The following is a 226,434-nucleotide window of genomic DNA, read 5'->3' as shown; positions in this document are numbered from 1 at the left end:
GGCGTGCCGCCGAAGGAGCTGACGGAGTCGTAGTTTTCCGCGCCCATTTCAACTCGCGCAACATCGCCGAGCAGCACCCGACTGTCGCCGTCGACCTTGAGCGCAATTGCGGCAAACGCTTCGGCAGATTTGAGCTCGGTATTGGCATTGATGCTGGTGACCACGTACTCGCCTTTCACTTCGCCAGCGGCTGACAGGAAGTTGTACTTGCGCACCGCATCAGTCACATCGCTGGCGCTCAGGCCGAAGCCGGCGAGCTTCACCGGGTCCAGCCACAGGCGCATGGCGAACACCTGGTTGCCGAGAATTTCGGCTTCGGCCATGCCCGGCAGGGTTGCCAGTTTTGGCTGGATGACCCGTGACAGATAGTCGGTAATCTGCGGATTGCTCAACTCCTTGCTGAAGAAGCTGATGTACATCAGCGCCGAGGCGTCGGCGGCCTCCTTGCTCAGTACCGGGTCTTCGGCGTCCTGTGGCAACTGGTTTTTCACCTCGTTGGCCTTGGCCAGCAGCTCGGTGAACAAGCGGTCGCTGTTGGCGCCGATGCGCGCGTAGATCGAGATCACAGAGAAATTCTGGCGACTGACCGAAGTCATGTAGTCGATACCTTCGGCGCTTGCCAGGCTCTGCTGCATCGGTTGGGTGATGTAGCCCTGGATCGTTTCGGCGTTGGCTCCGGGGTAAGCGGTGGTCACCGTGATCAGGGCATTTTCCATTTGCGGGTATTGGCGCAGCGGCAGCTTGCTCCAGGCCTGGAAGCCCAGCAGCACAATCAACAGGCTGACCACGGTGGCGAGCACCGGGCGGCGGATGAACGGGTCGGTAAACGCCATGGGGTTTCCTTGATCAGTCTACGCGCGGCGGACTGTTCTTCTCGGCTAAAGTCTTGTCGTCGCTGATGGCAATGTGGGCGCCGTTGTCCAGTTTGATCTGGCCGGCCGTGACCACTTTCTCGCCGTTCTGCACACCCTTGATGATCATCACCTGCCCGTCACGGCGCTCACCGGTTTCAATGAAACGCCGTTCAGCGATCAGGATCGGCTGGCCCTTGTCGTCTTTTTCGAGGCTGCCGTCTTCGGCTTTTTTCTGCGCGACGACGTAGAGCGAATTGCCGTACAGCGTGTAGGTGATCGCACCTTCCGGCACGACTATGCGCGGCCGAGGGTCGGGCAGCATCACCTGCAGGCTGGCGAACATCCCTGGCAGCAGCTTGCCATCGGGGTTGGCCAGGGTGGCGCGGACCAGAACGTTGCGTGTGCTGTTCTCGACTTTCGGGTTGATCGCACTGATGGTGCCGGGGAAGGTTTGTGTCGGGTAGGCCGCGACAATGATCTGCACCGGTTGGCCGAGGGCGATCTTCGGTATCGATTGCTCGGGCACGAAGAAGTCTGCATAGAGGCTGCTGAGATCTTGCAGGGTGGCAATCATGGTGCCGCTGGCGAGATAGTCGCCGATGTCCACCTGACGAATGCCGATGGTCCCGCTGAAGGGCGCGACGATGCTTTTTTTGCCGAGTGCAGCCTTGAGTTGATTGACCGTGGCCTTGCTCTTTTTCTGCACCGCTGAAAGTCGGTCGAATTCGCCTTTGGAAATGGCCTGGCTGCCGACCAGTTGGCTACCGCGACCGTAATCGAGTTGGGCCAGCCCAAGGTCGGCCAGAGCCGTTTCCAGCAAAGCACTTTCCACGGCGCTGTCGAGTCGCAGGAGTGGTTGACCGGCCTTGACCTTCTGTCCTGACTCGAACTGCAAATCGATGACGGTGCCGTCGGTCTCCAGGCTCAGGTCCACGCCTTGCAACGCCTTGAGCGTGCCAACGGTGGGCAGGCGGGCTTGCCACGGCTGTTCGGTGGCCGTGGCCACAGCGACGCTGATCGGCGGTTTCGGCGCGGAAAAGCCCTGGATCATCGTGTAGATGGAGAAGGCTTTGTAACCGGCCAGGACCAGCACGATCAGCAGAACAACACCCAACATGATCAACATGCGGCGACGCAGCATATTTCCACTTCCTTGGAGAAAATCAGGGCATACAGTCTGGAACATTACTCCGAGTGCGCGGTTGATTCCAATGGATGTTTCCGGGTTTCCCCGATCCCTGTAGGAGCCGGCTTGCCGGCGAAGGGGCCATTGAATGTTGCGGTGGTCTTGAGATCGCCTTCGCTGTAGGAGCGAGCTTGCTCGCGAAGAACCTGAGAACACCACGGGGTGTCAGGCATCCAGCGTTATCGTTAGCGTCCATCGCGAGCGAGCTCGCTCCTACAGGGGAATGCATTCCAATGTAGGAGCCGGCTTGCCGGCGAAGGGGCCGCTGGATTTTGCGGTGATCTGAAGATCGCCTTCGCTGGCAAGCCAGCTCCTACAGGGGGGGGGGGCGTAGGCCGTGGTCTCGGCGTTACGCCATTAAATGCAGGTGGTTGTCCCAGAGCCCCGATGGCAGTTCCAGGGGTTGTGCAACCAGATCCGTCTGGCGGCAATCGTAGTACCGGCATCGGCCTTGACCCGAGGTCACGACAAACCCGTCGGCCACCGCCCCGACCCCGGCGCAATCGGGGAGCGGCGCATCCAGGCGTACCTCGCCACTGTCCAGGTCCCAGATGAAAAACCGGTTGCCCCGTGGCGCGGTCAAGGCGACCAGCCGCAGTTCGCCATGCACCGCGACGCTCGCGGTGTAGTGCCCCATGGCCTGCAACTGATGCTCGGGCACCGGGAAGGCCACGAACGGCTGCCCCGGCCGCTTGATCGCCAGCAGTTCCGATGACTCATGGGACGGGCCCATGAACTGCTGGCCGGCGACGATGGTGCCGTCGCTGGCGATCCCCAGGTGGCGCACGCTGTTCATCTGTTGGGGCAGGGTTTCCTTGCTCAGCAGGGTGCCGTCGCGCTGCATCAGCACCAGGCTTGGTTCCATGGCGTCGAGGTTCATTTCGACCCGGCTTTCGGCCTCGGTACGAATGCCGCCGTTGGCCACCACCAGGGTTTCGCCATCGGGCATCCACGACACCTGATGCGGGCCGATGCCATGGGTCGACAGCTCGCCGCTGTGCATCAGCCGCTCACCTTCGAACCTGTACACCCCGAGCAAGCCACGCCCCGGATCGGAGGTGTCGTTCTCGGTGGCGTACAGCCAGTCGCCGCTCTGGTGAATCACCGCGTGCCCGTAGAAGTGCCGGTTCGGCTGCGAGACCACGGTTTGCAGTAGCGTGCCGTCGCGCAGGTCGATCAGGTAGCTCTCTGTGCCTGGACGGCGGGCGACGAACAATGCCATCGGCAGCGTGGGGTGGTTGATGATGTCGTGGCAGCGCTGGCCGACCCGGGTAGCGAACACCCGGGTGCCGTCCAGCCGATAACCGACGGCGTAGTGCTTGCCGTCGCCATCGTCCCGCGCCGAGAGCAGCAGCGGGCTTTTATCCTTCTGCCTGAACAGCGTCCAGCCGCCCAGTGTCACCGCACCCAGCAGCAAACTCCCTAACGTCAGAGCCTGGCGTCGCAGCATGGCACTTGCCCTCATCAGTCACCGTCGTTGGCGTTGAAGCCCAGTTGGATGCCCAGCGCCTTGGCCAGTTCGCCTTCGTGCAGGCGGTGGACGACGTTGAGGCTGTCGTAGATATCGTTGAGTTGCTGGCGGCCGGCATCGTCGTTGAGCATTTCAGTCAGCGAGCGCTGGTTGCTGGCGAACAGATTCAGGGACGCGGCGTACGCGGCGTCGATCTTGTCGGCCAAGGGTTTTTGCTCGCTCGGCAACAGGCCGCGCAGGCCTTTGTTGTCGACCCCTTCCCACACGGTCCTGGCGGCGGCGAGGCTGGCTTCCAGGCCCGTCAGGGAAGACTGGCTGCGCCAGGCATCGGCCTGGAACGGTTGCGGCACACCCTTGCTCTGGCGGCCCATCGGCGTGCCGAGCTTTTTCTTCAGGCTGTCCAGGGCGGTGACCTGCACCCGCAGCAGGTCGGCGATGGCTTCGTGGGAATCGGCGTAGCGCGGGTTCGGGAACTTGCTCATCTGCGCGAGCATGCCATCGGTGTTGTTCCAGCTTTTCAGAATCTCTTCGGCCAGTTGTTTCTGACGCTCGCCAATCGCGATCAGCAGCGGGCAGTACCTGGCTTTCTGTTCAGCGTTAGCCACATCGGGCTTGCTGTCGAACAGGATGTATTCATAGGCGGACAGGCCTTGCACCACGACGCTGGACTTGGCCAGGGCGGCGGCATCGATTTGCGGCTGAGCGGTGACCAGTTGCTCGACCTGACGACCCACGAGGTTTTTCTTGTCCGGCCAGAACTGCACCTGCCAGGCGCGATTGCCTTCGGCCAGCGGCCCGATCAGCAGCGGTTGCAGCTCGGCCCAGGCTTTTTGCGCATGCAGGAAATCGGCGCGGGCGGTGTCGAGGTTTTCCTTGCCTTCGCAGTAGGCGAGGGCGCTGACGGCCAGTTGGCGATCGGCTTCAACCCAGCGCGTGTAGGTCGGCAGGATCACTGACTTGGCGATGGCCGCCGAGGTGACGGCCTGCGGGTCCTGCGGCGAACAGGCGCCCAGGGCTAGCGCGGCAAGGCTGGTGAATAACAATTTGGGACGGAACATGTCGGGCTCCCGCTTGAGGAATAGGCATTAAAGGGAATTCAGAAACGCCAGCAACGCAGCACGCTGCCCGGCATTGAAAGACAAAACCTGTTGCTGCGCCGCCTTGGCTTCGCCGCCATGCCAGAGCACGGCTTCGAGCAGGTTGCGGGCGCGGCCATCATGCAAAAACTGGGTGTGGCCACTGACCGCTTGCGTCAGGCCAATGCCCCACAACGGCGGCGTGCGCCAGTCGCGGCCACTGGCCTGGAACTCGGTGCGGTTGTCCGCCAGGCCGTCGCCCATGTCATGCAGCAGCAGATCGCTGTACGGGCGAATCACTTGATTGGCCAGTTCAGGTTCGGCGGCGTTGGAGGCGGTGGTGTACTTGGGTGTGTGGCAGGACTGGCAGCCCGCCTGGAAAAACAGATTCTTGCCGGCCAGCACTTCAGGCGCACCGACATCGCGGCGCGCCGGTACGGCGAGGTTACGGCTGTAGAACAGCACCAGGCGCAATATGTTATCGCTGACTTCCGGCTCGCCATCCGGGCCGTTGCCGTTGCGCGCCTGCTTGCAAGCGGTTTGTGCGTCGGTGCAGTCATCGACAGGGCGCAAATGGGTGGTGAGGCCCATGTCGCCGGAAAACGCGTGCACATTCTGCTGGTTGAGGTTCGGTTGGCCAGCTTTCCAGCCAAAGCGCCCGAGGACGGTTTTCTGCTCCGCGTCATCCCAGACCCGGTTCGGGCGCCCGGCAATGCCCTTTTTTTCACGGGCCTGAGCCTCGGCATTGGCCAGGATCGCCTCCTCGGGAATCGCTTCGAGCAAACCCAGGCCAATCATCGGCGGCGCCACCCTCGCGGAAAAACGCGTGTCGGGGTGCATCGGGCCGTAGCCGAGTTGGGTGATCTGCAGCGTCGGTTTGCGCAACTCGACTTCGGTGCCGTCCTTGAAGCGGACCGGCACCGGCGTGTAATCGACCCGCACCTTGCCTTCCGGGACGATGCCGGGCACGGCCATGTCCTGGAATTGCCCACCGTAGACCGGCTCCGGGACGACGCCGAGCTGCTCGATGGCCCTGGCGTAGGCCGGCGTATCGGGAATCGACAGGCGCACCAGCATCGACACGGCATTGGATGCGTCAGGCGCGGGCGGATGACCGCGGCCGTCCTTGATGTGGCAGTTCTGGCAGGCGTTGGTGTTGAACAAGGGGCCGAGGCCATCCCGGGCAGTGGTGGTCGACGGGGCGATCACCCACGGGTTGCGAAAGAAGCTGTTGCCGACGCTGAAGTCCACGCGCCGGGAGGGCGGCAGGTTGGCGGAGGGCAGGGAGAATGCATTCTGATCGGTCTTGCGCACGGTCGCGCTGCCACCGGACCGGGCTTCACCGGGTTCGGCCTGGGTGAACTTCGGGGCGTCATCGCAGGCACTCAGGCCCAGGGCCAGCAACAGTGCGGACAAGCGAAGAGGCAGCGAGGGCATCAGACATCCTGCAAGACGAGCAAAACAAGGGCGCAAAGTCTAACAGGGCAGGGGGGATTGAATAAGAGGAATTATCGTTTGGTTGATGTAGGGCAACTGATCGTTCCCACGCTCTGCGTGGGAATGCAGCCCGTGACGCTCCGCGTCACATCCAGAGCCGAACGCGGAGCGTCCGTTGAGGCATTCCCACGCAGAGCGTGGGAACGATCGGCGTGAGGCGAGGGGCATGAAAAAGGCGACCGAAGGTCGCCTTTTTATTCAGCCAGCGTTGATCAGAACTCGTGATCGGCATTGTCCGGGTTCAGGTCGCTGATGCCCAGTTTGCCAGCGGCCGCTTCGATCGAGCCGGTCTGCTTGACCAGGGAAGCGATAGCGTCACGGACGATCTGGTTGCCGGCCGTGTTGCCGGCGGCGATCAGTTGGTCGTAGTGCTCACCCTTGTTGGCGTGATCGACGATGACCTGCATCTTCGCTTCGGTCGCCGCCAGGTCGGCCTTGAGTGCGGTGTCGGCGGCCGGGTCGGCCTTGGCCACCAGGGAGGACAGGCTGGCGCCGGCCATTTTGGTGCCGTCGACACGGGTGTATTCGCCCAGGTAGATGTTGCGGATACCCTTGGCGTCGTAGAACTGCGAGTTATGGGTGTTGTCGCTGAAGCAGTCGTGTTCGTCTTCCGGGGAGTTGGCTTCCAGGGAAACCTTCATGCGCTCACCCGCCAGTTCGCCCAGGGACAGGCTGCCCATGCCGAACAGCATTTTGCGCAGGCCGCTTTCAGCCGGTTCCGCTTCCAGGGTGGCGCGGTAGTTGTCGGACACGTTCGGCTTCCAGTTACCGACCATCTCTTCCAGGTCGCTGACCAGCAGTTGGGTCACGGACTTCAGGTAGGCGCGACGACGGTCGTTGTGACCGCCAGTGGCACCGGCGCCTTCCAGGTAGTCGGAAGCCGGACGGTTGCCGGCGCCAGGGCCGGTGCCGTTCAGGTCCTGGCCCCACAGCAGGAATTCGATGGCATGGTAACCGGTGGCGACGTTCGCCTCGGAACCGCCCAGCTCGTTCAGGCTGGCGAGTTTTTCCGGGGTGATGTCCTTGACGTCGATCTTGTCTTCGCCGACCTGGACTTCAGTGTTGGCGATGATATTGGCGGTGGCGCCCGGGTTGCCCAGCGCGTGTTCGTAGGATTTGTCGACGTAGTCGATCAGGCCTTCGTCCAGAGGCCAGGCGTTCACCTGACCTTCCCAGTCGTCGATGATGGTGTTGCCGAAGCGGAACACTTCGCTCTGCAGGTAAGGCACGCGAGCGGCGACCCAGGCGGCCTTGGCGGCTTTCAGGGTGTCGGCGTCCGGCTTGGCGAGGAAGGCGTCGACGGCGGTTTGCAGGGTTTTCGCGGTGGATTCGGCATCGCTGTAAACGGCGAAGACGATGTCGGCGTAATGCGCGACAACGGCTTTGGCAGCGGCTTCGTCGACTTTACTGGCAGCAGCAGGCGCAACGGCTGGAGCCGGCGCCGTGGTGGTGGCAGCTGGAGTAGGCGCTTGCGGAGCGGCAGCCTTGTCTTTGCCTTCGCCACAACCGGCGAGGGAAATAGCGATGGCCAACAGACTGGCGGTAGCCAGAGGCATACGAATCATGGCGAACATCCTGCTTCGAGAGGGGGTGGAATGGCGCAGCAAAGGCGCAAAACTGCGACATAATGCAAATCTTTCGCATTATGTGTAAAGGGTTGTACCTGGAAATATTTCTTATTCACACGGGTCATCGCACCCTGTAGGAGCTGGCTTGCCAGCGAAGGCGGCCTGACACTCAACATTGATGTTGACTGACCCACCGCTTTCGCTGGCAAGCCAGCTCCTACAGGGAAATCTTGAACCCCGCCACATTACTGCGCTGCGCCAGCTTGAGATAAGCGCTCAACTCCCGCGCCGGCAAGGGTTTGCTGTACAGATAGCCCTGACCCTCATGACAGCCTTCGGAGATGATATAGGCCTCCTGCTCGACGGTTTCCACGCCTTCGGCAATCACCTGCATGCCCAGGCTCTTGCCCAGCTGGATGATGGCCCGAACGATGGTTGCATCGTCGTCGTCGTCGAGCAGGTCCTGCACGAAGCTCTTGTCGATCTTGATCTTGTCCAGCGGCAGGCTTTTCAGATAGCTCAGCGACGAATAGCCGGTGCCGAAGTCGTCGATCGCGATCAGTGCGCCGGAGCGACGCAGGCTCAGCAGGTGTTGGGCGGCAGTGCTGATGTCTTCCATCAGGCCGGTTTCGGTGACTTCCAGCTCCAGGCTGCGCGGCGGCAGGCGATACATCTGCAGCAGGTTGTTGACCACCCGTGGCAGCTCGGCGTGGTGCAACTGCACGGTAGACAGGTTGACCGCCATGCGCAGGTCGGCGAAACCCTGGTCGTGCCAGTCGCGCAATTGCTTGCAGGACTGATCCAGTACCCATTCACCGATGGCGATGATGGTGCCGTTTTGCTCGGCCAGCGGAATGAACAGGTCGGGGGGCACCATCCCGTGCTCGGGATGCTGCCAGCGAATCAACGCCTCGACGCCCACCACCCGGTGATCGCGGTAGCTGATCTGCGGTTGGTAGACGAGGTAGAACTGGTTACGGGCCAGGGCATCGCGCAGGTCTTTTTCCAGTTCGCGCCGGCGCCGCATCTCGGTATCGACACTGGCGATATAGAACTGATACCGGTTGCGCGAGCGGGTCTTGGCCAGGGTCATGGTTTGCTCGGCCTTTTGCAGCAGCTTTTCGGTGCTGTCGCCGTCCTCGGGGAACAGGGTGATGCCGATGGTGGCGCGCAGGCGGATCTCTTGATGATCGAGGGCGAACGGCGCTTCCAGGTCATCGAGAATGCTTTGGGCCAGCTCGGCCGCTTCGTAGGGTTGTTCGATATCGGCCTGAACCAGGGCGAACTGGTCGCCACCCAGGCGGGCGAGGGCGCCGAGACGACCGCTGTGGGCCCGCAGGCGATCGGCCAGGGCCAGCAGCAGCTGATCGCCGGTCTGGTAACTGAACTGTTCGTTGATGCTCTTGAAATCATCGAGACCGACACAGAGCACCGCGACCCGCCGCTGCAATTTGCCGGCGTCGGTCAGGATCCTGTCCAGTTGCTGCTGCAATTGCTGGCGGTTGGGCAGGCCGGTGAGGAAATCGTACTGGGCCATGCGCAGCAGGCTGTTCTCCGCTTCGTGACGCAGATGGGTATTGCGCTCGATGGACTCGAGCAACTGATTGGCGGTGTTGATCCAGATCCCCAGTTCGTTTGTCTCGTGGCCTTTGAGCTGTGGGATCTTGTGTGCGCTGGGACGATCCGGATTGATTTCGGTCAGGTGCTCGATGATGCGCGACAGCGGTTTGGTCAGTAGCCAGTGGTAGACCAGGTACAGCACCAGTGCCATGGCCAGCGCGCGCAATACGCCGGAAATGAAGATGATCACCGAATTGACGATAAACCCCTGGCCGTAAGTCGCGGTGTCGAGGGTGATGCTCAGGTCGCCGTAATATTCGCTGTAGGGACCGCGACCCACCAGTTGGGTGGTGAAGGTGCGTTCCTGGCCGAGGATCAGGTCGGTCAGCCAGCGACTGCTGGATTGCTGCAACTCACGGGATTTTTGCGCGAGCATGGCCTCGTTGGGATGGCCGATGGAGGCCTGGCGCACGGCGTCGTCCTGGAACAGGCCTTCGATGACCTGCATGCCCATTTCCCGGTCCAGGCTGTAGACGGCCTGGGTCGAGGGGTCGCGGAACATGTCGAGGATGCGCTGGGCATCGCCGGCCACGGCCTGACGTGTTTTATAAGCGTCGAAAACGATCTGCGCGCAGCTCAAGACCACGCCGACGATCAATGCCGACAGGAGCACGACCCGGAGCAACTTCACCGACAAGCTGTTCTTGAGTTCCAGCTTCAAAGAGTCATTCCTTGTTCCGTGCGGGTAGCATCCAGTTGCCATGAGTATTGGCAATCCGGTGATGGCAGTCAAAGGGACAATCCAACACAGGGCCATTTGCCTGTGGGTTGGCCGAAATGCTGTTGCCGGGAGTGATTTCCCTATCAGTACTGTGTCGGTTGTCGAGTCCTTCAACTTGAGGGGGGATTTTGACTTATTTTCCTTCTGGTAGATGTTAGACGGCTGTGGCGCAGGGGCAAGGGGCTGGGTGCGGGATTGGTGTGGTTTTACTGAAGGAGCTGCCGAAGGCTGCGATTTTTTGATCTTGGCGGCCTGGTAGCCGACCAGGTTCTTGGTGACGGTGTGCATATCCGTTGCTGCGGTAACGGCCACTTAGGGTTTCGCCCTTACGGCGACTCACTTTTTTTCAAACGCCAAAAAAAAGTAAGCAAAAAAAGGCTCGCCCCAAGCGTCCGGCCCCTCGCTAAGGCTCGGCGTTCCTTCGCTCCGGTATTCCTCCGGGGACACAGCCCGCAGGTTGGCTTCGCGACGACCTACATGCAGCGTGTTCGACTGCGTCGAACGGCGCTACGCGCCACTCCCCGGATGAACACCTCCACTCAGCCTCCCGAAGGGGCGGGTGGATCAAGATCAAGAGCTGCAGGCGAGCTAACGCTCGGCCTGATGAGTGGTGAGAAGCGCGGGTGTACCGGACCCTTGTGGGAGCGAGCCTGCTCGCGATGGTCGTGAACGATAACGCGTGTTTACTGGTTAAACGCGGCGCTCTCGAGTCCATCGCGAGCGAGCTCGCTCCTACAATCTCCTTAACTGACCGGCATTGAGGCTTGCCCGCCGCACTGATTTGCGGATGTACACGAAACCCCTGTAGGAGCGAGGCTTGCCCGCGAAGACGGCCTGACAGCCAACCTGATTTCAGAAATGCACCCGTACCCCTTGTAGGAGCGAGCCTGCTCGCGAAGACGGCCTGCCAGCCGACTTGATTCGGATCGCCGCACCGCAGCAAAGACGACCAGCCAGCCGACCTGATTTCACGGATGTCCCCGATTGATCGTTCCCACGCTCCGCGTGGGAATGCAGCCAGGGACGCTCCGCGTTCCGCTTTTGTGTGTTTATTCAGCTATAAAAACGCCAGACGTTTCCCACACGGTTTTCAGGTTGCCTGTCGGAAGCGGACTCAATAGCCTCTAACTGTCGCTGAAAACTCAGCGATCGGGCGTGAGAACCCGGCAAATTATGGTCATCCAGAGCCAGTAACCGCATAATCGCCGCCAGCTTATACGCTGGCCGTCGACGCGTTATGGCGGCTGTGTGCGGGCAGACTTCGGTCTGGCCGGGTGTCCATAACCGGTTTTCTCACCTCGCACATAGCTGCCACCTCTTCGCCGTGTGAGAAACGGCAATGGGTGGCGCCACTGCAAGAGGCTTGTTTTAATGGACAAATTAATTCCCGATCCCCCCTTCGAAACCGCCAGACCCTATCGCCCCAACACCCTCTTCATGATCGTCCCGGACATGGATACCGAATCTCTCCTCGCCCATGCCTGCGAGTCATTAGCTTCAGCCAACGTCATCGCCAGTGATTTCGCCACGTACTTGAGCGGCCCCCAACGCAATACTGCGCTAGCCATCGCGCAGATCATCATGTTGGCGGAGCTGGCGGTGAATCGGGCGCTGGATAACATCGATCCGCAGGGGTAAGCATCCAGTCTGTTTGACCCCGTTATCGTCTGTACCGGTCCGACTTTCTTGTGAAGTCGGGCCTACTAGAGTCAGCGTATCTTTCAGTTGTCCGAGCGTAAAACCTTGAATTTATTAATTGTTTGCATTTGGAGTGCTTAGCTGTAGGAGTCGAACTACATAAGTATGCGAAATGTCGTACGAGGATTTTGATTGACCTACTTCCAATTGCGCCTATTATTGATTTTGCACTTAATGATATAAATGATTAAAAAATACTGCAGGCCGGGTTTAAAAAAAATCATAGGCTTATAGTATTTTATCGCTGCTCTGAGGCTATGTTTGGTCGGTGCAGAACCAAATTAAACCGCCCCGCTTGCTTTATCTTAAAGCTCAAAAATTCTAACGAAAAGGCCGTTTATCAAAACGCCTCAACCAGTTCCAAGTTTTGACCCGCGAGAGAGCACTACATGAGTGAACACAGCTACCAAGTCGAAATCCGCTGGACCGGCAATCGCGGCGTGGGCACGTCTGCTTATGGCGCTTACGATCGAGATTATACCGTCACATCCAAAGGCAAACCTGTCCTGCAAGGATCGTCAGACCCCGCATTTTTGGGCGATCCCGCCAAATGGAATCCAGAAGATATGCTGGTAGCGTCGATTGCCGCTTGCCACAAGTTATGGTATTTGCATTTATGCGCCATCAATAAGATTGTAGTCACTGGTTACGTTGATAACGCGGTGGGCTTCATGGTGGATGAACACCCTACTCGTAAAGGGCATTTCACCAAGGTGATATTGCATCCGGAAGTTGAGATTACTTTGAATTCAGACAGAGTGCTCGCCGGTAAGCTACATGAACAGGCTCACCGTGAGTGCTTTTTGGCAAATTCCGTCAATTTTGAGATTCAGTGCGAACCCTTAATTAGGTCATTGTGATTGTAACGAAACCCGGGCAATCATTTTTTAATAGAGAGAGCTTGACGAACGCTACCGTACATTGCTCGAAGTTTCGTGTGCGGCGGATAATACAGTCGGATGGGGTGACTCAAGTTCCGCACATAAAAAACCCGGCTAAAAAGCCGGGTTTTCTGACTGGCATCGATCTTAAGCAGTAAAGGTTTTACCTTCAAACTGCTCAGCCACGAACTTCCAGTTGACCAGGTTCCAGAACGCCTCAACATACTTCGGACGCAGGTTGCGGTAGTCGATGTAGTAGGCGTGTTCCCAGACGTCGCAGGTCAGCAGCGGGGTGTCGCCGCTGGTCAGCGGGTTGCCGGCGCCGATGGTGCTGGCCAGGGCCAGGGAACCGTCAGCTTTTTTCACCAGCCAACCCCAACCGGAACCGAAGGTGCCGATCGACGTTTTGCTGAACTCTTCCTTGAACTTGTCGAACGAACCGAACGAAGCATTGATTGCCTCAGCCAGTGCGCCGCTTGGCTGACCGCCGGCGTTTGGCGCCAGGCAGTTCCAGTAGAAGGTGTGGTTCCAGACCTGAGCGGCGTTGTTGAAGATGCCGCCCGAGGAAGTCTTGACGATTTCTTCCAGGGTCTTGCCTTCGAACTCGGTGCCTGGCACCAGGTTGTTCAGGTTCACGACATAGGTGTTGTGGTGCTTGTCGTGGTGGTATTCCAGGGTTTCCTTGGAAATATGCGGCTGCAGGGCATCGTGTGCGTACGGCAGCGGCGGCAATTCGAAAGCCATGATGATTCTCCTAATCAGGTCAGTTGCGGTGAGCGCAAGGCCGATCACGGGCGGCCAAACTAGCGCCGGGGAGTTTGTACTCTTTGCGGCGCAGGGTTCGGATCATAGCACCGGGGGTGCGGCATAACCACGCAACAACTGTGTGGAATAGAGGTTCCAGAGCCTTTTGGAATAAATCAGCCGGCACTGATTAATTGGAACGCTACGGTGAACATCATCACGGCCACCAACAGGTCAAGAACTCGCCAGGTGCTTGGTCGCGCCAACCACGGCGCCAGCCATGCAGCACCGAGCGCCAAGGTGAAAAACCACAACAACGACGCACTTGCCGCCCCCACGACATAGGCGCCGGGTTCCGTTTGCTGGGCGCCGAGGGAGCCGATCAGCAGCACGGTATCCAGATAGACGTGCGGGTTGAGCAAGGTCACGGCCAGGGCGCTGAGCATGACGGCCCGAAGCGAGCGGACGGTCTGGTTTTCGCCTTGTTGCAGGCTTTGTTTCGAGCAGGCCCGGCGCAACGCCAGGCTGCCGTACCACAGCAGAAACGCCGCGCCACCCCAACGGGCAAAGGCCAGCAGGGTCGGGTTCTGCGCCAGCACCGTCGCCAGGCCGAATACCCCGGCCGCCACCAGTAACGCATCACACGTCACGCAGAGTGCCGCCACCGGCAGGTGATGTTCGCGCCGCAGGCTCTGGGCCAGCACAAAAGCGTTCTGGGTGCCGATCGCCATGATCAGCCCCGCGGCCACCAACAGGCCGTTCACATAGCTTTGCCACATAAGGTTTACTCCGCGTTGGCTGCCAGGTCCCGCAACACCTGCATGGCCCGTTCGGCATCGGCCAGGCCGACGAACAGGTGGTCGTGGTAGTAGCCGGCGATCACGTTGCAGCTGATGCCGGCCTGGCCCAATGCGCTGGCGAACGCGGCAGTCAGGCCGACGGCTTCGAGGGCCGAGTGCACGTTCAGGGTGATCCAGGCCGCGAGGTAGTCGAAACTGAAACCAGCCTTCTCGGCGTGGGCGCGCTCGAGAATCACGGTCAGCCCTTCCTGTTCGCGGAAACTGCCGAGGATCTCCAGGCCGCCAGGCAATTTGCCGTCGCGCAGGGTGCAGAACACGTATTCGCCAGCGTTGAGTTGCGGGCTCATGCTGCGCAGCAGGGTTGCCAGTGAAGTTTCGCCAGCCATGTCGATGTTCCTTGTTCAAAGTGCTTGCTGGCAATTCTGCGGTGCATTGTTGTATAAGAAAAACCAATAATGCTGATCGCTCATTAGGAAAACTGATGTTCGACTATAAATTGCTTTCTGCCTTGGCCGCGGTGGTCGAGCAGGCCGGATTCGAACGCGCGGCGCAGGTGCTGGGTTTGTCCCAATCGGCCATCTCCCAGCGCATCAAGTTGTTGGAGGCGCGGGTTGGCCAGCCGGTGTTGGTACGGGTGACGCCACCGGCCCCGACGGACATCGGCCGGCGGCTGCTCAACCATGTGCAGCAAGTGCGTTTGCTTGAGCGGGATCTGCAAACGCTGGTGCCGGCCCTGGACGAAGAAGGGCTGCCGGAACGCCTGCGCATCGCCCTGAATGCCGACAGCCTGGCCACCTGGTGGGCGGTGGCGGTGGGCGACTTCTGTGCCGAGCACCATCTGCTGTTGGACCTGGTGGTCGAAGACCAGACCGTCGGCCTCAAACGCATGCGTGCGGGCGAGGTGGCCGCCTGCGTCTGCGCCAGCGAGCGCCCGGTGGCTGGCGCGCGCAGTGAGTTGCTGGGGGCGATGCGCTATCGCGCGCTCGCCAGCCCGGCCTTCATTGCCCGGCATTTTCCCCAAGGTGTGCGAGCCGACCAGTTGGCCCGGACCCCGGCGCTGGTCTTCGGTCCGGACGACTTCCTGCAGCATCGCTACCTGGCCTCACTGGGGGTGGACGGCGGTTTTGAACACCATTTATGTCCATCGTCCGAAGGCTTTATCCGTCTCACGGAGGCGGGCCTCGGTTGGGGGTTGGTGCCTGAACTGCAGGTGCGCGATCAGCTGGAGCGAGGCGTATTGCGCGAGCTTTTGCCAGATAAGCCGATCGATGTGCCGCTGTACTGGCATCATTGGCGCAATGGCGGTCAGCTGTTGGGGTTGCTCACCGATCAATTGGTGCGCTCATCGAAGCAATGGCTGGTGCCGTTGGACTGACGGCCAGCGTCAAGACCTCACGCACTACGCAAAACGAAATATTCGGAGCAATTCATGAAGATTCTGGTTACCGGCGCCAGCGGGTTCATTGGCGGGCGCTTTGCGCGTTTCGCCTTGGAACAGGGCCTGGACGTGCGGGTCAACGGTCGCCGGGCCGAGAGCGTGGAACACCTGGTGCGCCGTGGCGCCGAGTTCATCCAGGGCGACCTGAGTGACCCGCAACTGGCGCGTGACCTGTGCCGCGACGTCGAGGCGGTAGTCCATTGCGCTGGCGCTGTCGGGTTGTGGGGACGCTACCAGGACTTTCATCAAGGCAACGTACAGGTCACCGAAAACGTGGTCGAAGCCTGCCTGAAACAGCGAGTTCGGCGACTGGTGCACTTGTCGTCGCCATCGATCTATTTCGATGGCCGCGATCATCTGGGATTGACCGAAGACCAGGTGCCCAAGCGCTTCAAACACCCCTACGCGGCGACCAAATACCTGGCCGAGCAAAAGGTTTTCGGTGCCCAGGAATTCGGCCTCGAAACCCTGGCCTTGCGCCCACGCTTCGTGACGGGTGCCGGCGACATGAGTATTTTCCCAAGGTTGCTGAACATGCAACGCAAAGGTCGCCTGGCAATCATCGGCAACGGTTTGAACAAAGTGGATTTCACCAGCGTGCAGAACCTGAATGAAGCGTTGCTCAGCAGCTTGCTGGCGACGGGCTCAGCCCTGGGCAAGGCCTACAACATCAGCAACGGTGCGCCGGTGCCGTTGTGGGATGTGGTCAATTACGTGATGCGCAAGATGGACGTGCCACAGGTCACCCGCCACCGTTCCTTCGGTCTGGGCTACACCGTGGCGGCGCTCAACGAAGGCGTGTGCAAGCTGTGGCCGGGCCGCCCCGAACCGACCCTGTCGCGACTGGGGATGCAGGTCATGAATAAAAATTTCACCCTGGACATCAGCCGGGCGCGGCACTATCTGGATTACGATCCGAAAGTCAGTCTCTGGACGGCGCTGGATGAGTTCTGTGGCTGGTGGAAGGCTCAGGACATCCACTGAAAAAGCCGGTAATGAACCGAGTACGGGGGTTCAGGGTCAATCGGTGCGGCAGTGGGGGTTATACTCGCCGCATCAAGCCATCACCGCGTCCACAAAGGTTGACTCAATGTCCATGCGTAACGATGCCAACGACGACTTCGACGATGTACCGAGCCTGCGTGCCGATAGCCTCGACGACGATGATTTCGTACCCACCACCCGCACCGCGGTGCGTTCGCGCCCGACACCGGTGGCCAAGGTCAAAGGTCCGAGCACCGGCCCGTTGTGGGCGCTGGTCGGCGCCTTGTTTTTTGCGTTCGCCGGCCTGGCCTGGTGGAGCTTTCAGCAAATCTCGCTGATGGAGCAGCAACTGGTGGCGACCCAGGAAAGCTTCGCCCGTATCAGTGAGGACGCGGCGGGGCGCCTGCAGGACATTTCCGGCAAGGTGGTCGCCAGCCAGACCAATGTCAGCAGCGACAGCGAAGCCCTGAAACTGCAGATCAAACAGCTGGAAAGCAAGCTTCAGGACCAGGGCAGGCAGCAGCAGGGTGTCGCCGGCCAGACCTCCGAGCTGGACAAGCGTCTGGCGCAGATGACGGCGCAAACCACCGAGCTGGATAAGCGACTGGCGCAATTGACCGCCCAGAACACTGAACAACAGAGCGCCAACACGCAGTTGCAGGCGCAGGTCAGAGCCTTGAACGGTGAATTGGCCGCGCTGAAAAGTGCCCCGGCCGACACCAGCAAGATTGACGTTCAGCTCAAAAGCCTCGGCGCCGACATCGCCGCGCTGAAGAAGCAAGGCAACCCGAGCGCTGCCATCGATCGTCTGGAGCAAGACATGCTTGTGCTCAAGAGCCAGCAGGACAATCGTCCGAGTGCGGCCCAAGGCGCCACCACCGCCGAATTCGACGCCTTCCGTGGCCAGGTCACGCGCAACATCAACACCCTGCAGGCGCAGATTCAGACGCTGGCGCAGCAGCTGCGGGCCCGGCAGTAGGAGCGAGGCTTGCCCGCGAACCAGGCGCTGCGGTGTATCTGCTGCACCGCGTCATCGTTCTTCGCCTGTAGGAGCGAGGCTTGCCCGCGAACCAGGCGCTGCGGTGTATCTGCTGCACCGCGTCATCGTTCTTCGCCGGCAAGCCTGGCTCCTACAGGCGAACCAGGCGCTGCGGTGTATCTGCTGCACCGCGTCATCATTCTTCGCCGGCAAGCCTGGCTCCTACAGGCGAACCAGGCGCTGCGGTGTATCTGCTGCACCGCGTCATCATTCTTCGCCGGCAAGCCTGGCTCCTACAGGCGAACCAGGCGCTGCAGCGTATCTGCTGCACCGCGTCATCGTTCTTCGCCGGCAAGCCTGGCTCCTACTACCGAACCTTATCCTCCCGCCCCCGCAACACCCTGTTCGGCATGGCAATCGCCGCGGCCAGCCCCAGCAGCGACACCGCCGCACTCACCATCAGCAAATGCCGAAAGGTCAGCAGCAACTCCGCGCGCAAGGCATTCTGCGCCTCCCCCGGCGCAGCGTTCAAACCATCCAGCAAGACATTCCCCGAACTGCCCTCGGCAACCAATGACGAGCCCGCCAGGTGAGCGAAACCGGAATCCTGCAATAGCGCCAGCAACAGCGCTGACATCCACGCCACGCCCACGGCGCCGCCCAATGAGCGGAACAGGTTAGTGGTGCTGGTGGCCACACCGATGTCCCGCTGATTAACCGCGTTCTGCGTCCCCACCAACGAAGTCGGGAACTGCATGCCTGAGGCGATACCGCTGAGCAACATGAACAGGCTGCTCAACAAAAAGGCCTGGGGCGCACTGAGTGCCATGCCCAGAATCGACACCGGCATGAGCATGGCGCCGGTCAGGATCATCGGTTTGTAGCGCCCGGTCACCGAGGTTCGGCGCCCGGCGAAATACGCCCCGATCGGCAAGCCTATGGCCAATGGCAGCAGGTGCAGCGCGGCACTGTCGGCCCCGGCGCCCGTGACACTCTGGAAGCGCAGCGGCATCAGCACAATCAGCGAGATCGCCTGGAAACTGGTAAAGAAAATCGTGCACCAGCACAGGATTGCGGTGCGGTTGGCGAACAAATGCATCGGCAGCAACGGCTCCCGCGCCCGACGTTCATGCCAGACAAACAACCCCAGGACCACGACCGAGCAGGCGAGCAGGCCCAACACTTCGGCACTGCGCCAGGCATGGCCCTGGCCGACCTCGGTGATGCCCAGCAACAAGGCGGTCAAGCCGATGATCATCAATAACGTGCCGACGTAATCGATGATCGGTTTGCGTTGCGGCACCGGCAGCCCCACCAGTGTGCGATGGGCCACCAGCCACGCGCCCAGGCCCAGCGGCAGATTGATCAGGAACACCCAGCGCCATGACAGGTATTCGGTCATGTAGCCACCGAGCACCGGGCCGGCGACACTGGCCACTGCGTACATGCTGCTGAAATAACCCTGATAACGACCGCGTTCCCTGGGCGGCACGATGTCGCCGATGATTGCCTGGCTGACCGAAATCATCCCCCCGGCACCAATGCCCTGGAAAATCCGCGCCAGTACCAGTTGCTCCATGCTCTGCGCCAGGCCGCAGAACAACGAAGCCAGCGTAAACAAGCCCATGCCGAACAGCATCAAATTGCGGCGACCGTACAGATCGCCCAATTTGCCGTAGATCGGCACTGCAACGGTCATGGCCACCATGTAGCCGGAAATGACCCAGGCCAACAGGCTGACGTCCTTGAATTGCGCGGAGATGGCCGGCATTGAAACGGCGACGATAGTCTGGTCCAGCGCGCCGAGAAATATGGCCAGCATCAGGGCGATCAACACGCTGCGAATGGCCGGCTTGGGCGTATCAGGCTGGTTGAGGTTGGTCACGGTAGAACCTGCGGGCGGTGATTGGCACCCGCCAGGCGCAAGACGAGCGGGTAAGTGCTCGCCAGTGTAAGTCGGTAGTAGGCTATTCGATAGCCTCGTACGGAAGTCCGACGGCATTTTCTGCGATGGTTTTTCGGGCCGCTTCAGAATCGACACACTACTCGAGTGCCGATTCGGCGATGCGCTGATACTTTTTATGGATCGAGTGCTTGCATTTTTCGCTTGCGGGTCTGTCAATTGAAGGTGAAAACTGAGCCCGAACATTCTGCCAATCGGTGCGATTATCGCCCGCCACCCCTGAGGCCTGGATTGAAGTGATGAACAAGCCTGACCTGCCTTCGATTCCAGTGTTCAAGCTCTACGGTGAAAGCCTGGACTGGCCGACCCCGGACTTGCTGCACTGTGAAACCATTTCCAAACGCAGCCGCGAACACCAATGGGAAATCAAACCCCATCGCCACGCCGATTTATGCCAGTTGCTCTTCGTATTCAAAGGTCAGGCAGAGCTTGAAATCGAAGGCAAGCGCACGCAACTGCCCGAGCCGGCGATCCAGATCCTGCCACCGTTGTCAGTACACGGCTTTCGCTTTTCCGAGGACGTCGAAGGGTTTGTCGTGACCCTCGCCGCGCCGCTGGTCGCCCATCTGCAGGCGCAACTGGGCAACGGGGTGAACGCCTTGGCCCAGGCGGAAAGTTATCCGGCGGGCAAGGACGGCGAATACCTCAATAGCCTGTTTTTCGCCCTGCAAAACGAGTACACAGGCCATCAACCGGCGCGGGAAATGCTCATGCATTCATTGGTCAGCGTGATCATGGTGTGGGTCAGCCGCCAGGTGCTTCAGCGCCGCGCCGCCAGCCAGCGTCCACAGCGAGCACGGGAATACCTCAACGGTTTTATTCAACTGGTGGAAGAAACCTATCGCCAGCATGTCAAGGTCGAGGACCTGGCGCATCGCCTGGGGATTTCCGTGTCCCACCTCAACGGCACGTGCCGTGAGCTGGCGGGGCAACCGGCGTTGCAGATCATGCATGAACGTCAGTTGCTGGAGGCCAAGCGCTTGCTGACCTACACCAGCATGACCATTTATGAAATGTCCGAGTTGTTGGGGTTTTCCGATCCGACCAACTTCACGCGCCTGTTCCGCCGCCGGGTGGGAATTTCGCCCAAGGCTTTTCGCGACCGCTTGAAGGCCGATCAGGGCAACGAGACCTGATCCCCTTCGTCAGCGGAGGGCGTTGAGGGTCGCGTTGTGGGGCATGCAGCGCTCGAAGTTGCAGCTCGCGGCTTCACGGGGCAGTTGGCGCAACTGCTCGACGCGCCAGGCCGCCGTGCCATACAGCGCAAACGTGGCCGCGCAGGTGATGAAAATCGCGAGGTACCTTCTTGTTTTGATGTTCATGGCGTTGACCTCTGCACAAATACCCTTGGGTATTACTTTGAGCATAGGTCAGCGCCGGTGAGATGCCAGTGATGTGGCCTGCGCACGTAACCCGATATTCAGAACGCTGATACCCACCTGTAAACGCTGATCCCCTGTAGGGGCTGGATTGCCAGCGAAAGCAATCCGTTGGTGTGTACATTTTTATTTGTAATAAGAGTGTGTCAGTCAGGTGTTTTTTATATTTTTATTCAATTCGTTAGTTTTTCTTTTTTGTTAAGTGAAAAATCACAGTGTCATGGGTTTGATTTCCTACGATGCGTGTCGTTGCGATGAAGTTGATAGGGGGTGTTGTAAAAAGATATTGTCGGTTTCGCCACTGTTAGTGGTTAATGGATGAGCGTCCGGTAATGTGGCTTATCGATTTTAATTAAAATGGTTGAAGCTGTAAGGAGTGCCAATATGAAACAGGATCAGGAACAGGAAAGCAAGTTGACACGTACTGCATTGGTGGCGGTGACACAGTTGCATGGATTGAACACGCTCACAGAAGCAGCAAAATACGTGCCCGTTCAATATTTTGGTGTGATGGCGGGAACTGATGCGCCAGATTACAAAGATGGAACTTTTATTGTGAAAAGGGCCAATCTTGACGCCATCAAACGCTATGTCCAGGCAAGTTTGAAAGAATCGGTCGACCTGAGCGCAATCGAGCAGCAGCTTGGATACACGAGGATCGGTGTGGCCGGGCTTGAGCCTGCTGATTTTCAGCAGTTGAACCAGAGAATTCGTGAGCACGCACTTTCCTGGGCGACACTGGAGCGCGATACCAAGGATCTTGGCGCGCGGCTGGATCTTTTCGCCAAAGGCTTCATCAACACGGGGCGGCAGGTGATCAGTCATTTGGAAAAATTTGACGGTTATCAGAATTTAAGCGGTACGATCGATACCTTGTCAGAGTCGGAGCTTGAAAAACTGAAACATATCCCGCTGGGTGACTCAGACATTGAAAAAGTACACAAGCTGGACAAATATTTCAACTGGATGAAAAAGGATATCGAAAACTTTTGTTATTACATCGAGGCAGTCAAGGATCTGGCAGTCGAATTTTCCCGCAAAATTACAGAAGATCTCCTGCCAACAGTGAATACCAAGTTATCCTATGTTGAGAGGGCGGGTGTCGAGGTGCCCGCGAAGATAAATGACATCAAGGCTCGGATTAAAGAGTTGGATGTACGAATCGCCGAGAAGATCTCAGAGTATGACAGCCTGGTCGGTTACGCCTTTGCCGGCCTGGTGTTCGGCCCCCTCGGCGTTGCCATTACCGGAGGCATATTCGGCTCCCAGGCGGAAACTGTCAGGAGCCAGAAAAACGCGTTGATCCAAGACCGATCCGAACTGTTGAAAGAAATGGTCGGTGCAAACAGTTCATTATTGTTAAGTGATTTGGCTGGACGCTTGACTAATATGAAAGCGCTGATGATAGATGCAGAAGAAGGTGCGAAAAATCTGGAAGATGTGTGGGCGATTATTTGGCTCAATGTCGTGGAGTCCGCGGACCGATTGGCTACAGCCAATAACGCATTGGATTTGAATCTGCTGGTTCTGGACTTGCAGGCAGTGGTTGAGCCTTGGGACGTTATTCGAGGGCACGCCAATAACTTGTCCAGGGTTTTCAATGAAACGGTTGGTTGAGTTTTCTATTTGATATTTCAAGGATGGAGGTGTTCATGATGAACAATACTATTAACGATGCACAGGGTTATACGACCCCCGACAGACAGGCCATGAAAGCCAGTCAGACTCATTTCAATACCTTGGTGGCCGATCAGACGTTTGCCTTTCTGCCTGCCATACAAGGCAAGGCGTTGTATGCGCGCGATCAGCTTAATACCTATGATCGAAGCCTCGGCGACCATTTGAAGCGAACCATTGCATCGCTGAACAACGTCGGGTTCAACAGTACCCTGGCGCGTCTCGAAGAGATCCAGACTCTGCCGATCGCAGCGGCCAGTCTGCGTGAAGAGAAGAGTATCGAGCTTGTGAAGTATTGCGCGGGTCGTGTGGAAGGCGCACGGGGGCCGGTAGAAACGGCCGCGGGGTATTTGCGACAGGCGTTAAACGAACTTGGTGCCATCGGTTTCGCCGAGGAGGGTGCCGAACTTTTACGTATCCAGGTGGGTCGCCGCGCTGGTCTGGAGCAACAAATAGCGGGACTACGGGACGACCGGGCAAAACTTCAGGAGGAAAAGCGCGTCATTGATGCCCAGATTGAAAAGCTTCAGGCACCGGGATGGCGGGGGCTTTCTAAAAAACTGATTCCCAGTGCAAAGGACATCGAGTCGGCCATCAAGGTGGTGACTACTCCAGCGCCGGATCGTGAATTTCTTGAACAGGTGCTTGCCCGCCTCAATGGCAATCTGGAAGGGATTGAAAATGGGCGCTGTTACTCAAACCTGACGCAGGCACGAGACGGTGTTCGGAGCCGGCTGGACAAGCTGCAAAAAGAGCTGACGGATACCGACTCCCAGCTCCAGGATGCAGCCAGTCAACTGCAGAAACTCGAAGCCATCAAAACCCTAGATCAAGTCATTGCAAACTGGGGGCGGGAGGCACAGAAAATACTGGCTGCGTATGAACAGTTTTTACAAGCGAATCCGCCGTCATTGATAGTCGATGTACCATCGATTCAGGCGATGGCCGGGCGCTACACAGCGACAGTGAATTTCCTTGGGTCCATTTCCTGGCGATGAGTGCCTGCCAGGCCTAGGACATGGCCCGCGCCTGAGCCTGCAGCCAATCGAGCAACTCGGTCAATGGACCACTCGGGACGGGACGTTCAGGGTGAACAATGTAATACGCCAACCCCGTGCGTACTTTCAGTTCAAAGGGCATTACCAACCGGCCCGCCCGCAAGTCATCGCCGATCAACGACCAGTCGCCGATCGCGACCCCTGTACCCTGGGAGGCCATCGACATGGCCAGATCCAGTGTTTCGAAATGCTGCCCCTTGCCGACGTTGCTCAAGTGAACGTCGGCAGTTTTGAGCCAGGCTTTCCAGTCCCGCTCATCGCTGGTCGGATGCAGTAACAGGTGTCGCTCCAGATCAGCCGGAGTGAAGAGTGGTACCGGACCTTCGAGCAGGGGTCTGGAGCAAACTGGCGTCAGTTGTTCATCGAACAAATGATGGGCCACCAATGCACTGTCGGGCGGTGCGCCATACATCACCGCCGCATCAAACTGCTCGCGCTGAAAATCCACCCCATGCTTCACCGTTGTAGTCAGCTCTACCGGCACATCCGGACGTTCCCGTTGCCACTGCAACAGCCGCGGCAACAACCAGCGCATGACACAGGTCGGCGCCTTGAGTTGCAGGGTTTCGCGCTTCTCGCCGATCTGCTCCACCGCGTCGTCGATCAAGCCGAAAATCTGCTGGACCCGTGGCAGCCACTCCCGTCCTTCGGCGGTCAGGTCCAAGCCCCGGGCCTGGCGAATGAACAGTTCATATCCCAGATGATCTTCCAGCCCGGCGATCTGCCGACTCACCGCGCCTTGGGTGATGTACAGCTGCTCGGCGGCCCGGGTGAAGTTGCAGCACTGCGCGGTGATCAGAAAAGTGTGCAGCGCCGGCAGGGGAGGCAATCGTTTCATTGGGATCCAAGGTATGACGTGAGGTCATGGCTAGTATGACTTTTTATCCATTGTTGAGGGTAGGTGTCGCCCGTTCCAATGAGGCCATCCCTGGACCTGCCGACTCATCATAAACACAGCGCAGGCCCGGCGTCTCAAACGAACAAGAAGGGCAATGACATGGCGACGTGCGGCGAAGTATTGGTCAAGTTACTCGAAGATTACGGTGTGGAGCAGGTGTTCGGCATCCCCGGGGTCCACACCGTGGAGCTGTACCGCGGACTGGCCTGTTCGAGCATCAACCACGTCACGCCGCGTCACGAACAGGGCGCCGGTTTCATGGCTGACGGCTATGCGCGCACCAGTGGCAAGCCTGGCGTGTGCTTTATCATCACCGGCCCGGGCATGACCAACATCACCACCGCCATGGGCCAGGCCTACGCCGATTCGATCCCGATGCTGGTGATCTCCAGCGTGCAAACCCGCAACCAGTTGGGCGGCGGTCGCGGCAAGCTCCACGAGCTGCCGAACCAGAGCGCCCTGGTCGGCGGTGTGGCGGCGTTTTCCCACACCCTGATGTCGGCGTCCGAGTTGCCGGGTGTGCTGGCCCGTGCCTTTGCCCTGTTCCAGGCCGGTCGTCCGCGTCCGGTGCACATCGAAATCCCATTGGACGTGCTGGTCGAAGAGGCCGATGACCTGCTTGCCAGCCTGCCAGTGAACATCGACCGCGCCGGCGCTTCGCCGAGCGCGATCAGTCGCATGACCGAGTTGCTCGCCGGTGCCAGGCGCCCGTTGATTCTCGCCGGTGGCGGCGCCATCGATGCGGCCGCCGAGTTGACTGAGCTGGCCGAACTGTTGGACGCACCGGTGGCCCTGACCATCAATGCCAAAGGCATGCTCGAATCCAACCACCCGTTGCTGATCGGTTCGACCCAGAGTCTGGTTGCCACTCGCGCGTTGGTCGCCGAGGCCGACGTGGTATTGGCGATCGGCACCGAACTGGCCGAGACCGACTACGACGTGACCTTCGCCGGTGGTTTCGAGATTCCTGGCAAATTGCTGCGGGTGGACATCGACCCGGACCAGACCGTGCGCAACTATCCGCCGCACGTGGCGCTGGTATCGGACTCGCGCAATGCGGCCCAAGCCTTGCTCACCGCGCTGTCCCACAAGTCGCTGGCCGAGCGCCGCAACGATTGGGGCCAGGTGCGTGCTGCACGCTTGCGCGAAGAACTCGCCGCCACCTGGGACGCGCCGACCCTGGCGCAGACGCGCTTCCTGGAAACCGTCCTGCATGAGCTGCCGGCCGCCGTTTTTGTCGGCGATTCGACCCAACCGGTCTACACCGGCAACCTGACGTTCAACCCGGAGCGTCCGCGTCGCTGGTTCAACTCGTCCACCGGTTACGGCACCCTCGGCTATGCGTTGCCGGCAGCGATTGGCGCCTGGCTCGGTGGCAGTGCTGAAAAGGGTGTTCGGCCTCCAGTGGTGTGCCTGATCGGCGACGGCGGCCTGCAATTCACCCTGCCGGAACTGGCCAGCGCCGTTGAAGCGCGCACCCCGGTGATTGTCCTGCTGTGGAATAACCAGGGCTACGAAGAGATCAAGAAATACATGGTCAACCGCGCCATCGAGCCGGTCGGCGTGGACATCTATACCCCGGACTTCATCGGCGTGGCCAAGGCGCTGGGCTGTGCCGCCGAAGCCGTCAACGGGGTCGAGCAGCTGCGCAGCGCACTGCGCGCCGCCGCCGATCGCCAAGGCCCGACGCTGATCGAAATCGACCAGACCCAGTGGATGCAGGCGGTGTCGAAATGAGTTTTCCTACCAGGCTCGATGGGCTCTACATCAATGGTCAATGGTCGGCCGGCAGCGAACATTTGCGGGTGATCAACCCCGCGACCGAAGCCTTGTTGACCACCGTCAATGGCGGCGATGAACGCGCTGTCGATCAAGCCGTCAGTGCAGCGACCGAAGCCTTCAAGGACTGGTCGACCACCACCGGCGCCGAGCGTGGTGCGATCCTGCGCAAGATCGCCGCGGGTGTGCAGGCCGGTCGCGAGCAGTTGATGCACTTGCAGTCGAGCAACAATGGCAAGCCGCTGTTCGAAGCGGCCATCGACGTTGATGACGTGATCGCCACGTTCGAGTATTACGCCGGGCTGGCCGAAGGCCTCGACGGGAAACAGGACAGCGCGGTCGAGTTGCCTACCGACGATTTCAGCGCCCGCCTGCGCCGCGAACCCTGCGGTGTGGTCGGCCTGATCGTGCCGTGGAATTTCCCGATGGTCACCACCGCCTGGAAACTCGCCCCGGCGTTGGCCGCCGGCTGCTGCGTGGTGCTCAAGCCTTCCGAAGTGACCCCGCTGCCGGAGCTGAAACTGGCGGCGATCATCGCCGGGGCAGGCCTGCCCAAGGGCGTGTTCAACCTGGTCTGCGGCACGGGCCTGGCGGTCGGTGCGCCGCTGTCGGCTGATCCGCGAATCGCCAAGATCTCCTTCACCGGCAGTAATGCGGTCGGCGTGCAAGTGATGCAACGGGCAGCGGAAACGGTGAAGGGCGTCAGCCTGGAACTGGGTGGTAAATCCTCGCTGCTGGTACTCGCCGATGCCGATCTCGAACTGGCCGCTGAAGTGGCCTGTGGCGGCGGTTTCTTCAACGCCGGGCAGATGTGTTCGGCCACCAGCCGCGTGCTGGTCGCCGATGAATTGGCCGATGAGTTCCTATCGAAACTGAAAGCCCGCGCCGAAGCGATTCGTGTGGCCGACCCGTTCGACCCGAACGTGGAAATGGGCGCACTGGTCAATCAGGCGCAATACCAGCGTGTGCTCGGCCACATCGATCGCGGTCTGAGTGCCGGCGCCAAACTGATGTGCGGCGGCAATCGTCCGGCGGACCTGCCGCGCGGCTATTTTTTGCAGCCGACGATTTTCACCGATGTGCCCCTGGACAGTGCGCTGTGGTGTGAAGAAATTTTTGGCCCGGTGATCTGCGTGCGCAGTTTTGCCAGCGAAGCAGAGGCGATTGCCCTGGCCAATGACAGCCAGTTTGGCCTGGTGGCCAGCGTCGTCACTCGCGACACCGAGGCCGCGGATCGGGTCGCCAATGCCTTGCAGGCGGGGCTGGTGTGGATCAACGCGCCGCAAGTGATCTTCCCGCAGACCGCCTGGGGTGGCTACAAGCAGAGCAGCATCGGCCGTGAATTGGGCCCGTGGGGCTTGCAGGCCTTTCAGGAAATCAAACACGTGATTCGGGCGCTCTGACGGCCCCCTGTAGGAGCCGGCTTGCTGGCGAAGGCGTCGTCATGGGCGGCGCCAGGCTTGAGGCTGCTTTCGCTGGCAAGCCAGCTCCTACAGGGAGGCATGCGCCAGCGTCATGGCTTCAATGAGTTTTTATCGATAGTCAGCTGTTTTGCACGACCTCAGGATGAAGCTGTCGGCGCCGCTCCTGCCCTTTGAAACCGGGGGCTTCAAGCAGCTCCGACCGCGCGGATGCAAGGGTTGCGACCCACCTCATACTTACAAAAACAAAGGGAGTCCTTCATGGGCGAGCATGATCTGAACCGACGTCAATTCATCAAAACCGTGGGTGTGGCGTCCGTAGCCGCAGCGGCCATGAGCCTGCCCTTCGTCCGGGCCAATGCCAGCGATACGCGCTTCCAGGGCAAGACCCTGCGCCTGCTGACCTGGTCCGATGACACCGGCCTGGCCGCACTGCGCAACATCGCAGCGACCTTCGAAGACAAGTACGGTTGCAAAGTCATCGCCGACCGCACCGGCAGCACCTCGGAAATGGTCGCCAAACTCAAGGCTGCCGGTGAGCGTCCGCAGTACGACGTCATCACCCTGGCCGGCGTTGGCGCCGAAGGCCTGGCCGCCGCCGGGCTGCTGGAAAAACCCGACCTCAACCGCATTCCCAACCTGGTCGACGTGCCGGAGAAATACCGCACCGGCGCCAGTGGCCACGGCATCGGTTACCTGCTGTGGTGCAACAGTCTTGTCTACAGCACCCGCACCGTGAAGGAAGCGCCGCAGAGCTATGCCGCCCTGTGGGACGCGGACCTGTCGCCGAACATCTTCCTGCCGCCACCGAACTGGACCGAGGCCATGGACCTGATCATCATCGCCGCCAAACTGGCCGGTGGTGACGAACACAACATCGAGCCGGGCTTCAAGAAGCTCGCCGAACTCAAGGATCGCGTGGTGACCCTGGGTGAAAACCCGAACCAGATCGCCGAACTGTTCCGCACCGGTTCCCTGGACATGGGCGGGTTGTACGCGCCGGCGTTCTTCCCGAAACAGATCCGCGACCCGGCCTACGGTCTGGGCGCCACCTTCGGCATGAAGGAAGGCTTCTACACCGACCTGATGCTGTCGGTGATGCCGAAGAATCGTCCGGGCGATACCGACCTGGTCTACGCCTTCATCAACCACTCCCTGGACCCGCTGGTGCAAGGCAAGATGGCCGAGGACATCTACAACGGTCCGGTCAATGCCAAGGCAATCATCTCCGCCGAAGCGCGCAAGAGCCCGTACATCCTCACGCCGGAGCAGATTGCCGAGAAGGCGATCATGCACGACAACGCCTTCCTGGCCTCCGTGCATGACCAATGGATTCGCCGCTACACGGAAATCTTTTCTTCCTGATCTGTAGGAGCGAGCTTGCTCCGGGCGGCGTTCCGACGATGGACGTTAACGATGACGAGGGCTGCCTGGATAAACGCGGCGCCCTTACGTCCTTCGCGAGCAAGCTCGCTCCTACAACAGGGGATAGGGTTGACACCCCGCGTCCGTGTCCCATCGATCTTCCATTGACGAGACCACTGCTATGGAACACCAACCTCTGACTCACCCGGTAAGCGCGGCGCCAGTGCGTGCCAACCGGGGCGTTTCGCCGACGACCCGCGCCTGGTTCTTCCTCTCGCCGTCGATGCTGTTTCTGGGCGTATTGATCGCCGCCAGCCTGCTGGTCCTGCGCATGAGCGTGGGCACCAAGGGCGCGGAATGGACCGGGTTCAGCCTGGCGAGTTACGCGCAATTGCTGGAACCCTATTACCTCAAATCCTTGCTGCTGACCCTGCGCCTGGCCCTGATCAGCGCGGTGATCGCGGTGGTGCTGGCGATCCCGGTGGCCTACACCATGTCGCGGCTGACTTCGCCCTTTGTGCGACGGATCTTTCTCGCGGCGGTGCTGTTGCCGTTGCTGGTCAACCTGCTGCTGCAAAGCTATGGCTGGCTGGTGATCCTGGGTCCTGGCGGCATGCTCAATCAGGCGCTGATGGGCCTGGGCCTGATCAAGCGCCCGATCATGCTGCTGTACAACCAGAACGGCGTGCTGATGGGCCTGGTGCAGACGGCCTTCCCGCTGGCGGTGCTGCCGATTGCCAGCGCCATGCGCGGCGTCGCCCGTACCTACGAAGAAGCCGCCGCCACCCTGGGCGCCAGCCGCCTGCAGGTGTTCCGCCAGGTGGTGCTGCCGATGAGCATGCCGGGGATCATCACCGGTGCGACGCTGGTCTTCGCCTACAACGCCAGCAGCTTCGTGGTGCCGTTGCTGCTCGGTGGCCGGCGCGTGCCGATGCTGGCAGTGATGGTGCATGACCAGATCGCCCCGCTGATGAACTGGCCTGCCGCCTCCGCTGCCGGTGTGGTGTTGATTGTCACCACGCTCGCGATCATGACCTTGTCCGAATACATCACCGGCCGTCGTCGGCGCATGCTGGAGGCTTCCCAATGAGCACCCTGACCAAGAAACGTTATGGGCTGCTGCCCGGCGAGACCGGCAAGTTCGCCGGCATCCTGTCGGGCTTCATCCTGCTGCTGGCGGTGTTGCCGATCCTGACCATGATCGTGATGTCGTTCAGCGGGGCGTCGAACCTCGACTTCCCGCCGAGCAGCTACAGCCTGCAATGGTACAAGGCCGCCTGGCATACCTTTGTCTCGCCGGACTCCAGCGATGTGCTGAGCCTGGGCAAGGCCATGACCACCAGCCTGATGGTCGCTTGCCTGACCATGGTCTTCGCCACCCTTGTCGCGGTGCCGGCCGCTTATGCGCTGACCCGTTGCGAGTTCCGTGGCAAGGCCGTGGCGCTGCAGCTGATGTCGTTGCCCCTGGTGTTCCCAATGGTGGTGTTGGGCCTGGCGTTGCTGCTGGTGTTCGACAGCCTGCCATTCCAGATGACCACCTCGCGATTGGTGATTGCCCACGTGATCCTGGCGTTGCCCTTCGTGGTGAAGAACTGCACCGCCGCGATGCTCTCCATCGGCAGCGAAGTCGAAGAAGCCGCGCAGATGCTCGGCGCCTCACCGCTGCGGGCGATTGTCGATGTGGTGGTGCCGTTGATGAAGTCGGGGATCCTGGCGGGGATGCTGCTGGCGTTCATCGTCTCGTTCAACGAATTCACCGTGACCTATTTCCTCTACACCATCGACGTCATGACCGTGCCGATCTGGATGTACAGCCGCACCGTGTCTTCGCTCGACCCTACCGTTTTCTCGTTTGCCGTGCTGATCGTGCTGATCGACTTCGTCCTGATCTGGGCGTTGGAGAAGCTAGTCGGTGAAGGCGGCGTTTCGTTCTAGCTTCTGCCTGGAGGTGCCTGCGCTCGATCATGCTGCGTTAAAAGTCAGCTCAGAATGCTCATTGACTAAAGTCAACTCCGCTTCTTCGCAGACTTTTGCCTTGCCTGATCATCGCTCGGCGACCTCCAGCCAGAACCTTATTTCTTGAGGTGGTTGATATGTCTGGTCTGATTCTGGAAAACGTCGAGAAACATTATGGCTCGGCCTGCGCGGTGAAGGATGTGAACCTGCATTTGCCCGAGGGCAAACTGGTGTGTTTTCTCGGCCCGTCCGGCTGTGGCAAAACCACCTTGCTGCGCATGATCGCCGGGCTTGAAACCCTGAGCGGCGGCGAGATCCGCCTGGACGGTGAAGACATCGGCCACACCCCGGCGCACCAGCGCAATTTCGGCATGGTGTTCCAATCCCTGGCGCTGTTTCCGCACATGACCGTGGGGGAAAACATCGCCTATCCGCTGAAACTGCGCGGGGTCGACAAGGCTGACCAGCAGGCGCGGGTGGTGGAGCTGCTGCAACTGATTCAGCTGCAGGAAATGATCGACCGTCCGGTGTCGAAACTCTCCGGCGGCCAACGCCAGCGCGTGGCGATTGCCCGGGCGATTGCCAATCACCCGAAAATCCTGTTGCTCGACGAACCGTTGTCGGCATTGGATGCAAAGCTGCGCGAATCCATGCAGGTGGAAATCCGCCAGCTGCAACAGCGCCTGAACATCACCACGATCATGGTGACCCACGATCAGCGTGAAGCCATGACCATGGCGGATATCGTCGTCGTGCTGGGCGAACATCGCGTGCAGCAAGTGGGGACGCCGATCGAGATCTACCGCCATCCGGCCAACGAATTTGTCGCGGACTTCATCGGCTCGGGCAACATCTTCCCGGCTACCGCACTGGGCAACGGCAAGATTGGTTTGCCAGGTGGCGATGCCCTGGAAGTGCCGATCTGCAGCAGTATCGTGGTGGGGGAGAAGGTCAGGATGCTGATTCGCCCTGAAGACCTGCAACTGTCGCAGCCCCAGGCAACGGCAGGCAATCGCTTGCTGGGCAAGGTGACGTTCGTGCGCGATATCGGCGCGACGATTGAAACCACCGTGGAGTGTTCCGGGGTATCGTTTACGGCATTGAGCACGCCGTGCCAGGGGTTCGGGTTGAGCATTGGCAATCCGGTGTCGGTGACCTTGCCGGCTGAGGCTTGCCGGGTGCTCAGCGCCTGATTTTAGAGATGGGTTGACTGTAAGGGCCTCTTCGCTGGCAAGCCAGCTCCTACAGGGATTATTGGCAGTCACAAAATTGTGTGAACACCGACGAAACCTGTAGGAGCTGGCTTGCCAGCGAAGGCGCCATCAGCCACACCACAACTGTCGGATCAAACCGACAACCGCAACCGCGCCAAATCCCGTAACGGCGGCGCCCCGAACAACCGGCTGTACTCCCGGCTGAATTGCGACGGGCTTTCATACCCCACGCGATACCCCGCCGCCGACGCTTCCAGCCCTTCTGCCAGCATCAACCGCCGCGCCTCCTGCAAGCGCAACTGCTTCTGATATTGCAACGGACTCATCGCCGTCATGGCCTTGAACCGATGATGCAACGTCGACACGCTCAGGTTCACTTCCTTGGCCAGGTCATCGATGCGCAGCGGTTGCTCATAGTTGCCGTTGAGCCATTTGATTGCCTGGCTGATGCGATGGCTCTGGCTGTTGGCGATGGCAATTTCATACAGCCGATGGCCCTGCTGGCTGCGCAACAGTCGATAGAGAATTTCCCGGCGAATCAGCGGCGCGAGCATGGCGATGTCTTTCGGTGTGTCCAGCAGGCGAGCCAGGCGCAGCACGGCGTCAAGCATTGCCGTGTCTATCCGTTCGACATACAGGCCGCGGCCAGTGGGCCGGGTGGGCACACCGAGAGGGCCGGCGTCGGCAATCAGCGCAGTGATTTCCGCCGGATCAATATCCAGCCGCACCGCGAGGATCGGTTCTTCAGACGTGACGTTCACCACTCGTCCGCTCAAGGGCATCGAGACTGAGACCACCAGGTAATTCAGCGGATCGTAATTGAAGTACTCATCGGCCAGCCTGACCTCTTTACGGCCCTGCGCCATGATGCACAGCGCAGGTTGCGCCAGTACCGGGGCAAACTCATGGGACTTGCTATGGCGAGACATGAAGAGCGAGCCAACAGCCGTGGCATACGTGCCATCGTCCTGGGTGTTGCGGCGGATGATGGCGGCCAGTTCCGTGCGCTGCTTTTCCATGTCGGCGTCCAGCGGAGCCTGAAACTGATCGAGTGACGACATGCAGGCATCCTCTTCGGGTATGTAGGAGCTGGCTTGCCAGCAAAGGCGGCATGTCAAGCGACATTCATGTTGAATGTGATGGCCTCTTCGCTGGCAAGCCAGCTCCTACAGGGGTCGTGGGTAATGAGCAGAGCTTATGTTTGTGCAAGGCACAGCGGTAGACACATCCTGCGAAAAGCTTGCCTGATTCTGCACGGGCTGGGGCGGTCGCGCTGCCATTAGCGATCAGTGCCCGGAAAACTTGCTCGAAAGTCGTATGACAGCCCGGTGACAGGGTTTACACGTTGTTACAGGTGCCAGGTGCCGCCGCGCAGGATTGTGCAACAAGCCGGCAGGAATCGACTAACGGGGCCGCGCCCGGGCGCTTAACCTTGGACCCTGTCGCAGCCCGTCCCACGGCTGCGGTCGACTACCTGGGAGGGTTGAACATGTCTACGCAGATCCCCGTCAGTCATATGGCTTTTGTTCGTGCCCGCGCCGGGCGTTCGGCGGAACTCGGTGCGCGCCTGAGCGCCTTGATCGAGCCGTCCCGCAGCGCACCGGGTTGCCTGAATTTTGCCCTGCAACATTCGCAGTGCGATCCGGAGTTGTGGCTGGTGTCCGGTTTCTGGATGAACCAGCAGGCCATGACCGCTTACTTCAGCACCCCGGCCATGCAGATTTTTGCCGAGTTGGTGCAAGACCTGGTGGTCAACAGCCTGGACTTTCATACCTTCAAGGACGTGTCGGCCGCCCAGGCGCTGGGGCAGTCTCAGTCGTGGGTACACAAAATGGCCGGTTGAGGGTTTAATGGCTCAATTCTCCATTCAGCCAGGATCCGCGACATGGCACGCAAAGCCTTTGAAACCTTCGAAGCCGTATCTGCCGTAGTACCCCGTGAAGGCGGTTATCACGCCGCAATCGCCACCAAGGCCATCGGTGGTTCGGGTGCACCGCGCTTTCACAAACTGCTTGAAGAACAGACCTTCAAAACTGCCCATGAAGCCGATGAGGCCGCAGCCAAAGAGCTGACCCGTCTCAGGGACGTCAGCGAAGACGGCGACCTGATCTGGTAATTACTTGACCGCCCCCGGGCGGAACATCTTGAACAATGCCTCAGGCCCCAGCTGGAAGTAATCCGCTGGCCCGCCACCGCGCAGAATCGGTTCTGCCGCGGCGGTGTCGTACACCCCGTCCTTGAGTAACCATTTGGCGATGTGCACGGCCACCACTTCGCCGAGGATCAACCAGCTGGGCACCACGTTTCCGTCGGCCCGCTGCAACTGAATGATCTGGGTGACCTTGCACTCGAACGACACCGGACTTTCCGCCACCCGTGGCACCTGAATGATTGTCGAGGCGGCTGGCGTCAGTCCGGACAGCTCGAATTCATTGACCTCAGGCGCGACCATGGCGCAGCTCTGGTTCATTTGCTCGGCCAGTGGCCGGGTCGCCAGGTTCCAGGCGAACTCGCCGGTCTGTTCGATGTTGTTCAGGCTGTCCTTGCGCCCGACACTGGAAAAACCAATGATCGGCGGGATGTAGTTGAAGGCATTGAAGAAGCTGTAGGGCGCCAGGTTCAAGCGGCCGTTGGCATCCTGTGAAGAAATCCAGCCGATGGGGCGCGGGCCGACGATCGCATTGAACGGGTCGTGGCGCAGGCCATGGCCATTGGCGGGTTCGTAGAAGTGGATGTCGTCGGGCATGGAGAGGGTTCCTGGAGGCTCATTCGCGGATCGGGCCATAGTGCAAGGACGAGCGCGTTATTTCCAGTCGACGTACCCCTGTAGGAGCGAGGCTTGCCCGCGAAGAGGCCATTTCATCCAACTATTTATTGCCAGACATACCGCCTTCGCGGGCAAGCCTCGCTCCTACGAGGATGCGTTGATCCTGGAGTTTTGTGTTCCTCCAGACATGACAAAGCCCGGCCGAAGCCGGGCTGTGAACCCTCCATCCATTATCCGTCGCTGGCCTCTGCTTTGCCCGTTTCAGCGGAATCATCAGCAGCATAAGTGCCCGACCGGGCGCGTTCCGCAGGGGTGTGGGCCTGGGCGGTGAAGGCGGCCGAGCCGGTTTTGTCGTAGCCGTCGGCGGCGTAGGTGTTGGCTGCCAGAACGGCAAGGATCAGGGTGAGGAACAGTTTGGTTTTCATGGGGCACTCCAGGTGCTTATAAAGCAGACACCTGGAGGGTCCATGGGGGGCATTAACCGGTGATTAATCCGGCTTCCGGCTTGTGTGACAGTTTGTTTACATCAGGATCAGTCCGTCTCGATCCGTGAATGCTTGCGGGTGTCCTTCATGGTCACGTAGACCAGCAGCGACACGGCAATGCATGCAGTGACATACCAGTAATAACCGGTTTCCATGCCGATGTTCTTGAACCACAGCGCGATGTATTCAGCGGTACCGCCGAAGATCGACACGGTCAGCGCATAGGGCAAGCCTACGCCCAGCGCACGGATTTCGGTCGGGAACAGTTCGGCTTTGACCACCGCGTTGATCGAGGTGTAGCCGCTGACGATGATCAGCGCGGCCATGATCAGGAAGAACGCGCCCCACCAGGTCTGGATGGTGTGCAGGGTGGTCAGGATCGGCACGGTGAACAGCGTGCCCAACACGCCGAACGCGATCAGGATCGGCCGACGCCCGATTTTATCCGACAGCCCGCCAACGATCGGCTGCAAACACATGAACAGGAACAGCGTGGCAGCGGAAATGGTGGTGGAGTCGGTGATGCTCATGCCGACGGTGTTTACCAGGTATTTCTGCATGTAGGTGGTGTAGGTGTAGAACGCCAGGGTGCCGCCCATGGTCAGGCCGACCACGGTCATCAGTTCCTTCGGATGGCGCATCAAGGTGCGCATGGCGCTTTCCTTGGCCTTCTCTTTCTTGGTGAACGACTCGGTTTCTTCCATGCCACGGCGCAGGTAGAGCGCGACGACGGCGCAGAGTGCGCCGATGGCGAACGGGATGCGCCAGCCCCAGGCGTACAGCTCTTCGGTGGTCAGGGTCTGTTGCAGCACGATCAACACCGCCAACGCGATGAGCTGGCCGGAGATCAGGGTCACGTACTGGAAGCTGGAATAGAAGCCGCGACGTTCCTTGGTGGCCATTTCGCTGAGGTAAGTCGCCGAGGTGCCGTATTCGCCACCGACCGACAGGCCCTGCAGCAAGCGGGCAAACACCAGCAGGATCGGCGCGCCGATGCCGATGGTCTCATAGCCGGGGCTCAGGGCGATCAGCAGCGAGCCGAAGCACATCAGGTACACCGAGGCCATCAATGCCGCTTTGCGCCCGACTTTGTCGGCGTAAAGGCCCATCAGCCAGCCGCCGATCGGGCGCATCAGGAAGCCCACGGCGAAGATTGCTGCAGTGTTCATCAGCTGCGCGGTAGAGGAGCCGGCGGGGAAAAAAGACTTGGCGAAGTACAGGGAAAACGCAGCATAAACGTACCAATCGTACCATTCGACCATGTTGCCGACAGAGCCGCTGAAGATCGACTTGATGCGGCTGGCGGTGGTTCTTGCTTTGGCCGGCACGGCAGCCGAACCAAGGGGCAGGGTATTGGAGTTATCCATTGAAGGATCCTTCGTTTAATTGTTGTTGTGGAGCGTGATTAAACGCAGCCTGCAGGGGCTATAGCAGGAGCTGTGCCAATAGGGAGAAGGCCGGTTTAGAGGGGGGTACGGGATTTTGTGAGCGGAAATCCGCTCATCGCAGAGAAGGTGTGAGCGGAAAATTGCTTATCGGGGGTGGGGTTTGTTCTGCCTGTACCGGCCTCTTCGCTGGCAAGCCAGCGCCTAGAGGTGATCGAGTCGTTAGCTGGAACGCGGTTAACTGTAGGAGCTGGCTTGCCAGCGAAGGGGCCGGTACAGACACTACAAAAACATCTCGCGGGTCAGCCCATGCCGCTGCATCTTTTCATTGAAGGTGCGGCGCGGCAGTTGCAGTTCTTCGAGCACCGCTTTCACATCACCTTTGTGCCGGGTCAGTGCCGCGCGCAGGCAATGCGCTTCGAACGCTTCCTGCTGTGCCGCCAGCGACTGCCCGGGATCGACGCCCGGTGGTTCCGGCTCGTCCAGTCCCAGCACCTGCCGCTCGGCGACGTTCGCCAGTTCGCGCACATTGCCCGGCCAGTCGTGGCTCAGCAGATGGCTCAACTGCGGCCCGCTCAACGGGGGGAAGGTGCGCCCCAGACGCTCGGCGGCGCTGTGCGCAAACGACTCGAACAACAGCGGAATGTCTTCGCGACGATCGCGCAACGGTGGCAAGCGCAACTCGGCCACGTTCAAGCGGTAAGCCAGATCTTCGCGAAAGCGTCCGGCCCGCGCTTCGTCCAGCAAGTCGGGTTTGGTCGCGGCGATGATCCGCAAATCCACGCGGATGCTTTGATTGGAACCCAGCCGCTCGAGCTTCTGCTCCTGCAACACCCGCAGCAATTTCACCTGTTGGGCCAAGGGCATGCTTTCGATTTCATCGAGAAACAACGTGCCGCCATCGGCGTATTCGAGCTTGCCGATGCGCTTGCCCTGAGCGCCGGTGAACGCACCGCTTTCGTGACCGAACAGCTCGGCCTCGAACAACTGCTCGGGGATCGCCGCGCAATTCAAGGCCACGAATGGCTTGGCTGCTCGTGGCCCGAAGTCATGCAGGCAACGGGCAACCAGTTCCTTGCCGCTGCCGGTTTCACCGCGGATCACCACATTGACCGGCAGCGCCGCCAGGTCCAGCACTTGCCGACGCAGCGTTTGCAAGCTCCGGGACACGCCCAGCAGCGTGGCATCGAGCCTGGCGCGATTGTCCGCCTGCTCGTGCAGGGCCCGGTTTTCCAGGACCAGCCGGCGCTTGTCCAGCGCGCGACGCAGGCTGCCCAGCAGGGTTTCGGGGCTGAAGGGCTTTTCGAGAAAATCGTAGGCGCCATCGCGCATCGCCTCGACCGCCATCGGCACATCGCCGTGGCCGGTCAGCAGGATCACCGGCAGATCGGCATCGCGGCGCTGCACTTCGGCCAGCAGTTCCAGGCCGGTCATGCCGGGCATGCGCACGTCGCTGAGGATCACCCCGGGGAAATGTTCCGGCAACTGCGCCAGGCATTCATCGGCACGGCTGAACAGCTGCACCTCGAAACCCGACAGGCTCAGCCATTGTTCGACGGCGTCGCGGATGCTGCTTTCATCGTCGACCACTATCACTGAGTTCAGCATGCGCCGTTGGCCTCTGGATCGATCGGCAAGGTGAGGGTGAACACCGCGCCGTTGGCATGATTATCGGCGCTCAGGCGTCCGCCCGATTCGTGCACGATGGCGAAGGATACCGCCAGACCGATGCCCAGGCCATCGCCCACCGGTTTGGTGGTGAAGAACGGATCGAACACCTTCGCCAGGTTTTCCTCGGCGATGCCACTGCCGTTGTCGATCACGCTCAGGCGCCACAGTTGTTCGTCCGCTTCGAGGCGGATTTCCAGGCGCTTGCAGGGTTTGTCCCGCATCGCATCGAGGGCGTTGCGCAGCAGATTGATCAGCACCTGTTCCAGGCGGATCGCATCGCCCCGCACCCAGGCCGGCCGCGTCAGGTGCAGCACCGTGCTTACCTGTTCATCGCGCAGACGGGTGTCGAGCAGTTGCAGCGATTGGTCCACCACTGCCGCCAGGTCCAGGCGTTCGCGCAAGCCGCTGGGGCTTTTGCGGGCGAAGGTTTTCAAATGGCCGGTGAGGGCGGCCATGCGCGTCAGCATGTCGTCCACCGGTTTGAGCGCTTTGTAGGCTTCATCGACTCGGCCGTGATCGAGCAGCAGCCTCAGTGTCGCAAGCTGCATGCGCTGGGCGGTCAGCGGCTGGTTGATTTCATGCGCCAGCGCGGCAGACATCTGGCCGAGGGCGGCGAGTTTGGCCGACTGCACCAGGCCGTCCTGGGCCGTGCGCAGGTCGCGGGTGCGTTCTTCGACTAATTGTTCGAGTTCTTCGCGGCTGCGCTGGCGCATTTTCGCCAGACGCCAGCGTTGGTTGAGGAACAGCAGCAGGAACACCAGCGTCAGCCACAACCCGGCAGCGGCCAGCGCCGCGTTGCGCACATCTTCAAAGGCCACTTGTGGGCGGCGCAGCAGGTGCAGCGTCCAGCCTTCGGTGGCCAGCGGCAGGGATTCCCACAGGTAATCGGCCTTGCCGTCAGGGTCTTCGACCCGGGTCAGGTCACTGTTGTCGTCGAAGCGGTGCAGGGATTGATAGTCCAGCAGGGTCAGCGGCTGCTTGTCGTATTGGCGGGTGGCTTTCAGCTCGGCGTGATCGCTGTCGTTCAGTGGTTGCAACAGGCGATAACGCCAGCCCGGCTGGTTGGCGATGAAAATGATCCCGCGGGCGTCACTGACCAGCAGCGTGTCGCTGCCCTGGCGCCATTCGCGCTCCAGGTCCGGAAACTCGAGCTTCACCACCATCGCACCGAGAAACCGGCCATCGTCATCGGTGACCGCACTGGACAGGAAGTAACCGGGAATCCCGCTGGTCACCCCCACGGCATAAAAGCGCCCGGTGCCCTGGGTGCGGGTCTGGCTGAAATAGGGGCGAAAACTGTAGTTGTGCCCGACGTAACTGCTGGGCAAACGCCAATTGCTGGCCGCGATGGCAAGGCCGGTGTGATCCAGCAGTTCCAGGGTCGAGGATTGGGCTGCGCCGTTGATCTGTTCCAGTTTGCGGTTCAAAGCGTCCTGTTGCTCGGGGCTCGGCGGGCCCTTGAGTGCCGAACGCAGTTCCGGGTCCAGGGCGAGCACGGCGGGCAGGGCGCGGTAACGTTCGATCAGGGTGTGCAGCGATGTGGCATAGAGACCCAATTGCTGATTCGCGCGGGCAGCGTCTTCCACCAGGGCCTGGCGTTCGGCGTGACGTACGGCCAGGGTGGCTGCGAGGACTGCGCCAGCCAGGATAATAAAGATGTACAGCGTCAGGCGCAGGGGGCGGGAAGACTCGAACATGCGGGGCATTACACAATGTATACGGAGGGCGCGCACCATAACATGAGCACCGTGCCTCCTGTAGGAGCGAAGCTTGCTCGCGAAGTACTTGAGTGCGACGCGTCAAATCAGAATAAACACGTAATCGTTCACGTCCTTCGCGAGCAAGCTTCGCTCCTACAGGGTGATGCGTGGCAAAAAAAAAGGCGACAGGAGCCTGCTCCTGTCGCCTTTTCTTTGTCAGTCGAAGCGCTTACTGCACTTCTACCGCCAGGCTTTCACTGATCTTTTTCTGCCAGATGGCAGGACCGGTGATGTGCACCGATTCACCCTTGCTATCCACCGCAACGGTGACCGGCATGTCTTTCACGTCGAACTCGTAGATGGCTTCCATGCCCAGTTCGGCGAAAGCCACCACGCGGGATTTCTTGATGGCTTGCGCCACCAGGTAAGCCGCGCCGCCGACAGCCATCAGGTACACGGCTTTGTGGTCCTTGATCGCTTCGATCGCGGTCGGGCCGCGTTCGGATTTGCCGATCATGCCCAGCAGGCCGGTTTGCTCGAGGATCTGACGGGTGAACTTGTCCATCCGCGTAGCAGTGGTAGGGCCTGCAGGGCCCACTACTTCTTCACGCACCGGATCGACCGGGCCGACGTAGTAGATGAAGCGACCCTTGAGGTCGACCGGCAGGGTTTCACCCTTGTTCAGCATCTCGACCATGCGCTTGTGCGCGGCGTCGCGACCGGTGAGCATCTTGCCGTTGAGCAGGACGGTTTCGCCCGGCTTCCAGCTCTGTACTTCTTCCGGGGTCAGGGTGTCCAGGTTGACGCGACGGGCCGACGGGCCGGCTTCCCAGACGATTTCCGGGTAGGCGTCCAACGGTGGCGCTTCCAGCGAGGCCGGGCCGGAACCGTCGAGCACGAAGTGCGCATGACGGGTGGCGGCGCAGTTGGGGATCATGCACACCGGCAAGGAGGCGGCGTGGGTCGGGTAATCCATGATCTTCACGTCGAGCACGGTGGTCAGGCCACCCAGGCCCTGGGCGCCGATGCCCAGTTGGTTGACCTTCTCGAACAGCTCCAGGCGCATCTCTTCGATGCGATTGGACGGGCCGCGCTTTTTCAGCTCGTGAATGTCGATGGATTCCATCAACACTTCCTTGGCCATCACCGCGGCTTTCTCGGCGGTGCCGCCGATGCCGATGCCGAGCATGCCCGGTGGGCACCAGCCGGCGCCCATGGTCGGAACGGTCTTCAGCACCCAGTCGACGATCGAGTCGGACGGGTTGAGCATGGCCATCTTCGACTTGTTCTCGGAACCGCCGCCCTTGGCCGCCACGTCCACTTCCACGGTATTACCCGGGACGATGGAGTAGTGGATAACGGCCGGGGTGTTGTCCTTGGTGTTCTTGCGAGCGCCCGCCGGGTCGGCGAGGATCGAAGCGCGCAGGACGTTTTCCGGCAGGTTGTAGGCCCGGCGCACGCCTTCGTTGATCATGTCGTCCAGGCCCATGGTGGCGCCATCCCAACGCACGTCCATGCCCACGCGGACGAAGACGGTGACGATGCCGGTGTCCTGGCAGATCGGGCGGTGGCCGGTGGCACACATGCGCGAGTTGATCAGGATTTGCGCCATGGAGTCACGGGCCGCTGGCGATTCTTCGCGCAGGTAGGCTTCGTGCATCGCCTGGATGAAGTCAACGGGGTGGTAATAGGAAATGAACTGCAGGGCGTCGGCAACGCTCTGAATCAGGTCGTCTTGCTTGATCACGGTCATGAGTCGCGCTCCTCTAAAAGACGGGAACATTCAATAAGGTGCTTGCAGCTTGGGTGCATCGGTCGGTTGCAAGCACCTTTCAAGGCACGCCGGGCAAGCTGGCGCGACGCTAAAAAGGCGCGGCAGTATACCGCGCCTCGCAGGCCTGCACACGCTTGGTCGGTCAAACGTTGGTCGCATAGGTACACTACAGGGGGGTAAGGGATGTGGTATTGATGCCGACGGCATAGGAGAATGTTGATGCCTGAATTACGAGTCGGCGCGCGCCAATGGTCTGTTGCAGCCGGTAGCAATCTGCTCGATGCCTTGAATCGCAACGGTGTGCCAGTGCCCTACAGCTGCCGCGCCGGTAGCTGTCATGCCTGCCTGGTGCAGTGTGTGCAAGGGCTGCCGAGCGATAGCCGACCCGATGCCTTGAGCGCGGACCAGCGTCAGCAAGGCTGGCGACTGGCGTGCCAGTGTCAGGTGGTCGAGGACTTGCAGGTACACGCCTTCGACCCGCAACAGGACGGCCGACCGGCCCAAGTGGCTGCCGTCGATTGGTTGAGCGCCAGTGTGTTGCGTTTGCGCCTGACCCCTGAGCGTCCTTTGCGCTACAGCGCCGGGCAGCATCTGGTGTTGTGGGCGGGCAACGTCGCGCGGCCGTACTCCCTCGCCAGCCTGCCGGAAGAAGACCGTTTCCTGGAGTTTCACCTCGACTGTCGCCAGCCTGGGGAATTTTGCGATGCGGCCCGTCAATTGAAGATCGGCGATGGGATCCGTCTCGGCGAGTTGCGCGGCGGGGCCTTGCATTACGACGTGGACTGGAACACCCGGCCGTTGTGGCTGATGGCCGCCGGTACCGGGCTGGGGCCGTTGTTTGGCGTCTTGCGTGAAGCGCTGCGTCAGGACCACCAAGGTGCGATCCGTGTCATTCACCTGGCCCATGATGCCGAGGAGCATTATCTGGCCAAACCCCTGCAAGCCATGGCCGCCAATCGTGGGAACCTCAGCGTCGAGCTGTGGACCCCGGCCGAGTTGCCCGCGGCTTTGGCGCAACTGAGGCTTGTTTCCCGGCAAACCCAGGCTTTACTCTGCGGGGCCCCCGACAGTGTCGACGCCTTTGCCCGGCGCCTGTACCTGGCGGGACTGCCGCGCAATCAACTGCTGGCCGATGTTTTTCTGCCCCGCGGTTGAGCGCTGATTTTTTCGGACGCGAGACCTCTATGACCAATGCCATCCAACTTGAGCGCGAACGCGGCCTGCTGACCCTGCGTCTGAACCGCCCCGACAAGAAAAACGCCCTGACCCGCGCCATGTACAGCCACCTGGCCGAAGCGCTGGAACAGGCCGATGCCGATCCGGAAATCAACGCAGTGCTGATCACCGGATCCGCCGAGTGTTTCACCGCCGGCAACGACATCGCCGATTTCCTGATGCAACCGCCGACCAGCCTCGACAGCCCGGTGTTTCATTTCATGCTCAGCCTGCTCGAATGCCGCAAGCCGGTGATTGCCGCCGTGGCCGGTGCCGCGGTGGGCATTGGCACGACGATGCTGCTGCATTGCGATTTGGTATACATCAGCGCGGATGCACGGTTGCGCATGCCGTTCGTCAATCTCGGTTTGTGCCCGGAATTTGGCTCCAGCCTGATCCTGCCGCGGTTGCTGGGGCAGGCCAAAGCGGCGCAATTGTTGTTGCTGGGCGAAGGTTTCAGCGGTGAGCAAGCTGCCGCATGGGGCATCGCGACCGAAGCCCTGGACAGTGGCGAAGCGGCGTTGGCCAAGGCGCGGGAGATGGCGTTGCGTTTCGAGTCGCTGCCACCGGAAGCGGTGCGGATCAGCAAGCAACTGATGAAAGCCCCGGACCGCGAGCAATTGCGCAAAGTGATAGAAGAAGAGGGCGCGTTGTTCACTGAGCGTTTGCGCTCGCCGGAAGCGATTGCGGCGTTGTCGGGGTTTATCAACCGGCATTAAGTCGGCGGTGAACCGTCCGACCCCTTCGCTGGCAAGCCAGCTCCTACAGGGGGTTATGGCGGTCACTTGATTTGTGAACTACCCCGACCAATGTAGGAGCTGGCTTGCCAGCGAAGAGGCCGGCCCAAGCAATACATCTACCGGATCAGAAACCAAAAAGCCCCGCCATTCACATGGCAGGGCTTTTGTTTTTCAGCAGCCGATCACTCAGACCTGCGGGTCGCCCACGTGCAGAATCTTCATGCCGTTGGTGCCGCCGGTGGTGTGGTAGCTGTCACCCTTGGTCAGGATGACCCAGTCGCCTTTCTCTACGACGCCGCGTTTGACCAGCTCGTCGATCGCCTTCTGGCTGACTTCGTGTGGCTCCAGCGAGGCCGGGTCGAACGGAACGGTGTACACGCCACGGAACATCGCTGCGCGCGCCTGGGTTTCGCGGTGCGGCGAAAACGCATAGATCGGAACCGAAGAACGGATGCGCGACATGATTAGCGGGGTGTAGCCGCTTTCGGTCAATGCGATGATCGCTTTCACACCCGGGAAGTGGTTGGCGGTGTACATGGTTGCCAGCGCAATGCTCTCGTCGCAGCGGGTGAATTCCTTGCCGATGCGATGGCTTGAGGTCTTGCCGGTCGGGTGCTTTTCAGCGCCGATGCAGATGCGGGCCATGGCCTGCACAGCTTCCAGCGGGTACAGACCGGCGGCACTTTCGGCCGACAGCATCACGGCGTCGGTGTAGTCGAGCACGGCGTTGGCCACGTCGGACACTTCGGCGCGGGTCGGCATCGGGTTCTGGATCATCGACTCCATCATCTGGGTCGCGACGATCACGGCCTTGTTGTGGCGGCGTGCGTGCAGAATGATTTTCTTCTGAATGCCTACCAGCTCGGCGTCGCCGATTTCCACACCCAGGTCACCACGGGCAACCATGACGGCGTCGGAGGCCTGGATCAGGCCGTCGAGCGTCTCGTCGTCGGCCACGGCTTCGGCGCGTTCGATCTTCGCCACCAGCCAGGCAGTGCCGCCCGCTTCGTCGCGCAGTTGACGGGCGTATTCCATGTCGGCGGCGTCACGTGGGAAGGACACGGCGAGGTAGTCGACCTGCATTTCTGCGGCGAGCTTGATGTCGGCCTTGTCTTTTTCGGTCAGCGCCGGTGCAGTCAGGCCACCGCCGCGACGGTTGATGCCTTTGTGATCCGACAGCGGGCCACCGATGGTCACGGTGCAGTGCAATTCGGTTGCCGTGGCGGTGTCGACGCGCATGACCACGCGACCGTCATCGAGCAGCAGCTCGTCGCCCACACCGCAATCCTTGACCAGGTCCGGGTAGTCGATGCCGACCACTTGCTGGTTGCCTTCGGTCAACGGATGGCTGGTGGAGAAGGTGAATTGATCACCGATCTTCAGCTCGATCTTCTTGTTGGCGAATTTGGCGATACGGATTTTCGGGCCTTGCAGGTCACCCAGCAGGGCGACGAAACGGCCGTGCTTGGCTGCCAGGTCACGCACCAGCTTCGCGCGAGCCTTGTGCTCGTCGGGGGTGCCGTGGGAGAAGTTCAGACGGGCGACGTCCAGGCCAGCCAGAATCAGCTGTTCGAGAACTTCCGGCGAGTTACTGGCCGGGCCAAGGGTAGCGACGATTTTGGTACGACGGACGGACATGCAAAGACTCCTGAGTTCAAGCGCTGAGTGAGGCTACTATGCTCTGCAGGTGTAGTCATTGTTCGTGTGCACTACTTTTTGCGAAGAACTTTGTTATTCGCTTGTTTCTTTAAATCGAACATTCCTGAAGATTTCCGCCAGCGGGTCGATACAGGGCTCAAGACAGGAGACTCCTCATGCGATTCGTGCTCATAGCCGCCCTTGCCCTCAGTGTCACGGGCTGTACCCGTTGGTCGATGAACCATCATTTGAATAACGCCTACAGCGCCTATGATCGCGGCAATTGCGAACAGGTGATGCTCGAACTGTCCAAAGTCGAACGCGCAAGCAGGGCGCGGCCCTATGTGTGGCCGGAAGTGTCGATGATGCGCGGTTTGTGTCTTGAGCGTCAGAAACTGTTCGTTGATGCCGCTCAAACCTATCAGTTCATTATCGCGTCGTACCCGCACAGTGAATATGCCTTTCGCGCGAGCGCCCGGTTGGAAACCTTGCAATCGCTGGGTCATTATCCGCTGCGCAGTGCCGAGGCCGTTCGCCCGACCCGGTTCTGATGGCGGTCGCTATATTGAAGACTGGATCAGCGGCGGTGGTGAGCTATAGTCGAATGGATCGGTTTTAGAGCCGTGCCTTTAAACCGGGGAAACACCTGTGATCGGCAGGAGTAAGCGGCAGCTGTTCAAAGACTGTCGCACCAGGATCAGGGAGAGCGCGCCTTTATAGTGGGAGGCCCGTTCCGAAGCATTAGTGCGGCTCTGCTTAAGGGCCTTGCGTAGCGAATTCAACATGTTCACCGTCCGCCGTATCGAGCGGCATCAACTGCCGTATTTTCTTCGAGTGTTCAACAGCGTTACCGACAAACCCATTGGCTTTCTGGGTAACGTCTCCGAAGATGGGCTGATGCTCATCAGCCAGTTGCCGATGATGATCGGTGCCGACTTCGATTTGCGCCTGAAAATCCCTATGGCCGGTGGTTGCCACCAGGTGATCGATCTCAATGCCTGCTGCCTGTGGTGCCATGAAGACACCACCCCCCACCATTACGACGCCGGGTTCTGCCTGCAACGGGCACCGCCGGAGTATGGGCAATTGGTCGATGCGTTGAAGCAGTACTTCAGTTTTCAACCGTTGCCGGCGTCGGCCTGAAGTCTGCAGTGTCTCCACTGTCGCTATCGCGGGTTTGTCGGATCGCCGCACCGCCGCGATAGCGACAGTTCAAACAAAAAAAACCGCGCTAAAACACCCCGGCCTTCTTCCATTCCAGATAGCGCGTCACCAATGCGGCACCTAACTCGACAGCAGTCGTATCCACCACCGGCACCCCATGGGCGTTCAATCGCTCATGAAGTTCGGCCCGGGCATTGAGGAAGTCCACGGTGCCGCAATAGTTCAGCGCCTCGTCAAAGGTCTGCACCGGTGCCTGACGCAAGCGGTCGAGCACGTCTTCGCGCAGGCTGGCGACCAACACCCGATGTGACTTGCCCAGGCGTTTGACGGCGGTGAGCAGTTCTTCGTCGTCTTCGTCCCGCAGATTGGTGACCACGACCACCAGTGCCCGGCGTTTCTGTCGAGCCAGGAGCTCGGTTGCAGCGCCCTGGTAGTCGGCACTGCGTTGGCCGCTGTCGAGGTCATAGACCTGGTTGAGCAGTCGGTTGAGTTGCCCGGCGCCTTTGACCGGGGCGAGGTAGCGCGGCTGCTCGTGCGCAAAGGTGCAAAGGCCCACGGCATCCCCCTGGCGCAGGGCGACGTAGCTGAGCAGCAGGCAGGCATTGAGTGCATGGTCGAAGTGCGACAGTTCATCGTCCTGGCTGCGCATGCGCCGGCCGCAATCGAGCATGAACATGATCTGCTGGTCGCGCTCGTCCTGATACTCCCGCGCAATTGGTACGCGTTGGCGGGCGGTGGCTTTCCAGTCGATCTGGCGCAGGCTGTCGCCTTCGCGAAATTCACGGAGCTGATGAAATTCCAGGCCCAGGCCGCGTCGTTGGTGCTGGCGTACGCCAAGTTGGCTGAGCCAGTTGTCCACGGCCAGCAGTTGGCCGCCGTAGAGGCGGGCAAAGTCGGGGTAGACGCGGGTTGCGTCGGTCACGCTTAGCAGCCGTTTGTCGGACCACAGGCCCAATGGGCTCGGCAGGCTGATTTCGCAGCGTTCGAAACTGAAGTGGCCGCGCTTGAGCGGGCGCAGGCGGTAGTCGATCTGGCTGCGCAGGCCGGGTTGCAGTTCGACCGACAGGGGCAGGTTTTCGAAGCTCAGGCCGTGGGGTACGTGATCGAAGAGCTGGATGTTCAGTGGCTGGGCAAAGTCATGCTCGACCTCCAGTCGCACGTCGCCCCAACGACCGAGCGCCAGGCTGCCGGGCATTTGTCGCCGCAGGCGGGGCGAGGGCAGGCGTTTGAGGCGAATGGCGTCGAGTATCGCCAGGACCAGTAGTGCCAGGAGCAATCCCCAGTGGATCGACGGCAGACTCTCGGGCATCGCGATGTCCAGCGCGCGCAATGTGCCCAGGGCGATGCCGATGACCAGCAGGATCGCGAGCCAGATCAACAGCAGGCGCGAGGGTTTCACAACCGCGGTGCCGGCACTTGATCGAGCAGTTGCCGCAGCACGTGATCGACCTCAAGCCCTTCGATGTCCAGTTCCGGCGCGAGGCGTACGCGATGACGCAACACCGCCAGCGCGCACCCCTTGATGTCATCCGGAATCACGAACGCGCCACCGCGCAATAGCGCCCGCGCCCGGGCGCAACGCACCAGCGCGATGGAAGCCCGGGGCCCGGCACCGAGGGTCAGCCCGGGCCAGCTGCGGGTGGTGCGGGCCAGGCGCACGGCATAGTCGAGGACCTGATTGTCCAGCGGCAGGTCGCTGGCGATGCGCTGCAAGGCCAGCACGTCCTTGGCTTGCAACACCGTGCGCAGCGGTTGCACGTCGAGCATGTCGGCCCGGGTCGAGCGAGTGACCTGGCGGACCATGTCCAGCTCCTGGTCGCCGTCGGGGTAATCCATGCGGACCTTGAGCATGAAGCGATCCAGTTCGGCTTCCGGCAGCGGGTAGGTGCCTTCCTGTTCGATGGGGTTTTGCGTGGCGAGCACCATGAACGGCTGCACGATCGGCAGGGCGCGGCCTTCGAGGGTCACTTGCCGTTCTTGCATGGCCTCGAGCAGCGCCGCCTGGGTTTTCGCCGGGGCGCGGTTGATTTCGTCGGCGAGCAACAGGTTGGTGAACAACGGCCCCTTGCGCAGTTTGAATTGCTCGGTCTGCAAGTCGTACACCGCGTGCCCGGTGACATCGCTGGGCATCAGGTCCGGGGTGAACTGGATGCGCGCGAACTCGCCGCCGAAGCAGCGCGCCAGCGCCCGCACCAGCAAGGTCTTGCCCAGCCCCGGCACGCCTTCGAGCAGCACATGGCCACCGGCGATCAGCGCCGTGAGCACGTCGTCGATCACCGCGTCCTGGCCGATCACAGCCTTGTGCAATTCACTACGCAACGCCTGCGCCAACTGACTGGCGCGCTGGCGTTGCTGGTCGGCATGGCTCGGGGCGTCGGGCTCTATCCGTTCACTCATAAGGCGTTCCTCAAGATTTGCAGGTGGGCGACCTGACGGCTGAATTCAACGCTGGAAAGCCGTTGCTTCGGGCGCGGGCTCATGACCTGGCTGATAGCGCGTGTGGATTGGCCGGTCAGGCGTGCGAGCACCTGCCATTGTTCGGCGATGCCGAGTTGTTCAAAACCGGGATGACGGCGCCGCACGCGGCGCAGGATGTCTTGTTGCAAGGTGTGCAGCAGGTGGTCCTGGCCCTTGCGCCGGAACAGAAAATCGGCACTGGCGCGCAGGTGTTCCTGGAGTTGCCGGCGGCCACGCGGCGCCGGTTCCAGCATCGGGCCATGACGCACGCCGACCTGCCAGAACCAGACACCGATCAGGGCAACGAGCGCTACCAGCGCCTGGGGGAAGTAACGCAGCAGCAAGGTCAGCAGGCTGTCGTGATCGGTGTTGAACAGCAGGGTCACCCGGGTATCCGCGGTCAGGTACCAGAGCAGCCAGGCATTGTCGTATTGGTCGATGGCCGGGGTTTTCCACAGGTCGGCGTCGGTGACCACGATGATCGAACCGAGCCCGTGATCGAGCTGCATCATATGCGTGGCCTTGGCGCTGTTGGCCCAGGCCTGGGCGAGGTTTTTCGGGTCTTCCAGATGGAAGGCGGTGTCGAAACCGGCGTAGGCCGGCGCGTCTTCGTCTTCAAGGTACAGCCTGGTCAGCCCGGGGTAGGGATCGGCCCTGCTGTCGGGTGGCGCGCCCTTGAGGTTCTTGCTCAGCAACTGATGCAACTGGACCCGGTCGAGCAGCAGGTCATTGCTCTGGCCCAGTCGTTCGTCCCATAGCGATTGGGCAACGAACAACAGGCGCCCCCCGGCCCGGGTCCAGTTCATCACTTGATCGATCTGGCGCGGGGTCATGTTGGACCGGTCACCGAGCAACAACAGGCTGTGCTGGCGCGGTTCGATAGAAGGCAGGATGTCGAGGCTGTCGGCATGGCTGACGGTCAGGCCCTGTCTGCGCAGGAAATGCTCGGCGGCGAGATAAGGGTTAGCCAGGGCCTCGGGCGAGGGACCGTGATCGATCACCTCCTGATAGGGCGTCGCCTGCAAGTACAGGTAAATACTCAGCGCGCCCAGTAGCACAGCGAGGAACACGCCGGCTGCAATCACGCCGCGTCGATTCAACGGGCGGCTCCGGGGCCGAACAAGGCTCGCCAGCCGTCACAGAGTTGTTGTTGCACGGGGGCGGGAGGCAGGCGATGCCCGTAGGCCATGTTCTGCCAGTGCCGGGTCAGGTTCTTGCTGAAGGCCAGCAACCCGGGGTGTTGCAGTTGTTCGATGCGCTCCAGCACCTGGCCTTCGGTGTCGGCGGGCTTCAGTGCCAGGTCGAAGTCATGCAGCAAGTGGCTGAGCAGGGCACGATAGAGCAAGCCGAGGGCTTCGCGAGGGTGGGTCTGCCAGAGGTGTTCGGCGCTGGCGGCGATGTCGGCGGGCAGGGTTTCGCGGTCGAGGTCCAGGCCGAATGCCTGCTGCGGTAACGGCCGTACGGTTTTACCAGGCAAAACCGGGCGACGACTGACGAAGGCCTGCAACCAGTCCCGGTAACGCCAGATCAAAAAACCGATGGCGCCGATCACTGTCCCCCACAGCACCCCCTCGATGAGCGTGGTCGACAGGTTGAGCAGTGCTGTCAGCCAGTCAGGTGTTCGGTCACCGTCTGGCGGGGCGGTCGGCGTGTCTTCGCCAAAACGATAGCGGGTGACCGTTTCCTTGTTCTTGAACGGCGGCTGGTCGAGGATCGTCTTGATCGTGTCCCGGGACGCCTGGCTGGTCAGCGGCTGGTCCAGCAGGCGCGGGCTGTCGGGTGAAATGTCCGGCTCGGCGGCCCACGTGGATTGCGCGGCAGGCACCAGCAGCAGCGCCGCCAGTAGCAGGGTGACGGCGACACTGCCCAGGCGTTGGCGCAGGCGGCGGAATGCCAGTTCGATATCCCAGGCCTCCAGCACCGTGCGCCGGTTCAGGTAAAGGCTGAAACCGCAGGCCACGTAGATCGGTTCCCAGGCCACCAGCACCAGTGCGTAGAAGAAGTTGGTCAGATGTTCCAGCCAGCGCCAGTCCTGTGTGGCCGCGCTGATCAAGGTCTGCCAGCTCCAATCGAGCTCTATCTGTTGCGGCAACAACAGGTAGAACAGCACCATCAGGCCGACCCACAAGGCGCTTTCCAGGTGCACGCCGATGATCGTCAACCACTTCGCGGCACCGGCGTTACGCTGCAACAGCACCTGCAAACGCTGCTCCCGCGCTTCACCCTCGAGGCCTTCGAGTTGCATGACCGGCATCAGGAAGCTGCGGCTCAGGCTCAGGCGTCGCCAGGTAAGGCTGGCCAGCAGTTGCGGCTTGAGCAAGCGCGGCCATTGGCGCAATGCCTGTTTCAATGTCGGTGTTTCGCCAAACATGGCTTTGGACAGAATGAACAGCGGCAGGCGTTCGAACGCGGGTTTCAGCCACCAGAAAATAAACACGGCGAGGGAGGGCGAGTCCCATAGCAGCAGGCTGAGCAGGGCGAAGACCGGCAGGGTCACGATGGCCCAACTGGTCATCAGCAGGCGTCGGTGGCGCTGACTCAGCAGCACGCCCAGGTCCATGGCTTCCCAGCCGAGGCGCGGGCGAATCACCACAGTGGCATCACTCAGGCGCATGGCGAGTCCGGCCGGCCAACAACAGGTACATCGCCACCAGTGACCAGAGCACGGCGCCGACCAGGTATTTGGTCATTGGCGCGAGCCCGGTCATCGATGACCAATAGGCTTCGATAAACGCCGCGATCAGCAGAAACACCATCACCCCACACATCAGCAGCACACTTTTGCGCGCCGCCAGGCGCAAGGCTTCGGCGCGGCGCAGGCGTCCCGGTGCGATCAATGCCCAGCCCAGTTGCAGGCCCGCGGCACCCGCCAGGGCGATGGCATTGAGTTCGAAGGCACCGTGGCCGATCACGAATGACCAGAAGGTCTGGCCATAGCCGATTTGCGTCAGGTGTCCGGCCACCGCGCCAATCATCAAGCCGTTGTAAAACAGGAAAAACGCGCTGCCCAGGCCAAACAGCAGGCCGCTGGCGAAGGTCTGAAAGGCAATGCCGATGTTGTGCATGATGTAGTAGCCGAACATGACCCAGTCTTCACTGGCCGCCCGTTCCGCCGAGCGCCCCAGATGACCGGCGTCGGGATCATACATGCTTTGCATCTGGCTGACCTGCTCGGCGGGGATCAGGTTGTAGATCAGGTCCGGAAACAGATACACCAGCAGGGCGATGCCGATCAGGCTGCCAAAAAACATCAGGCCGGCGGCGAGCACGAAGCGCCACTGTTCACGCACCAGTCGGGGAAAGTCCGCCAGGATGAAACCCAGGGCCTTGGCACCCAGACGGCTGCGATGCCGATAAAGCTGTTGATGGCCGCGCAGGACCTGTTGCTGCAATGAGTCGATCAGGAAACTGCTGTAACCGCGCTCCCGGGCCAGGGCCAGGTGATGGCAGAGTCGACGATAATCGTTTGGGAAACGGGCGGTACGCGAGGCGTGCTGGTTTCGTTCCAGCCTGTCAAGCAGCAGGGAAAACTGCTCCCATTCGGCCTTGTGGCGATTCTCGAAAAGGCTTTGCTTCATGCCGGGCCCAATAAGCCGCGGGCAATCCCGTTGAGCTCGGCCACCGCCTGTGGCGCTGGAACCTGCAAGGGTTGCGCGAGAATGGCCGCCAGTTCAGTGACCCGCGCCTTGGAGAGTTCACCCTGGCGTTCGGCAAACCCGAGGATGGCGCGTTGCTCGGCCAGCGCCAGGGCAAAGGCCGGGCGCCGGGGCTCTGCAGCGGGTAACTGAGGCCGGGAGAGCGGTTGTTCCCGGTAGATCACCAGCGTGCCGGCGGCCAGGTCGCCGAGGCGCTTGAAGTTGGGATGCTGCAGGCAGCTGATGGCCCCAAGGAAATAGCCAAACGGCAGCATGTCGACAAATCGCAGCAGGTTACGCAGCAGCGAAGCAGACCAGCCCACTGGCGTGCCATCGTCATGGACCACCCGCAGGCCCATCCACTGCTTGCCTGGCGAGCGGCCCTGATTGAGCACCTCGAACAGCACCATGTACCACCAGCTCACCACGAACAGCAGGATCGAGCCAAGACCGGCGCCGAGCTTGCCGAGAAACGCCAGGACAATAAACAGCAGGCCAAGGATCAACCCGCGCAGGCCAAGGTCGATGGAGAACGCCAGCGCACGCACCATCAATCCGGCCGGGCGCAAGGGCAAGTCGATGCCTTCCGGCGTTTCGATCCGGTACCGCGTGTCCAGTGGCGGGGACAGCGTTGCTTTCCTTGGCAGTGCTGTGGTCTCGAGCATGGGCAACCTGATGATGTGGCCTGATCGGGAGTCTCTGTACGTGGGATGCTAGCAGCCTCCCGGGGAAAAACGACATAACTATGTATTGCACGATGAAGCGGTCGGGGTGATTGAATGGCAAGATGACTGGCCGGGGCGGGATGTGAACGCCTAGACTTTGCCGATCTTCAGTTCAGGAACAGCCCGTGACCTCCATCTTCTGGTACGACTATGAAACCACTGGCATCAATCCCCGTTGCGACCGTCCGCTGCAAGTGGCGGGGATTCGCACTGACTTTGAACTCAATGAAATAGACGAGCCGGTCAATCTTTACTGTCAGCCCAGTGATGACATCCTGCCTCATCCTGCGGCGTGCGCGATCACCGGTATCACGCCGAGCCAACTGGCCGGGCAAGGCTTGAGCGAAGCCGATTTCATGACCCGGGTGCATGCCCAGCTGGCTGCGCCCGGTACCTGTGGGGCCGGTTACAACACATTGCGTTTCGACGACGAGATGACCCGTTACAGCTTGTACCGCAATTTTTTCGACCCGTATGCGCGTGAGTGGCAAGGCGGCAACAGTCGCTGGGACCTGATCGACGTGGTGCGTGCGGCTTACGCCTTGCGCCCCGATGGCCTCGTTTGGCCAACGGACGACGAGGGGCGGGTGACGCTCAAGCTGGAGCGCCTGAGCGCCGCCAACGGTATCGATCACGGCCATGCCCATGAAGCGCTGTCGGACGTTCGCGCCACGATCGCCCTTGCGCGGCTGATCCGCGAAAAGCAGCCGAAACTCTATGACTGGCTGTTTCAATTGCGCAGTAAACAAAAGGTGATGGATCAGATTCGCCTGTTGCAGCCGATGGTGCACGTCTCCGGGCGCTTTTCGGCGGCGCGCAACTATGTCGGGGTGGTGCTGCCACTGGCCTGGCATCCGCGCAACAAGAACGCCTTGATTGTCTGTGACTTGCACCTGGATCCTCAAAACTTGCTGGATCTGAGTGCCGAAGCCTTGCGCCAGCGGTTGTATACCCGTCGCGATGACCTGGCCGAGGGTGAATTGGCGGTGCCGCTCAAACTCATCCACATCAATAAATGCCCGGTGGTGGCGCCGCTGTCGGTGCTGCGTTCCGAAGATCAGCAACGCCTGGGACTGGACATGGCACTTTATCAGCAGCGCGCGCTGCGACTGAGTGACGCACAAACCGTTTGGCGGGATAAAGTTCAGGCCATTTATGTCAACGAGGATTTCACCCCGAGCCAGGATCCGGAGCAGCAGTTATACGATGGTTTTATCGGTGATCGTGATCGGCGTTTATGTGAGCAAGTCAGAGCGGCGGAGCCTGCACACTTGGCACAAGGGCATTGGCCTTTCGATGATGAACGCTTGCCGGAATTATTGTTTCGATATCGCGCACGTAACTTCCCCGATACGTTGAGTTCCGAAGAGCAACAGCGCTGGCGAATATTCTGTCAGAAACGTCTGTCGGCACCCGAGTGGGGGGCGCCCAATACGTTGGAAACTTTCGTGGAGGCCGCGACCCAATTGAGCGCTACTGCTACATCCTTTCAGCAAGAGGTGTTGAATGATTGGCACCATTATGTTCAGGAATTACGCAATCGTTTGAGTCTTTGAAAACGAAAATATCGCTGGCGTGATAGCCGGGCATAAAAAAACGCCAGCAGCTGCTGGCGTTATCTTTTGTCGCGGACGAGTCTTTGACAAAGCGCTGCGGCTTAGCCCAGCAGAGTAGCCCAACCCTCAACCACATCGCCGCCCCACTTGGCTTTCCACTCTTTCAGAGTCTTGTGGTTGCCACCTTTGGTTTCGATGACTTCGCCGTTGTGCGGGTTTTTGTATTGTTTAACTTTGCGAGCACGTTTGGTGCCGGTAGTTTTTACTGCGCCACCGCGTGGAGCTTTGGTTTTGGACTCAGGATCCAGCAGCGCGATGATGTCGCGCAGGGACTTGGAGTATTCACCCATCAGGGTGCGCAGTTTGCCTTCGAATTCCAGCTCGGTTTGCAGTTTGTCGTCTTGGGACAGATTCTTCAAACGGGCTTGCAGCTCTTTGATAGCTTCTTCGGTGGCACGGTATTCGTTGATCAAGGACATGAGGACTACCTTATGTTGGGCGCTGGGTGCTAGGTGACAGTGCGGCAATAATAGTCAGGGTGTTTCATCAAGTAAACATTTAACCGGAGTTTATTTAATTTAGTTGCGTTGAACAGGTCCAGATTGGAGGCGCAGTTAAATGATCGTCAACCAGGCATCACAGACAGTCACATTTTGGCACTTGAAGAATGGCTATAAGAACACCATCGCGCGGGCGACGGGTGTCGCTGGAACCCGTGGCGCCGACCTTCGTGCAACGCGAGACGTCATCAATACTGCAGTTTTGCTGCGCAATCGCTAGAATGGCGACCTTTGCGAAGTTCTGGAGTTTGACCCTCATGCGCACTTTTCGGCTGGTGATTGCTTGCCCGGACCGCGTCGGCATCGTTGCTAAAGTCAGTAACTTTCTGGCGTCACACAATGGCTGGATCACTGAAGCGAGCCACCACTCGGACGATCTCAGTGGCTGGTTCTTCATGCGTCACGAAATTCGGGCCGATTCGCTGCCCTTCGGTATCGAAGCCTTTCGCGAAGCGTTTGCACCCATTGCCGAAGAATTCTCGATGGACTGGCGCATTACCGATACCGCGCAGAAGAAGCGCGTGGTGTTGATGGCCAGTCGCGAGTCTCACTGCCTGGCCGATTTGCTCCATCGCTGGCACAGCGACGAACTGGATTGTGAAATTTCCTGCGTGATTTCCAACCACGACGACTTGCGCAGCATGGTCGAGTGGCACGGCATTCCTTACTACCATGTGCCGGTCAATGCGCAGGATAAGGAACCGGCGTTCGCCGAAGTCTCGCGCCTGGTCAAACAGCACGATGCCGAAGTGGTGGTACTTGCCCGATACATGCAGATCCTGCCACCCGCGTTGTGCAGTGAATATGCCCATAAGGTCATCAACATCCACCATAGCTTCCTGCCGTCGTTCGTCGGTGCCAAGCCGTATCACCAGGCCTCCTTGCGTGGCGTGAAGTTGATCGGCGCTACTTGCCATTACGTGACCGAAGAACTGGATGCCGGTCCGATCATCGAACAGGACGTGGTACGCGTCAGCCACAGCGACAGCATCGAAGACATGGTGCGTTTCGGCCGCGACGTCGAGAAGATGGTATTGGCCCGTGGCCTGCGTTATCACCTGGAAGATCGGGTGTTGGTACACGGCAACAAGACCGTTGTGTTCTGACAGCGATACGGTAGACCCTGCAGGCACCAGCGTTTCGGCGAACAGACCTGGAGACTTGTATCGATCTTGTGGCCGCTTTCGCTGCGGTGCGGCGATCCGACAAGCCAGCTCCTACAGGGATCTTCAGCGCACAGTAAATTCATGCTCGGGCCCCGATCAAACTGTAGGAGCCGGCTTGCCGGCGAAGGGGCCCTCAAATCTTGCACAGGACTTAAGCATTCACGCCTGCTTGAACTTCAGCAACTTCTTCAACAGCGGCCGCCCAAGCATCAACAAAAACACCGGCCCGCCCACCAGCAAATAGAAGTAATAGGTCACCGCCCGCCAGATCAGAATCGCCGCCGCCGCCGTGGATTTGCCCACCATAGGCGCCAACAACGCCGCTGAGGTCAATTCCGCCGCCCCGGCACCGCCGGGTAACAGGCTGAATTGCCCCGCACTCAATGAAAGCATCTGGATCAGAAAGCTCCAGGCCCATTGCAAATCCGCTCCGAGCCCGCGCAGTGCCAGATACAGCACGCTATAGCGCAAGACCCAATGCAGGCACGTCAGGGCAAACACCGTAATCAATGTCTGAAAGGGCAACTTCAGCGTGTCCGTGAAGGCCGCCAGGAAGTGCAGGAGTTTTCGCGCCCAGCGCAGGCGTGTGGCGCCTTTGACATTGAGGCGAACGAGCAGGCGACCGCTCAGGCGAATCAGTAAACGGTGATAGCGCGCCACCACCACACAGGTGAGCAAGCCGCCAAACATCGACACGGCGCTGACGGTCAGCAGCCACTCCATGCGTGCGCTCAAGTGCTGGAACAGGGCATAAATCAGAATCCCGCTCAGTGCGCAGAGGAAAAACAGCAGGTCGCTCAGCTGGTCCATGGCAAACACGGCGCTGCCCCTGGCCGGACGCACGCCATTGCGCGCCAGCAATGCCATGATGGTCAGCGGCCCACCGCTGCCGCCGGGCGTGGCGCAGTAAGCGAACTCGGCGGCCATGACCACCCCGAGGCTTTTGATCCGGCTCACCTTGTGGCGCTGGTCCCCCAGCAACAGACGCAAGCGCAGGGTATTGAGCACCCAGCACAGCAGGATCATGCCGAACATGATCAGCAGCCATTGCAGTGGAAATTTTTGCAGTCGAGACCAGGTTTCATTACCGCCCAGCAGTGACGGAATCAACACCGCAACGAGCAGCGCGACGAGTAGCAGAATCCCGCGACTCATGCGGCGCGTCCGACACGGTCGATTCGCAACGACAGCCAATGAGTCTTGGTCATCGGTACGCGCCCCTCGTCGAGCAGGCGCTTGAGCGTCTGCAGCCAGTAAGTACGGGAGAACGGATGGCGCATGTCCACCGGGTGCAGGCCGAGACGAATCACCGGTGCCTGCCGCCAGCGCAGTTCGCGCTGGTCGCTGAGCAGTTTCGACACGCCCCGACGCCAGGCACTGCGTGCACTCCAGACCAGGCCGGGGGCATCGACCGCAGCGAAATCCGGCAGGCGGTACAGGTGTTGCGGATCACTGGTGTAACTCAGCGGCAGTTGGCGCAAGGCCTGGCGTGTGCCTTCACTCATCAGCCATGCCGGGGCGACGAAACCTGCCAGTGGCCAGTCGTAACGGCGAAACGCCTCGATGCCGGCGCGCAGGCGGGTGAGGGCGGCGTCCTGGGACAGGCTGTAGAACTCGCCTTCGTGGGTGTAGATCCGGCGCATGAACCAGTCTCGTGGCGTGCTGGGCGTGGGGCCTTCATCGCAGTGAAAGTAGCCGTGCAGCGCCAGTTCGTCACCACGGGTGACCCGGTCGGTAAGCATACGTCGAAATTCCGGATGGACGTCCAGATTATTGTGCTTGTGAAAGTCGGGCACCACGAGCCAGGTCATCGGCACCGCGCCCAAGGCGTCGACGGCAGCGACAAAGGGTTGGTAATCGGCCCAGGTTTGCGGCGCGACATCGTGCAGCACCAGTAACAGGCTGGGCCGGCTCATGAGCTCAACCATTGGCAATCAGCGGCCAGTGGCTGCCGAGCACGGCGTGATAGTGCCCCAGCAGGCTGTTGACCACCGTATCCCAGGAGTAATGCTGCTCGGCATGGCGGCGGGCCTGTTTGCCCAGGACGGCGCTCCCCGAACCGAACAGTTCGCGCACAGCGTTGGCCATCGCGATTGAGTTGTTCGGGGGGCACAGCAGGCCACATTGATCGGTGACGATTTCCTGAAAGGCCCCTGCCGCCACGGCCACCACCGGAATGCCACTGGCCATGGCTTCAAGAATCACCAGGCCGAAGGTTTCCTGATCACCGGCATGCACCAGTGCATCGGCGCTGGCCATCAGTCGGGCGACTTGGGTCGCCGGGCAGAACTCATCGACCACGGTGACGTTGTCCGGCACCAGGGCCGGCATCGACGAACCCACCAGCAGCAGGTGATAACGCCGCCCCAGTCGTTTCATGCAGTCGAGCAGGACCGGCAGGTTCTTTTCCTTGGAACCGCGACCGGCGAAGATCAGCAAGTGAGTATTTTCATCGATCCCTAATTCAGCCCGCAGACCCGGGTCCCGCGCCGAGGGATGGAAGGTTTGCAAATCGACGCCCAGCGGTTGCACGAAAACGTTTTTTACCCCGAGCCCGATCAGCTTGTCGGCCATCACCCGGCTCGGCGCGAGGACTCGGTCGAAGTTGCCATAGAGCCTGCTGACATAGGCTTCGACATTGGTCGTGACCCAGTTGCCCATGCGATTGCTGACCAGCAGCGGCAGGTCCGAATGATAAAAACCGATCACCGGCACATCGAGTTGCCTGCGGGCGTCCAGCGCAGCCCAGGCGGTGAGGTAAGGGTCGCCGACTTCGATCAGATCGGGCTGCAAAACCTGCAGGACATTGCGCCAGGGCGCGAGACGGAGGGGGAAACGATAACCTTTGCCGAAGGGCAGGGCGGGCGCCGGAACCGTGTAGACGCCATCCTGTTCACTCAAGGACGATCCGGGGATCAGTAGACTGTGGCGAATGCCCGGCTTGATGCCCAGGCGACGGTGTTTTGCATCCAGATAAGTGCGCACGCCACCGCTGGCAGGGGCGTAGAACATGGTTATGTCAGCGATATGCACGATGAACATCCCTCCGGTCGTTTGTTCTCCCTTGGTTGACCTTTATGAAGGATAGATGTTCGTTTGGGGTTTTGTGGCCCGTTGGTAAGACTCCCCCTTGCTCGACTACGACGCTGCCAGGTTCCGTCTCCGGAGACTTGATGCAGTCAATTGGCGGCACCGCACAATCTCCGGTTGGCGCTGGATCAGGGAGCAGCAGGGGCCTTCTTGTCCGCCTGCGGCGGGCGAGTGGGGTCGGGGATCTGTGCCGCTATTGGCAGTCAGTTTGATAATGTGTCACGAAAGGCTATATCACTTATATTTCAAAAAATAATTACCGAAATAAACATGTTTATCGATAAAAACATCAAAGCAGGAAACCCCTGTATGTAATCCAGTCGTAGGGGATTTATAGTTGGAAGTCGGGGGCGCCATTTTTTAATTCCGGTCATCCCCCTCACTGCCTTTAAACCTTGTGGGTTCTTCAAGTCATACGTCGCAACACTTGCGAATTGCCCTGTCGATGATGCAGGACCACCACTCCGATATGCCCCACGATCAACACCAGCATCGTCCAGCCCAGCAAACTATGAAAGTTGCTACCCAATTCAATCATCCACTGGATCTTCTCCCCTTCGAACCCATCCATTACCGGTACACCAAACGCCGAAAAGGCCCTGCCGGAGCCGTACTGACGTAACAAACCGATCAGGGGGATCAGGAGCATCAGCCCATAGAGCATCCCATACCCGATGCTGGCCGCCAAATTCATGCTTGGCGGCCGGTTGTGCCGGTTCAGCAAGCTCCAGCTGGCACGCAGAGCAAACAGCCCCAGCAATAACAGCCCCACGGGCTTGTGATAAGGCCACAGAGTTTTATCCAGTACTGAGTCAGAAAGCAGATAATGGACAGCAGCCGAGCAATAAATCCAGGCAAACATCAGCGCCATCAACCAATGCAAGCCTCGACTGACAGGGTCGTAGCGGTATGGGTGATCGGATACTCCAGAGATTTCCTTCATTATGACCTCCTGGTGAGTGGCGTGGCCTTCACGGTGAACGAACAGGTAATGAAATACCCATCAATATCATCAGGCTGTTTCGGTTATTGGGCGTGCGCGTAATAAATAGAGCGGTCAGGTTGTGCTGCCGCATTCAAGTTCAATGCGCGTTGAATAACATTTGTTTAACAATGTCGCTTTGTATCGTAACGTCACTGCCAATGATTAATAAATAAGGCGTGTCAGAGGGGTTGGAACTGGAGTGCGCATGCCCTTCTGACGCCAGGTATTGGGTGTCGTCATCCGGTGGTCATGTTAAGCAAGTATTGTTTTTTATATCGACTAAAGTAGAGTGACAAAAAATTTCGTCTGGTCTACGCACTGGTCCAAGGGGCTTGGACGTTGTTCCTGAAACCTATACTACATGTTGCGATACCGAACTTCACGCCCTGTAGCGGTACCGCAAATGCGTTGTTCCCGTCACTAAATCCGGAAATTACCCACCAACTGCTTCAAGCGCGCCGCCTGCTGTTCCAGGTCCGAACACGCTCGCAAGGTCGATTGCAGGTTTTCCACGCCTTCCTGGTTCAGCGTATTGATCTCGGTGATGTCGACGTTGATCGATTCCACTACCGCCGTCTGTTCCTCGGTCGCCGTCGCCACGGACTGGTTCATGCCGTCGATCTCGCCAATGCGCAAGGTCACGCTGTTCAGGCGCTCACCCGCCAGGTTGGCGATGTCCACGCTGTCCTGGCTGTGACGCTGGCTGTCGCTCATGGTGCTGACGGACTCGCGGGCACCGATTTGCAGTTCCTCGATCATGGTCTGCACCTGCTGCGCCGACTCCTGCGTACGGTGGGCCAGGTTGCGGACCTCATCGGCCACCACGGCAAAACCACGACCGGCCTCACCGGCACGCGCCGCTTCGATGGCGGCGTTGAGCGCCAGCAGATTGGTTTGTTGGGAAATGCTGGTGATCACTTCCAGGATTTGCCCGATGTTCACGGTCTTGCTGTTCAGCGATTCGATGTTGGTACTCGAGGCGCTGAGCATGCTCGACAGTTGATTCATCGAGGCAATGCTGCGCTCCACCACTTGCTGGCCATCTTCGGCCAGGCCGCGGGCATCGCTGGCCTGACTCGACGCTTGCGCGGCGTTGCGGGCGATTTCCTGTGCGGCGGCGCCGAGCTGGTTGATGGCTGCGGCGACGCTGTTGGTGCGGGAAGCCTGTTGGTCGGAGTTGAACATCGACGAGTTCGAGGCCGCTAACACGCGCAACGCCACTTCGTTGACTTGCCCGGTGGCGGAGGACACTTCGCGGATCGAGCCGTGAATACGCTCGACAAAGCGGTTGAACGCGGTGCCGAGAACGCCGAATTCGTCGTTGTTCTGGATGGTCAGGCGTTTGGTCAGGTCACCTTCACCGTCGGCGATGTCTGCCATGGCGCGGGTCATGACATGCAACGGCTGGATCAGGATGCGGATCAGCATGCCCAACAGGGCGATGATGATGGCCACGGCGATGAGGGTCGCGATGACCGCCGAGGCGCGGAACTCGGTCAGCATCGAGAAGGCTTTGTCCTTGTCCACCGACAAACCGATGTACCAGTTGACCGAGGGCAGGCCCTTGATCGGGGTGAACGTGACGATGCGAGTCTTGCCGTCAACCTGCACTTCACTGAAGTCGCTGCTGATGCGCGGGGTATTGACCGGATACGCCTCGCTCAGGGGCTTCATCACCAGGGTTTTGTCCGGGTGTACCAGGATCTTGCCGTCGGAACTGACCAGAAAGGCATACCCCATGCCGTCGAAATTGCGGGCGCCAAGGGTGTCGATCAAGGTTTGCAAGCTCAGGTCGCCGCCCACCACACCGACGTTTTGCCCGGCTTTTTTCGAGGCGGTGGCGATGGAGATGATGGTCTGGCCAGTGGCCGCATCGATGTAAGGTTCGGTCAGGGTCGCTGTGCTGCTGCTTTCGGCGCCTTTGTACCAAGGGCGCACCCGTGGGTCGAAACCGGCGGGCATTGTGGCGTCCGGACGAATGGTAAAGCTGCCGGTGGCGTCGCCCAGGTAAGACGCCATGAAGGTCGACGTCAGGGCTTTCTGCTCGAGCAGGCTGGCGACGGTGGACTGTTCAGGATTGATCGCGATGTTCTGCGCGAGATTGTCGACCAACAGGATACGACCGGCCAGCCAGGTCTGGATATTGTTGGCGGTTACATCCCCCATCTCATTGAGGTAGTTGTCCAGGTCTTCGCGGATGGCGTTGCGCTGTAAATAGTCGTTGTACAGCGTGAACGAGGCGAAGGCGGCCATGACGATGAGGGCGGCGGCAAGCAGGATTTTATGGCTGAAACGCAGGTTTTTGTTCATGGCTTGGGGTTCCGCTTAGGTCTTGGTGCCAAAGGCGTGCTTTTATAAAGGAGCGCACAATGGGCGGCAGTGAAAACAAGCTGATATTTCCGTACTCTCCTTAGGGAATTACCGACGCTTTTCAGTCTTTTATATCGGCCGTGAAGGATCAAAGATTAATCATGGGGTGACAAAATGCCTGATTCACTGCAACTCGTTATCGGTGCCGATCTCACGGGACAGCCGATCGCCCAGGCCATGCGCCTGGCCAACCGTCATGGCCTGGTCGCGGGCGCCACCGGCACCGGCAAGACCGTGACGTTGCAACGCCTGGCCGAAGCCTTCAGCGATGCCGGCGTGGCGGTGTTTGCGGCGGATATCAAGGGTGACCTGTGCGGCTTGGGCGCAGCCGGTGCGCCTCAAGGCAAGGTCGCCGAGCGGATCGCCGGGATGCCCTGGCTGAACCACAAACCCCAGGCATATCCGGTGACCCTGTGGGATATCCACGGGCAGTCCGGGCACCCCTTGCGCACCACCTTGAGTGAAATGGGGCCGCTGCTGCTGGGCAGCCTGCTGGAGTTGACCGACAGCCAGCAGTCGGCGCTGTATGCCGCCTTCAAGGTCGCGGACCGCGAAGGGCTATTGCTGTTGGATCTGAAGGATTTGAAGGCGCTGCTCAATCACCTGCGCGATCAACCTCAATTGCTGGGCGACGACGCCGCGCTGATGACCACCGGTTCCAGCCAGGCCCTGTTGCGGCGCCTGGCGACCCTGGAACAGCAGGGTGCAGAAGCGCTGTTTGGCGAGCCGGGGCTGCAACTCGAAGATATCCTGCAGCCGGGCGCCGATGGTCGCGGGCGTATTCACTTGCTCGACGCCAGTCGTCTGGTCCACGAAGCCCCCAAGGTCTACGCAACGTTCCTGTTGTGGCTGCTGGCCGAACTGTTCGAGCAACTGCCGGAACGCGGTGATGCGGACAAACCGCTGCTGGCGCTGTTTTTCGATGAAGCGCATTTGTTGTTCGCCGGTACGCCCAAGGCCTTGCAGGACCGACTGGAGCAGGTCGTGCGGCTGATTCGTTCGAAAGGTGTGGGGGTGTATTTCGTCACCCAATCGCCGGGCGACTTGCCGGATGACGTACTGGCCCAGTTGGGGCTGCGTATCCAGCATGGATTGCGCGCGTTTACCGCCAAGGAGCAGAAATCCCTGCGCGCAGTGGCGCAGGGGTTTCGGCCGAACCCGGCGTTCGATGCCTTGGCTGTGCTGACCGAACTCGGGATTGGCGAGGCCTTGGTCGGCACTTTGCAGGATAAAGGCACGCCCGGGATGGTCCAGCGTGTGCTGGTGGCTGCGCCGCAGTCGCGCATCGGGCCCTTGACCGAGACGGAGCGCACGGTGCTGATTGCGGGATCTGCATTCAAGGGGCGTTACGACAAACCGATCGATCGCGAATCGGCGTATGAAGTGCTGATGGGGCGCAAAGGACTGGCGCCAGAACCGGACTCGGCACCCGGCAAACCCGCGGCGGAGGAGCCGAGCTTCACCGACAAGGCCGGGGAGTTCCTCGGCACGGCGGCAGGTCAGGCGCTGAAATCGGCGATGCGACAGGCGGCCAATCAGTTGGGCCGACAATTGGTACGCGGCTTGATGGGTTCGCTGCTTGGAGGCAGCAAACGCCGATAAAATCTATGGATACTCGCCCCCATGTAGGAGCTGGCTTGCCAGCGAAGGCGGTGTGTCAGCCGATACATGTATTGACTGGCACACCGCCTTCGCTGGCAAGCCAGCTCCTACAGGGGGCGTGTCAATTTCAGGTTTTGGGCCGGGCGTGCGCCGCAAGACGCTCCAGCGCTGCCCGCAGATTCGGATCGCTGATGCCATCGGCCGTGGCCTGAATGGTCGCGCCCGCATCGGTCGACAATCGGATGGTATGACCGGCCGCGCCTTGCTGGACCGTGGGCGGCTGCACCTTGAACAGAATCCGCGTCAGGCTGGCGAATTCGTCGAACAGCTGCAATTGCCGTTGCAGACGTTTTTGCTGGTAACGCAAACGAGTAGCCCAGTGGCCGTCGGTGACAATCAGCAACAAACTGCCTTCGCGCCACGACGCCACATGGCAGTGTTCGCGGGCAGCGGGCTGCAACTGGCTTTCCACCAGGCGTTGCAAATGGCCCAGGCGTTGGGCGTGGCCAAAGATGGCTTTGAGCGGTTTGGCTTCGCGAAGCAGAACGGCGGGTGCTCTGGCCGTAAGAGGGCGAAATGCCATGATCAGACACCTGAAGTAACAGAGCGGCCATGGTAGCAGAAAGCACCGCATGCGCCCGACCCATTGCGTTGCGAGCGCTTTATCCATTAAATCAACGAGTAACTAATGCGGTGAAGCGCTTGAAGTTCAGCAAAAAGCCCTTATTTTAAATGAGCCCCGTCACAACGCTGTGCCAGCATCGTGGAACAACGCCACTTTCCTCACCACCGTTTCCGGGTAGAATGCTCGTTCGCATGCGGCCATGAGGGCTGCTCGGGCGACTCACGGGGCCGCCCTCCATCCCTTTAGTGTGGAAGATCCTGCCGATATGTTTGCGCCTTTGTTAAAGAAACTTTTTGGAAGCAAGAACGAGCGTGAAGTCAAACGCATGCTCAAGACGGTGCAACTCGTCAATGCCTTCGAAGAGCAAATGGTGGCCCTTTCGGACGATCAATTGCGTGCCAAGACAGACGAGTTCAAGGCCCGCCTCGCCAAAGGGGAAACCCTCGACAAGCTGCTGCCCGAAGCCTTTGCGGTTGCCCGCGAAGCCGGTAAGCGCGTCATGGGTATGCGCCACTTCGATGTCCAGCTGATCGGCGGCATGACCTTGCATGAAGGCATGATCGCGGAAATGCGTACCGGTGAAGGCAAGACCCTGGTGGCAACCCTGGGCGTTTACCTCAACGCGCTGTCCGGCAAGGGCGTGCACGTTGTGACGGTGAACGACTACCTGGCCCGCCGCGACGCCAACTGGATGCGTCCGCTCTACGAATTCCTCGGCATGACGGTCGGTGTGGTCACCCCATTCCAGCCGCCGGAAGAGAAACGCGCCGCTTACGCTGCCGACATCACCTACGGCACCAACAACGAATTCGGTTTCGATTACCTGCGCGACAACATGGCGTTCAGCATGGAAGAAAAATTCCAGCGCGAACTCAATTTTGCCGTGATCGACGAAGTCGACTCCATCCTCATCGACGAAGCCCGTACTCCGCTGATCATTTCCGGTCAGGCCGAGGACAGCTCCAAGCTGTACATCGAGATCAACAAACTGATCCCGCAGCTCGAGTTGCACGTTGAAGAAGTTGAAGGCGAAGTCACCAAGGCCGGCCACTACACCGTCGACGAGAAGACCCGCCAGGTCGAACTCAACGAAGCCGGTCACCAGTTCATCGAAGACATGCTGACCCGCGTCGGCCTGCTGGCTGAAGGCGAGAGCCTGTACTCGGCCCACAACCTGGGCCTGCTGACCCACGTTTATGCCGGTCTGCGTGCGCACAAGCTGTTCAATCGCAACGTCGAATACATCGTGCAGGATGGCCAGGTCGTCCTGGTCGACGAACACACCGGTCGTACCATGCCGGGTCGCCGTTTGTCCGAGGGCCTGCACCAGGCCATCGAAGCCAAGGAAAACCTGAACATCCAGGCAGAAAGCCAGACCCTGGCGTCGACCACGTTCCAGAACTACTTCCGCCTGTACAACAAGCTGTCCGGGATGACCGGTACAGCCGATACCGAAGCGTTCGAGTTCCATCAGATCTATGGCCTGCAGGTCATGGTGATCCCGCCGAACAAGCCGCTGGCGCGTAAAGACTACAACGACCTGGTGTTCCTGACCGCCGAAGAGAAATACGCGGCGATCATCAACGACATCAAGGAGTGCATGACCCAGGGCCGTCCGGTGCTGGTGGGTACCGCCACCATCGAAACGTCCGAGCACATGTCCAACTTGCTCGTGAAGGAAGGCATCGAACACAAGGTTCTGAACGCCAAGTTCCACGAAAAGGAAGCCGAGATCATTGCCCAGGCCGGTCGCCCGGGCGCCCTGACCATCGCCACCAACATGGCCGGTCGTGGTACCGACATCCTGTTGGGCGGTAACTGGGAAGTGGAAGTCGCGTCCCTGGAGAACCCGACGCCGGAGCAGATCGCCCAGATCAAGGCCGACTGGCAGAAACGTCACCAGCAAGTGCTGGAGTCGGGCGGTTTGCAGGTGATCGCTTCCGAGCGTCACGAATCGCGCCGCATCGACAACCAGCTGCGTGGTCGTGCCGGTCGTCAGGGCGACGCCGGTTCCAGCCGTTTCTACCTGTCGCTGGAAGACAGCCTGATGCGTATCTTCGCCTCGGACCGGGTGAAGAACTTCATGAAGGCCCTGGGCATGCAGTCCGGTGAAGCGATCGAGCACCGCATGGTGACCAACGCCATCGAGAAGGCCCAGCGCAAGGTTGAAGGCCGTAACTTCGACATTCGTAAACAACTGCTCGAGTTCGACGACGTCAACAACGAACAACGTAAAGTGATCTATCACATGCGTAATACGTTGCTGGCTGCGGACAACATCGGCGAAACCATCGCCGACTTCCGTCAGGACGTGCTCAGCGCCACGGTCAGTGCGCACATCCCACCGCAATCGCTGCCTGAGCAGTGGGACGTGGCGGGTCTGGAAGCGGCGCTGCAAAGCGACTTCGGCGTGGCATTGCCGATCCAGCAATGGCTCGACGAAGACGATCACCTGTATGAAGAGACCCTGCGCGAGAAGCTGCTGAACGAACTGATCGCGGCGTACAACGAGAAAGAAGACCAGGCCGGTGCCGAAGCGCTGCGCACCTTCGAGAAGCAGATCGTGCTGCGTGTGCTCGACGACCTGTGGAAAGACCACCTGTCGACCATGGATCACCTGCGTCATGGTATCCACTTGCGTGGCTACGCCCAGAAGAACCCGAAGCAGGAATACAAGCGCGAGTCGTTCACGCTGTTCTCCGAGCTGCTGGATTCGATCAAGCGCGATTCGATCCGGGTGCTGTCTCACGTTCAGGTTCGCCGCGAAGACCCGATCGAAGAAGAGCAGCGCCTGCGTCAGGAAGCCGAAGCACTGGCGGCGCGCATGCAGTTCCAGCACGATGAAGCACCGGGTCTCGAGCAGCCGCAGCTGCTGGGTGAAGAGGTCGATGTAGCCCTCGCCACCGCGCCGGTACGCAATGAACAGAAGCTGGGCCGCAACGAACTGTGCTACTGCGGTTCGGGCAAGAAGTTCAAGCATTGCCACGGGCAGATCCAGTAACACCCGTTTGCAAGTTGAAATACCCGCGCCGCGACCGGCTTCAGCCGTCGCGGCGTTTTGCCATTTAAACCACCGCTCATCCTGAAAGCGGTGCAGACATCATTTAAGGAGCGCATTCATGGCTGTTGGTCTTGGTCCTTTGCCAACGTTGCACCCGGTTGCCGGTTTTGAACTCGGTATCGCCTCGGCCGGCATCAAGCGCCCCGGGCGCAAGGATATCGTGGTCATGCGTTGTGTCGAAGGCTCCACGGTGGCTGGCGTGTTCACCCTGAACGCCTTTTGCGCCGCTCCCGTTATCCTGGCCAAGCAACGCGTGCAAGGCCCGGTGCGTTACCTGCTGACCAACACCGGCAATGCCAACGCCGGCACCGGTGAGCCAGGCCTGGCTGCCGCCGAGCGCACCTGCGCCAAACTGGCTGAGCTGACCGGTGTCGATGCAAGCCTGGTGCTGCCGTATTCCACCGGCGTGATCGGCGAGCCGCTGCCGGTCGAGAAGATCGAAGGCGCGCTGCAAGCCGCACTCGACGACCTGTCGGTGAATAACTGGGAAGCTGCCGCCACTGGCATCATGACCACCGATACCCTGCCCAAGGGTGCCAGTCGCCAGTTCCAGCACGACGGCGTGACCATCACTGTCACCGGTATCAGCAAAGGCGCGGGCATGATCCGTCCGAACATGGCGACCATGCTCGGCTACATCGCCACCGACGCCAAAGTCGCGCGCGAGGTCCTGCAAGATCTGCTGCTGGACGGTGCCAACAAGTCGTTCAACCGCATCACCATCGACGGCGACACCTCGACCAACGACTGCTGCATGCTGATTGCCACCGGTCAGGCTGCACTGCCGCAAATCACTGAAGCCAGCGGTGAACTGTTCACCAAGCTCAAGCAGGCTGTATTCGAAGTGTGCATGGACGTGGCCCAGGCCATCGTGCGCGACGGCGAAGGCGCGACCAAGTTTGTGACCGTTGAAGTCAACGGCGGCGGCAATCACCAGGAATGCCTGGATGTCGGTTACACCGTGGCTCACTCGCCGCTGATCAAGACCGCGCTGTTCGCCTCCGATCCGAACTGGGGTCGCATCCTGGCCGCCGTCGGCCGTGCCGGCGTACCGGACCTGGACGTGAGCAAGATCGACGTATTCCTCGGCGACGTGTGCATCGCCAGCCGTGGCGCCCGCGCCTCGACCTACACCGAAGCCCAGGGCGCGGCGGTGATGCAGCAGGCAGAAATCACCATCCGGATCGAACTGGGTCGCGGTGATTGCAGCGAAACCATCTGGACCACCGATTTGTCCCACGAGTACGTGAAGATCAACGCTGAGTACCGCACTTGATTCCTCTGTAGGAGCCGGCTTGCCGGCGAAGGCGTCTTCAGCCGCGATTGAAGTGTTGAGGCCGCTACCGCTTTCGCTGGCAAGCCAGCTCCTACAGGAATTTTTCCTGCTTGAGGACGCTTGAACATGAGTTATCACCTGATCATCGGCGACAAACTGCATTCCTCCTGGTCCCTGCGCGGCGCCCTGGCCCTCGACCTGGCCGGCGCCCCCTACACCGAAGAACTGATCAAGCTCAACCAGCCAGACACCCGTGAACGGCTGCTCAAGCATTCGCCCACCGCGAAGGTCCCGCTGCTGAAGACCGAACACGGCACCATCGCCGATTCCCTGGCGATTGCCGAATACCTGGCCGAACAGTTTCCCGAAGCCGGGCTGTGGCCCAAAGACACCGCCGCCCGTGCCCAGGCGCGTTCGGCGTGTGCGCAGATGCATTCCGGGTTCTTCGCCATGCGCAATAACATGCCGTTCGACCTGAGCCACGACGCCCCGCTGTCACCCATGCCGGCTGACGTCCAGGCAGACATCGAACGCATGCTGGCGTTGTGGGCCGAGTGCCGCGCCGCCGCATCCGAGGTCGGTCCTTTCCTGTTTGGCGGCGCGACCCTGGCCGATGCTTTCTTCGCGCCGATCGCCGTGCGCCTGCGTACCTATCGGGTGAAGCTGTCCCCGGTGGACGAAACCTATATCAACACGATCTACCAATGGCCAGCCTTCAAGGCCTGGCAGAAGGCAGGTCTGGAGGAGGTCGGACAGTGAAACGAGTCCATGTAGCCGCCGCCGTCATCCGCGATCGCAGCGGCAAGATCCTCATTGCCCGCCGGGCCGACACCCAGCACCAGGGTGGACTGTGGGAGTTCCCGGGTGGCAAGGTCGAGGACGACGAATCTGTCGAAACGGCCCTGGCCCGCGAGCTCCATGAAGAGTTGGGCATCGTGGTCGGCGCAGCAAGACCATTGATCAAGGTCCGGCACGATTACCCCGACAAGCAGGTGCTGCTGGATGTCTGGGAAGTCTCGGATTTTTCCGGCGAACCTCACGGCGCCGAGGGCCAGCCTTTGGAGTGGGTAGCACACCGTGACTTGCTGAACTACGAGTTCCCGGCGGCCAACCAGCCGATCGTTGCGGCAGCACGACTCCCGGCACAGTACCTGATCACCCCTGAAGAACTGGATACCCCGGCCTTGCTGCGCGGTATTCAGAAAGCCATTGCCGGTGGCATCAAACTGATCCAGCTGCGGGCGCCCAACGGTTACGATCCGAAGTACCGCGACCTCGCGGTGGACGCCGCGGGGCTGTGTGCCGGCAAGGCGCAGCTGATGATCAAGGGCCCGTTCGAATGGCTGGGCGATTTCCCGTCTGCCGGCTGGCACATCACCTCAAAGCAACTGCGCAAGTACGCAGAGGCGGGGCGCCCGCTGCCGGCGTCGCGCTGGTTGGCGGCGTCCTGCCATGACGCTGAAGAACTGGCGCTGGCCGAACAGATGGGGGTGGATTTTGTGACCCTGTCGCCGGTGCAGCCGACCATGACCCATCCTGATGCTCAGCCGTTGGGTTGGGAACAGGCTTCGGCGTTGATCGAAGGTTTCAGCAAGCCGGTGTTCTTGCTGGGTGGCGTTGGCCCGGCAGAGCAGCAGAAGGCTTGGGAAGCCGGGGCGCAGGGTGTGGCGGGGATTCGGGCGTTCTGGCCTGGGGCTTGATTCGGCGGTGAGGCTACCGGCCTCTTCGCTGGCAAGCCAGCTCCTACAGGGTCGGAGTCGTACGCGAAATTCCCTGTAGGAGCCGGCTTGCTGGCGAAGGCGTCCACAAAAACGCCGCCTAAACCCCAGGCTTAACCGCCGGCTCCCACAAAATCTCCGCCACCCCCTGCCGCTTGGCAATCAACCTCGCCACCACAAACAACAAATCCGACAACCGATTGATATAGGCCAGCCCGAAGCCAGCCAACGGCTCAAGCGCATTCAACTGCTGACACCGCCGCTCGGCACTGCGGGCCAGGCTGCGGCAGACATGGGCCTGGGCGATCAACGCCGAGCCACCTGGCAAGATGAAGTTCTCCAGCGGCCCGAGCTCTTCGTTCCACAGGTCGATCGCCGTTTCCAGCCGCTCGATCTCTGCCAGGTCCAATGCCTGATACACCGGCATCGCCAGTTCGCCACCCAGGTCGAACAAGCGATGCTGACAAGGCGCCAACACGGCAATCACCTCGTTCAAGCCCGGATGAACAGCACACTCCGACGCCAACCCGGCCAACAGCACACCCACCTGACTGTTCAGCGTGTCGACCTCGCCAATGGCTTCGATCCGCGGATGGTCCTTGGGGACGCGGCGACCGTCGCCCAGCCCGGTTTCGCCTTTGTCGCCGGTGCGGGTGTAAATCTTCGACAAGCGAAAGCCCATGGTTACCTCGATAGCTGATTGAGTTCTTGAGAGACGAGCGGGGTGCCCGCCAACGGGAGGCGCAAGGTAAAGCAGGTGCCTTGCCCGAGGGTCGATTGCACTTCCATCTGGCCCTTGTGGTTGTTGGTGATGATGAAATATGAAACCGACAGGCCAAGACCGGTGCCCTGGCCGATTTCCTTGGTGGTAAAGAACGGCTCGAAGGTACGCTTGCGCACGCTCTCGCTCATGCCGATGCCGTTGTCTTCGACCTGGATTTCCGCCCAGGGAGGATTCAGCCGGGTGCGCAAGATGATCCGCCCCGGTTCGCGGTCGTCTTCGCGTTGGTGAATCGCTTGGGCGGCGTTTTTCAACAGGTTGAGCAGCACTTGCTCCAGTTCGTTGGCGGTGCCGGGGACCGGGCCGAGTTGCGGATCGAACTGGCGAATGATCGCCTGGCCCTTGAAATCGAAACCGATCGCCAGGTCGAAGTCGTTTCCGGCAATCTCCACCGCTTGATCGATCAACGCCGGCAGATCGCACGGCGCCATCTGCCGGGTGCTGCGGCGGCTGAAACTGAGCATGTGGGTGACGATCTTCGCCGCCCGGGCCCCCGCCTGTTGAATGCCATCGAGCAACTGCGGCACTTCCCGCACTTGCAGGTACTGGTTGACCGTTTCCAGCTGAACACCGATTTGCTCGGCCTGTTCAAGGTTTTTTGGCAGGTCGGGGGACAGGCGTCGGCGAATGTTTTGCACGTTGTGCAGGATCGCCCCCAATGGGTTGTTGATCTCATGGGCCATGCCGGCGGCGAGACCGCCTACCGACAGCATTTTTTCCGACTGCACCATCATTTCTTCCAGGGACAGGCGCTGGGTGATGTCGTCGATCCGGATCACCACGCCACGCCCGGCGCCACCCATCAGCGGATAGAACGTCAGGGCGTAGTGCCTGGGTTCTTCGTCCTTGAACCAGGTCACGCGCTCGATCTTGGCCACCGTATGCTGTTCGACGGTTTGCTTGAGCTGCGGCAGAAACTGCTTGAGCGGTTCGAAGGCGAGGAAGATCGGTTGGTTCAAGGCCTCGTCCAGGCGCGTGCCGGACAGGGCGCTGGCCTCCTGATTCCACTGGGTGACATAGAGTTGTTCATCGAGCGCAATCAGCGCCGAGGGCATGGAGTCGATAATGCTGTTGAGGTAGTTCTGGAACCCGGTGAGCTTTTTTTCGATCTTGCTGCGCACCTGGACTTCCAGTTCCAGCTTGCGATTGGTATGACGGGTTTCTTCGGCCAGGCCCTGGGCTTGGTCATAAGCGGCCTGGGAATCGTCCCGGGCGCGCTTGAGTTGCTGTTCCCGGGCCTCGATGCGCGAGAGCATGGTATTGAACGCCTCGGCAAGACTGCCGATTTCATCATGGTTGCCGCGGGAGGCGCGCAGGGCGTAGTTCTCCTCCCGGGTCACTTGCCGGGACAACTCTTCAAGCTGATGGATCGGCCGGGTGATCAGCCGTTTGATCTGCCGGGCGATCACCAGCCACAACAGCACACTGAAGATCAGAATCCCGAGGCTGGCGGTCAGGGTGCCGGTGTAGAACGCCATCGGCAATTCGCTGCTGGCCACCAGCAGCAGGTGCCCGGGGGCAGTGCCCGGGCGGGGCAGGGTGATCACTTGATTGCTGCGAAACTCGGTAACCTGCCAGGATTCGATGTGCCGGTAGCGCTCCGGCAGCTTCAGCTTTTCGCCGTGCTGCAGCTGCGCCAGTCGTTCGCCCTTGCCGTCATAAAGAGCCGCTGCGCGCAGGGGGGAATAGCTGTTGAGTTCGTTGAGCAAGCGTTCGGCGCTTTGCGGCGACTTCAGGGCGTCGGACACCAGGCTCGGGTTGGACACCAGCCGGCCGATGGTCTGCAAGGCCTGGGGGGCCATGCTTTCCTGGGAAATGTAGTACGCGGCGCTGATAAACGTCAGGTTGGCGACCAGCAGGACGGTGGTCAACAGCACCAGCAAGGCGGCCAGCAGTTTCTGGCCGACTGGAAGGTTTTCGAGGCGCTGGCGCAATGGCATCAGGTTCATCGCTGATTAGGAACAAGTGGCCAGCGTAGCCGCTGCTCAGTCGCTGGGCAATCCAAGGCTATGCAGATGGGTCCTCAACCGTTGCTGAAGTTGATTGAGGTGTGGCAGGTTCAACCGATGCCGGACGGCCACTTTGCAGGCATGCCCCAACAGGTAGCTGATTTCGGTCCGACGCCCGTGGCTGACGTCCTGGTACATCGACGAATAATTGGCGGCGGTGGCGTGGATCACCCGTTCGACTTCCGATTGCAGGTCCTCGGCGGCTGCCGGTTGGCCGCAACGCTCGAGCAGTTCCGTCAGTTCGCCGCAGAGGGTGGCGACTTCGCAATGATGGTCCTGCAGGCCGCCGTTGCGACAATCGTGCAGCACGGTCAACGGATTGATCGCACAATTGAGCGCCAGTTTTCGCCACAGCCGGGTCAGGATGTCGGTGCTCCATTCGTGGGGAATACCGGCGGCGTCCAGATCATCCAGCCAGATCGGCGCCACCGGATGACCGGCGTCCCCTAGCCAGGTGTAACCGTGTCCGGCAAATACCACGCGCCAGTCGCCATCGCGGAAGGCCCCTTCGGTGCTTGAAGCGCTGATGCAGCGCGCCTGCGGCACCTGTGCCGCAACGGCATCCTGACTGCCAAGACCGTTCTGCAACAGAATCAGCTCGGCACCAGGGGCCAGGCGCGGCGCCACTCGAGCCACCGCTTGCTCGGCATCGTAGGCTTTGCAGGCCACCAGCAGTCGATTGATCGGCTCAGCGCTGTCGGGCGTTTCGGCGGGCACGGGGTAGCACTGCGCTTCGCCGTGTTCGACCAGCGTCAATCCGCCTGCCGCGCCATAGTGCTCAAGACGCGCGGCATCGCGCACAATCAGCCGGACCGGCACCTCGGCCCGCGCCAGGCGTGTCGCCCATAAGGTGCCAAGGCTGCCGGCGCCCAGGACGTGCCAGGTGGTGGACATCAGCTTTTTGCTCTGTTTAAGGCGTGCATGGGACGCTCGCAGTGAATGATGGGAAAGACCCGTTATAATCAGCGCGGATTTTAACCGCAAGCCAGGCGTGCTCCATCGTGATCAAGCGCGCCCTTTTATTGGAGAGATTACATGCCGTCGTTCGACGTGGTATCCGAACTGGACAAACACGAAGTCACCAACGCGGTCGAGAACGCCGTCAAGGAACTCGATCGTCGTTATGACCTGAAAGGCAAAGGCAGCTTCGAGTTCAAGGAAAAGGACCTGACCGTCAACCTGACCGCCGAGGCCGATTTCCAGCTTGAAGCCATGATTGAGATCCTCAAGCTGGCCCTGGTCAAGCGCAAAATCGACGTGCAGTGCCTTGAAGTCAAGGATGCCTATGCCTCCGGCAAGCTGATGAAACAGGAAGCGGTCCTCAAGGAAGGCATCGACAAAGAGCTGGCGAAGAAGATTGTCGCTCACGTCAAGGACGCCAAGCTCAAGGTCCAGGCCGCGATTCAGGGCGAGCAGGTGCGCATCACCGGCAAGAAGCGTGACGACCTGCAGGAAGCCATCGCCGCCCTGCGCGCCAAGACCTTCGACATGCCGCTGCAGTTCAACAACTTTCGCGACTGACCTTCAAGCGGGAACCTCTCGGCGTTTTCGGCGTCCGAGGCCCGATGGCAGAAACGGTAAGCCTATAAAGGCACGTCTTTTCTGCCGCTCATTTTTCGCGTGCCGGGTAGCCGGGAATCAGGAGAAAGAAGATGGATTTGAATGCTGAAGTGGACAATCTGGTCAAGGCATCCCAAGCCTGGATTCCGATGATCATGGAATATGGCAGTCGTGTACTGCTGGCGATCATCACCCTGGCCATCGGCTGGTGGCTGATCAACAAAGTGACGCAAAAGCTCGGCGGGCTATTGGCGCTGCGTAACGCCGACCTGGCGCTGCAAGGCTTCATCAGCAGCCTGGCGAACATTATTCTCAAGGTGTTGCTGATCGTCAGCGTGGCCTCGATGATCGGCGTGGAAACCACTTCGTTCGTCGCCGCCATCGGTGCGGCCGGTCTGGCCATCGGTCTGGCCTTGCAGGGCAGCCTGGCGAACTTCGCCGGTGGCGTGCTGATTCTGTTGTTCCGTCCGTTCCGCATCGGTGACTGGATTGAAGCCCAGGGTGTGGCCGGTACCGTCGACAGCATCCAGATTTTCCATACCGTGCTGCGCACCGGCGATAACAAAACCATCATCGTCCCGAACGGCAATCTGTCCAACGGCATCATCACCAACACTAACCGTCAGCCGACCCGCAAGGTTGTGTTTGATGTGGGCGTGGATTACGAAGCGGACTTGCAGAAGGCCCGTGAAGTACTGCTGGAACTGGCGAAGGACCCGCGTGTATTGGCCGAACCCGCGCCGGAAGCCGTGATTTCCACCTTGGGCGACAGCTCGATCACTGTTTCCCTGCGTGTGTGGGTGAAAACTGCCGATTATTGGAGTGTGATGTTCATGTTCAACGAACAATCCCGCGATCGTCTGAAAACAGCGGGGATCGATATTCCGTTTCCACAGCGGGTGATTCGAGTCGTTCAGGACTCCGCGCCGGCGTAATGAACCATTCAGTTCATGTTTGGCCGTTCGGTCAGGGTGTTCAAAACAACCCGATTCGTTAAGCACAATGTAATAGCAACAAAAAAGGCCCATCCGAAGATGGGCCTTTTTTTATTGCCGCAAACTAACTGCTTTCGATTACAAGATCGACAGCGGGTAGTCGACGATCAGGCGGAACTCGTCGATGCTGCCTTCGCCTTGGTCGGCGTTGGCGCGGTGCCATGCTTGACGAATGCGGAAGGACAGGTCTTTGGCCGGGCCAGTCTGCACTACGTATTTGGCTTCAACGTTGGTTTCGTGGTGCTTGCCATCTTCGCCGTACAGACCCGCGTAGGCGCTGTTGGTCGGAGTGTTGGAACCGTCGATATCCCAGCCTTTAACGTAACGGGTCATGAAGCTCAGGCCCGGAACGCCGTACTCGGCCATTTTCAGGTCATAACGAACTTGTGCAGATTTTTCGTTCGGACCGTTGAAGTCGGAGTACTGGATGGAGTTGGCGAGGAAGATCGAGTCGCCGCCGCGGTTGTTCTTGCCCACGCCGATGTAGTCGAACGGAGTGTCGCCGTTGACTTTCTGGAAGCCGACGGTGAGGGTGTGCGCTTTCAGGAAGGAGTAAGCGGCTGCCAGGGAGAACGTGGTGTTGCTGATGTCGCCCGCTTCAGCGTCACCGGAATCGTCGGTGCGGTAGATGTTACCGTCCAGGTTGATCGACTGATCTTCACCCATTGGGATGGTGTAGTTCAGGTTAGCGTAGTACTGGTCCCAGATGTCTTGCAGCTGGGCGCCGTACAGCGATGCGCTAAGGTTTTCAGTGATGCCGTACTTACCACCGAAATAATCGATATTGTTGGCTTCAACGCCTGCGTAGTTGGCGTACAAGCCACCTTTGCTGGAGTTTTTGTCCTGGCTGCTTGCCGAGTAGAAGTGACCGGCTTCGAGATCAAGGTCTTTGATTTCGCTGCTCTGCAGTTGGAAACCGGTAGCAGTTTGCGGAAGGATACGGGAGCCGCCAACAGCGAACACCGGAGAGGTGCTTGGCTGCATTTCACCGAATTTCAGTTCGGTCTTGGAAATGCGAGCCTTGACTGCGCCACCGGCCTTGCCCTGGCTGTCATTGTTTTCGCCAGCAGCGTTAGTGCTCAGGTTGCCCGAACCGGAGTGCTCGTCGGTACCGTCCAGTTTGATCGCCAGGTAACCGAAGGCGTCAACCCCAAAACCTACGGGGCCTTGGGTGTAACCGGAGCTGAATACACCGTGGAAACCCTGGGTCCAGTCTTTATCGTCGACTGCGCCATCTTTCTTGTTACGGTTGAAATAGTAGTTGCGAAGCAGCAAGTCGAATTTTGCGTCTTCAACAAAACCTTTGGCTTCGGCCTGGTCGCCTACGAAAGGTGCGGCCGTTGCCAATTGAGTACCGGCTGCTGCTGCAACTGCCAGTGCGATCATGCTCCACTTCATCACGCGCATCGTGATTTGCTCCTTTGGTTTTAGAAGAGTACTGCCGTCCCACCTGTTTTATTATCTGGGCGGCTCTTTCTTTTTGTGTCGGCGCAAACTTATATCACGCCGACCATGTTGGCGATACTTGCGGACCTCACCTTTGAGCTTCTTTACGACCCTGTCGCAAATGGCTGGGTAGATGTCGCAAATTTACAGCCCCGACGCAAGTGGATTGACAACTTGAGCGTCGTTTTCCGGGGCTTGAGTATCGGTAAAAAGAGTCCCTGGTGAAACGTTTGAATCTCCATCGGGCAACCCTGCCACTGTTTTTATGTGCCTTTAAGGCTGCCGCTTCCAGCGGACGCTTTAAAGGCAATATGTGTATGAATGCAACAAGCGTGCACAAATCAGCAATCCATCGGGGTTTTTTTCTAAAGGCTTGCCTGTCGCTATAAAAACCTCATGAAACCTGGGGTTCAACCCTGTTTTACAGGTGCTTGACGCCATGGTTTGCATGGTGTTGCGTCACCTTGACCGACGGCGTGACCGCCAAAAACGTTACCGGTTCACCCCTCCAGTGAGTAAACGGCGGATGCCCGCCGCACTGAGCGTAGACGCACTGTGCGGTTTTGGTGCAAAAAATCTTGCTCGCTGTGCTGATTTCACACAGTGCCGCCCTCTGGAAAATTCGAACACCTTGTTGTTAATCAGTCATTTCGGCGTTTTTTGCATTCGATCCGGTTCTGTATTGGTGCGTCTCGATGAAAAATGTCCCAAGCCGGGTCGCTTGTTCATGCTCAGGCTCGCTTTGACGGGTTTCGGGGTGAAGCACGCGTCGATCGCGGGTATGCTGCCGTCCTGTCGCTTGGTGCGCCGTCTCACTGGACGGGCGCTAAGCTGAAAAATGAATGACCAGGCGGGAGTGCGCGATGTTCGCTTTAGATCCACGACTTCAACAAGACACGCTGCCGATCGGGGATTTCCCGCTCTGCCGGTTGCTGTTGTCCAACGATTCGAACTACCCCTGGTTCATCCTGGTGCCACGCCGCGAGGATATCAGCGAGATATTTCAGTTGGATGTCGCAGATCAACACCAGCTGTGGCAGGAGACGACTGCGCTGGCGGAAACGCTCAAGGACTCGTTCGATGCGGACAAATTGAACGTTGCGGCCCTGGGTAACGTCGTCAGTCAGCTGCACATGCATGTGATTGTGCGCAAGCGTGAGGATGCGGCGTGGCCAGCCCCGGTCTGGGGCAAGCACCCGGCGGTGCCTTACGGTGCAGAGCAGGTCGCGGCGATACGGGAACGGCTGCGTCTGGTGTTGACCGATGATTTCACTTTTTTCCGGAGGGTTGAATCATGAGCCTGGAAGCACGCGTTACCGATCTGGAGAGCCAAATGGCGTTTCAGGATGACACCATCCAGGCATTGAATGATGTGCTGGCGGCACAGCAGCGGGCGGTTGAGCGCCTGCAATTGCAAATGGCGGCATTGCTCAAGCGTCAGGAGGAGATGGTCGGCCAATTCGAATCCTTCGAAGAAGAGGCGCCACCGCCGCACTATTGAACCCTCGGGGTTCAATGGGCGCGCAATAAAAAACCGCGAACAGCCAGGCTGTTCGCGGTTTTTTTTCAGCCTTGAATCAGCGTCGCGGCAAAGCGGCGATCACATCTTCGGCTTGCAGGCCCTTGTCACGATTCATGACGGAGAACTCAACGCGCTGGCCTTCGACCAGGACACGATGGCCTTCGCCACGAATGGCCCGGAAATGCACGAAAATATCATCGCCGGAGTCGCGGGAAATAAAGCCGAAGCCCTTGGAGGTGTTGAACCACTTGACGGTGCCCGTATCGCGGTTGCTCATGTCATAGCTTGGCGACGCGGCGGCCGGTGACGATTTGTAGAAGCTGATGGCCAGGTGCAGGAGAACGGCGATCAGGGCAGCGAGCAGGCTGAACAGAACGGCAGGTTGACCGGCGATGACAGGCATCTTCGCGATCAGCGTCAGGGTTTGCAAGACAACAGCCAGGACCAGCAGGGCGCTGACCAGGTTTTGCAACTGATGACGCGTACCTTTGTTCCAGTAGGGAATGACAGGTGCGAGGGTGAGGTTGAGCAGGCCGAAAAAGGCCAGGTACAGCGCATCGGGTTGTTGCAGGTAAGGAACAGCTTCAGGTTGCAGGCTAGGGATGAAGGACAGCAGCAGTGCTGCTGCGCCCATTAGCAGGTGGACGATTTTCAACATTTTGATTAACTCACGTTAAGACGGATCACAAGGAAGAGCTGACGGAGCACGGTTCGCTTCAGAACAATAAGAGGCGTTGGACACGTACCCGCTATCAGCCTATGCGCAGCACCCGCAAAAAAAGAGGCCGACGACACACTGCCTATTTAACAGCAAAGCTGCAGGCTACTCAAATCAAGGAGTCCGGCGGTTCACCGGCATCGCGGATCACCGGGGCATCCAGGGTGTTTCATTTATTATGCGCGGCTGAATCAGTAACAGACTCGAGCACAGATGACGCGCGCCACGTGCCGTTCGCGCTTGAATGATTTGGCATCGGGTTGTGTGGGAAAAGGTTCGGGCCAGAACGGTCTCCATGATCTGTCTTCAGCTGTTGGCTTATCCTACGTTGATGGTCACAAAGTCATCTGGAGATAACTTTGCGCCTGCGTTTTTATAAGAATCGCAACAGGGCTCTTACAAAAACCAGGCATGGCAAAGGAGTGTCAACGGTATGGTTAATGAAGGCAGGCAAAGCGAGGTAAGGGGTGGTCTACCCAGGGATAGTTGGATCGATCCATTTGTCAGTGAATTCGATATGGGGCTGGCCCAGCCATTGTCCCGGTCAGTGCGGTTGAATGGCTTTGCGACCTGTTTGCGGCTTGAACAGGTTTATTGGGATATTTTGGGCGAAATGGCCAAGGTCAATCGTTGCTCGATCAGTGCGCTGCTGTCTCACGTGGACCGTGAAGTGCATTTGCGGCACGGCGGAGTGAAGAATTTCAGCGCACTGATACGGGTTGTCTGTGTGGTGCACAGCCTGAAGGAAGGGAATTGCCCGGCGATGGCCTGACGGTGGCGGTGGAATGGGCTGAGTGTCGATCTGTGCAGTCTTACGGCTGCACAGGCTGCATTTAATGGATATAATCCCGCTCTTTGCCGCAAAACCCAGCGTGTGCGGTAGCAATCTGATCGCCGAGACAACCCCCATGCCGATGTACGACTATCAATGTGCTTCCTGTGGTCATCAGTTGGAAGCCATTCAAAAGATCAGCGCAGCACCGCTGGTCGACTGCCCTGCCTGCCAGGCGCCAGAGCTCAAGAAGATGCTGTCCATGCCGGGCTTCCGCCTCAGCGGCACCGGCTGGTACGAAACCGATTTCAAGACCGGTTCGAAGAAAAACCTGGCCGGCGGCGACAAGGCTGACTAGGGTCAGGAACCTGAGTTGAACGACTACGCGTGAGCTCTTGCAGTATCTGGCACCTTTCACAAGGGCAGGATACGGGCAAGGTCTCCAAACGAATTTCGAATTACGAGAAGTGAAACCACTACCATGATGCGCAGCCATTATTGCGGCCAACTGAACGAAAGCCTGGAAGGCCAGGAAATTACCCTTTGCGGATGGGTTCACCGTCGCCGTGACCACGGTGGGGTGATTTTCCTCGATATCCGTGATCGTGACGGTCTGGCCCAGGTGGTGTTCGATCCGGACCGCGCTGAATCCTTCGCCGCCGCCGATCGCGTGCGCAGCGAATACGTGGTCAAGATCACCGGCAAGGTGCGCCTGCGCCCGGCCGGTGCCACCAACGCCAACATGGCGTCGGGCATGATCGAAGTGCTGGGCTACGAACTTGAAGTGCTGAACGAGTCGGAAACCCCACCGTTCCCGCTCAACGAGTTCTCCGACGTCGGCGAAGAAACCCGCCTGCGTTATCGCTTCCTCGACCTGCGTCGCCCGGAAATGCTCGAGAAGCTGCGTCTGCGTTCGCGCATGACCACCAGTATCCGTCGCTTCCTGGACGAGAACGGCTTCCTCGATGTCGAGACGCCGATTCTGACCCGCGCCACGCCAGAAGGCGCTCGCGACTACCTGGTGCCGAGCCGTACTCACGCAGGTAGCTTCTTCGCCTTGCCGCAATCGCCACAGCTGTTCAAGCAGCTGCTGATGGTCGCCGGCTTCGACCGCTACTACCAGATCGCCAAGTGCTTCCGCGACGAAGACCTGCGTGCCGACCGTCAGCCTGAATTCACCCAGATCGACATCGAGACCAGCTTCCTCGATGAAAAAGAGATCATGGGCATCACCGAACAAATGATCCGCAACCTGTTCAAGGAAGTGCTGGATCTGGAATTCGGCGACTTCCCGCACATGACCTTCGAAGAGGCCATGCGTCGTTACGGTTCCGACAAGCCGGACCTGCGTAACCCGCTGGAACTGGTTGACGTTGCCGATCAACTGAAAGAAGTCGACTTCAAGGTGTTCAGCGGCCCGGCCAACGACCCGAAATGCCGTATTGCCGCCCTGCGCGTTCCAGGTGCTGCGAGCATGCCGCGCAAGCAGATCGACGACTACACCAAGTTCGTCGGCATCTACGGTGCCAAGGGCCTGGCGTACATCAAGGTCAACGAGCGCGCGAAGGGCGTCGAGGGGCTGCAATCGCCTATTGTCAAAAATATCCCTGAAGCCAACCTCAATGTGATCCTCGATCGCGTTGGCGCGGTTGACGGTGACATCGTGTTCTTCGGTGCCGACAAAGCCAAGATCGTCAGCGAGGCCCTGGGCGCGCTGCGGATCAAGGTCGGTAACGACCTGGAACTGCTGACCTGCAAGTGGGCGCCGATGTGGGTCGTCGACTTCCCGATGTTCGAAGAGAACGACGACGGTAGCTTCACTGCCTTGCACCACCCGTTCACCGCGCCGAAGTGCACCCCGGAAGAACTGGAAGCCAACCCGGCGACCGCTCTGTCCCGTGCCTACGACATGGTCCTGAACGGCACCGAGCTGGGTGGCGGTTCGATCCGTATCCACCGCAAGGAAATGCAGCAGACGGTGTTCCGCCTGCTGGGTATCAATGAAGCGGAACAGGAAGAGAAATTCGGCTTCTTGCTCGACGCCCTGAAGTACGGCGCGCCGCCACACGGTGGTTTGGCCTTCGGTCTGGACCGTCTGGTGATGCTGATGACCGGCGCCCAGTCGATCCGTGAAGTGATCGCTTTCCCGAAAACCCAGAGCGCGGCTGACGTCATGACTCAGGCTCCGGGTGCTGTAGATGCCAAGGCATTGCGCGAACTGCACATTCGTTTGCGCGAAACGCCTAAAGCCGAGTAAGGCTGACCTTGCGGGCGCATCTTCGGATGCGCCCTTTCTTTACAGGCAGGTCGAGGTTTTTTGTTTGCCGGCTGGCGCGTCATGGCGTGGCGGGCAATGTTTCAAAGAGAATTCGGAGCGAGTTATGGCGGGTCATTCGAAGTGGGCGAACATCAAGCACCGCAAAGAACGTCAGGATGCCAAGAAGGGCAAGATTTTCACCAAGTGGATTCGTGAACTGACTGTCGCTGCCCGTCAGGGTGGCGGCGATCCGGGTTCCAACCCGCGTTTGCGACTGGCGCTGGACAAGGCCCTTGGCGCGAACATGAGCCGCGACATCATCGATCGTGCGGTGGCGCGCGGTGCCGGTGCGGCCGACACCGACGACATGGTCGAACTGACCTACGAAGGCTACGGCCCAGGTGGCGTGGCGGTGATGGTCGAGTGCATGACCGACAACCGCAACCGCACCGCAGCGGCTGTTCGCCATGCGTTCAGCAAGTGTGGCGGCAACCTCGGTACCGACGGTTCGGTGGCTTACCTGTTCGAGCGCAAGGGCCAGATATCCTTCGCGCCGGGCGTCGATGAAGACGCGCTGATGGAAGCGGCCATGGAGGCCGACGCCGATGACGTGGTCACCCACGAAGACGGGTCCATCGACGTGTTTACCTCGTTCGCCGGTTTCTACTCGGTGCGTAACGCCCTGGAAGCCGCCGGTTTCAAAGGTGATGACGCGGAAATCGTCATGCTGCCGACCACCAGTGCCGAACTGGACCTGGAAGGCGCCGAGAAGGTGCTCAAGCTGATCGACATGCTTGAAGACCTGGATGATGTGCAGAACGTCTATTCCAACGCCGACATCCCGGAGTCGGTGGCCGCACAGCTCGGTTAAAGGCGAGTAGGATTCATTGTGGGAGCGAGCCTGCTCGCGAATGCGGTTTTTCAGGCAGCATCGTTGCTGAATCTGAAATCGCTTTCGTGAGCAGGCTCGCTCCCACATTTGTTATTCGCTGTATTGAATATCGTGCTTTTACCTAACCCGCAGGCGTTATGACTTTAATTCTTGGTATCGACCCCGGTTCGCGCATCACCGGTTATGGCGTGGTATGCGATACTGGCCGTGGCTGCGTATACGTGGCGTCGGGCTGCATCCGCACCGGTTCCGGCGAGTTGCACGAACGCCTGCAAATCGTTTATCGCAGCGTGCGGGAAGTCATCCAGACCTACGGGCCGGTGACCATGGGCATCGAAAAGGTGTTCATGGCGCGCAACGCCGACTCGGCGTTGAAACTCGGCCAGGCCCGCGGTGCAGCGATCGTTGCCGGCGCCGAAGAAAACCTGGAAATCGCCGAATACACCGCCACCCAGGTCAAACAGGCGGTGACCGGCACCGGCGCGGCCAATAAAGAGCAGGTGCAGATGATGGTCATGCACATGCTGAAGTTGACCAGCAAGCCGCAAATCGATGCCTCGGACGCCCTGGCCATTGCCATTTGCCATGCGCACACCCGTTCCAGCCTGTTACCCCATGGCCTGGGCGCCGCACGCAGTCGTGGCGGGCGCCTGCGTCTCTGATAGCATCAGCAATCATTTTTTGTGGAGCGGGGGTTTTGCGCCTGGGTTGTCGGCGCAAACCCCTCGTTCTGTCAGTCGCCAGTTACTGAGCTGGCCAACGCTCAAGGATCTGAAACGTGATTGGACGCTTGCGCGGCACATTGGCTGAGAAACAGCCGCCGCACCTGATTCTGGATGTAAATGGTCTGGGGTATGAGCTGGAAGTGCCCATGACCACGCTGTATCGCTTGCCGTCGGTCGGTGAACCGCTGACCTTGCACACCCATTTAGTCGTACGCGAAGACGCGCAGTTACTCTATGGCTTCTTCGGCAAGCGTGAGCGAGACTTTTTTCGCGAGTTGATCCGTCTCAATGGAGTAGGTCCGAAACTGGCCCTGGCCTTGATGTCGAGCCTGGAAGTCGACGAGCTGGTGCGTTGCGTGCAGTTCCAGGACACCTCGGCCCTGACCAAGGTGCCGGGCGTGGGCAAGAAGACCGCCGAGCGTTTGCTGGTGGAACTCAAGGACCGCTTCAAGGCCTGGGAAACTGTACCGGCGATGTTCGCCCTGGTGCCAAACCAGCCGGGCGGGCCCGAGGCGGCTCCGGTCGCCACCGCCGAAAACGACGCGGTCAGCGCGCTGATTTCCCTGGGCTACAAACCGCAGGAAGCCAGCAAGGCGATTTCCGCGATCAAGGAGAAGGGTTTGAGCAGTGAAGACCTGATTCGTCGTGCCCTGAAGGGAATGATTTAAGTGATTGAAGCTGATCGTCTGATCGCCGCCACGGGTGCTCCCCGTGACCGCGAGGAAGTCCAGGACCGGGCCATTCGCCCTGTCAGCCTGGCCGAATACATTGGCCAGCCGACCGTTCGCGAGCAAATGGAACTGTTCATCCAGGCTGCCCGCGGGCGCAACGAATCCCTGGACCATACGCTGATCTTTGGCCCGCCGGGTCTGGGTAAGACCACCCTGGCCAACATCATCGCCCAGGAAATGGGGGTCTCGATCAAAAGCACCTCGGGCCCCGTGCTCGAGCGCCCGGGTGACCTGGCTGCGCTATTGACCAACCTTGAGCCTCACGACGTGCTGTTCATCGACGAGATCCATCGGCTCTCGCCGATCGTCGAAGAAGTGCTGTACCCGGCGATGGAGGATTTCCAGCTCGACATCATGATCGGCGAAGGGCCGGCTGCGCGCTCGATCAAGCTCGATCTGCCGCCGTTCACCCTGGTGGGTGCGACCACGCGGGCCGGCATGCTGACCAATCCGTTGCGCGACCGTTTCGGTATCGTCCAGCGCCTCGAGTTCTATAGCACCGCCGACCTGGCAACGATTGTCGGCCGTTCGGCGAACATCCTCGGCTTGCCGCTGGACCCGGAAGGTGCGTTCGAAATCGCTCGCCGTGCCCGCGGCACCCCGCGGATCGCCAACCGCCTGCTGCGTCGGGTGCGGGACTTTGCCGAGGTTCGCGCCAAGGGCCACATCACCAAACCGATCGCCGACCTGGCCTTGAACCTGCTGGATGTCGATGAGCGTGGCTTCGATCACCAGGACCGACGTCTGTTGTTGACCATGATCGAGAAGTTCGACGGTGGCCCGGTGGGGGTCGACAGTCTCGCTGCGGCCATCAGCGAAGAGCGCCACACCATCGAAGACGTGCTGGAACCGTACCTGATCCAGCAGGGCTACATCATGCGCACACCGCGGGGGCGGGTGGTAACACGGCATGCGTATCTGCATTTCGGTTTAAACATTCCGTCACGATTGGGCGAGATGCCCGTGGTAGACGAGTTCCTCGATGCCGTGGACGATTAATTAACTTTTGCGCGTTGAATTTTCGGGCATTGTGCTGTCCTAGGACCGTACTTTCGCGAGAAAGCCGCAGAACAATGAAAAACAGTTGCCTGGCCGGATTGGCAACCTGAGGAGTAAGCACTAGAGTATGCGCGCGCAAAACGGGCTTGAGCCTTTCGCATTTCGTTGTCGCGTTTATTACGAGGACACCGATGCGGGCGGCATCGTGTATTACGTCAATTACCTCAAGTTTATGGAACGGGCTCGAACCGAGCGGCTCCGGGAGCTGGGCTTTGCCCAGTCGGCGCTGGCAGGTGAGGACCTGTTGTTTGTCGTGCATTCCAGCGAAGCGCGTTACCACGCGCCGGCGCGACTGGACGACGAACTGCTGGTAAGCGCCGAGGTAATCGAATTGAACCGTGCCAGCCTGCGCTTCAAGCAGCAGGTCAGGCGGGCTACGGATAACGTGCTGCTCTGCGAAGGGCAGTTTCTGGTGGCCTGTGTGCGCACTGACAGTTTAAAACCCCGGGCCATTCCCGAAGCTCTACGTACGGCCTTTGCCGACGTGAGCGGCGCGGGTACACACTCAAAGCAGGAGATAAAGCGTGGAAGCTAACGTCGTCGACCATTCCTCCATGTGGAGCCTGGTCAGCAATGCCAGTATCGTGGTGCAACTGGTAATGCTGATCCTGGTAGCCGCATCGGTGACCTCATGGATCATGATCTTTCAGCGCAGCAACTTGCTGCGCGCCGGTCGACGTGCCCTGGAGAGCTTCGAGGAGCGTTTCTGGTCGGGCATCGACTTGTCCAAACTCTACCGCCAGGCGGGCAGCAACCCTGACCCGGATTCGGGCGTCGAGCAGATCTTCCGCGCCGGCTTCAAGGAATTCTCCCGTCTGCGCCAACAGGCTGGCGTTGATCCGGAAGCGGTCATGGAAGGCGTGGCCCGCGCCATGCGCGTTGCCATTTCCCGTGAAGAAGAAAAGCTCGAGCAGAGCCTGCCGTTCCTCGCCACCGTCGGTTCCGTCAGCCCGTACATCGGTCTGTTCGGTACGGTCTGGGGCATCATGAACTCCTTCCGTGGCCTGGCAACTGCCCAGCAAGCAACCCTGGCCACTGTGGCTCCGGGCATTGCCGAAGCACTGATCGCCACCGCGATCGGCCTGTTCGCCGCGATCCCGGCCGTTATCGCTTACAACCGTTTTGCTGCCCGCAGCGAAACCCTGCTGGGCCGTTACTACACCTTCGCCGATGAATTCCAGGCGATCCTGCACCGCAAAGTGCACACCAGCGAAGAATAAGCAGGTAATTTCCAATGGCTTTAATCGCTCGAGCTCGCAAAAAGCGCAAGCCGGTCGCCGAGATGAACGTGGTGCCTTACATCGACGTGATGCTGGTACTGCTGGTCATCTTCATGGTGACCGCGCCGATGCTTAATCAGGGCGTGAAAGTTGATCTGCCCAAGGTTTCCAGCGAAGCCTTGCCGCAAGACAACAACACCCAGGTCCTGACCATTTCGATCAAGGCTGACAAGACCTATTACTGGAACCTTGGCAGCGAAGTCGACACCGAAAAGCAGCAGGACAAGGCCATGACCTTGCCGCAGATGACCAGCGCGGTGACCAAGATCATCAGCGCCGGCAACAGTAACGGCAAGCGAACCCAGGTGTTCATTCGTGGCGACAAGACCGTCGATTACGGTGCCGTCATGGGGGCCATGGGCGGGCTGCAGAAAGCCGGGGTCGGTAATGTTGGCTTGATTACCGAGGCACCCTGATGCAGCAAATGCGAGAGCCGTCCGCCTCGGAAAGCTATTTCTGGCCTAGTGTCTGGGCGCTGGTCTTGCACGTGCTGGTTTTTGGCATGCTGTTCGTCAGTTTCGCCTTCACGCCGGAACTGCCGCCGGCCAAGCCGATTGTCCAGGCGACCCTGTACCAGCTGAAATCGAAAAGTCAGGCGACTACCCAGACCAATCAGAAGATTGCGGGTGAGGCGAAGAAATCCGCCGCGCGCCAGACCGAAGTCGAACAGATGGAACAGAAGAAGATCGAACAGGAAGCGATCAAGGCCGCGGAACAAAAGAAGGAAGACGCCGCTCAAAAAGCCGAAGAATCCAAGAAGGCCGACGAGACGAAGAAAGCGGAAGAGTCGAAAAAGGCTGATGAAGCCAAAAAGGCCGATGAAGCCAAGAAAGCCGATGAAGCGAAGAAGACCGCCGAAGCCAAAAAGGCCGAAGAGAAACAATTGGCTGATATAGCCAAGAAGAAGTCTGAAGAAGAAGCCAAGAAAGCAGCTGAAGAAGAGGCCAAGAAAGCGGCCGCTGAAGAAGCCAAGAAAGCGGCTGCTGAAGAAGCGAAGAAAAAGATCGTCGAAGACGCGAAGAAGAAAGCCGCGGAAGACGCCAAGAAAAAGTCTGAAGCTGAAGAGGCGAAGAAGAAAGTCGCCGAAGACGCGAAGAAGAAAGCTGCTGCCGATGCTGCGAAGAAGAAATCGCAGGAAGCGGCACGTAAATCCGCCGAAGACAAAAAGGCCCAGGCCCTGGCAGATTTGCTTTCCGACACGCCGCAGCGTCAGCAGGCCTTGGCGGATGAGCAGGGTGACGAAGTCGCCGGCAGTTTCGATGACCTGATTCGTGCTCGCGCAGCAGAAGGCTGGGCTCGTCCACCTTCGGCACGCAAAGGCATGACGGTCGTGTTGCAAATCGGCATGTTGCCGGACGGTACCTTGGCTACGGTCAGCGTGGCCAGGTCCAGCGGCGATGGTCCGTTCGACGCTTCGGCGGTAGCAGCGGTCAAGAATATTGGACGTTTGACAGAAATGCAGGGAATGAAACCGAGCGATTTCGCTCCCTATCGTTCATTCAAGATGACATTCACACCTGAGGATCTAGCCTTGTGAGAAACCTTCTTCGAGGAATGCTTGTCGTTATCTGCTGCCTGGCAGGTATGGCGACAGCAGATGAAAAAAACATTCTGGTCACCAGCGGCAGCGATCGGGCCACTCCGATCGCCGTCGTTCCATTCGGCAACCAGGGCGGCAGCGTGCTGCCGGACGACATGGCCGAAATCATCGGTAACGACCTGCGTAACTCGGGTTACTACTCGCCGATTCCAAAGCAGAACATGATCAGCCAGCCGAGCCAGGCCAGCGAAATCATCTTCCGTGACTTCAAGGCGCTGGGCGCCCAGTACGTCATGGTCGGCAGCGTTGCACCGGCGGGCGGTCGCCTGCAGGTTCAATACGCACTGTTCAACGTCGCCACCGAGCAGCAAGTGCTGACCGGCAGCGTCTCGGGCAGCGTCGATCAGCTGCGCGACATGTCGCACTACATTGCCGACCAGTCGTTCGAAAAACTCACCGGTATCAAGGGTGCGTTCTCGACGCGTCTGCTGTACGTGACCGCCGAACGCTTCTCCGAGAAGAACACGCGCTACACGCTGCAGCGTTCGGACTATGACGGTGCGCGCGCCGTGACCCTGCTGCAATCGCGCGAGCCGATCCTGTCGCCGCGTTTCGCACCGGATGGCAAGCGCATCGCCTATGTCTCGTTCGAACAGAAGCGTCCGCGCATTTTCATGCAGAACATCGACACCGGTCGCCGTGAGCAGATCACCAATTTCGAAGGCCTGAATGGCGCACCAGCCTGGTCGCCGGATGGCAATCGCCTGGCGTTCGTGCTGTCCAAGGACGGTAACCCGGACATCTACGTGATGAACCTGGGGTCGCGCCAGATCACCCGTGTCACCAACGGTCCCGGCATCAACACCGAACCGTTCTGGGGCAAGGATGGTTCGACCATCTACTTCACCTCCGACCGTGGCGGCAAGCCACAGATCTACAAGACCAGCGCTGGTGGCGGTGGTGCGGAGCGTGTGACTTTCATCGGTAACTACAACGCCAACCCTAAACTGTCGGCTGACGAAAAGACCCTGGTCATGATCCATCGCCAAGAAGGTTTCACCAATTTCAAGGTGGCGGCCCAGGATTTGCAACGTGGCAGTGTAAAGATACTCACTGATAGCACTCTGGACGAGTCGCCTACTGTCGCGCCCAACGGCACCATGGTAATCTACGCCACCCGCCAGCAGGGCCGGGGAGTCTTGATGCTCGTGTCCATTAATGGGCGCGTGAGGCTCCCGCTTCCTACCGCACAAGGCGAAGTCAGAGAACCGTCCTGGTCCCCTTACCTGAACTGACGCGGCGCTACACGTTGTACTTAACACATTGGGGTTCATTAGGAGTTTCACGATGGAAATGCTGAAGTTTGGTAAGTTTGCTGCTCTGGCTCTGGCTTTGTCCGTAGCCGTTGGTTGCTCGTCCAAAGGCGGCGACAATGCCGGTGAAGGCGCAGTGGCTGTTGATCCAAACGCTGGTTATGGCGCCAACACCGGTGCCGTTGATGGTTCCCTGAGCGAAGAAGCTGCTCTGCGCGCCATCACCACTTTCTACTTCGAATACGACAGTTCGGACCTGAAGCCAGAAGCCATGCGCGCTCTGGACGTTCACGCCAAAGACCTGAAAGCAAACGGCGCTCGCGTTGTTCTGGAAGGCAACACCGACGAACGTGGTACTCGTGAGTACAACATGGCACTGGGCGAGCGTCGTGCGAAAGCCGTTCAGCGTTACCTGGTACTGCAAGGCGTTTCCCCAGCTCAGCTGGAACTGGTTTCCTACGGCGAAGAGCGTCCAGTTGCTACCGGCAACGACGAGCAGTCCTGGGCTCAAAACCGTCGCGTCGAACTGCGTAAGTAATTCGCCATGCGAACGTGCCGTCGTGCTGTAACTGTTTTGGCTCTCAGCCTCGCGCCCCTTGCGGTGTGGGCTGCGGTTCCTGTGGTCGAGGACAACTCCGGCTATAACAATAGCGGGAGCAGTTATCCGCCTGCAGGTTACGGTACGAACGGCGCCTATGCCGGGGGAGGGGTTTCGGCCCCTGTCTCGGCACAGGGCGAGCTGTTCAACCAACTGCAATCGATGCAGGAGCAGATCTCGCGCCAACAAGGCATCATCGAAGTTCTGCAAAATGATGTAGCGCGCATGAAGCAAGAAAGCCTGGAGCGATATCAGGATCTTGATCGGCGCATAGGATCCGGCGTTGCACCAGCCGCGACTCCTGATAATTCTTCCCCCGGTGGCGATTTGAACGCCCCCGGTGCGGCAGCCGGCGCAGGTGCGGGAGCGGCTGCTCAAGCGCCAGCCGCGGGCAGCGAACCGGCGGATCCGGCGAAGGAAAAACTGTACTACGATGCAGCCTTCGACCTGATCAAGGCCAAGGATTTCGACAAGGCCAGCCAGGCTTTCGCCGCATTCCTGCGCAAATACCCGAACAGCCAATACGCGGGCAACGCCCAGTACTGGTTGGGCGAAGTGAACCTGGCCAAAGGTGATCTGCAAGGCGCAGGCCAGGCATTTGCCAAGGTTTCGCAGTTGTACCCCAAGCACAACAAAGTGCCTGATTCGCTGTACAAGCTCGCTGATGTAGAACGTCGCCTTGGTCATCCCGACAAGGTCAAAGGCATTCTGCAACAGGTTGTGTCCCAATATCCGGGCACTTCCGCCGCTCAGCTGGCCCAGCGCGACCTGCAGAAAATGTAAGGCTGCTTGACCTGTTTCGAAGAAACCCGCGCTTGTCGCGGGTTTTTTCGTTAGAATTCACGCCCTTTTTATGAAACACGCTTTTGGGGATCTGCGCGTTGGCGGGGTTCCTTGAAGTGCCTGACGGAGGCGGACAGCCTGTTTAGCTGTCATGCCCGTGGCGACTATGCAAGACACATTGAGAATCACCGAAGTTTTTTACTCGTTGCAGGGTGAAACGCGGACCGCCGGGCTGCCCACTGTTTTTGTGCGGCTGACCGGTTGTCCATTGCGTTGCCAATACTGCGACAGCGCCTACGCGTTCACGGGCGGCACCGTTCGCCCGCTCGATGACATCCTCGAGCAAGTGGCCGGTTATCGTCCACGTTATGTGTGTGTCACCGGTGGCGAACCGTTGGCACAGCCCAATGCCATCCCCTTGCTCAAGCAGTTGTGTGACGCCGGTTACGAGGTGTCGCTGGAAACCAGCGGCGCCCTGGATATCTCGGCAGTCGATCCACGGGTCAGTCGCGTCGTCGATCTGAAAACCCCGGGTTCGAAAGAGGCACACCGCAACCGTTACGAGAATATCGAACTGCTCACACGCAACGATCAGGTGAAGTTTGTCATCTGCTCGCGGGAAGACTATGACTGGGCCGTGTCCAAGCTGATTCAGTACGGTCTGGATCAGCGCGCCGGCGAAGTGCTGTTCTCGCCAAGCCATCATGACCTGAACGCCAGGGACCTGGCGGACTGGGTGGTGGCGGACAACCTGCCAGTGCGCCTGCAATTGCAGCTGCATAAATATCTTTGGAATGACGAGCCGGGGCGCTGAAATGACTGAGCAACTGAACACTACGGAAAAACGTGCGGTCATCCTGCTGTCCGGCGGCCTGGACTCGGCTACTGTCGTGGCAATGGCTCGTGCTGAAGGTTATAGCTGCTACACCATGAGCTTCGACTACGGTCAGCGGTCCAATGCCGAACTGTACGCCGCCGAACGTGTCGCTCGCGACCTGGGTGTGGTCGAACACAAGGTGATCGGCCTGAACCTGAACGGTATTGGCGGTTCTGCGCTGACCGACAGCAGCATCGACGTGCCGGAAGTGGCGGGCGAGGGCATCCCGGTAACGTACGTGCCGGCGCGCAACACGGTGTTTCTATCCTTGGCGCTAGGCTGGGCCGAAGTGCTGGGCGCGCGTGACATCTTTATCGGTGTGAACGCCGTGGATTACTCCGGCTACCCGGACTGTCGCCCCGAGTTCATCGAGTCCTTCGAGCGCATGGCCAATCTGGCGACCAAGGCCGGTGTAGAAGGAAACGGTTTCCGTATCCAGGCGCCCCTGCAGAACCTGAGCAAGGCACAGATCGTCCAGGCTGGCGTGAAGCTGGGCGTCGACTACGGCCTGACCGTTTCCTGCTATCAGGCCGACGATAACGGCCGTGCATGCGGTAAATGCGACAGCTGCCGCCTGCGTGCAGAAGGCTTCGCGGCAGCCGGAATCAGTGACCCAACACCTTATTTTTGATTTATTTCAAATTAGGTGTTGAATAGTCCTTAAAAATCAGTATTATACGCGCCACCACACAGCGGGTCGTTAGCTCAGTTGGTAGAGCAGTTGGCTTTTAACCAATTGGTCGTAGGTTCGAATCCCACACGACCCACCATTTTTGTAGCAGTTTTAAAAGTCTGGAAGGCCCACGCAAGTGAGGATTTCCGGATTTTTTTTTGCCCGCGATTTGAGTTCGGCTCGGGCCGGGCTGCACCGTGTAACACATATCAGAATCATCTTTTGCATCCACGGGATATTCTGTAGCCTTGCGCAGCTTCTACGTTGTCCATGCCTGATGACACTCACTCTCCCGGCGGTACCCTGAAGGGTCCGGAGCCGGGTGTATACTCGACTTTCGCGCGAAAGCGCCTGCAGGTCTTGCGAACATGACGCAGATTTCCGAACGCCTTTTGGTTCAAGCCCACCTCGACGCCAAGCAGCCCAAGCCGCTGACGGCCGAGGAAGAGGCCTACTATCGCACTGCCATTGCTGCCGAGCTCAAGGCTCAGGACGCGGTGCTGGTTGCGCATTTCTATTGCGATCCGGTGATTCAGGCCCTGGCCGAAGAAACCGGTGGTTGCGTCTCCGACTCGCTGGAGATGGCCCGCTTCGGCAATGCTCATCCCGCCAAGACTGTGGTGGTCGCTGGTGTGAAGTTCATGGGCGAGACGGCCAAGATCCTCAATCCTGAAAAACGCGTGCTGATGCCGACCCTGGAAGCCACCTGCTCCCTGGACCTGGGTTGCCCGGTGGACGAGTTCTCGGCGTTCTGCGATCAGCATCCGGAACGCACGGTGGTGGTGTATGCCAACACCTCGGCGGCGGTCAAGGCGCGGGCGGACTGGGTGGTGACGTCCAGCTGCGCGCTGGAGATCGTCGAAAGCCTGATGGATAACGGCGAAACCATCATCTGGGGCCCCGACAAGCATCTGGGCACCTACATCCAGCGCCAGACCGGTGCGGACATGTTGCTATGGGACGGTGCCTGCATCGTTCACGAAGAGTTCAAGTCCAAGCAGCTCGAAGACATGAAGGCGCTGTACCCGGATGCCGCGATCCTGGTGCATCCGGAATCGCCGACGGCGGTGATCGAACTGGCGGATGCCGTGGGCTCCACCAGTCAACTGATCGCGGCGGCGCAAAGCCTGCCGAACAAGACCCTCATTGTCGCCACCGACCGCGGCATCTTCTACAAGATGCAGCAGCTGTGCCCGGACAAGGTCTTCATCGAAGCGCCAACGGCCGGTAACGGCGCAGCGTGCCGCAGTTGCGCACATTGCCCGTGGATGGCGATGAACACCCTTGAGCGCACGCTGAAGAGCTTGAAGGAGGGGACGAACGAGATCTTTGTCGATCCGGCGTTGATTCCCCAGGCGATTCGGCCGCTGAAGCGGATGCTCGACTTTACCCAGGCTGCGCGGATGAAGTTGGCCGGTAACGCCTGAGGTCTATCAGGCAAGTTGCAAAACCTGTGGGAGCGGGCTTGCTCGCGAAGAGGATGTATCAGTCGACATTGATGTTGTCTGACACGCCCCATTCGCGAGCAAGCCCGCTCCCACAGTGGTTTTCGTCTGGCTGAATTATTTTGCCTTCTTCGGGATGCGCACCAGCTGGGTGTCGGAATACATGTCATGCCAGCTGCGCTTGCGCTTGTCGAACAGCGACCAGAAGAACCCCAGCCCGACGCATAGCAAGGATGCAATCGACACCACAAAGCGCAACAGCGCCTGCCACAGGCTGATCGAGGTGCCGTCGGCGTTCTGCACGCGGATGCCCCAGACCTGCATGCCCAGGGTCTGGCCGGACCAGGTCCAGAACTTGGCGAAGAAGCCGAACAGCACGAACAGCAGCACCGTCGACAGCAATGGGTCGGTGTCCAGCGCGCCGGCTTCGGTCAGGGCGCGCATTCTGTCTTCGCCGATGATCGACATCTGAATGATCTTGTAAACGCCGCTGGTGACGATGAGCAGCGCGGTACACAGCAGGAAATCATAGAACATCGCTGCCAGGCGACGCCCCAGGCCAGCGGCGGGAAACTCGCCCTGGGGTTTGAGCAGGTGTTTCGACATGGCAGGGCTCTCGGTGAAAAAAGAAGCCATTTTACGGATTTACGCGCACAAAAAAGCCCCTGATGTCAGCATCAGGGGCTTTTTCGTAACAGAAGATTAGGCTTCTGCCTGTACCTCGTCAGCCTGCATGCCTTTCTGGCCTTGCACAGCAACGAAAGTCACTTTCTGGCCTTCTTTCAGGCTCTTGAAGCCGTTGCCCTGGATGGCGCGGAAATGCACGAACAGATCCGGACCGCTTTCAGGAGTGATAAAACCAAAACCTTTCTCGTCGTTAAACCACTTGACGGTACCGCTCTGACGTTGGGACATTTCTTATTTCCTTTGACGCAAAAAATTAATGACAGTCTCCTTCTCATGAAAGAGTACTGGGGCTGGTTGCAGGAGAGTAAGAAGACGTCGAACGGGATGTAGCTAACTTGTAGGCTACTGCCCAGGTCACGATTCCAAGCGACCCATGCAAACACAGTGAACAAACTCTACGCCAACTACGGGAGAAAAAACAAGCCCTGTGAAGGGCCCGGATTTGCTAGCGTCGACCCGCATGGGGCGTAACTAGTGCTGGCTTATGCGTTAGAGGTGTTCAGTTGTTTTCAATCGTTATAAGCAAGGTTCATAAACGAAGCTTAGAGCAGTGCAGCTGCACTGTTTTATGGCGGTTGCGTTACACATTAGTGCACTATTAACGCAACCGCGTTACTTATAGAAACAGTCAATCAGCCGCGGTAGTAGCGTTGTGGAACAAATGGCATTTTGCTTACAAGCAAAGGCACCTTTTTCCCACGCACAATCGCCCATACCGGGGTATCGAGAGCGGTATAAGCATGGTCGAGGTAACCCATGGCCAGCGGGCCACCCAGGGTCGGACCGAAACCGCCGCTGCACACGGTACCAATAATGTCGCCTGCCTCGTTGACGATCTCTGCGCCTTCGCGCACTGGCGTACGTTCCTGCGGCAGCAGACCCACGCGCTTGCGGCTGACACCGGCTTGCTGGTGGGCGAATACATTTTCAGCGCCAGGGAAACCACCGGCCCGCGCACCGTCGGCACGGCGAGGCTTGGAGATCGCCCACAGCAGGCTCGCCTCGATCGGGGAGGTCTCGGTGTTCATGTCGTGGCCGTAGAGGCACAGGCCGGCTTCCAGGCGCAGGGAATCGCGGGCGCCAAGGCCGATGGCCGCCACTTCGGGTTCGGCCAGCAGGGCACGAGCCAGGGCTTCGGCGCTGGCGGCCGGCACGGAAATTTCGAACCCGTCTTCACCGGTGTAGCCCGAACGGCTGACAAAGCAGTCCGCGCCCAGCAGTTGCACGGGGGCAAACTGCATGAAGGTCATCTTCGCAACGGTAGGCGCCAGGCGTGCGAGCACGGTGACGGCAGCCGGGCCTTGCAGCGCGAGCAGGGCACGCTCTTCGAACAGTGGCTCGATCGTGCACTGGTCGCCGATCTGCTGTTGCAGATGCGCCAGGTCCTGATCCTTGCAGGCCGCGTTGACCACCAGGAACAGTTCGTCGTCACCCAGGTTGGCGACCATCAGGTCGTCGAGAATGCCCCCGGTCTCGTTGGTGAACATGGCGTAACGCTGCATGCCCACCGGCAGGTCGATGATGTCCACCGGTACCAGGGTTTCCAAAGCCTTGGCGGCATTGGCGCCGGTCAGGCGGATCTGGCCCATGTGCGAGACATCGAACAGCCCGGCCTGCTCACGGGTGTGCTGGTGTTCTTTCATCACGCCCAGCGGATACTGCACCGGCATGTCATAGCCGGCGAACGGCACCATGCGCGCGCCGAGTTCGATGTGCAGGGCGTGCAGCGGGGTTTTCAGCAATGGTTCGGTGGACATATTCAGCTCCTGAAAAAGTGTGCGGATGCGCGTGGGCATCAGCACTCGATAATGTTGACCGCCAAACCGCCACGGGCGGTTTCCTTGTATTTGCTTTTCATGTCGGCGCCGGTCTGGCGCATGGTGCGAATGACCTTGTCGAGGGACACAAAGTGTTGGCCGTCGCCGCGCAGGGCCATGCGTACCGCATTGATGGCCTTGACCGAACCCATGGCATTGCGCTCGATGCACGGCACTTGCACCAGTCCGCCGATCGGGTCGCAGGTCAGGCCCAGGTTGTGTTCCATGCCGATTTCGGCGGCGTTTTCCACTTGCTGCACGGTGCCGCCGAGCACTTCGCACAAGGCGCCGGCCGCCATCGAGCACGCCACGCCGACTTCACCCTGACAGCCGACTTCGGCGCCGGAGATCGAGGCGTTTTCCTTGTACAAAATGCCGATGGCGGCGGCGGTCAGCAGAAAGCGCACGACGCCATCGTCATTCGCGCCGGGAATAAAACGCATGTAGTAGTGCAATACGGCCGGGATGATCCCTGCCGCGCCGTTGGTGGGCGCCGTGACCACACGCCCGCCGTTGGCGTTTTCTTCGTTGACCGCCAGGGCGTACAGGTTGACCCAGTCCAGCACCGACAGCGGATCGCGCAGTGAGGATTCCGGGTTTTTGCACAACTGCCGATGCAGCGCAGCGGCCCGGCGCTTGACCTTGAGGCCGCCGGGCAGGATGCCTTCGTTGCGGCAACCGGCAGCGACGCAGTCCTGCATGACTTGCCAGATGTTAAGCAGGCCGGCGCGGGTTTCCGCTTCCGGGCGCCAGGCACTTTCGTTGGTCAGCATCACCTGGCTGATCGACAAGCCGTAGGTGCTGCAGTGACCGAGCAGGTCCTTGGCGCTTTTGAACGGGAAGGTCAGTTTTGTTGCGTCTTCGACAATCCGGTCGGCGCCGGCGGCGTCTTCATCGACGACGAAACCGCCCCCGACGGAGTAGTACTCGCGGCTGCGGATCTGCAGACCAGCGGCGTCGAACGCGCGAAAGATCATGCCGTTGGGGTGATACGGCAGTGGTTTGCGGATCATCGCCAGGTGTTCTTTTTCGTTGAAGGCAATGCTGTGTTCGCCGAGCAGATTCAAGCGCCCGTTGCCGCGAATTTCTTGCAGGCGAGCCGCGACGGTTTCGGTGTCTACCGTGTCCGGGTGTTCGCCTTCCAGGCCGAGCAGCACCGCCTTGTCGCTGCCGTGGCCTTTGCCGGTGGCACCGAGGGAGCCGTAGAGTTCGATTTTGACGCAAGTGGTCGCGGCCAGCAGCCTTTCACGGCGCAAGCCTTCGACGAAACGTGCAGCGGCACGCATCGGGCCGACGGTATGGGAGCTGGAAGGGCCGATGCCAATCTTGAACAGGTCGAACACGCTTAAAGCCATGGTTGTTCTCCGGTTTCTTGTTATATAGGGTCAGCATCAACCTTGAGTGAAATTCGATTTTGTAGGAGCTGGCTTGCCAGCGAAGGCGGTGTGTCAGGCAACATTTGTGTCGGCTGATCTGCCGTCTTCGCTGGCAAGCCAGCTCCTACAGTGGTTTTGTGGCGTACTTGAAAAGGGGGGCGAGCGAACCCGCCCCCTTATTCGTTTAAGCGTAGCTTTCGATCGACGGGCAGGCGCAAACCAGGTTGCGATCGCCAAACACGTTGTCGACCCGGCCGACCGGTGGCCAGTACTTACCTTCGATCAGCGACGCGACCGGGTATACCGCTTGCTCACGGCTGTACGGGTGCGTCCACTCGCCGACGATTTCCGCCGCGGTGTGCGGGGCGTTTTTCAGCGGGTTATCGTCCTTGTCCAGGGTGCCGTTTTCCACCGCGCGGATTTCTTCGCGGATGCGGATCATGGCGTCGCAGAAGCGGTCCAGTTCTTCCCTGGATTCGCTTTCGGTCGGCTCGATCATCAGCGTGCCGGCGACCGGGAACGACATGGTCGGGGCATGGAAGCCGAAGTCGATCAGGCGCTTGGCGACGTCATCGACGCTGATGCCGCTGCTGTCTTTCAACGGACGCAGGTCGAGGATGCATTCGTGCGCCACCAGACCGTTGCTGCCGGTGTACAGCACTGGGTAATGCTCTTCGAGACGACGGGAAATGTAGTTGGCATTCAGGATCGCCAGTTGCGAAGCACGCTTGAGGCCGGCGCCACCCATCATCCGGATGTACATCCAGGTGATTGGCAGAATGCTCGCGCTGCCGAACGGTGCCGCGCAGACCGCGCCTTCCTTGCGTTCCATCTGGGCGTGGCCCGGCAGGAACGGGGTCAGGTGCGACTTGACGCCGATCGGGCCGACGCCCGGGCCGCCACCGCCATGGGGAATGCAGAACGTCTTGTGCAGGTTCAGGTGCGACACGTCGCCGCCGAACTTGCCCGGTGCGCAGAGGCCGACCATGGCGTTCATGTTGGCGCCGTCGATGTACACCTGGCCGCCATTGTCATGAATGATGCCGCAGATTTCACGGATGCCTTCTTCGAACACGCCGTGGGTCGACGGGTAGGTGATCATCAATGCCGCGAGATGCTCGCGGTGCTCGATGGCCTTGGCGCGCAGGTCTTCGATGTCGACGTTGCCGCGGGCATCGCAAGCGGTGACGACCACGCGCATGCCAGCCATGTTGGCGGTAGCCGGGTTGGTGCCGTGGGCGGACGACGGGATCAGGCAGATGTCGCGGCGGTCTTCGCCACGGCTCTGGTGGTAGGCACGAATTGCCAGCAGACCGGCGTATTCACCTTGGGAGCCGGCGTTAGGTTGCAGGGAAATCGAGTCATAACCGGTGGCGGCGCAGAGCATCGCTTCCAGTTCATCGGTCAGCTGCTGATAACCGGCGCTTTGCTCGGCCGGGGCGAACGGGTGCAGGGCGCCGAATTCGGCCCAGGTCACCGGGATCATTTCGCTGGCGGCGTTGAGTTTCATGGTGCAGGAACCCAGCGGAATCATGGTGCGATCCAGCGCCAGGTCCTTGTCGGCGAGCTTGCGCAGGTAGCGCATCAGCTCGGTTTCCGAGTGGTAACGGTTGAACACCGGGTGGCTGAGGATCGGCGACTGGCGAACCAGCGCGGCCGGGAGGGTGCTGTCGACCGAGGCGGCGAGGGCGGCGAAGTCTGGCAGCACCTTACCGTCGGCCAGCACGCTCCACAGGGTTTCAACGTCGGCCTGGCTGGTGGTTTCATCCAGGGACAGACCCAGGCGCTCGCCATCTACCACACGCAGGTTGATGCGCTGGGCGCGAGCCTTGTCGTGCAAGGCAGCGGTTTGCGCGCCGGTCTTGACCGTCAGTGTGTCGAAGAAGCTGGCTTGCTCGACAGTCAGGCCCAATGCGCTCAAGCCGTTGGCGAGGATCGCGGTCAGGTGATGCACGCGCCGGGCGATCTGCGTCAGGCCTTTCGGGCCGTGGTAGACGGCGTACATGCTGGCAATGTTGGCCAACAGCACCTGGGCGGTGCAGATGTTGCTGGTGGCTTTCTCGCGACGGATATGCTGCTCGCGGGTCTGCATCGCCAGGCGCAGGGCCGGCTTGCCGAAACGGTCCACGGAGACGCCGACCAGACGGCCCGGCATGTCGCGCTTGAACGCATCCTTGGTGGAGAAGTACGCCGCGTGCGGGCCACCGAAGCCCAGCGGCACGCCGAAGCGTTGCGCACTGCCGATGGCCACGTCGGCACCGAATTCGCCCGGCGGGGCCAGCAGGGTCAGGGCCAGCAGGTCGGCGGCAACGGCCACCAACGCGTTGGCAGCGTGGAAGCGCTCGGTCAGCTCGCGGTAGTCGAATACATCACCGTTGCTCGCCGGATATTGCAGCAGGGCGCCGAAGAACGGCGTCACGTCAGTCAGTTCCTGCTCGTCGCCGACCACAACGTCGATGCCCAGCGGCTCGGCACGGGTGCGCAGCACGTCGAGGGTTTGCGGGTGGCAATGCACCGACGCGAAGAACGCGTGGCTGCCCTTGTTCTTGCTCAGGCGTTTGCAGAAGGTCATGGCTTCGGCGGCGGCGGTGGCTTCATCCAGCAGCGAGGCGTTGGCGATCGGCAGGCCGGTCAGGTCGCTGATCAGGGTCTGGAAGTTCAGCAGCGCTTCGAGACGGCCCTGGGAAATCTCCGGCTGGTACGGGGTGTAGGCGGTGTACCAGGCCGGGTTTTCCAGCAGGTTGCGCAGGATCGGCGACGGCGTGTGGGTGCCGTAGTAGCCCTGGCCGATGTAGGTCTTGAACAGCTGGTTCTTGCTGGCGATGGATTTGATCAAAGCCAGTGCGTCGGCTTCGCTCAAACCGTCGTCCATGCCGAGCACGCTGGTGCCTTTGATGCTGTCCGGAATGACGCTGGCGCTCAGGGCTTCCAGGGAGTCGAAACCGAGGCTGTTGAGCATGGCTTGCTCGTCGCCTGCGCGCGGGCCGATGTGGCGGGCGATGAATTCGTTGGCGGTTGTCACATTTACAGAAGGTACTTGAGTCATGTCAGCGCTCCTCAGGCTTCGGCGTTGGCTTTGATCAGACGGTCGTAGGTGTCTTGATCCAGCAATTTGGCAACAGCCGAGGCGTCGGTGGGCTGGAAACGGAAGAACCAGCCTTCGCCCAGCGGATCTTCGTTGACCAGTTCCGGGCTGCTGTCGAGTGCCGGGTTCACTTCCAACACTTCACCGTCGAGTGGCATGTACACACCGCTGGCGGCTTTCACCGATTCCACGGTGGCGGCTTCAGCACCTTTGTCGTAGGACTGCAGCTCAGGCAGTTGTACGAAAACCACGTCGCCCAGGGCGTTCTGTGCGAAAGCGGTGATGCCAACTGTGACGCTACCGTCAGCTTCGGTGCGCAGCCATTCGTGATCTTCAGTAAAACGCAATTCGCTCATGGAAACTCCTAAGGGGGCCAGACTCGTCTGGTGGACGCGGTGGGGAATGCTGGGGCAATGCCCTGTTTTATGAGTGGTTACTAAGCAAGTTTGCTGCCAATGTTATTTATTCTTTATAAATCAAATAGTTATGTAGTTTTGTGAGGCGAAGGCATCCTATGGCTGTAGCGAAATCGCTACAGCCGGAGGCAAAGAAAAAAGCTTAGGTGGATCAAAGCCTTGCGCAGCGGCTATCAGGGGAGGGTGTAGCGATATCGTTCCACTGTAGCGCTTTCCGTACAGGTGGAGGTCGCTTTTGAGGAGGTTTACAGGCTGGACATAAAACCTGTGGGAGCGAGCCTGCTCGCGAAAGCGGAGTACCAGACACATCAATGTGACTGACACTCCCTCTTCGCGAGCAGGCTCGCTCCCACAGGGGTATGGGTTATGAGAATGAATTCTCAGCCTTACGGCTTGTTGGGAATCCCGTACTTGCGCAACCGATGGGCGATAGCGGTGTGGGAAGTCTGCAGACGGCTGGCCAGTTGGCGAGTAGAGGGATAACTGACGTAGAGTTTTTCCAGCAGCGTCTTCTCGAACTCTTCCATGGCTTGCTCAAGGCTATCGACTTCACTGTCGCTCTGACGCGCCACGGAGGTGCCGGCAATGTCGAGGTCGCCAATGTCCACCACACTGCTTTCGCAAATCGCTGCGGCGCGGAAGATCACGTTCTGCAGTTGCCGCACGTTGCCAGGCCAGCGGTTACCCAGCAGTGCCGGGTAGGTGCCCGGCGCCAGGCGACAGACCGGGCGCTGGATCTGCGCGCAGGCCTGCTGCATGAAATAGCGCGCCAGCAGCAAAATGTCCTGGCCGCGTTCGCGTAGCGGCGGGACTTCGACGTTCAGGACGTTGAGACGATAGAACAGGTCTTCGCGAAACGAACCTTCGCTGACCATTTTTTCCAGGTCCCGATGGGTCGCGCTGAGAATCCGCACGTTGACCTTCACCTCTCGATCACCGCCCACTCGGCGGAAGCTGCCGTCATTGAGGAACCGCAACAGCTTCGCCTGCAAGTAAGGCGACATCTCGCCGATCTCATCGAGAAATACCGTGCCCTGGTTGGCCAGCTCCATCAGCCCCGGTTTGCCGCCCCGTTGCGCGCCGGTGAACGCGCCGGGGGCGTAGCCGAACAGCTCGCTTTCGGCGAGGTTCTCCGGCAATGCCGCGCAGTTCAGCGCCAGGAACGGTGAGCTGTGCCGGGCACTGATGGCGTGGCAGGCACGGGCCACCAGTTCTTTGCCGGTGCCGGTTTCACCCTGGATCAACAAGGGCGCATCGAGCGCCGCGACCCGTTGGGCGCGGGCCTTGAGCGTGCGAATCGTCGGCGACTCGCCCAGCAACGCATCGAAGCCCTCGGCATGGTCGTGGTGCAGCGCCGAGAGGCGTTCGCCGATGCGGTTCGGTTGATACAGCGTGAGCAGGGCGCCGGCGTCGGTGATGGGGGTGGCGTCCAGCAACAGGGTCTGGCCGTTGACGGTGATCTCGCGCAGCGGCAAGCGAAAGCCGTTTTCCAGCAAGGCATCCAGCAGTGATGCGTCGGCGAAGAGGTCGGCGAGGCTTTCACCTGCCGGTTCCCGACCGTACAGGGCGATCAACGCCGGGTTGGCCAGCAACACCTTGCCGGCGCTGTCCAGCGCCAGCACCGGGTCGGTCATTGCCGCGAGCAATGCATCGAGCTGCAAATGCCGACGTTGCCCGGGGAGGATGTCGACCACCGTCACCGCTTGCACGCCACGTACATTGAACAAGGCATCGCGCAGCTCTTCGAGGACTTGCGGGCTCAGGGTCGGGGCGTCGATGTAGACGTTGGGCGGCACCATTTCCACCGCGTCCAGGTTGAGATTGCGCCCACCGAGCAACGCCAGGACTTCCTGGGTAATGCCGACGCGGTCGATGAAGCTGACGTGGATACGCATGGGGCGGTTTTTGGTTCTGGCGTGCGGAGGGTGGCAAGTATGCCTTGGCGCGGACCAATGATGAAATCCTGCGCAGGACTTAAGGGTGGAGAACGCTGGACCTGTGGGGGCGAGCTTGCTTGAATAACGGTGTATCAGGCGATATCGGTATTGACTGGGCCGCCGCCTTCGCGAGCAAGCCCGCTCCCTCATTAGTCCACGTTCGTCCAGGTAAACTCGATCTCCTGTGGGAGCGGGCTTGCTCGCGAAGGGGCCGGTATCGTCACCACCACAATGGGCGATGTGAACCCAGTTCCCCAGCCGGAATCGCCCACTGCAACGGCGTCCCGGTAATTCTCAAAGGAACCTGCAACCGATGCGCCGGCCCCCAGGGCGTTTGCTCGACCAACAACCCTTGATCGCTTACTTCCTCCGCCCGCAACGGCTCATCCGTCCCGGCGCCAGCCTCGATCAGCAGCTTCGCCGTCCGCGCCAGCGACAATCGCGCCGAGCCGCCACGTCCGTCACTCAACCGTTGCACCAGCAACTTGATCGCACTGGCCGCCATCAAATACCCGGTGGCGTGATCGAGCGCTTGCAAGGGCAAGGGTGTCGGTTTGTCCGCATGCTTGCAGCGCATGCCGGCTTCGGCAATGCCGCTGCTCATCTGCACCAGGCTGTCGAAGCCGCGACGGTTCTGCCACGGGCCACTCCAACCGTAGGCGTTCAGGCAGACATCGATCAGTCCGGGCGCCACTAGCTGGCGCTCGGCGAGGCCATAACCCAGGCGCTCCAACGCATCGGCGCGGTAGCCATGGAGCAGGATGTCAGCGTCTTTGAGCAGGCCTTCGAACAGTTCGCGATCGGACTTGTCATGCAGGTCCAGACGCGCGCAGCGTTTGCCCAGGGTGACTTCAGGCACCACGCCGGGTTCGTTCCAGGTCGGAGGATCGATGCGCAGTACATCGGCGCCGAACCCTGCGAGGAAGCGGCTGGCGACAGGTCCCGCGAGTACCCGAGTCAGATCCAGCACCTTGATCCCGGCCAGGGGTTGCGCCACCGAACCTTGCCACGGCTTTGCGTTTTGACCGCTGTTGGCAGCGAACTGAACCAGCGGTTCGGCATTCACGGCCTGACCCTGGGGATGGGCCTGCCATTGCACCCAGGATCGCATTTCGGCGGCACAGCCTCCGGCGTCGAGCACCGCCTGTTCCAGGTCGGTTTTGGCCCATTGAGCAACCTTGCTCGCCATCGCTGCGCGGTCGGCGCAGATACCGAGCACGCGTTCGGCGGCGGTGCGGTGATGGGGGGCGTTGGTGTGCAGGCGGATCCAGCCGTCCTTTGTCGCGTAATCGCCCGCGACCGCATCCCACAGCGGTGGCACGCTCCAGCCCACCGGGCGAATCGAGGTCGAGAACCAGAACGAGGCCAGGCGCCGGTCGACCTCAAGGTGGGGCAGGCGCCCGGTTTGTTGATTGAGTAATTCGCCGATGGCCTGGCCGGCGGCGGCAATGCTGGCGCAAGCCAGGTCAGTCACGGCAAACGCCGAGGGCAGGGCACCACTCGAGGTGACCGGGAACGGGGTGTGGGGCAAGCCGAGTGCGGCTTGAATGGACGTGAGTAGATCAGTCATCGAAGGCCCTCCGGAGCGAGAGCCCGAGCATAGACCAAAACACCGACCGTCCGGATGAAATCCCCTCTGTAGGAGCGAGCTTGCTCCGGGCGGCGTTCCGACGATGGTCGCTAACGATAACGCGTGTCTACTGGTTAAATTCGGCGCTCTTGAGTCCATCGCGAGCAAGCTCGCTCCTACAAGTAATCTCCTGTGTGACCTGGATGTGGGAGCAGGGCTTGCTCGCGAAGGCTGGCGACTCAGTCTGTCAGGACGACAGAGGCAGTGATTCCGGCCGCGACCAGATCCACACATTACCCAGGCTCATGCCGGCGATGGCCAGGTAAATTGGCCAGCCATGATCAAGCATGATGAGCATCAAGCCTGCGCACAGCAGCATGCTGACGGTGGCGCTGACCTTGGCTCGCCGGGCAATGATTTTGCCATTGCGCCAGTTGCACAGGATCGGACCGAACAGCCGATGGTTTTCCAGCCAGGCGCTCAGGCGCGGCGAGCTTTTAGTCGCGGCCCAGGCGGCAAGCAGGATGAACTCGGTGGTCGGCAGGCCCGGTACGACGATGGCGATCAGGCCAATGCCGAGGCTGAAGCAGGCCAGGAGACCGAAGAGAAAGCGGGCGAGTTTTGAAGTAAAGATTGGAAGTTGAGTCATGACCAACAATACGTGGGGGGGGCCGGTCGTGTTCAGCGACCGGTTTTTCCGCAGTTACGGCGGCTTCTTACTTAAGCCGGCTGAGCATTGGTCGCGCGTGTTCCGACTGTCCTGAGCAGCAGTTCAAGGCGTGCAAAGGCATCCCTGGAAGCCTGATCCACCTGGGCTTCTTCTTCGTCGCTCAGTTGCAGATTGTCGAAGATGGCATTGAATGCTTTCCAGCCTTTTGCGCGACCGCCTTCTGGCTCTGCCAGGTGACGTGCGCCTCTGGTCTGGCTGTAGCCGAGGCCGACAGCATGTTTGAACAGGATGGCAGCGCCCAGTTTCGAGCCTTCCGAAACCCGAATCCAGGCCAGGGCCTGAGCCTGGGTCGGGGACTGCAAGGCGCCCGGAACGGCTTCAGGGATAGCCGACCCCAGATCCGCCAGGTCGGCTTCTGCCGCTTTCACCCGGCAGCGCTCTGGCAGGTCCGGAAAGAGCTTGATCAGCTGCGCATCGTGGTACAGCGCCTGGATCTCCGATTGAAACAAATACTGCATCTGGACGAACCGTGTGAAGCCGGCATGGGTTTCGGTAGGCGCCCATTCGCTGACGGTATCTTCAAGACGTTTGTGCAGGTCGTGAGTCAGCTCTCTGACGCGCTGGGAGCGCAGGATTGAAGCACTGACATCGGAAGCGGGAGTTTGGGAGACCATGCTGTTCTTTCCTTTGAAAGTTGGTGCTGGATTATTTGCGTCAATGAACTAGACGAATAAGCAGTCGCTGCAGAGTAAAAAAATCCTCGCTGTGCGGCATCGAACAACCGCGCAGCGAGATACAGAGGGTCAAATGTCCCACACCAGATTGACCGCGAAGTTGCGACCTGGCTGGGTCAGGCGATCGAGGTTGGCCGGGTTGATCACGGCTGCCTCGCCCACGCCGTCATAACCGCGCACGTCATCCCACAGCCAGTACTTTTTGTCGGTCAGGTTGTAGAGGCCGGCGCTGACGGTGACGTCGTCGGTGACTTTGTAGAAACCGGTCAGGTCCAGCACGCCAAAACCGGGCGACTTGAATTGGCTGCTGACGCCATCCGGCGATTTGAAGTTGCTGTCGTCGACCCGATCCTTATTCTTCACCAAGGTCCAGCTGAGCAAGCCGCCGTAGTTGTCCTGGTCATAACCCAGGCCGAACACGCCGGTCAGCGGGTTGATGCTATTGAGCGGTTGACCGGTGTCGTCGTTGCGGCCGTAGGCGTAGGCCACCGAACCCTGGGTATAGAGCCCCTGTGGCGCACCGAAGGCATCGAGGTTCAAGCGACCCTTGATCTCCGCGCCCTTGATGGTGGCGTGCTTGATGTTGTGGCTCTGGAAGGTCAGCTCGTTGTCGCCGGGGGTGATCGCATCTTCGTTGATGAAGTCGCGGTACTTGTTATAGAACACCGCCACATCGAACGAACCGGATTCGAAGTTGCCGCGCAGACCGGTCTCGTAGGTTTTGCTTTTTTCCGGCTCCAGGTCCGGGTTGGGTGCCACGATGTAGCCATCGGCTGTGTTCTCGAAGCGCCCGTACAACGCCTTGGCGGTCGGCGTACGGAAACCTTCGGCGTACTGGCCATACCAGGTGTATTGATCGGTCAGGGCATAGGTCAGGCCGAACTTGGGTGAAACCTTGTGCCAGGTTTTATTCTCATCGCTCACGGTGCCGCGACCGTCGGCCGCCACGGTGTTGAGGAATTCCTCTGTGATGTGCGGCTTGAGTTGCGTGTAGTCGTAGCGCAGGCCTGGCAGGAAGGTCCATTTGTCCCAACTGATCTGATCCTGGGCAAACAGGCTGTAGGTGTTGATGGTCGGGTCCGGGAAGTCACTGGATTTTTTCAGCACATCGCTCGGGCTGACCGCACCGATGACCCGGCAGCTGCCGAACACCGCAAGGCAGGTGCCGTTGCCGCTGCGCGAGCCGGTGACCTTCTGCTGCTTGAGGGTGGTGCCATAAGTGAACAGGTGCTCGGTATCGCCAAGGCTGAAGGCTTTATCCAGTTGCGCATCCACGACCCACTGCTTCTCTTCGTAGAGTGTTTCGCGGGTTCGCAGCACCTGGCGGGAGATCGGGTAGTAAAACTCGGCGGTGCTCTGATCGGTTTTGGCGACCTGGTGATTCAGGCTCCACTTGACGTTGTCCACCAGCAGGCTGTCGAGGGCGAAGCGGTGTTCCAGGCCGAAGCGCTCGCGGGTCACCGTGTCGTTACCGGTGCGCCACTGGTACATGCCGCCCGGCAGGATACGGTCGGGAATGGTCGGCTGGCCGTTGAAGAACGGACCGCCGTAAGCGCTTTTCAGATCGATGTCGCGGTCGTCCTTGTACTTCTCGTAAGTCAGCCCCAGGCGCGAATCGTCGTTGTAGTTCCAGCCGATTTTGGCCAGCACGTTGCTGGCGCGCACGTCTTCCGGGTTGGCTGCGGTGCGCGCCAGGCCGGTGCCGTTGTTGCTGCCATAGGACTCGGTTTCGTGACCGTCACGCTGGCTGTAATGCAGCAAGCCGTCGAACCGATCGGCGCGACCGGCGACGGTGGCGGACTTGAGCCAGCTCTCATCGGCGGAACTGTAGCCGGTCTTGAGGCGTGCGCCGACGTCTTGGCCCGGCTTGATGATGTCGTCCGGGTCGAGGGTGAAGTAGCTGACCGCGCCGCCGATGGCGTTGCTGCCGTAGAGCACCGAGGCCGGGCCGCGGAGGATTTCCACGCGCTTGATGATTTCCGGGTCGACGTAGTTGCGTTGAGTCTTGGCGTAAGGGCCATTGAAGAATCCGTTGGGGATTTCGACGCCGTCGACCTGGGTCAGGATCCGGTTGCCGTCGATGCCACGAATGTTGTAGCCGCTGATCCCGCCGCGCTGACCGGCACCACCCACCGATACACCCGGTTCGTAACGCACCAGATCCTTGATGGTGTTGACGTTGTTGCGGTCCAGTTCTTCACGGGTGTGAACGGTGACGGTGCCCGGCACGCTTTCCACGCTCTGTTCCTGGCGAGTGGCGCTGATGGTCACCTGTTGCAGATTGATGGCGCTGCCGGTGCTGCGCTTTTCCAGGACGATGTTGTTGTTGCCCAGTTTGCGATAGCTCAGGTTGGTCCCCACCAACAGGCGATCGAGGGCTTTTTCCGGTGACAGGGAGCCGCGCACACCCGGCGAGGCCACACCTTGCGCCAGTTCGGCCGGCAAGCCGACTTGCCAGCCTGTCACCGCGGTAAACGCATTAAGCGCCGACACCAGCGACTGCTGGGGAATGGCGAACGAGTAATCACCCATGTTGCGGATCGGTTGCCCGTCGGCGGCAGCCGCCATGAGCGGGGCGCTGCCGGCTATCAGGATGGCCGCGGTCAGCAGCGACAGCATTCGCGAGGGTGAAGAGGACTGGCGGGAAAGGCGAGGGGACATCGATAGCGCTCCGTGTCGCACGAATCTTTATAGGTGCTGATTGGCATGTAGAGATGCGAATCAATTGCATTGGCTATAACGAGACGTACGAACTTCAGCTATCGAGTAAAAATAATTCTCATTCAGTTAAGTATCACCAGCGCCGGGAATTCCTGGAGCCGTGCCGAGGTAATGTGGGCCAGCGAGCGAACGACATCCAGCGGCTGATCGAGACGGTAGTTGCCGGTCACTGCAACGTCGGCCAACTGCTCGTTGTTGTTGATGATCCAGCCGGGATAGTAGCGACGCAGCTCTGCCAGCACCTGGTTCAGCGGGCAGTTTTCGAACACCAGCCGGCCCTGGACCCAGGCCAGGTCGGTGGCGGCATCGAGTTTGGCCGGACGATCGAAGCCGTTGGGGCCGATGCGGATGCTTTCCCCGGCGGACAAACGCACCCGCGCATCGCTGCGGGTGGCTTGCAGGTCGACGTCGCCACGCTGCACCCGCACCTGTGCCACCCCATCAAGGTAGCGCACCGCAAACGCGGTATCGCGCACGCTGGCCTTGACCGGGCCGGCGTCGATTTGCAGCGGCTGGCCGGGATTGGCCGACACGTCGAAAAATGCCTCGCCCTGATACAGGCGGGCCACGCGCTGCCGATCGTTGATGGTGCTGGAGAAGGCCGAATTGGTATTGAGCAGGACGTTCGAACCGTCCTCCAGTTGCAGGCGCTGGCGCTCACCGACCACGGTCAAGTGATCGGCCTGCAGGCGCATTGGCAGGTTGCTGAAGCTGAACACACCGAGGAGCAGCACGGCGGCGGTGGCCAGGGGTTTCCAGTGCAGTCGCAGGCGCGACAGGGCCGTCGCCTTCGGCGGTTGGGCGGCCAGGTCTTGTGCGCATTGCAGCACGTGCGGGCCGTCCCAGATCGCTTGGGCACTGGCAAACGCTTCGGCATGCAGGGGATCGGCGGCGAGCCAGGCATGGAACTGTCGGGTCTGTTCCTCGCTCGGACTGCCCAGCACGATCAGCCAGTCCAAAGCCTGGTCCATTGCGCTGGCGGGGTCCCGTGCCGGGGAGGGCGCAGGGGAGCGGTGGGTGTCCGTCACGGTGTTTCCTCGGCAGTGTCTGTGCACGGCTGTTTTTTTAATGAAGCCTGGAAGAGAGGCAAGGGTAGCAAAGCCTCGGGGGCTCAGTCGCCGTTCAAGCGTTCGGCGACGCCGATGCAGATCGCCATGATCAGCTTCAGTTCCTTCTGCACGGTGCTCAAGGACACGCCAAGCTTCTGGGCAATTTCCAGATAACTGTCCCCGTGCAGACGGCTGAGAATGAAAATCTGCTGCTGGCGGGCGCTGAGTCGGTTGAGGCTCAGGTTCAAACGCTCCAGCAATTGTTCGGCATGTGCGGCGTCCTCGGCGCTGCTCACGGGGGAGGCAACGGCCTGCACCACGTCCAGCGGCACGTCATCGAGCAGGGTGCGCGAGTGGATGCGACGCGCACGCAAATGGTCCAGCGCCAGGTTGCGGGCGGTCTGGAACACGAAGGGTTCGAGGTGATCGATGGCCCGTTCACTGAGCGCCCGGGTCACGCGCAGGTAGGTTTCCTGCAAGAGGTCTTCGGCGGTGCTGTGATTGTTGACCATTCGCTCCAGGGTGCGCAGCAGAGAGACTCGCTGGGCGATGAAGACGTGATTGAAGCGCGATTGACTCACGGGAGGCCCTGATCCATGTCGAGCGAATGATAATGCTTATCATCCGCTCGAGTGGTCAAGGACTCATTTGTGAAGGTTTATGCGCGGCCCAGCAGATAGGTAGCGTAATCCGGGATCCGATGCGGGTGCGCCTGATCCATCAATGGGCTGCTCAGCAGGTAGTCGGCGCTGCATTCGTTGCAGGCCACGGGAATGTTCCAGACCGCCGCGACCCGCAGCAGTGCCTTGATGTCCGGGTCATGGGGCTGCGGTTCGAACGGGTCCCAGAAGAACACCAGCATGTCGACCCGCTGCTCGGCGATCCGCGCGCCGAGCTGCTGGTCGCCGCCCAGGGGGCCGCTGATCATGCTTTCCACGGGCAAGTCGAGGCGTTGTTGCAACAACAATCCGGTGGTGCCGGTGGCAACCAGTTCGTGTTGTGCAAGCTGGTCTTTGTGCCGCTCGGCCCAGTCCAGCAAAAAAACCTTGCAGTGGTCATGGGCGACCAGGGCGATTCGCTTGCGCGCCGCCAGGGTCTTTTGCGTGAAGCTGATACCGATCATGGGGTGGTCCATAGACAATGGGTGGGAACCGGTTTGGTGGCGATGGCGGTTTTGAGGACGCCTTCGCTGGCAAGCCAGCTCCTACAGGAAGCTTCGCTTACTCGGCGTTGCACAATGCCAGGCAGTTATCGAGCATGCGGTTGGAGAAGCCCCATTCGTTGTCGTACCAGGCCAGGACCTTGAGCAGCTTGCCGCTGGACTTGGTGTGGTTGGCGTCGAAGATCGACGACAGCGGGTTGTGGTTGAAGTCGCTGGAAACCAGCGGCAAGGTGTTGTAGCCGAGAATCTTCGAATGCCGGCTGGCTTCCTTGAGCAATGCGTTCACTTCATCCGCCGACGCTTCGCGCTTGAGCTGCACGGTCAGGTCCACCAGCGACACGTTGATCACCGGCACACGCACGGCCATGCCGGTCAATTTGCCCGCCAGTTCCGGCAACACCAGGCCGACCGCTTCGGCAGCGCCGGTCTTGCTCGGGATCATGTTCTGGGTGGCGGAACGGGCGCGGTACGGGTCGCTGTGATAGACGTCGGTCAGGTTCTGGTCGTTGGTGTAGGCGTGGATCGTGGTCATCAGGCCGCTTTCGATACCGAACTCGCGATGCAGCACCTGGGCCACCGGGGCCAGGCAGTTGGTGGTGCATGACGCATTGGAAATGATCTGATGCGACTGACGCAGGATATCGTGGTTGACCCCATACACCACGGTGGCGTCGGCGCCTTTGGCCGGGGCCGAGATGATCACTTTGCGCGCGCCGGCGGTAATATGCGCGGCGGCCTTGGCCCGGTCAGTGAACAGACCGGTGCATTCGAATACGACGTCAATTTTTTCCGCGGCCCAGGGCAGCTCGGCCGGGTTGCGAATGGCACTGACCGAAATCCGGTCGCCATTGACGGTCAGGCTTTCCCGATCGTGCTGGACATCGGCGTCGAACGTGCCATGAACCGTATCGTACTTGAGCAGATGAGCATTCATCGCGCTGTCGCCCAAATCATTGATGGCAACGATCTGCAGGTCCTGGCGATAGCCTTGGGTATACAGTGCGCGAAGCACGTTACGGCCAATTCGGCCAAAACCATTGATTGCGATTCGAAGAGTCATTTAACAGGGCCGCCGTCGTTTTGTTGTTGGAATTACAAGATTATTCGCATAAAAATAGAAAACAAGCCTTTTTAATGGCAATATTTTGTTCGATCTACAACGAGTGGCCTGAATCAACTGGTCCGACCGATCAAGAAAACCGTCTGTCATCCCAAATACAACGGCCCTTGTTCAGCATAGACAATCAGGTCGCCACATCCGTTAGCCTGGAGTTCTACACATGCATCCCCGCGTCCTTGAGGTCACCGAACGGCTTATCGCCCGTAGCCGCGCAACACGTGAGGCTTACCTTGCACTGATTCGTGGTGCCGCCAGCGACGGGCCGATGCGCGGCAAGCTGCAGTGCGCCAACTTTGCCCACGGCGTCGCCGGCTGCGGCAGCGATGACAAGCACAGCCTGCGGATGATGAATGCCGCCAACATCGCAATTGTTTCGTCATATAACGACATGCTCTCGGCGCATCAGCCGTACGAAGTCTTCCCTGAGCAGATCAAACGGGCCCTGCGTGAAATCGGTTCCGTCGGCCAGTTCGCCGGTGGTACCCCGGCCATGTGCGATGGCGTGACCCAGGGTGAGCCGGGGATGGAGCTGAGCCTGCCCAGCCGTGAAGTGATCGCGCTGTCCACCGCCGTGGCCCTGTCCCACAACATGTTCGACGGCGCGCTGATGCTGGGCATCTGCGACAAGATCGTGCCCGGCCTCATGATGGGCGCCCTGCGTTTCGGTCACTTGCCGATGATTTTCGTGCCAGGCGGGCCGATGGTCTCGGGTATTTCCAACAAGCAGAAAGCCGATGTGCGCCAGCGTTACGCCGAAGGCAAGGCCAGCCGCGAAGAGCTGCTGGAATCGGAAATGAATTCCTACCACAGCCCCGGCACCTGCACCTTCTACGGCACCGCCAACACCAATCAGTTGTTGATGGAAGTCATGGGCCTGCACTTGCCGGGCTCGTCTTTCGTCAACCCGAACACCCCGCTGCGTGATGCCCTGACCCGTGAAGCGGCGCATCAGGTCACCCGTTTGACCAAGCAGAACGGCCACTTCATGCCGATCGGCGAAATCGTCGACGAGCGCTCGCTGGTCAACTCGATCGTGGCGCTCAATGCCACTGGCGGCTCGACCAACCACACCCTGCACATGCCGGCCATCGCCATGGCGGCGGGTATCCAGTTGACCTGGCAGGACATGGCCGATCTCTCCGAGGTCGTGCCGACCCTGAGCCACGTCTACCCGAACGGCAAAGCCGATATCAACCACTTCCAGGCTGCGGGCGGCATGTCATTCCTGATTCGCGAACTGCTGGAAGCCGGGCTGCTCCACGAAAACGTCAACACCGTCATGGGCCATGGCCTGAGTCGCTACACCCAGGAACCGTTCCTTGATAACGGTGAACTGGTCTGGCGCGAAGGCGTGACCGACAGCCTCGATGAAACCATCCTGCGTCCGGTCGCTCGTGCGTTCTCGCCAGAAGGTGGCTTGCGCGTGATGGAAGGCAACCTCGGTCGCGGTGTGATGAAAGTTTCCGCCGTTGCCCTGGAAAACCAGATCGTGGAAGCACCTGCGATGGTGTTCCAGGATCAGCAGGATCTGGCCGATGCGTTCAAGGCCGGGTTACTGGAGAAGGATTTCGTCGCGGTGATGCGCTTCCAGGGGCCGCGCTCCAACGGCATGCCGGAGTTGCACAAAATGACGCCGTTCCTCGGCGTGCTGCAGGATCGTGGCTTCAAAGTCGCGTTGGTGACAGACGGGCGCATGTCGGGCGCGTCCGGGAAAATCCCGGCGGCGATCCATGTCAGCCCGGAAGCTTTTGTGGGCGGTGCTTTGGCCCGAGTGCAAGAGGGCGATATCATCCGCGTCGATGGCGTCAAAGGCACCCTGGAGCTTAAGGTGGACGCCGAAAAGTTCGCGGCTCGCGAACCCGCCAAGGGCCTGTTGGGCAACAACATTGGTACCGGCCGCGAGCTATTCGGTTTCATGCGCATGGCCTTCAGCTCCGCAGAGCAGGGCGCCAGCGCCTTTACTTCTGCCCTGGAGACGCTTAATTGAAACTGGCTTTGGTCGGTGACATCGGTGGGACCAACGCACGTTTCGCGTTGTGGAAAAACCAGCAGCTGGAATCGATCCAGGTGCTGGCGACGGCAGACCATGCGAGCCCGATCGACGCGATCAGCCTCTACCTGAGCGGACTCGGCCTGGCGCCGGGTTCGATCGGTTCGGTATGCCTGTCGGTGGCGGGCCCGGTGAGCGGTGATGAATTCAAGTTCACCAACAATCACTGGCGGCTCGGTCGCAAAGAGTTTTGCGAGATCTTGCAGGTAGACCAATTGCTGCTGGTCAACGATTTCTCTGCGATGGCGTTGGGCATGACCCGGTTGCAGCCGGGCGAATTCCGGGTGGTCTGCGAAGGCACCCCGGAACCCTTGCGCCCCGCGGTGGTGATCGGCCCCGGCACGGGTCTTGGCGTAGGGACGTTGCTCGACCTGGGTCAAGGTCGATTCGCTGCACTGCCGGGGGAGGGCGGTCACGTCGATCTACCCCTGAGCAGCCTGCGAGAAACCCAGCTGTGGCAACACATCTTCAACGAGATCGGCCATGTCAGCGCTGAAACGGCATTGAGCGGCAGTGGCTTGCCGCGGGTTTATCGGGCGATCTGTGCGGTCGACGGCCACGAGGCCGTGCTCGATACCCCGGAATCGATTACGGCAGCCGGCCTGGCGGGTGATCCGATCGCCCTGGAAGTGCTTGAGCAATTCTGCTGCTGGCTCGGTCGCGTGGCCGGCAACAACGTGCTGACCACCGGTGCACGCGGTGGCGTGTACATCGTGGGCGGGGTGATTCCGCGGTTTGCCGACTTCTTCATCGAAAGCGGTTTTGCGCGGTGCTTTGCCGACAAGGGTTGCATGAGCGATTACTTCAAGGGGATTCCGGTGTGGCTGGTGACGGCGCCGTATTCTGGCCTGGTTGGCGCGGGTGTGGCGCTGGAGCAAGCACGGTAATGATCGTTCCCACGCTCTGCGTGGGAATGCAGCCCGTGACGCTCCGCGTCACTGGACGCGGAGCGTCCCTTGAGGCATTCCCCCGCAGAGCGTGGGAACGATCAGGCATAATCCGTCCCAACTCAAATAACAAGGACGCCTCCCGTGAGCTCAGTCAACAAGTCGATTTTGTTGGTCGATGACGATCAAGAGATACGCGAGTTGCTGGACACCTACCTGACCCGTGCCGGTTTCCAGGTCCGGACCACGCCCGATGGCGCAGGCTTTCGCCAGGCCATGAACGACGCGCCCAGCGATCTGGTGATTCTCGACGTGATGCTGCCCGACGAAGACGGTTTCAGTCTGTGCCGCTGGATTCGCCAGCATCCGCGTCAGGCCCAGGTGCCGATCATCATGCTCACCGCCAGTTCCGACGAGGCCGACCGGGTCATCGGCCTGGAACTGGGCGCCGACGACTACCTGGGCAAACCCTTCAGTCCCCGTGAATTGCAAGCGCGCATCAAGGCGCTGCTGCGCCGCGCGCAGTTCGGTCAGGAGCGGTCCGGCAGTGAAGTGCTTGCCTTCGACGACTGGCGCCTGGACATGGTCAGTCACCGACTGTTCCACATCGATGGTGAAGAAGTGATTCTGTCCGGTGCCGATTTCGCCCTGCTGAAGCTGTTCCTCGATCACCCTCAGGAAATTCTCGACCGCGACACCATCGGCAATGCCACCCGTGGCCGCGATCTGATGCCACTGGATCGCATCGTCGACATGGCGGTCAGCCGCCTGCGTCAGCGTCTGCGCGACACCGAAAAACCACCGCGGCTGATCCGTACCGTGCGCGGCAGCGGCTACCAACTGGCAGCCACTGTGGTTGCCAGCAATGGCCACTGAGTTTTTCCAGAAAATCGCCGCCAAGGTGCCCGTGCCGCGTTCGCTGCTTGGGCGGATGTTGCTGCTGACCTTGCTGGCGGTGCTGTTTGCCCAGGCGCTGTCGAGCGTGATCTGGGTCTCGCAGCTGCGCGCGACCCAGCTCGAGGGGTTGGTCACCAGCGCCCGCAGCCTCGCGCATTCGATGACCGCCAGCGTCAGTTACTTTCGTTCGTTGCCGGTGGCGTTCAGGCCGCTGGTGCTCGACCAGTTGCGCAGCATGGGCGGCACCCGGTTCGTGGTGACCCTCAACGACAAACCCTTGGGCATGGAGCTGCTGCCGATCACCCCGCGCAAGGCGGCGGTGCTCAAGGCGGTGGATGAAGTGCTGCGCCAGTCCCTGGGCCAGGACACTGATATCTCGGTGACGTTCGTCAGCCCCGAAGACCTGCGGATTTTCAACGGCGGCCTGAAACTCGACGAGTTGCCTCGCTCCTGGGCGCATTACGCGCTGACCCTGGAACCGGTCAATCCGCCGGTGCTGGTCACCCAAATCCAGATGGCGCCCGGGGAATGGCTGTACATCGCCTCGCTGTTGCCCGAGCCCTATACCAGCCTTGAAGAGCAGGGGCTGCCGGCGCAGCAAGTCTGGTTCATCGTCCTGACCAGCGGTTTCCTGTTGTTGTTCATCGGCTTGCTGGTGCACTGGCAGAGCCGGCCGCTCAAGCGTCTTGCACGGGCGGCGCGCGATATGTCGCTGGGGGCCGAAGTCGAACCGGTGGCCGAGGGCGGTGGCAGTGAAGTGGTGGAAGTGGGCCGTGCCTTCAACGCGATGCGCGAGCGTATCAGCCGTTATCTCACCGAACGCAGTCAGTTGTTCAGCGCGATTTCCCATGATCTGCGCACGCCGATCACCCGCTTGCGGCTGCGGGTCGAACTGCTGGAGGACGAACAGCTGCAAGCCAAGTTCGGTCGCGATCTGGATGAGTTGGAGCTGCTGGTCAAAGGCGCGCTGCAATGCGTGAAAGACACCGACATTCACGAAAATATCGAACCGGTGGACCTCAATCATGTGCTCGATTGCCTGGTGGAACCGTACCTGGCGCCCAATGGCAATGGCCGGGTGACCCAGCAAGGACGGGCGCTGGCGCCTTATCCGGGCAAGCCGTTGGCGCTCAAGCGGTGCATTGGCAACCTGATCGACAATGCCCTGAAATATGGACAGAACGCGCATTTGCACATTGATGACGACCAGAGCGCGTTCGTCCTGCATGTCGATGATGAAGGCCCCGGGGTGCCAGAGCAGCGGATGGAACAGGTATTCGAACCGCACTTCCGCCTGGCCGGGCAGCAGCAAGGGTATGGGTTGGGGTTGGGGATTGCGCGCAATATCGCCCATAGCCATGGGGGTGAGGTCAGCCTGCAGAATTTGCGAGAGGGTGGATTGCGGGTGACGTTGCAGTTGCCTCGCAGTGTTGATTAGTCGCACCGCGTTATCGTTCTTCGCCGGCAAGCCGGTCTCGCTCCCACAGGGGAGTTGCGTCGTACACAAATCCACTGTGGGAGCGAGCCTGCTCGCGAAGGCACCAGACCATTCAGCACATCTCTCAAGAGAAATGTCACAAAACGGTGACATACCCCACCCCCTTCGTTACAAGCCCACCCCCGCCCGTTGTTTAGACTGCCCTCAGTCATAACAACAAAAAAAGGCACCCCATGGACACCTTCCAACCCGCCTTCAGCAGTTGGCTGAATGCACCTGCCCATCAACAATGGCTCGCCGCCGAAGGCCTACGCCTGCTTTCGTTCGCCAAGGCCGCAAAGCTCCCCGAAGGCTTCGGCAACCTCGATGAAAAGGGCCGCCTGCCGACCAACGCCCACGCCGAAACCATGAACACCGCGCGCATGACCCACTGCTTTGCCATGGCCCACATCCAGGGCTTGCCGGGGTTTGCCGAGCTGGTGGATCACGGCGTAAAAGCCCTCTGCGGCCCGTTACGCGATGCTGAACACGGTGGCTGGTTTGCCACCCCGGAACACCGCGACGGCAACGACGGCAAAGCAGCCTACCTGCATGCATTCGTCGCACTGGCCGCGAGTTCTGCGGTTGTCGCCCAACGCCCTGGCGCCCGAGCATTGCTCATTAATGCGATCGACATCATCGACACGCATTTCTGGAGCGAGGAGGAGGGCGCGATGCGCGAATCCTTCAACCGCGACTGGAGTGAAGAGGAACGCTATCGCGGCGCCAATAGCAACATGCACGCCACCGAGGCCTTCCTCGCCTTGGCCGATGTCACCCAGGACAATCGCTGGTTGTGCCGCGCCCAGCGCATCGTCGAACGGGTGATCCACGGTCACGCCGCCGCCAATGACTTTTTGGTGGTCGAGCATTTCGACCGCGACTGGCAGCCGCTGCGCGAATACAACCACGACAATCCGGCCGACGGTTTCCGCCCGTACGGCGCCACGCCCGGCCACGGTTTCGAGTGGGCGCGGCTATTGCTGCACCTCGAAGCGGCGCGAGTACAGGCCGGGATGCCGACACCAGGCTGGCTGGCCACCGATGCGCAACAACTGTTCGAACACAATTGCCGGCAAGGCTGGGACATCGACGGTGCGCCCGGCATCGTCTACACCCTCGACTGGGACAATCGCGCGGTGGTTCGTCATCGTCTGCACTGGACCCATTGCGAAGCCAGCGCGGCTGCCAGTGCCTTGCTCAAGCGTACGGGTGATGAACAGTTCGAACACTGGTACCGAGTGTTCTGGGAATTTTGTGACAGTCATTTCATCGACCGCCGCGACGGCAGCTGGTATCACGAACTCGATCCACAGAACCGCCCGAGTGCTGATATCTGGGCTGGCAAACCCGACCTCTATCACGCCTGGCAAGCCGTGCTGATTCCGCGCCTGCCGCTGGCGCCCAGCATGGCCACGGCGCTGGGGCAGTTGTCCCAGAGCGCTCCTGTGTAACCATGTGGTGACATTCGAGCGTCCCTTCGTTACCTGCGAAGGCATGACTCCTGTTTAGAATCCTTGCAGCGCAAGCACCAGACTTGCATGCATAACAACAAGAAAGGTACTTCCAGATGAACGCGATTTCTCGCCTCGCTACTGTCGTTTCTCTCGCCTCGTTGCTTCCCCTGTCTGCATTCCCGCTGAGTGCCCTTGCCGCTGATGCCAAAGGTTCGGTGGAAGTCGTTCACTGGTGGACCTCCGGTGGTGAAAAGGCCGCGGTCGATGTGCTCAAGGCTCAAGTCGAAAAAGACGGCTTTACCTGGAAGGATGGCGCAGTCGCCGGTGGTGGCGGTTCCACGGCCATGACCGTACTCAAGAGCCGCGCAGTCGCCGGCAACCCGCCGGGTGTTGCCCAGATCAAAGGCCCGGACATCCAGGAGTGGGGCAGCACGGGCCTGCTCAGCACCGACGCGCTGAAAGACGTTGCCAAGTCGGAAAACTGGGATGGCCTGCTGCCTGCGAAAGTCTCCGACACCGTGAAGTACGACGGTGACTACGTGGCCGTGCCGGTGAACATCCACCGCGTCAACTGGCTGTGGATCAACCCGCAAGTGTTCAAGAAAGCCGGGATCGACAAAGCCCCCACCACCCTCGAAGAATTCTATGCCGCCGGCGACAAGCTCAAAGCCGCAGGCTTCATCGCGCTCGCCCACGGTGGCCAGCCATGGCAGGACAGCACCGTATTCGAAGACGTGGTGCTCTCGGTCATGGGCGCCGACGGTTACAAGAAAGCCCTGGTAGACCTGGATCAGAAAACCCTCTCGGGGCCCGAGATGACCAAGGCCTTCACCGAGCTGAAGCGGCTCACCGGCTACATGGACCCGAACCGCGCCGGTCGTGACTGGAACATCGCCGCCGCCGACGTCATCAACGGCAAGGCCGGTATGCAGATGATGGGCGACTGGGCCAAGAGCGAATGGACTGCCGCGAAGAAAGTCGCCGGCACGGACTACCAGTGCGTGCCGTTCCCGGGCACCGAAAAAGCCTTCACCTACAACATCGACTCGCTGGCCGTGTTCAAGCTCAAGGCCGACCGCAAAGGCGACATCGCCGCCCAGCAAGACCTGGCCAAGGTCGCCCTGGGTAAAGACTTCCAGAAAATCTTCAGCATCAACAAAGGCTCGATCCCGGTGCGCACCGACATGCTCAACGACATGAGCGGCCAGGGCTTCGATGCTTGCGCGCAAACCGCGGCCAAGGACTTCCTGGCAGACGAGAAGACCGGCGGCCTGCAACCGAGCATGGCGCACAACATGGCCACGTCCCTGGCCGTGCAGGGCGCGATCTTCGACGTGGTCACCAACTTCATGAACGACAAGAACGCTGACCCGGCCAAGGCCAGCGCGCAACTGGCTTCGGCTGTGAAAGCTGCCCAGTAATCTCCGGCACATATCTGAGCGCGTTCCCCTGTAGGAGCGAGGCTTGCCCGCGAAAGCAGTCTGACATTCGACACATTTGTCACCCGTTACACCGCCTTCGCGGGCAAGCCTCGCTCCTACAAGGAATCGCCGTGCCGATTTCATTCCTCTCCACCTGGATTATCCCGATGAGCTCTGTGGCGGTTTTCAGCAAAGCCTCACCGTTCGATGCGCTGCAACGCTGGTTACCCAAGTTGGTACTCGCGCCGAGCATGCTGATCGTGTTGGTTGGCTTCTACGGTTACATCATCTGGACATTCGTTTTGTCCTTCACCAACTCCAGCTTCATGCCGAGCTACAAATGGGTCGGCCTGCAGCAATACATCCGCCTGATGGACAACGATCGCTGGTGGGTCGCGAGCAAAAACCTCGCGCTCTTCGGCGGCATGTTCATCGGCATCAGCCTGGTGCTGGGGGTGTTCCTCGCGGTGCTGCTGGACCAGCGCATTCGCAAGGAAGGCTTCATCCGCACTGTCTATCTGTACCCGATGGCACTGTCGATGATCGTCACCGGTACCGCCTGGAAATGGCTGCTCAACCCAGGCCTGGGCCTGGACAAGATGCTGCGTGACTGGGGCTGGGAAGGCTTCCGCCTCGACTGGCTGGTGGATCAGGATCGCGTGGTGTATTGCCTGGTGATCGCCGCCGTGTGGCAAGCCTCCGGATTTGTGATGGCGATGTTCCTCGCCGGCCTGCGCGGTGTCGATCAATCGATCATCCGTGCCGCGCAGGTCGACGGTGCGAGCCTGCCGACCATCTATTTGAAGATCGTGCTGCCGAGCCTGCGCCCGGTGTTTTTCAGCGCCTTCATGATCCTCGCGCACATCGCGATCAAGAGCTTCGACCTGGTGGCGGCGATGACGGCGGGGGGGCCCGGCTACTCGTCCGACCTGCCGGCGATGTTCATGTATTCCTTCACCTTCAGCCGTGGCCAGATGGGCATCGGTTCGGCCAGCGCCATGCTGATGCTCGGTGCCGTGCTGACCATCCTCGTGCCGTACCTGTATTCCGAGCTGCGAGGCAAACGCCATGACTAATCAACTCGGCAAACCATCCCTGAGTTTCAGCCGCATCGCGATCTACGCCACCCTGCTGTTGGCAGCGGCGGTGTACCTGATCCCGCTGGTGGTGATGCTGCTGACCAGCTTCAAATCCCCCGAAGACATCCGCACCGGCAACCTGCTGAGCTGGCCGACCGTGATCGACGGCATCGGCTGGCTCAAGGCCTGGGACGTGGTCGGCGGCTACTTCTGGAACTCGGTGAAAATCACCGTGCCGGCAGTCTTGATCTCGACCTTCATCGGCGCGATGAACGGCTACGTGCTGTCGATGTGGCGCTTCCGCGGTTCGCAACTGTTCTTCGGCCTGTTGCTGTTCGGCTGCTTCCTGCCGTTCCAGACCGTGCTGCTGCCAGCCTCGTTCACCCTCGGCAAGTTCGGCCTGGCCAACACCACCACCGGCCTGGTGCTGGTGCACGTGGTCTACGGCCTGGCCTTCACCACGCTGTTCTTCCGCAATTACTACGTGAGCATCCCGGATGCGCTGGTCAAGGCGGCACGCCTGGATGGCGCAGGCTTCTTCACGATTTTCTGGAAGATCCTGCTGCCGATGTCGATCCCGATCGTGATGGTCTGCCTGATCTGGCAGTTCACCCAGATCTGGAATGACTTCCTGTTCGGCGTGGTCTTCGCCAGTGGCGATGCCCAGCCGATTACCGTGGCCCTGAACAACCTGGTCAACACCAGCACCGGGGCCAAGGAATACAACGTTGATATGGCCGCCGCGATGATCGCCGGGCTGCCGACACTGCTGGTCTACATATTCGCTGGCAAGTATTTCCTGCGTGGGCTGACGTCCGGCGCGGTCAAGGGGTAAAACATGGCAACTCTCGAATTACGCAACGTCAACAAGACCTACGGCGCCGGTTTGCCGGACACCCTGAAGAACATCGAACTGAAGATCGATGACGGTGAGTTCCTGATCCTGGTCGGCCCGTCGGGCTGCGGTAAATCCACGCTGATGAACTGCATCGCCGGTCTGGAAACCATCAGCGGCGGGGCGATCCTGGTGGACGACGCCGACATCAGCGGGATGAGCCCGAAGGATCGCGACATCGCCATGGTGTTCCAGTCCTACGCGCTGTACCCGACCATGAGCGTGCGCGACAACATCGCCTTCGGTCTGAAGATTCGCAAGATGCCGGCCGCCGAGATCGACGAAGAAGTCGCCCGCGTCGCCAAGTTGCTGCAGATCGAACACCTGCTGAGCCGCAAGCCCGGCCAGCTTTCCGGTGGTCAGCAACAGCGGGTGGCGATGGGCCGTGCCCTGGCGCGGCGGCCGAAGATCTACCTGTTCGACGAACCGCTGTCCAACCTCGACGCCAAGCTGCGCGTCGAGATGCGCACTGAAATGAAACTGATGCACCAGCGCCTGAAAACCACCACGGTCTACGTGACCCACGACCAGATCGAAGCCATGACCCTGGGCGACAAAGTGGCGGTGATGAAGGACGGGATCATCCAGCAGTTCGGCACGCCGAAAGACATCTACAACAACCCGGCCAACCTGTTCGTGGCGAGCTTCATCGGTTCGCCGCCGATGAACTTCATCCCCCTGCGTCTGCAGCGCAAGGACGGTCGTCTGCTGGCGCTGCTCGACAGTGGCCAGGCGCGTTGCGAGTTGCCGCTGGGCATGCAGGACGCCGGGCTCGAAGATCGCGAAGTGATCCTCGGCATGCGCCCGGAGCAGATCGTGCTGGCGGGCAGCGAGCCGAATGGCTTGCCGACCATCCGCGCCGAAGTCCAGGTCACCGAACCGACCGGGCCCGACACCCTGGTGTTCGTCAACCTCAACGAGACCAAGGTCTGCTGCCGCCTGGCGCCGGACGTCGCGCCGGCCGTGGGCGAGACCCTGACCCTGCAGTTCGATCCGTCGAAAGTGTTGCTGTTCGATGCGAAAACCGGTGAGCGGCTGGGGGTGGCCGGCCTGCCGAAAACCGAGGCCCACACTGCCAACGTAGCGCAATTCAAAGGCCGCTGAAGATCAAAAACTGTGGGCGTTCAATGTGGGAGCGAGCCTGCTCGCGAAAGCGGTCTGACATCCAACAACGATGTCAACTGAGCCACCGCTTTCGCGAGCAGGCTCGCTCCCACAATGGAAATATCCCACAGGGGGAATCTGCGGCGGACAGCCTGTCGTCCACCGCAACCGATGTAACCCGCGTTAGATAAAAAAAGTTAATAACAATAAAACGAGGATGTAGGGATGAAGAAGAACAACAACGCTCAGCTTATCTGCCAGTTGTCAGCGATTGCGGCAATGACGCTGGCCGGCAGTGTGCACGCGGCTGACGCGTTCAGCGCCGATTCCGAGTGGATGACCGGTGATTGGGGTGGCGAGCGGACCCGGCTGATCGAGCAGGGCATCGACATCAAGATGGATTACGTCGGTGAAGTGGGTGGCAACCTCCACGGTGGCTACAACGACGACAAGACCGCGCGTTACTCCGACCAGTTTGGCCTGGGCGTGGCCCTGGACCTGGAAAAACTGATGGGCTGGGATAACACCCAGGCCAAAATCCAGCTCACCAACCGTAATGGCGAGAACATCTCCAATGACCGTGTCGGCGACCCCCGTGCCGGCACCTTGAGTTCCTCCCAGGAAGTCTACGGCCGTGGCCATATGGTCCGTCTGACCCAGTTGTGGATCAAGCACCAGTTCCTCGACAATAAACTGGACGTCAAGGCCGGTTACTTCGGCGAAGGCGAAGACTTCAACACCTTCCCCTGTGAGTTCCAGAACCTGGCGTTCTGCGGGTCCCAGGTGGGTAACTGGGCGACCAACATCTGGTACAACTGGCCGGTCAGCCAGGCCGCGATCCGCGTGAAGTACAACATCTCGCCCGAGTGGTATGCGCAGATCGGCGCATACAACCAGAACCCGTCGCAACTGGAACACGGTAACGGCTTCAAGCTCAGCGGCAGTGGGACCAAGGGCACGGTCTTGCCGGTCGAACTGGTCTGGTTGCCCAACCCTGGCAACCTGCCGGGCGAATACCGTGTCGGTTACTACAAAAGCACGGCCAAGGCCGATGACGTTCGCGAAGACGACAACGGTGATGACGCGGCAACCAGCGGCAACGCCTACCGCAGCCACAGCAGCAAGTCCGGCTACTGGTTCGTGGCGCAGCAGCAACTCACCAGCCACAACGGTGATGCGTCCCGCGGTCTGAACATCGCTGCCAACGCCACCTTCCACGACAAGGACACCAACATCGTCGACAACTACCAGTCGCTGATGTTTGTGTACAAGGGCCCGTTCGATGCACGTCCGAAAGATGACATGGGTATCGGTTTCGCCCGTATCCATGTCAACGATGACGTCAAGAAAAACGCCGAGCTGGTCAATGCTTCGAATGGGGTTTCCGACTACCAGGATCCGCTGTTCTCACCACTGCGTAACACCGAGTACAACTACGAGATCAACTACGGTTTCCACGTCACCAACTGGCTGACCGTACGTCCCAACCTGCAGTACATCACTCACCCGGGCGGTGTGGATGAAGTGGATAACGCGCTGGTGGCCGGTTTGAAAATTCAGTCGGTGTTCTAACGTTGTTGCGATAAGCTCCTCTCCATGTGCGCATTTTTGCGGACGGCCAAGGCTGTCCGTTTTTTTTTGGGGCGGCGCAACCCGCAGAACAAGATGATTTTCAGGACCGTGGCACATGCATGAGCATCCGCTACAACGCTTCTTCAAATCCTTGCGCGAACGGCCGGTATTCGCGTGGGAGCGCTATCAGATGCGCGATGTGCTGGTGATCGATCATCCGCTGTGTCAGGCGGTGTTCAGTCGGCAGGGCGCGCAGTTGTTGCACTTCCAGCCCCGGGACCAGAAACCCTGGCTCTGGTGCGCAGCCAAATGGCCGAATGTCGGGGCGATTCGTGGCGGGGTGCCGGTGTGCTGGCCCTGGTACGGTCGCCATCCGAGCGAAAACGCCTGGCCGTCCCATGGCTGGGCCCGGTTGCTCGACTGGAAGCTGCTGGACAGCAGCAGTGACGACGATGGCGTGCGTCTGCACTGGCAACTGCAGTTGTGTGACTGGCAAGTGGACCTGCATGCGCACCTGGGCGAACGCATGGATTTGCGCCTGTGTACCGAGCATCAGGACAGCCTGCCGTGCCAGTTGAGCCAGGCGTTGCATGCCTATTGGCGGATTGGCGACGTCGGCGAGGTAGCGCTGTCTGGGCTCGAGGGAGCGCACGGCTACGACCACTTGAACCGCGAGGTCTGCCAGCAGGAAGGCGAGTTGCGAGTCGAGGGCGGCTGCCAGCGAGTGTTTCAGCAGGAAGGGGAATTGCAACTCAAGGACCACGCCTGGCAGCGGGCGTTGTGCATCGACACCGGCGACGATGCGGACACGGTGGTCTGGCATCCCGGTTCACGACCTTTGCTGGGGGTGAGCTGGAATGAGATGGGCGAGTTTGTCTGTGTCGAAGCGGCGAGCGGCGGGACCGATAGCCTGAGCCTGGCGCCGGGGGAGCGGGCGCACTTGAGTTTGCAGGCGCGGGTTGGGGCGTAATGATCGTTCCCACGCTCTGCGTGGGAATGCCTCTAGGGACGCTCCGCGTCCAGTGACGCGGAGCGTCACGGGCTGCATTCCCACGCGGAGCGTGGGAACGATCAGCCAGGCACTGAAGATGGGCCTAATTATACTCATCCCCAATCGGATACCGACTGGCATTCAAACTCTCTTTGATCTTGCGCAAATGCGGCTGGAAATCCACCCCCCGGCGCAGGGTCATGCCGGTGGCAAGCACGTCCAGCACGGTCAGCTGAATGATCCGCGACGTCATCGGCATATAGATGTCGGTGTCTTCCGGCAACGGAATGTTCAGGCTCAAGGTGCTGGCCTTGGCCAATGGCGAACCTTCAGCGGTCAGGCCCAGCACCGAAGCGCCGTTTTCCCGGGCCAGGCGCGCCACTTCCACCAGTTCGCGGGTGCGGCCGGTGTAGGAAATGATCACGAACAACTCGCCGGTGTGGGCGACCGAAGCAATCATGCGCTGCATCAGCACGTCTGCATGGGCGGTGACGGCCAGGTTGAAGCGGAAGAACTTGTGCTGCGCGTCCAGCGCCACCGGGGCCGAGGCGCCGAGGCCGAAGAAGTGGATCTGCCGGGCCTGGATCAACAGGTCGACGGCGCGGCTGATCAGGTTCGGATCGAGCGCCTGCAAGGCGCTGTCCAACGAGGCAATGGCGCTGCCGAAAATCTTCTTCGTATAGGCTTCAGGGTTGTCATCGGCCTCCACCGCACGGCTGACATACGCCGCGCCACTGGCCAGGCTCTGGGCCAGTTGCAGTTTTAGTTCGGGGTAACCGCTGACACCGAACGAACGGCAGAAACGGTTGACCGTCGGCTCGCTGACCTTGGAGGCCTGGGCGAGGGCGGCGATGCTGAAGCGAGTGGCCTGCTGTGGGTTGAGCAGGATCACCTCGGCTACTTTACGTTCTGCCTTGTTCAGGTCTTCAAGGCGATTCTGGATCTGCTCCAGTAAATTTCGCACGCGGTCCATATTGGTTCCTTAGCTCCGCAAACAAGAGAGCACTGCAAATAAGGGCCCCGGCTATGCAAATTGGGACTTTGATCGGGCCCGTCACGGTGGCCTATCCTACTGATGGCTCCGACCGACCACCACTCGGAATCTCTATTTTGGTAAAATGTTGTGGTTATTACTACATTTTCCCTTGAATGATGCCTTAAAAAAAGGTATTTGTAGCTTAACTTGATAAAAGAACAAACATCATGCCTTCGATTACGGTTGAACCGTGCACCTTTGCCTTGTTTGGCGCCCTCGGCGATCTGGCCCTGCGCAAGCTGTTTCCTGCCCTCTATCAACTCGATGGCGCAGGCCTGCTTCATGAGGATACGCGCATCATCGCGCTGGCCCGTGAACCCGGCAGCGAGCAGCAACATCTGGCGTTCATCGCCGCCGAGCTGCGCCGCTACGTCAATGACAAAGAGCTGGACGAAGCCGTGGTCGAACGCTTCCTGGCTCGCCTGAGCTACCTGCACGTCGATTTCCTCAAGGCTGACGACTATGTCGCCCTGGCTGAAATGGCCGGCAGCGCCCAGCGCGTGATCGCCTACTTCGCGACACCGGCCGCGGTTTACGGCGCGATCTGCGAGAACCTGTCGAAGGTCGGTCTCACCGAAAACACCCGCGTGGTGCTGGAAAAACCCATCGGTTCGGACCTTGAGTCTTCACGCAAGGTCAACGACGCCGTGGCGCAGTTCTTCCCGGAGAACCGCACCTACCGCATCGACCACTACCTGGGCAAGGAAACCGTACAGAACCTGATCGCCCTGCGGTTTGCCAACAGCCTGTTCGAAACCCAGTGGAACCAGAACTACATCTCCCACGTGGAAATCACCGTGGCCGAGAAAGTCGGGATCGAAGGCCGCTGGGGCTACTTCGACAAGGCCGGCCAGCTGCGGGACATGATCCAGAATCACCTGCTGCAACTGCTCTGCCTGATCGCCATGGACCCGCCGGCCGACCTGTCCGCCGACAGCATCCGTGACGAGAAAGTCAAAGTCCTCAAGGCGCTGGCGCCGATCAGCCCGGAAGGCCTGACCACGCAAGTGGTGCGCGGCCAGTACATCGCCGGCCACAGCGAAGGCAAATCGGTCCCCGGTTACCTGGAAGAGCCGAACTCCAACACCCAGAGCGACACAGAAACCTTCGTCGCCCTGCGTGCCGACATCCGCAACTGGCGCTGGGCCGGTGTGCCGTTCTATCTGCGTACCGGCAAGCGCATGCCGCAGAAGCTGTCGCAGATCGTCATCCACTTCAAGGAGCCGTCGCACTACATCTTCGCGCCAGAGCAGCGCTTGCAGATCAGCAACAAGCTGATCATCCGCCTGCAACCGGACGAAGGCATTTCCTTGCGGGTGATGACCAAAGAACAAGGCCTGGACAAGGGCATGCAGCTGCGCAGCGGTCCGTTGCAGCTGAATTTTTCCGACACTTATCGTAGCGCACGGATTCCCGATGCCTACGAGCGGTTGTTGCTGGAAGTGATGCGCGGCAATCAGAACCTGTTTGTCCGTAAAGATGAAATCGAAGCCGCGTGGAATTGGTGTGACCAGTTGATCGCCGGGTGGAAAAAATCCGGTGACGCGCCCAAGCCGTACGCGGCCGGGTCCTGGGGACCGATGAGCTCCATTGCACTGATCACGCGGGACGGGAGGTCGTGGTATGGCGATATCTGAATTGAAACTGCCTCAGGGCGTCAGCGCCCATGAGTTCAAGAGCCCGGTGTTGCTCGCCGAAGGCCTGGCGCTGAATGTGGCCAAGCAATTGAGCGACGCGATCGATGCCACCGGTACCGCAACGCTGGTGGTCTCTGGCGGTCGTAGCCCGGTGGCGTTTTTCCAGCACCTGGCCAGGCAGACGCTGGACTGGTCCAGCGTCGTGGTGACCCTGGCGGACGAGCGTTGGGTGCCGGTGGAACATGCAGACAGCAATGCCGGCCTGCTCAAGCGCTACCTGTTGCAAGGCCCGGCGGCCAAGGCTCAGTTCTTGAGCCTCTACAGCGCCAGCGCCAATCTCGAACAGGCGGCCGAGCAGGCTGATCGCTTGTTGGCTGAATTGCCGCCGATCGACGTGCTGATCCTGGGCATGGGCGACGACGGGCACACCGCCTCGCTGTTCCCGAACAGCCCGAACCTGGCCGACGCCTTGAAAGTCGACGGCAGCCGGCGTTGCTGGCCGATGCTGGCGCCGACGGTGCCGCATCAGCGCCTGACCATGAGTCGCGCGCTGCTGGCTTCGGCGACGAACACCGTTTTATCGATTTCCGGTCAGTCCAAGCTGACCACCCTGAGTGCCGCATTGGCCGGTGACGATGTCGCCGCCATGCCGATTCGCGCGTTTCTGCAACCTACGTTAGAGATTTACTGGTGCCCATGAGCCAAGGATCAGCCGCTATGACAAACACATCCCCGACCGTTTCCATGGCGGACAAAGTTGCCCTGATCGACAGCCTCTGCGCCAAGGCGCGGATCCTGCCAGTGATCACCATCGCTCGCGAACAGGACATCCTGCCGCTGGCCGACGCCCTCGCGGCCGGTGGCCTGACCGCCCTGGAAGTGACGTTGCGTTCGCAGTTCGGCCTCAAGGCTATCCAGATTCTGCGCGAGCAGCGTCCGGAACTGGTGACCGGTGCCGGTACCGTGCTCGATCGCACGATGCTGGCGGCTGCCGAAGCCGCCGGTTCGCAGTTCATCGTCACGCCGGGCATCACCCGTGATCTGCTCGAAGCCAGCGTCGACAGCCCGATTCCGCTGTTGCCCGGCATCAGCAATGCCTCGGGCATCATGGAAGGCTATGGCCTGGGCTACCGCCGCTTCAAGCTGTTCCCGGCGGAAGTCAGCGGCGGCGTGGCAGCCATCAAGGCCCTGGGCGGCCCGTTCGGCGAAGTGAAATTCTGCCCGACCGGCGGCGTCAGCCCGGCCAACATCAAAAGCTACATGGCGTTGAAAAACGTCATGTGCGTGGGCGGTAGCTGGATGCTTGATCCCGAGTGGATCAAGAACGGCGACTGGGCCCGCATTCAGGAATGCACCGCCGAGGCACTGGCGCTGCTGGACTGATTCGCTATACCCGACACCTCGTTGTGTGTTCTACGGCTTTACGGTGCGCTTGGTCGGTGCACCGTTTTTTTTTGCCCGCAAAAAAAACCTGTAGGAGCCGGCTTGCCGGCGAAGGTCGTCAACGATAACGCGTGTTTACTGGCTAATCCACGGCGACCATGACAACGCCTTCGCCGGCAAGCCGGCTCCTACAGGGGGGTACCCTGCGGTATCGTGTGATGTCAGCGCAGCTCGTTCAGCGCGCGGATCAATAGATCAATGTCAGCAGCGGTGGTGGTGAGGCCCGGCGTAATGCGAATGCACGGACCACTCGCGGCGCCGCTGCGCGCGATGGTGAACAGGTTGTAGTCCTGGAGCAGCCGCTCGGCCATCGCCTGTTGATCGGCATGCCGGGTAAAGCGCATCGACGTGATGCCGCAATACAGGCGCGGGTCATCCGGGGTCATGACTTCGATTCCCGACAGTTCGCGTACCGCGCGGACCCAGCGGTTGCGCAGGTAATTGAGGCGTGCGCCCTTGGCGGCGGAACCGCCCATGGCCTGGTGCTCCTCCAACACCAGCGGCAGGGTCAGCAGCGCCGGAATGTTCGGCGTGCTGTGTGGCGTGCGGGCGCGAATGTCGGTGGCCGGGAAGTGCGTCTCGCCCATGTCAGGGTCGATGTCGGCCAGGCGCCCGGGGTTGATGTAGATGAAACCGAGGGTCAGCGGTGCGCCGATCCATTTGTGCAGGTTATAGCCAGCGAAAGCGATGCCCAGGTCCTCGAAATCGAACTCGATCTGGCCCAATGCATGGGCACCGTCGAGGATGACATCGACTGCGTATTCCCTGGCCGCAGCGGCAATCGCCTTTACCGGCATTACCAGGCCAGTGCGATGGGTGACGTGGGTCAGGGCCATCAGTTTGAGGCGCGGATAACGGATGAAAGCTTCGCGGTAGGTAGTGAGCAGACTGTCGAAACTGGCAGGGTGACCGTGTTCGATCTCGATCACCTCGACCCCGCGATAGCGTGCCAGCCAGCGCAAGGCGCTTTTGACCGTGTCGTATTCCAGATCGCAGATCAGCACCTGGTCGCCCGGCTTGAGGCGATTGTAATTGCGGATCAGCGACTGCAAGCCGTCCGAGGCGTTGCGGGTGAGGGCAACGGCGTCGGGTGCTACGCCAACCAGCCCGGCCACTTGCGCACGGATTTCCAGGCTTTCGTTTCGATCGAAGCGTTGGCGCGCGTGCACCGAGTTGCTGCGGTTGATCAGTTCGATGTTGCGCTGATACTCCTCGACCACCGTGCGCGACATGCGCCCGAAGTAACCGTTCTCCAGATTGACCGGGCCGGGTTCGACAGCGTAGCGGTCGGCAAACGTCAGCCAGAAGGCTTCATCACGGGCGCGGCGGGTGTTATCGGGCATGGGCTACTCATCAGGGGCAGGTGAGGGGTGGTTCAGTGGCGAGGGGCAGGTTTGCCATGTTTGGCGCGCAGCGGTTCGAGCAGCTCCGACAGGCCGTTGTGATCGATTTCCTGCATCAGTGCCAGCAAGCCGCCCAGTTCGCCATGGGGGAAACCTTCCCGGGCGAACCAGTTCAGGTACTGGCCGGGCAGGTCGGCAATGATTCGACCCTTGTATTTGCCGAAGGGCATTTCACGGGTGACCAGCAGTTCGAGCTTTTCAGGATTCATCTATCAGCCGCCTGGATTCAATCAGTCTTGAAAATACAGGCATTCTGCATGCAGGCCAAATGACAGATCATGCAAAAAACGCGGATCCAGATTTGCCTGATAAGTATAACTATTTGAAATATAAGAATTAAATTGTCAATTCAAAGCTGGCATGCAGGGTGCAATAGCTATTGCATCTTTCATCAACCCGCGAGGATCTGAAAATGACCGACATGAATAAAGAAGCCATCTCTGTACTCAACGACCTGATTGAAACCAGCAAGGACGGTCAGGAAGGGTTCAAGACGTGCGCTGAAGACATCAAGAATCCGGAACTGAAATCGCTGTTCGTGCAACGTTCCGCCGACTGCGCCACCGCGGCTTCAGAACTGCAGGCCGCCGTGCGTTCGATGGGCGGTGATCCGGAAACCTCCACCAGTGTCAGCGGTGACCTGCACCGTCGCTGGGTCGACGTGAAGTCCATGTTCACCGGCAAGGATGAAGAGGCCGTGCTGAACGAAGCCGAGCGCGGTGAAGACCATGCGCTGAAGGCTTACAAAGAAGCCCTGGAAAAAATCAACAAGCACAACCTGGTGGGCATTCGTGACCTGGTCGAACGTCAGTACCATGGCGTGCAACGTAATCACGATCAGGTGAAAGCCCTGCGCAATCAGGCTCGCGCTCGCTCGTAAGCGCCCATGGTCTGTCAAAAACGCCAGCCAGTCTGGCGTTTTTTTGTGTCCGGGATTTAGTGCTGGACGGGATATAGTTAGCTAGCTAATAATTTGTTTTTCAAGTTACCCCGTCGATCACGTCTATCGTTAAATCGTCCTTTCAAGAGTGCTTTTAGTGCCTATCACTTTGCAGGCTTTGTTTGCGCCTGACCGCCGCGCCCTACAATTCGCGATCAAGACCTTGCTCGGTGGCGGCCTGGCGCTGTGGCTGGCATTGCGCTGGGGCCTGGAGCAACCGGCCTGGGCGCTGATGACCGCCTTCATCGTCGCCCAACCCTTGTCCGGGATGGTGGTGCAGAAGGGCCTGGCGCGCCTGCTGGGGACCCTGGTCGGGACGATCATGTCGGTGGTGTTCATGGGGTTGTTTGCCCAGACGCCCTGGCTGTTCCTGTTGGCCTTGGCGTTGTGGCTCGGTCTGTGTACGGCCAGTTCGACGATGTTGCGCAGTGCCTGGTCTTATTCATTTGTACTGGCCGGTTATACGGTGGCGATCATCGCCTTGCCGGCCATTGCCCATCCGCTGACGGTGTTTGATCAAGCCGTGGCTCGCTGTACGGAAATCTGCCTGGGCATCCTGTGCGCCACTGCCGCCAGTGCGCTGCTGTGGCCGATGCGGGTGGAACAGCAGCTGGCGGATCAGGCACGGGCGGCGTGGCAGAGCGGGATGAATGCCGCGCGAGCGACCCTGGCCGGCGACGGCCAGGCGCGCCAAGGCCTGCTGGAGATCCTCGGCAGGATCGTAGCGGTGGATGCCCAGCGCGAACATGCATGGTTCGAAGGCAGTCTTGGCCGCCAGCGCGCGCGATCGATCAGTGGCTTGAGCCAGAAGCTGTTGATGTTGCTGCGCATCGCCCGTTCGGTGCGTCGCCAGTGGAAGCAACTGGAACCGCAAGAGGCCGGGCAACTGATGCCGTGGATGAGCGAAGTCCAGGAGGTGCTCGCCCGTCCGGATAACGCGACCTTGCAAGCCTTGCGCCCGAGGTTGCTCGACGCCACCCATGACCCGCGGATCAGTTCTGCGCAAAGTTTCTGCCTGGCGCGTTTTGCCTTGCTGCTCGATACCGCCCTGGCGGCGAGCGCGGCGCTGAAAGCGGTGGAGGAGGGCAGGGAAACGGTCGATCCGCCGCGAACCCTGGCCCCGCATCGTGACCTGTCTTTGGCCCTGGTATTCGGTGCCCGCAGCGCCTTGGCGTTTCTGGTGGTGTCATGCTTCTGGCTGGCGACCGCATGGCCCGCCGCCTCGGGTGCGTTGTTGCTGACCTGTGTGGTGTGCAGCCTGTTTGCCAGCCGCGAAAACGGTGCGCAGATCGGCATGAGTTTTATGCGCGGGATTTTCCTGGCGCTTCCGGCGGCGTTTTTCGTCGGGCAGATTCTGCTGCCGCAATGGAGCAGCTTTGCGCTGCTCAGTCTCGGGATGGGCGTACCGTTATTCTTCGGTGCGCTGGGCATGGCCAAACCGCAGATCGGCGCCACGGCGACCTCGTTCTGCCTGCACTTCATTGTCCTGATCTCGCCGCTCAACACGATGAAGTTCGATGTCGCGACGTTCTTCAACAGCGCCCAGGCGATGGTGATCGGTGTGGGCGCGGCGGTGCTGGCCTTCCGGCTGTTGATCCTGCGCAATCCGACGTGGCATGGCCGCCGCCTGCTGGTGGCAACGCTTCACGATCTGGTGCGCCTGACCCGGCGCAATCTGCGCGGTGCCGAAAGCTGGTTCGGTGGACGCATGGCCGATCGTTTGCTGCAACTGGCGCGGCACTATCCCGAATTGCCGGAACCGGCGCGCAGCCGCTGGGATGACGGGCTGCTGGGGCTGGACATCGGCGACGAATTGCTGCATTTGCGCTTGAGCCTGGCGGTGGCGCAGGCACCGGTCAGTGCGGCGCAACGGCGTTACCTCGATCAATTGGAAAAAGTCCTCGAGCAAGGTCCGGCCGGCAATCGCGCCGATGTGCTGGAACAACCCAGCGCAGAATTCTTGAACACCTTGTACGCGTTGCCCCCCAGCGATGCGGTGAAACTGGCCCAGGGCGCAGTGCTGCAATTGCAGAACAGCTGGCGCGCCTGGTGCCGTCAGCAGGAGGAGAGCCATGGGCTTGCGTGAGTGGTCGATGGGTGGTGTGCTGCTCAGCCCGTTTCTGATTTATGTGCTGCTGGCGCTGCTGGTGACCGCCGGCTTGCGCCTGTTGTTGCGCCTGACCCCGGTCGGCCGCTGGATCTGGCACGAAGCGTTATTCGATTGCGCCTTGTACGTCTGTGTATTGACCCTGATCACCGTCGTCCTCGGACCTTTATAAGGAGTTGAACATGCGTACACCCGTACGTGTTGCAGTCACCCTGTGCCTGGTGGCGGTGGCGATCTTTGCCGGTTTCCATTTGTGGCAGTACTACATGTTGACGCCCTGGACCCGCGACGCGCGGATCCGGGCCGACGTGGTGGTCATCGCCCCTGACGTATCGGGCTGGGTGCGTGAGCTCAAGGCGTTCGACAACCAGCAGGTCAAGGCCGGCGATCTGTTGCTGAGCATCGACCGCGACCGCTTCGAAGCGGCGCTGGAGAAGGCGCAAGCGGTGGTCCAGACCCGCCAGCAACAACTCAATCTGCGAGAGCGCGAAGCCAGTCGCCGCGCCAGCCTCGGGCCGCAGGCGATCAGTGCCGAGCTGCGGGAGAATGCGCAAATCAACGCCGGCATCGCCCGTGGCGAACTGCGTGAAGCCCAGGCCGAAGCCAAGGTCGCGCAACTCAACCTGGACCGCAGCCAGGTCCATGCGCCGCGCAGCGGCCACATCACCAACCTGCGCCTGGCCCAGGGCAACTATGTGAACGCCGGGCAACCGGTGATGGCGCTGATCGACGATTCGACGTTTTATGTGCAGGCGTATTTCGAGGAAACCAAGCTGCCGCGGATTCGCATCGGCGATCCGGTGAAGGTCTGGTTGATGAGCGCCGGGGAGGCGCTGGAGGGGCACGTGGAAAGCATCAGTCGCGGGATTACCGACCGCAACACCACGCCGGATGGGCAGTTGCTGGCGGAGGTGGAGCCGACGTTCAACTGGGTCAGGCTGGCCCAGCGGATTCCGGTGCGGATCAAGCTGGACAAGGTGCCCGAGGGGATCAATATGAGCTCGGGGATGACGGCGAGTGTGCAGGTGCAGGAAGCACCTTAAGATGATCGTTCCCACGCTCTGCGTGGGAATGCCGCCCCGGACGCTCTGCGTCCAGCCGTTATGCGACGCGGAGCGTCACTGGATGCATTCCCACGCGGAGCGTGGGAACGATCAGTGTCAGACAGGGGAGCGGAGATCAACCGATGCTGATTGCCGGCAGGGTCGTCAACGTCACAGTCTGCTGCTTGCGCGGCGCCAGAATCTCCGCCTCGCCGTCCACCACCAGCTCATCGTGCTGGTTGAACACGCGAGTGGCAATCCGCACCCGAAACTTCGGCAGTTTCTCGAGAATCTCCAGGCGTACGGTCAACGTATCGCCAATCTTCACCGGCTTCTGAAAGCTCATCTGCTGACCGAGATAAATGGTCCCCGGCCCAGGCAGCTCGCAGGCCACGGCCGCGCTGATCAGCGCGCCGCTGAACATGCCGTGGGCGATGCGCTCCTTGAACATGGTGCCGGCGGCGTATTCAGCGTCCAGGTGTACCGGGTTGTGATCGCCGGACATCGCGGCGAACAACTGAATGTCGCGCTCTTCGACCGTCTTGCTGTAGCTGGCGGTCTGGCCGACTTCGAGGGCTTCGTAAGGGGTGTTGGTAACCTGAGTCATCTGTTGCGATTCCTGTGACGAATTAGATAATCCACAAAAAACTATTCGGATCGGGGTGGCCGTCGATGGCTAAGCGCCTGGGCGATCCAGTTCAGTACATCGGCAGTCACTTCATTGCGGTTGCTCTCGTTGAACAGTTCATGCCGTGCCTGCGGGTAAATGTTCAGTTGCAGGTTCTGGCAACCGGCGGCGCGCAGTGCGTGAGCCAGATCCTTGAGACGCTTGCCTTCACTCACCGGATCACATTCGCCGCCCATCACCAGCAGCGGCAGGCCCGGATCGATCTGGGCGAGATTGGACGCTTTGCTGATTTGCTGCAAGCCGCCAAGCAAATCGATCCAGAACTGATTGGTGCAGCGAAAGCCGCAGAGCGGGTCGTTGGCGTACTTGTCGACCTCGGCCGGATCGCGACTGAGCCAGTCGAACGGTGTGCGCACCGGTTTGAACGTCTTGTTGAACGAGCCGAATGACAACCATTCGATCAGGGCGCTACGGCCCTTGGGGCCCTGGCGCAACCGTTCGAGTCGGGCGATCTGGCGGGCCGCGCGATAAAGCGCCACCGGCTGGAAGTTCGAACCGCTGAGTATGGCGCCGTGCAGGCTGGCGCTGTGGTGCAGCAGATACGCCTGGGCGAGGTAGCTACCCATGCTATGCCCCAGCAGGACGATCGGCACGCCGGGATGGTGGTGACCGATGTGCTGATTGAGGCTGGCCAGGTCGCCGACCACCTTGCACCAGCCATCGTCGTCGGCGAAATGCCCCAGGGTCCCGTTTTCGGCAGTTTTGCCATGTCCACGCAGGTCCGGTGCGTACACGCCGTAGCCCTGTTCACAGCATTTTTCCGCCAGGCGGGCATAGCGAGCACTGTGTTCCGCCATGCCATGGGCCAACAGGATCACCGCTTTCAAAGGCGCGGCGGGCAGCCACTGGTTGACGAAGAGGCGGCTGTGGTCACTCGCGGTCAGCCAGAATGTGTCGTGGATCATGGCGATTCCTTTGCGCTTGGTCGTTGCATTGTATAGCGCATCCATCCCCAGCCGTCTGAACAGCCCACACCACGGCTGGAAGATTCATACGGTCAATGACAGCTATTGGCATATTTGCCTGATTCGTCATAGCTGCTAGTGTCCGTGAAGCTTCGCTTTTCGCTTTTCGCTGTTGTTTTCACAGGAAGGACAGAAAAGCGCTCCCGGATAGGCTCAGGTAAAGAGGACAAAAACAATGCAACCTGATTTCTGGAATGACAAACGCCCGGCGGGCGTACCTGTGGACATCGACCAAGGGGCCTATAAGTCGGTGATCGAGGTGTTCGAGCGTTCCTGCAAGAAATTTGCCGACCGCCCGGCCTTCAGCAATATGGGCATCACCCTGACCTACGCCGAACTGGAACGCTACAGCGCAGCGTTCGCCGGTTACCTGCAAGCCCACACCGACCTGGTGCCGGGGGATCGCATCGCGGTGCAGATGCCCAACGTCCTGCATTACCCGATTGCCGTGTTCGGCGCCTTGCGTGCCGGACTCATCGTGGTCAACACCAACCCGCTGTACACCGCGCGGGAGATGCGCCATCAGTTCAAGGACTCCGGCGCCCGGGCGCTGGTGTACCTGAACATGTTCGGGCAGAAGGTCCAGGAGGTGCTGGCCGACACCGACATCCAGTACCTGATCGAAGCGAAGATGGGCGACCTGATGCCCGCCGCCAAGGGCTGGCTGGTCAATACCCTGGTGAGCAAGGTGAAGAAAATGGTCCCGGCCTATGCCTTGCCCCAGGCCGTTTCCTTCAAGAGCGCGCTGCGTCTGGGCCGGGGCATGGGCATCAAGCCGCTGAATGCCGGTCTGGACGACATCGCCGTGCTGCAATACACCGGCGGCACCACCGGCCTGGCCAAGGGCGCGATGCTGACCCATGGCAACCTGGTCGCCAACATGCAGCAGGCGCGGGCCTGCCTGGGGCAGTTCGGCACCGATGGTCAGCCCCTGCTGCGCGAAGGGCAGGAAGTGATGATCGCGCCATTGCCGCTGTACCATATCTATGCCTTCACGGCGAACTGCATGTGCATGATGGTGACCGGCAACCACAACGTGCTGATCACCAATCCACGGGATATCGGCGGCTTCATCAAGGAACTTAAAAACTGGCGGTTTTCGGCGCTGCTGGGGCTCAACACGCTGTTCGTCGCGCTGATGGACCACCCCGACTTCAAGACCCTGGATTTCTCCAGCCTCAAACTCACCAACTCCGGCGGTACCGCGCTGGTCAAGGCCACCGCCGAGCGCTGGGAACAGATGACCGGTTGCCGCATCACCGAAGGTTACGGCCTGACCGAAACCTCGCCGGTGGCCTGCACCAATCCGTACGGCGACCAGTCGCGCATCGGCACGGTCGGCCTGCCGGTGCCGGGTACCACGCTGAAGGTGATCAACGATGAAGGCGTCGAGCAGGCCTTGGGCGAGCGCGGCGAACTGTGCATCAAGGGCCCGCAGATCATGAAGGGTTATTGGCAGAAACCCGAAGCCACCGCCGAAGTGCTGGATGCCGAAGGCTGGTTCAAGTCCGGCGACATCGCGGTGATCGACCCGGACGGTTTTGTGCGCATCGTCGACCGCAAGAAAGACATGATCATCGTCTCGGGTTTCAACGTGTACCCCAACGAGATCGAGGACGTGATGATGGCCCACCCGAAAGTCGCCAACTGTGCGGTGATCGGCGTGCCGGACGAGCGGTCGGGGGAGGCGGTGAAGCTGTTCGTGGTCGCCCGGGAATCAGGTGTCAGCCTTGAAGAGCTCAAGGCCTACTGCAAGGATAACTTCACGGCGTACAAAGTGCCCAAGCACATTGTGCTGCGCGAGTCGTTGCCGATGACGCCGGTGGGCAAGATCTTGCGGCGGGAGTTGCGCGATATTGCCTGAGTGGTGATCACCGCGCTTCACGCGGACCCGATGTAGGAGCGAGCTTGCTCGCGAAGGTCGTGAACGATAACGCGTAAAACCAGGATGCCCAGCGGCGGCCTCTGGTTTTTCGCGAGCAAGCTCGCTCCTACAGGCTTCGCCTAACGCCACGGTTTCCGGGGCTTACAGCGACTTATAGGTTTTTTGCTCTAAAATGACCGGTTGATGGTCTTGAGTCATCAATGTGACCGTAGAGCCTGCTTTTGGCTCTAGTCGACCCCCGGCAAAGCTGCTACTCTCGGCCCGCTTTGTGACATCTCGGCCTAAGAAAACAGCCAGACTCACCAACAAATAGACACCAAAAACACACCCAATAATAATCGCATCAAATGCGGTGATGAATTCGCGTTGCTGAGGAGTGGGCTTCCATGATCGTAGACTTTTGGAAGGATAAGTACCCGGCCGGGATTGCTGTCGAGATCAATCCGGACGAGTATCCGAATATTCAGGCGGTATTGAAGCAGTCCTGCCAACGCTTTGCCGACAAACCGGCGTTCAGCAACCTGGGCAAGACAATCACCTATGGTGAACTGTATGAATTGTCCGGGGCCTTTGCCGCTTACCTGCAACAGCATACCGACTTGCAGCCGGGCGATCGAATCGCCGTGCAACTGCCCAACGTCCTGCAGTACCCGGTCGCCGTCTTCGGCGCCATCCGCGCCGGGCTGATCGTGGTCAATACCAACCCGCTGTACACCGCGCGGGAGATGGAACACCAATTCAACGACTCCGGTGCCAAGGCCCTGGTCTGCCTGGCCAACATGGCGCACCTGGCCCAGGCCGTCGTGCCGAAAACCGGCGTCAGGCACGTGATCGTCACCGAAGTGGCCGACCTGTTGCCGCCGCTCAAGCGTCTGCTGGTCAACAGCGTCATCAAGTACGTGAAGAAAATGGTCCCGGCGTATCACTTGCCCAAGGCTATCAGGTTCAACGATGTGCTGAGCAAAGGGCATGGCCAGCCAGTGGCTGAAGCCAACCCGGCCAGCAGCGACGTCGCGGTGCTGCAATACACCGGCGGCACCACGGGCGTCGCCAAGGGCGCGATGCTGACCCATCGCAACCTGGTGGCGAACATGCTGCAGTGCAAGGCGCTGATGGGGTCCAACCTGAACGAAGGCTGCGAGATCCTGATTACACCGCTGCCGCTGTACCACATCTATGCGTTCACCTTTCATTGCATGGCGATGATGCTGATCGGCAACCACAACATCCTGATCAGCAACCCGCGCGACTTGACGGCGATGGTCAAGGAACTGTCGAAGTGGAAGTTCAGCGGCTTCGTCGGCCTGAACACGCTGTTCGTCGCCCTGTGCAACAACGAAGGCTTCCGCAAACTGGATTTCTCTGCGCTGAAAATCACCCTGTCGGGCGGCATGGCCCTGCAACTCGCTGCAGCCGAGCGCTGGAAAGCGGTCACCGGTTGCGCCATCTGCGAAGGTTACGGCATGACCGAAACCAGCCCGGTGGCCACGGTCAATCCGATCCAGAACATCCAGATCGGCACCATTGGCATTCCCGTGCCGTCGACCTTGTGCAAGATCATCGACGACGCCGGCGTTGAACAGCCGTTGGGCGAAATCGGCGAGCTGTGCGTGAAAGGTCCGCAGGTCATGAAGGGCTACTGGCAACGCCAGGACGCCACGGATGAAATCCTCGACAGCGAAGGCTGGTTGAAGACCGGTGACATCGCGGTGATCCAGCCTGATGGCTATATGCGTATCGTCGATCGCAAGAAAGACATGATCCTGGTGTCCGGTTTCAACGTGTACCCGAACGAACTCGAAGACGTGCTGGCGACCCTGCCGGGTGTGCTGCAATGCGCGGCTATCGGCGTGCCGGACGAGAAGTCGGGCGAGGCGATCAAGATTTTCATCGTCGCCAAACCGGGCGTGACCCTGACCAAGGAGCAGGTGATGGAGCACATGCGCGCCAATGTCACTGGCTACAAAGTCCCACGGTCTGTCGAGTTCCGCGATGCGCTGCCGACCACCAACGTGGGCAAGATCCTGCGTCGCGAATTGCGTGATGAAGAGCTGAAGAAGCTGGCGGCGAAGAAGGTCAGCGCATAACAAACAAAAGCCCCGCAGATGCGGGGCTTTTTGTTGCCTGACAGGAAACCGATCGTTCCCACGCTCTGCGTGGGAATGCCGCCCCGGACGCTCTGCGTCCAATGCCGCAGGGACGCGGAGCGTCCCGGGATGCGTTACCACGCGGAGCGTGGGAACGATCTACTTAGAGACGGAACTGCGCGAAATTGACGTTGGTGCCCGCCGGGCGCATGTCCTGCAAGTACGAATCCTTGTCCGCACTCAACTCCAGGCTCAGGGCGGCCTTGCGCTTGCCCTGTTTGCGCACCACCAGGCCTTCGAGTTTCTCGCGCAGGAACACCGTCGGCACTTTCAAATGCAGCAGTTCGTCGGTATCCGGGGTGTGCATCAGCAGGTGAATCCATTCGTACTGACCGACGGCCAGGCGCGCCACCGGGATATCGAACCACCAGATGTTGCGGTTGCGGTTCAATTCGGTGAAGTGGCAGTTGTTGACGCCAAGCACAGCACCGCCGAGTTCCTGGTTTCTGCGGGCAATGGCCTGCTTTTTATCGAGTTTCATAACATTCCTACGGGATTGGATCTTCAGCGCCAAGGCCTGAATACGTTGCGCATTCTCGGGGGTTGGTCGGCAAACATAAAGCCCAACCTGCACTGAACGATGAAATGTCGCGGTGAAAATAAATGAAACTCCGTGCAAACGCCCCCGGTCAACCCTTGTGTAACCACTTTTCCCGTTCAATTGTTCACAGGAGAAACACCATGGGCAGCACTGGCGATAAAGTAAAAGGCATGGCCAACGAAGCCGCCGGCAACGTCAAGCAAGGCGTCGGCAAGGCCACCGGTAACGACAAAATGCGCGCCGAAGGCGTGGTGCAGGAAAAGAAAGGCGAAGCGCAGCAAGCGGTGGGCAAAGCCAAGGACGCCGTCAAGAAGGGCGTCGACAAGGCTTGATTTGGCCTTTGACGACTATCAGGAACGGCCATCCGCGGATGGCCGTTTTTGTGTCAGTCTGAACTAGCGTCTGAAAATTGTTTCAAAGTCGCCAAGTCGGCTACTTTGTTGTAAAAAACGGCCCCTGAGTCGCCACGACTTCATCAATTTTGCGGCGAAAGGAGACGCTTATGATTTTTCCGGACATGAAAGGTCTGCCCATCCACCGTGTGATAGTGCGCACGGTCACCGAGTTCGTCGACGACGAGATGTCGACCTATGCCTCGGCGCTGGCCTATCAAATGTTGTTCTCGCTGTTCCCCTTTATCCTGTTCCTGATCGCCCTGATCGGTTTCCTGCACCTGCCGGACTTCTTCTCCTGGCTGCGCCTGCAATCGGAACTGGTCCTGCCGCCCCAGGCGCTGGAACAAGTGAACCCGGTGATCGATCAACTCCAGCAGTCCACCGGTGGCTTGCTGTCGATCGGTATCTTGATCGCGCTGTGGACCGCGTCCGCTGGCGTGCGATTGATGATGAGTGCGATGAACGCCGCCTACGATGTGGTTGAGGGTCGTCCGGCGTGGAAGCGTTTCCCGCTGTCGATTATCTATACCATCGGCATCGCCGGCATGCTGTTGATCGCTGCCGCATTGATGGTGCTCGGGCCGCAGGTGATGGGCTGGATCGCTGCGCAAGTCGGCGTCGAGGAATTCATCGTCACGGTGTGGACCATTGCCCGCTGGCCGGTGGTCGTGATCCTGATGATGATCGCGGTGGCGCTGATTTATTACGTCATGCCCGACGTTAAACAGGAGTTTCGCTTTATCACGCCGGGGTCGGTGCTGGCGGTAGTGGTCTGGATCCTCGCCTCGGTGGGTTTTGGTCTGTATGTCAAAACATTTGCCGACTACAACGCCATGTATGGCAGTATCGGCGCGATCATCGTGCTGTTGCTGTATTTCTATATTTCCGCGGCTGTGCTGCTGCTCGGCGCGGAGATGAATGCAGTGATCGAACACATGTCGCGAGAGGGCAAGGACCCTGGCGAAAAAGTCCCCGGCGAACACGGTCCGGGCCATGAGGAAAAACACCATGTTTCGGGACTGGGTCGGGACCACTCGATCAAGCCGACCACTGACGAAGTCACCAAATGATCCGTGAAATCCTGAAAATGGGCGATGGACGCCTGCTGCGCATTGCCCCGCCGGTACCGGCAGAAATGTTCGACAGCCCCGAGTTGTGGCAACTGATCGACGACATGTTCCAGACCATGGAAAGCGTCGGCGGCGTCGGCCTGGCCGCACCGCAGATCGGCGTCGACCTGCAACTGGTGATCTTCGGTTTCGAGCACAGCGAACGCTACCCGGACGCCGAAGCGGTGCCGCAGACCATTCTGATCAATCCGCTGATCACGCCGTTGAGCCCACTCCTCGAAGAGGGATTCGAAGGCTGCCTGTCGGTACCCGGCCTGCGCGGCGCGGTGGATCGTTATCAGCAGATTCGCTACGAAGGCGTCGATCCCAAGGGGCAGCCGATCTTGCGCATCGCCGAGGGGTTCCATGCGCGGGTGGTGCAGCATGAGTGCGATCACCTGATCGGTCGGTTATATCCGTCGCGCATTACCGATTTCAGCAAATTCGGGTTTACCGAAGTGATGTTTCCGGATCTGGATCCCGCAGCGGACGATTAAACCGAGACCACCACAAAACCACTGTGGGAGAGAGCCCGCTCGCGAAAGCGGTGTGTCAGTCAAAGTAGTATGTACTGACACACCGCTTTCGCCGGCAAGCCGGTCTCGCTCCCACAGGGGATCTTCATCAGTCATTAACTTTTATTCGCCTCCAGGCCCATGGCAATCATCGGTTTGCTGCGCGCATAGCGGCTCAACCGTTCGACCATGGCGTAAGGCATTGGCGGATCGAAGACAAAGCCACGCCGCTCGTAAAAGCCACGCAAGTCCGGATGGCAGAACAGCCAGACCGGGCTGTCGAGACCTTTGACCGCTTCGGCAATCAACGCGGCGGCGATGCCCTGTTCCCGGCAGGCCGGATCAACGAACAACCCCGTCAGCCAATGCCCGCCCGAGACCGGACGCAAACACAGCGCGCCAATGATAGCGTCGCGCCTGGCGACCCACAGTTGAGCCTCGCGAACCGCTTTCATCGACGATTGATGGGCGCGATAGAACTTGTTCATCAATGGCCATAATGGCTCGGCGAGCAAGGTGTACTGGGTGTTGGGCATGATCTTCGACTGTCGGTGCGCAAAGCGGGCGATTATAAAAGAACGCGGGCGCGGGGATAGGTGTATACCTGATCTCACATCCCGTATGAGTGGAGTACGTATCATGGCCAAAGGCATGGATTCAAAAAAAGCGGCAAAGAAGAAACCGGCGAAAACCGCCGATGAAAAGCGCGCGGACAAGAAGGCCAAGAAGGTGGATGTGTTCGGTCACTGATGTAAGCCACACAGGTAACCCGATTGTCCTGGCACCCCGTCGCCCCCTGTAGGAGCTGGCTTGCCAGCGAAGGCGGCATAACAGGCAACATTGATGTTGAATATGTTGGCCTCTTCGCTGGCAAGCCAGCTCCTACACGGGGGGCGATGACCTGACAAAATAATCTGCAAGATTTCCCTGCGCCATTGCACAGAAGGGGACTGGTCCCCGATCTGAGCAACGCCATGCCCCATTACTTCGATAACGCCCACAGTGAAGAAATCGACACCCTGCGCCAACGGCTGACCGCTCGCACCGAGTGGCCGACCTGGTTGCTGCTGATCGGCGTGTACGTCGGCTGGTTCGGCATCGTCCTGGCGAGCCCGGGGTTGGGCCTGTGGTGGAGCACCCTGTTGCTGATCCCGCTGGTGGTGCTCTGGTTATCGGTGCAGCATGAATTGCTGCACGGGCATCCCACCCGTTGGCCTGCGTTGAACAAAATCCTCGGCTACGCGCCGTTCGCCGTCTGGTACCCCTACACCCTCTATCGCGACAGCCATTTGCTGCATCACCGTGACGAAGACCTGACCATTCCTGGGCGCGATCCGGAAAGCCGTTACCTGAGCGCCGAGCGGTGGCAGGGCAGTTCAGGGTTCGAGCGGGGATTGCACTGGCTGAACAAAACCGTGCTCGGCCGTTTCGCCCTCGGTGCGCCGCTGGTCTTGCTGGCGCTGGCCCGCGAACAGCTGCAGCGTCTGCAAGCAGGTGAACGACAGGCCTGGTCGATGTGGCTGAGTCATGGCGCGCTGACCCTGGTGATGCTGGCATTCATCGCCCGCTACAGTGCGCTACCGGTGTGGCATTACCTGTTGCTGATCAGTGTGCCGGCGCTGTCGATTGCGATGATTCGCTCCTACTATGAACACCGTCCCCATGCGCAACCCGAGCAGCGCACCGTGATCAATGAAGCCGCCTGGCCGTGGCGCTGGTTGTTCCTGAACCTCAATTTTCACCTGGTACATCACGACTTGCCGAGCCTGCCCTGGTACGACTTGCCCCGCGCCTATCGGGCGCGCCGCGAGCAATGGCTGGCGCGCAGCGGCGGGTTTGTGGTGCAGGGTTATGGGCAGTTGTTGCGGCAGAACGGCGTTAAGGCCATCGACAGCCCGCGGCATCCGTTTCACTGATTTTTATGATCCACACCTGAACCCTGTGGGATCGCCGCACCGCCGCTCCCGCAGGGTTATTTGTTGCATGGGAAGATTTTGATGACTCAAGACATCGCTGAATTACTGATGTACGTCGCCCCCGAACCGATTCGCCAGGCCAACGAACGCTGGTTGACGCGAATCCTCGAGCGACTCGGCACCCAGCGCCGCGATACCGAAGGGTTGTCCCTGCTGGCCCTGTGGCGGTCACCGAACCTGCTGCTGACCCAAACCTGCGGCTATCCGTTGATGACACAACTGCGCGGTAAAGTCCGGGTCCTCGGGCGCCCGCGTCATGAGCTGCCGGACAGCAGCGGCGGCAACCATTGCAGCCTGTTACTGGGTCGCGCCGATCAGCTGCGCAGGACCTTGCCGGCCTTTCGCGGCAGCCGCTGTGTGATCAACGGCGAAGACTCCAACAGCGGCATGAACCTGCTGCGCCACCGTCTGGCGCCGTTGCATCGCGACGGACAGTTCTTTTCCCGTGTCGGCATCAGCGGCAGCCACCGCGAGAGCCTGCGCTGGCTGCGTGAAGACCAAGCCGACCTGGCGGCCATCGATAGCGTGACCTTTGCCTACCTGGCGCGGCACGCCGAGGCAGAAGTGGCGGGCCTGCGGGTTATCGCTCGCAGTGCCTTCAGCCCGACCTTGCCCTACATCACTGCCGCGACCGCGACTGATAAACAGGCTGAAGCGCTGAGGCAGGTGATGAACGAGACGTTGCGGGAGTTGCCTGATGTGGGTGAGATCCTCGGTTTGCACGAAGTGCTGCCGGCCAGCGAGAGCGACTATCAGATCGTGCTCGATTATCAGCTGGAGGCGGAAACTTTGGGGTTCGGACGGTTACGTTGAGAGTTTTGAGTCTTGTATCGACAGAGCTATTTATCGCGGGCAAGCCACGCTCCCACAGGATTTCGCAGGACCTGTGGGAGCCTGGCTTGCCCGCAATAGCGATTTATCAGGCGCCACCTATTCATAATTACTTTATAGAATATAAAAATGAATTTTAAGTATTATTAATGAATAAGGCTCCTTGCTAGGATTCGCGTTACCGGATCACCGGACATTCAGCGACCCCTAACCCTTGGAGCCTCTATGTCCGGCACCGACTTATCCCATCGCAACGACGTGGGCGGATTGTTCCGCGCTCATTACGCCTGGCTCTGCGCACGTCTGCGGCGACATCTGGGGCCCGGCGCGAGCGTCGAAGACATCGCCGCCGACACCTTCGTGCAGCTGCTCGAATCCCCGGGGTTGACCCCGATCCGCGAGCCTCGCGCCTTGCTGACCACCATCGCCCGCCGGTTGATCTATCAACTCTGGCGCCGCCGCGACCTCGAACGCCAACACCTCGAACAATTGCAACGCCTCGATCAGCATCAAGCGGCGTCGCCCGAGGACCTGCTGCAGCTGACCCAGGTACTGCATGGCCTCGACCGCACGCTTGAGCGCTTGCCGCGCAAGGTCCGGGCGACCTTCCTGTTGTCGCGGCTTGAAGGTCTGACCTACCCGCAGATCGCCGCCGAACTGGGCATTTCCCAACGCTCGGTCAGCGTCTACATGACCCGCTCCCAGGCACTGTGCGCCCAGCACAGCGCGAATGAATCCTCGAAATCCCTGAACTGGAGGTCCGTATGAGATCGATCAAAACCCTGCTCGGCAGTTCACTGCTGGCCCTGAGCCTGGTGGCTACCCAGGTTCCCGCCGCGGAAAAAACCGCGCCCATCCACTTCGGCGACATCACTTGGGAAAGCGGCAGCCTGATCACCGAGATCCTGCGGTTGATCGTCGAGAAGGGTTACGGCTACCCGACCGATACCTTGCCCGGCAGCACTGTCAGTCTCGAAGCAGCGCTGGCCAAAAACGACATTCAAGTGATCGGTGAGGAGTGGGCGGGGCGCAGTCCGGCCTGGGTCAAAGCCGAATCGGAAGGCAAGGTATTCGGTCTGGGCGACACGGTCAAAGGCGCCACCGAAGGTTGGTGGGTACCGGAATACGTGATCAAGGGCGACCCGGAACGCGGGATCAAACCTCTGGCGCCGGAGTTGAAATCCGTCACCGACCTGGCGCGCTACAAGGATGTCTTCCGCGACCCCGAAGACCCAAGCCGCGGTCGTTTTCTCAACAGCCCGACCGGCTGGACCTCGGAGATCGTCAACAGCCAGAAACTCAAGGCTTATGAGCTGACCGGCAGCTTCGTCAACTTCCGCACCGGCTCCGGCGCGGCGCTGGATGCCGAGGTGGCTTCGTCGATCCGTCGCGGCAAACCGGTGCTGTTCTACTACTGGTCGCCGACGCCGCTGTTGGGTCGCTTCAAACTGGTGAAGCTCGACGAACCGCCGTTCGACGCCGACGCCTGGAAGACCCTCGCCAATGCCAACCACCCCAATCCCCAAGGCACCCGCTCGATGCCGGCCAGCCTGGCGATCGGCGTATCCGCACCGTTCAAGGCGCAGTATCCGGACTTGGTGGCGTTTTTCGAAAAGGTCGACTTGCCGATCGATCTGCTGAACCAGACCCTTGGACAGATGAGTGAAAAACGTCAGCCGCCGCGTCAGGTCGCAGAAGCTTTCTTGCGTGACCAGCCACAGATCTGGAAAGAATGGGTGCCCGGGGAAGTGGCAAATCGTGTCACCGCCGCGCTTTGACCCGGTGTGGTCAATCGAGTCTTCAACATGGAGCCTGGTTGCACCGATCGTCGAACCTGTTATTTCTGACAGTAGACAGCTAATTGCAATGCCTTGACTCTGTTCTCGCATCGCGCCGGATTTTTCAGCGCTTCAGGGAGCGGAGTTTTTCCACATGAACATCAAATGGCTCGCAGGCTGCGCGGCGCTGTGTCTCGGCATGGGCGCGCTGTTCTTTTTTTATGCCAATCAAGCGACGGGCAAGCAAAGCCGATATGCAGTGTTCAATCCCGCGATGACCGTCGAGCAGGCAGCAGAGATTCAGCGGCAGATCGATCAGCAACTCAGTCGAAAATCCGCAGGGCGCCAGGTCAGTACCACTCAAGTGGCTTATGACCACGGGGCCGCCGTGATGACGTTCCCGGTACCCGGGGACGCGAATCCAACTGACCCCATCTGTGACTATGGTTATTTTTGTGTCTGGGAGGGTTGGGATTACACCGGCAGGAAACTGTCGCTGACCAGCACGCCGGCTAGCCGCCCCGTGAACCTTGCGGACTACAACATGAGCCGTCAGGTTTCATCCTGGCAGCACAATAATAAAGCTTACGCCGTGAAGGTTTTCGGGGTGGATGGGCCTGGCGCGCAGGGCAACCTGATGATGAGCAATATCAAGGAAGTTGTCCTCGGGAGGGGCTGCTGTCCGTTCAGTATTCCCGAACGGGCCAGCATTCCAGGCACCTGGACCGAAATATACGCCCAGAGCAGGCTGGTCGAGCAAAACGACAGAATGGTCAGCGTCGCTTTTTCGCCCTTGTTTATGTTGTTTGCCCAGTAGATCGCCTGTTCACCCGCGCGAAGACCCTCGCCGACCCTTCAAGGCAGGCCATTGCAGCCATGTTTCAAGAACCCGGGGCGTTGTGCCAGGCGCTGAAAATACTCGTCGATGGCCGGATAGTCGGGCCGATCCATGGGCGTCATCAGCCAGCGGTTGACCGACAGCCCGATGACAATATCGGCCAGGGTGAACCGCGGCCCGGCGACATAAGCCTTGGTGGCCGCGAGCTGATGCTCGAGGATGCCCATCTTCTGATTCCAGCCGCGAACACCGGCGGCAATGTGATGGGGGTCCTGGAACTCCGGATCCTTGCGCACCAATGCCGTGAAGGCATAGCTCCAGGCCGCGTTGAGTTCGGTTGCTTGCCAATCCATCCACTGCTCCACCCGGGCACGTGCGGCCGGTTCGTGCGGCAGCAGATCGGTGTTCTGGTGTTTGCTGGCCAGATAACGGCAGATGGTATTGGATTCCCACAGCACGCCGGCCTCATCGATGATCACGGGCACCAGTGCATTGGGATTGAGCCTGAGAAACTCCGGCGTGTGCGTCGAGGCATAACCGCCGCCCCAATCCTCGCGTTCGTAGGCAACGCTCAGTTCCTCACAGGTCCACAGGACTTTTCTGACGTTGATTGATGAAGCTTTACCCAGGATTTTCAGTGAATGTTCCATCGAGCTACTCCTTTAGCGGATCAAGGCTTCGGGGATTTAATAGTGTGCCTGCCAAGGGGAGACATCAAGTCAGAAAACTGTCAGGTACTCTCGCGCACCTTCAACTCAAACCCCATGTCCTGCACCGGTTTGGCCACCGGGTTGCCAGCCAGCAAGGTCAACATCAACTCCGCCGAACGTCGGCCAATGGCTTCGCGCGGCGTGCTGATGCTACTCAGCCGCGGGACCATGTGGGCCGAGGCCGGCAGGTCGTTGAAGCCGAGGATTGCCACCTGTTCAGGGATTTTGATCCCGCAGCGCATCGCTTCGAGCAGTGCGCCCTGGGCCAGGTCGTCGTTGCCGAAGAAGATAGCATCGACATCCGGATGACTGGCCATCAATTGCAGGAACAGTTCGCCTCCCAGGCCGACGGAGGAGGCGCGGGGGGTCAGGACTTCAAGATCCGGGTCATACAGGCCGGCCTGTTGCAGGGCTTTGCGAAAACCTTCGCCGCGCAGCAACGTGCGTTGGTCCAGCTGCGCGCCAATGTAGGCCAGGCGCCTGCGACCGCGGGAGAGCAAATGTTCCGCCGCCGTTTCACCGGCGGCAAGTTGCGAAAAACCAACGCAGTTGAGCCCGGCAGCGCTGTCCAGTTCCATCATGTATACGCATGGAATGTTGCTCGCCTCGATCATCCGTCGCGAACTTTCGGTGCGGTCGAAACCGGTCAGCAGCAAGCCGCGAGGTTGATAGGCCATGTAATTGCGCAGCAGGTTTTCTTCTTCATCGCGCGAGTAGTGGAAGTTGCCGATCAGCACTTCAAAGCCCTTGGGGCGTAAAACCTGATGAATGGCTTCCAGCGTATCGATGAACAGCAAGTTGGACAGCGACGGCACCAGAACCACCACGGAATGGCCCTGGGCCGAGGCTAAAGCGCGGGCAGCGGGGTTGACCACGTAGTTGAGCTCGAGGGCGGCTTTCTGGACCTTTTCCACCAGTTCGGTGGCCACCGTGCTGACGCCGCGCAAGGCGCGGGACGCGGTTATCGGGCTGACACCGGCCAGGCGTGCGACTTCGTTGAGGGTAGGTCGGCCAGTGGTGCGGGTATTTTTATCGTTTTTGGAAGAGGTCATCGGGCGGCTTGCCAAACAAAATTCAAGGCACTAAGGTAGCGCTGTCTCGATGCAGCTGCAAATGCGTGAGTGGGGTCTGCCTGATTCCCGCTTTTTGGTATTGGGGACGAACACGCTGCAACCCACAAAAATGACAAGAAGGCGTCGGCAACTTCTGCTTTTGCTCCAGTGTCATAACCAGCAAAGGTAGCGCTGTCTGCGCGCTGAGGTGTTACATGAATCATCCCATCACCGCCCTGGTCATCATGGGCGTTGCCGGTTGCGGCAAGACGTGCGTCAGCGAGGCCTTGTGCCAACTCAGCGGCGCGACCGCCATTGAAGGCGACTCCTTTCACCCTGCCGCCAACATCGAAAAGATGAGCGCGGGTATCCCCCTGAACGACGAAGACCGCGCCGGCTGGCTCGATAGCCTGTGCGATGAACTGCGTCGCATCGACGCCAAGGGGCAACGCCCGGTACTGACCTGCTCGGCCCTCAAACATATTTACCGTGAACGTCTGCGCAGCGCCTTGCCTGGCCTGGGTTTCGTTTTCCTGGAGCTGACGCCTGAAGTCGCCGCCGATCGAGTGTCTCATCGCCCGGGTCACTTCATGCCATCGACCCTGATCGACAGCCAGTTCGCGACGCTTGAATCGCCCGTTGGCGAGCCCTTGACCCTGGCCCTCGATGCCTCGAAGCATGGCGTCGATGAGCTGGCGGCCCAAGCGCACCACTGGTGGCAGGCCCACGGCCTGAAACGCGCCGTATGAATTGGTCTCGAAAAGATAGCGCTGTCCGGATGGCTCGCGAATTACCCGCTTTAATAACAACAACAACCAGGAGACACCCCTAATGTTTGGCATGTCCCACGAGACGTTCCTGCTGCTCGACGCAGTGGTCACGGTGATCGGGCTTATCGTCCTGATCACCAAGTTCAAGTTGCACCCATTCCTCGCACTGATCATCGCCGCCGCCTTCCTCGGGCTGACGTCCGGCATGCCGATCGGCACCATCATCAAGGCGTTCCAGGACGGCTTCGGCGGGGTGCTTGGTTTCGTCGGCATCATCCTGGCGCTGGGCACCATGCTCGGCAAAATGATGGCCGAATCAGGCGGTGCGGATCAGATTGCGCAGACGTTGATCCGCGCCTTCGGCAAGGACAAGGTGCAGTGGGCGATGATGTTCGCCGCGTTCCTGGTCGGCATTCCGCTGTTCTTCGAAATCGGCTTCGTGCTGCTGATTCCGCTGGTGTTCATCGTGGCCCGCCGCACTGGCGTATCGATCATCAAGATCGGTATCCCGCTGCTGGCTGGTCTGTCCGCGGTACACGGCCTGGTGCCGCCGCACCCGGGTCCGCTGCTGGCCATCGGTGTGTTCGGTGCCGACATCGGTAAAACCATTCTTTACGGTCTGATCGTTGCGTTGCCGACCGCTATTATCGCCGGTCCGATCTACGGTACGTTCATTGCCAAGCACATTCCCGGTCATCCGAACCAGGAGCTGGTGGATCAACTGGCGCGCGAATCGGATTCGGCTGAACTGCCGAGCTTCGGCATCACTCTGGTGACCGTGCTGCTGCCGGTGTTTCTGATGCTGCTCAAGACATTTGCCGACGTAGTGCTGCCCGACGGCAACATCTTCCGCGCTTTCATGGACCTGATCGGTCACCCGATTTCGGCGTTGCTGCTGGCATTGCTGCTGTCGCTGTATACCTTCGGCTACAAGCAGGGCATCGGTTCCAACCAAATGATGAAATGGCTCGATGCGAGCCTTGCACCGACCGCCGCGATCATTCTGATCATCGGTGCCGGTGGTGGCTTCAAGCAGATGCTTGTGACCAGCGGTGTGGGCGACGTGATCGGCCACATGGCGGTGAACGCACAGATCTCGCCGATCCTGCTGGCCTGGCTGGTGGCGGCGGTGATCCGTATCGCGACCGGTTCGGCAACCGTGGCAACCATTACTGGCGCCGGCATCGTGGTGCCGGTGGTGGGGATGATTCCGGGCGTGAACCGTGAGCTGCTGGTGCTGGCCACCGGTGCCGGTTCGTTGATCCTGTCCCATGTCAACGACGCAGGTTTCTGGCTGGTGAAGCAGTACTTCAATATGACCGTGGCGGAAACCTTCAAGACCTGGACCGCGATGGAAACCATCCTGTCGGTGGTGGGCCTGGGCTTTATCCTGTTGTTGTCGCTGTTCGTCTAAAAGCTTCGCGGGCAAGCCTCGCTCCTACGTTTGATCATTCCCATGCTCCGCGTGGGAATGCATCCCGTGACGCTCCGCGTCACAGTGGACGCGGAGCGTCCATGGCGGCATTCCCACGCGGAGCGTGGGAACGAGCAGTCACAAAAAAACCGCATCGCTGCGGTTTTTTTGTGACTGCTTAATCAATCAGGCGTTGGCTTTTTGAACCAGCCCATCCGCCCGGAACATCCCGCGAATACCGCGCACGGCCTGACGAATCCGGTCCTGGTTTTCGATCAGCGCAAAACGCACGTGATCATCCCCATATTCCCCGAACCCCACACCCGGCGAGACGCAGACCTTGGCCTCGGCAAGCATTTTCTTGGCGAATTCCAGCGAGCCCAGATGCGCATAGGCCTCGGGAATCTTGGCCCAGACGTACATCGATGCTTTCGGGTTTTCCACCATCCAGCCCAATTCATGCAGGCCCTTGACCAACACGTTGCGCCGTTGGCGGTATTGCTCGGCGATGTCTTTGACACACTGTTGATCGCCTTCCAGTGCAGCAATGGCGGCGACTTGCAGCGGGGTAAAGGTGCCGTAGTCGTGGTAGCTCTTGATCCGCGCCAGGGCATTGACCAGTTCGGCGTTACCGACCATGAAACCGATGCGCCAGCCTGCCATGTTGTAGCTCTTGGACAGGGTGAAAAACTCCACCGCGATGTCCTTGGCGCCAGGTACCTGCATGATCGACGGCGCTTTCCAGCCGTCGTAGACGATGTCGGCATAGGCCAGGTCGTGCACCACCAGTACGTCGTACTGCTTGGCGAGGGCGATCACCCGCTCGAAGAAATCCAGCTCCACGCACTGGGCGGTGGGGTTGGACGGGAAGCCGAGGATCATCATTTTCGGTTTCGGGATCGAACCGCGAATCGCGCTTTCCAGCTCGGCGAAGAAGTCCACGCCCGGTATCAGCGGCACCGACCGCACCTGGGCGCCGGCAATCACGGCACCGTAGATATGAATCGGGTAGCTCGGGTTCGGCACCAGCACGGTATCGCCCTGGTCGAGGGTGGCCAGCATCAAATGCGCCAGGCCTTCCTTGGAACCGATGGTGACAATGGCTTCGCTTTCCGGATCGATATCGACCTCGTAGCGATCCTTGTACCAGTTGGAAATCGCCCGGCGCAGACGCGGGATGCCCTTGGACGTCGAGTAACCGTGGGTATCTTCGCGCTGGGCGACGGTGACGAGTTTGTCGACGATGTGCGGCGGGGTCGCGCCGTCGGGGTTGCCCATGCTGAAGTCGATGATGTCTTCGCCACGACGACGGGCGGCCATCTTCAGCTCGGCAGTGATGTTGAATACGTAAGGGGGGAGTCGATCTATGCGCGCAAAGCGGCGCGGCGAACCTGGGTTAGCCATTGTTGCCTCGGATAACGTGAGCGCCCGGAACCGTCCGAGCGACGCTGGCCACTGCGGTGGCCTGTGGCGGAATGTACGGGTAGCTGTGGCAAACTGTCCAGCGTCTATGTAAACAAATTTTTCCGAAGGAAATCGGTTGATGGAATTTACCAGTGGCTTCCTGCTGAGCCTTTCCCTGTGCCTGGACATTGGCGTGGCCAATATCGCGATGATCACCCTGGCGATGCAACGCGGCTATTTCCAAGGCTTTGCCCTGGGGTTGGGGACCTGCGTCGGTGACCTGATCTATGCGGTGCTGGCGCTGGCGGGCATGACCGTTTTGCTGCAGTACGAAACCGTGCGGTGGGTGTTGTGGATCGGTGGTTCAGTGTTGCTGGTGTACTTCGCGGCGAAGATGATCCATTCGGCGATTCACCATGAGGCGGTGCTGGCCCAGGCTGGGGAGGTGGGGCAGAACTCCCATCGGCGCGAGTTTTTTCGCGGGATTTTCCTCGCCATGTCGTCACCCAGTGCCATTTTGTGGTTCGCGGCGGTCGGCGGCACCCTGATCGCTCGTTCCGGCGGCGCAGGCGCGCTGAGTTCAGCGTTGTTTCTAGGCGGATTTCTCTGTGCCGGGGTGTTGTGGTGCGTCGGCCTGTGCTTCGCCGCGAGCCATGGCGGCAAGCTGCTGGGCGACAAGCTGCTGCGTTATTCCTACCTGGCATCGGCGGCGATCTTCTGCTATTTCGCGGTCTACGTGATTGTATCGGGTTACAACGAGTTTATTGGTGCCAGCGCCGTCGGGCCACTTCACGGGCTCTGAGTGGGCGAATCGGGATTGGCTTCTATACTCCCAGCCGAACCCACTTTTTTGTATCAGGAGTCGAGTCATGGATGAGCAAACAGGCGTCGAAACGTCCAAGCCACGTTTCGAACACGGTCATTTCCTGCTCATTGCAGGGCTTGGTGGACGATTTACCCCGGAAACCACCAAAGCGATCCCCGATCTCTGGGAGAAATTCATTCCCGAGATTGGCAGAGTTCCCGGCCAGAAAAGCGAAGTGACCTACGGCATCTGCTGCAATCCAGATGGCAAGGGTGGTTTCGAATACATCGCCGGCGTCGAAATCAGCAAACTCGACGACCTGCCCGATAAATATCGTTGGGTGGAAGTTCAGCCTCAACACTACGCCGTGTTCGAACACAAAGGCACTCTGGAGACCTTGCCCAAGACGTTTCAGTACATCTGGAAAACCTGGCTGCCGCAGTCCGGCTATCAGGCGGCGGATGCCCCGGAGTTCGAACGCTACAGCGAAGACTTCAACCCGAAGCTCAACACCGGCAAGCTGGAAATCTGGTTGCCGCTCAAGCCCTGACGGCCGGATGAGAGGCGAATCGGCGATTCGCCTCTCGATGTCGAGCTGACACTGATTTATGATTCGCGCCTTTCCCTCGCCGATTCCGAGCTGCCATGAACACCGTCATCCGCCACGTCACCCCCGCTGACCTGGACCGTTGCTACGCCATCGAGACCCTTGCCTACGAAGGTGACGAAGCCGCGACCCGGGAGAAAATAGCCACCCGCATCGCCACCTGGCCCGAGGGGTTTATCGTGGCCGAAGTGGATGGCGTCGTCGCCGGTTTCATCAATTCCGGCGCGGCGTTTGAAGTGGAAATGTCGGACGAGGCGTTCAAGGAACTGATCGGCCACGACCCGGCCGGCCCGCACGTGGTGATCATGTCGGTGGTGGTGCATCCGGATTTCCAGGGACAAGGCCTGGCGAAACGTTTGATGGGAGAGTTCATCGAGCGGATGCGCGCGTTGAACAAAGCCAGCATCCACCTGATGTGCAAGGAGCGGCATATCGCGCTCTACGCGGGTTTTGGCTTCGCCTACATCAAGCCTTCCGCCTCCGACCATGGCGGGATGGCGTGGCACGAGATGGTGCTCGAACTCTGACTTGTAGGAGCCGGCTTGCTGGCGATGGACTCAAGTGCGCCGCGTTTGACCAGATCGCACGCGTTATCGTTAACGATCATCGCCAGCAAGCTGGCTCCTACAGGTCAGTGTTCCCCGGGATTGCGTGAATAACCACAAAAAAAGCCCCGGCTCTTTCGAGTCGGGGCTTTTTGCGTTGCAGAGGCTGGCGCTTACATCACTGGGTAGTCGATGTAACCCACCGGCCCCTTGGCGTAGAACAATTCAGGACGGGCCTCGTTCAACGGCGCATCGGCCTTCAAACGTGCTGGCAAGTCAGGGTTGGCAATGAACGGCACGCCGAAGGCGACCGCATCGGCCTTGCCGCTGGCCAGCCAGGCGTTGGCGCTGTCTTTGGTGAAGCGTTCGTTGACGATGTACGGGCCACCGAAGGCTTCCTTGAGTTGTGGGCCGAGGCTGTCGCCGGCTTCTTTTTCGCGCGAGCAGATGAAGGCAATACCCCGCTTGCCCAGTTCGCGAGCGACATAGGTGAAGGTTTCGGCCAGGTTGTCGTCGCCCATGTCATGGGAGTCGGCGCGCGGTGCCAGGTGCACGCCGACGCGGCCGGCGCCCCAGACTTCGATCGCGGCATCCGTCACTTCCAGCAACAGGCGCGCACGGTTTTCCACGGAGCCACCGTAGTGGTCGGTGCGCTGGTTGGTGTTGCTTTGCAGGAACTGATCGAGCAGGTAACCGTTGGCGCCGTGGATTTCCACGCCGTCGAAACCGGCGGCCTTGGCATTTTCGGCACCGACGCGATAAGCGTCGACGATGTCGGCGATTTCCGCGGTTTCCAGGGCGCGCGGGGTCGGGTAGTCGGCCAGTGGACGAACCAGGCTGACGTGACCTTTGGGCTGGATGGCGCTCGGTGCGACCGGTGCTTCGCCGTTCAGGTACGACTCATGGGATACCCGGCCGACGTGCCACAGTTGCAGGAAGATCTTGCCGCCCGCGCCGTGGATCGCTTTGGTCACGTTGGTCCAGCCACGCACCTGGTCGTTGGACCAGATGCCCGGGGTGTCCGGATAGCCGACGCCCATCGGCGTGACCGAGGTGGCCTCGCTGAGGATCAGGCCGGCCGAGGCCCGTTGCACGTAGTACTCGGCCATCAGCGCGTTCGGCACTCTGCCTTCGTCGGCGCGGCAGCGGGTCAGCGGCGCCATGATGATGCGGTTGGCCAACTCGAGGTCGCCCAGTTTGATCGGATCGAAAATAGTCGTCATGAAAATACAACCCTCGTGAGGTATCAATTAATGGGTAGCAGGGGCCAGTTCGGGATTGCCGCGCTGACGGAACGTAATCAGGGTCACCAATAGGGCGAGTACCGCCAGTGCGGCTGCCGCGAGCGGCACGCTGGTCAGGCCGAAACCGTGGGCGATGACGCTGCCGCCGACCCAGGCACCCAATGCGTTGCCGACGTTGAAAGCGCCGATGTTCAGGGTCGACACCAGGTTCGGCGCCGCCTTGCCGTAGGTCACGACGTTCACTTGCAGGGCGGGCACGGCGGCAAAGCACGCGGTGGCCCAGAGGAACAGGGTGATTTCGGTCGGGATCAGCGCGACGCTGGTCCAGGTCAGCACGGTAGAGATCACGGCCATGGAGATGAAGACGCCAATCAGCGTCGCGGCCATGCCTTTGTCAGCCAGCTTGCCGCCGATGATGTTGCCGACGGTCAGGCCAAGGCCGATGAGCATCAGGGTCCAGGTCACACCTTTGGGCGAGACCCCTGTGACATCGCCGAGCAGCGGGGCGACGTAGGTGAACAGGGTGAATACGGACGCCGCGAACAACGCCGTCATGCTCAGGGACAGCCAGATCCCGGCACCTTTCAGGGCGCGCAGTTCGGCGCGCATGTCGAGCTTCTCTTCGTCGCGCTTGGCCGGCAGGAAGCGGATCAGGCCGATCAGCGCAATCACACCGATCACCGTCACGGCCCAGAACGTCGAGCGCCAGCCGGCTTCCTGGCCGAGCGCGGTGCCCAGTGGAACGCCCAGCACGTTGGCCAGGGTCAGGCCGGTAAACATCAAGGCCACGGCCGAAGCACGCTTGTTCGCCGGCACCAGACCTGCCGCCACCACCGAACCGATGCCGAAGAACGCGCCGTGACACAGGGCAGTGACCACCCGGGCGAACATCAGCACGTTGTAGTCACTGGCCACTGCACACAGCAGGTTGCCGATAATGAAGATGCCCATCAACGCTACCAGGGCAGCCTTGCGTGGCAACCGGGAGGTGGCCAGTGCCATGAACGGCGCACCGATGGCCACGCCCAGGGCGTACCCGGTCACCAGCCAGCCGGCGCCGGGGATCGACACGCCGAGGTCGGCCGCCACATCGGGCAGCAGGCCCATGATGACGAACTCGGTGGTGCCGATGGCGAAGGCGCTCAAGGCCAGGATGAGTAGCGAGAGGGGCATTGTTTCAGTTCCTTGTCGGAGCACTGAGCTCTTTGACGATGGCGTCGAGGAACGCCTGGATCACGTCCTCGTTGCGTTTGAAGAAGTGCCATTGACCGGCTTTCTGGCTGCTGATCAGCCCCGCACGCTGCAGGTTCGCCAAATGAGCGGACACGGTCGACTGCGACAGGCCGCAGCGTTGGTCGATCTGTCCGGCGCAAATGCCGTACTCGTGGTTGTGCAGCTGTTCCGGGAACTGCGTCTTGGGGTCTTTCAGCCAGATGAGGATGTCTCGGCGTACTGGGTGTGCCAGCGCTTTTATTATTTCGTCGAGGTCGATGGTCATGGGTAAGGGCTCGTGATGAGTAAAACGCTATATCGCGATGAGGCGAACTTTAAATCGGTACTTCGCGATATACCAATATGATTTTGCTCTGAGGACCGCTTAAATTGGTATATCGGGTTATAACGATATGTTGGTTGTCCAGATGTAAAGCCGCAGTGCTAAGCTGCGTCCATGAACTATCTCGCACATCTGCACCTTGGTGGCCAGCGCCCCGGTCAATTGCTCGGCAGCCTGTATGGCGATTTCGTCAAGGGACGGCTGCAAGGGCAGTTCGATCCGGAGATCGAGGCGGGCATCCAGCTGCATCGCCGTATCGACGTCTTTACCGACCGCCATCCGTTGGTGGATATCTCATTGTCGCGATTTTCCATGACCCGCCGGCGTTACGCCGGGATTGTGCTGGACGTGTTTTTCGACCATTGCCTGGCCCGGGACTGGACGCTGTATGCCGACCAACCGCTGGAGCAATTCACGTCGGACGTGTACCGGGTGCTGTCGGCTGAGCCGCAGCTGCCGGAACGCCTGGCGATGATCGCGCCGCATATGATGGCCAATGACTGGTTGGGGTCTTATCGGGAATTCGCCGTGTTGGAGCAGGTGTTGCGGGGGATTTCGCGGAGGCTGACACGGCCGGAGGAGCTGGCAGCGGCGATGCAGGAGTTGCGGGTGTTGTATGAACCGTTGAGTGAGGATTTCCGGTTGTTCTATCCGCAGCTTCAGGATTTCGCCCAGAACCGGTTACACGATCGGCTGACACAATCTCTGTAGGAGCGAGGCTTGCCCGCGAAGGGAACGCCGCGGTGTATCTGATGCACCACGTTATCGTTCTTCGCGGGCAAGCCTCGCTCCTACGGATTGCGGGGTTACGCGGTGGTGAGTTCGCCAGAAGCAGATTCAGGCGGCGATCAGTTCACCCACACGCCGCGGTTCTGCCGGTCTCGCCACTTCGCCAAACAACGCCTTCTGCACCGCCTGCTGCGCTTCAAACGCCAGCGCGGCCCGCTCGCGACCTTCGCAGGCGATCGGCTTGAGCAGATGAATCTCCACCTCGCCCCGATCATTGGCAAACAAACGCATCAAGTGCGAGAGCAAATCATCATCGCCAATGAAGGGGGCCAGGGAATCGAGCTCACCGTCGCGCAGATAACGAATCGCCACCGGTTGCAACTTCACGTCGGAATCGATCGCCGCCGACAGCAAACGACCGTGGAAGGTGCGCAGCGAACGACCATCGGTGGTGGTGCCTTCCGGGAACATCAGCAGCGGATGTTCCTGCGCCAGATGGCGGGTCATCTGTTTGCGGATCAGCTGGCTGTCGCCCGACCCGCGACGGATAAACAGGCTGCCGGCCTTGGCCGCCAACCAGCCCGCTACGGGCCAGGTGCGCACTTCGGCCTTGGACAAAAACGACAGCGGCGTGAGCATGCCCAGCAGCGGGATGTCGGTCCAGGAGACGTGGTTGCTAACCCAGAGCATCGGCGCCGTCGGCACCGCCCCGTGCACGGTCACGCGAAAGGGCAGGGCATTGCCCAGGCGCGCCATGAAGAACCGCGACCACCGCTGGCGGCGGACCATCGAATGGGCGATCCCCAGGCGTTCGAACAGCCCGAACACGCCGGCCATGGTCAACCCCAGCGCTACCACCACCAACACTCGCGCAATCCGCGCGTACACCCGCAACCGGCTCATCACACGGCCGCCTTGAAGTGCTTGGCGTAACGCGGGCAGAGTTCGTCGCGCTTGAGCAGGATGAACACGTCGGCGACCTGGAAATCTTCGTCCCAGCACGGTTCGCCGCAGATCTTCGCGCCCAGGCGCATGTAGGCCTTGAGCAGCGGCGGCATTTCGGCGATGACGTTGGACGGGATGGCCAGGGCCGGCAACGGTTTTTTCGGTTCGGCCCGCAGGTGTTCGGTGCACAGGTAACGTTCGCGCAGGCGCTGCATGATCGCGTGGGCCTGGATGCCGCCGTCCTGCATCGGGATGCTCGCGCAACCCATCAAGTAGCTGTAGCCGCCCTGGTTCAGCACTTCGGCCAGTTCACCCCAGAGTACGGCGATGGTGCCGCCATTGCGGTAGGCCGGGTCGACGCAGGTGCGGCCGATTTCCAGGATCGGCCCCTTCAGATGGACCAGGCCATGCAGGCTGAATTCTTCTTCGCTGTAGAACTTGCCCAGACTGCTGGCGGCGTTATGGTCGAGCAAGCGGGTGGTCGCCACCAGCCGCCCGCTGTTCAGGTCACGCACACCGATGTGGGCGCAGTGAACATCATAGTCATCCATGTCCAGTCCCAGCTCCGCGCCTTTGAGTCTGGCGTTGAATTCACCGCTGAACACGTTGAAGCGCAAGGCCTGGGCTTCCTGCATGGCCTCGACGCCCACCAGGCGTTCGGCTTGCAGGCGGCGTTCATTGCCGGTGTCGCTGATGCGGGCGATCTGAGTCATTGCGAGTCTCCGTACGGGCTGTTCACCCGTCGTGGGTTGCAGCCGATCGACTTTCTTTATGCAGCCGTGTTGTGCAAAGTCAGGCTATGTAGCCCCGGTGTCATCGCCATTAAGCTTTGGTGATGCTTATATGACAGCCCACAAGGAGCCTCTTATGCCCTGGCAAACCCTGTTGAACCGCCGCGATCGCTTGCTCGCCAACCCGGACCTGGGCGAAGGATTCGCGCACTTGCAGGACAGGCTGGGCACGGTGACGCCGTTTGAGTTGGCAGTGCTTGGCGGGCGCCTGATGGCAACGCCGGGGCAGGCCTTTCTGGTGGGGTATCAGGCAGCGTTACGCATGCTCTGGCCCAGCGCGCCGCCGAGCCTGGGCGCGTTATGCGCAACGGAACAGCGCAGCCTGCGGGTGGCGGATATGCAGACCCGGCTCACCGGTTTGCGCCTGAGCGGGCGCAAGGATTTCGTCACCGCCGGCGACGCGGCCGACTGGTTGCTGGTCGCGGCCCGCAGTGAAGACCCCGGCGAAACCCCGCGGCTGAGCCTGGCAGTGGTCTATCCCGATGAACCGGGGGTGCGCCTGGAAAAACTGCCGGCGATTCCCCTGATGCCCGACATCAGCCACAGCCGGTTGATACTCGATGGCGCGTCATGTGAATTGCTGGCGGGGGATGGCTGGGATGCTTACGTCAAACCGTTCCGCACCCTCGAAGACATCTACGTATTGAGCGCGATGACGGCCTGGCTGTATGGCGTCGGCCACGACAGCGACTGGCCGCAAACGCTGCAATTGCGCTTGCTGGCGCTGCTGGCCGGGTGCGCGGAAGCCAGCCGCCAGGCACCGAACAACCTGGCCGGGCATGTGTTGCTCGGTGGATTGTTTGCGCAGTTCGATGGGCTCAAGGTCGAGGTGGATCAGGCACTGGCCGATGGTCCGCCGCAGTGGGCGGCGATGTGGCGGCGGGATCGGGCGGTGATGGATTTGGCGGCGGGGGCCAGGGGTAAACGGTTGGCCAAGGCGTTTGCGGCGTTCTGACGGGCCTCTTCGCTGCGGTGCGGCGATCCGACAAGCCAGCTCCTACACTGGTTTTGTGTTGTTCACGGATCCCCTGTAGGAGCTGGCTTGCCAGCGAAGGCGGCCTCTGACCAACACAAATTCCAGAACTGTCATCAACCTCGACTAGGCTCAGCGGGCCAATCCCCCGAGCCCTACACCATGTTCAAAGGCTTGCCCCTGCTTATCCTGCTGCTCAGCCTCCCGGCCCACGCCGAAAACTGGCCTGGCGCTCAATGGTCAACCGCCCCGGTAGTCACCGGCCCGGCACTTCAAGCCCTGGAGGCTTACGCCTTCCCGCCCCGCGACGACACCACCCGCCAAGGCATCCGCACCGATGCCTTGCTGGTGATCCGCGACGGTCAATTGATCTACGAACGCTACGCCGGCCCGACCACCGCCGATACCCCGCACCTGACCTGGTCCATCAGCAAAAGCCTGATGGCCACGGTCCTCGGCGTGGCCTATGGCGAGGGCCGGTTCAACCTGCAGGATCCGGTGGTGAAGTTTTATCCGCCGCTGCACAGGCATCCCGCCATGACCATGGCCGATCTACTGCACTGGGCGTCGGGGCTGGACTGGCAGGAAGACTATGAATACGCACCATTGAAGTCGTCGGTGGTGGCCATGCTCTACACCCGTGGCCGCCAGGATATCGCCGCGTTCACCGCAAACCACGACGACTACGCCCAGCCCGGCCAGGCATTCCGTTATTCCAGTGGTGATACCAATCTGCTGTCGGCGGCATTGCAAACCATCGTTGGTCCGAGCCGGTACCCGGACTATCCATGGACCGCGCTGTTCGAACCTTTGGGGATTGACCGCGCGGTCTGGGAAACCGACGCCAGCGGCATCTTCGTCGCCTCGTCCTATGCCTACCTCACTGCCCGGGACCTGGCACGGGTCGGCCTGTTGATGGCCCGCGACGGACGCTGGGGCGATCGGCAAGTGGTGCCCAAAGCCTGGGTCGCCTTCAACCGCGAACCTTTCGCCCGCTACCAGGCCAATCAGGACGAAGCGGTGCCCGGCGGCCATTGGTGGCTCAATCGCTCGATAGAGGGGCGCGCAACACCCTGGCCCGACGCTCCCGCCGACACATTCGCCGCACTGGGTCATTGGGGGCAGGCGATGTACGTGATTCCCGGCGAACACTTGGTGATCGTGCGCTACGGCGATGATCGCGATGGCCGCTACCGACACAACGAATTGCTCAAGCTCGCACTCAAGGCCTTTGTCGCGAAGGCGCAGCCATGAACCGCCGCGGTTTTGTTCGTCGTCGACCGTTCAGCACGCTGTGGATGATCCTGCTGATCGTCGTGCTCGGCTGGGTCTGGCACGAGCGGGTGGCGCTGTGGTCGTTCCCGGACATCATCAGCGCCTACACTGCCAAGGAATATTGCTCATGCCGGTATGTGATGGCTAACGATGCCGAGTATTGCCATGGTTATGTGAAACAGTGGTTGCCCACCAGCGGGTTTATCGAAGATGTGGCGAGCAAGCGCGTAACGGTCAGCGGCATGGGGCGCAGTAACAGTGCGGTGTGGGGCGGCGAGCGGCAGGGATGTCGCCTGAATCCGTGATGGGTCGCTCTTTGTAGGAGCCGGCTTGCCGGCGATGGCGGCTTAACGTCCAACGAAGATGTTGACTGTTATGGCCCTCTCGCTGGCAAGCCAGCTCCTACAGGGGCGATCTTTTGATCTTCGCGGTTTGCAACATGCCCGCGGACGGTTAAGGTTCGTTCAGGTTTATTTACCCCCACGAGTCTCTATGTTCAACCGCTCCCTTGCCAAAACCCTCGCCTTCCTGCTGCTGGCCGGCGCCACATTGTCGGCCCAGGCCAATTGGTACCTGGACGGCGAATCCTCGCGGCTGTCGTTCATCAGCACCAAAAACGCGAACATTTCCGAAGTGCAACGCTTTCTGGTACTGCACGGCAAGGTCAGCCCCACGGGCCTGGCCGAGGTGGAAGTCGAGCTGGAGTCGGTGAACAGCGGTATTCCCTTGCGCGACGAACGCATGCGCAAGGAGCTGTTCCAGATCCAGACATTCCCCGAAGCGCTGATCACCACGCAAATCGATCTGCGCCCGATCAACGACCTCGCGCCCGGTGCGCAACTGGAATTGCGGTTGCCGTTGACGGTCAATCTGCACGGCAAGCAACACCAATACAACGCCGAACTGCTGGCGACCCGCCTGGATGATCGACGCTTCCAGGTCGTTACCCTCGAACCGCTGGTGATCAACGCCGAAGATTTCGACCTGGCACCTGGCCTGGAAAGCTTGCGCAAGCTAGCCGGCTTGTCGGCCATCAGTTTGTCGGTGCCGGTGAGTGCGGTACTGATTTTCACGGCGCGCTGAGATGGCCGGCGCAATTTTCCCTTGGCGTGAAGGCAATGCTTTTGAACTGCTGATCGACGGCCCGCAGTTTTTCCCCCGGATGCTGGTGGCGATTGCCCGCGCCGAAGATCAGGTGGAACTGGAGCTGTACCTGGTGGAGGCGGGCGCCTGTGCCGAGGCCATGGTCCAGGCGCTGGTCCAGGCCGCCGAGCGCGGTGTACGGGTACGTTGCCTGTTCGATGATTACGGCAGTCTGGCGTTCACGCTGACCCTGCGACAGCGGCTGATAACGGCGGGTGTCGAGCTGCGCTTCTACAATCGCCTGAGCTGGCGACGCTGGGTAGGCAATTTCTACCGCGATCACCGCAAGCTGTTGCTGGTCGACCAGTGTCTGGCGGTCGTCGGCGGCACGGGCGTCACCGATGAATTCTGGACGCCGGGAGAAGACACCAGCGAATGGCACGAAGTGATGGTGGAAATCCGCGGCCAGCTGGTCATCGACTGGCAGTTGCTGTTCGATCGCCAATGGATCGCCAACCGCCATCGCCGTGCCTGGAAGCCGGCGTCGAACTTCGGCTTGCCGCGTCTGCCGCGCATGCCGGCCATGGGCGAGGGCATGGGCCGGGTCGCTTATGCCGACGCCCGTCAACACCGGGACATCCTGCAATCGCTGATTCGCGCACTGAACAGTGGCCAGCGACGAATCTGGCTGGCCACCCCGTATTTCCTGCCGACCTGGAAAGTCCGTCGCTCGCTGCGCCGGGCGGCCGCTCGAGGCATCGATGTGCGCCTGCTGCTGACCGGGCCGCGCACCGATCATCCATCGGTGCGCTACGCCGGGCATCGCTACTACCCGCGACTGCTCAAGTCCGGGGTGAAAATCTTCGAATACCAGCCGTGTTTCCTGCACCTGAAAATGGTGCTGGTCGACGACTGGGTGAGTATCGGCTCGTGCAACTTCGATCACTGGAACTTGCGTTTCAACCTGGAAGCCAACCTTGAAGCGCTGGATGCAGGGCTGACACGTGCGGTGGCGGCGAGTTTCGAGAAAGACTTTGCCCTGAGCCAGGAGGTCAGCCTGGAGGCGTGGCAACGCCGGCCGCTGTGGCGACGGGTGAAGCAACGGGTGTGGGGTTGGGTGGATCGGCTGGTGGTGAATCTGCTGGATCGGCGGGGCTAGGTGCGGGGATCGTTCCCACGCTTTGCGTGGGAATGCCTCCAGGGACGCTCCGCGTCCAGTGACGCGGAGCGTCACGGGTTACATTCCCACGCAGAGCGTGGGAACGATCAGTCCGCGCAGGGCTTAGAGCAATTCAAAGCTCTGCTGCGTCACGTCCTGGGAATCCAGGCCGATCTGCGCATTGAACTTACCCGGTTCCGCCGCATACTTGAGCTGGGCATTGAAGAACTTCAGGTCATCTTCGGTAATGGTGAAGCGCACGACTTTCTGTTCACCGGCCTTGAGCATGATTTTCTGGAAATTCTTCAGTTCCTTGACCGGTCGGATCATCGAGCCGGTCACGTCCTGGATGTACAACTGCACCACGGTTTCGCCGTCGCGCTGGCCAGTGTTTTTCACCATGACGCTGGCGTCGAGCTTGCCGGTCTTGTTCAGCGTGGTCGAGGACAAGGCCATGTCAGTCAGGCTGAAGTGGGTGTAGCTCAAGCCAAAACCGAACGGGAACAGGGGGCCTGTGGTGTCATCGAAATACTGCGAGGTGTAGTTGCCCGGTTTGCCCGGCGTGAACGGCCGGCCGATGCTGAGGTGGTTGTAGTAGGTCGGAATCTGCCCCACCGAGCGCGGGAACGTGATCGGTAGCTTGCCCGACGGGTTGTAGTCGCCGAACAGCACGTCGGCGATGGCGTTGCCGCCTTCGGTACCGCTGAACCAGGTTTCCAGGATCGCGTCAGCCTGTTCCTTCTCTTCGAGAATCGACAGCGGGCGGCCGTTCATCAACACCAGCACCAGCGGTTTGCCGGTGGCTTTCAAGGCCTTGAGCAACTCGCGCTGGTTGACCGGGATGTTCAGGTCGGTACGGCTCGACGATTCGTGGGACATGCCGCGGGATTCGCCCACGGCTGCCACCACCACATCGGCGTCCTTGGCAGCTTGTACCGCTTCGTCGATCAACACTTGCGCCGAGCGCGGATCATCGACCACTTCCGGGGCATCGAAGTTGAGGAAGTTCAGGTAATCGAGGACTTTCCGGTCGCTGGTGATGTTGGCCCCACGGGCATAGATCAGCGTCGACTTTGCGCCCAGCGCATTGGTCATGCCGTCGAACAGGGTCACCGATTGAGCCGGACGGCCCGCCGCGGCCCAGCTGCCCATCATGTCGATCGGCGCCTTGGCCAGCGGGCCGACCAGGGCGATTTTCGCGGTCTTCTTCAGCGGCAGGGTGTCGCCCTGGTTCTTCAGCAATACCAGGCTGCGGCGCGCGACATCGCGGGCTTCGGCGCGGTGCAGGCGGCTGTCGGCGTAGGTGTCGACCGGGTCATCCTCGGCCTTGCCGATGCGCAGGTACGGGTCCTTGAACAGGCCCATGTCGTATTTGGCCCCCAGCACGGCACGCACGGCATTGTCGATGTCGCTCTGCTTGATCTCGCCGGCCTTCAGCAACCCTGGCAGTTCCTTGCCATAGAGCGTGTCGTTCATGCTCATGTGGATGCCGGCCTTGATGGCGAGCTTCGCGGCTTCGCGACCGTCACGGGCGACGCCGTGCTTGATCAGTTCGAAAATCGCCCCGTGGTCGCTGACGGCCAGGCCCTTGAAGCCCCATTGCTGGCGCAACAGGTCATTCATCAGCCAGGTGTCGGCGGTGGCCGGCACGCCATTGATCGAGTTCAGCGCGACCATCACGCCGCCGGCACCGGCGTCAATCGCGGCGCGGTAAGGCGGCAGGTAGTCCTGGTACATCTTGACCGGGCTCATGTCGACGATGTTGTAGTCGCGACCGCCCTCGACCGCGCCGTACAAGGCAAAGTGCTTGACGCTGGCCATGATGCTGTCGGCCGCGTTTGCGCCCGCGCCCTGGAAGGCCTTGACCATGACGCCGGCGATGCGCGACACCAGGTAAGTGTCTTCACCGAAGCCTTCGGAGGTGCGGCCCCAGCGTGGGTCGCGGGAAATGTCGACCATCGGCGCGAAGGTGATGTCGAGGCTGTCTGCCGCGGCTTCTTTGGCGGCGATGCGCCCGGACAGACCGATGGCGTCCATGTCCCAGCTTGAAGCCAAGGCTATCGGAATCGGGAAAATGGTACGGTGGCCGTGGATCACGTCATAGGCGAAGAACATCGGGATCTTCAACCGGCTGCGCATGGCCGCGTCCTGCATCGGACGGTTTTCCGGGCGGGTGATCGAGTTGAACGTGCCGCCGATGTTGCCGGCGGCGATTTCCTGGCGGATCAGCTCCCGAGGCATTTCGGGGCCGATGCTGATCAGGCGCAACTGGCCGATTTTTTCATCGAGGGTCATTTGCTTCATCAGGTTGCTGACGAAGGCGTCCTTGTTCTCCAGAGGTGCGGGCGTCGTGGCGGCCAATACGGTATGACTGGCCAGGCTGACGAACAGACCCAGCAAACACAGCTTCTTCATGAATGGTTTTCTCTAAGCCTAAACGGCAGTGAATACGCGCCGGTCAGCCAAAATTTAGGGAGCGACTATTGTTGTTCAGGTAAATGCAGCCACACTTCGGTAGTGTTTTGCGCTGGGGCATCTTTTAGCCCATTGGCTCGATGCAATCCAGTGGTGGCGCAAATTATGCCCCAAGAGCCGTCTTCGAAGTTCGCAGGTTGTTTTTTCAACGGAATGTGCAAGGGAGCGTCAACCAGATGAACGTACGACACCACTATCGGACCCGCCTGCAGCTGGCAGCCTTGATGTTGCTGAGCGCCTTGCTGGCAGGCTGCGGCATCAACAACATTCCGACCCTCGACGAACAGGCCAAGGCCGCCTGGGGCCAGGTGCAGAACCAGTACCAGCGCCGCGCCGACCTGATCCCCAACCTGGTGGAAACCGTCAAGGGCTACGCGCAGCATGAACAGGAGACCTTGACCGCGGTGGTCGAAGCCCGGGCCAAGGCCACTTCGATCCAGGTCGATGCCAACACCCTGGACAATCCGGAGAAACTTAAACAGTTCCAGCAGGCCCAGGATCAGCTGACCGGCGCATTGAGTCGTTTGATGGTGGTCGTCGAGCGCTATCCGGATCTCAAGGCCAACCAGAACTTCCTCGCGTTGCAGTCGCAGCTTGAAGGCACCGAGAACCGCATCGCCGTGGCGCGCCGGGACTTCATTCTGGCGGTGCAAAAGTACAACACCGAAATCCGCACCTTCCCCGGTCGCCTGTGGCACACGGTGATGTACAGCGATTTGCCTGTGCGCGAGACCTTCGAGGCCACCAGCCCCGAAGCGCAAAAAGCACCGCAAGTGAAGTTCCAGTAAGCGCTGGTTCAGGTTGGATGCGTCACCCTGCATGAGGTTGCCAATGCGCGTGTTGAAAGTTGGCCTGGTGCTGTTGCTCTGGGTGTTTGCCCTGACGGCCCAGGCCGAATTGAAGTTCCCGCAACTGACGGGGCGGGTGGTGGACAACGCCGGGATGATCGAGCCGTCGGTGCGCGAGCAGCTCACCCAACAGCTCAACGCCCATGAAAAGGCCACCGGTGAGCAGTTGGTGGTGGTCACGTTGCCGGATTTGCAGGGCACTGACATCGCGGACTTCGGTTATCAGCTCGGGCGTCACTGGGGCATCGGCCAGAAGGACAAGAACAACGGCGCGTTGCTGATCGTCGCCCGCGATGAGCGCAGGTTGCGCATCGAAGTCGGTTATGGCCTGGAAGAACGCCTGACCGATGCGCAGAGTTCGGTGATCATCAATCAGGTGATCACCCCGGCCTTCAAGGCCGGCAACTTCAGCAAGGGCATCAGCGACGGGGTCGCGGCGATGCTGGTGGTGCTGGGGGGCAACCCGCTGGATGAGCCGTCCACGGTGTACGAGTCCCGAGGCGATCAGCAAAGCGACTTCGTTTCGCGGCATCCGGGGTTGCTGGTGTTTCTGGTGATGCTGTTCATCCTGGCGATTTTCGTCGGCCAGATGCTCGGTATCCTGCCAAGCGGTGGCGGTGGTGGCCGAGGCAGCTCGGGAGGCGGGTTTGGCGGTGGCGGTTTTGGTGGCGGAGGAGGCGGTGGCTTCAGCGGCGGCGGTGGCAGTTTCGGCGGTGGTGGTTCGTCGGGCGGCTGGTGATGACATCGGTAAAACAATAGCGAGCAGGCATCTTCAAACATGGCATTACTGACCGAACACGAACAACGCAAAGTCGCCGAGGCGATTGCCCGGGTCGAGCGCGACACCGACGCCGAACTGGTGACAGTGCTCGCGGCCCGTGCCGACGACTATGCCTACATCCCGTTGCTCTGGGCCAGCCTGCTGGCGCTGGTGGTGCCGGGGGTCGTGCATTACCTGACCGGCTGGCTGACCCTGCACAGCCTGCTGCTGGTGCAATGGGTCAGCTTCATCGTGCTGTGCCTGGTGTTTCGAATGCCCAAAGTCACCACCCGCCTGATCCCGCGCTCGGTGCGTCACTGGCGCGCCTCGAACCTGGCGCGTCGGCAGTTCCTGGAGCAAAACCTGCATCACACGATGGGCAGCACGGGCATGCTGATTTTCGTCTCGGAGGCCGAGCGCTATGTCGAGATCCTGGTGGATGAGGGCATTTCGAAGCGCCTGGATAACACCAACTGGGACGCGATCGTGACGGCGTTCACTGAGCAGGTGAAACAAGGCCAGACCTTGCAGGGGTTTGTCACCTGCGTCGAAGCCTGCGGCGAATTGCTCAAGGTGCATGTGCCGGTGACCCATGTGCGCAATGAATTGCCCAACCGACTGGTGGTGCTGGGCTGAGGCCCGGGCAGGCCCGTTTGTGTAGCGCGCGACGCTACAACTCCGGCAAGTTGTCTGAGTGCAGGCCTGTCTTCAACATCTCTCTCTAACAGTGAGCGCCCGGAAACGGGTGTTCTGACATAGAGGGAGTTTTTGTCATGTCAACGCATCAACCGCTCGACTCTTTTGTTTGTGCAGTGCCCGGTGGCGGAGGACATTTTCCATCGGCCCGACTGACGGCTAAAGAGAAGCAAGCCCTGATCTGGTGCTACCAGGGGAAAACCTCCTGGGAGATCGCCATGATTCAGAATTGCTCGGTCTCCACGATCAACTTTCACTTCTCCAATATCCGCCGCAAGTTTGCCGTCAACTCGCGCAGTAGCGCTTTGCTCAAAGCCATTGAGGCAGGCGTCATTGTTATTGCAGAAATCGATCCGCGAGGCGCCCATGAGCCTGACTGACTCGACTTACAACAGTCTCAGCGGGCTCATGCTGGGGTTGGGCATCGCGACGCTGCCCTCGATCGATGGCGAGGCGCTGTTCGGTGCGGCGCTGGGCGCATGGCTCGTCACGACGACCGGGAGCAATTTCAAGGCCTGGCAGCGTATCGGCTCCTGGCTGCTGTCGGCAGGCGTCGGCTATCTGTTTACCCCGGTTGCGTTGCGGCTGGCTCCATTCCTGACCGGGGGCGTGACGGCTTTTTTCTGCGCACTGATCGTCATCCCCATCAGCATCAAGCTGATGCAGTGGATTGACGGTGCCGGTATCGGCGAAATCATTCGGCACCTGCGAGGGCGGGGATGATGGGGAATGAAATGATCGCCCTGGTCTTTGTCACCGGTGTGGCTCATTTGCTGAGCGCGTTCAGGCTTGCCTGTTATCAGCGTGACGAACAACGGCATTGCTGGTGTGACGGACTATTGATCAGCCTGTGCGGAGGGGTGTTTTGCCTTGCCGGCATGGACGTGTTGCTGACATTTGCGCCGGTGAGTCCATGGCATGCAGTGGTGAGCGTTTTGTCATGCTCACTGATTATGCGCAGCAGCGGCAACATCATGCTGTTGTGGCATGCCTTGAAGTAGCGAAATGTCGAATTACAAGGGGCTTCATGTGTCGTTCGAATGTTGCAGTGCCGCGAGGGTAGAGGCCATTTCCGACAGTTTGAGTTCCATATCGCGCAGTCGCCATTTTTCTTCCAGCGCGTGTTGTATGGCACGGCGATCATCTTCGCTGAGCAATCGCCAGAGCGCGAGAATAGTGTTTTCCCGTGTTTCGCTTTCTTGAGTGTCATCGGCGGGCGCGGCCAGTGTATGCCGCAGGATAGGTCCTTCACCCAGCAGCAACCAATCGAGCGAGATGCCACGCGACTGCGCTATTTCTACGCATAATGAGTATGGCGTGCTGTCGCGCCCTTTCCAGCTGCTGAGTGTTTGAGGACTGATCTGCAGCGCGGAAGATAACGAGGCATCGGTTTTTGTGCCTGTAATCAGCTTAAGGCGAGTCAGGATGTCTTGTGATTTTTTGCTACTCAATTTTAGCCTCTTCCTTTTGACACATGCATTTTGAGTGTCTAGATTACGCATATCGCGTACTTTTTTTCTTGTGAGTGATCAATCGTCAACTATGAATCAGAACAAAACGATGTCGAAACTTCCTAATGGTATCAGGGTGATTTCCTACGAGCTTGACTCGTACCTGATGCGCAGAGGTCCATTGCACTTACGGTTGTCTGGCAGACGTTATTCGCAGGACCCGACCGGAGTAACGATCAATGTTTCAAGCAGTATTGCGTTTGATCCTGTTGATTGCCACTCGATCACCGGCGGGAGCCAAGCATGAGCACTTACAAAATGGTGTGCCCGCACTGCCTGAACCGGATGCGTATTCGTACCAGTGAGGGCCGTCATATTTTTCTGCGGGTGGCGTATCTGCAATGTACGTCGGAGGCGTGCGGCTGGTCGGTTCGGGCCGAGTTCGAAATGACCCATGAACTGTCGCCCAGTGGCATGCCCAATCCGGCCGTGCACTTGCCCTGTGCGGGCCCCGACCTGCGTCGCGCGGCCCGGCCCGTTGCGGTGGCGACCCCGTTGGGGGAAACGCCACAGGAGTCGTTGGCATGAAGGACGGCGATGAAAGCCAGGCATTGAATGAAGAGTTGCTGGCCATCGCCCAGGCATTTCTGGTCCGCCATGAGGGCGACGGATTGATCGATGATCAGGTGCTGTTCTGTCGTGCGGTGAAGCACCTGGAGAGTATCGATGTGCCGATGCATCTGGCGGAAAGGCTGGTCAGCCATGCCTATGGCGTGCTCAAGTCGAGCCATGATCGCCGGCGTCTGGATATTTCGGCCAGCTCCGAAACCGTCGCCGTGGTCACTGATCCGGCCAACGGCCTGACTTGGGCGGTGCCGGTGGGGTTGATCGTCAAGTACGTCATCAACTCGCCCACCAACCGTAAACTGCGGTTGGTGGAACCCTGAGGGTTCAGCGGTGGATGCAGGTCCTGGAGGCGTGGCCGGGACCTGCCGAGAAATAACCCCGTGCCGAAAACCCCTATCCCCCTTAAAATGCCGGTCATTCCCCGATTTTTCACGCCGAGACGTTTTTTACATGTCCGTTACCGCCAGCCTCACGCCGGATCATCACGCGCAGTTTATCGACCTGTTGGCGAGCAGTCTGAAGCAGAACGCTTTCATCAAGCTGGTGCTGGCCAAGTACGTTGGCACCGAGACAGACCTGCAGCGGCTGATCATCAAGCAACTGACGGTCAAGGATCAGCCCTGCCTGTCGTTCGTCTACCGTTACAAGACCCGCGACATCACCAAGAACCTGGCGCTTGCCGAGGGCATCGCGACCATCGCCGGGTTGCTGCCGGCCTCGTTCAAAAATGCGCATTTGCTGGCGCTGACTGACGAAGCCCAGCTCGAATACAGCAAAAAGGGCAAGTCTTCGCTGTTCAAGAGCAAACCTCAGCAATTACGCGAAGTGCCATCCGCCGAGCACAACCGCGAGAAAAACCGCTTCCTCGACCTGAGCCGGCCATTTCTCGCCGACCTCGGCGTGACCAACAAGCAACATGAGCTGATCCCGGCGATGTCGCGCAAGTGGAAGCAGATCAACAAGTTCATCGAAGTCTTCAGCCATGCGTTGACCTCCTCGCCGCTGGCGCTGGACAAGCCGGTACGGGTTGCGGATTTCGGTTCTGGCAAGGGTTATTTGACGTTCGCGATCCACGACTACCTGCGCAATACCTTGAAAGCCGAAGGCGAGGTGACCGGGGTCGAGCTGCGTGAAGACATGGTCACCCTGTGCAACACCGCGGCTGCAAAGCTGGAGCATCCGGGGCTGGTGTTCAAATGCGGTGATGTGCGCAGCGTCGCGCCGAGCGAACTGGACGTGATGATCGCGCTGCATGCCTGCGACATCGCTACCGACTACGCGATCCACACCGGCATTCGCTCCGGGGCTTCGATCATCATGTGCTCGCCGTGCTGCCACAAGCAGATCCGCCTGCAGATCCAGAGCCCGGCGCTGCTCAAGCCGATGCTGCAATACGGCTTGCACCTGGGCCAACAGGCGGAGATGGTGACCGACAGTTTGCGTGCGTTGTTCCTGGAAGCCTGCGGTTATGAAACCAAGGTCTTCGAGTTCATTTCATTGGAGCACACCAACAAGAACAAGATGATCCTGGCGGTCAAGCGCGCCGAACCGGTGGACCCGGCTCAGCTGTTGGTGAAGATTGAGCAATTGAAGGATTTCTACCACATCAGCGAGCATTGCCTGGAAACCCTGCTGAGGGCTGACGGTTACCTCTGATCCTGTGGGAGCGAGCCTGCTCGCGAAGGGGCCGTAACAGCCAACATCCTGGTTGACTGTCAGTCTGCTTTCGCGAGCAGGCTCGCTCCCACAGTTGATTTGACCGCCGTCTTGCGGCCCAGAATCACCGTCACTATCACCCCCGCGGCAAACAGCCAGGTAATCGGCTCGACGTGCTCCCCGAAGAACAACGCCGAAAACGCGATGGTGAAGAAGATCTGCAACAGCTGGATCTGACTGACCCGGGCAATGCCGCCCATGGCCAGCCCGGCGTACCAGGCAAAGAAACCGATGAACTGCGAAAACAGCGAGACGTAACCGAACGCCCACCAGGTCCTGGTCGAAATCTCTCCTTGATGTTGCAGCGCCAGGTACAGCACCGGTCCGATCAGCAGCGGTGTCGACAGCACCAGTGCCCAGCAGATCACCTGCCAGCCGCCCATCTCCTTGGCCAACCGGCCGCCTTCGGCATACCCCAGGCCACCCACGGCGATCGCCCCCAGCATCAGCAAATCACCGGGCTGAATGCTGCCGGCACCGCTGATCAACGCATACCCGAGCACCAGCGCACTGCCCAGGGCGGCGCAGGCCCAGAAAGCTTTCGACGGTCGTTCATGGGACAACCAGGCGGCATACAGCGCCACGCACAGCGGTTGCAGGCCGTTGACCAGTGCGCCGTGGGATGCCGGCAAGGTTTGCATGGCCCAGGCCGAGAGTACCGGGAAGCCCAGTATCACCCCGGCAATCACCAGGCTCAGGCCTTTGACTTGTTTCCACGTTGGCCATCGTTCCCGGCGCCACAGCAACAGCATCGCGGCCGGAACCGCCGCGAACAGTGCACGGCCCAGGCCGTTGAGCAACGGATGGAGTTCCTGCACGACGATCCGTGTGAAGGGCAGGGTAAGGCTGAAGATCACAACGCCGAGCAGACCGAGGGCCATGCCAGTGTTTTCGCGCGAGGACATGATGGCGACCAGAATCGAAGGTGGCGGGAAGAGCCTTCATCTAGCCATAAACCGTGGTGTCTGCGCTGTTACAGCTAGGTGCAGAGTTATCCGTACAGTTGGGGGTAATGCCCCCAACGTAGGAGCCGGCTTGCTGGCGAAGAGGCCCTCAAGTCTTGCGGCGTTCTCAAGGCCGCCTTCGCTGGCAAGTCGGATCGCCGCCCCGCAGTGATGGACGTTAACGATGACGCGTGCTGACTGGAAAAAAGCGTCGCCTATGCGTCCTTCGCTGGCAAGCCAGCTCCTACAAGGGATCGGCGTAGTAGTCGGGTATTACCTGCCATGCAAATTAAGGACTACCTTGAATACTCCTGCAAACCCACCTGTTCCCCAGAGGAGTCCACCCCATGGCTGCCAAGAAAATTCTGATGCTGGTCGGCGATTACGTCGAGGACTATGAAGTGATGGTGCCCTTCCAGGCACTGCTGATGGTCGGCCACACGGTGCACGCCGTTTGCCCGGACAAAACCGCTGGCCAGACCGTGCGCACGGCGATCCATGACTTCGAAGGCGACCAGACCTACAGTGAAAAGCCCGGTCACCTGTTTGCCCTGAACTTCGATTTTGCCCAGGTGGCCGAAACTGATTACGACGCCCTGCTGGTACCGGGCGGTCGTGCGCCGGAGTACCTGCGCCTGAACGAAAAAGTCCTGGAACTGGTGCGAGCGTTCGACAAGGCCGGCAAACCGATCGCTGCCGTGTGTCACGGCGCGCAATTGCTGGCGGCGGCGGGCATTCTGGAAGGTCGCGAGTGCAGCGCCTACCCGGCGTGTGCCCCGGAAGTGCGCCTGGCCGGCGGTACGTTCATCGATATCCCGGTGACGCAAGGTCACGTTCAAGGCAATCTGGCCACTGCCCCGGCCTGGCCGGCCCATCCGAGCTGGCTGGCTGGTTTCCTTGGATTGCTGGGCACCAAAATCACGCTGTAACGAGGGACCTGTGCATGTGCGAGCTCTACGTCAAAGCCGATCCGATTCTCTACGAATCGCGCTCCCGCTCGCTGCGTATCTGTGGGGTGGTTACCACCTTGCGCCTGGAGAATCAGTTCTGGGACATCCTCCGCGAGATCGCCGAGGTCGACGGCATGACCACCAATCAGTTGATCGCCAAGCTGTATGAAGAGGTGATGGATTATCGCGGAGAGGTGGTCAATTTTGCTTCGTTTTTGCGGGTGAGCTGTACGCGGTACCTGAGTCAGCGACGGGGGCAGGTGCCGGAGTTGTCGGTGGTGCGGGCGGGGGTGAAGTAGATTGGTTTTGCGGTGACCATGAAGGCCCCATCGCGAGCAAGCCCGCTCCTGTAGGAGCGGGCTTGCTCGCGATGGTCGTTAACGATAACGCGTGTTTACGGATTCAACGCGGCGTACTTGAGTTCATCGCGAGCAAGCTTGCTCCTACAGCGAAGGGGCCGGCACAGGCGACAGAAATCCCGAGGTGGTCTTTACTCTGAAACGCGAAACCTCTCAATCGCCAAGGAGAACGAACATGTCTGGATGGTACGAAGTCAGCAAAAGCAGCAACGGTCAGTTCAAATTTGTCCTGAAGGCCGCCAACGCCGAAACCATTCTGACCAGCGAGCTGTACACCACCCGTGCGGCCGCCGACAAAGGTATCGCCTCCGTTCAGGCCAATAGCCCGCTGGATGAACACTACGAAAAGAAAACCACCCGCGATGGCCATCCTTACTTCAACCTCAAGGCCGGTAACCACGAGGTTATCGGCAGCAGCGAGTCATACGCGTCCGCTGCGGCGCTGGAAAAAGGCATCGCCAGCGTGAAGGCCAATGGTCCGACCAAGGTAATCAAGGACAAGACCCTGCCGGTGCTCTAACCACACCCCCTGTAGGCGTTGGCTTGTCGGATCGCCGCACCGCAGCGAAGGCGGCGTGTCAGGCAACATCATTATCGGATGTGACGGCCTCTTCGCTGGCAAGCCAGCTCCTACAAAAAGCGAAGGCGGCGTGTCAGGCGACATCATTATCGGATGTAATGGCCTCTTCGCTGGCAAGCCAGCTCCTACAGGGGTAGCCGCGTCACGGCTAAACCTCGACCGGTACGGCCAGCTTCGGACTACCCAGTGCATGGGTCTTCGAATCAAAAAACCGCAGTTCACTCCCCGTCCCCTCAAACACCTTCGCGTAATGCCGCTTCTGATGCTGGATGAACGCCTTGCTGCGTGGATTGATCGAGATCGCCACGCTCTTCGGTTTCGCCTTGCGCAACGCGTGGATGATGTGGCTGTCCTGCTCGCCCAAGGCATGACCGAAGATGCACAACCCGTCGCCATGCCCCAGTAACTGGTCATAGCAGAACGACAGATAGTCCGAGCTGCGGATGGTCTTGAGCTTGTCCTGAGCCGGCCCTTCGTTGACGAACAGCGGCACGTCGTCGAGGGTCTTGATCGTGTTGTTGATGGCGAAACTGCCGAGCAAGGTTCCCTCGGTCGACATCAGCTTGCGCGCCGTGCCGTCCTGGTTGCGCACCAGATGCAGGCCCCCGTGCAGGTACAGCAGCCGGGTTTTATCGGTGGCCGTGACGCTCAGGTCGAAGCTTGGCTCGGCACCCTGGAACAGATCGGTGATTGCATCAGGCTGGTGCTGGATCGCCCAGTAGTTGAGCAAGTCGTAGTTGGTGGTGAACACCGTCCGATAGCTGCCCAGTTCCTGACTGATCGTCGCCAGGGTCGAAGGCATCACCAACCGCCACGGAATGTGCACTGCATGCACGGTATTGATCAGCGCTTCCTTGATCGCGTAATAGCGATTACGCGGCGCGGCAGAGCTGACGGCCAGGGCCTTGTTGACCCGGCTGGTGATTTTCAGCGCGCTGAGCACCTGCTCGAAGCTGCGCGTTTGCATGGCGTCGAACACGCTCAGTTCGGACTGGCTCATCGGTTTTTCTTCGACGGTACGGGCGTTTTCAAACAGCGAGTCATAACCGAAGTCATCCCACACTGCGCGGCTGGCGCCATTGCCCACCAGCAGGCCGCTGAACGAGGCGGTGGCGCGCAAGGCGTTCCAGTCTTCAAGTTGGGCGTCGACATCCTGGAAATCGGTCATTGCAATTCGGCGTCTCAAAGCAAAAGGTCTGATGGGCGGCGACTTTATCACGACCGGGACTTGAGCCAGATCAAGTTACTGCGCAACCGAAGGGTCGATCCTGTGGGTTCCCGCTGGATCGGCCCTCCGATTCGGCCCCAGTCTGGAGACTCGCTCATGAGCAGCACGTTTTTCATCCCCGCCGTGAACATCATGGGCATCGATTGCCTCGATGAAGCCATGGTCGCCATCGGCAAATACGGTTTTCGCAAGGCATTGATCGTCACCGATACCGGCTTGGCCAAGGCTGGCGTGGCGAAGATGATTGCCGGGAAGCTGGCGACGCTGGACATCGACTCGGTGATCTTTGATGGCGCCAAGCCTAACCCGAGCATCGCCAACGTCGAGCTGGGCCTGGGACTGCTCAAGGAAAGCGGCTGTGATTTCGTGGTGTCCCTCGGTGGCGGCTCGCCCCATGATTGCGCCAAAGGCATCGCCTTGTGTGCGACCAACGGCGGACAGATCCGTGACTATGAAGGCGTCGATCAGTCCACTCAACCGCAACTGCCGCTGATCGCCATCAACACCACTGCCGGCACGGCCAGCGAAATGACCCGCTTCTGCATCATCACCGACGAATCCCGACACGTGAAAATGGCCATCGTCGACCGCAACGTCACGCCACTGATGTCGGTCAACGACCCGGCGTTGATGGTCGCCATGCCCAAGGGCCTGACCGCGGCCACCGGCATGGATGCGTTGACCCATGCGATCGAAGCCTACGTCTCCACCGCCGCCAACCCGATCACCGATGCCTGCGCGCTCAAGGCCATCACTTTGATCAGCAACAACCTGCGCCTGGCCGTCAGCGACGGCAGCGACCTGGCGGCACGGGAAAACATGGCGTATGCGCAGTTCCTCGCCGGCATGGCGTTCAACAACGCTTCGCTGGGCTACGTCCACGCCATGGCGCATCAGCTGGGCGGGTTCTACGACTTGCCCCATGGGGTATGCAACGCCGTACTCTTGCCTCATGTGCAAAGCTTCAACGCGCTGGTGTGCGCCGATCGCTTGAGCGATGTTGCCGTGGCAATGGGCGTCGACACCCAGGGGTTCAGCCCGGAAAAGGGTGCTCAAGCTGCCATCACGGCCATTCGCAGCCTGTCCCGGGACGTGGAAATCCCCGCCGGTCTGCGAGAGCTCGGTGCCAAACTCAACGACATCCCGCTCCTTGCCGGCAATGCCTTGAAAGACGCCTGTGGCCTGACCAATCCGCGGGTGGCGGATCAGCGGCAGATCGAGGAGATCTTCCGCAGCGCGTTCTAAATGGATCTACCCTGGGCGCGAGCATCACACAGAGCATCGCGCCCACCGCTAGCAAGGTGCATAACAGCGACAGCGGCCAGGCCTGCGAACTGGCGATCAGGCTGGCGATCCCGCCGATGACGGCAGCCATCAGTTGATGAATGGAACCGCTCAACGCCATCGCATAAGCGCCGCCGACCGGCGAACCGGCGATGGCCAGCGACAGGCTGATCGGATAATTCAACGACTGGCCGAACACGGCAAGGCAGTACGGCAGCCACAACAGCAAGGCCACTGCAGTGCCCATCGTCGACGGTTTCTCGTTCATGCTAGGCGAATTGTAGTTTTTAAACTACAATTGCTTCATGAAGACAATCAAACAAACGGCGACCTACATGACGTGGGAGCGCAAACTCAAAGACCAGCGAGCCAAAGCCGCAATCGCTGCGCGGATCTTTCGGTTGGCAAACGGTTTGTTGGGTGATGTGTCAGCGGTAGGGCAGGGCGTCAGCGAGTTACGGATTCACTACGGCCCCGGATACCGCGTATATTTCCAGCAGCGAGGTGATGAATACGTTTTGCTGTTGTGCGGCGGCGACAAAAGCAGCCAAAGCCGTGATATTGAAGCGGCTAAAAAACTCGCCAGCGAGTGGAGGTCAGAATGAGCGAAAAAATCTACGACTACGACCCGGCAGCAGCCCTGGACGGCCCTGAAGCAATCGCCGTTTTCATGGCGGATGCGTTTGAAACGGGTAATGCTGAATACATCGCTAAGGCAATGGGAGTTGTTGCCCGCGCCAAAGGCATGACCGAACTGGCCCGCGAAACCGGTCTTTCCCGTGAGCAGCTTTATCGCTCATTCAGCGAAGACGGGAATCCTACGCTCAAAACCATGTTGGCTGTTATGCGAGCCCTTGGCATCGATCTGACCGCTCGACCGCACGTATCCCCGCTGTAACTCCTCCGACCATACCTCCGATCTCTGTCGGCAAAGGACGCGACCCCGGCTCGTCGTGACAGCTTCACCGTCGCGGCGAACGAAGTCCCGTGCGGTTACGGCAGTGAGCTGCAAGCGATTTATGTGCAGGGCGAGCGCTTATGATGATGTTGGCCAAAACCGGGCTATCCTGCCGGCTCAGTCGAACCAGATATCGAGCTCACTCATGCTGCAAAAAAGCCTGATCCGCCGTCTCGACCTGATCACTCTCCAGCTGTTTGTCGCCGTCCATGAAGAAGGCACGTTGACCCGTGCCGCTACCCGCGAGGCGATTGCGGTGTCGGCGGCGAGCAAGCGGTTGATGGAGCTGGAGGAGGCGCTGGGCATCAGCCTGTTCGTGCGCCAGGCCAAGGGCATGACGCTGACGCCGGCCGGTGAAACCCTGTTGCACCATGCGCGACAGATGCTGTTCAACGTCGAGAAAATGGGGCTTGAGCTGGGCGAGCACAGCCATGGCATTCGCGGCTATGTGCGGATGCTGGCCAACCTGTCGGCGATCATCCAATTTTTGCCGGAGGACCTGCGGGATTTTTCCGAGCGGCATCCCCAGGTCAAGACCGACCTTGAGGAACGCCCCAGCGCCGGGGTGATCCAGGGGGTGCTCGATGGTGTGGCCGACCTGGGGATCTGCTCTATCGACAGCGACGTCAAAGGCTTGCACAGCGTGCTGTACCGACAGGACAAGCTGGTGGTGCTGATGCTGCCCGATCATCCGTTGGCGAGCCGCTCCGGGTTGGCGTTCGCCGATACTCTGGACAGCGATTACGTCGGCCTGCACGCCGCCAGTTCGATCAACGCGCGCACCCATGCCGCGGCGCGCAAGGCCGGCAAAGTGCTGCGGCTGCGGATTCATGTGCCGGGTTTTGATGCCATGTGCCGGATGGTGCAGGCCAATATGGGCATTGGCATTTTGCCGCACAAGGCATACGAACTGTTCGGCCGGGCGTTGGGATTGCACGCGGTGCCGTTGACGGACGACTGGTCGGATCGGGCGTTGATTCTGGTGGTGCGCGATGAAGCATCGTTGTCGCCGGTGAGCCGGATGTTGTTTGAGCAGTTGCGGGGGCAGGTCTGAGCGTTCGCGTTTCGCGAACGTCCGTTGCCCATTGAGGGTTGGATTCATCACCCCTCGGTCCTCTAGCCTTGGCTCATATTCCAAGAACAACATAGAGGTACCCCGCGATGACTGCCCCCTTAAGTGCAATCAAGGTGATCGAGATCGGCACGCTGATCGCCGCGCCGTTCGCCGCACGCATGCTCGCCGAGTTCGGCGCCGAGGTGATCAAGATCGAAGCCATGGGCCAGGGCGATCCCCTGCGCAAATGGCGCAAACTGCACGAAGGCACCTCATTGTGGTGGTACCTGCAATCGCGCAACAAGAAGTCCCTGGCGCTGAACCTGAAATCCCCCGAAGGCATCGAACTGGTCAAGCAACTGGCGACCAGTGCCGACGTGCTGATCGAAAACCTGCGCCCGGGTGCCCTGGAAAAACTCGGCCTGGGTTGGGATGTGTTGCATGCCCTTAATCCCAACCTGACCCTGGTGCGGATTTCCGGTTATGGCCAGACCGGCCCGTACCGCGATCGCCCGGGGTTCGGTGCGATCGGCGAGGCCATGGGCGGGATTCGCTACACCACTGGCACCCCCGGTTCGCCGCCGGCCCGGGTAGGTGTCAGCCTCGGCGATTCCCTGGCGTCGCTGCACGCGGTGATTGGTGCCTTGATGTCGCTGCTGCGGGTCAAGACCGGGCAGGGCGGCGGACAAGTGGTTGATGTGTCGCTGGCCGAAAGCGTATTCAACGTCATGGAAAGCCTGGTGCCGGAATACGACATGCTCGGCCATGTGCGTGAACGCAGCGGCGGAGCCTTGCCGGGCATAGCGCCTTCCAACACGTACCTGACGGCCGATGGCGCTTATGTGGTGATCGCCGGCAATAGCGACCCGATCTACAAGCGCCTGATGCACGTCATCGGTCGCGATGACCTGGCCGAAGCGCCGGAGTTTGCCCATAACGACGGCCGTGCCGCCAAAAGCAATGTGCTCGACGCAGCCATCACCCACTGGACCAGCAGCCTGCCGATCGACGAAGTCCTGTCGGCCCTGGAAGCCGCCGAGGTGCCGGCCGGGCGCATCTACTCGGTGGCCGACATCGTGGCCGATCCGCATTACCAGGCGCGGGACATGCTGCTCAGTGCCGAGCTGCCGGGCGGTACCCGAGTGAAGATGCCGGGAATCGTGCCGAAAATGTCGGAAACTCCCGGCGGCGTGAACTGGTCCGGACCGAGTCTGGGGCAGCACACCGATGGCATTCTCGCGGGGCTGGGCCTGACGGCATCGGATATCGAGCGCCTGAAAACTGAAGGGGTGGTGCAATGATCACTGATTTTTCCGAGGCCCTGATCGTTCAGGAAGTCTCCCCGCGCGACGGCTTGCAAATCGAGCCGACCTGGGTCGAAACCGTCGACAAGATTGCGCTGATCGATCAGCTGTCACTGGCCGGTTTCAGCCGCATCGAGGCGGGTTCGTTCGTCTCGCCCAAGGCGATCCCGGCGCTGCGCGATGGTGAGCAGGTGTTCAAGGGTATTGCCCGGCAACCGGGGGTGATCTACGTTGCCTTGATCCCCAACCTCAAAGGTGCGCAACGGGCGCTGGCGGCCGAGGCCGAGGCCGACGAGCTGAACCTGGTGATGTCCGCCAGCCAGACTCACAACCTGGCGAACATGCGCATGCGTTGCGAAGCCTCATTGGCGGCGTTCGGCGAGATCGTGCAATACGTGGACGGCTCGAGGGTACGGCTCAACGGCAGCATCGCCACCACCTTCGGCTGCCCGTTCGAAGGCAAGATCGATGAGGACCGCGTCCTGCAGATCGTCGAGGCTTATCAGGAACTCGGCATCCAGGGCATTACCCTGGCCGACACCACCGGCATGGCCAACCCGCGGCAGGTCGATCGACTGGTGCGACGGGTGTTGCAGCGGGTTTCGCCAGCGGACCTGACCCTGCATTTCCACAACACCCGCGGCCTTGGCCTATGCAATGTGCTGGCCGCCTATGAGGCCGGTGCCCGACGTTTCGATGCGGCACTGGGTGGTCTTGGTGGCTGCCCGTTTGCACCGGGAGCCTCGGGCAATATCTGCACCGAAGACCTGGTGAACCTGTGCGATGAAATCGGCATACATACCGGCATCGATCTGCCGCTGTTGCTGAAGTTGTCCCGAGGGTTGCCGGCGCTGCTGGGCCATGAAGTGCCTGGTCAACTGGCCAAGGCCGGACGCAATTGCGACCTGCACCCAACTCCATCCTGAACCCTGCACGAACCCCCTGTAGGAGCCGGCTTGCTGGCGAAGCGGTAGGTCAGTCGAAATCGATATTGAACGGGCTGGCCTCTTCGCTGGCAAGCCAGCTCCTACACAAAAGCAGCGTCTCAACCAGACAACAAAAACAATCGGACACCCAAGGGAAGTCCGCCTGGAGAACCATCATGAGCCTTAATGTACTGGAGGCGGGCGCGAGCCCGTCCGTTAGCCACGACGAAGAAAAAGCCCTGGTCAGCAAAGTCGCCTGGCGCCTGATGCCCCTGATCATGGTCTGCTACCTGTTCGCGTTTTTCGATCGCATCAACATCAGCTTCGCCAAGTTCCAGCTGCAGACCGACCTGAGCCTGAGCGACACCGCCTACGGCCTCGGTGCCGGGTTGTTCGTGGTGGGGTACGTGATCTTCGAAGTGCCGAGCAACATGATGCTCTACAAGGTCGGCGCGCGACGCTGGATCGCCAGGATCATGATGTCCTGGGGCCTGGCCACTGCGGCCATGGTCTTCGTCAACAGCGAATGGCAGTTCTACGCACTGCGCTTCGTGATCGGCGCGATGGAGGCCGGTTTCGCGCCGGGTGTGCTGTATTACCTGACGCTGTGGTTCCCGCAGCACTATCGCGGGCGTATCACCTCGATGCTGTTCCTGTCGTCGGCCTTTGCCGGCCTGGTGGGCGCTCCGTTCTCCGGGCTGGTGCTGCAACACCTCGACGGCTTCATGGATATGCGTGGCTGGCATTGGCTGTTTCTGCTCGGCGGCGTGCCTTGCATCGGCCTCGGTTTGCTGGTGCTGACGCTGCTCAAGGACCGCATCGAAGATGCCCACTGGCTGACGCCGTCGGAGAAGACCCTGCTGGCCAGCCGCATCGCGCACCATGAGCCGCACAAGACGGGCGGCTCGTTGCTCGCCGCGCTGCGCATCCCGGGTTTCCTGACGCTGGGGCTGATCTACTTCCTGATTCAGGTGGCGTCCTACGGCTTGAATTTCTGGGCACCGCAACTGATCCGCAGTGCTGGCACCGAGAGCCCGGTGATGATCGGTTTGCTGACCGCCATCCCTTACATCTGCGGCGCCATCAGTATGGTGGTGATCGGCCGCTTGTCCGACTCCACCGGTGAGCGCCGCAAGTTCGTCGCCGGCCTGGTCGCGGTCGGTGCCGTAGGGTTCTTCTGTGCGGGGATCTTTGCCAACCACACGACCTTCCTGATTGTCGCGCTGGGCTTGCTCGGTGCCGGGATCATCGCCTCCATCCCGAGCTTCTGGACCCTGCCGCCGAAACTGCTGGCCGGCGCCGGTGCCGGTGCTGCGGGCGGGATCGCGGTGATCAATACCCTCGGCCAGTTTGGCGGCATCGTCAGCCCGGTCATGGTCGGCCGCATCAAGGACCTGACCGGCAGCACCACCCCGGCCCTGTACGTCATCGGCGTCTGCGCGCTGATCGCCGTCGCGCTGCTGTTGTGGGGGTTGCCGCAGAAGCTGCGTACGCTGGACAAGTTTTAAAGATCGCAGCCTTCGTCAGCTCCTGCAGGGACTCCCCGGCAGGAGCTGTCGAGTGCGCCACGCCGTCCATCCAACCACCCAAAGTGATCCAGCACCACCGCCCCAGGGACCTGAGATAGACTGGCGTGCATTCACCCAGGCTCAACAAGGACTTCCCATGACCCCATCGCTTCTAATGGCCGTTCTCGCCTCAGGCTTTGTCTACGGCATCACGCCGGGGCCTGGGGTGCTGGCGGTGTTCGGCATCGGCGCGGCGCATGGCCGGCGGGCCGGGGCGGGGTTTCTCTGCGGGCATTTGCTGGGGGATGTGGTCTGGTGCAGCACCGCGTTGATCGCGATTGTCGGTGCGCGGGAAATCGGCAGTACCGCCTTCGATGTGTTGGGCATGCTCAGTGGGCTGTATCTGTTCTGGCTCGGTCTGCGCGCGGTACGTGCCCGTCGCAGCAATGTCCAGGCGTCTCAAGGCCCGGCGCGGCAGCCGTTCTGGCACGGCATTCTGTTTGGCCTGACCAATCCCAAGGCTTATCCGGTGGCGGTGGCGACGTTTACCGCGCTGCTCTCGAGCCGCGCAGAACTGTTGCATTGGTCAATGTTGCCGTGGTTGATTGTTCTGAGCTTCGTCGGCGGCCTGATGGCCTACGCTATTCTCATTGGCATCGTCGGCGCACGGCAGGTGCGCAGCCTGTACCAACGGCATGAACTGGCGATCACCCGGCTGTGCGGGGTAATGTTCATCGGTTTCGCCATCAACGCCCTGGTGCATGCATTGCCGGGGCTGGTGCCGAACAAGGCGTGAGGCTGATTGCACGGACGCGTCAGCGGCACTGATCGGTCAGGGATGGTTCTTTATTGCTGCATTGTCGGGAAGCGCCCAACGCACCATGGCAACCAGAAATTCAGCGCCCCAGGCGAGCTACCTCGATCTCTTGCTGGACGTTGTCTGTGCGGTCGATAAACAAGGTTGCTTCGTATTCGTCAGCGCAGCCTGCGAGCGCATTTTCGGCTACACCCCCGACGAGTTGATCGGCCAGCCGATGATCGATCTGGTGCATCCCGCCGATCGGCAGCGCACCCTCGACGCCGCCCGGGAAATCATGGGCGGCGAGCCCAAGCTCAACTTCGAGAATCGCTACCTGCGCAAGGATGGCCGGGTGGTGCACATCCTCTGGTCGGCCCGCTGGTCGGAAGTCGACCAACTGCGCATCGCCGTGGCCCGCGACATTACCGAGCGCAAAGAGGCCGAGGCCCGGCAAGCGGCGCTGTACGCTATTTCCGAAGCCGCCCACGTCACGGAAGATTTGCTGGCGCTGTTCCAGCGCATCCATTTGCTCATCGGCGAATGGCTGCCGGCGCTGAACTTCTCCGTCGCGTTGTATGACGAACATTGCGGGCAGCTGAATTTTCCTTATCACGTCGACGACCATGAACTGCAACCCGAACAGCCCGGAACCATCACCGGACGTCTGTGCGCCGAGGTCATTCGCAGCGGCCAGCCGATCCTGCTGACCCCGGAACTGGACAATGTGCCCGAAGGGTACGAGGCGCTGGTGGCGAACCAGCAATCGCCCTGTTGGCTGGGCGTGCCGTTGAGTTCGCAGAACGGCACCATCGGTGCGCTGATCGTCAAAAGCGTGCCCGGTGGCGAGCGCTACACGGAGCAGGACAAGGAATTGCTGCAGTACGTTTGCGCCCAGGTCGCGACGGCTATCGAACGCAAGCAATTGCATGCCAGGCTGCAGCGCATGGCCCGGTACGATCAACTCACCCAGTTGCCCAATCGCGAGCTGCTCCGTGAGCGACTCAAGGCGTCATTGATACTGGCCCGGGCAGACGGCGGCCGAATGGCCTTGCTGTACATCGATCTCGACCGCTTCAAGGAAGTCAACGACACCCACGGCCACGCGGTGGGCGACATGCTGTTGCAAGCGGTCGCCAATCGGCTCACGCACTGTGTGCGCGAAACCGACACGGTGGCGCGCATCGGCGGTGACGAGTTTGTCGTGTTGCTGCACAGCATCCACGCCTGCGAAGACGCCGACAGCGTGGCGGGAAAAATCCGCCAGGTCCTCTCCCAGCCTTTGCGCCTGGACGGGCACAGCGTGAATATCCAGCCGAGCATCGGCGTTGCGCATTACCCCGAGGATGGCATCGAAGAACATCAGTTGTTCAGGCATGCCGACGAAGCCATGTACCGCGCCAAACGCCAGCAGCACCTGCCCCCCGATGCCTGAAAACACGTCACCGTTCGTCGCGGAGATTCCATGTTTTCTAAACCTTTGCGGTGTTCGAAATTCTGATTCTATGCGGGCTTCTGCTCGCTGCGCTCATCAAAAGAGGTAGAGAATCATGCCTAACTCAAGAAACTCGAACTCGGGAAACTTCGCCAACGATCGAACGAAGGCGTCTGAAGCCGGTCGCAAAGGTGGGAAAACTACCACTACGACTGTCGAAAAAGACCCTGCGAAACCCGATATGGGCCGCAAAGGCGGTCAGAAATCGAAATAGTTGCTGAGGTAGTTTTGATCGAGAGGCGGGGGCGCAAGCTCCCGCTTGAATTTTTCAAGAGGAGGGCGCGACCATGAGCCGGATGGCCAGCCGATTACGCAATGCCAGTTTTGCCACGTTACTGGGCCTGTTTGCCAGCAGTGCGTTTGCCCAGTCCGCTGCCGAATTCATCAATGATGCCTCGGCCAAAGGCATGGCCGACATCGAAGCCAGTCGCCTGGCGCACCAGTTGTCCGAGTCCAAACAGGTCAAGGATTACACCATCGTCGTCATCAACGACCGCACCACCGCCAACCAGCATCTGGCGAAAATCGCCAAGCAACTGGATTTGCCAGTGGCCCCACGCGAAGAAGTGGTCGACAAGGCCAAGGCCCTGATGCCGGAAGTGAAAGCAGACGCAAGCTTCGACCAGGCCTACGCGGCCAGTCAGGTGAAAACCACCCAGGAAGCCATCGAGCAGCTGCAGCAGGCCGCGCAGACGACCGACGTCCCGCAAATCAAAGCCTTCGCTGAAGAAACCCTGCCCAAACTGCAAAACCATCTGCAGATGGCCAGGGCACTGCAAGCCAGCCGCTAGGGGGAGCAGTGTTAAACGTAAGCGGCGCGTGACTCAGGTCACGCGCCTTTTTTTTGCTCAGCACTCGTCCCACTTCGGTTTTTGCTTGCCCTTGGAGACGAGGCCTTCGAGGTCGAACACTTCATTTTCGCCCATGGCGCGATAGTGTTTGCGCAAGGCTTCCAGTTGCTTGAGATCGAGCAATTCGAGCCCGAGCATCGCGTTACGCGCCTCCTTGTTGACCCGCAGCAATTCATCGATCTTCAGGTGCAGGATGTCGGTATCGCGGTTCTGCGTGTTCTGGATCAAAAACACCATGAGGAACGTGATGATGGTGGTGGAGGTGTTGATGATCAGTTGCCAGGTATCGTTGTAATCGAAAATCGGCCCACTCAGACCCCACAGACCAATCAGAATCAACGCGCTCATGAAGGTCTTGGGGCTACCGGCCCACAGAGCGAGTTTCTGCGAGATTTTTGCGAATTTCATTGCCGTGTTCCTTATAGGGATGCGCCTGATTTTGTGACAGCGCCGGCATGCTGAAAATTCTGCTTACATTTCTATTCGCTTAATTCAGCTTCCAAAAACGCCTGCACGCTCATCGCGTCAGCTGCGATCGATAGCAACCATATCGGTTAGGTCGGGTCACTACATCAAGCCCTTTACCCCGGAGAACACCATGAACCTCGCCCGTACGCTGTGCCTTTCCTGCTGCCTGCTCGCCTTGCAAGGCTGCTTCGACAATTCGGACAACGAGACCAAGGACAATACGGATGGCACCAAATCCTCGGTGCAGATGCAGGAGAAGGATGCGCCGGAAAAATAGCTGATGTGCAAACAGCAAAAAACCGGCCCGTCAGGCCGGTTTTTTCAATCTGAATGACCCGACGCGAGAGCTCGCTTTGTAATCGATCCATACATCTTCAGGGGGAGTCAGATCGACAGTGGCGCTGTATCTTGGTGACCCCGTTTTGCAGAAACGCACCGTCAGGAGAACGCAATGAGTTGGTCCGCCAAACAATACGTCGCTTTTGAAGATGAACGCACGCGCCCGGCCCGTGACCTGCTGGCTGCCATTCCCGGCACTGACGTGCGCTCGGCCATCGATATCGGTTGCGGCCCCGGTAACTCCACCGAATTGCTGGTGGAACGCTTCGCCAACGCCACGGTGCGCGGGCTGGACAGTTCGACCGACATGATCGAAGCCGCCCGCCAGCGTTTGCCGCAGGTGCAATTCGATACCGCTGACATTGATACCTGGAGCGAGAGCGGCCCGTTCGATGTGATCTTTGCCAACGCGGCGCTGCAATGGCTGCCGGATCACGCGAACCTGCTGCCGGCATTAGTGAACAAACTGGCGCCCGGTGGCAGCCTGGCGATCCAGATGCCGGACAACCTCAACGAGCCCTCCCACCGCTTGATGCGCGAAGTCGCAGCCGATGACCCCTGGGTCGGCAAACTGGCAGGCGTCGCCGGGCAGAGGACGGAAATAAAAAGTGCCAGCGGTTACTACTCGATGCTGCGACCTCACTGTTCCCGGGTCGATGTGTGGCGCACGACGTACCACCACCCGCTCGCGGGCGGCGCTTGCGGTGTGGTCGAGTGGTTCAAGGGCAGTGGTTTGCGGCCGTTTCTCGAGCCGCTGGACGAAGAGGCGCGGGCGCAGTTCCTCAAGCAGTATCAGGCGGCCATCGAGCGGGCTTACCCGGCGCTGGCCGATGGCTCGGTCCTACTGCCGTTCCCGCGATTATTTATCGTCGCGACCCGTTGATGCCGCTCTCTCTCTGTAGGAGCGAGCTTGCTCGCGATGGTCTCAAGGGCGCCGCGTTTATTCAGACAGCACGCGTTAAAAGGCCACTCGTCACGCAGAATCAACTGAATCTTATAGCGATGCCCTGACCACCAATGGACAATCAACTGGCTGGGCTCCCGATACGTCGAGGGTCTCGATCAGGTGCCGGGCAGCCTGGCGACCGATCTCGTAGTACGGCAGTTGCACCGTGGTCAGCGGCGGGATGAACAGCTCGGCAATACCGATCATGTTGTCATAGCCGAGCACGGCGACATCGTCGGGAATTTTCAGGCCACGGCCCAACAACAGCTGATAGGCACAAAAGGCAATGCGGTCGTTTCCACAGATCAGAATATCGAATTGGGGGCGACCATCAATGATGTGCCGGTCGAGGATGGCTGCGGTTTCACCATAGGCGTCATGATCGGAAAGGTCGTACTGCAGGAGCGCGTCAGGCGCCAGTCCGAATGCCTTACAGGCACGCTGCAGGCCTTTTTGTCGCAGATCCCAGGCCAGACTCTGTTTTGGCAGATTGATGCACAGAGGCCGCCGATAGCCCTGGCTCAACGCGTGATGTACGGCTCGATACTGCCCCGTTTCGTCGTCTGGCACATAACTCACCAGGCCACTGTCATCGGCCAGGCAATTGGCGAGTACCAGGGGTTTGCTCTTCAAGCGTTCGGGAATGCACACCTGGCGAAAACCCATGGCGCTGAAGATCAACCCGTCGGGACGGTGCGACAACATCAGGTCGATGTTCTGGTCGGTGGGCGGGTTGCTCAACAGGTTAAGGATGAACACATTCCAGCCCGCCTGCTGCGCGGTCTGCTCGATGGACAGCAGCAACTCGACCGCGAACGGTGTGGTCGCGGTATCCAGCGCGAACACACCGATGGTGCGCGACTGGAGGTTGTCGCCGCGCATCTTGCGCGCCGACAGGCTCGGTACGAATTGCAGTTCATCAATGGCGCGACGTACCCGCTGAAGGGTTTCGGGGCTCAGTTTTTCCGGATTGTTGAGCGCTCGAGAAACCGTCATCAGGGACACGCCGGCCAGCTGTGCAACGTCTTTCACTGAAGTCATGCGAGGCAAGGCCGGTCAGGTTGACGCAGAATCATGACACAGGGCCCGGGCTTCTCGCGACTCGAATGACGCTGCTCACAGCCATCCAGAGTCGAGAGGCCATGCCTTGGGAATCGAGACACGCCCGCCACTCCCGTGGTTAAACAGCTTCACGCCCAGACTGTCGGGCCGCGGATAGAGGCGACTGCTGAGGCTGAAGCGCCCGTTTTCGTCGAACACCTCAATGGACGAGCGATCGAGGAACACACGCAGTGCCAGTCGCTCTTGTGTCGGGTCTATCGACACGCTGCGCTGACCGGTGACTTGCGCACCCGAGCGGCTGCGGTCAAGTACCAGACGCTGCAACGCCGCATCGTAGTAGAGCAGGGTTTGTTCATGGCCATCGTCGCTGCAGCGCAAGGCGATTCCCAGGTGGCCGTCGGTGCAGCCGAGCACATCCAGGTGCATATGGATTTCGAGCATATCGCCATTCACTTCCGGCACCCACCGGGTTCCCGACTCCTCCCACCACGGCGTGCTCGGCAATGGCGCCTTGCGCAGAGCGGTAAGCTCCCGTGCCGGATATACGCAAAGGCGATCGGCGCACAGTTCAAGTTCGCGTGGCAATCCGAGCATGCCGCACCAGTGATGGGCCTGGCTCGGCATCGGGCTTTCCCACATGTCGAGCCACGCCCACACAAGGCGCCGACCATCGGCGGCCAATAGCGTCTGCGCTGCATAGAAATCGTGGCCGTTATCCAGCTCGATAAAAGGCCCGCCAGTGAAGTGCCACTCGTTATCGAGTCGGCCCACTCGGTAACCCGTCTGGTACTTGTTGAGCCGATCGTAACCTTTGGGTGGCATGCCTTGGGGGGAGTACAGCAGCACATCGCGTCCGTTCAGTCGAAACAGATCCGGGCACTCCCACATATAGCCATCGCCCTCGGCGCCGCTGGACACATAGTCAAGGAACTCCCAGGCGTGCAGATCCGTGGAACGGTACAGCGGGAGCAGCGGCCTATCGCCCAGACGTGCGCCGGCAATGAGGTACCAATAGTCATCCTCCTTCCATACCTTGGGGTCACGAAAGTGCATGATCGTGTCTTGCGGTGCGGTCTCGATGACTGCGCCATGCTTGACGAACCGGATGCCGTCGACGCTGGTGGCCAGGCACTGGACTTGACGGATCGAGCGTTCGTCACCCACGTCCCCCAGCCAGGTGTGTCCGGTGTAGATCAGTGCCAGGGTATCTCCACACACCACCGCGCTACCGGAAAAACAACCGTCACGGTCGAAGTCATCGCCGGGTGCCAGCGCAATGGGCAGGTGCTGCCAATGAACCAGATCGGCACTCTTGGCGTGCCCCCAATACATCGGGCCCCATTTCGCTTCGAAGGGGTAATGTTGATAGAAAACGTGATATTCGCCACGAAAATACACCACCCCGTTAGGGTCGTTCATCCAGCCCACTTGGGGGGCAAGATGATAACCGGGTCGATAATCGTGGATGACGCGAGACAGGCCGTCACTCAGCGCATGCTGCGCAATCTCAAGGGCAGCGGACATTGGGTCATTCATAGGATTCAAATACACAGTCATAGGGCGCTTGCTCGTGCCGAGCGCAGAGAGACGCCATCCGGCAGGGTTTCAATGGCGTGTGGGTGGCGCTTCAAGGCCATGCCGTCGGCGTCGAACAGGTGCAGGTTGTCGATGTCCAGCTGTAGCTCGACCCGATCGCCTGCCTGCCATCCGGCGCTGACCTCGCAACGACAGATCAGTGCCTCGTCCTCACCTGTCTCGAGGTGCACATAGGTTTCGCTGCCCAGGTATTCGACCCCGGTCACGACGACGCCGGCGGTTCCCTCGGCCGCCTTGAGCGACACGTGCTCCGGGCGAATCCCCAGGCTCAACTGCGTGCCCGCTACCAGGTTCGAGCTGTCGAAGGGCAGGGGCGTGATACCCCATACGAGGGTATCGACCAGGCTGGTTTCGCCTGGGGCCTGCAGGCGTGCCGGCAGAAAATTCATCCTGGGCGAACCGAGAAAACCGGCGACAAAGCGACTGGCCGGCCGTTCATAGAGTTCGCGCGGTGAGCCGAACTGTTCTACGCGACCGCCGTTGAGCACGACAATTTTGTCGGCCAGGGTCATGGCTTCGACCTGATCGTGGGTGACGTAGATCATGGTCGAGCCCAGTCGGGCATGCAGCCGGGCAATTTCGTTGCGCATCTGCACGCGCAAGGACGCATCCAGGTTGGAAAGCGGCTCATCGAACAACAAGATGTCCGGTTCCCGCGCCATGGCTCTGCCCATGGCCACACGCTGACGCTGCCCTCCAGACAATTCCTTTGGCTTGCGTTGCAGCAGTTTGTCCAACTGCAGGATTTGCGCCGTTTTCAGCACGCGCTCGCGCAGGCTGGTCTTTTCCGTCTTGGCCAGTTTGAGACCAAAACAGATGTTGTCGTAGACGCTCATGTGCGGGTACAGCGCATAAGACTGAAACACCATGCCCACGCCACGCTCGCGCGGCTCCAGGTCGTTGACCCGTCGCCCGTCGATCAGCAGGTCGCCGCCGCAGATCGAATCCAGTCCGGCGATCAGTCGCAGCAGCGTCGACTTGCCGCAGCCCGAAGGGCCAACGAACACCACGAATTCACCCGCAGCGATCTCCAGGCTGACGTCGCGCAGAATCCGCGCGCCGCCCAATTGTTTGTTCACGTTGTCTAGCTTCAACTTGATCACGATGCTGTTCCTTGTAGTTGTTGGGCATCAACCCTTTAACGCGCCGGCAGTGAGACCGGAAACGATTCGGCGCTGGAAGATCAGCACCAGAATCACCAGTGGGACGGTGACCACCACCGATGCGGCCATCAACAGCCCCCAAGGCAGCTCATGGGGGCTGCCGCCGGAAATCAGGGCGATGGCGACCGGCACCGTGCGTTGCGTGTCGGTGAGGGTGAAGGTCAGGGCAAACAGGAACTCGTTCCACGCAGCGATAAAGGCCAATAAGCCAGTGGTGACCAGTGCGGGCCAGAGCAGCGGCAATAGCACCCGGGTCAGCGTGACCCAGGGCGAGGCGCCATCCATGATTGCCGCTTCTTCCAGTTCATGGGGCAGTTGCCCCATGAACGTGGTCAGCACCCAGACGGTGAAGGGCAGGGTGAAAATCGTGTAGCTCAGGATCAACGCCAAAGACGTGTTGTACAGGCCCAGGGCGCGGATCACTTCGAACAGCCCCGACAGCACAGCGACCTGGGGAAACATCGACACGCCTAGCACCATCATCAACACTGTGCCACGCCCACGGAACTTCACCCTTCCCAAGGCATAGGCGGCAGTCACACTGAGGAACAGCGCCAGCGTCACCACGCACAGCGCAACCACCAGCGAGTTACCGATAGCCCGCAGGAATGAGACTTGGTGGAGTATCGCCGCGTAATTGGAGAAGTCGGGGCTGTCGATCCAGTAGCTCACCTCGAACAAGGCACTGGACGGCTTCAGCGAAGTCACGATGGCGTAATAGAAAGGGAAGACCGCATACAGCAGCAAAACCCCGATCAGACACCAGAAGCCGATGCGCAACAGCGCTTTTTTGAGTTGGCGCTGGTTCATGAGCGAACCTCCAGTTGACGGCGTCCGAGGTAGAGATAAAGCATGGCGATCACCGCAACGACCAGAAACAGCAGGGTCGAGGCCGCGCTGCCATAGCCAACATCCTGGAACTCCACCAGGTGCTGGCGGGCATAGACCGACATGCTCATGGTGCTCGAAGAGTTCGAGGTCAGCACATAGATAACGTCGAATACCCGCAGGGAATCGAGGATGCGAAAGATCGCCGCCACCAACAATGCAGGCATCAGCAGTGGAAGCGTGACACGCCAGAACACTTTCAGCGGATGAATGCCATCGACCCTGGCGGCTTCGTAGCAATCGCTCGGCAACATCTGCAAGGCAGCCAGCATCAGTAGCGTGACAAAAGGTACGGTCTTCCAGACGTCGACGATGATCACCGCCCACATCGACAGATCCGCATCTGCCGTCCAGGCCAGGGGGGCATCAATCAGGCCGACGCTCAGCATCATGTGATTGATGATGCCGAACTGGTCGTTAAGCATCCATGACCAGATCTTCGCCGAGACGATGGTAGGAATCGCCCAGGGAATCAGAATCAACGCACGCACCAGGGAACGTCCGGTGAACCTGATATTCAGCAGCAACGCCACCAGCAGTCCCAGGACGACTTCCAGTCCCACCGACACCACGGTGAAATGCAAGGTGTTGCGCACAGCGTTCCACCATTGTGGATCAACCAGGATGCCCGACCAGCTGGAACCGTTGTGGAACAGATAATTGCTCAAGCCGATGAAGGATCCGCCACCGGTGTCCGACAGACTGGCGTCGGTCAGGCTGAACCAGAATGTGCGCAGTAGCGGCCAGGCCGCCACCAGGGCCAGACACAACAACATCGGGGTCAGAAACAGCCAGGCGGCGCGTACTCGGCGACGCTGTACAGGCGTTTCCCTGGTGAGCAGGCGCTCGTCACAGGGGGCATGGGTAGTAGAGACAGACATGGTGATTTCCTTCCTTGTGGCTTACCAGTTCCGGCGTTTGATGCGCGTGAGTTCGCTTTCCAGTTCGGCCAGCGCCTGATCGACAGGCAACTCGCCCGCCAGCACGCCATGCACTCGATCGAAGAACGCATTGGAGACCCTTGGATAGCGATCGGCGGTGATTGAGGCGGGGCGCATCACCCCATCGTTGAGAATGCTGTGGAGCTGACTGTAATAAGGCATTGCCGCGAGCAGCTCGGGATCCTGATACAGCGACTCGATCACCGGGTTATAGGCGGCAGCCAAAGCACGATGTTTTTGCTGTTGGGCACTGGTCAGGTAGCTCACCAGCTCTGCGGCAAGTGTTGGATGGGCGCTGTAACGCGACACCGCCAGGCCCCACCCACCGAGGGTGGAAGCATGGGTGCCGGTCGTGCCGCCCCGGGGCAGGGGAGCGACCCCGACCTTGTCCTTTACGGCACTGTCCTGGCTTTGCACCAGGGCCCAGACATAAGGCCAGTTACGCATGAACAGCGCATTTCCCGACTGGAATACGCCACGTCCTTCTTCCTCGGTGTAATTGAGTACGCCACGCGGGGAGATGTCACCCACCCAGCTTTTCGCCAGGGTCAAAGCAGCCCTTGAGGCCTGACTGTTGACCACGATGTCTCCTCGTGGATTGACCAGTCCGCCTTCCGGTTGGCTGCTGATCCACTCCAGCGCATTACACGTCAGGCCCTCGTAGGCGCGTCCCTGAAAAATGTAACCCCACACATTGGTGTTCCCGGCGTTGCGCTCGGCTTGCTGAACATCCCTGGCGGTAACGGTCATTTCCTCCCAGGTCTGGGGAACCTGCTTGTCGTACTTATCGAGCAAGTCCTTGCGGTAGTACAGCAGGCCTGAATCGGTGAACCACGGCATCGTCACCAGCCGACCGTTCACCGTGGCGTTATCGACCTGTGCCTGGAAGTAGCCTTGGGTAGCGTTGGCGGGAAGCACCTCGCGCAGATCCATCAGATGTTTGGCCAGCATTCCCGGCCACACCATATCGATTTGAATGATGTCGATGTCGGCGGACTGCGCACTGAGGATCTGTTGGTAGAACGACAACCTCTCGGTCGCCGAGTTAGGCGTGGACACCACCTCGACGTGGTGGCCGGTCTGTTTCGACCACGCCTCGACAGCCTCCTTGCAGAGTTGCAGCTCCGCACCCACTGCACCACACGAGATCGTCAAATCCACCGCGCTCGACACGGATGGAAGTCCGGCACAGAGGGTGAGCAGTACTGCTGGAAGGAGAGATTTCAGCTGTTTCATAGAGCCCCCTTTATTTTTGTTTTTAGAAAAGTTAACGTTAACATCGCCAAATGTAGCAGCGTATTTGCGATGTGGCACCCTTTTTTTCGTCGTTTGCGACAATTCGCAACTCGCGAAAAATGGCCGGTCGCGAGAACAGAACAATAAAAACAAAACAGGAAATCCACATGCAGAAAGCATCAAGCTGGCTACTCGCAGGCGTGCTCGGCACATCGGCGGCGGCCTCTCAGGCCGCGACGCTGGAAGAACGCATGGCCGCGTTTGAAGCCCGTGCCAGCGCAGCGGAAAAGCGTGCAGCCGTAGCCGAACAGCAAACCCGGGCACTCGCCAGGGAATTGCAGCAGATCAAACTTTCCACTCCCGCCTTGCAGCCCGCTGCGTCTACTGCAGCAGTTGTATCGGCACCTGCTTTGGACACCCGACTGGCAAAAATCGAAGCCCGTCAGCAAAGCATCGAAAAGCAGGGCAGCAGCGGACACCTGACTGACGGCTTCAGCTTCAAGGGCTACGCGCGTTCCGGATTGCTGATGAATGATGAGCTGGGTGGTGGTCGTGGCGGCCCTTACACAACCCCCGCCGGTTCAGTCGGTGGTGCAGTCGGGCGCCTCGGTAACGAAGACGACACCTACATGCGCATCGATCTCTCGAAAGAAATCCTCGCGCAGAACGGCACCCGTTCCAAATTCACGGTGTCCATCGCCGACGGTGTGGAGAGCTCCAATGACTGGACGGCCGACGAGAGCAACCTGAACGTGCGTCAGGTATTTACCGAGCTCGATCATCTCGCCGCCTTCAAGGGCAACTCCGTGTTCGAAAACTCCACCCTGTGGGCAGGCAAGCGATTCGATAGGGACAATTTCGATATCCACTGGCTGGACTCGGATGTCGTCTTTCTGGCCGGTACCGGGGGTGGAATCTACGATGTGCAAATGAACAAGAACTGGCGCTCGAACTACTCCTTGATCGGGCGTAGCTACGGGGACTTTAGTGAGGGCGGCATCAATGCCGATGTGGAAAGCTACATCCTGACGTCCAACCAGTTCTTCGACAGTGGTCAGTGGCAGTGGATGTTCAATGGCATTGGCTCAAAGAAAAACGACATCGGCACCCGCACCAATGAAGCGGGGCTGACCCCTGCGGATTCTGGCTTGCACAGCATGCTGGCCAATCACCAGAAAGACTTTTTCGGCAGGGAAGGCTTCTTCAAGACGGCACTGCTCTATGGGCAAGGTCTGGGAGCCGAGGTGAAGAACATCGGCTCGGATGGCGAACTGATCGACGATGCGCGCGCGCTGCGTCTGGCGCTATACGGTGAGACACCCATTGCACCCGGCTGGCGCATCGGCCCCAGCTTGTTGGCCGAACAGAGCAAGGACAGATACGTCAAGGGTGACGACTACCGCTGGATGACCCTGAACGTGCGGTTGGCCAATGAAATCAACAGCAATTTCGAGATGGCCTACGAGATGAGCTGGCAAACCATGGACCTCGACCCCAAGGGCTACCTGCAACGTAATGCGGTCGACGGTAACTTCTGGAAATTCACGATCGCCCCGACATTCAAACCTGACGTTGGAGACCTCCTCACACGCCCCGAATTGCGAGTGTTCGCAAGTCTCATGGACTGGTCTTCGGATCTGGACAGATACAGTTCCACAGACAACTTCGGCAAGTCGGACTTCAATGCCGGCGGTGTATGGCAGTACGGCATACAGATGGAAACCTGGTTTTAATATTTGAACGCGTGCGGCCAACACACCTTCAGCGCACGTCTGCGCCATAGCCAGCAGACCTTGCCGCCTGGAACGCAATGCAGCCCGTCTGTGTAACCAGATCCGTACCGTTGACCTTGAGGCCTGGGGCGCGAAGCGCGTTGAGTCAGTTCCCGATGGGGTGATCGACGATGTGCTGGCTCGCGTCCAGGCACTCTTTCATACGCAACTCTCGGAGTTTGCCTACAAACTAGGTAGGAGTCACCCGCTATCCATAGCTGAGTAGATAGGAAATAGTGCTCGCAGAACGGACTGCACGATTGATGATTAGCGATTGACGTCCAACCGATTTGCCGGCTTCGCAGAATGCGGCGCTTAGGGCGGCGGCTAAAAACCGAGAAGGATGATCAATGCTTCAGAACGACCGCGAAAATTTAGAGCTCGATAAACTATTGGTCGAAACCCGAAAGTTGTTGGCTGAGACTCGCAAGCTCACGGCCGAAGAAACGAAGCTGAAGCAAGAAGCCCTCTGGTATCCATACGCAGTAGGGGCAGGGGTAATGACCGCCATTGTCGCCGTTGTGGGCTTTTGGACTAAAATCCAAGCGCTGGTTCGCCACAACACGCAATATCCACCATACATCGCTGGTACTTGAGCTTTGCAATCACACGGCTCACATTGCCAGGAACGGTTCACGGACTCAACATGGCCCGCGACCTCGGAGGAGAAAGAGACATGTCCACACATCGTAGTAAAGCAAGCATTGAGCAATTACATCGAGAGGTAGAGGCATTAGCTGAAGAGATGAGACGCCCGGCCCCGACCACGATCCGCGCTACGTTGTTGCCGTTCAGCATCGGAGCTGCGTTCGCGCTGTCCCTGTTTGTCGCCGTCGCTTTTGTCGCAAAGCACCTTTAATTATCTGTCGGCTCAGATACTTTTTTTCGTGCTTCGCAGACGCTGAATCAAATTTCATCGCTGTGCGTTCCCTGGCTGCCTCCCTCCAACTGACGCTTATCGGCAATCTACCGTCCACAACCAATCAAGCCGCGTCGTATAACTCTGACTCATCATTTTCCGCCGCATAGCCCAATCCGGACCGGTCGGCACGCTTGCCGCCCGCAGCGTCCCTCTTCCCGCGGCTGTTTACCCTCTCGACTCGCTGATGCAAAAAAAGGACAGGTGACGCTAAAGGTCATCTGCCCTTTTTTGGGTTTTATCGCATTAATCGTCGCGTGATGACGTCAAGACGGCTCCGCATCCATACGTCGCGCAACGACATCCAGAACGTCGCAGCCATCGCGCAAGGGGATACAGCAAAGCAGTGCGAAGTCACTGAGGATCACCGAATCCGTGGTGATGTCGCCGCGCATGGCGAGGTTTTCCAGGACCTGTGTCACCGCACCAATTCTGTAGCGGGCTGTGCTGAGCAGTGAGTGCAGCGGTTGGGTGGTGTTTACATACAGCGAGGGAAGGTCGTCGGCGTTGCTGGTTAAAGCCATGTAATCTTTCATGAGTGATTGCCTTGAAGTGAAGTCAGGTGACCTACCACTCGTTGTCGCCAAACAAAGGGTGGTAGCTGTACGCGGGTTGGCGAACCGGACAAGGCACAAACCGGCAGACCCGAAGGTCTCCCACGCACAGCCACCAAAAAACAGGTAGCCAAGTGCGTTCAGAAACACTCCGAGCTGGCTCGGAGGTTTCTGTGCCTTGCCATCGAGTCGCCAAACCCGATACGTCATGTGGACGCGGATCGGACTATAGGCCTCGTGACAAAGGCGCAGCAATGCGCAAGTCTACGGAAAATTCCCAGAGTGGTGTAGGACGTTGCCTTATTGAAAGTAGGCGTCGATCGGGCCCCTCGAATAATGGCCAATCGGCACTTAAAATTGACATGCGTTGACTTGCTTCCCAGGAGGAAGAAACAACGTTTCATCAAATCACGCCCACAAAAAAACCGGTCACTAATGACCGGTTTTTTTGCTAGCGCCACTTCGTGCTCTTCTGAGTGTCAGGCAACACCCGCAAGTAAACTCTCATAAGGAATTCGCAATCCGTCGTGCAGACGCTTGATCATTGACAGGCTCAGTTTTCGCTTGCGGTTCAGCACTTCGGATACGCGTCCGCTCGTGCCGATGAAGGGTTCCAGATCACGAGGGGTCAGGCCTTGCTGGTCCATTCGAAATTTAATAGCCTCAATCGGATCGGAGGGCGGCATCGGGTAATGCTCGTCTTCGTATTTTTCGATGAGCAGCGCAAGAATTTCCAGCTCATCGCCTTCAGGCGAACCGATATCTGCCCCCCACAACTGCTCAACTCGAGCAAAAGCAGCGGTCAGGTCTTCTTGGCTGCGAATAGGTTTAATGTTCATCACACAGTCTCCGCATTGATCTGATCGTACTGGGCGTGGGTGCCTACGAATCGTATGAAGCCGAGCTGCCGCTGATAGTCGATTGCCAAAATCACTCGGTATTTATTGCCGCCGATGTTGAATACAACTCTGCCGCCCTTGAGGATGCTTGCCGTTCTTAGCTCCGCCTTGACCTGTTGTGGCGTGCGATATATGGCCTTTTCCATATGTCGAAACCATTCAACAAGCGGTGTTTCGGCGTCAGAGTAAGCTGGGCTGCTTTCCCAGAACTCTCGCAAGGTTCCTTTTGCAATCACGTGCACCGCACATCCTCCCATTTTGGGAGATGATAGTCTTTGCTTTGGAGAGATGCAACCGCAATGCTGTAACGGTTCGCGAGGGTCCTGAAACCGACTTGCACTGACGAAATCCTTTACTGAAGCAAGAAAAACGCTAACAAAACACCTGTTTTATGCGAAAACGATAATTTTCGTCGGTGTGAAAACGCTAATGCTGGATGAAATTTGATACTAAATCCGTGATTTGTGGAAAAAACGCTAACAGACTTCAGTGTAGATGACAGCGTCCCTGCTACAGATACAAAAAACCTGCGCATTTCCCGGGGCGGTTCATAATGAAAGGCTGAGACATGGAAACTGATGTGCGCAGTCGCCACGGATTACCCAGGCAGGGCAGCGAAGCTCAGTTGATGAGGTTACGCGATGCATCGCATGGTGAGACACGCGCTCGCAGCAGTGGCCATCGCAGCCGCACTCGCCGGCTGCGCCTCCCAGTCTCAGCCAACGACGAGCCTTGACTACAAGAGCCGCGCCGTGACGCGCAGCGATGGCGGCCTGGGGGTATCGACCTCCGTACTGTCGGCCGCAGAAAGCGAAGTGGTCTACGGCGTGCCTCTGGCGAATAAATCGATACAGCCAGTCTGGGTCGAGGTCAAAAATCGGGAAGACCGCGCCTACTATCTGCTTTCGCCGGGCCTCGATCCAAATTTCTTCCCTGCATCCGAGGCGGCCGAAGCATTTTTCTCTGGGGGCACGCAGGACGAGCGGACGGCGCTCGACCGGCACTTTCGTCAGCTGGCCTTGCGCAACCCCATCGCACCTGGCGCGACAACTTCGGGTTTCGTGTTAACCAATCTCGACGAGGGGTTCAAGTTCGTTAACCTCGATCTGGTGGCAGACGGGCGGTCGAGGCATTTCTCAGTCCTGGCCGGCGTGCCGGGCCTGCGCGCCGATTACCACATCAGCGAAGTGTTCAGGCAGGGCATCTATCCGCCTGAAGACATTGTGAACTACACCGATGACGCCAGTTTCCAGGCGGCGCTGGAGGCGCTGCCGTGCTGCGTCACCAATGAGGAGGGTTCCAGGAACGGCGATCCGCTGAACCTGGTGATCGTCGGCGGCCTCGATGATGCTTTCCCCGCATTCGCGCGTCGCGGCTGGCGTGGCACCGAGGAAAAGTGGTCGGGGGCGATCATGAAAATGGTTCATTCGGCGCTTGCCGGGGAACGCTATCCCTATGCGCCGGTGAGCGATCTCTATCTGTTCGGGCGAGCTCAGGACCTTGCCTTGCAAAAGGCCCGTGACAACGTCCACCAGCGCAATCACCTGAGGCTGTGGCTGAGTCCGATGCAATATCACGGCAAGCAGGTGTGGGTCGGACAGATCAGCCGTGATATCGGCAGCCGGTTGACCATGCATTCTGCGACGCTGACGACGCACAAGATCGACCCTGATGTCGACGAAGCGCGCAGTGCGCTGACGCAGGACATGGCGTATTCGGTGACGCTGGCCAAGTTCGGATTTGTGAAGGGGGTGGGGGCCGCGCCCAAGAGCGCGCCGCGCGAGAACCTGACGACCGATCCCTACTACACGGATGGGCTGCGCTGTGTCCTGGTATTCGATCACCTGCACACCTCCCTGGCGCAAATCGAGTTCTTCCTATCGAAGGGCATCTACGAGAATGGCGGACAATCACCGGGGCGGGTCAAGCCATGAGCCGCTTGCCGTGGGCGCCACGCGCCAGGGGGGCTCTGCGGTGTGCAATGCGCGGCTTGTGCACCCTGGGTTGTGCAGCGATTCTGGCGCTCGTCGTTGCTTGTACGACCTGGCAGGCACCCGCCGATTACAGTACTACCGAGTTGCGTGAACGTGCGCAGACGGCCACCAGGCACCAGGTGCGCGTCAGCGCCGCCGTGCTCAGTGCCGAAGACAGGCAGCGCATGCTGGGTGTGGAGTTGGACAAGACACGCGTGCAGCCCGTGTGGGTCGAAGTCCAGAACCAGACTGCCGATCCACTCTTGTTGCTGCAACCGGGCACCGATCCCGACTATTTCTCGCCCCTCGAAGTCGCCTGGTCCATGCACGGGATATTCGCCCCGGCAGCGAACGCGCGCATCAATGCACACCTGGACCAACTGGGGTTCAAGAATCCCGTCCTGCCAGGCGAAACGAAAGCGGGCGTGCTGTTCATCAACCCGGAGCGCGTCACGCGGCTGCTGAATATCGATCTGCTGCAGAGAAAGACGCTGATCCCGTTCTCCCTCTTCTTGCGGGTGCCGGACGATGCCGGGGAAAAATGGTTTGCCGAAGGCTTGTTCCAGCATCAGGGATCCGAGATCAAGGACTATGACGATCTGGCCGCGTTGCGTTCCGCGTTGGAGCGCCTTCCCTGCTGCGCCACTGACGCGAACGGCAGGGTGCCCGGCGATCCGATCAATGCCATTCTCGTCGGCGAGTTCGCCGATATCGCCGCCGCATTTGTGCGTCGCGGCTACCGGCGTGCCGCGAACCCCGCGGATGCGGCTGAACGTGTGTTCGGCCGCATGCCCGATGCCGTGGTTCGCAAGCGATCGCAAGCCGGAGCGCCGGCGACCTGGGTGCGCGTGTGGAATACGCCAATGCGCTTCGAAGGTCACTCGGTCTATCTCGCGCAGGTCGCAAGACCGACCGGCGGACGCTTTGCACCGCGCGATTCGCAAAACCTCGTCTTGCATGAAGATGTCGATGAGGCGAGAAACCTCCTGATCCAGGACATGATGTATTCGGCCGGTCTGGACAAGCTCGGGTTCGTCACCGGCGTCGGTCCCGCGTCCCAGGCACACTCGCGAACGACGTTCAGCGGCGCCCATTACTTCAGCGACGGTCTGCGTGCGGTCATGTTCTTTGCGACGCGGCCGCTCAGCCTGTCGGAGGTGGAGCTGCTCGATTGGGAACCGTATCTGGACCGGCGCGACTCGCCTGCACAAAAGGAGGTCGACGATGCCCGCAAGTGACTTGTTCGGCAGGCCGGATGACTCGGCCGGCCGTTTGTGCAGCACCCACCCATTGTTGTGCAGCGCTGGCATGGCATGGCTGATGATCGCTGGCTGCCATGCGCTCACCGCCTGCACACCCGCGCCGCTGATTGCCTACTCGACGGACACACCGCCGCTGGTGCTGGTCCCTGCGTCGCAGGCCGGCGTGCAGGACCAGCGGGCGCGCTTTCGCGAGATTTTCTGCTCGATCCTCGACACCCGAGCAAGCGTTCTGCCCGATAGCCGCCCTTGCGAGGAGGCACTGACGCGCGTCGGTAGCGAACCGGCTGGCACCGGCAAACCCGTCGATCTCGGTCAATCGAAACGCCGTCTGATCGGCGTTATGGTGGCCGGCGTCGGCTACGAATGCTTCGAGCAATGGCTGCAAGCGCCCGGCAGCGTAGCGGTTCATCTGCGCCAGTTCGGATATGACCTGGTGCAGATCAAGGTCGACGCCTTATCGAGTTCCGCAAACAACGCTCGGCAAATACGCGACGCGATCATGGCGATGCCAGCCGGCGCCGGACCGTCGCGCCTCGTCCTGATCGGCTATTCGAAGGGCGCGCCCGACATTCTCGAAGCGATGGTCGCTTACCCGCAAATCCGCGGCCGCGTGGCGGCAGTGATCAGCGCAGCCGGCTCGGTCGGCGGCTCGGCGCTGGCCAACGATGCCGAGCAGTACCAGGCGGACCTATTGCGGCACTTTCCCGGTGCGACCTGCGATTCGGGCGACGGTGGCGCGATCAACAGCCTTCGACCGGCAACGCGCAAGAACTGGCTGGCGCAGAACCGGCTGCCGTCCGAACTGAACTACTATTCGCTCGTGACCTTCCCGCAGCCGGATCACATCTCGGCCGTGCTGAAATCGAGTTACAACAAGCTGGCGCGCATCGATGCCCGCAACGACAGCCAAGTGATCTTCTACGATCAGGTAGTGCCCGGCAGCCGCCTGATGGGCTATATCAACGCCGATCATTGGGCACTGGCAGTGCCGATCGCCCGATCGCATTCGACCCTCGGTTCACTATTGGTGACACAGAATGCCTACCCGCGCGAGGCGCTGGCGGAGGCAATGCTGCGCTTCGTCGAAGAGGATCTGGCGGCATCTTCGCGCTGATCCGCTCCCGCACGTATCGGCAGATGGAAGCGTCAGGTTCTTCGCTTCGCCGAGAGCGCGGGCAGGGCGGGGGGCTCGAGAGCACTTTATCCGGATTCGCCGAAAATCACTCTTCCCCAGCCCCTATCTCCCGATCCTCGAACGCGGAACGCACGGCCTCCACGACGCGTTTCGCCATGGCCTCATCTTCAAACTGCGGATACCCTTTTTTTAGCTTGCCGGACACCGTCCAGCCGTTCTCCTTGATGGACCGTATGATGCGGTTCGCATCCTGGTCTGGCATTTCCAGTACCTCTTTTAGCTGCTCCTGAGCTCGCTGAAAGATCACCAGTACTCGGGCTTCATCCGCCATTTCCTTTCGAATCGTGTGCTCGACGACGCGTGCGGTGTACAGGACGTGTTCGGTCAGATCGGGATACCGCCAGGCAAAGCAGGCGTCCTTGTATTCATCGAAGATGAAGTTGCTGGGGGTACCGTCCTCGTAGGTCACGAGCTCGCCGAACCGATAGTCCGTCGCGTAACGTCGCATGAACGGTCGCGAGAACACTTCGAGTGTACGATCGTAGCCGGCCCTGAAGTCGATCGAACTGGTGATGGTGGCTGATACGGGCAGTATCACGCCGTCGGGCACGGCCTTATCCCGAATCAAGGTGTCGTTGATCAGGAAGCGATGAATCCGGCCATTGCCATCGCGCATGGGATGGATATACACAAAGCCAAATGCCAACACAGCGGCACGTGCCAGTGATTCCGTACCACGTGTTGCGACTTCAAACTCGTTGAGTCCTGCCAATAGCTGCGCGAGATCTGCGAAATGGGGGGCAATGTAATGCACGATGTCCTCGCGCATTGTGGCCTGACCCACAAACACAGGAGAGCGGCGCAAGCCCAGTCCGATGGCATCACTCCCCAGAATGCCGGCTTGCAGGGATTGCAGGCTGTCGTTGCTCAACGGGTTTTTGATATGACCGCAGTGCTGGGCAATGACATGGGCAAACCGCTGGATGCGATCGGCCTGGTCGGCTTCCTTTTCGATGAGAAAGCTCGCGCGCGATTCCTTGAATGTCAGCCAACTGGCCGTACGCATCAGGATGTCGGGGCCATAGGCGTGATCCAATTCTTCTAATGCCGCGCGCAAATCGAATTTCAGAGCTTCCTGTACTGACGGGGTACGACGAACCAAGGGGCAGAAGTCAGCCGTCCCCGGCAGATTGTTATTGACGCGCCAGCGCCGCGTTCGCAGTGCCTCGCGACGCGTCAGGTAATCTTGTGGCGAAACTGCATCAACATAGCGGCCATTGGTCACGTCAGGCACATCCAGGCGTTCCCCTGTCAGCCATTCGTAGAGAAATCCTGTGCGACGGGAATACTGGCCGAAAGGCTCCCGTCGACACCAGTCTTCGATAGGCTGCGAGCCTATGGCCGCAAACAGGCGAGCGAAAAACTCGAGATGAATCTCTTCGTATTTGAGGCCGAATTCAAAATGTCCTGCGAAATCGTCCGCGGGCCGGTATCTTTGTGGATAACGGTTTTCCACACTCCCGCCACTTTCGCGGCTGACACGGACTGTTCCAATCATCGAGTCGATGCGCAGAGGCTGTGCCAGTTCAATGCCGTGACGGCAGGCGAGGGTCTTGAAACCGACTTGCATTGACGAAATCCTTTATTGGGGCAAGAAAAACGTTACCAGAACGTCGATCTTATGCGAAAACGTTAATTTTCGTAGGCGGTAAAATGTTAATGCTGGTTGAAATTTGATACTGGAAAGGTGATTTAGAAGAAAAACGCTAACAGACTTCAGCGTAGTTGCTACCGCCCAGGGGCCCCCTGACTATTTGAACAGACCATGATCGTGACGGGGTAACTCAACCCGCGCCACCAACCCTGCATCGCTGCGATTGCTCAAGGTGAGTTCCCCGCCCTGTTCTCGAACGATCGCTCGCGCAGCCGAGAGCCCAAGCCCGACCCCGCCGGTGTCACGGTTGCGCGAGGTCTCGAGTCGAAAGAACGGATCGAATACCCGTTGCAGCGCCGCTTCGGGAATACCTGGCCCGTCGTCGCTGACCTCGATGCGGATCGAATGGTCGTCACAACTCAGCGCTGTGCGTGGGTTCTGCCCATACTTCACGGCGTTTTCCAGCAGGTTGACGATCACACGCTTGATGCCCAGTGGTCGGCCGTCATACACCAGGTGCGCGGGGCCGGTGAAGTCGATGGAGATGTCCTGGTCGCGGTAGTCATCGATGATGGTTTGTAGCAACTCCGACAGATCGAACGCGGTGGATTGCTCCAGATGAGTGTCTTCGCGAAAAAAAGCCAGAGCGGAGTTGATCATCGATTGCATCTCTTCGACATCGCGAATCATTTTGCGCTGAAGGTCCAGATCTTCCATGAATTCGCTGCGCAACCGCATCCGTGTCAGGGGGGCGCGCAAGTCATGGGAAATGGCCGCAAGCATGTGCGTGCGTTCACCGATGAAATGCTGAATCTGCGCCTGCATGGTGTTGAAGGCGATGATTGCTTGACGTATCTCCTGGGGGCCTTCGATTTCAATTGGCGGTGCACTCAGGTCCCCGCCGAAGCGCCTCGCGGCGCTGGCGAAGCGCTGTAATGGATTGGCCAGTTGGCGCGTGGCAATCCAGGCGACCATCAAGGTTGCGACCAGTCCCAGCGCGATGATCACCGCGATCCGCACGCTTGCGTCCAGGCCCCAGCTTCGTTCGGGGGGCGTGAATGACAACCAGCTGCCATCGACGAGATGCACGAGTGCAACATAACGCGCCTCGGGACTGTCATCCGGCCAGTCGCCGGGATGTAACACTTCGATCTCTCGGTCATCACCCAGTAATTGCTGCAACACCGGCACCTTGCCGGTTTCGACCTGTGCACCGCTCGCGGGCAGACTGAAGTTGACTCGATGGGCTCTCCACGACACTTCGAGCATGGGATTGCTGGCTGCGACCGCCAGCTGCGGGCGCAACTGAGCAGGCGCAGCCTCGATCACTCGCGTGGTCATGGCGATCTGCTCTAGCAGGCCAGTACGCTCGATAGGCGGACGGGCCCAGATGCCCGCGACCTGAACGAACAGGGCATTGAGGGTCAGCGAGGCCAGCATCGCCGCGAAGATGGTCAGGGCAATCCGGCGGCTGAGGGTGTCGCGGCGCAAGATCCGGCAGATCACAAACGGGTGACCTTGGCGGTGAACATATAGCCTCCATTGCGTACGGTACGGATCAGGTCCGGGCGCTTGCTGTCGGGTTCGATCTTGCGCCGCAACCGGCTGACCTGCACATCGATGCTGCGATCGAAGGCCTCGTGGCCCTGGCCGTGCGTCAGGTCGATCAGTTGCTCACGCGTGAGGATGCGCTGGGGATGCTCAAGGAAGACCACGAGCAAGTCGAACTCTCCACCGGACAGCGGAATCATCACGTTCTCGGGCGAGCGCAGCTCGCGGCAGGTGATATCCAGGTGCCAACCTGCGAAGCCGATGACCGGTCGCAGCTGCTCGCCGCCGCGACTTTCTTGTTCACCTGCGCGACGTTGCACGGCGCGTACGCGGGCGAGCAATTCCTGGGGGGCGAAGGGCTTGGTCAGATAGTCGTCCGCACCCAGTTCCAGGCCGACAATGCGATCGCTCAGCTCGGCCATGGCCGTCAGCATGATGATCGGGATCCCCGTCTGGGCTCGCACTTTCTGGCACAGGCTCAGGCCACTTTCGCCGGGCAGCATCAGGTCGAGGATGATGGTGTTCGGTCGACTCTGAGCTATCGCCGCCCACATGGCCTCGCCATCAGGAGCCACCTCCACCTCATAGGAATGCTGAACGAAGAACTTTTTCAGCAAGGACAGAATTTCCACGTCGTCGTCGACGATCAGCAGTCTGCTCACGGCTACAGGACCCATGGACCAAAAAGAAGGCATCTAAAACCATTTCGATGTCCGGGTCATTTATTTCAATCGCGCAACATTTCTTCCCTGCGGACATTAGTCGGACATCGTCCGGCAAAAAACCTCGTGCACCCTGCGCGGATTCCATTCCAGGGGGCTTTCATGAAGGTTTTGAGCAACAGGTATACCACCGAGGGAGACGACACCGTACGTCCCTTGATCCTGACCCAGCGCACCACGGCACCGGGGCACGATACGCCGATCCTTTTCCAGGAGACGTGCCTGGGGATGGCAAACGACCGGAGTCAGATCGTCATGCGCCGCTACTTCGAACATTACAGCCCGTCCTGCGCCCATTGGGTGGAATACATCCACTCGATTCCGACTGCCGAATTCATCCACTGGATCATGACTCATGGCCAGTTGCGCATCGAGTGCTCGGAAAATACCCCGCGGACCCACGTCCACGCCTGAAACGCGCGGGCCATAGAGCAGAACAAGGACTCGCACTGATGAGAAGCCATTTTTCACTATCGCTGTTGTTAGCAGCCACCCTGAGCCTGTCGGCATGCAGTAGCAAAAAAGTCGCACCCGAGATGTATACGGGGTTTCTACACGACTACAGCGTGCTGACGGAGCGGCAGGCGCCTTCAGGTCAGAGCGTCCTGAGCTGGGTCAGTCCTGCAGTGACGAGTGGCCGTTACAAGCAAGTCTATCTGGAGCCCAGTCAGTTTTACCCGAGGTCTGAGCCGACTGAACGGATTCCACAAAGTACCTTCTCCAACGTGACCGAATATTACGATAAAGCCCTCAGGCGCGAACTGGGAAAGGTGGTGCCCCTGGTTTCGGAACCTGGTCCGAACACGCTGATTGTGAAGCCTGCCATTACCCGGATCGCAACCAGTACCCAGGGCCTGCGGTTTTATGAATGGCTACCGGTCACGTTGGTTGCGGCCGGTGTGAGCACCGCTGCCGGTATCCGCGACCAAGACAGTGAAATCGCTACCGAAGTGCAATTCGAGGATGGTGCAACCGGAGTTGTCGTTGCCGAAGTTGTCCGCAAGGGCACGGGAGTGCCACTGGACAACGACACGCAGGTCATGACCGCCAATAACGTCAAGGCGGTGCTCGATGGTTGGGCCAGCGACCTGCGTAAATCGTACGTTGTTATCCGTAAGTAATACTGATGGGATGGTGGCGTTTGGAGGACGAGCGACGTAAGCGGGTTACCGAAATAGGGCGATCAGCAAAAAACCAACCGTCTTGACCTTTTTCCGATAGGGCAATATGAAAAGCCTGAAGCACCTAGGGGATGGGTGCTGGCGAAGGTCCATCTATTTGTTTGTGCATGCAAATGCACAAACGGACCCCAAAACGTCCCCCAACTGATTGCAGTCATGTACATGCACCGCTGGAGGCCTTGAAAATAGTGGAGCGGGTGAAGGGAATCGAACCCTCGTTATCAGCTTGGGAAGCTGGAGTAATGCCATTATACGACACCCGCTCAGAGCGGCTGACTTTGTACCAGATGTGCGCGTGAATTTGAAGTTTTTCTTTGTGCGCGTTGCATTTAGCAGCGGATAAAGCAAAAACAGGGACCGTGTGGCGGTCGTTCGCGGGCAAGCCTCGCTCCTACAGGGGGGGGCGTTTAACGTAGGGCGAAGCTTGCTCGCGATGACGCTTTTTCAGATGGACAGTGCATGTTGGTCCTGGACGTAGTGGTACCGCGGTCGGCTCGACTGTGGCGCCGGTTTCAGGAAGCCCAGCAGTGCGTTGCGGCTGTCTCGGCAGGCGGCTTTGTGTTCCATGTCGAGAAAGTGGCCGGTGGCCTGCAGGGTGCTGAAGGTGGCGTCTTGCACGTGGTTGGCGAATAACCGGGCGCCCTCGGCGGCGGTGTATTCGTCCCATTCGCCGTTCATGAACAGCACAGGTACGTTGATCTTTTCAGCCGCTTTGAAAAAGCACTGGCGATCGCTGTGCAGCAGGTCGCTGATGTGGAAGTGCATCTGCCCGTATTCATGCTCGGCCAGGGTGCTGACGTGCCGGTAGTTGAAGCGCTTGAACAGGGTCGGCAGGTGTTTGCCGATGGTGCTGTTCACCAGGTTGCCGACCCGGTCGCCGTCCCGGCTGCCGAGGTAATCGATCCCGCGCTCGAGGTAGTCGAGCATGTGCGAGTTGATCTCCGGCGAGAACGAGCTGATCACGGCTTTTTCGATGCGCCTTGGCCGTTGGGCCAGGGCGACCAGGGTTGCGGCGCCACCCCAGGAAAACGACATCACGTGTTCGGCGGCGAAGTGATCGATCAGCTCCAGGAGGATCTGCCCTTCGATTTCCTTGGTCAGCGATTGCTCATGCAGGTTGTGGGCTTTTGACTTGCCCGCGTAGGGCTGGTCGTAGCAGACCACGTTGAACTGCGGGTGAAGGTTTTTCACGGTTTGTGCAAACGACGCAGTCGTGGCCAGCGAGCCGTTGACCAGGATAATGGTCTTCTCTGCGGCGTCTGCGCGATAGAACTCCGTGTAAACCCGATACTGACCCTGTATATCCAGCACAGCGATTTCTGGCCTCATGTCATCAGACTCCAAGCAAGCGGGTATGCGCGCAACTGAGATTGCACGAGCTTTATGACAGGTAGGCATACGCCTGGAATTCTGGAGCCCATGTCGATCCAATGCAGTCCGGTCGACGGGTATTGTTATTGGCGGGCAGTCTGCCGGGGGACAGCGGAACCTGAGGGTTCTCTACCGGCAAAAAGTTTCTTAGAAGTATGTTGTGACTCGTCGGTCACATTTCGGCCGACGTCCTGATTCAAGCAGGGGTCACGTCTGCGCGCAAGTATCATTCGTAAATTGTTCGACAACTTCTGCTGAGCGGTCGTCTGCTTAGAACAAAAGGATCTCTTCGGTGCACAACGCGCGGTACTCGCCCGGTTTTAGGGCAGTGTCGAGCGCCAGCGGCCCCATGCGTTCGCGGTGCAGGCGCAACACTTTGTTGTCGAAGTGGCCGAACATCCGCTTCACCTGGTGATACCGGCCTTCGACGATGCTCAGACGCGCCGATTTCGGCCCGAGCACCACCAGGTCGGCGGGTTGGGTGACGAGGTCTTCGAACGCGAAGTACAGGCCTTCGGTGAAGGTGATTGCGTAGTCGGGACCGATGTCCTGTTCAGTCTCGACGTAATAGACCTTGGGCAGTTTGGTCTGCGGTTGGGTCAGGCGTCGTGACCAGCTGCCGTCGTTGGTGATCAGCATCAGGCCGGTGGTGTTGTAATCCAGGCGCCCGGCGATGTGCAGCTCGTCCTTGTCCGGTTCATGGATCAGGTCGAGTACGGTCGGGTGTTCCGGGTCGCGGGTGGCGCTGACGCAGCCGGCCGGCTTGTGCAGCATGAAGTAGCGGGCGGGCTTGCCGACTTGCAGTACGTCCTCGTCGACCTCGACGCGACTGAACACCGAGACCTCGGCGTGGGTGTCGCTGACGATGTTGCCGTCGATCCTGACGCGCTTTTCCACCAGCAACAGGCGCACCTGCTGACGGTTGAAGCGGGGCAGGTTGCTGAGGAAACGGTCAACGCGCATGACAGGAGATCGGTGGGGGGAATGGGGTGCGCATCTTACGCGATTGGCCGCGCGGTTGCTTACAACTGCGCCTCGACCTGGGCGCAGCGCGGGCACAGGCAGGATGTGTCGCGCAGTTCCGGCGGCAGTGCTTCGAGCACCGCCGGGTCGATGCTGACGCCGTAGCACCAGCAGGCCCGATCGGCGGTTCGAGGGTCGGCCAGGGTGCAGTCGTTGGAGGCGCCGCAGGCCGGGCAGAATTCTGGCTTGTTCATGTAGGACTATGCATAACTGGAGTGAGGCATTTCCACGCAGGTGCGGTTGCGCCCGGAATGCTTGGCACGATACATCGCTTGGTCGGCCCGGGACAGTAGTGTGTGCAAGGTGTCATCCGCTTGCAGGGTGGTCAGGCCGATACTGACCGTCACTTGCAGTTGCTTGCCATGGTAGGCATAACGCTGCTTTTCGACATGTCGGCGAATTTTCTCTGCGATCATCTTTGCGGTGTCGCCGTCGGTGTCCTTGAGCAGCACGATGAACTCTTCACCGCCCCAGCGGCAGACGATGTCGGAGTGCCGCAGGCAGCTCTCGAGGTCCCGTGCGAAGCCAATCAGCACCTGATCGCCGGCGAGGTGACCGTGGGTGTCGTTCAGCGCCTTGAAGTGGTCCAGGTCCAGCAGCAGCGCGGTCAGCGGCCTTGGCTCGCGCTGGGCTTCGTGCATGGCTTGCGCGGCCAGCAGGTCGAAACCGCGCCGGTTGGGCAGTTCAGTCAGGCTGTCGAGGGTTGCCTGAGTCTGGATTTTGCCCTGATAGCGCTTGATCACCCGGTTGAGCAGGGCCAGCACGATCAGGGTGACGATCAGGCAGATCAGCAGGTTGAGGTACAGCGACTGGCGGATCTCGCTAAGGGCGCCATCTTCGCGCTTGTCGACGAACAGGTACCAGTTCAGCTCCGGAATGAAGCGAACGTTGAGGAAGTGGCCCTGGCCCTGGACAGAATACTCGTAGCTGCCGCTGTGGGGGTTGGGCAGTTGGCTGACCAGGCTTTTCATGCTGTCGAGTTCGCCGAGGGTCTGTCCGACCTGGGCGCCTTGCGGGCCACCTTCGGCACCGGTGAGCACCAGGCGCCCGAAGGTGTCGACGAAATACACGCTGCGCTGGTAGCGCTGCTGGTATTTGTCGATCAGCTTGATCACCGCATCGACCGTCAGGCCGACTCCCGCCGCGCCGATGAAGCGGTTGTCGTAGTCGTAGACCTTGTAGTTGATGAAGAAGGTCAGGTTGTCCTTGTTGGCCAGGTCCGGGTCGACATTGATCTCGTAGGGATCGGCCATGTCGCGTACGCGAAAGTACCAGGCGTCTCGGGGCTCATCGACCTTGACCTGCTTGAGCACGCCTTTGGCGTGGTAGTAGGTCAGCGTGCCGTTGGAGACGAAAAACGCGGTGTAGGCGCCGTAGTGGGTCATGACCTCGTCGAGGTAGCGGGTCATCTGCCCGGAATCGTTTTCGCCGTTGACCACCCAGTCACGCATGAAGGTGTCGCGGGACATCATCGAGGAAATCAGGATCGGTCTGACCAGGTCTTTCTGGATTTCCGAGTAGACCGTGTCCGAGGTCAGCGGCAATTCGGTATTGACGATATTGTCGCGGATCGACGCCCGCGAGGCGTAGTAGCTGAGCAGGGACGTGGCCAGGAACCCCACGCCCAGCACCGCGATCAGCGTGAGCACCAACGAACGTTGCGAATACAGCGGCGAGCGAAGCGGCATGGCGATTCCGTTGCAGTAATCCGATGCCAAGCATTCTAGTTGCAGTGCGGGGAAATAACTGCGGGATTTGTGGGGTGAATCGGTATGGATCACGGACGGTGGCGCCTGGGCTGGCCCCTTCGCTGGCAAGCCAGCTCCTACAGGGTCCTGCGAGATACCTGTAGGAGCTGGCTTGTCGGATCGCCGCACCGCAGCGAAGGGGGCATGCCTGACACACCGCATCGCCTGGTTCGCCAGCAAGCCGGCTTCTACAGGGTTTTGAGTACACCTGTAGGAGCTGGCTTGCCAGCGAATCGTAAGATCAGCGCCGATCTTTCAGATACGCCCGCCACCCGCCCAGATGACTGATATCCACCGCCCCCTCCAACCCATACGCCTCGCAGATAAACCCGCTCTCCCACCGCCCATCCGCCAGCTGCACCTTGCCCAATCCCAGCGGTGCCGGAATCCCGGTCAGGAACGAACCCAGCTCACTGCTCGGCAGTTCCCAGACCTCCACGGCGATTGCGACACCACCTTCCTTCACCCGAACCATCCCCGGGCGCAGGGGTGGGCCGCCGGCCAATGCATACAGCTGGTAGTCAGGTGAGCTGAACGTCGTCTCGATCAACCGCGCCCCGCGCCGCTTCAGTTGCCAGTTCAGCGCCAACCCGTCCAGGTGCGCACCGCACACCACCAACCGCGCACGATCATTGCGCGCGACTGTGGTGGGTGCAGAGCTCGCCAAACCTTGCCGACGTTGCAACGCATCCGCCACACTCAACAAATACTGATCGGTGAACGCCCGGCCAAACAGTGTCACGCCCCACGGCAGGCCGTTGCTCATGAAGCCGGCGGGCACGGCGACGGCGGCGTAATCGAGCAGGTTCATGAAGTTGGTGTAGTAGCCCAGTTCCGAGTTGCGCAGTACCGGTTCTTCCGCCAGCTCCGCCAGTGTCACCGGGCGGCCGATGGTTGGCGTGAGCACGCAATCGAGTCCGTCCAGGGCCTGGTCGCACAGCGCCTTCAAGGCTTGCAGGCGATACTGGGCACGGAAAGTTTGCACGCCACTCACCGCTGGCGCCTTGGCCAGCACCGCGCGAATCACCGGCAGCACGGCTTCGGGATTTTGCTCCATCAACTCGCCGGCGACGCTGTAGCGCTCGGCCACCCAAGGCCCTTCATAGAGCAGTCGCGCCGCTTCCAGGAACGGCGACAAATCCAGCGCCACCGCCTCACCGCCCAACGCGGTGAGCTGATCGACGGCATCGGCGAATAGCGACGGACCTTCAGGGCAACCGAAGAACTCCAGGTCTTGGGTGCGCGGCACGCCGAAACGGAACGGACGCGGTGTACCGAACGCCGAGCCGTCATTCCACAGCGGATTGCCACGACTGTATTCATCCCGAGGATCGAGTTGCGCGGTGAGCGCCAGCAGTTGGCTGGCTTCCCGGGCAGTGGCGGTGAAGGTTGTGACGCAATCGAGCGTGCGGCAGGCCGGCACCACGCCCGCCGTGGAGATCAACCCTTTGGTCGCTTTCAACCCGAGCAGATTATTCAAGGCCGCCGGCACCCGCCCGGAACCTGCCGTGTCCGTGCCCAGCGAAAAGCTCGCGACACCCAACGCCACCGCCAGCGAAGAACCGGCACTGGAACCGCCTGAGGGATAATCCGGCAACACGCTGTTCGGGCACGCGCCATAGGGTGAGCGACTGCCGTTGAGGCCAGTGGCGAACTGATCGAGGTTGGTCTTGCCCAGCGGAATAGCGCCCAGGGCAAGCAGCTGCTCGACGATGGTCGCCGAATACTGCGGCACGTAGGCAAACGCCGGGCACGCCGCCGTGGTCGCAATGCCCGCCAGGTCGATGTTGTCCTTGATCGCGAACGGCACGCCGTACAGCGGCAGGCTGTCCGGGTCGCGACCGTCGAGGGCGGCGAGGTAGGGTTCCAGTTCCTCGACACTGAGCAAGTGGATGAACAGGTGATAGTCCGGGTTCAACGCGGCGGCTTTATCGCGCAGGCTTAACAGCAGTTGCCGGGGTGTGATGCTGCCGTCGCGGTAGGCGCTACGCATGGCGTCGAGTTGCAGATTGATGTTCATGGCGTTTAATCCTTGTTGAATTGGGTTCACTCGAGTTCCAGCACCACGACGCGCTGGCCGGCGCGCACGGGCGACCCCGGCTGCACGCGAATTTCCCGGACCACGCCGGCCATGGGTGCGAGCAGGGGGATTTCCATTTTCATCGACTCCAGTATCACCAGCACATCACCGGCGGCGACCCGGCTGCCGGCCTCTACCTGCACCTGCCAGAGGTTGCCGGCGATGTGGCTGTCGACACTCTGTTGACCATGGGCCAGCGGTGCGTCTGCGGTGGCCTCCGGAGCCGGTTCTTCGCTGTCGAAATGTGCCTGGCCGCTGGCGATCCAGCGCTCGCGCTCGGCGTTGAACGCGCCTTGTTGCTGATCGCGAAACGCGGCAATGGTCTGGGCTTCTTTGTTCAGGAAGGCCTGGTAATCCGCCAGATTCAGCTGACTGTGCTCGATGTTCAAATCGAAACGCCCCAGGGGGAAATCCCGGCGAATGCGCAGCAGCTCATCGGCGCTCACCGGATAAAACCGAATCTGGTCGAAGAAGCGCAGCAGCCACGGTTTGCCATCGAACGCCGCGACCTCACGGTAGCGATTCCACATCTGCAAGGTACGACCGACGAACTGATACCCACCCGGGCCTTCCATGCCGTACACGCACATGTAGGCGCCACCGATGCCCACCGAGTTTTCCGCGGTCCAGGTGCGGGCCGGGTTGTACTTGGTGGTGACCAGCCGATGTCGTGGGTCGAGCGGGGTAGCGACCGGTGCGCCGAGGTAGACGTCCCCCAGGCCCATCACCAGGTAGCTGGCGTCGAACACCGTGCGCTGCACTTCGTCGAGGTTCGGCAGGTCGTTGATGCGACGGATGAACTCCAGATTGCTTGGGCACCAGGGCGCGTCCTTGCGCACGGTGGTCATGTATTTTTCGATCGCCAACTGACACGCCGGATCGTCCCAGGACAGTGGCAGGTGGACGATACGGGAGGGCACTTGCAGGTTCCTGGCGGCACAAACGGCGTCCCATTCGCCGGCGACGATGCCGAGCAGGTCGGTTAGTGGCAGTTGTTCGGGTTGGTAGTGCACTTGCAGTGAGCGGATGCCTGGGGTCAGATCGATCACGCCGTGCAGGTTTTTACTTTCCAGCGCCTGCATCAGGGCGTGGGCGCGGAAGCGCAGGACCAGATCCAGTTCCGGAGCGCCGATTTCCAGCAGCAGGTGGGTGTCGCCGGACAGCCTTGCTACCAGCCGTGTATCCCCCTGACCCAAATCCAACACCACAGGCGACACAACCCCCTGTAGGAGCTGGCTTGCCAGCGAAGGGGCCCTGACAGACACCGCGTCAACTTCTTCGCTGGCAAGCCAGCTCCTACAGGTATTCCATTTCAGGGCGAGGTTGCGGGCGGTCTTCAGGTCGACGGGGAGGAACTGCACCTTGTCGCCCGCCTTGAGCTGGCCCAGCTGCCAAAGATCCGCCTCGATCACTGTCACGGGGCAGACGAACCCACCCAGGCTCGGGCCGTCGGGGCCGAGGATCACCGGCATGTCTCCGGTGAAATCCACCGCGCCGATGGCGTACGGATTGTCATGAATATTCGACGGATGCAAACCCGCCTCACCACCATCGGCGCGGACCCATTCCGGCTTCGGCCCGATCAATCGCACGCCGGTACGGCTGGAGTTGAAATGCACTTCCCACTGGGTGGCGAAGAAGGTGGCGATGTAGTTTTCGGTGAAGTATTCCGGCGCGCCATGGGGGCCGTAGATCACCCGGATGTGTCGCACGGCGGGCAACTCGGTGACCTGCTCGTCAGTCAGTTGTTGCCCGGCGCCAACGTCATTCAAGGCCGGTACATGCAGCACATCCCCGGCGCGCAACGCTCGGCCACCATGCCCACCGAATTGACCCAGGGTGAAGGTGCTTTTGCTGCCGAGATAATCCGGCACTTGCACACCGCCGCGCAGGCACAGATAGCTGCGGGCACCAGCCCCGGCAATGGTGCCGAGGCTTAACGTGGCGCCTGCCGGAATCCGCAACGCCGTATTCATGGCGACGGTTTCACCGTCCAACGTCAGTGGAATCACCGCCCCGGTCACCGCTACCACCGCCTCGCAATTGAAGCGCAGCAACGGGCCGCTCATGGTGATTTCCAGCGCTGCCGCCCCTTCGTCGTTGCCCAGCAACAGGTTGCCCAGGCGCAACGCGCGGCTGTCCATTGGCCCCGACGGCGGCACGCCCACCGCCCAGTAGCCGAGGCGGCCTGGATAGTCCTGAACGCTGGTCTGGGTGCCGGCGCTGAGCACTTCGAAGGTGTTGGCCCGATAGACCAGGCCTTCCAGGCAACGGGTCCACGCCTGGCCGCTGGCGAAGGGGGCGTCGAGCAGAATCTGGCGCAGGTAATCGCGGTTGGTCTCCACCCCGTAGAGCAGGCTGTCGCCCAAGGCCCGGTGCAGATCGGCGCGGGCCTGTTCGCGGCTCGGCGCCCAACTGATGACCTTGGCGATCATCGGATCGAAGTAGGGCGGGATCTCGCAACCGGCCTCGACCCAGGTGTCGATCCTTAAATGTTTGCCATCGGCGACGGGGAAATCCACGGCCGTGAGCAGGCCGGGGCTCGGTTGAAAATCCCGGCCTGGATCTTCGGCATACAGCCGCGCCTGAATCGCATGACCGCAAGCTTTCAACCCTCGGCTCAACTCGCTCAACGGTGGCAGATCACCGGCCGCCAGTTGCACCATCCAGCGCACCAGGTCCACCCCCCACACTTGCTCGGTGACGCCGTGCTCCACCTGCAAGCGGGTGTTCACTTCCAGAAAGTAGAAGCGTTGGTCTTCACTGTCGAAGACGAATTCCACAGTCCCGGCGCTGCGGTAGTTCACCGCTTGCGCCAGTTTGATCGCCGCCGCGCAAAGCGCTTCGGCCATGCCGTCGGGCAGGTTCGGCGCCGGGGTTTCTTCGAGGACTTTCTGGTTACGGCGTTGTACCGAGCAGTCACGTACGCCGAGGGCAATCACTTCACCGTGGCCGTCGCCGAACACCTGGACTTCCAGATGCCGGGCACGCTGGATGTACTTCTCGATGAACACCCCGGCATCGCTGAAATTGTTCTGGCCGAGGCGTTTGACCGCTTCAAAGGATTCAATCAGTTCCGCCGCGCTGCGGCATACGCGCATGCCAATACCGCCACCACCGGCGGTGCTTTTGAGCATCACCGGGTAGCCGACCTGTTCTCCGGCAATCAGGGCGGCGTCGAGGCTGTCGAGCAGCTCGGTGCCTTCGAGCAGCGGCACCCCGTGTTGCCTGGCCAGGGCACGGGCGGTGTGCTTCAGGCCAAACACGCGCAGTTGTTGCGGCGTCGGGCCGATGAAGGCGATACCGGCCGCTTCGCAGGCTTCGGCGAACGCGGCGTTTTCCGAGAGAAAACCGTAGCCGGGATGAATCGCCGTGGCGCCGGTGGATCTGGCGATGGCGAGCAGCTTGTCGACCATCAGATAGGTGCCGGCCGCGGCGCCGTCACCCAGGCTGTGGGCTTCGTCGGCCTGCAGGATGTGCAGGCTGGCGGCATCGGCTTCGGAGTAGACGGCGACACCCTGGACCTGCAATTGGCGCAGGGTACGCAGGATGCGGCAGGCAATGGCGCCGCGGTTGGCAATCAGGACTTTTTCGAACATGGCAAAACCCCCGGAGGCGATAACGCATCAGCCTCGACCTGGGTTGCGGGCCGTCCCGCAGTTTTTCGATGGGCGCCGGGGTCGTCCCCGGCGGCAGAATCACTAATCTTGAAACCACCGCTGACCTGTAGGAGCTGGCTTGCCAGCGAAGGGGTCGGCACATTAACAGTGATGTCGACTGACACACCGCTATCGCGGGCAAGCCCGCTCCCACAGGGTTCAGTAGTGTTCTTACTGTTTGAGGCACTGCCCGGAACGGGCCTGGCACAAGACAAACAACCACCGCCGCAACCGCGTCAATTTCAGTTCCATACCAACACCTCCGCCGGCGTAGGGTTGTAGGCGTTGCACGGGTTATTCAGTTGCGGACAATTGGAAATCAGCACGATCACGTCCATCTCCGCCCGCAGCTCAACGTATTTACCCGGTGCCGAGATCCCGTCTGCAAAGGTCAACCCACCCTCTGCCGTGACCGGCACGTTCATGAAAAAGTTGATGTTCGGTCCGATGTCGCCCTTACCCAGTCGCCCGTCGTGGACGCAGGCACGCAGGTAGTTGTCGCGACAACTGTGCATGTAGCGTTTTTCCAGCGCGTAACGCACGGTGTTGCTCTCCTGGGCGCAGGCACCGCCGAGGGTGTCATGCCGGCCACAGGTGTCGGCGACAATGGTCAGCATCGGGTGGCCGAGGTTGGAATAGAGCACGCTGCCGGTGCTTAGATAGACGCTGTTCTGCCGGCGCAAGGTGCGTTGCACGTCGTAGCGTTCCTTGGGGTTGGCGACGCTGTAGAACAGGGTGTCGATCGCCTGGTTGCCCTCCAGGTCGAGGATGCGCAAGGTCTGGCCGGCCTTGACCTCCAGCAGCCAGGGTTCGCCGGCGGGGATGGTGGCGCGGTAGACCGCGGTGTCTGGCTGCCTGTTTGCGGCAGTGTCATCAGAAGCGGCAGCGGTAGCGATGGCGAGTGACATGGCAGCGATCCTCAGGCGAACAGGCGGTCGGTGTTGATGAAGCCGCGCTCGTTTTCCGGGCGCGAGGTGCGGCAGTGTTCGGCGACGCTGGCGTCGGCGTTCATCCAGCTGAGCTTCAGGGGTTGGGGGGCGTATTGCGGCGACGGGTCCATCGGGTGCTGCAGGGCGGTGAGCACCACCAGCGTGTCCATTGGCGCATACAACTCGATGTAATCGCCGGCCCTGGAGTTGCCTTCGACGAAGTGAAAACGTCCGGCTTCATCGACGTTCACCCGGCTGAACAAATTGAGCGTCATCAGCAGATCGGACAGGCCCAGCCCCCACTTGCCCAGTTCCACCAGCAGGTTGTCGGTGCCGTTGCGGAAGAAACCGTTGCGCAGTTCCTGATAGCGGCCCTGACCGTATTTTTGCGCGACCTCTTCAGCGCACAGCACGCCGCCGAGGCTGTCGCTCCAGCCGCAAGTGTCGGCGGTGATGGCAGCCAACACCCGGCCCATGTCCGAGTACAGGCAATGGCCCGTGGTGAGCTTGGCGGTGTGCTGGCATTTGAGGCTGTCGGGCAGGTTCAGGCGCTCGGTTTTTTCGTTGGCGTTGAGCAGCGTCAGGCTGACGTTGGCGCCACCGCGCAGGTCGGTCAGGCGCAACAGTTGCCCGCGTTTCAACACGAAGGAACGATGGCCGCCGCCGGGGAGCATTTCTTCGGCGAAGGGCGGGAACAGTTGAGTCGAATCAGTCATTTCAAAATTCCTCTAAGCGATACGAAGCGTGCCCGCCAGCTGAGCCGGCAGGGCGTCGACGGCCGCGCGATTGGTGCGGCGGTCGCTGTTCAACGGGATGTCGTAGGTGATGCGCGCGCCATAGGCGCCGGGGGCGTGCGGGTCGAGGCGGACCTTGTCGAACACCAGCAGGCGCGTGCCGAGGCTGAAACCTTCGGACAGGTCGTGGGTGACCATGAACACTGTCAGTTGCGTCTCGCGCCACAGCTCCAGCAGCAGGCCGTGCATGTCCTTGCGGATACCTGGATCGAGGGCGCCAAACGGCTCGTCGAGCAGCAGCACCCGGGGTTTCATGATCAGCGCCTGGGCGATGGCTAGCCGTTGCTGCATGCCGCCCGACAACTGCGCCGGGTACTTGTCCCGCGAATGGCCGAGGCCGACCTTGTGCAGCAGCACCGAGGCCTGTTCTCGTGCGTCTTTTTTAGCGCTGCCGAATAACCGTCCGAGCCATGGCGAGCGCGGCAGTTCCAGGCCGAGGGCGACGTTGTCCAGCACGCTCAGGTGCGGGAACACCGAATAGCGCTGGAAGACCACGCCACGGCTGGCATCCGGCTCGCCGGCCAGGGCCTGGCCATCGAGCAGAATCTCGCCGCGACTGGCGCGTTCCTGGCCCAGCAGCAGGCGCAGGAAGGTTGATTTGCCGCAACCGGAAGCGCCGACCAGCGTGCAGAACTCGCCCTCGTTGACGTTCAGGTTGAGCCCTTCGAGCACCACCTGATCGGCGTATTGCTGCCAGACGTTTTTTACCGTGATAAAACTCATGCCCGCGCTCCTTCATCACTCATTTAGGGGCACCTTCGTACCAGGGGAAGGCCCGTCGGGTCAGGCACTTGAGGCCCCAATCCATCAGCCAGGCGAGCAGGGTGATCCACACCACGTAGGGCAAAATCACGTCCATCGCCAGGTACCGGCGCACCAGGAAAATCCGGTAGCCAAGGCCGTCGGTGGAGGCGATGGCTTCGGCGGCAATCAGGAACAACCAGGCCGAGCCGAGCATGAGTCGTAGGGAAATCAACAGGCGCGGCAACAATTGCGGCAGCACCACCCTCAGCATCAAGGTCCAGGTCGAAGCCCCGAGCGTCTGGGCCTTGATCAGCAACTCGACCGGAATCTCCCGGGCGCGCTGTTCCAGATCCCGCGCCAGGCACGGGGTGATGCCGATCACGATCAGCATCACTTTCGACAACTCCCCCAGTCCGAACACGATGAACAGAATCGGCAGGATCGCCAGCGGCGGCACCATCGACAGCACCGTCAACAACGGCGACAACGGCGCGCCGAACAGCGGCAGGGTCCCGGCGGCGATGCCCAGGCACAGCCCGGCCAACGCGCTGATGCCCAGGCCGATGGCCAGCCGGCGCAGGCTGGAAGCAGTGTCTTGCCAGAGCAGGTAGTCACCGGTGCGGGTATCGGCGGTGAACGCCAGGCGTTTCACTGCGTCGCTCATCTGCACCGCGCTGGGCAGCAGCTTGTCGTTGGGGTTGTCCGTCAGCCGCTCGGCCGAACCCATGAAGTAGGCGAACAGCACCAGGGCGAACGGCAGGATCACCAACAGCAGGCGACTCGGACGATCCGGGTGGCGATTGATCAGGCGCATGGCCAGTCCTCCTGTTTACAGCTTGGCGTCGGCAGCCATCTGCACGAAGGTCGGGTCGAAGCGCAGCTTGAGGTTGCCCTTGTCGCCGCTGGTGACGCCGTTGGCGAAGGCCATGCCGACG

At 60.3% G+C, this 226,434-nt stretch carries 216 protein-coding genes, 2 tRNA genes and 3 pseudogenes (2 of these 221 running past the window's edge); 121 read left to right on the top strand and 100 right to left on the bottom strand.

What is annotated here, in order from left to right; all coding sequences use genetic code 11:
• The 7 genes from F8N96_RS13365 to F8N96_RS13325 form a co-directional block, all read right to left on the bottom strand.
• Positions 1-833: the 5' end (the start) of a multidrug efflux RND transporter permease subunit gene (locus F8N96_RS13365; protein WP_150798196.1), read on the bottom strand. The gene continues 2,206 nt to the left of window position 1, outside the view; the window shows 833 of its 3,039 coding nt (coding positions 1-833); it begins with the start codon at positions 831-833; its stop codon lies off the left edge, out of view.
• 13 nt (positions 834-846) lie between these two features.
• Positions 847-1,995, bottom strand: coding sequence for an efflux RND transporter periplasmic adaptor subunit (locus F8N96_RS13360; protein ID WP_150798195.1), 1,149 nt, complete (start codon positions 1,993-1,995; stop codon positions 847-849).
• A 394-nt stretch (positions 1,996-2,389) separates the two neighbouring features.
• Positions 2,390-3,490, bottom strand: coding sequence for a DUF1513 domain-containing protein (locus F8N96_RS13350; protein ID WP_150798194.1), 1,101 nt, complete (start codon positions 3,488-3,490; stop codon positions 2,390-2,392).
• Between the two features lie 14 nt (positions 3,491-3,504).
• Positions 3,505-4,569 carry an imelysin family protein gene (locus F8N96_RS13345; RefSeq protein ID WP_150798193.1) on the bottom strand — a complete coding sequence of 355 codons (1,065 nt, stop codon included), beginning with the start codon at positions 4,567-4,569 and terminating at the stop codon, positions 3,505-3,507.
• 27 nt (positions 4,570-4,596) lie between these two features.
• Positions 4,597-6,024, bottom strand: coding sequence for a di-heme oxidoredictase family protein (locus F8N96_RS13340; protein ID WP_150798192.1), 1,428 nt, complete (start codon positions 6,022-6,024; stop codon positions 4,597-4,599).
• A gap of 272 nt (positions 6,025-6,296) precedes the next feature.
• On the bottom strand, positions 6,297-7,649 hold the full coding sequence (locus F8N96_RS13335; RefSeq protein WP_150798191.1) for an imelysin family protein: 1,353 nt from the start codon (positions 7,647-7,649) through the stop codon (positions 6,297-6,299).
• Positions 7,650-7,869: 220 nt separating this feature from the next.
• Complete coding sequence (locus F8N96_RS13325; RefSeq protein ID WP_412071811.1) at positions 7,870-9,975, bottom strand: putative bifunctional diguanylate cyclase/phosphodiesterase; 2,106 nt, start codon at positions 9,973-9,975, stop codon at positions 7,870-7,872.
• A gap of 1,389 nt (positions 9,976-11,364) precedes the next feature.
• Here F8N96_RS13325 and F8N96_RS13315 point away from each other — a divergent pair.
• Both F8N96_RS13315 and F8N96_RS13310 read left to right on the top strand, forming a co-directional pair.
• A complete protein-coding gene (locus tag F8N96_RS13315; protein WP_150798189.1) occupies positions 11,365-11,631 on the top strand; it encodes a DUF6124 family protein in 267 nt (88 codons plus the stop codon).
• A 449-nt stretch (positions 11,632-12,080) separates the two neighbouring features.
• Positions 12,081-12,551, top strand: a complete 471-nt coding sequence (locus tag F8N96_RS13310) for an OsmC family protein (RefSeq protein WP_150798188.1) — start codon at positions 12,081-12,083, stop codon at positions 12,549-12,551.
• Positions 12,552-12,719: 168 nt separating this feature from the next.
• On the opposite strand, the gene F8N96_RS13305 is transcribed toward F8N96_RS13310, so the two are convergent.
• The 3 genes from F8N96_RS13305 to F8N96_RS13295 form a co-directional block, all read right to left on the bottom strand.
• The gene (locus F8N96_RS13305; protein WP_150798187.1) at positions 12,720-13,316 is read right to left on the bottom strand and encodes a superoxide dismutase; all 597 of its coding nucleotides are present in this window, start codon (positions 13,314-13,316) and stop codon (positions 12,720-12,722) included.
• Positions 13,317-13,492: 176 nt separating this feature from the next.
• A complete protein-coding gene (locus tag F8N96_RS13300) occupies positions 13,493-14,095 on the bottom strand; it encodes a LysE/ArgO family amino acid transporter (protein ID WP_150798186.1) in 603 nt (200 codons plus the stop codon).
• Positions 14,096-14,100: 5 nt separating this feature from the next.
• Positions 14,101-14,502 (bottom strand): ACT domain-containing protein, encoded by a 402-nt coding sequence (locus F8N96_RS13295; RefSeq protein WP_150798185.1) that lies wholly within the window; start codon positions 14,500-14,502, stop codon positions 14,101-14,103.
• Between the two features lie 95 nt (positions 14,503-14,597).
• Between F8N96_RS13295 and F8N96_RS13290 the strand changes: the two genes are divergently transcribed.
• From F8N96_RS13290 to F8N96_RS13280, 3 genes are all read left to right on the top strand, one after another.
• Positions 14,598-15,491 carry a LysR family transcriptional regulator ArgP gene (locus F8N96_RS13290; RefSeq protein WP_150798184.1) on the top strand — a complete coding sequence of 298 codons (894 nt, stop codon included), beginning with the start codon at positions 14,598-14,600 and terminating at the stop codon, positions 15,489-15,491.
• Between the two features lie 54 nt (positions 15,492-15,545).
• The gene (locus F8N96_RS13285; RefSeq protein WP_150763722.1) at positions 15,546-16,538 is read left to right on the top strand and encodes an NAD-dependent epimerase/dehydratase family protein; all 993 of its coding nucleotides are present in this window, start codon (positions 15,546-15,548) and stop codon (positions 16,536-16,538) included.
• 106 nt (positions 16,539-16,644) lie between these two features.
• A complete protein-coding gene (locus F8N96_RS13280; protein ID WP_150798183.1) occupies positions 16,645-17,517 on the top strand; it encodes an ATPase in 873 nt (290 codons plus the stop codon).
• Between the two features lie 367 nt (positions 17,518-17,884).
• On the opposite strand, the gene F8N96_RS13270 is transcribed toward F8N96_RS13280, so the two are convergent.
• Entirely contained in the window at positions 17,885-19,402 is a 1,518-nt protein-coding gene (locus F8N96_RS13270; protein ID WP_150798182.1) for an MDR family MFS transporter, read from the bottom strand.
• A 317-nt stretch (positions 19,403-19,719) separates the two neighbouring features.
• On the opposite strand from F8N96_RS13270, the gene F8N96_RS13265 reads away from it, so the two are divergent.
• Entirely contained in the window at positions 19,720-20,616 is an 897-nt protein-coding gene (locus tag F8N96_RS13265; RefSeq protein WP_150798181.1) for a helix-turn-helix domain-containing protein, read from the top strand.
• A 9-nt stretch (positions 20,617-20,625) separates the two neighbouring features.
• Here the strand turns inward: F8N96_RS13265 and F8N96_RS35050 are convergent, their stop codons facing one another.
• The gene (locus F8N96_RS35050) at positions 20,626-20,802 is read right to left on the bottom strand and encodes a hypothetical protein (protein WP_191630662.1); all 177 of its coding nucleotides are present in this window, start codon (positions 20,800-20,802) and stop codon (positions 20,626-20,628) included.
• Positions 20,803-21,243: 441 nt separating this feature from the next.
• Between F8N96_RS35050 and F8N96_RS13260 the strand changes: the two genes are divergently transcribed.
• Together F8N96_RS13260 and F8N96_RS13255 are read left to right on the top strand one after the other, a co-directional pair.
• Positions 21,244-22,476: an alpha-xenorhabdolysin family binary toxin subunit A gene (locus F8N96_RS13260; RefSeq protein ID WP_191635348.1), complete on the top strand. Its 1,233-nt coding sequence runs from the start codon at positions 21,244-21,246 to the stop codon at positions 22,474-22,476.
• A 35-nt stretch (positions 22,477-22,511) separates the two neighbouring features.
• On the top strand, positions 22,512-23,534 hold the full coding sequence (locus F8N96_RS13255; protein WP_191635347.1) for an alpha-xenorhabdolysin family binary toxin subunit B: 1,023 nt from the start codon (positions 22,512-22,514) through the stop codon (positions 23,532-23,534).
• Between the two features lie 13 nt (positions 23,535-23,547).
• Here F8N96_RS13255 and F8N96_RS13250 read toward each other — a convergent pair whose 3' ends face one another.
• On the bottom strand, positions 23,548-24,432 hold the full coding sequence (locus tag F8N96_RS13250) for a LysR substrate-binding domain-containing protein (RefSeq protein ID WP_150798178.1): 885 nt from the start codon (positions 24,430-24,432) through the stop codon (positions 23,548-23,550).
• A 159-nt stretch (positions 24,433-24,591) separates the two neighbouring features.
• Between F8N96_RS13250 and F8N96_RS13245 the strand changes: the two genes are divergently transcribed.
• The 6 genes from F8N96_RS13245 (at position 24,592) to F8N96_RS13220 (ending at position 32,206) form a co-directional block, all read left to right on the top strand.
• A complete protein-coding gene (locus F8N96_RS13245) occupies positions 24,592-26,229 on the top strand; it encodes a 5-guanidino-2-oxopentanoate decarboxylase (RefSeq protein WP_150798177.1) in 1,638 nt (545 codons plus the stop codon).
• Positions 26,226-27,674 carry an aldehyde dehydrogenase family protein gene (locus F8N96_RS13240; protein ID WP_150798176.1) on the top strand — a complete coding sequence of 483 codons (1,449 nt, stop codon included), beginning with the start codon at positions 26,226-26,228 and terminating at the stop codon, positions 27,672-27,674. Before F8N96_RS13245 ends, F8N96_RS13240 begins: the two co-directional genes overlap by 4 nt.
• Before the next feature lie 279 nt (positions 27,675-27,953).
• Positions 27,954-29,057 (top strand): ABC transporter substrate-binding protein, encoded by a 1,104-nt coding sequence (locus tag F8N96_RS13235; protein ID WP_150798175.1) that lies wholly within the window; start codon positions 27,954-27,956, stop codon positions 29,055-29,057.
• Between the two features lie 181 nt (positions 29,058-29,238).
• Positions 29,239-30,147, top strand: coding sequence for an ABC transporter permease (locus F8N96_RS13230; RefSeq protein WP_150798174.1), 909 nt, complete (start codon positions 29,239-29,241; stop codon positions 30,145-30,147).
• Entirely contained in the window at positions 30,144-30,992 is an 849-nt protein-coding gene (locus F8N96_RS13225) for an ABC transporter permease (protein WP_150798173.1), read from the top strand. The genes F8N96_RS13230 and F8N96_RS13225 overlap by 4 nt, the downstream gene beginning before the upstream one ends.
• A gap of 158 nt (positions 30,993-31,150) precedes the next feature.
• Positions 31,151-32,206 carry an ABC transporter ATP-binding protein gene (locus F8N96_RS13220; RefSeq protein ID WP_150798172.1) on the top strand — a complete coding sequence of 352 codons (1,056 nt, stop codon included), beginning with the start codon at positions 31,151-31,153 and terminating at the stop codon, positions 32,204-32,206.
• Between the two features lie 152 nt (positions 32,207-32,358).
• On the opposite strand, the gene F8N96_RS13215 is transcribed toward F8N96_RS13220, so the two are convergent.
• Entirely contained in the window at positions 32,359-33,288 is a 930-nt protein-coding gene (locus tag F8N96_RS13215) for an AraC family transcriptional regulator (protein WP_150798171.1), read from the bottom strand.
• A 428-nt stretch (positions 33,289-33,716) separates the two neighbouring features.
• Between F8N96_RS13215 and F8N96_RS13205 the strand changes: the two genes are divergently transcribed.
• Positions 33,717-34,070, top strand: coding sequence for a putative quinol monooxygenase (locus F8N96_RS13205; protein WP_123368238.1), 354 nt, complete (start codon positions 33,717-33,719; stop codon positions 34,068-34,070).
• A 42-nt stretch (positions 34,071-34,112) separates the two neighbouring features.
• Complete coding sequence (locus F8N96_RS13200) at positions 34,113-34,343, top strand: hypothetical protein (protein ID WP_008156042.1); 231 nt, start codon at positions 34,113-34,115, stop codon at positions 34,341-34,343.
• On the opposite strand, the gene F8N96_RS13195 is transcribed toward F8N96_RS13200, so the two are convergent.
• The 6 genes from F8N96_RS13195 to F8N96_RS13170 all read right to left on the bottom strand — a co-directional run bounded on the left by F8N96_RS13195 (position 34,344) and on the right by F8N96_RS13170 (position 41,988).
• Positions 34,344-34,973, bottom strand: coding sequence for a flavin reductase family protein (locus F8N96_RS13195; protein ID WP_150763709.1), 630 nt, complete (start codon positions 34,971-34,973; stop codon positions 34,344-34,346). It abuts the gene before it with no gap.
• A 251-nt stretch (positions 34,974-35,224) separates the two neighbouring features.
• The gene (locus tag F8N96_RS13190) at positions 35,225-35,419 is read right to left on the bottom strand and encodes a hypothetical protein (RefSeq protein ID WP_150798170.1); all 195 of its coding nucleotides are present in this window, start codon (positions 35,417-35,419) and stop codon (positions 35,225-35,227) included.
• A 107-nt stretch (positions 35,420-35,526) separates the two neighbouring features.
• Positions 35,527-36,846, bottom strand: coding sequence for an MFS transporter (locus tag F8N96_RS13185; protein ID WP_150763707.1), 1,320 nt, complete (start codon positions 36,844-36,846; stop codon positions 35,527-35,529).
• A gap of 300 nt (positions 36,847-37,146) precedes the next feature.
• Positions 37,147-38,472 carry a sigma-54-dependent transcriptional regulator gene (locus tag F8N96_RS13180; protein WP_150798169.1) on the bottom strand — a complete coding sequence of 442 codons (1,326 nt, stop codon included), beginning with the start codon at positions 38,470-38,472 and terminating at the stop codon, positions 37,147-37,149.
• Positions 38,466-40,232 (bottom strand): ATP-binding protein, encoded by a 1,767-nt coding sequence (locus F8N96_RS13175; RefSeq protein WP_150798168.1) that lies wholly within the window; start codon positions 40,230-40,232, stop codon positions 38,466-38,468. Before F8N96_RS13175 ends, F8N96_RS13180 begins: the two co-directional genes overlap by 7 nt.
• Positions 40,233-40,464: 232 nt before the next feature.
• Entirely contained in the window at positions 40,465-41,988 is a 1,524-nt protein-coding gene (locus F8N96_RS13170; protein WP_045058265.1) for a fumarate hydratase, read from the bottom strand.
• Between the two features lie 240 nt (positions 41,989-42,228).
• On the opposite strand from F8N96_RS13170, the gene F8N96_RS13160 reads away from it, so the two are divergent.
• Complete coding sequence (locus tag F8N96_RS13160) at positions 42,229-43,164, top strand: iron-sulfur-binding ferredoxin reductase (RefSeq protein ID WP_150798167.1); 936 nt, start codon at positions 42,229-42,231, stop codon at positions 43,162-43,164.
• A 29-nt stretch (positions 43,165-43,193) separates the two neighbouring features.
• Complete coding sequence (locus F8N96_RS13155; RefSeq protein WP_150798166.1) at positions 43,194-43,943, top strand: enoyl-CoA hydratase-related protein; 750 nt, start codon at positions 43,194-43,196, stop codon at positions 43,941-43,943.
• Between the two features lie 207 nt (positions 43,944-44,150).
• Here F8N96_RS13155 and pyk read toward each other — a convergent pair whose 3' ends face one another.
• Positions 44,151-45,602 (bottom strand): pyruvate kinase, encoded by a 1,452-nt coding sequence (pyk, locus tag F8N96_RS13150; RefSeq protein ID WP_150798165.1) that lies wholly within the window; start codon positions 45,600-45,602, stop codon positions 44,151-44,153.
• A gap of 176 nt (positions 45,603-45,778) precedes the next feature.
• Between pyk and F8N96_RS13145 the strand changes: the two genes are divergently transcribed.
• Together F8N96_RS13145 and F8N96_RS13140 are read left to right on the top strand one after the other, a co-directional pair.
• On the top strand, positions 45,779-46,153 hold the full coding sequence (locus F8N96_RS13145) for a tetratricopeptide repeat protein (protein ID WP_150763701.1): 375 nt from the start codon (positions 45,779-45,781) through the stop codon (positions 46,151-46,153).
• A gap of 232 nt (positions 46,154-46,385) precedes the next feature.
• A complete protein-coding gene (locus tag F8N96_RS13140; protein ID WP_064679418.1) occupies positions 46,386-46,745 on the top strand; it encodes a PilZ domain-containing protein in 360 nt (119 codons plus the stop codon).
• Positions 46,746-46,833: 88 nt separating this feature from the next.
• On the opposite strand, the gene F8N96_RS13135 is transcribed toward F8N96_RS13140, so the two are convergent.
• From F8N96_RS13135 to F8N96_RS13110, 6 genes are read right to left on the bottom strand one after another with little or no spacing between them, the layout of a single operon-like run.
• Positions 46,834-48,165, bottom strand: a complete 1,332-nt coding sequence (locus F8N96_RS13135) for a DUF58 domain-containing protein (protein ID WP_150798164.1) — start codon at positions 48,163-48,165, stop codon at positions 46,834-46,836.
• Positions 48,162-49,163 (bottom strand): AAA family ATPase, encoded by a 1,002-nt coding sequence (locus tag F8N96_RS13130; RefSeq protein ID WP_150798163.1) that lies wholly within the window; start codon positions 49,161-49,163, stop codon positions 48,162-48,164. The genes F8N96_RS13135 and F8N96_RS13130 overlap by 4 nt, the downstream gene beginning before the upstream one ends.
• Positions 49,160-50,323: a DUF4350 domain-containing protein gene (locus tag F8N96_RS13125; protein WP_150798162.1), complete on the bottom strand. Its 1,164-nt coding sequence runs from the start codon at positions 50,321-50,323 to the stop codon at positions 49,160-49,162. Before F8N96_RS13125 ends, F8N96_RS13130 begins: the two co-directional genes overlap by 4 nt.
• A complete protein-coding gene (locus F8N96_RS13120) occupies positions 50,320-51,837 on the bottom strand; it encodes a DUF4129 domain-containing protein (protein ID WP_150798161.1) in 1,518 nt (505 codons plus the stop codon). Before F8N96_RS13120 ends, F8N96_RS13125 begins: the two co-directional genes overlap by 4 nt.
• Positions 51,824-52,801 (bottom strand): stage II sporulation protein M, encoded by a 978-nt coding sequence (locus F8N96_RS13115; protein ID WP_150798160.1) that lies wholly within the window; start codon positions 52,799-52,801, stop codon positions 51,824-51,826. Before F8N96_RS13115 ends, F8N96_RS13120 begins: the two co-directional genes overlap by 14 nt.
• On the bottom strand, positions 52,798-53,523 hold the full coding sequence (locus tag F8N96_RS13110; RefSeq protein ID WP_150798159.1) for an RDD family protein: 726 nt from the start codon (positions 53,521-53,523) through the stop codon (positions 52,798-52,800). Before F8N96_RS13110 ends, F8N96_RS13115 begins: the two co-directional genes overlap by 4 nt.
• A 185-nt stretch (positions 53,524-53,708) precedes the next feature.
• Between F8N96_RS13110 and sbcB the strand changes: the two genes are divergently transcribed.
• Positions 53,709-55,139 carry an exodeoxyribonuclease I gene (gene sbcB / locus F8N96_RS13105; protein WP_150798158.1) on the top strand — a complete coding sequence of 477 codons (1,431 nt, stop codon included), beginning with the start codon at positions 53,709-53,711 and terminating at the stop codon, positions 55,137-55,139.
• Between the two features lie 101 nt (positions 55,140-55,240).
• Here the strand turns inward: sbcB and mvaT are convergent, their stop codons facing one another.
• On the bottom strand, positions 55,241-55,618 hold the full coding sequence (gene mvaT, locus F8N96_RS13100) for a histone-like nucleoid-structuring protein MvaT (RefSeq protein ID WP_007933316.1): 378 nt from the start codon (positions 55,616-55,618) through the stop codon (positions 55,241-55,243).
• Positions 55,619-55,956: 338 nt separating this feature from the next.
• Between mvaT and purU the strand changes: the two genes are divergently transcribed.
• A complete protein-coding gene (gene purU / locus F8N96_RS13090) occupies positions 55,957-56,805 on the top strand; it encodes a formyltetrahydrofolate deformylase (protein ID WP_150745905.1) in 849 nt (282 codons plus the stop codon).
• Positions 56,806-57,024: 219 nt separating this feature from the next.
• Here purU and F8N96_RS13085 read toward each other — a convergent pair whose 3' ends face one another.
• From F8N96_RS13085 to F8N96_RS13065, 5 genes are all read right to left on the bottom strand, one after another.
• The gene (locus tag F8N96_RS13085) at positions 57,025-58,020 is read right to left on the bottom strand and encodes a lysylphosphatidylglycerol synthase transmembrane domain-containing protein (protein ID WP_150798156.1); all 996 of its coding nucleotides are present in this window, start codon (positions 58,018-58,020) and stop codon (positions 57,025-57,027) included.
• Complete coding sequence (locus tag F8N96_RS13080) at positions 58,017-58,793, bottom strand: DUF2334 domain-containing protein (protein WP_150798155.1); 777 nt, start codon at positions 58,791-58,793, stop codon at positions 58,017-58,019. Before F8N96_RS13080 ends, F8N96_RS13085 begins: the two co-directional genes overlap by 4 nt.
• Positions 58,786-59,907, bottom strand: a complete 1,122-nt coding sequence (locus tag F8N96_RS13075) for a glycosyltransferase family 4 protein (protein ID WP_150798154.1) — start codon at positions 59,905-59,907, stop codon at positions 58,786-58,788. The genes F8N96_RS13080 and F8N96_RS13075 overlap by 8 nt, the downstream gene beginning before the upstream one ends.
• Before the next feature lie 454 nt (positions 59,908-60,361).
• A complete protein-coding gene (locus tag F8N96_RS13070; RefSeq protein ID WP_150798153.1) occupies positions 60,362-60,898 on the bottom strand; it encodes a cytochrome b in 537 nt (178 codons plus the stop codon).
• A gap of 462 nt (positions 60,899-61,360) precedes the next feature.
• A complete protein-coding gene (locus tag F8N96_RS13065; protein WP_150798152.1) occupies positions 61,361-63,250 on the bottom strand; it encodes a methyl-accepting chemotaxis protein in 1,890 nt (629 codons plus the stop codon).
• A gap of 174 nt (positions 63,251-63,424) precedes the next feature.
• On the opposite strand from F8N96_RS13065, the gene F8N96_RS13060 reads away from it, so the two are divergent.
• A complete protein-coding gene (locus F8N96_RS13060) occupies positions 63,425-64,912 on the top strand; it encodes a helicase HerA-like domain-containing protein (RefSeq protein WP_150798151.1) in 1,488 nt (495 codons plus the stop codon).
• A 127-nt stretch (positions 64,913-65,039) separates the two neighbouring features.
• Here F8N96_RS13060 and F8N96_RS13055 read toward each other — a convergent pair whose 3' ends face one another.
• A complete protein-coding gene (locus F8N96_RS13055) occupies positions 65,040-65,495 on the bottom strand; it encodes a DUF721 domain-containing protein (protein WP_150798150.1) in 456 nt (151 codons plus the stop codon).
• A gap of 307 nt (positions 65,496-65,802) precedes the next feature.
• On the opposite strand from F8N96_RS13055, the gene secA reads away from it, so the two are divergent.
• From secA to F8N96_RS13035, 4 genes are all read left to right on the top strand, one after another.
• On the top strand, positions 65,803-68,538 hold the full coding sequence (secA, locus tag F8N96_RS13050) for a preprotein translocase subunit SecA (RefSeq protein WP_150798149.1): 2,736 nt from the start codon (positions 65,803-65,805) through the stop codon (positions 68,536-68,538).
• A gap of 118 nt (positions 68,539-68,656) precedes the next feature.
• Complete coding sequence (argJ, locus tag F8N96_RS13045) at positions 68,657-69,874, top strand: bifunctional glutamate N-acetyltransferase/amino-acid acetyltransferase ArgJ (RefSeq protein WP_150798148.1); 1,218 nt, start codon at positions 68,657-68,659, stop codon at positions 69,872-69,874.
• Between the two features lie 126 nt (positions 69,875-70,000).
• Positions 70,001-70,633, top strand: a complete 633-nt coding sequence (locus tag F8N96_RS13040; RefSeq protein ID WP_150798147.1) for a glutathione S-transferase family protein — start codon at positions 70,001-70,003, stop codon at positions 70,631-70,633.
• Positions 70,630-71,574, top strand: coding sequence for a Nudix family hydrolase (locus F8N96_RS13035; RefSeq protein WP_150798146.1), 945 nt, complete (start codon positions 70,630-70,632; stop codon positions 71,572-71,574). Before F8N96_RS13040 ends, F8N96_RS13035 begins: the two co-directional genes overlap by 4 nt.
• A gap of 118 nt (positions 71,575-71,692) precedes the next feature.
• Here the strand turns inward: F8N96_RS13035 and F8N96_RS13030 are convergent, their stop codons facing one another.
• From F8N96_RS13030 to F8N96_RS13020, 3 genes are read right to left on the bottom strand one after another with little or no spacing between them, the layout of a single operon-like run.
• A complete protein-coding gene (locus F8N96_RS13030) occupies positions 71,693-72,274 on the bottom strand; it encodes a cob(I)yrinic acid a,c-diamide adenosyltransferase (RefSeq protein WP_150798145.1) in 582 nt (193 codons plus the stop codon).
• 2 nt (positions 72,275-72,276) lie between these two features.
• Positions 72,277-74,313 (bottom strand): sensor histidine kinase, encoded by a 2,037-nt coding sequence (locus F8N96_RS13025; RefSeq protein ID WP_150798144.1) that lies wholly within the window; start codon positions 74,311-74,313, stop codon positions 72,277-72,279.
• A 45-nt stretch (positions 74,314-74,358) separates the two neighbouring features.
• Positions 74,359-75,276: a putative 2-dehydropantoate 2-reductase gene (locus F8N96_RS13020; RefSeq protein WP_150798143.1), complete on the bottom strand. Its 918-nt coding sequence runs from the start codon at positions 75,274-75,276 to the stop codon at positions 74,359-74,361.
• Positions 75,277-75,417: 141 nt separating this feature from the next.
• Between F8N96_RS13020 and F8N96_RS13015 the strand changes: the two genes are divergently transcribed.
• Complete coding sequence (locus tag F8N96_RS13015; protein WP_018926510.1) at positions 75,418-75,903, top strand: YajQ family cyclic di-GMP-binding protein; 486 nt, start codon at positions 75,418-75,420, stop codon at positions 75,901-75,903.
• Positions 75,904-76,034: 131 nt separating this feature from the next.
• Positions 76,035-76,877 (top strand): mechanosensitive ion channel family protein, encoded by an 843-nt coding sequence (locus F8N96_RS13010; protein ID WP_150798142.1) that lies wholly within the window; start codon positions 76,035-76,037, stop codon positions 76,875-76,877.
• Positions 76,878-77,015: 138 nt separating this feature from the next.
• Here F8N96_RS13010 and F8N96_RS13005 read toward each other — a convergent pair whose 3' ends face one another.
• A complete protein-coding gene (locus tag F8N96_RS13005) occupies positions 77,016-78,344 on the bottom strand; it encodes an OprD family porin (protein ID WP_150798141.1) in 1,329 nt (442 codons plus the stop codon).
• Positions 78,345-79,246: 902 nt separating this feature from the next.
• Between F8N96_RS13005 and F8N96_RS13000 the strand changes: the two genes are divergently transcribed.
• Together F8N96_RS13000 and F8N96_RS12995 are read left to right on the top strand one after the other, a co-directional pair.
• Entirely contained in the window at positions 79,247-79,681 is a 435-nt protein-coding gene (locus F8N96_RS13000; protein ID WP_150798140.1) for an HIT domain-containing protein, read from the top strand.
• Positions 79,678-79,884 (top strand): SlyX family protein, encoded by a 207-nt coding sequence (locus F8N96_RS12995; protein ID WP_128872293.1) that lies wholly within the window; start codon positions 79,678-79,680, stop codon positions 79,882-79,884. Before F8N96_RS13000 ends, F8N96_RS12995 begins: the two co-directional genes overlap by 4 nt.
• 76 nt (positions 79,885-79,960) lie before the next feature.
• Here F8N96_RS12995 and F8N96_RS35770 read toward each other — a convergent pair whose 3' ends face one another.
• Entirely contained in the window at positions 79,961-80,563 is a 603-nt protein-coding gene (locus F8N96_RS35770; protein WP_150763672.1) for a cold-shock protein, read from the bottom strand.
• Between the two features lie 493 nt (positions 80,564-81,056).
• On the opposite strand from F8N96_RS35770, the gene F8N96_RS12985 reads away from it, so the two are divergent.
• From F8N96_RS12985 to nadA, 18 genes are all read left to right on the top strand, one after another.
• Positions 81,057-81,395 (top strand): ribbon-helix-helix domain-containing protein, encoded by a 339-nt coding sequence (locus F8N96_RS12985; RefSeq protein WP_150763671.1) that lies wholly within the window; start codon positions 81,057-81,059, stop codon positions 81,393-81,395.
• Between the two features lie 136 nt (positions 81,396-81,531).
• Positions 81,532-81,753 carry an FmdB family zinc ribbon protein gene (locus F8N96_RS12980; protein ID WP_010457489.1) on the top strand — a complete coding sequence of 74 codons (222 nt, stop codon included), beginning with the start codon at positions 81,532-81,534 and terminating at the stop codon, positions 81,751-81,753.
• A gap of 123 nt (positions 81,754-81,876) precedes the next feature.
• Positions 81,877-83,652 (top strand): aspartate--tRNA ligase, encoded by a 1,776-nt coding sequence (gene aspS, locus F8N96_RS12975; RefSeq protein WP_150798139.1) that lies wholly within the window; start codon positions 81,877-81,879, stop codon positions 83,650-83,652.
• Positions 83,653-83,776: 124 nt separating this feature from the next.
• The gene (locus F8N96_RS12970) at positions 83,777-84,523 is read left to right on the top strand and encodes a YebC/PmpR family DNA-binding transcriptional regulator (RefSeq protein ID WP_008072427.1); all 747 of its coding nucleotides are present in this window, start codon (positions 83,777-83,779) and stop codon (positions 84,521-84,523) included.
• A 158-nt stretch (positions 84,524-84,681) separates the two neighbouring features.
• Positions 84,682-85,206, top strand: coding sequence for a crossover junction endodeoxyribonuclease RuvC (gene ruvC / locus F8N96_RS12965; protein WP_128872288.1), 525 nt, complete (start codon positions 84,682-84,684; stop codon positions 85,204-85,206).
• Between the two features lie 116 nt (positions 85,207-85,322).
• Positions 85,323-85,937: a Holliday junction branch migration protein RuvA gene (gene ruvA / locus F8N96_RS12960; RefSeq protein ID WP_150798138.1), complete on the top strand. Its 615-nt coding sequence runs from the start codon at positions 85,323-85,325 to the stop codon at positions 85,935-85,937.
• Positions 85,938-86,999 (top strand): Holliday junction branch migration DNA helicase RuvB, encoded by a 1,062-nt coding sequence (gene ruvB / locus F8N96_RS12955; protein ID WP_150763668.1) that lies wholly within the window; start codon positions 85,938-85,940, stop codon positions 86,997-86,999. It abuts the gene before it with no gap.
• Positions 87,000-87,126: 127 nt separating this feature from the next.
• The gene (gene ybgC, locus F8N96_RS12950; protein WP_150763667.1) at positions 87,127-87,594 is read left to right on the top strand and encodes a tol-pal system-associated acyl-CoA thioesterase; all 468 of its coding nucleotides are present in this window, start codon (positions 87,127-87,129) and stop codon (positions 87,592-87,594) included.
• The gene (tolQ, locus tag F8N96_RS12945; RefSeq protein WP_052964284.1) at positions 87,584-88,279 is read left to right on the top strand and encodes a protein TolQ; all 696 of its coding nucleotides are present in this window, start codon (positions 87,584-87,586) and stop codon (positions 88,277-88,279) included. The genes ybgC and tolQ overlap by 11 nt, the downstream gene beginning before the upstream one ends.
• Positions 88,280-88,302: 23 nt before the next feature.
• Entirely contained in the window at positions 88,303-88,755 is a 453-nt protein-coding gene (tolR, locus tag F8N96_RS12940; RefSeq protein ID WP_162493657.1) for a protein TolR, read from the top strand.
• Positions 88,755-89,876: a cell envelope integrity protein TolA gene (tolA, locus tag F8N96_RS12935; protein WP_150798137.1), complete on the top strand. Its 1,122-nt coding sequence runs from the start codon at positions 88,755-88,757 to the stop codon at positions 89,874-89,876. The genes tolR and tolA overlap by 1 nt, the downstream gene beginning before the upstream one ends.
• 47 nt (positions 89,877-89,923) lie before the next feature.
• The gene (gene tolB / locus F8N96_RS12930; protein ID WP_371916822.1) at positions 89,924-91,174 is read left to right on the top strand and encodes a Tol-Pal system beta propeller repeat protein TolB; all 1,251 of its coding nucleotides are present in this window, start codon (positions 89,924-89,926) and stop codon (positions 91,172-91,174) included.
• A gap of 52 nt (positions 91,175-91,226) precedes the next feature.
• Positions 91,227-91,730, top strand: coding sequence for a peptidoglycan-associated lipoprotein Pal (gene pal, locus F8N96_RS12925; RefSeq protein ID WP_064679382.1), 504 nt, complete (start codon positions 91,227-91,229; stop codon positions 91,728-91,730).
• Positions 91,731-91,736: 6 nt separating this feature from the next.
• The gene (ybgF, locus tag F8N96_RS12920) at positions 91,737-92,573 is read left to right on the top strand and encodes a tol-pal system protein YbgF (protein ID WP_150798136.1); all 837 of its coding nucleotides are present in this window, start codon (positions 91,737-91,739) and stop codon (positions 92,571-92,573) included.
• Between the two features lie 166 nt (positions 92,574-92,739).
• On the top strand, positions 92,740-93,387 hold the full coding sequence (queE, locus tag F8N96_RS12915) for a 7-carboxy-7-deazaguanine synthase QueE (RefSeq protein ID WP_150798135.1): 648 nt from the start codon (positions 92,740-92,742) through the stop codon (positions 93,385-93,387).
• 1 nt (position 93,388) lies between these two features.
• Entirely contained in the window at positions 93,389-94,081 is a 693-nt protein-coding gene (queC, locus tag F8N96_RS12910; protein WP_150798134.1) for a 7-cyano-7-deazaguanine synthase QueC, read from the top strand.
• A gap of 63 nt (positions 94,082-94,144) precedes the next feature.
• Positions 94,145-94,220 (top strand) — tRNA-Lys (locus F8N96_RS12905).
• Positions 94,221-94,491: 271 nt separating this feature from the next.
• Positions 94,492-95,550 carry a quinolinate synthase NadA gene (gene nadA, locus F8N96_RS12900; protein WP_138968921.1) on the top strand — a complete coding sequence of 353 codons (1,059 nt, stop codon included), beginning with the start codon at positions 94,492-94,494 and terminating at the stop codon, positions 95,548-95,550.
• Between the two features lie 135 nt (positions 95,551-95,685).
• On the opposite strand, the gene F8N96_RS12890 is transcribed toward nadA, so the two are convergent.
• From F8N96_RS12890 to gap, 15 genes are all read right to left on the bottom strand, one after another.
• Positions 95,686-96,174, bottom strand: a complete 489-nt coding sequence (locus F8N96_RS12890) for an RDD family protein (protein WP_150798133.1) — start codon at positions 96,172-96,174, stop codon at positions 95,686-95,688.
• A 96-nt stretch (positions 96,175-96,270) separates the two neighbouring features.
• The gene (locus tag F8N96_RS12885; RefSeq protein ID WP_003175786.1) at positions 96,271-96,483 is read right to left on the bottom strand and encodes a cold-shock protein; all 213 of its coding nucleotides are present in this window, start codon (positions 96,481-96,483) and stop codon (positions 96,271-96,273) included.
• Between the two features lie 404 nt (positions 96,484-96,887).
• Positions 96,888-98,012, bottom strand: a complete 1,125-nt coding sequence (gene gcvT, locus F8N96_RS12880) for a glycine cleavage system aminomethyltransferase GcvT (protein WP_150798132.1) — start codon at positions 98,010-98,012, stop codon at positions 96,888-96,890.
• 38 nt (positions 98,013-98,050) lie between these two features.
• Complete coding sequence (locus F8N96_RS12875; protein ID WP_150798131.1) at positions 98,051-99,427, bottom strand: L-serine ammonia-lyase; 1,377 nt, start codon at positions 99,425-99,427, stop codon at positions 98,051-98,053.
• 205 nt (positions 99,428-99,632) lie between these two features.
• Complete coding sequence (gene gcvP, locus F8N96_RS12870) at positions 99,633-102,494, bottom strand: aminomethyl-transferring glycine dehydrogenase (RefSeq protein ID WP_150798130.1); 2,862 nt, start codon at positions 102,492-102,494, stop codon at positions 99,633-99,635.
• A gap of 11 nt (positions 102,495-102,505) precedes the next feature.
• Positions 102,506-102,889 (bottom strand): glycine cleavage system protein GcvH, encoded by a 384-nt coding sequence (gcvH, locus tag F8N96_RS12865; protein ID WP_150798129.1) that lies wholly within the window; start codon positions 102,887-102,889, stop codon positions 102,506-102,508.
• Between the two features lie 446 nt (positions 102,890-103,335).
• Positions 103,336-104,844, bottom strand: coding sequence for a sigma-54-dependent transcriptional regulator (locus F8N96_RS12860; RefSeq protein ID WP_150798128.1), 1,509 nt, complete (start codon positions 104,842-104,844; stop codon positions 103,336-103,338).
• Positions 104,845-105,106: 262 nt separating this feature from the next.
• Positions 105,107-106,456 carry a CoA transferase gene (locus tag F8N96_RS12855; RefSeq protein ID WP_150798127.1) on the bottom strand — a complete coding sequence of 450 codons (1,350 nt, stop codon included), beginning with the start codon at positions 106,454-106,456 and terminating at the stop codon, positions 105,107-105,109.
• A gap of 247 nt (positions 106,457-106,703) precedes the next feature.
• On the bottom strand, positions 106,704-107,105 hold the full coding sequence (locus tag F8N96_RS12850) for a YbaN family protein (RefSeq protein ID WP_150798126.1): 402 nt from the start codon (positions 107,103-107,105) through the stop codon (positions 106,704-106,706).
• A 71-nt stretch (positions 107,106-107,176) separates the two neighbouring features.
• On the bottom strand, positions 107,177-107,800 hold the full coding sequence (locus tag F8N96_RS12845) for a biliverdin-producing heme oxygenase (protein ID WP_150798125.1): 624 nt from the start codon (positions 107,798-107,800) through the stop codon (positions 107,177-107,179).
• Positions 107,801-107,929: 129 nt separating this feature from the next.
• A complete protein-coding gene (locus F8N96_RS12840) occupies positions 107,930-110,521 on the bottom strand; it encodes a TonB-dependent receptor (protein ID WP_150798124.1) in 2,592 nt (863 codons plus the stop codon).
• Between the two features lie 122 nt (positions 110,522-110,643).
• Positions 110,644-111,609, bottom strand: coding sequence for a FecR family protein (locus F8N96_RS12835; RefSeq protein ID WP_150798123.1), 966 nt, complete (start codon positions 111,607-111,609; stop codon positions 110,644-110,646).
• An 83-nt stretch (positions 111,610-111,692) separates the two neighbouring features.
• Complete coding sequence (locus tag F8N96_RS12830; RefSeq protein ID WP_150798122.1) at positions 111,693-112,211, bottom strand: RNA polymerase sigma factor; 519 nt, start codon at positions 112,209-112,211, stop codon at positions 111,693-111,695.
• Between the two features lie 77 nt (positions 112,212-112,288).
• Positions 112,289-112,753 (bottom strand): methylglyoxal synthase, encoded by a 465-nt coding sequence (locus tag F8N96_RS12825; RefSeq protein ID WP_064679366.1) that lies wholly within the window; start codon positions 112,751-112,753, stop codon positions 112,289-112,291.
• A gap of 97 nt (positions 112,754-112,850) precedes the next feature.
• The gene (gene gap / locus F8N96_RS12820; protein WP_150798121.1) at positions 112,851-113,852 is read right to left on the bottom strand and encodes a type I glyceraldehyde-3-phosphate dehydrogenase; all 1,002 of its coding nucleotides are present in this window, start codon (positions 113,850-113,852) and stop codon (positions 112,851-112,853) included.
• Positions 113,853-114,072: 220 nt separating this feature from the next.
• Here gap and edd point away from each other — a divergent pair, with 220 nt between their 5' ends.
• From edd to F8N96_RS12765, 11 genes are all read left to right on the top strand, one after another.
• Positions 114,073-115,899: a phosphogluconate dehydratase gene (gene edd, locus F8N96_RS12815; RefSeq protein WP_150798120.1), complete on the top strand. Its 1,827-nt coding sequence runs from the start codon at positions 114,073-114,075 to the stop codon at positions 115,897-115,899.
• On the top strand, positions 115,896-116,849 hold the full coding sequence (locus tag F8N96_RS12810; protein ID WP_150798119.1) for a glucokinase: 954 nt from the start codon (positions 115,896-115,898) through the stop codon (positions 116,847-116,849). Before edd ends, F8N96_RS12810 begins: the two co-directional genes overlap by 4 nt.
• A 144-nt stretch (positions 116,850-116,993) precedes the next feature.
• Entirely contained in the window at positions 116,994-117,725 is a 732-nt protein-coding gene (locus F8N96_RS12805; RefSeq protein WP_150763649.1) for a response regulator, read from the top strand.
• On the top strand, positions 117,715-119,184 hold the full coding sequence (locus F8N96_RS12800) for an ATP-binding protein (RefSeq protein ID WP_150798118.1): 1,470 nt from the start codon (positions 117,715-117,717) through the stop codon (positions 119,182-119,184). The genes F8N96_RS12805 and F8N96_RS12800 overlap by 11 nt, the downstream gene beginning before the upstream one ends.
• A 233-nt stretch (positions 119,185-119,417) precedes the next feature.
• Entirely contained in the window at positions 119,418-120,677 is a 1,260-nt protein-coding gene (locus F8N96_RS12795; RefSeq protein WP_150798117.1) for an AGE family epimerase/isomerase, read from the top strand.
• Between the two features lie 116 nt (positions 120,678-120,793).
• The gene (locus tag F8N96_RS12790) at positions 120,794-122,101 is read left to right on the top strand and encodes an ABC transporter substrate-binding protein (RefSeq protein WP_150798116.1); all 1,308 of its coding nucleotides are present in this window, start codon (positions 120,794-120,796) and stop codon (positions 122,099-122,101) included.
• Between the two features lie 167 nt (positions 122,102-122,268).
• The gene (locus F8N96_RS12785; RefSeq protein WP_150767110.1) at positions 122,269-123,177 is read left to right on the top strand and encodes a carbohydrate ABC transporter permease; all 909 of its coding nucleotides are present in this window, start codon (positions 122,269-122,271) and stop codon (positions 123,175-123,177) included.
• Positions 123,170-124,015, top strand: coding sequence for a carbohydrate ABC transporter permease (locus tag F8N96_RS12780; protein WP_150798115.1), 846 nt, complete (start codon positions 123,170-123,172; stop codon positions 124,013-124,015). Before F8N96_RS12785 ends, F8N96_RS12780 begins: the two co-directional genes overlap by 8 nt.
• A 3-nt stretch (positions 124,016-124,018) precedes the next feature.
• On the top strand, positions 124,019-125,179 hold the full coding sequence (locus F8N96_RS12775; protein ID WP_150798114.1) for an ABC transporter ATP-binding protein: 1,161 nt from the start codon (positions 124,019-124,021) through the stop codon (positions 125,177-125,179).
• Positions 125,180-125,404: 225 nt separating this feature from the next.
• Positions 125,405-126,751 carry a carbohydrate porin gene (locus F8N96_RS12770; RefSeq protein WP_150798113.1) on the top strand — a complete coding sequence of 449 codons (1,347 nt, stop codon included), beginning with the start codon at positions 125,405-125,407 and terminating at the stop codon, positions 126,749-126,751.
• Between the two features lie 115 nt (positions 126,752-126,866).
• The gene (locus tag F8N96_RS12765; protein ID WP_150798112.1) at positions 126,867-127,721 is read left to right on the top strand and encodes a D-hexose-6-phosphate mutarotase; all 855 of its coding nucleotides are present in this window, start codon (positions 126,867-126,869) and stop codon (positions 127,719-127,721) included.
• Between the two features lie 124 nt (positions 127,722-127,845).
• Here F8N96_RS12765 and F8N96_RS12760 read toward each other — a convergent pair whose 3' ends face one another.
• Complete coding sequence (locus F8N96_RS12760; RefSeq protein ID WP_191630669.1) at positions 127,846-128,706, bottom strand: MurR/RpiR family transcriptional regulator; 861 nt, start codon at positions 128,704-128,706, stop codon at positions 127,846-127,848.
• A gap of 239 nt (positions 128,707-128,945) precedes the next feature.
• Here F8N96_RS12760 and zwf point away from each other — a divergent pair, with 239 nt between their 5' ends.
• The 3 genes from zwf to F8N96_RS12745 are packed head-to-tail and all read left to right on the top strand — an operon-like array spanning position 128,946 to position 131,798.
• Entirely contained in the window at positions 128,946-130,415 is a 1,470-nt protein-coding gene (gene zwf, locus F8N96_RS12755) for a glucose-6-phosphate dehydrogenase (RefSeq protein WP_150798110.1), read from the top strand.
• Positions 130,402-131,115: a 6-phosphogluconolactonase gene (gene pgl / locus F8N96_RS12750; protein ID WP_150798109.1), complete on the top strand. Its 714-nt coding sequence runs from the start codon at positions 130,402-130,404 to the stop codon at positions 131,113-131,115. The genes zwf and pgl overlap by 14 nt, the downstream gene beginning before the upstream one ends.
• Before the next feature lie 17 nt (positions 131,116-131,132).
• Positions 131,133-131,798, top strand: a complete 666-nt coding sequence (locus F8N96_RS12745; protein ID WP_150767117.1) for a bifunctional 4-hydroxy-2-oxoglutarate aldolase/2-dehydro-3-deoxy-phosphogluconate aldolase — start codon at positions 131,133-131,135, stop codon at positions 131,796-131,798.
• A 221-nt stretch (positions 131,799-132,019) separates the two neighbouring features.
• On the opposite strand, the gene F8N96_RS12740 is transcribed toward F8N96_RS12745, so the two are convergent.
• Positions 132,020-133,201, bottom strand: coding sequence for an aminotransferase class V-fold PLP-dependent enzyme (locus F8N96_RS12740; RefSeq protein ID WP_150798108.1), 1,182 nt, complete (start codon positions 133,199-133,201; stop codon positions 132,020-132,022).
• Positions 133,202-133,233: 32 nt separating this feature from the next.
• Positions 133,234-133,470: a DUF3820 family protein gene (locus F8N96_RS12735; RefSeq protein WP_128870220.1), complete on the bottom strand. Its 237-nt coding sequence runs from the start codon at positions 133,468-133,470 to the stop codon at positions 133,234-133,236.
• A 203-nt stretch (positions 133,471-133,673) separates the two neighbouring features.
• Between F8N96_RS12735 and F8N96_RS12730 the strand changes: the two genes are divergently transcribed.
• From F8N96_RS12730 to F8N96_RS12715, 4 genes are all read left to right on the top strand, one after another.
• Positions 133,674-134,141 carry a ferritin-like domain-containing protein gene (locus F8N96_RS12730; protein WP_128870219.1) on the top strand — a complete coding sequence of 156 codons (468 nt, stop codon included), beginning with the start codon at positions 133,674-133,676 and terminating at the stop codon, positions 134,139-134,141.
• Positions 134,142-134,298: 157 nt separating this feature from the next.
• On the top strand, positions 134,299-136,287 hold the full coding sequence (locus tag F8N96_RS12725) for an FUSC family protein (protein ID WP_150798107.1): 1,989 nt from the start codon (positions 134,299-134,301) through the stop codon (positions 136,285-136,287).
• Positions 136,274-136,480: a DUF1656 domain-containing protein gene (locus F8N96_RS12720; RefSeq protein WP_150745968.1), complete on the top strand. Its 207-nt coding sequence runs from the start codon at positions 136,274-136,276 to the stop codon at positions 136,478-136,480. The genes F8N96_RS12725 and F8N96_RS12720 overlap by 14 nt, the downstream gene beginning before the upstream one ends.
• A 10-nt stretch (positions 136,481-136,490) precedes the next feature.
• Positions 136,491-137,351 (top strand): HlyD family secretion protein, encoded by an 861-nt coding sequence (locus tag F8N96_RS12715; protein WP_150798106.1) that lies wholly within the window; start codon positions 136,491-136,493, stop codon positions 137,349-137,351.
• 136 nt (positions 137,352-137,487) lie between these two features.
• Here F8N96_RS12715 and F8N96_RS12710 read toward each other — a convergent pair whose 3' ends face one another.
• Positions 137,488-137,958, bottom strand: a complete 471-nt coding sequence (locus F8N96_RS12710; RefSeq protein WP_150767124.1) for a MaoC family dehydratase — start codon at positions 137,956-137,958, stop codon at positions 137,488-137,490.
• 41 nt (positions 137,959-137,999) lie between these two features.
• Positions 138,000-138,944: an alpha/beta hydrolase gene (locus F8N96_RS12705; protein WP_150798105.1), complete on the bottom strand. Its 945-nt coding sequence runs from the start codon at positions 138,942-138,944 to the stop codon at positions 138,000-138,002.
• 235 nt (positions 138,945-139,179) lie between these two features.
• Here F8N96_RS12705 and fadD2 point away from each other — a divergent pair, with 235 nt between their 5' ends.
• Complete coding sequence (fadD2, locus tag F8N96_RS12700) at positions 139,180-140,868, top strand: long-chain-fatty-acid--CoA ligase FadD2 (RefSeq protein ID WP_150798104.1); 1,689 nt, start codon at positions 139,180-139,182, stop codon at positions 140,866-140,868.
• A gap of 407 nt (positions 140,869-141,275) precedes the next feature.
• Positions 141,276-142,976 (top strand): long-chain-fatty-acid--CoA ligase FadD1, encoded by a 1,701-nt coding sequence (gene fadD1, locus F8N96_RS12695; RefSeq protein WP_150798103.1) that lies wholly within the window; start codon positions 141,276-141,278, stop codon positions 142,974-142,976.
• A gap of 163 nt (positions 142,977-143,139) precedes the next feature.
• Here fadD1 and F8N96_RS12690 read toward each other — a convergent pair whose 3' ends face one another.
• The gene (locus tag F8N96_RS12690) at positions 143,140-143,517 is read right to left on the bottom strand and encodes a hypothetical protein (protein ID WP_150798102.1); all 378 of its coding nucleotides are present in this window, start codon (positions 143,515-143,517) and stop codon (positions 143,140-143,142) included.
• 200 nt (positions 143,518-143,717) lie between these two features.
• Here F8N96_RS12690 and F8N96_RS12685 point away from each other — a divergent pair, with 200 nt between their 5' ends.
• The 3 genes from F8N96_RS12685 to def all read left to right on the top strand — a co-directional run bounded on the left by F8N96_RS12685 (position 143,718) and on the right by def (position 145,578).
• Positions 143,718-143,909, top strand: a complete 192-nt coding sequence (locus F8N96_RS12685) for a CsbD family protein (protein WP_046816634.1) — start codon at positions 143,718-143,720, stop codon at positions 143,907-143,909.
• Positions 143,910-144,079: 170 nt separating this feature from the next.
• Positions 144,080-145,042: a YihY/virulence factor BrkB family protein gene (locus F8N96_RS12680; RefSeq protein WP_150798101.1), complete on the top strand. Its 963-nt coding sequence runs from the start codon at positions 144,080-144,082 to the stop codon at positions 145,040-145,042.
• Positions 145,039-145,578, top strand: a complete 540-nt coding sequence (def, locus tag F8N96_RS12675; protein WP_150798100.1) for a peptide deformylase — start codon at positions 145,039-145,041, stop codon at positions 145,576-145,578. The genes F8N96_RS12680 and def overlap by 4 nt, the downstream gene beginning before the upstream one ends.
• A 134-nt stretch (positions 145,579-145,712) precedes the next feature.
• Here def and F8N96_RS12670 read toward each other — a convergent pair whose 3' ends face one another.
• Positions 145,713-146,132, bottom strand: coding sequence for a GNAT family N-acetyltransferase (locus tag F8N96_RS12670; RefSeq protein WP_150767131.1), 420 nt, complete (start codon positions 146,130-146,132; stop codon positions 145,713-145,715).
• 438 nt (positions 146,133-146,570) lie between these two features.
• Here F8N96_RS12670 and F8N96_RS12665 point away from each other — a divergent pair, with 438 nt between their 5' ends.
• The 5 genes from F8N96_RS12665 to F8N96_RS12645 all read left to right on the top strand — a co-directional run bounded on the left by F8N96_RS12665 (position 146,571) and on the right by F8N96_RS12645 (position 150,998).
• A complete protein-coding gene (locus F8N96_RS12665) occupies positions 146,571-147,512 on the top strand; it encodes a fatty acid desaturase (protein WP_150798099.1) in 942 nt (313 codons plus the stop codon).
• 81 nt (positions 147,513-147,593) lie between these two features.
• On the top strand, positions 147,594-148,385 hold the full coding sequence (locus F8N96_RS12660; RefSeq protein ID WP_150798098.1) for a phosphate/phosphite/phosphonate ABC transporter substrate-binding protein: 792 nt from the start codon (positions 147,594-147,596) through the stop codon (positions 148,383-148,385).
• A gap of 243 nt (positions 148,386-148,628) precedes the next feature.
• Positions 148,629-149,171: a sigma-70 family RNA polymerase sigma factor gene (locus tag F8N96_RS12655; RefSeq protein WP_150798097.1), complete on the top strand. Its 543-nt coding sequence runs from the start codon at positions 148,629-148,631 to the stop codon at positions 149,169-149,171.
• Entirely contained in the window at positions 149,168-150,181 is a 1,014-nt protein-coding gene (locus F8N96_RS12650; protein ID WP_150798096.1) for an ABC transporter substrate-binding protein, read from the top strand. Before F8N96_RS12655 ends, F8N96_RS12650 begins: the two co-directional genes overlap by 4 nt.
• A 154-nt stretch (positions 150,182-150,335) precedes the next feature.
• A complete protein-coding gene (locus tag F8N96_RS12645) occupies positions 150,336-150,998 on the top strand; it encodes a peptidase inhibitor family I36 protein (RefSeq protein WP_150798095.1) in 663 nt (220 codons plus the stop codon).
• Between the two features lie 38 nt (positions 150,999-151,036).
• Here F8N96_RS12645 and F8N96_RS12640 read toward each other — a convergent pair whose 3' ends face one another.
• Positions 151,037-151,669, bottom strand: a complete 633-nt coding sequence (locus tag F8N96_RS12640; RefSeq protein WP_150798094.1) for a glutathione S-transferase family protein — start codon at positions 151,667-151,669, stop codon at positions 151,037-151,039.
• 80 nt (positions 151,670-151,749) lie between these two features.
• The gene (locus F8N96_RS12635) at positions 151,750-152,781 is read right to left on the bottom strand and encodes a LacI family DNA-binding transcriptional regulator (protein ID WP_150798093.1); all 1,032 of its coding nucleotides are present in this window, start codon (positions 152,779-152,781) and stop codon (positions 151,750-151,752) included.
• A gap of 215 nt (positions 152,782-152,996) precedes the next feature.
• Between F8N96_RS12635 and F8N96_RS12630 the strand changes: the two genes are divergently transcribed.
• A complete protein-coding gene (locus F8N96_RS12630; protein ID WP_150798092.1) occupies positions 152,997-153,530 on the top strand; it encodes a gluconokinase in 534 nt (177 codons plus the stop codon).
• Between the two features lie 82 nt (positions 153,531-153,612).
• Positions 153,613-154,965, top strand: coding sequence for a GntP family permease (locus tag F8N96_RS12625; protein WP_150798091.1), 1,353 nt, complete (start codon positions 153,613-153,615; stop codon positions 154,963-154,965).
• 186 nt (positions 154,966-155,151) lie between these two features.
• On the opposite strand, the gene alaC is transcribed toward F8N96_RS12625, so the two are convergent.
• Positions 155,152-156,369: an alanine transaminase gene (gene alaC, locus F8N96_RS12620; protein ID WP_150798090.1), complete on the bottom strand. Its 1,218-nt coding sequence runs from the start codon at positions 156,367-156,369 to the stop codon at positions 155,152-155,154.
• 139 nt (positions 156,370-156,508) lie between these two features.
• Here alaC and F8N96_RS12615 point away from each other — a divergent pair, with 139 nt between their 5' ends.
• The 3 genes from F8N96_RS12615 to F8N96_RS12605 all read left to right on the top strand — a co-directional run bounded on the left by F8N96_RS12615 (position 156,509) and on the right by F8N96_RS12605 (position 158,308).
• Positions 156,509-157,171 carry a LysE family translocator gene (locus tag F8N96_RS12615; protein ID WP_150798089.1) on the top strand — a complete coding sequence of 221 codons (663 nt, stop codon included), beginning with the start codon at positions 156,509-156,511 and terminating at the stop codon, positions 157,169-157,171.
• Positions 157,172-157,238: 67 nt separating this feature from the next.
• A complete protein-coding gene (locus F8N96_RS12610) occupies positions 157,239-157,724 on the top strand; it encodes a GyrI-like domain-containing protein (RefSeq protein WP_150798088.1) in 486 nt (161 codons plus the stop codon).
• Between the two features lie 95 nt (positions 157,725-157,819).
• Positions 157,820-158,308 (top strand): GNAT family N-acetyltransferase, encoded by a 489-nt coding sequence (locus F8N96_RS12605; protein WP_150798087.1) that lies wholly within the window; start codon positions 157,820-157,822, stop codon positions 158,306-158,308.
• Between the two features lie 191 nt (positions 158,309-158,499).
• On the opposite strand, the gene F8N96_RS12600 is transcribed toward F8N96_RS12605, so the two are convergent.
• The 3 genes from F8N96_RS12600 to F8N96_RS12590 are packed head-to-tail and all read right to left on the bottom strand — an operon-like array spanning position 158,500 to position 161,068.
• A complete protein-coding gene (locus F8N96_RS12600; protein ID WP_150798086.1) occupies positions 158,500-159,549 on the bottom strand; it encodes an alkene reductase in 1,050 nt (349 codons plus the stop codon).
• 27 nt (positions 159,550-159,576) lie between these two features.
• On the bottom strand, positions 159,577-160,743 hold the full coding sequence (locus F8N96_RS12595; protein ID WP_150798085.1) for an MFS transporter: 1,167 nt from the start codon (positions 160,741-160,743) through the stop codon (positions 159,577-159,579).
• Positions 160,744-160,747: 4 nt separating this feature from the next.
• Positions 160,748-161,068, bottom strand: a complete 321-nt coding sequence (locus F8N96_RS12590) for an ArsR/SmtB family transcription factor (protein WP_150798084.1) — start codon at positions 161,066-161,068, stop codon at positions 160,748-160,750.
• A 171-nt stretch (positions 161,069-161,239) separates the two neighbouring features.
• Here F8N96_RS12590 and F8N96_RS12585 point away from each other — a divergent pair, with 171 nt between their 5' ends.
• Complete coding sequence (locus F8N96_RS12585) at positions 161,240-161,836, top strand: ACP phosphodiesterase (protein ID WP_150798083.1); 597 nt, start codon at positions 161,240-161,242, stop codon at positions 161,834-161,836.
• A gap of 126 nt (positions 161,837-161,962) precedes the next feature.
• On the opposite strand, the gene F8N96_RS12580 is transcribed toward F8N96_RS12585, so the two are convergent.
• Entirely contained in the window at positions 161,963-162,757 is a 795-nt protein-coding gene (locus tag F8N96_RS12580) for a lysophospholipid acyltransferase family protein (RefSeq protein ID WP_150798082.1), read from the bottom strand.
• Positions 162,757-163,512 (bottom strand): L-ornithine N(alpha)-acyltransferase, encoded by a 756-nt coding sequence (olsB, locus tag F8N96_RS12575; RefSeq protein ID WP_150798081.1) that lies wholly within the window; start codon positions 163,510-163,512, stop codon positions 162,757-162,759. Before olsB ends, F8N96_RS12580 begins: the two co-directional genes overlap by 1 nt.
• Positions 163,513-163,666: 154 nt before the next feature.
• Here olsB and F8N96_RS12570 point away from each other — a divergent pair, with 154 nt between their 5' ends.
• From F8N96_RS12570 to F8N96_RS12550, 5 genes are all read left to right on the top strand, one after another.
• Positions 163,667-164,545 carry an acyl-CoA dehydrogenase family protein gene (locus F8N96_RS12570; protein WP_150798080.1) on the top strand — a complete coding sequence of 293 codons (879 nt, stop codon included), beginning with the start codon at positions 163,667-163,669 and terminating at the stop codon, positions 164,543-164,545.
• Between the two features lie 180 nt (positions 164,546-164,725).
• A complete protein-coding gene (locus tag F8N96_RS12565) occupies positions 164,726-165,817 on the top strand; it encodes a serine hydrolase domain-containing protein (RefSeq protein ID WP_150798079.1) in 1,092 nt (363 codons plus the stop codon).
• Positions 165,814-166,143: an amidase gene (locus F8N96_RS12560; protein WP_150798078.1), complete on the top strand. Its 330-nt coding sequence runs from the start codon at positions 165,814-165,816 to the stop codon at positions 166,141-166,143. Before F8N96_RS12565 ends, F8N96_RS12560 begins: the two co-directional genes overlap by 4 nt.
• Before the next feature lie 187 nt (positions 166,144-166,330).
• Positions 166,331-166,921, top strand: coding sequence for a YceI family protein (locus F8N96_RS12555; RefSeq protein WP_150798077.1), 591 nt, complete (start codon positions 166,331-166,333; stop codon positions 166,919-166,921).
• A gap of 1 nt (position 166,922) precedes the next feature.
• Positions 166,923-168,080: a phospholipase D-like domain-containing protein gene (locus F8N96_RS12550; RefSeq protein ID WP_150798076.1), complete on the top strand. Its 1,158-nt coding sequence runs from the start codon at positions 166,923-166,925 to the stop codon at positions 168,078-168,080.
• A 123-nt stretch (positions 168,081-168,203) separates the two neighbouring features.
• On the opposite strand, the gene bglX is transcribed toward F8N96_RS12550, so the two are convergent.
• A complete protein-coding gene (gene bglX, locus F8N96_RS12545) occupies positions 168,204-170,495 on the bottom strand; it encodes a beta-glucosidase BglX (protein WP_150798075.1) in 2,292 nt (763 codons plus the stop codon).
• Positions 170,496-170,731: 236 nt separating this feature from the next.
• On the opposite strand from bglX, the gene F8N96_RS12540 reads away from it, so the two are divergent.
• The 6 genes from F8N96_RS12540 (at position 170,732) to F8N96_RS12515 (ending at position 173,860) form a co-directional block, all read left to right on the top strand.
• Entirely contained in the window at positions 170,732-171,343 is a 612-nt protein-coding gene (locus F8N96_RS12540) for a LemA family protein (RefSeq protein ID WP_150798074.1), read from the top strand.
• 43 nt (positions 171,344-171,386) lie between these two features.
• Positions 171,387-172,142: a TPM domain-containing protein gene (locus F8N96_RS12535; RefSeq protein WP_150798073.1), complete on the top strand. Its 756-nt coding sequence runs from the start codon at positions 171,387-171,389 to the stop codon at positions 172,140-172,142.
• Positions 172,143-172,181: 39 nt separating this feature from the next.
• The gene (locus F8N96_RS12530) at positions 172,182-172,799 is read left to right on the top strand and encodes a TPM domain-containing protein (protein ID WP_150798072.1); all 618 of its coding nucleotides are present in this window, start codon (positions 172,182-172,184) and stop codon (positions 172,797-172,799) included.
• Between the two features lie 137 nt (positions 172,800-172,936).
• A complete protein-coding gene (locus tag F8N96_RS12525) occupies positions 172,937-173,239 on the top strand; it encodes a helix-turn-helix domain-containing protein (protein ID WP_150798071.1) in 303 nt (100 codons plus the stop codon).
• Complete coding sequence (locus tag F8N96_RS12520) at positions 173,226-173,582, top strand: putative holin (protein ID WP_150748089.1); 357 nt, start codon at positions 173,226-173,228, stop codon at positions 173,580-173,582. The genes F8N96_RS12525 and F8N96_RS12520 overlap by 14 nt, the downstream gene beginning before the upstream one ends.
• An 11-nt stretch (positions 173,583-173,593) precedes the next feature.
• Complete coding sequence (locus tag F8N96_RS12515) at positions 173,594-173,860, top strand: phage holin family protein (RefSeq protein ID WP_224794090.1); 267 nt, start codon at positions 173,594-173,596, stop codon at positions 173,858-173,860.
• 24 nt (positions 173,861-173,884) lie between these two features.
• Here the strand turns inward: F8N96_RS12515 and F8N96_RS12510 are convergent, their stop codons facing one another.
• Complete coding sequence (locus F8N96_RS12510) at positions 173,885-174,310, bottom strand: helix-turn-helix domain-containing protein (protein ID WP_224789424.1); 426 nt, start codon at positions 174,308-174,310, stop codon at positions 173,885-173,887.
• Between the two features lie 303 nt (positions 174,311-174,613).
• Here F8N96_RS12510 and F8N96_RS12505 point away from each other — a divergent pair, with 303 nt between their 5' ends.
• From F8N96_RS12505 to F8N96_RS12495, 3 genes are all read left to right on the top strand, one after another.
• On the top strand, positions 174,614-174,898 hold the full coding sequence (locus F8N96_RS12505; protein WP_150798069.1) for an ogr/Delta-like zinc finger family protein: 285 nt from the start codon (positions 174,614-174,616) through the stop codon (positions 174,896-174,898).
• Complete coding sequence (locus F8N96_RS12500; RefSeq protein WP_150798068.1) at positions 174,895-175,257, top strand: hypothetical protein; 363 nt, start codon at positions 174,895-174,897, stop codon at positions 175,255-175,257. Before F8N96_RS12505 ends, F8N96_RS12500 begins: the two co-directional genes overlap by 4 nt.
• Positions 175,258-175,387: 130 nt before the next feature.
• Positions 175,388-176,593, top strand: coding sequence for a class I SAM-dependent methyltransferase (locus F8N96_RS12495; protein ID WP_150798067.1), 1,206 nt, complete (start codon positions 175,388-175,390; stop codon positions 176,591-176,593).
• A gap of 59 nt (positions 176,594-176,652) precedes the next feature.
• Here the strand turns inward: F8N96_RS12495 and F8N96_RS12490 are convergent, their stop codons facing one another.
• A complete protein-coding gene (locus tag F8N96_RS12490) occupies positions 176,653-177,558 on the bottom strand; it encodes a DMT family transporter (RefSeq protein ID WP_150798066.1) in 906 nt (301 codons plus the stop codon).
• A gap of 386 nt (positions 177,559-177,944) precedes the next feature.
• Between F8N96_RS12490 and F8N96_RS12485 the strand changes: the two genes are divergently transcribed.
• From F8N96_RS12485 to F8N96_RS12475, 3 genes are all read left to right on the top strand, one after another.
• Positions 177,945-178,526: a DJ-1/PfpI family protein gene (locus F8N96_RS12485; protein ID WP_150798065.1), complete on the top strand. Its 582-nt coding sequence runs from the start codon at positions 177,945-177,947 to the stop codon at positions 178,524-178,526.
• Between the two features lie 14 nt (positions 178,527-178,540).
• Positions 178,541-178,846: a ribbon-helix-helix domain-containing protein gene (locus F8N96_RS12480; protein ID WP_150798064.1), complete on the top strand. Its 306-nt coding sequence runs from the start codon at positions 178,541-178,543 to the stop codon at positions 178,844-178,846.
• A 235-nt stretch (positions 178,847-179,081) separates the two neighbouring features.
• On the top strand, positions 179,082-179,426 hold the full coding sequence (locus F8N96_RS12475) for a YegP family protein (RefSeq protein WP_150798063.1): 345 nt from the start codon (positions 179,082-179,084) through the stop codon (positions 179,424-179,426).
• A 208-nt stretch (positions 179,427-179,634) separates the two neighbouring features.
• On the opposite strand, the gene F8N96_RS12470 is transcribed toward F8N96_RS12475, so the two are convergent.
• Positions 179,635-180,654, bottom strand: coding sequence for a DUF4917 family protein (locus tag F8N96_RS12470; RefSeq protein WP_150798062.1), 1,020 nt, complete (start codon positions 180,652-180,654; stop codon positions 179,635-179,637).
• A 156-nt stretch (positions 180,655-180,810) separates the two neighbouring features.
• Between F8N96_RS12470 and yiaY the strand changes: the two genes are divergently transcribed.
• Positions 180,811-181,959, top strand: a complete 1,149-nt coding sequence (yiaY, locus tag F8N96_RS12465; protein ID WP_150798061.1) for an L-threonine dehydrogenase — start codon at positions 180,811-180,813, stop codon at positions 181,957-181,959.
• Between the two features lie 13 nt (positions 181,960-181,972).
• On the opposite strand, the pseudogene F8N96_RS35355 reads toward yiaY, so the two are convergent.
• Positions 181,973-182,239: pseudogene (locus tag F8N96_RS35355) on the bottom strand (MFS transporter); the annotation flags it as partial.
• Positions 182,240-182,303: 64 nt separating this feature from the next.
• Here F8N96_RS35355 and F8N96_RS12455 point away from each other — a divergent pair.
• The 10 genes from F8N96_RS12455 (at position 182,304) to F8N96_RS12410 (ending at position 190,830) form a co-directional block, all read left to right on the top strand.
• Entirely contained in the window at positions 182,304-182,603 is a 300-nt protein-coding gene (locus F8N96_RS12455; RefSeq protein WP_150798060.1) for a type II toxin-antitoxin system RelE/ParE family toxin, read from the top strand.
• Positions 182,600-182,896: an addiction module antidote protein gene (locus F8N96_RS12450; protein ID WP_150798059.1), complete on the top strand. Its 297-nt coding sequence runs from the start codon at positions 182,600-182,602 to the stop codon at positions 182,894-182,896. Before F8N96_RS12455 ends, F8N96_RS12450 begins: the two co-directional genes overlap by 4 nt.
• Positions 182,897-183,101: 205 nt before the next feature.
• A complete protein-coding gene (locus F8N96_RS12445; protein ID WP_150798058.1) occupies positions 183,102-184,010 on the top strand; it encodes a LysR substrate-binding domain-containing protein in 909 nt (302 codons plus the stop codon).
• 107 nt (positions 184,011-184,117) lie between these two features.
• Positions 184,118-185,311 carry a CaiB/BaiF CoA transferase family protein gene (locus F8N96_RS12440; RefSeq protein ID WP_150798057.1) on the top strand — a complete coding sequence of 398 codons (1,194 nt, stop codon included), beginning with the start codon at positions 184,118-184,120 and terminating at the stop codon, positions 185,309-185,311.
• The gene (locus tag F8N96_RS12435; protein WP_150798056.1) at positions 185,308-186,240 is read left to right on the top strand and encodes a hydroxymethylglutaryl-CoA lyase; all 933 of its coding nucleotides are present in this window, start codon (positions 185,308-185,310) and stop codon (positions 186,238-186,240) included. Before F8N96_RS12440 ends, F8N96_RS12435 begins: the two co-directional genes overlap by 4 nt.
• 176 nt (positions 186,241-186,416) lie before the next feature.
• The gene (locus tag F8N96_RS12430) at positions 186,417-187,748 is read left to right on the top strand and encodes an MFS transporter (RefSeq protein ID WP_150767168.1); all 1,332 of its coding nucleotides are present in this window, start codon (positions 186,417-186,419) and stop codon (positions 187,746-187,748) included.
• A 157-nt stretch (positions 187,749-187,905) separates the two neighbouring features.
• Positions 187,906-188,544 carry a LysE family translocator gene (locus F8N96_RS12425; protein WP_150798055.1) on the top strand — a complete coding sequence of 213 codons (639 nt, stop codon included), beginning with the start codon at positions 187,906-187,908 and terminating at the stop codon, positions 188,542-188,544.
• Between the two features lie 85 nt (positions 188,545-188,629).
• Positions 188,630-189,979: a GGDEF domain-containing protein gene (locus tag F8N96_RS12420; protein ID WP_150798054.1), complete on the top strand. Its 1,350-nt coding sequence runs from the start codon at positions 188,630-188,632 to the stop codon at positions 189,977-189,979.
• A 115-nt stretch (positions 189,980-190,094) separates the two neighbouring features.
• Positions 190,095-190,253, top strand: coding sequence for a KGG domain-containing protein (locus F8N96_RS12415; protein ID WP_082930399.1), 159 nt, complete (start codon positions 190,095-190,097; stop codon positions 190,251-190,253).
• A gap of 73 nt (positions 190,254-190,326) precedes the next feature.
• Positions 190,327-190,830, top strand: a complete 504-nt coding sequence (locus F8N96_RS12410; RefSeq protein WP_150798053.1) for a DUF4142 domain-containing protein — start codon at positions 190,327-190,329, stop codon at positions 190,828-190,830.
• 57 nt (positions 190,831-190,887) lie between these two features.
• Here F8N96_RS12410 and F8N96_RS12405 read toward each other — a convergent pair whose 3' ends face one another.
• Positions 190,888-191,298 (bottom strand): low affinity iron permease family protein, encoded by a 411-nt coding sequence (locus F8N96_RS12405; RefSeq protein WP_150798052.1) that lies wholly within the window; start codon positions 191,296-191,298, stop codon positions 190,888-190,890.
• A gap of 190 nt (positions 191,299-191,488) precedes the next feature.
• Between F8N96_RS12405 and F8N96_RS35045 the strand changes: the two genes are divergently transcribed.
• Entirely contained in the window at positions 191,489-191,635 is a 147-nt protein-coding gene (locus F8N96_RS35045; RefSeq protein WP_191630651.1) for a hypothetical protein, read from the top strand.
• Positions 191,636-191,809: 174 nt separating this feature from the next.
• Complete coding sequence (tam, locus tag F8N96_RS12400) at positions 191,810-192,580, top strand: trans-aconitate 2-methyltransferase (protein ID WP_150798051.1); 771 nt, start codon at positions 191,810-191,812, stop codon at positions 192,578-192,580.
• 111 nt (positions 192,581-192,691) lie between these two features.
• Here tam and F8N96_RS12395 read toward each other — a convergent pair whose 3' ends face one another.
• The 6 genes from F8N96_RS12395 to F8N96_RS12370 form a co-directional block, all read right to left on the bottom strand.
• On the bottom strand, positions 192,692-193,684 hold the full coding sequence (locus F8N96_RS12395; protein ID WP_150798050.1) for a LacI family DNA-binding transcriptional regulator: 993 nt from the start codon (positions 193,682-193,684) through the stop codon (positions 192,692-192,694).
• 75 nt (positions 193,685-193,759) lie between these two features.
• Positions 193,760-195,262: a glycoside hydrolase family 32 protein gene (locus F8N96_RS12390; protein ID WP_150798049.1), complete on the bottom strand. Its 1,503-nt coding sequence runs from the start codon at positions 195,260-195,262 to the stop codon at positions 193,760-193,762.
• Positions 195,259-196,404, bottom strand: a complete 1,146-nt coding sequence (locus F8N96_RS12385; protein WP_150798048.1) for an ABC transporter ATP-binding protein — start codon at positions 196,402-196,404, stop codon at positions 195,259-195,261. The genes F8N96_RS12390 and F8N96_RS12385 overlap by 4 nt, the downstream gene beginning before the upstream one ends.
• Before the next feature lie 27 nt (positions 196,405-196,431).
• Entirely contained in the window at positions 196,432-197,274 is an 843-nt protein-coding gene (locus tag F8N96_RS12380; RefSeq protein WP_150798047.1) for a carbohydrate ABC transporter permease, read from the bottom strand.
• Positions 197,271-198,233 carry a carbohydrate ABC transporter permease gene (locus F8N96_RS12375; protein WP_150798046.1) on the bottom strand — a complete coding sequence of 321 codons (963 nt, stop codon included), beginning with the start codon at positions 198,231-198,233 and terminating at the stop codon, positions 197,271-197,273. Before F8N96_RS12375 ends, F8N96_RS12380 begins: the two co-directional genes overlap by 4 nt.
• Positions 198,234-198,254: 21 nt before the next feature.
• On the bottom strand, positions 198,255-199,529 hold the full coding sequence (locus tag F8N96_RS12370; RefSeq protein WP_150798045.1) for an ABC transporter substrate-binding protein: 1,275 nt from the start codon (positions 199,527-199,529) through the stop codon (positions 198,255-198,257).
• A gap of 167 nt (positions 199,530-199,696) precedes the next feature.
• Between F8N96_RS12370 and F8N96_RS12365 the strand changes: the two genes are divergently transcribed.
• From F8N96_RS12365 to F8N96_RS12350, 3 genes and pseudogenes are all read left to right on the top strand, one after another.
• Positions 199,697-201,262, top strand: a complete 1,566-nt coding sequence (locus F8N96_RS12365; protein WP_150798044.1) for a carbohydrate porin — start codon at positions 199,697-199,699, stop codon at positions 201,260-201,262.
• Positions 201,263-201,651: 389 nt separating this feature from the next.
• Positions 201,652-201,843 (top strand): annotated as a pseudogene (locus tag F8N96_RS12355) (hypothetical protein); the annotation flags it as partial.
• Between the two features lie 134 nt (positions 201,844-201,977).
• On the top strand, positions 201,978-202,160 hold the full coding sequence (locus F8N96_RS12350; RefSeq protein ID WP_150798042.1) for a hypothetical protein: 183 nt from the start codon (positions 201,978-201,980) through the stop codon (positions 202,158-202,160).
• 96 nt (positions 202,161-202,256) lie between these two features.
• On the opposite strand, the pseudogene F8N96_RS12345 reads toward F8N96_RS12350, so the two are convergent.
• The 4 genes and pseudogenes from F8N96_RS12345 to F8N96_RS12330 form a co-directional block, all read right to left on the bottom strand.
• Positions 202,257-202,379 (bottom strand): annotated as a pseudogene (locus F8N96_RS12345) (DUF4113 domain-containing protein); the annotation flags it as partial.
• A 107-nt stretch (positions 202,380-202,486) separates the two neighbouring features.
• The gene (locus tag F8N96_RS12340) at positions 202,487-202,756 is read right to left on the bottom strand and encodes a short-chain dehydrogenase (RefSeq protein WP_150798041.1); all 270 of its coding nucleotides are present in this window, start codon (positions 202,754-202,756) and stop codon (positions 202,487-202,489) included.
• A gap of 497 nt (positions 202,757-203,253) precedes the next feature.
• On the bottom strand, positions 203,254-203,613 hold the full coding sequence (locus F8N96_RS12335) for a helix-turn-helix domain-containing protein (protein WP_150798040.1): 360 nt from the start codon (positions 203,611-203,613) through the stop codon (positions 203,254-203,256).
• Positions 203,613-203,930 (bottom strand): type II toxin-antitoxin system HigB family toxin, encoded by a 318-nt coding sequence (locus tag F8N96_RS12330; RefSeq protein WP_412071810.1) that lies wholly within the window; start codon positions 203,928-203,930, stop codon positions 203,613-203,615. The genes F8N96_RS12335 and F8N96_RS12330 overlap by 1 nt, the downstream gene beginning before the upstream one ends.
• A gap of 384 nt (positions 203,931-204,314) precedes the next feature.
• Here F8N96_RS12330 and F8N96_RS12325 point away from each other — a divergent pair, with 384 nt between their 5' ends.
• Genes F8N96_RS12325 through F8N96_RS12315 form a run of 3 tightly spaced genes read left to right on the top strand, consistent with a single transcriptional unit; the run spans position 204,315 to position 208,022 of the window.
• Positions 204,315-205,607 carry an LssY C-terminal domain-containing protein gene (locus F8N96_RS12325; RefSeq protein WP_150798038.1) on the top strand — a complete coding sequence of 431 codons (1,293 nt, stop codon included), beginning with the start codon at positions 204,315-204,317 and terminating at the stop codon, positions 205,605-205,607.
• A gap of 47 nt (positions 205,608-205,654) precedes the next feature.
• A complete protein-coding gene (locus tag F8N96_RS12320) occupies positions 205,655-206,884 on the top strand; it encodes an LssY C-terminal domain-containing protein (RefSeq protein WP_150798037.1) in 1,230 nt (409 codons plus the stop codon).
• Entirely contained in the window at positions 206,871-208,022 is a 1,152-nt protein-coding gene (locus F8N96_RS12315) for a hypothetical protein (protein WP_224789423.1), read from the top strand. Before F8N96_RS12320 ends, F8N96_RS12315 begins: the two co-directional genes overlap by 14 nt.
• Positions 208,023-208,128: 106 nt before the next feature.
• Here the strand turns inward: F8N96_RS12315 and F8N96_RS12310 are convergent, their stop codons facing one another.
• From F8N96_RS12310 to F8N96_RS12300, 3 genes are all read right to left on the bottom strand, one after another.
• Positions 208,129-209,673: a Fic family protein gene (locus tag F8N96_RS12310; protein WP_150798036.1), complete on the bottom strand. Its 1,545-nt coding sequence runs from the start codon at positions 209,671-209,673 to the stop codon at positions 208,129-208,131.
• A 180-nt stretch (positions 209,674-209,853) separates the two neighbouring features.
• The gene (locus tag F8N96_RS12305) at positions 209,854-211,203 is read right to left on the bottom strand and encodes an ATP-binding protein (protein ID WP_150798035.1); all 1,350 of its coding nucleotides are present in this window, start codon (positions 211,201-211,203) and stop codon (positions 209,854-209,856) included.
• Positions 211,200-211,925: a response regulator gene (locus F8N96_RS12300; RefSeq protein WP_150798226.1), complete on the bottom strand. Its 726-nt coding sequence runs from the start codon at positions 211,923-211,925 to the stop codon at positions 211,200-211,202. Before F8N96_RS12300 ends, F8N96_RS12305 begins: the two co-directional genes overlap by 4 nt.
• Positions 211,926-212,072: 147 nt before the next feature.
• Here F8N96_RS12300 and F8N96_RS12295 point away from each other — a divergent pair, with 147 nt between their 5' ends.
• Together F8N96_RS12295 and F8N96_RS12290 are read left to right on the top strand one after the other, a co-directional pair.
• Entirely contained in the window at positions 212,073-212,384 is a 312-nt protein-coding gene (locus tag F8N96_RS12295; protein ID WP_150798034.1) for a hypothetical protein, read from the top strand.
• Positions 212,385-212,422: 38 nt separating this feature from the next.
• The gene (locus F8N96_RS12290; RefSeq protein WP_191635346.1) at positions 212,423-213,091 is read left to right on the top strand and encodes a DUF3313 domain-containing protein; all 669 of its coding nucleotides are present in this window, start codon (positions 212,423-212,425) and stop codon (positions 213,089-213,091) included.
• A 249-nt stretch (positions 213,092-213,340) separates the two neighbouring features.
• Here F8N96_RS12290 and F8N96_RS12285 read toward each other — a convergent pair.
• The 12 genes from F8N96_RS12285 to F8N96_RS12230 all read right to left on the bottom strand — a co-directional run.
• A tRNA-Gly gene (locus tag F8N96_RS12285) sits at positions 213,341-213,414 on the bottom strand.
• A 181-nt stretch (positions 213,415-213,595) separates the two neighbouring features.
• On the bottom strand, positions 213,596-214,480 hold the full coding sequence (locus F8N96_RS12280) for an alpha/beta fold hydrolase (protein WP_150798033.1): 885 nt from the start codon (positions 214,478-214,480) through the stop codon (positions 213,596-213,598).
• 312 nt (positions 214,481-214,792) lie between these two features.
• Positions 214,793-215,485, bottom strand: coding sequence for a pseudouridine synthase (locus F8N96_RS12275; RefSeq protein WP_150798032.1), 693 nt, complete (start codon positions 215,483-215,485; stop codon positions 214,793-214,795).
• Between the two features lie 59 nt (positions 215,486-215,544).
• Positions 215,545-215,739: a cysteine-rich CWC family protein gene (locus F8N96_RS12270; RefSeq protein ID WP_064679277.1), complete on the bottom strand. Its 195-nt coding sequence runs from the start codon at positions 215,737-215,739 to the stop codon at positions 215,545-215,547.
• A gap of 6 nt (positions 215,740-215,745) precedes the next feature.
• Positions 215,746-217,233, bottom strand: coding sequence for a sensor domain-containing diguanylate cyclase (locus F8N96_RS12265; RefSeq protein ID WP_150798031.1), 1,488 nt, complete (start codon positions 217,231-217,233; stop codon positions 215,746-215,748).
• A gap of 301 nt (positions 217,234-217,534) precedes the next feature.
• Positions 217,535-219,313, bottom strand: coding sequence for an allophanate hydrolase (gene atzF / locus F8N96_RS12260; protein WP_150798030.1), 1,779 nt, complete (start codon positions 219,311-219,313; stop codon positions 217,535-217,537).
• A 26-nt stretch (positions 219,314-219,339) separates the two neighbouring features.
• Positions 219,340-222,972 (bottom strand): urea carboxylase, encoded by a 3,633-nt coding sequence (gene uca, locus F8N96_RS12255; RefSeq protein ID WP_150798029.1) that lies wholly within the window; start codon positions 222,970-222,972, stop codon positions 219,340-219,342.
• A 302-nt stretch (positions 222,973-223,274) separates the two neighbouring features.
• Positions 223,275-223,940: an urea amidolyase associated protein UAAP2 gene (locus tag F8N96_RS12250; protein WP_150798028.1), complete on the bottom strand. Its 666-nt coding sequence runs from the start codon at positions 223,938-223,940 to the stop codon at positions 223,275-223,277.
• An 11-nt stretch (positions 223,941-223,951) separates the two neighbouring features.
• Entirely contained in the window at positions 223,952-224,677 is a 726-nt protein-coding gene (locus tag F8N96_RS12245) for an urea amidolyase associated protein UAAP1 (RefSeq protein WP_138968787.1), read from the bottom strand.
• Between the two features lie 12 nt (positions 224,678-224,689).
• A complete protein-coding gene (locus F8N96_RS12240; protein ID WP_150798027.1) occupies positions 224,690-225,478 on the bottom strand; it encodes an ABC transporter ATP-binding protein in 789 nt (262 codons plus the stop codon).
• Positions 225,479-225,497: 19 nt separating this feature from the next.
• On the bottom strand, positions 225,498-226,313 hold the full coding sequence (locus tag F8N96_RS12235; RefSeq protein WP_150798026.1) for an ABC transporter permease: 816 nt from the start codon (positions 226,311-226,313) through the stop codon (positions 225,498-225,500).
• 15 nt (positions 226,314-226,328) lie between these two features.
• Positions 226,329-226,434, bottom strand: partial view of a putative urea ABC transporter substrate-binding protein gene (locus F8N96_RS12230; protein WP_150798025.1) — the 3' portion only. 962 nt of this gene lie beyond the right edge of the window; 106 of the gene's 1,068 nt are visible here — the last part of the coding sequence; its start codon lies off the right edge, out of view; its stop codon occupies positions 226,329-226,331.

The organism is Pseudomonas fluorescens (assembly GCF_902497855.1).
Taxonomy (GTDB): Bacteria; Pseudomonadota; Gammaproteobacteria; order Pseudomonadales; family Pseudomonadaceae; genus Aquipseudomonas; species Aquipseudomonas fluorescens_BI.
This window is presented reverse-complemented; position numbering and strand designations above follow the sequence as displayed.

Excerpts from the sequence above, each read along its gene's own strand:
- F8N96_RS13360 (WP_150798195.1), bottom strand. The coding sequence starts at position 1,995 with ATGCTGCGTCGCCGCATGTTGATCATGTTGGGTGTTGTTCTGCTGATC.
- F8N96_RS13350 (WP_150798194.1), bottom strand. The coding sequence starts at position 3,490 with ATGCTGCGACGCCAGGCTCTGACGTTAGGGAGTTTGCTGCTGGGTGCG.
- F8N96_RS13345 (WP_150798193.1), bottom strand. The coding sequence starts at position 4,569 with ATGTTCCGTCCCAAATTGTTATTCACCAGCCTTGCCGCGCTAGCCCTG.
- F8N96_RS13340 (WP_150798192.1), bottom strand. The coding sequence starts at position 6,024 with ATGCCCTCGCTGCCTCTTCGCTTGTCCGCACTGTTGCTGGCCCTGGGC.
- F8N96_RS13335 (WP_150798191.1), bottom strand. The coding sequence starts at position 7,649 with ATGATTCGTATGCCTCTGGCTACCGCCAGTCTGTTGGCCATCGCTATT.
- F8N96_RS13325 (WP_412071811.1), bottom strand. The coding sequence starts at position 9,975 with ATGGCAACTGGATGCTACCCGCACGGAACAAGGAATGACTCTTTGAAG.
- F8N96_RS13315 (WP_150798189.1), top strand. The coding sequence starts at position 11,365 with ATGGACAAATTAATTCCCGATCCCCCCTTCGAAACCGCCAGACCCTAT.
- F8N96_RS13310 (WP_150798188.1), top strand. The coding sequence starts at position 12,081 with ATGAGTGAACACAGCTACCAAGTCGAAATCCGCTGGACCGGCAATCGC.
- F8N96_RS13305 (WP_150798187.1), bottom strand. The coding sequence starts at position 13,316 with ATGGCTTTCGAATTGCCGCCGCTGCCGTACGCACACGATGCCCTGCAG.
- F8N96_RS13300 (WP_150798186.1), bottom strand. The coding sequence starts at position 14,095 with ATGTGGCAAAGCTATGTGAACGGCCTGTTGGTGGCCGCGGGGCTGATC.
- F8N96_RS13295 (WP_150798185.1), bottom strand. The coding sequence starts at position 14,502 with ATGGCTGGCGAAACTTCACTGGCAACCCTGCTGCGCAGCATGAGCCCG.
- F8N96_RS13290 (WP_150798184.1), top strand. The coding sequence starts at position 14,598 with ATGTTCGACTATAAATTGCTTTCTGCCTTGGCCGCGGTGGTCGAGCAG.
- F8N96_RS13285 (WP_150763722.1), top strand. The coding sequence starts at position 15,546 with ATGAAGATTCTGGTTACCGGCGCCAGCGGGTTCATTGGCGGGCGCTTT.
- F8N96_RS13280 (WP_150798183.1), top strand. The coding sequence starts at position 16,645 with ATGTCCATGCGTAACGATGCCAACGACGACTTCGACGATGTACCGAGC.
- F8N96_RS13265 (WP_150798181.1), top strand. The coding sequence starts at position 19,720 with ATGAACAAGCCTGACCTGCCTTCGATTCCAGTGTTCAAGCTCTACGGT.
- F8N96_RS35050 (WP_191630662.1), bottom strand. The coding sequence starts at position 20,802 with ATGAACATCAAAACAAGAAGGTACCTCGCGATTTTCATCACCTGCGCG.
- F8N96_RS13260 (WP_191635348.1), top strand. The coding sequence starts at position 21,244 with ATGAAACAGGATCAGGAACAGGAAAGCAAGTTGACACGTACTGCATTG.
- F8N96_RS13255 (WP_191635347.1), top strand. The coding sequence starts at position 22,512 with ATGATGAACAATACTATTAACGATGCACAGGGTTATACGACCCCCGAC.
- F8N96_RS13250 (WP_150798178.1), bottom strand. The coding sequence starts at position 24,432 with ATGAAACGATTGCCTCCCCTGCCGGCGCTGCACACTTTTCTGATCACC.
- F8N96_RS13245 (WP_150798177.1), top strand. The coding sequence starts at position 24,592 with ATGGCGACGTGCGGCGAAGTATTGGTCAAGTTACTCGAAGATTACGGT.
- F8N96_RS13240 (WP_150798176.1), top strand. The coding sequence starts at position 26,226 with ATGAGTTTTCCTACCAGGCTCGATGGGCTCTACATCAATGGTCAATGG.
- F8N96_RS13235 (WP_150798175.1), top strand. The coding sequence starts at position 27,954 with ATGGGCGAGCATGATCTGAACCGACGTCAATTCATCAAAACCGTGGGT.
- F8N96_RS13230 (WP_150798174.1), top strand. The coding sequence starts at position 29,239 with ATGGAACACCAACCTCTGACTCACCCGGTAAGCGCGGCGCCAGTGCGT.
- F8N96_RS13225 (WP_150798173.1), top strand. The coding sequence starts at position 30,144 with ATGAGCACCCTGACCAAGAAACGTTATGGGCTGCTGCCCGGCGAGACC.
- F8N96_RS13220 (WP_150798172.1), top strand. The coding sequence starts at position 31,151 with ATGTCTGGTCTGATTCTGGAAAACGTCGAGAAACATTATGGCTCGGCC.
- F8N96_RS13215 (WP_150798171.1), bottom strand. The coding sequence starts at position 33,288 with ATGTCGTCACTCGATCAGTTTCAGGCTCCGCTGGACGCCGACATGGAA.
- F8N96_RS13205 (WP_123368238.1), top strand. The coding sequence starts at position 33,717 with ATGTCTACGCAGATCCCCGTCAGTCATATGGCTTTTGTTCGTGCCCGC.
- F8N96_RS13200 (WP_008156042.1), top strand. The coding sequence starts at position 34,113 with ATGGCACGCAAAGCCTTTGAAACCTTCGAAGCCGTATCTGCCGTAGTA.
- F8N96_RS13195 (WP_150763709.1), bottom strand. The coding sequence starts at position 34,973 with ATGCCCGACGACATCCACTTCTACGAACCCGCCAATGGCCATGGCCTG.
- F8N96_RS13190 (WP_150798170.1), bottom strand. The coding sequence starts at position 35,419 with ATGAAAACCAAACTGTTCCTCACCCTGATCCTTGCCGTTCTGGCAGCC.
- F8N96_RS13185 (WP_150763707.1), bottom strand. The coding sequence starts at position 36,846 with ATGGATAACTCCAATACCCTGCCCCTTGGTTCGGCTGCCGTGCCGGCC.
- F8N96_RS13180 (WP_150798169.1), bottom strand. The coding sequence starts at position 38,472 with ATGCTGAACTCAGTGATAGTGGTCGACGATGAAAGCAGCATCCGCGAC.
- F8N96_RS13175 (WP_150798168.1), bottom strand. The coding sequence starts at position 40,232 with ATGTTCGAGTCTTCCCGCCCCCTGCGCCTGACGCTGTACATCTTTATT.
- F8N96_RS13170 (WP_045058265.1), bottom strand. The coding sequence starts at position 41,988 with ATGACCGTGATCAAGCAAGACGACCTGATTCAGAGCGTTGCCGACGCC.
- F8N96_RS13160 (WP_150798167.1), top strand. The coding sequence starts at position 42,229 with ATGCCTGAATTACGAGTCGGCGCGCGCCAATGGTCTGTTGCAGCCGGT.
- F8N96_RS13155 (WP_150798166.1), top strand. The coding sequence starts at position 43,194 with ATGACCAATGCCATCCAACTTGAGCGCGAACGCGGCCTGCTGACCCTG.
- pyk (WP_150798165.1), bottom strand. The coding sequence starts at position 45,602 with ATGTCCGTCCGTCGTACCAAAATCGTCGCTACCCTTGGCCCGGCCAGT.
- F8N96_RS13145 (WP_150763701.1), top strand. The coding sequence starts at position 45,779 with ATGCGATTCGTGCTCATAGCCGCCCTTGCCCTCAGTGTCACGGGCTGT.
- F8N96_RS13140 (WP_064679418.1), top strand. The coding sequence starts at position 46,386 with ATGTTCACCGTCCGCCGTATCGAGCGGCATCAACTGCCGTATTTTCTT.
- F8N96_RS13130 (WP_150798163.1), bottom strand. The coding sequence starts at position 49,163 with ATGAGTGAACGGATAGAGCCCGACGCCCCGAGCCATGCCGACCAGCAA.
- F8N96_RS13120 (WP_150798161.1), bottom strand. The coding sequence starts at position 51,837 with ATGCGCCTGAGTGATGCCACTGTGGTGATTCGCCCGCGCCTCGGCTGG.
- F8N96_RS13115 (WP_150798160.1), bottom strand. The coding sequence starts at position 52,801 with ATGAAGCAAAGCCTTTTCGAGAATCGCCACAAGGCCGAATGGGAGCAG.
- F8N96_RS13110 (WP_150798159.1), bottom strand. The coding sequence starts at position 53,523 with ATGCTCGAGACCACAGCACTGCCAAGGAAAGCAACGCTGTCCCCGCCA.
- mvaT (WP_007933316.1), bottom strand. The coding sequence starts at position 55,618 with ATGTCCTTGATCAACGAATACCGTGCCACCGAAGAAGCTATCAAAGAG.
- purU (WP_150745905.1), top strand. The coding sequence starts at position 55,957 with ATGCGCACTTTTCGGCTGGTGATTGCTTGCCCGGACCGCGTCGGCATC.
- F8N96_RS13085 (WP_150798156.1), bottom strand. The coding sequence starts at position 58,020 with ATGAGTCGCGGGATTCTGCTACTCGTCGCGCTGCTCGTTGCGGTGTTG.
- F8N96_RS13080 (WP_150798155.1), bottom strand. The coding sequence starts at position 58,793 with ATGGTTGAGCTCATGAGCCGGCCCAGCCTGTTACTGGTGCTGCACGAT.
- F8N96_RS13075 (WP_150798154.1), bottom strand. The coding sequence starts at position 59,907 with ATGTTCATCGTGCATATCGCTGACATAACCATGTTCTACGCCCCTGCC.
- F8N96_RS13070 (WP_150798153.1), bottom strand. The coding sequence starts at position 60,898 with ATGAAGGAAATCTCTGGAGTATCCGATCACCCATACCGCTACGACCCT.
- F8N96_RS13065 (WP_150798152.1), bottom strand. The coding sequence starts at position 63,250 with ATGAACAAAAACCTGCGTTTCAGCCATAAAATCCTGCTTGCCGCCGCC.
- F8N96_RS13060 (WP_150798151.1), top strand. The coding sequence starts at position 63,425 with ATGCCTGATTCACTGCAACTCGTTATCGGTGCCGATCTCACGGGACAG.
- F8N96_RS13055 (WP_150798150.1), bottom strand. The coding sequence starts at position 65,495 with ATGGCATTTCGCCCTCTTACGGCCAGAGCACCCGCCGTTCTGCTTCGC.
- secA (WP_150798149.1), top strand. The coding sequence starts at position 65,803 with ATGTTTGCGCCTTTGTTAAAGAAACTTTTTGGAAGCAAGAACGAGCGT.
- argJ (WP_150798148.1), top strand. The coding sequence starts at position 68,657 with ATGGCTGTTGGTCTTGGTCCTTTGCCAACGTTGCACCCGGTTGCCGGT.
- F8N96_RS13040 (WP_150798147.1), top strand. The coding sequence starts at position 70,001 with ATGAGTTATCACCTGATCATCGGCGACAAACTGCATTCCTCCTGGTCC.
- F8N96_RS13030 (WP_150798145.1), bottom strand. The coding sequence starts at position 72,274 with ATGGGCTTTCGCTTGTCGAAGATTTACACCCGCACCGGCGACAAAGGC.
- F8N96_RS13025 (WP_150798144.1), bottom strand. The coding sequence starts at position 74,313 with ATGCCATTGCGCCAGCGCCTCGAAAACCTTCCAGTCGGCCAGAAACTG.
- F8N96_RS13020 (WP_150798143.1), bottom strand. The coding sequence starts at position 75,276 with ATGTCCACCACCTGGCACGTCCTGGGCGCCGGCAGCCTTGGCACCTTA.
- F8N96_RS13015 (WP_018926510.1), top strand. The coding sequence starts at position 75,418 with ATGCCGTCGTTCGACGTGGTATCCGAACTGGACAAACACGAAGTCACC.
- F8N96_RS13010 (WP_150798142.1), top strand. The coding sequence starts at position 76,035 with ATGGATTTGAATGCTGAAGTGGACAATCTGGTCAAGGCATCCCAAGCC.
- F8N96_RS13005 (WP_150798141.1), bottom strand. The coding sequence starts at position 78,344 with ATGCGCGTGATGAAGTGGAGCATGATCGCACTGGCAGTTGCAGCAGCA.
- F8N96_RS13000 (WP_150798140.1), top strand. The coding sequence starts at position 79,247 with ATGTTCGCTTTAGATCCACGACTTCAACAAGACACGCTGCCGATCGGG.
- F8N96_RS12995 (WP_128872293.1), top strand. The coding sequence starts at position 79,678 with ATGAGCCTGGAAGCACGCGTTACCGATCTGGAGAGCCAAATGGCGTTT.
- F8N96_RS35770 (WP_150763672.1), bottom strand. The coding sequence starts at position 80,563 with ATGTTGAAAATCGTCCACCTGCTAATGGGCGCAGCAGCACTGCTGCTG.
- F8N96_RS12985 (WP_150763671.1), top strand. The coding sequence starts at position 81,057 with ATGGTTAATGAAGGCAGGCAAAGCGAGGTAAGGGGTGGTCTACCCAGG.
- F8N96_RS12980 (WP_010457489.1), top strand. The coding sequence starts at position 81,532 with ATGCCGATGTACGACTATCAATGTGCTTCCTGTGGTCATCAGTTGGAA.
- aspS (WP_150798139.1), top strand. The coding sequence starts at position 81,877 with ATGATGCGCAGCCATTATTGCGGCCAACTGAACGAAAGCCTGGAAGGC.
- F8N96_RS12970 (WP_008072427.1), top strand. The coding sequence starts at position 83,777 with ATGGCGGGTCATTCGAAGTGGGCGAACATCAAGCACCGCAAAGAACGT.
- ruvC (WP_128872288.1), top strand. The coding sequence starts at position 84,682 with ATGACTTTAATTCTTGGTATCGACCCCGGTTCGCGCATCACCGGTTAT.
- ybgC (WP_150763667.1), top strand. The coding sequence starts at position 87,127 with ATGCGCGCGCAAAACGGGCTTGAGCCTTTCGCATTTCGTTGTCGCGTT.
- tolA (WP_150798137.1), top strand. The coding sequence starts at position 88,755 with ATGCAGCAAATGCGAGAGCCGTCCGCCTCGGAAAGCTATTTCTGGCCT.
- tolB (WP_371916822.1), top strand. The coding sequence starts at position 89,924 with ATGGCGACAGCAGATGAAAAAAACATTCTGGTCACCAGCGGCAGCGAT.
- pal (WP_064679382.1), top strand. The coding sequence starts at position 91,227 with ATGGAAATGCTGAAGTTTGGTAAGTTTGCTGCTCTGGCTCTGGCTTTG.
- ybgF (WP_150798136.1), top strand. The coding sequence starts at position 91,737 with ATGCGAACGTGCCGTCGTGCTGTAACTGTTTTGGCTCTCAGCCTCGCG.
- queE (WP_150798135.1), top strand. The coding sequence starts at position 92,740 with ATGCAAGACACATTGAGAATCACCGAAGTTTTTTACTCGTTGCAGGGT.
- queC (WP_150798134.1), top strand. The coding sequence starts at position 93,389 with ATGACTGAGCAACTGAACACTACGGAAAAACGTGCGGTCATCCTGCTG.
- nadA (WP_138968921.1), top strand. The coding sequence starts at position 94,492 with ATGACGCAGATTTCCGAACGCCTTTTGGTTCAAGCCCACCTCGACGCC.
- F8N96_RS12890 (WP_150798133.1), bottom strand. The coding sequence starts at position 96,174 with ATGTCGAAACACCTGCTCAAACCCCAGGGCGAGTTTCCCGCCGCTGGC.
- F8N96_RS12885 (WP_003175786.1), bottom strand. The coding sequence starts at position 96,483 with ATGTCCCAACGTCAGAGCGGTACCGTCAAGTGGTTTAACGACGAGAAA.
- gcvT (WP_150798132.1), bottom strand. The coding sequence starts at position 98,012 with ATGTCCACCGAACCATTGCTGAAAACCCCGCTGCACGCCCTGCACATC.
- F8N96_RS12875 (WP_150798131.1), bottom strand. The coding sequence starts at position 99,427 with ATGGCTTTAAGCGTGTTCGACCTGTTCAAGATTGGCATCGGCCCTTCC.
- gcvP (WP_150798130.1), bottom strand. The coding sequence starts at position 102,494 with ATGACTCAAGTACCTTCTGTAAATGTGACAACCGCCAACGAATTCATC.
- gcvH (WP_150798129.1), bottom strand. The coding sequence starts at position 102,889 with ATGAGCGAATTGCGTTTTACTGAAGATCACGAATGGCTGCGCACCGAA.
- F8N96_RS12860 (WP_150798128.1), bottom strand. The coding sequence starts at position 104,844 with ATGCGTATCCACGTCAGCTTCATCGACCGCGTCGGCATTACCCAGGAA.
- F8N96_RS12855 (WP_150798127.1), bottom strand. The coding sequence starts at position 106,456 with ATGACTGATCTACTCACGTCCATTCAAGCCGCACTCGGCTTGCCCCAC.
- F8N96_RS12850 (WP_150798126.1), bottom strand. The coding sequence starts at position 107,105 with ATGACTCAACTTCCAATCTTTACTTCAAAACTCGCCCGCTTTCTCTTC.
- F8N96_RS12845 (WP_150798125.1), bottom strand. The coding sequence starts at position 107,800 with ATGGTCTCCCAAACTCCCGCTTCCGATGTCAGTGCTTCAATCCTGCGC.
- F8N96_RS12840 (WP_150798124.1), bottom strand. The coding sequence starts at position 110,521 with ATGTCCCCTCGCCTTTCCCGCCAGTCCTCTTCACCCTCGCGAATGCTG.
- F8N96_RS12825 (WP_064679366.1), bottom strand. The coding sequence starts at position 112,753 with ATGATCGGTATCAGCTTCACGCAAAAGACCCTGGCGGCGCGCAAGCGA.
- gap (WP_150798121.1), bottom strand. The coding sequence starts at position 113,852 with ATGACTCTTCGAATCGCAATCAATGGTTTTGGCCGAATTGGCCGTAAC.
- edd (WP_150798120.1), top strand. The coding sequence starts at position 114,073 with ATGCATCCCCGCGTCCTTGAGGTCACCGAACGGCTTATCGCCCGTAGC.
- F8N96_RS12800 (WP_150798118.1), top strand. The coding sequence starts at position 117,715 with ATGGCCACTGAGTTTTTCCAGAAAATCGCCGCCAAGGTGCCCGTGCCG.
- F8N96_RS12795 (WP_150798117.1), top strand. The coding sequence starts at position 119,418 with ATGGACACCTTCCAACCCGCCTTCAGCAGTTGGCTGAATGCACCTGCC.
- F8N96_RS12790 (WP_150798116.1), top strand. The coding sequence starts at position 120,794 with ATGAACGCGATTTCTCGCCTCGCTACTGTCGTTTCTCTCGCCTCGTTG.
- F8N96_RS12785 (WP_150767110.1), top strand. The coding sequence starts at position 122,269 with ATGAGCTCTGTGGCGGTTTTCAGCAAAGCCTCACCGTTCGATGCGCTG.
- F8N96_RS12780 (WP_150798115.1), top strand. The coding sequence starts at position 123,170 with ATGACTAATCAACTCGGCAAACCATCCCTGAGTTTCAGCCGCATCGCG.
- F8N96_RS12775 (WP_150798114.1), top strand. The coding sequence starts at position 124,019 with ATGGCAACTCTCGAATTACGCAACGTCAACAAGACCTACGGCGCCGGT.
- F8N96_RS12770 (WP_150798113.1), top strand. The coding sequence starts at position 125,405 with ATGAAGAAGAACAACAACGCTCAGCTTATCTGCCAGTTGTCAGCGATT.
- F8N96_RS12765 (WP_150798112.1), top strand. The coding sequence starts at position 126,867 with ATGCATGAGCATCCGCTACAACGCTTCTTCAAATCCTTGCGCGAACGG.
- zwf (WP_150798110.1), top strand. The coding sequence starts at position 128,946 with ATGCCTTCGATTACGGTTGAACCGTGCACCTTTGCCTTGTTTGGCGCC.
- pgl (WP_150798109.1), top strand. The coding sequence starts at position 130,402 with ATGGCGATATCTGAATTGAAACTGCCTCAGGGCGTCAGCGCCCATGAG.
- F8N96_RS12745 (WP_150767117.1), top strand. The coding sequence starts at position 131,133 with ATGACAAACACATCCCCGACCGTTTCCATGGCGGACAAAGTTGCCCTG.
- F8N96_RS12740 (WP_150798108.1), bottom strand. The coding sequence starts at position 133,201 with ATGCCCGATAACACCCGCCGCGCCCGTGATGAAGCCTTCTGGCTGACG.
- F8N96_RS12735 (WP_128870220.1), bottom strand. The coding sequence starts at position 133,470 with ATGAATCCTGAAAAGCTCGAACTGCTGGTCACCCGTGAAATGCCCTTC.
- F8N96_RS12730 (WP_128870219.1), top strand. The coding sequence starts at position 133,674 with ATGACCGACATGAATAAAGAAGCCATCTCTGTACTCAACGACCTGATT.
- F8N96_RS12720 (WP_150745968.1), top strand. The coding sequence starts at position 136,274 with ATGGGCTTGCGTGAGTGGTCGATGGGTGGTGTGCTGCTCAGCCCGTTT.
- F8N96_RS12715 (WP_150798106.1), top strand. The coding sequence starts at position 136,491 with ATGCGTACACCCGTACGTGTTGCAGTCACCCTGTGCCTGGTGGCGGTG.
- F8N96_RS12710 (WP_150767124.1), bottom strand. The coding sequence starts at position 137,958 with ATGACTCAGGTTACCAACACCCCTTACGAAGCCCTCGAAGTCGGCCAG.
- F8N96_RS12705 (WP_150798105.1), bottom strand. The coding sequence starts at position 138,944 with ATGATCCACGACACATTCTGGCTGACCGCGAGTGACCACAGCCGCCTC.
- fadD2 (WP_150798104.1), top strand. The coding sequence starts at position 139,180 with ATGCAACCTGATTTCTGGAATGACAAACGCCCGGCGGGCGTACCTGTG.
- fadD1 (WP_150798103.1), top strand. The coding sequence starts at position 141,276 with ATGATCGTAGACTTTTGGAAGGATAAGTACCCGGCCGGGATTGCTGTC.
- F8N96_RS12690 (WP_150798102.1), bottom strand. The coding sequence starts at position 143,517 with ATGAAACTCGATAAAAAGCAGGCCATTGCCCGCAGAAACCAGGAACTC.
- F8N96_RS12685 (WP_046816634.1), top strand. The coding sequence starts at position 143,718 with ATGGGCAGCACTGGCGATAAAGTAAAAGGCATGGCCAACGAAGCCGCC.
- F8N96_RS12680 (WP_150798101.1), top strand. The coding sequence starts at position 144,080 with ATGATTTTTCCGGACATGAAAGGTCTGCCCATCCACCGTGTGATAGTG.
- def (WP_150798100.1), top strand. The coding sequence starts at position 145,039 with ATGATCCGTGAAATCCTGAAAATGGGCGATGGACGCCTGCTGCGCATT.
- F8N96_RS12670 (WP_150767131.1), bottom strand. The coding sequence starts at position 146,132 with ATGCCCAACACCCAGTACACCTTGCTCGCCGAGCCATTATGGCCATTG.
- F8N96_RS12665 (WP_150798099.1), top strand. The coding sequence starts at position 146,571 with ATGCCCCATTACTTCGATAACGCCCACAGTGAAGAAATCGACACCCTG.
- F8N96_RS12660 (WP_150798098.1), top strand. The coding sequence starts at position 147,594 with ATGACTCAAGACATCGCTGAATTACTGATGTACGTCGCCCCCGAACCG.
- F8N96_RS12655 (WP_150798097.1), top strand. The coding sequence starts at position 148,629 with ATGTCCGGCACCGACTTATCCCATCGCAACGACGTGGGCGGATTGTTC.
- F8N96_RS12650 (WP_150798096.1), top strand. The coding sequence starts at position 149,168 with ATGAGATCGATCAAAACCCTGCTCGGCAGTTCACTGCTGGCCCTGAGC.
- F8N96_RS12645 (WP_150798095.1), top strand. The coding sequence starts at position 150,336 with ATGAACATCAAATGGCTCGCAGGCTGCGCGGCGCTGTGTCTCGGCATG.
- F8N96_RS12640 (WP_150798094.1), bottom strand. The coding sequence starts at position 151,669 with ATGGAACATTCACTGAAAATCCTGGGTAAAGCTTCATCAATCAACGTC.
- F8N96_RS12635 (WP_150798093.1), bottom strand. The coding sequence starts at position 152,781 with ATGACCTCTTCCAAAAACGATAAAAATACCCGCACCACTGGCCGACCT.
- F8N96_RS12630 (WP_150798092.1), top strand. The coding sequence starts at position 152,997 with ATGAATCATCCCATCACCGCCCTGGTCATCATGGGCGTTGCCGGTTGC.
- F8N96_RS12625 (WP_150798091.1), top strand. The coding sequence starts at position 153,613 with ATGTTTGGCATGTCCCACGAGACGTTCCTGCTGCTCGACGCAGTGGTC.
- alaC (WP_150798090.1), bottom strand. The coding sequence starts at position 156,369 with ATGGCTAACCCAGGTTCGCCGCGCCGCTTTGCGCGCATAGATCGACTC.
- F8N96_RS12615 (WP_150798089.1), top strand. The coding sequence starts at position 156,509 with ATGGAATTTACCAGTGGCTTCCTGCTGAGCCTTTCCCTGTGCCTGGAC.
- F8N96_RS12610 (WP_150798088.1), top strand. The coding sequence starts at position 157,239 with ATGGATGAGCAAACAGGCGTCGAAACGTCCAAGCCACGTTTCGAACAC.
- F8N96_RS12605 (WP_150798087.1), top strand. The coding sequence starts at position 157,820 with ATGAACACCGTCATCCGCCACGTCACCCCCGCTGACCTGGACCGTTGC.
- F8N96_RS12600 (WP_150798086.1), bottom strand. The coding sequence starts at position 159,549 with ATGACGACTATTTTCGATCCGATCAAACTGGGCGACCTCGAGTTGGCC.
- F8N96_RS12595 (WP_150798085.1), bottom strand. The coding sequence starts at position 160,743 with ATGCCCCTCTCGCTACTCATCCTGGCCTTGAGCGCCTTCGCCATCGGC.
- F8N96_RS12590 (WP_150798084.1), bottom strand. The coding sequence starts at position 161,068 with ATGACCATCGACCTCGACGAAATAATAAAAGCGCTGGCACACCCAGTA.
- F8N96_RS12585 (WP_150798083.1), top strand. The coding sequence starts at position 161,240 with ATGAACTATCTCGCACATCTGCACCTTGGTGGCCAGCGCCCCGGTCAA.
- F8N96_RS12580 (WP_150798082.1), bottom strand. The coding sequence starts at position 162,757 with ATGAGCCGGTTGCGGGTGTACGCGCGGATTGCGCGAGTGTTGGTGGTG.
- olsB (WP_150798081.1), bottom strand. The coding sequence starts at position 163,512 with ATGACTCAGATCGCCCGCATCAGCGACACCGGCAATGAACGCCGCCTG.
- F8N96_RS12570 (WP_150798080.1), top strand. The coding sequence starts at position 163,667 with ATGCCCTGGCAAACCCTGTTGAACCGCCGCGATCGCTTGCTCGCCAAC.
- F8N96_RS12565 (WP_150798079.1), top strand. The coding sequence starts at position 164,726 with ATGTTCAAAGGCTTGCCCCTGCTTATCCTGCTGCTCAGCCTCCCGGCC.
- F8N96_RS12560 (WP_150798078.1), top strand. The coding sequence starts at position 165,814 with ATGAACCGCCGCGGTTTTGTTCGTCGTCGACCGTTCAGCACGCTGTGG.
- F8N96_RS12555 (WP_150798077.1), top strand. The coding sequence starts at position 166,331 with ATGTTCAACCGCTCCCTTGCCAAAACCCTCGCCTTCCTGCTGCTGGCC.
- F8N96_RS12550 (WP_150798076.1), top strand. The coding sequence starts at position 166,923 with ATGGCCGGCGCAATTTTCCCTTGGCGTGAAGGCAATGCTTTTGAACTG.
- bglX (WP_150798075.1), bottom strand. The coding sequence starts at position 170,495 with ATGAAGAAGCTGTGTTTGCTGGGTCTGTTCGTCAGCCTGGCCAGTCAT.
- F8N96_RS12540 (WP_150798074.1), top strand. The coding sequence starts at position 170,732 with ATGAACGTACGACACCACTATCGGACCCGCCTGCAGCTGGCAGCCTTG.
- F8N96_RS12535 (WP_150798073.1), top strand. The coding sequence starts at position 171,387 with ATGCGCGTGTTGAAAGTTGGCCTGGTGCTGTTGCTCTGGGTGTTTGCC.
- F8N96_RS12530 (WP_150798072.1), top strand. The coding sequence starts at position 172,182 with ATGGCATTACTGACCGAACACGAACAACGCAAAGTCGCCGAGGCGATT.
- F8N96_RS12525 (WP_150798071.1), top strand. The coding sequence starts at position 172,937 with ATGTCAACGCATCAACCGCTCGACTCTTTTGTTTGTGCAGTGCCCGGT.
- F8N96_RS12520 (WP_150748089.1), top strand. The coding sequence starts at position 173,226 with ATGAGCCTGACTGACTCGACTTACAACAGTCTCAGCGGGCTCATGCTG.
- F8N96_RS12515 (WP_224794090.1), top strand. The coding sequence starts at position 173,594 with ATGATCGCCCTGGTCTTTGTCACCGGTGTGGCTCATTTGCTGAGCGCG.
- F8N96_RS12505 (WP_150798069.1), top strand. The coding sequence starts at position 174,614 with ATGAGCACTTACAAAATGGTGTGCCCGCACTGCCTGAACCGGATGCGT.
- F8N96_RS12500 (WP_150798068.1), top strand. The coding sequence starts at position 174,895 with ATGAAGGACGGCGATGAAAGCCAGGCATTGAATGAAGAGTTGCTGGCC.
- F8N96_RS12495 (WP_150798067.1), top strand. The coding sequence starts at position 175,388 with ATGTCCGTTACCGCCAGCCTCACGCCGGATCATCACGCGCAGTTTATC.
- F8N96_RS12490 (WP_150798066.1), bottom strand. The coding sequence starts at position 177,558 with ATGTCCTCGCGCGAAAACACTGGCATGGCCCTCGGTCTGCTCGGCGTT.
- F8N96_RS12485 (WP_150798065.1), top strand. The coding sequence starts at position 177,945 with ATGGCTGCCAAGAAAATTCTGATGCTGGTCGGCGATTACGTCGAGGAC.
- F8N96_RS12480 (WP_150798064.1), top strand. The coding sequence starts at position 178,541 with ATGTGCGAGCTCTACGTCAAAGCCGATCCGATTCTCTACGAATCGCGC.
- F8N96_RS12475 (WP_150798063.1), top strand. The coding sequence starts at position 179,082 with ATGTCTGGATGGTACGAAGTCAGCAAAAGCAGCAACGGTCAGTTCAAA.
- F8N96_RS12470 (WP_150798062.1), bottom strand. The coding sequence starts at position 180,654 with ATGACCGATTTCCAGGATGTCGACGCCCAACTTGAAGACTGGAACGCC.
- yiaY (WP_150798061.1), top strand. The coding sequence starts at position 180,811 with ATGAGCAGCACGTTTTTCATCCCCGCCGTGAACATCATGGGCATCGAT.
- F8N96_RS12455 (WP_150798060.1), top strand. The coding sequence starts at position 182,304 with ATGAAGACAATCAAACAAACGGCGACCTACATGACGTGGGAGCGCAAA.
- F8N96_RS12450 (WP_150798059.1), top strand. The coding sequence starts at position 182,600 with ATGAGCGAAAAAATCTACGACTACGACCCGGCAGCAGCCCTGGACGGC.
- F8N96_RS12445 (WP_150798058.1), top strand. The coding sequence starts at position 183,102 with ATGCTGCAAAAAAGCCTGATCCGCCGTCTCGACCTGATCACTCTCCAG.
- F8N96_RS12440 (WP_150798057.1), top strand. The coding sequence starts at position 184,118 with ATGACTGCCCCCTTAAGTGCAATCAAGGTGATCGAGATCGGCACGCTG.
- F8N96_RS12435 (WP_150798056.1), top strand. The coding sequence starts at position 185,308 with ATGATCACTGATTTTTCCGAGGCCCTGATCGTTCAGGAAGTCTCCCCG.
- F8N96_RS12430 (WP_150767168.1), top strand. The coding sequence starts at position 186,417 with ATGAGCCTTAATGTACTGGAGGCGGGCGCGAGCCCGTCCGTTAGCCAC.
- F8N96_RS12425 (WP_150798055.1), top strand. The coding sequence starts at position 187,906 with ATGACCCCATCGCTTCTAATGGCCGTTCTCGCCTCAGGCTTTGTCTAC.
- F8N96_RS12420 (WP_150798054.1), top strand. The coding sequence starts at position 188,630 with ATGGCAACCAGAAATTCAGCGCCCCAGGCGAGCTACCTCGATCTCTTG.
- F8N96_RS12415 (WP_082930399.1), top strand. The coding sequence starts at position 190,095 with ATGCCTAACTCAAGAAACTCGAACTCGGGAAACTTCGCCAACGATCGA.
- F8N96_RS12410 (WP_150798053.1), top strand. The coding sequence starts at position 190,327 with ATGAGCCGGATGGCCAGCCGATTACGCAATGCCAGTTTTGCCACGTTA.
- F8N96_RS12405 (WP_150798052.1), bottom strand. The coding sequence starts at position 191,298 with ATGAAATTCGCAAAAATCTCGCAGAAACTCGCTCTGTGGGCCGGTAGC.
- F8N96_RS35045 (WP_191630651.1), top strand. The coding sequence starts at position 191,489 with ATGAACCTCGCCCGTACGCTGTGCCTTTCCTGCTGCCTGCTCGCCTTG.
- tam (WP_150798051.1), top strand. The coding sequence starts at position 191,810 with ATGAGTTGGTCCGCCAAACAATACGTCGCTTTTGAAGATGAACGCACG.
- F8N96_RS12395 (WP_150798050.1), bottom strand. The coding sequence starts at position 193,684 with ATGACTTCAGTGAAAGACGTTGCACAGCTGGCCGGCGTGTCCCTGATG.
- F8N96_RS12390 (WP_150798049.1), bottom strand. The coding sequence starts at position 195,262 with ATGACTGTGTATTTGAATCCTATGAATGACCCAATGTCCGCTGCCCTT.
- F8N96_RS12380 (WP_150798047.1), bottom strand. The coding sequence starts at position 197,274 with ATGAACCAGCGCCAACTCAAAAAAGCGCTGTTGCGCATCGGCTTCTGG.
- F8N96_RS12375 (WP_150798046.1), bottom strand. The coding sequence starts at position 198,233 with ATGTCTGTCTCTACTACCCATGCCCCCTGTGACGAGCGCCTGCTCACC.
- F8N96_RS12370 (WP_150798045.1), bottom strand. The coding sequence starts at position 199,529 with ATGAAACAGCTGAAATCTCTCCTTCCAGCAGTACTGCTCACCCTCTGT.
- F8N96_RS12365 (WP_150798044.1), top strand. The coding sequence starts at position 199,697 with ATGCAGAAAGCATCAAGCTGGCTACTCGCAGGCGTGCTCGGCACATCG.
- F8N96_RS12350 (WP_150798042.1), top strand. The coding sequence starts at position 201,978 with ATGTCCACACATCGTAGTAAAGCAAGCATTGAGCAATTACATCGAGAG.
- F8N96_RS12340 (WP_150798041.1), bottom strand. The coding sequence starts at position 202,756 with ATGAAAGATTACATGGCTTTAACCAGCAACGCCGACGACCTTCCCTCG.
- F8N96_RS12335 (WP_150798040.1), bottom strand. The coding sequence starts at position 203,613 with ATGAACATTAAACCTATTCGCAGCCAAGAAGACCTGACCGCTGCTTTT.
- F8N96_RS12330 (WP_412071810.1), bottom strand. The coding sequence starts at position 203,930 with ATGGGAGGATGTGCGGTGCACGTGATTGCAAAAGGAACCTTGCGAGAG.
- F8N96_RS12325 (WP_150798038.1), top strand. The coding sequence starts at position 204,315 with ATGCATCGCATGGTGAGACACGCGCTCGCAGCAGTGGCCATCGCAGCC.
- F8N96_RS12320 (WP_150798037.1), top strand. The coding sequence starts at position 205,655 with ATGCGCGGCTTGTGCACCCTGGGTTGTGCAGCGATTCTGGCGCTCGTC.
- F8N96_RS12315 (WP_224789423.1), top strand. The coding sequence starts at position 206,871 with ATGCCCGCAAGTGACTTGTTCGGCAGGCCGGATGACTCGGCCGGCCGT.
- F8N96_RS12310 (WP_150798036.1), bottom strand. The coding sequence starts at position 209,673 with ATGCAAGTCGGTTTCAAGACCCTCGCCTGCCGTCACGGCATTGAACTG.
- F8N96_RS12300 (WP_150798226.1), bottom strand. The coding sequence starts at position 211,925 with ATGGGTCCTGTAGCCGTGAGCAGACTGCTGATCGTCGACGACGACGTG.
- F8N96_RS12295 (WP_150798034.1), top strand. The coding sequence starts at position 212,073 with ATGAAGGTTTTGAGCAACAGGTATACCACCGAGGGAGACGACACCGTA.
- F8N96_RS12290 (WP_191635346.1), top strand. The coding sequence starts at position 212,423 with ATGAGAAGCCATTTTTCACTATCGCTGTTGTTAGCAGCCACCCTGAGC.
- F8N96_RS12280 (WP_150798033.1), bottom strand. The coding sequence starts at position 214,480 with ATGAGGCCAGAAATCGCTGTGCTGGATATACAGGGTCAGTATCGGGTT.
- F8N96_RS12275 (WP_150798032.1), bottom strand. The coding sequence starts at position 215,485 with ATGCGCGTTGACCGTTTCCTCAGCAACCTGCCCCGCTTCAACCGTCAG.
- F8N96_RS12270 (WP_064679277.1), bottom strand. The coding sequence starts at position 215,739 with ATGAACAAGCCAGAATTCTGCCCGGCCTGCGGCGCCTCCAACGACTGC.
- F8N96_RS12265 (WP_150798031.1), bottom strand. The coding sequence starts at position 217,233 with ATGCCGCTTCGCTCGCCGCTGTATTCGCAACGTTCGTTGGTGCTCACG.
- atzF (WP_150798030.1), bottom strand. The coding sequence starts at position 219,313 with ATGAACATCAATCTGCAACTCGACGCCATGCGTAGCGCCTACCGCGAC.
- uca (WP_150798029.1), bottom strand. The coding sequence starts at position 222,972 with ATGTTCGAAAAAGTCCTGATTGCCAACCGCGGCGCCATTGCCTGCCGC.
- F8N96_RS12250 (WP_150798028.1), bottom strand. The coding sequence starts at position 223,940 with ATGTCACTCGCCATCGCTACCGCTGCCGCTTCTGATGACACTGCCGCA.
- F8N96_RS12245 (WP_138968787.1), bottom strand. The coding sequence starts at position 224,677 with ATGACTGATTCGACTCAACTGTTCCCGCCCTTCGCCGAAGAAATGCTC.
- F8N96_RS12240 (WP_150798027.1), bottom strand. The coding sequence starts at position 225,478 with ATGAGTTTTATCACGGTAAAAAACGTCTGGCAGCAATACGCCGATCAG.
- F8N96_RS12235 (WP_150798026.1), bottom strand. The coding sequence starts at position 226,313 with ATGCGCCTGATCAATCGCCACCCGGATCGTCCGAGTCGCCTGCTGTTG.